Annotated in this window: 194 protein-coding genes, 1 tRNA gene, 1 pseudogene and 1 riboswitch (2 of these 197 only partly in view); of the genes and pseudogenes, 99 read left to right on the top strand and 97 right to left on the bottom strand. The window is 52.5% G+C overall.

What is annotated here, in order from left to right; translation table 11 throughout:
* Window positions 1–699, bottom strand: the 5' portion of a protein-coding gene (locus SH668x_RS10170; RefSeq protein WP_437188532.1) for a 3-dehydroquinate synthase. It extends 483 nt beyond the left edge of the window; the window shows 699 of its 1182 coding nt (coding positions 1–699); its start codon is at window positions 697–699; its stop codon lies off the left edge, out of view.
* Between the two features lie 427 nt (window positions 700–1126).
* On the opposite strand from SH668x_RS10170, the gene SH668x_RS10175 reads away from it, so the two are divergent.
* Together SH668x_RS10175 and SH668x_RS10180 are read left to right on the top strand one after the other, a co-directional pair.
* Window positions 1127–1462, top strand: a complete 336-nt coding sequence (locus SH668x_RS10175; protein ID WP_437184945.1) for a hypothetical protein — start codon at window positions 1127–1129, stop codon at window positions 1460–1462.
* Between the two features lie 6 nt (window positions 1463–1468).
* The gene (locus tag SH668x_RS10180) at window positions 1469–3835 is read left to right on the top strand and encodes an alpha/beta hydrolase-fold protein (protein WP_437184946.1); all 2367 of its coding nucleotides are present in this window, start codon (window positions 1469–1471) and stop codon (window positions 3833–3835) included.
* A gap of 33 nt (window positions 3836–3868) precedes the next feature.
* On the opposite strand, the gene SH668x_RS10185 is transcribed toward SH668x_RS10180, so the two are convergent.
* The 5 genes from SH668x_RS10185 to SH668x_RS10205 all read right to left on the bottom strand — a co-directional run bounded on the left by SH668x_RS10185 (window position 3869) and on the right by SH668x_RS10205 (window position 8012).
* Window positions 3869–4432, bottom strand: coding sequence for a histidine phosphatase family protein (locus tag SH668x_RS10185; protein WP_437184947.1), 564 nt, complete (start codon window positions 4430–4432; stop codon window positions 3869–3871).
* Window positions 4429–5220, bottom strand: a complete 792-nt coding sequence (locus SH668x_RS10190; RefSeq protein WP_437184948.1) for an adenosylcobinamide-GDP ribazoletransferase — start codon at window positions 5218–5220, stop codon at window positions 4429–4431. Before SH668x_RS10190 ends, SH668x_RS10185 begins: the two co-directional genes overlap by 4 nt.
* Window positions 5210–6232: a nicotinate-nucleotide--dimethylbenzimidazole phosphoribosyltransferase gene (gene cobT / locus SH668x_RS10195; protein ID WP_437184949.1), complete on the bottom strand. Its 1023-nt coding sequence runs from the start codon at window positions 6230–6232 to the stop codon at window positions 5210–5212. Before cobT ends, SH668x_RS10190 begins: the two co-directional genes overlap by 11 nt.
* A 120-nt stretch (window positions 6233–6352) precedes the next feature.
* Window positions 6353–6895, bottom strand: a complete 543-nt coding sequence (locus tag SH668x_RS10200) for a DUF6580 family putative transport protein (RefSeq protein WP_437184950.1) — start codon at window positions 6893–6895, stop codon at window positions 6353–6355.
* A 112-nt stretch (window positions 6896–7007) separates the two neighbouring features.
* Window positions 7008–8012 (bottom strand): ribose-phosphate diphosphokinase, encoded by a 1005-nt coding sequence (locus SH668x_RS10205; protein WP_437184951.1) that lies wholly within the window; start codon window positions 8010–8012, stop codon window positions 7008–7010.
* A gap of 364 nt (window positions 8013–8376) precedes the next feature.
* Between SH668x_RS10205 and SH668x_RS10210 the strand changes: the two genes are divergently transcribed.
* Window positions 8377–8781 (top strand): hypothetical protein, encoded by a 405-nt coding sequence (locus tag SH668x_RS10210; protein ID WP_437184952.1) that lies wholly within the window; start codon window positions 8377–8379, stop codon window positions 8779–8781.
* 234 nt (window positions 8782–9015) lie between these two features.
* Here the strand turns inward: SH668x_RS10210 and SH668x_RS10215 are convergent, their stop codons facing one another.
* The 5 genes from SH668x_RS10215 to rpsO form a co-directional block, all read right to left on the bottom strand.
* The gene (locus SH668x_RS10215; protein WP_437184953.1) at window positions 9016–11730 is read right to left on the bottom strand and encodes a DUF1559 family PulG-like putative transporter; all 2715 of its coding nucleotides are present in this window, start codon (window positions 11728–11730) and stop codon (window positions 9016–9018) included.
* A 303-nt stretch (window positions 11731–12033) separates the two neighbouring features.
* Window positions 12034–12768, bottom strand: coding sequence for a sensor histidine kinase (locus SH668x_RS10220; protein WP_437184954.1), 735 nt, complete (start codon window positions 12766–12768; stop codon window positions 12034–12036).
* 102 nt (window positions 12769–12870) lie between these two features.
* On the bottom strand, window positions 12871–13086 hold the full coding sequence (locus SH668x_RS10225; protein WP_437184955.1) for a hypothetical protein: 216 nt from the start codon (window positions 13084–13086) through the stop codon (window positions 12871–12873).
* A gap of 9 nt (window positions 13087–13095) precedes the next feature.
* Entirely contained in the window at window positions 13096–15246 is a 2151-nt protein-coding gene (pnp, locus tag SH668x_RS10230) for a polyribonucleotide nucleotidyltransferase (protein WP_437184956.1), read from the bottom strand.
* A 282-nt stretch (window positions 15247–15528) separates the two neighbouring features.
* Complete coding sequence (gene rpsO / locus SH668x_RS10235; RefSeq protein ID WP_437184957.1) at window positions 15529–15798, bottom strand: 30S ribosomal protein S15; 270 nt, start codon at window positions 15796–15798, stop codon at window positions 15529–15531.
* Window positions 15799–16353: 555 nt separating this feature from the next.
* Here rpsO and SH668x_RS10240 point away from each other — a divergent pair.
* From SH668x_RS10240 to SH668x_RS10265, 6 genes are all read left to right on the top strand, one after another.
* Window positions 16354–18222 (top strand): vWA domain-containing protein, encoded by a 1869-nt coding sequence (locus SH668x_RS10240; protein ID WP_437184958.1) that lies wholly within the window; start codon window positions 16354–16356, stop codon window positions 18220–18222.
* 212 nt (window positions 18223–18434) lie between these two features.
* Window positions 18435–20318: a vWA domain-containing protein gene (locus SH668x_RS10245; protein ID WP_437184959.1), complete on the top strand. Its 1884-nt coding sequence runs from the start codon at window positions 18435–18437 to the stop codon at window positions 20316–20318.
* Between the two features lie 450 nt (window positions 20319–20768).
* The gene (locus SH668x_RS10250; RefSeq protein WP_437184960.1) at window positions 20769–21779 is read left to right on the top strand and encodes a DUF1559 family PulG-like putative transporter; all 1011 of its coding nucleotides are present in this window, start codon (window positions 20769–20771) and stop codon (window positions 21777–21779) included.
* A 94-nt stretch (window positions 21780–21873) separates the two neighbouring features.
* The gene (locus SH668x_RS10255) at window positions 21874–22299 is read left to right on the top strand and encodes a hypothetical protein (protein ID WP_437184961.1); all 426 of its coding nucleotides are present in this window, start codon (window positions 21874–21876) and stop codon (window positions 22297–22299) included.
* A 47-nt stretch (window positions 22300–22346) separates the two neighbouring features.
* On the top strand, window positions 22347–23108 hold the full coding sequence (locus SH668x_RS10260) for an SGNH/GDSL hydrolase family protein (RefSeq protein ID WP_437184962.1): 762 nt from the start codon (window positions 22347–22349) through the stop codon (window positions 23106–23108).
* 297 nt (window positions 23109–23405) lie between these two features.
* Window positions 23406–24413, top strand: a complete 1008-nt coding sequence (locus SH668x_RS10265) for an aldose epimerase family protein (RefSeq protein ID WP_437184963.1) — start codon at window positions 23406–23408, stop codon at window positions 24411–24413.
* Window positions 24414–24504: 91 nt separating this feature from the next.
* Here the strand turns inward: SH668x_RS10265 and SH668x_RS10270 are convergent, their stop codons facing one another.
* Window positions 24505–25437, bottom strand: a complete 933-nt coding sequence (locus SH668x_RS10270; protein WP_437184964.1) for a sugar nucleotide-binding protein — start codon at window positions 25435–25437, stop codon at window positions 24505–24507.
* A 326-nt stretch (window positions 25438–25763) separates the two neighbouring features.
* Here SH668x_RS10270 and SH668x_RS10275 point away from each other — a divergent pair, with 326 nt between their 5' ends.
* Complete coding sequence (locus SH668x_RS10275) at window positions 25764–27068, top strand: SWIM zinc finger family protein (protein ID WP_437184965.1); 1305 nt, start codon at window positions 25764–25766, stop codon at window positions 27066–27068.
* Window positions 27068–28657, top strand: coding sequence for a DUF5691 domain-containing protein (locus SH668x_RS10280; protein ID WP_437184966.1), 1590 nt, complete (start codon window positions 27068–27070; stop codon window positions 28655–28657). The genes SH668x_RS10275 and SH668x_RS10280 overlap by 1 nt, the downstream gene beginning before the upstream one ends.
* 63 nt (window positions 28658–28720) lie before the next feature.
* Here SH668x_RS10280 and SH668x_RS10285 read toward each other — a convergent pair whose 3' ends face one another.
* The 4 genes from SH668x_RS10285 to SH668x_RS10300 all read right to left on the bottom strand — a co-directional run bounded on the left by SH668x_RS10285 (window position 28721) and on the right by SH668x_RS10300 (window position 31244).
* Window positions 28721–29800 carry a phosphatidate phosphatase App1 family protein gene (locus tag SH668x_RS10285; RefSeq protein ID WP_437184967.1) on the bottom strand — a complete coding sequence of 360 codons (1080 nt, stop codon included), beginning with the start codon at window positions 29798–29800 and terminating at the stop codon, window positions 28721–28723.
* A gap of 3 nt (window positions 29801–29803) precedes the next feature.
* The gene (gene arfB, locus SH668x_RS10290) at window positions 29804–30247 is read right to left on the bottom strand and encodes an alternative ribosome rescue aminoacyl-tRNA hydrolase ArfB (RefSeq protein ID WP_437184968.1); all 444 of its coding nucleotides are present in this window, start codon (window positions 30245–30247) and stop codon (window positions 29804–29806) included.
* Window positions 30248–30375: 128 nt separating this feature from the next.
* Entirely contained in the window at window positions 30376–31059 is a 684-nt protein-coding gene (locus SH668x_RS10295) for an anthranilate synthase component II (RefSeq protein ID WP_437184969.1), read from the bottom strand.
* 2 nt (window positions 31060–31061) lie between these two features.
* Entirely contained in the window at window positions 31062–31244 is a 183-nt protein-coding gene (locus SH668x_RS10300; protein ID WP_437184970.1) for a hypothetical protein, read from the bottom strand.
* A gap of 186 nt (window positions 31245–31430) precedes the next feature.
* Between SH668x_RS10300 and SH668x_RS10305 the strand changes: the two genes are divergently transcribed.
* Window positions 31431–31907 carry an MEKHLA domain-containing protein gene (locus tag SH668x_RS10305; protein WP_437184971.1) on the top strand — a complete coding sequence of 159 codons (477 nt, stop codon included), beginning with the start codon at window positions 31431–31433 and terminating at the stop codon, window positions 31905–31907.
* A gap of 125 nt (window positions 31908–32032) precedes the next feature.
* On the opposite strand, the gene serC is transcribed toward SH668x_RS10305, so the two are convergent.
* The 5 genes from serC to SH668x_RS10330 all read right to left on the bottom strand — a co-directional run bounded on the left by serC (window position 32033) and on the right by SH668x_RS10330 (window position 38454).
* Window positions 32033–33115, bottom strand: a complete 1083-nt coding sequence (gene serC, locus SH668x_RS10310) for a 3-phosphoserine/phosphohydroxythreonine transaminase (RefSeq protein ID WP_437184972.1) — start codon at window positions 33113–33115, stop codon at window positions 32033–32035.
* Window positions 33116–33248: 133 nt separating this feature from the next.
* Window positions 33249–34088: an MBL fold metallo-hydrolase gene (locus SH668x_RS10315; RefSeq protein ID WP_437184973.1), complete on the bottom strand. Its 840-nt coding sequence runs from the start codon at window positions 34086–34088 to the stop codon at window positions 33249–33251.
* 126 nt (window positions 34089–34214) lie between these two features.
* Window positions 34215–35132: a peptidylprolyl isomerase gene (locus SH668x_RS10320; protein WP_437184974.1), complete on the bottom strand. Its 918-nt coding sequence runs from the start codon at window positions 35130–35132 to the stop codon at window positions 34215–34217.
* 7 nt (window positions 35133–35139) lie between these two features.
* Entirely contained in the window at window positions 35140–37002 is a 1863-nt protein-coding gene (locus SH668x_RS10325; protein WP_437184975.1) for a cation:proton antiporter, read from the bottom strand.
* Between the two features lie 126 nt (window positions 37003–37128).
* Window positions 37129–38454, bottom strand: a complete 1326-nt coding sequence (locus SH668x_RS10330; RefSeq protein WP_437184976.1) for a UDP-glucose dehydrogenase family protein — start codon at window positions 38452–38454, stop codon at window positions 37129–37131.
* Window positions 38455–39067: 613 nt separating this feature from the next.
* Between SH668x_RS10330 and SH668x_RS10335 the strand changes: the two genes are divergently transcribed.
* Entirely contained in the window at window positions 39068–40327 is a 1260-nt protein-coding gene (locus tag SH668x_RS10335) for a sulfate adenylyltransferase (protein ID WP_437184977.1), read from the top strand.
* A gap of 167 nt (window positions 40328–40494) precedes the next feature.
* Here SH668x_RS10335 and surE read toward each other — a convergent pair whose 3' ends face one another.
* Both surE and SH668x_RS10345 read right to left on the bottom strand, forming a co-directional pair.
* The gene (surE, locus tag SH668x_RS10340; RefSeq protein WP_437184978.1) at window positions 40495–41256 is read right to left on the bottom strand and encodes a 5'/3'-nucleotidase SurE; all 762 of its coding nucleotides are present in this window, start codon (window positions 41254–41256) and stop codon (window positions 40495–40497) included.
* Between the two features lie 8 nt (window positions 41257–41264).
* Window positions 41265–42191: a hypothetical protein gene (locus tag SH668x_RS10345; protein ID WP_437184979.1), complete on the bottom strand. Its 927-nt coding sequence runs from the start codon at window positions 42189–42191 to the stop codon at window positions 41265–41267.
* 187 nt (window positions 42192–42378) lie between these two features.
* Here SH668x_RS10345 and SH668x_RS10350 point away from each other — a divergent pair, with 187 nt between their 5' ends.
* Window positions 42379–43224 carry an amidohydrolase family protein gene (locus tag SH668x_RS10350; protein ID WP_437184980.1) on the top strand — a complete coding sequence of 282 codons (846 nt, stop codon included), beginning with the start codon at window positions 42379–42381 and terminating at the stop codon, window positions 43222–43224.
* A gap of 26 nt (window positions 43225–43250) precedes the next feature.
* On the opposite strand, the gene SH668x_RS10355 is transcribed toward SH668x_RS10350, so the two are convergent.
* On the bottom strand, window positions 43251–44213 hold the full coding sequence (locus SH668x_RS10355; RefSeq protein WP_437184981.1) for an L-threonylcarbamoyladenylate synthase: 963 nt from the start codon (window positions 44211–44213) through the stop codon (window positions 43251–43253).
* Window positions 44214–44475: 262 nt separating this feature from the next.
* Between SH668x_RS10355 and SH668x_RS10360 the strand changes: the two genes are divergently transcribed.
* Window positions 44476–44919 carry a hypothetical protein gene (locus tag SH668x_RS10360; RefSeq protein WP_437184982.1) on the top strand — a complete coding sequence of 148 codons (444 nt, stop codon included), beginning with the start codon at window positions 44476–44478 and terminating at the stop codon, window positions 44917–44919.
* A 266-nt stretch (window positions 44920–45185) separates the two neighbouring features.
* Here the strand turns inward: SH668x_RS10360 and SH668x_RS10365 are convergent, their stop codons facing one another.
* The gene (locus tag SH668x_RS10365) at window positions 45186–46298 is read right to left on the bottom strand and encodes a prenyltransferase/squalene oxidase repeat-containing protein (protein ID WP_437184983.1); all 1113 of its coding nucleotides are present in this window, start codon (window positions 46296–46298) and stop codon (window positions 45186–45188) included.
* Window positions 46299–46354: 56 nt separating this feature from the next.
* On the opposite strand from SH668x_RS10365, the gene SH668x_RS10370 reads away from it, so the two are divergent.
* Window positions 46355–46528, top strand: coding sequence for a hypothetical protein (locus tag SH668x_RS10370; RefSeq protein WP_437184984.1), 174 nt, complete (start codon window positions 46355–46357; stop codon window positions 46526–46528).
* A 62-nt stretch (window positions 46529–46590) separates the two neighbouring features.
* Here the strand turns inward: SH668x_RS10370 and SH668x_RS10375 are convergent, their stop codons facing one another.
* The 3 genes from SH668x_RS10375 to SH668x_RS10385 form a co-directional block, all read right to left on the bottom strand.
* Window positions 46591–48705, bottom strand: a complete 2115-nt coding sequence (locus SH668x_RS10375) for a peptidoglycan D,D-transpeptidase FtsI family protein (protein WP_437184985.1) — start codon at window positions 48703–48705, stop codon at window positions 46591–46593.
* An 11-nt stretch (window positions 48706–48716) separates the two neighbouring features.
* Window positions 48717–49232 carry a hypothetical protein gene (locus tag SH668x_RS10380; RefSeq protein WP_437184986.1) on the bottom strand — a complete coding sequence of 172 codons (516 nt, stop codon included), beginning with the start codon at window positions 49230–49232 and terminating at the stop codon, window positions 48717–48719.
* Window positions 49233–49310: 78 nt separating this feature from the next.
* The gene (locus SH668x_RS10385; RefSeq protein WP_437184987.1) at window positions 49311–49757 is read right to left on the bottom strand and encodes a (deoxy)nucleoside triphosphate pyrophosphohydrolase; all 447 of its coding nucleotides are present in this window, start codon (window positions 49755–49757) and stop codon (window positions 49311–49313) included.
* Between the two features lie 300 nt (window positions 49758–50057).
* Here SH668x_RS10385 and mazG point away from each other — a divergent pair, with 300 nt between their 5' ends.
* Window positions 50058–50969 (top strand): nucleoside triphosphate pyrophosphohydrolase, encoded by a 912-nt coding sequence (mazG, locus tag SH668x_RS10390; RefSeq protein WP_437184988.1) that lies wholly within the window; start codon window positions 50058–50060, stop codon window positions 50967–50969.
* Window positions 50970–50997: 28 nt separating this feature from the next.
* On the opposite strand, the gene SH668x_RS10395 is transcribed toward mazG, so the two are convergent.
* The gene (locus SH668x_RS10395; protein ID WP_437184989.1) at window positions 50998–51831 is read right to left on the bottom strand and encodes an ABC transporter permease; all 834 of its coding nucleotides are present in this window, start codon (window positions 51829–51831) and stop codon (window positions 50998–51000) included.
* Window positions 51832–52140: 309 nt separating this feature from the next.
* Between SH668x_RS10395 and thrC the strand changes: the two genes are divergently transcribed.
* The 5 genes from thrC to SH668x_RS10420 all read left to right on the top strand — a co-directional run bounded on the left by thrC (window position 52141) and on the right by SH668x_RS10420 (window position 56996).
* Window positions 52141–53505, top strand: coding sequence for a threonine synthase (gene thrC, locus SH668x_RS10400; RefSeq protein WP_437184990.1), 1365 nt, complete (start codon window positions 52141–52143; stop codon window positions 53503–53505).
* 107 nt (window positions 53506–53612) lie between these two features.
* Window positions 53613–54131, top strand: a complete 519-nt coding sequence (locus SH668x_RS10405; protein WP_437184991.1) for a hypothetical protein — start codon at window positions 53613–53615, stop codon at window positions 54129–54131.
* Between the two features lie 251 nt (window positions 54132–54382).
* A complete protein-coding gene (locus SH668x_RS10410; RefSeq protein WP_437184992.1) occupies window positions 54383–55300 on the top strand; it encodes a rhomboid family intramembrane serine protease in 918 nt (305 codons plus the stop codon).
* Window positions 55301–55460: 160 nt separating this feature from the next.
* Complete coding sequence (locus tag SH668x_RS10415) at window positions 55461–55982, top strand: heavy-metal-associated domain-containing protein (protein WP_437184993.1); 522 nt, start codon at window positions 55461–55463, stop codon at window positions 55980–55982.
* 147 nt (window positions 55983–56129) lie between these two features.
* Window positions 56130–56996, top strand: a complete 867-nt coding sequence (locus SH668x_RS10420) for a segregation and condensation protein A (protein WP_437184994.1) — start codon at window positions 56130–56132, stop codon at window positions 56994–56996.
* Between the two features lie 76 nt (window positions 56997–57072).
* Here SH668x_RS10420 and SH668x_RS10425 read toward each other — a convergent pair whose 3' ends face one another.
* From SH668x_RS10425 to SH668x_RS10490, 14 genes are all read right to left on the bottom strand, one after another.
* Window positions 57073–57489, bottom strand: a complete 417-nt coding sequence (locus tag SH668x_RS10425) for a cytochrome C oxidase subunit IV family protein (protein WP_437184995.1) — start codon at window positions 57487–57489, stop codon at window positions 57073–57075.
* Between the two features lie 95 nt (window positions 57490–57584).
* Window positions 57585–58340 (bottom strand): cytochrome c oxidase subunit 3 family protein, encoded by a 756-nt coding sequence (locus SH668x_RS10430; RefSeq protein ID WP_437184996.1) that lies wholly within the window; start codon window positions 58338–58340, stop codon window positions 57585–57587.
* Between the two features lie 41 nt (window positions 58341–58381).
* Entirely contained in the window at window positions 58382–60046 is a 1665-nt protein-coding gene (ctaD, locus tag SH668x_RS10435) for a cytochrome c oxidase subunit I (protein ID WP_437184997.1), read from the bottom strand.
* A gap of 56 nt (window positions 60047–60102) precedes the next feature.
* Window positions 60103–61185 (bottom strand): cytochrome c oxidase subunit II, encoded by a 1083-nt coding sequence (gene coxB / locus SH668x_RS10440; protein WP_437184998.1) that lies wholly within the window; start codon window positions 61183–61185, stop codon window positions 60103–60105.
* Entirely contained in the window at window positions 61178–62047 is an 870-nt protein-coding gene (locus SH668x_RS10445) for an SCO family protein (RefSeq protein WP_437184999.1), read from the bottom strand. The genes coxB and SH668x_RS10445 overlap by 8 nt, the downstream gene beginning before the upstream one ends.
* Window positions 62044–62421: a hypothetical protein gene (locus SH668x_RS10450; RefSeq protein WP_437185000.1), complete on the bottom strand. Its 378-nt coding sequence runs from the start codon at window positions 62419–62421 to the stop codon at window positions 62044–62046. Before SH668x_RS10450 ends, SH668x_RS10445 begins: the two co-directional genes overlap by 4 nt.
* Window positions 62418–63623, bottom strand: a complete 1206-nt coding sequence (locus tag SH668x_RS10455) for a hypothetical protein (RefSeq protein ID WP_437185001.1) — start codon at window positions 63621–63623, stop codon at window positions 62418–62420. The genes SH668x_RS10450 and SH668x_RS10455 overlap by 4 nt, the downstream gene beginning before the upstream one ends.
* A 19-nt stretch (window positions 63624–63642) precedes the next feature.
* Window positions 63643–64278 carry a c-type cytochrome gene (locus SH668x_RS10460; protein ID WP_437185002.1) on the bottom strand — a complete coding sequence of 212 codons (636 nt, stop codon included), beginning with the start codon at window positions 64276–64278 and terminating at the stop codon, window positions 63643–63645.
* The gene (locus SH668x_RS10465; protein WP_437185003.1) at window positions 64259–64807 is read right to left on the bottom strand and encodes a DUF3341 domain-containing protein; all 549 of its coding nucleotides are present in this window, start codon (window positions 64805–64807) and stop codon (window positions 64259–64261) included. The genes SH668x_RS10460 and SH668x_RS10465 overlap by 20 nt, the downstream gene beginning before the upstream one ends.
* Window positions 64804–66174 (bottom strand): NrfD/PsrC family molybdoenzyme membrane anchor subunit, encoded by a 1371-nt coding sequence (gene nrfD / locus SH668x_RS10470; RefSeq protein ID WP_437185004.1) that lies wholly within the window; start codon window positions 66172–66174, stop codon window positions 64804–64806. Before nrfD ends, SH668x_RS10465 begins: the two co-directional genes overlap by 4 nt.
* Window positions 66171–69338 (bottom strand): TAT-variant-translocated molybdopterin oxidoreductase, encoded by a 3168-nt coding sequence (locus tag SH668x_RS10475; protein ID WP_437185005.1) that lies wholly within the window; start codon window positions 69336–69338, stop codon window positions 66171–66173. The genes nrfD and SH668x_RS10475 overlap by 4 nt, the downstream gene beginning before the upstream one ends.
* Window positions 69339–69481: 143 nt before the next feature.
* Window positions 69482–70129, bottom strand: a complete 648-nt coding sequence (locus SH668x_RS10480; RefSeq protein WP_437185006.1) for a cytochrome c3 family protein — start codon at window positions 70127–70129, stop codon at window positions 69482–69484.
* 591 nt (window positions 70130–70720) lie between these two features.
* A complete protein-coding gene (locus SH668x_RS10485; protein ID WP_437185007.1) occupies window positions 70721–72688 on the bottom strand; it encodes a redoxin domain-containing protein in 1968 nt (655 codons plus the stop codon).
* A gap of 219 nt (window positions 72689–72907) precedes the next feature.
* On the bottom strand, window positions 72908–75115 hold the full coding sequence (locus SH668x_RS10490; protein ID WP_437185008.1) for a hypothetical protein: 2208 nt from the start codon (window positions 75113–75115) through the stop codon (window positions 72908–72910).
* Window positions 75116–75549: 434 nt separating this feature from the next.
* Here SH668x_RS10490 and SH668x_RS10495 point away from each other — a divergent pair, with 434 nt between their 5' ends.
* Both SH668x_RS10495 and SH668x_RS10500 read left to right on the top strand, forming a co-directional pair.
* The gene (locus tag SH668x_RS10495; protein WP_437185009.1) at window positions 75550–77208 is read left to right on the top strand and encodes a thioredoxin domain-containing protein; all 1659 of its coding nucleotides are present in this window, start codon (window positions 75550–75552) and stop codon (window positions 77206–77208) included.
* A gap of 225 nt (window positions 77209–77433) precedes the next feature.
* Window positions 77434–77859 carry a hypothetical protein gene (locus tag SH668x_RS10500; protein ID WP_437185010.1) on the top strand — a complete coding sequence of 142 codons (426 nt, stop codon included), beginning with the start codon at window positions 77434–77436 and terminating at the stop codon, window positions 77857–77859.
* A 58-nt stretch (window positions 77860–77917) separates the two neighbouring features.
* On the opposite strand, the gene SH668x_RS10505 is transcribed toward SH668x_RS10500, so the two are convergent.
* From SH668x_RS10505 to SH668x_RS10515, 3 genes are all read right to left on the bottom strand, one after another.
* Window positions 77918–78406, bottom strand: coding sequence for a phosphatidylglycerophosphatase A family protein (locus SH668x_RS10505; protein WP_437185011.1), 489 nt, complete (start codon window positions 78404–78406; stop codon window positions 77918–77920).
* Window positions 78403–78705 carry a Rieske (2Fe-2S) protein gene (locus SH668x_RS10510; protein ID WP_437185012.1) on the bottom strand — a complete coding sequence of 101 codons (303 nt, stop codon included), beginning with the start codon at window positions 78703–78705 and terminating at the stop codon, window positions 78403–78405. Before SH668x_RS10510 ends, SH668x_RS10505 begins: the two co-directional genes overlap by 4 nt.
* Window positions 78706–78893: 188 nt before the next feature.
* On the bottom strand, window positions 78894–82367 hold the full coding sequence (locus tag SH668x_RS10515; RefSeq protein WP_437185013.1) for a hypothetical protein: 3474 nt from the start codon (window positions 82365–82367) through the stop codon (window positions 78894–78896).
* 366 nt (window positions 82368–82733) lie between these two features.
* Between SH668x_RS10515 and SH668x_RS10520 the strand changes: the two genes are divergently transcribed.
* Entirely contained in the window at window positions 82734–83990 is a 1257-nt protein-coding gene (locus SH668x_RS10520; RefSeq protein ID WP_437185014.1) for a dicarboxylate/amino acid:cation symporter, read from the top strand.
* A 73-nt stretch (window positions 83991–84063) separates the two neighbouring features.
* Here the strand turns inward: SH668x_RS10520 and SH668x_RS10525 are convergent, their stop codons facing one another.
* Together SH668x_RS10525 and SH668x_RS10530 are read right to left on the bottom strand one after the other, a co-directional pair.
* A complete protein-coding gene (locus SH668x_RS10525; RefSeq protein ID WP_437185015.1) occupies window positions 84064–85047 on the bottom strand; it encodes a hypothetical protein in 984 nt (327 codons plus the stop codon).
* Window positions 85048–85502: 455 nt separating this feature from the next.
* On the bottom strand, window positions 85503–86600 hold the full coding sequence (locus SH668x_RS10530) for a hypothetical protein (RefSeq protein WP_437185016.1): 1098 nt from the start codon (window positions 86598–86600) through the stop codon (window positions 85503–85505).
* Between the two features lie 209 nt (window positions 86601–86809).
* Here SH668x_RS10530 and SH668x_RS10535 point away from each other — a divergent pair, with 209 nt between their 5' ends.
* Window positions 86810–87850: a type II secretion system F family protein gene (locus tag SH668x_RS10535; RefSeq protein WP_437185017.1), complete on the top strand. Its 1041-nt coding sequence runs from the start codon at window positions 86810–86812 to the stop codon at window positions 87848–87850.
* Here SH668x_RS10535 and SH668x_RS10540 read toward each other — a convergent pair.
* Together SH668x_RS10540 and SH668x_RS10545 are read right to left on the bottom strand one after the other, a co-directional pair.
* A complete protein-coding gene (locus SH668x_RS10540; RefSeq protein WP_437185018.1) occupies window positions 87843–89363 on the bottom strand; it encodes a hypothetical protein in 1521 nt (506 codons plus the stop codon). The genes SH668x_RS10535 and SH668x_RS10540 overlap by 8 nt on opposite strands.
* A 93-nt stretch (window positions 89364–89456) precedes the next feature.
* Window positions 89457–90902, bottom strand: a complete 1446-nt coding sequence (locus SH668x_RS10545) for a sensor histidine kinase (protein ID WP_437185019.1) — start codon at window positions 90900–90902, stop codon at window positions 89457–89459.
* 185 nt (window positions 90903–91087) lie between these two features.
* Here SH668x_RS10545 and SH668x_RS10550 point away from each other — a divergent pair, with 185 nt between their 5' ends.
* The gene (locus SH668x_RS10550; protein ID WP_437185020.1) at window positions 91088–91993 is read left to right on the top strand and encodes a DUF58 domain-containing protein; all 906 of its coding nucleotides are present in this window, start codon (window positions 91088–91090) and stop codon (window positions 91991–91993) included.
* Window positions 91994–92146: 153 nt separating this feature from the next.
* On the opposite strand, the gene def is transcribed toward SH668x_RS10550, so the two are convergent.
* A complete protein-coding gene (gene def / locus SH668x_RS10555) occupies window positions 92147–92833 on the bottom strand; it encodes a peptide deformylase (RefSeq protein WP_437185021.1) in 687 nt (228 codons plus the stop codon).
* Window positions 92834–92964: 131 nt separating this feature from the next.
* Window positions 92965–93336: a hypothetical protein gene (locus tag SH668x_RS10560; RefSeq protein WP_437185022.1), complete on the bottom strand. Its 372-nt coding sequence runs from the start codon at window positions 93334–93336 to the stop codon at window positions 92965–92967.
* 321 nt (window positions 93337–93657) lie between these two features.
* Here SH668x_RS10560 and SH668x_RS10565 point away from each other — a divergent pair, with 321 nt between their 5' ends.
* Window positions 93658–95019: a sigma-54-dependent transcriptional regulator gene (locus SH668x_RS10565; protein ID WP_437185023.1), complete on the top strand. Its 1362-nt coding sequence runs from the start codon at window positions 93658–93660 to the stop codon at window positions 95017–95019.
* A 128-nt stretch (window positions 95020–95147) separates the two neighbouring features.
* Here SH668x_RS10565 and SH668x_RS10570 read toward each other — a convergent pair whose 3' ends face one another.
* The gene (locus SH668x_RS10570; protein ID WP_437185024.1) at window positions 95148–96086 is read right to left on the bottom strand and encodes an AraC family transcriptional regulator; all 939 of its coding nucleotides are present in this window, start codon (window positions 96084–96086) and stop codon (window positions 95148–95150) included.
* A 631-nt stretch (window positions 96087–96717) separates the two neighbouring features.
* On the opposite strand from SH668x_RS10570, the gene SH668x_RS10575 reads away from it, so the two are divergent.
* Both SH668x_RS10575 and truD read left to right on the top strand, forming a co-directional pair.
* Window positions 96718–98055 carry a Gfo/Idh/MocA family protein gene (locus SH668x_RS10575; protein WP_437185025.1) on the top strand — a complete coding sequence of 446 codons (1338 nt, stop codon included), beginning with the start codon at window positions 96718–96720 and terminating at the stop codon, window positions 98053–98055.
* 172 nt (window positions 98056–98227) lie between these two features.
* A complete protein-coding gene (gene truD, locus SH668x_RS10580) occupies window positions 98228–99298 on the top strand; it encodes a tRNA pseudouridine(13) synthase TruD (RefSeq protein WP_437185026.1) in 1071 nt (356 codons plus the stop codon).
* A gap of 89 nt (window positions 99299–99387) precedes the next feature.
* Here the strand turns inward: truD and pruA are convergent, their stop codons facing one another.
* Window positions 99388–101004 (bottom strand): L-glutamate gamma-semialdehyde dehydrogenase, encoded by a 1617-nt coding sequence (pruA, locus tag SH668x_RS10585; RefSeq protein WP_437185027.1) that lies wholly within the window; start codon window positions 101002–101004, stop codon window positions 99388–99390.
* Window positions 101005–101309: 305 nt separating this feature from the next.
* On the opposite strand from pruA, the gene SH668x_RS10590 reads away from it, so the two are divergent.
* The gene (locus tag SH668x_RS10590) at window positions 101310–102503 is read left to right on the top strand and encodes a M24 family metallopeptidase (protein ID WP_437185028.1); all 1194 of its coding nucleotides are present in this window, start codon (window positions 101310–101312) and stop codon (window positions 102501–102503) included.
* 290 nt (window positions 102504–102793) lie between these two features.
* Window positions 102794–103813 (top strand): hypothetical protein, encoded by a 1020-nt coding sequence (locus SH668x_RS10595; protein WP_437185029.1) that lies wholly within the window; start codon window positions 102794–102796, stop codon window positions 103811–103813.
* Window positions 103814–104017: 204 nt separating this feature from the next.
* Here SH668x_RS10595 and SH668x_RS10600 read toward each other — a convergent pair whose 3' ends face one another.
* The gene (locus SH668x_RS10600; RefSeq protein WP_437185030.1) at window positions 104018–106621 is read right to left on the bottom strand and encodes an MMPL family transporter; all 2604 of its coding nucleotides are present in this window, start codon (window positions 106619–106621) and stop codon (window positions 104018–104020) included.
* 504 nt (window positions 106622–107125) lie between these two features.
* Between SH668x_RS10600 and SH668x_RS10605 the strand changes: the two genes are divergently transcribed.
* Both SH668x_RS10605 and moaA read left to right on the top strand, forming a co-directional pair.
* Window positions 107126–107449 carry a DUF971 domain-containing protein gene (locus SH668x_RS10605; RefSeq protein WP_437185031.1) on the top strand — a complete coding sequence of 108 codons (324 nt, stop codon included), beginning with the start codon at window positions 107126–107128 and terminating at the stop codon, window positions 107447–107449.
* Window positions 107450–107651: 202 nt separating this feature from the next.
* Window positions 107652–108659 (top strand): GTP 3',8-cyclase MoaA, encoded by a 1008-nt coding sequence (gene moaA / locus SH668x_RS10610; RefSeq protein ID WP_437185032.1) that lies wholly within the window; start codon window positions 107652–107654, stop codon window positions 108657–108659.
* A gap of 6 nt (window positions 108660–108665) precedes the next feature.
* On the opposite strand, the gene SH668x_RS10615 is transcribed toward moaA, so the two are convergent.
* Window positions 108666–109160 (bottom strand): hypothetical protein, encoded by a 495-nt coding sequence (locus tag SH668x_RS10615; RefSeq protein ID WP_437185033.1) that lies wholly within the window; start codon window positions 109158–109160, stop codon window positions 108666–108668.
* Window positions 109161–109426: 266 nt separating this feature from the next.
* On the opposite strand from SH668x_RS10615, the gene SH668x_RS10620 reads away from it, so the two are divergent.
* The 4 genes from SH668x_RS10620 (at window position 109427) to plsY (ending at window position 114617) form a co-directional block, all read left to right on the top strand.
* Window positions 109427–109942, top strand: coding sequence for a hypothetical protein (locus SH668x_RS10620; RefSeq protein WP_437185034.1), 516 nt, complete (start codon window positions 109427–109429; stop codon window positions 109940–109942).
* Window positions 109943–110342: 400 nt separating this feature from the next.
* Window positions 110343–112949, top strand: coding sequence for a zinc-dependent metalloprotease (locus SH668x_RS10625; protein WP_437185035.1), 2607 nt, complete (start codon window positions 110343–110345; stop codon window positions 112947–112949).
* A 211-nt stretch (window positions 112950–113160) separates the two neighbouring features.
* Complete coding sequence (locus SH668x_RS10630; protein WP_437185036.1) at window positions 113161–113841, top strand: HAD family hydrolase; 681 nt, start codon at window positions 113161–113163, stop codon at window positions 113839–113841.
* A gap of 89 nt (window positions 113842–113930) precedes the next feature.
* The gene (gene plsY, locus SH668x_RS10635) at window positions 113931–114617 is read left to right on the top strand and encodes a glycerol-3-phosphate 1-O-acyltransferase PlsY (protein WP_437185037.1); all 687 of its coding nucleotides are present in this window, start codon (window positions 113931–113933) and stop codon (window positions 114615–114617) included.
* A gap of 466 nt (window positions 114618–115083) precedes the next feature.
* Here plsY and SH668x_RS10640 read toward each other — a convergent pair whose 3' ends face one another.
* Both SH668x_RS10640 and purB read right to left on the bottom strand, forming a co-directional pair.
* Window positions 115084–115881: an SDR family oxidoreductase gene (locus tag SH668x_RS10640; RefSeq protein ID WP_437185038.1), complete on the bottom strand. Its 798-nt coding sequence runs from the start codon at window positions 115879–115881 to the stop codon at window positions 115084–115086.
* Window positions 115882–116048: 167 nt separating this feature from the next.
* Complete coding sequence (purB, locus tag SH668x_RS10645; RefSeq protein ID WP_437185039.1) at window positions 116049–117479, bottom strand: adenylosuccinate lyase; 1431 nt, start codon at window positions 117477–117479, stop codon at window positions 116049–116051.
* 297 nt (window positions 117480–117776) lie between these two features.
* Here purB and SH668x_RS10650 point away from each other — a divergent pair, with 297 nt between their 5' ends.
* From SH668x_RS10650 to SH668x_RS10680, 7 genes are all read left to right on the top strand, one after another.
* Window positions 117777–118169, top strand: coding sequence for a diacylglycerol kinase (locus SH668x_RS10650; protein WP_437185040.1), 393 nt, complete (start codon window positions 117777–117779; stop codon window positions 118167–118169).
* 262 nt (window positions 118170–118431) lie between these two features.
* Window positions 118432–119085: a tRNA (guanosine(46)-N7)-methyltransferase TrmB gene (gene trmB / locus SH668x_RS10655; RefSeq protein ID WP_437185041.1), complete on the top strand. Its 654-nt coding sequence runs from the start codon at window positions 118432–118434 to the stop codon at window positions 119083–119085.
* Between the two features lie 154 nt (window positions 119086–119239).
* Complete coding sequence (locus SH668x_RS10660; RefSeq protein WP_437185042.1) at window positions 119240–120376, top strand: trans-sulfuration enzyme family protein; 1137 nt, start codon at window positions 119240–119242, stop codon at window positions 120374–120376.
* A 313-nt stretch (window positions 120377–120689) separates the two neighbouring features.
* Window positions 120690–121574, top strand: a complete 885-nt coding sequence (locus tag SH668x_RS10665; RefSeq protein WP_437185043.1) for a DUF1559 domain-containing protein — start codon at window positions 120690–120692, stop codon at window positions 121572–121574.
* A 99-nt stretch (window positions 121575–121673) separates the two neighbouring features.
* Window positions 121674–122045 (top strand): BlaI/MecI/CopY family transcriptional regulator, encoded by a 372-nt coding sequence (locus SH668x_RS10670; protein WP_437185044.1) that lies wholly within the window; start codon window positions 121674–121676, stop codon window positions 122043–122045.
* The gene (locus tag SH668x_RS10675) at window positions 122042–123142 is read left to right on the top strand and encodes a M56 family metallopeptidase (RefSeq protein WP_437185045.1); all 1101 of its coding nucleotides are present in this window, start codon (window positions 122042–122044) and stop codon (window positions 123140–123142) included. Before SH668x_RS10670 ends, SH668x_RS10675 begins: the two co-directional genes overlap by 4 nt.
* A 325-nt stretch (window positions 123143–123467) precedes the next feature.
* Window positions 123468–124169: a methyltransferase family protein gene (locus SH668x_RS10680; protein ID WP_437185046.1), complete on the top strand. Its 702-nt coding sequence runs from the start codon at window positions 123468–123470 to the stop codon at window positions 124167–124169.
* Window positions 124170–124496: 327 nt separating this feature from the next.
* On the opposite strand, the gene SH668x_RS10685 is transcribed toward SH668x_RS10680, so the two are convergent.
* Window positions 124497–125291 carry an undecaprenyl-diphosphate phosphatase gene (locus tag SH668x_RS10685; protein WP_437185047.1) on the bottom strand — a complete coding sequence of 265 codons (795 nt, stop codon included), beginning with the start codon at window positions 125289–125291 and terminating at the stop codon, window positions 124497–124499.
* A 193-nt stretch (window positions 125292–125484) separates the two neighbouring features.
* Window positions 125485–125685: riboswitch (cobalamin riboswitch) on the top strand.
* A gap of 218 nt (window positions 125686–125903) precedes the next feature.
* On the opposite strand from SH668x_RS10685, the gene SH668x_RS10690 reads away from it, so the two are divergent.
* Both SH668x_RS10690 and SH668x_RS10695 read left to right on the top strand, forming a co-directional pair.
* Window positions 125904–126797, top strand: coding sequence for a type II secretion system protein (locus SH668x_RS10690; RefSeq protein ID WP_437185048.1), 894 nt, complete (start codon window positions 125904–125906; stop codon window positions 126795–126797).
* A gap of 1 nt (window position 126798) precedes the next feature.
* On the top strand, window positions 126799–127098 hold the full coding sequence (locus SH668x_RS10695; RefSeq protein ID WP_437185049.1) for a hypothetical protein: 300 nt from the start codon (window positions 126799–126801) through the stop codon (window positions 127096–127098).
* A gap of 117 nt (window positions 127099–127215) precedes the next feature.
* Here SH668x_RS10695 and SH668x_RS10700 read toward each other — a convergent pair whose 3' ends face one another.
* The 5 genes from SH668x_RS10700 to glgP form a co-directional block, all read right to left on the bottom strand.
* Entirely contained in the window at window positions 127216–128577 is a 1362-nt protein-coding gene (locus SH668x_RS10700) for a class I SAM-dependent rRNA methyltransferase (RefSeq protein WP_437185050.1), read from the bottom strand.
* 68 nt (window positions 128578–128645) lie between these two features.
* Entirely contained in the window at window positions 128646–129254 is a 609-nt protein-coding gene (gene pgsA, locus SH668x_RS10705) for a CDP-diacylglycerol--glycerol-3-phosphate 3-phosphatidyltransferase (RefSeq protein ID WP_437185051.1), read from the bottom strand.
* Between the two features lie 61 nt (window positions 129255–129315).
* Window positions 129316–129648 carry a YnfA family protein gene (locus tag SH668x_RS10710; protein WP_437185052.1) on the bottom strand — a complete coding sequence of 111 codons (333 nt, stop codon included), beginning with the start codon at window positions 129646–129648 and terminating at the stop codon, window positions 129316–129318.
* A gap of 59 nt (window positions 129649–129707) precedes the next feature.
* Window positions 129708–131135 (bottom strand): 30S ribosomal protein S12 methylthiotransferase RimO, encoded by a 1428-nt coding sequence (gene rimO, locus SH668x_RS10715; protein WP_437185053.1) that lies wholly within the window; start codon window positions 131133–131135, stop codon window positions 129708–129710.
* A gap of 497 nt (window positions 131136–131632) precedes the next feature.
* Complete coding sequence (glgP, locus tag SH668x_RS10720; RefSeq protein WP_437185054.1) at window positions 131633–133780, bottom strand: alpha-glucan family phosphorylase; 2148 nt, start codon at window positions 133778–133780, stop codon at window positions 131633–131635.
* A 308-nt stretch (window positions 133781–134088) separates the two neighbouring features.
* On the opposite strand from glgP, the gene SH668x_RS10725 reads away from it, so the two are divergent.
* The 3 genes from SH668x_RS10725 to SH668x_RS10735 all read left to right on the top strand — a co-directional run bounded on the left by SH668x_RS10725 (window position 134089) and on the right by SH668x_RS10735 (window position 137684).
* Complete coding sequence (locus tag SH668x_RS10725) at window positions 134089–135426, top strand: ABC transporter permease (protein ID WP_437185055.1); 1338 nt, start codon at window positions 134089–134091, stop codon at window positions 135424–135426.
* Window positions 135426–136097, top strand: coding sequence for an ABC transporter ATP-binding protein (locus SH668x_RS10730; protein ID WP_437185056.1), 672 nt, complete (start codon window positions 135426–135428; stop codon window positions 136095–136097). Before SH668x_RS10725 ends, SH668x_RS10730 begins: the two co-directional genes overlap by 1 nt.
* Window positions 136098–136598: 501 nt before the next feature.
* Window positions 136599–137684 (top strand): family 16 glycoside hydrolase, encoded by a 1086-nt coding sequence (locus SH668x_RS10735; RefSeq protein WP_437185057.1) that lies wholly within the window; start codon window positions 136599–136601, stop codon window positions 137682–137684.
* A 96-nt stretch (window positions 137685–137780) separates the two neighbouring features.
* Here SH668x_RS10735 and SH668x_RS10740 read toward each other — a convergent pair whose 3' ends face one another.
* Together SH668x_RS10740 and SH668x_RS10745 are read right to left on the bottom strand one after the other, a co-directional pair.
* Window positions 137781–138899 (bottom strand): class I SAM-dependent methyltransferase, encoded by a 1119-nt coding sequence (locus tag SH668x_RS10740; RefSeq protein WP_437185058.1) that lies wholly within the window; start codon window positions 138897–138899, stop codon window positions 137781–137783.
* Between the two features lie 205 nt (window positions 138900–139104).
* The gene (locus SH668x_RS10745; protein WP_437185059.1) at window positions 139105–140340 is read right to left on the bottom strand and encodes an aminotransferase class I/II-fold pyridoxal phosphate-dependent enzyme; all 1236 of its coding nucleotides are present in this window, start codon (window positions 140338–140340) and stop codon (window positions 139105–139107) included.
* A gap of 326 nt (window positions 140341–140666) precedes the next feature.
* Here SH668x_RS10745 and SH668x_RS10750 point away from each other — a divergent pair, with 326 nt between their 5' ends.
* Window positions 140667–141446 (top strand): DUF3050 domain-containing protein, encoded by a 780-nt coding sequence (locus tag SH668x_RS10750; RefSeq protein ID WP_437185060.1) that lies wholly within the window; start codon window positions 140667–140669, stop codon window positions 141444–141446.
* 283 nt (window positions 141447–141729) lie between these two features.
* The gene (locus SH668x_RS10755) at window positions 141730–143187 is read left to right on the top strand and encodes an AAA family ATPase (protein ID WP_437185061.1); all 1458 of its coding nucleotides are present in this window, start codon (window positions 141730–141732) and stop codon (window positions 143185–143187) included.
* 175 nt (window positions 143188–143362) lie between these two features.
* Here SH668x_RS10755 and hemL read toward each other — a convergent pair whose 3' ends face one another.
* Both hemL and SH668x_RS10765 read right to left on the bottom strand, forming a co-directional pair.
* Entirely contained in the window at window positions 143363–144649 is a 1287-nt protein-coding gene (hemL, locus tag SH668x_RS10760; protein WP_437185062.1) for a glutamate-1-semialdehyde 2,1-aminomutase, read from the bottom strand.
* A 165-nt stretch (window positions 144650–144814) separates the two neighbouring features.
* Window positions 144815–145405 (bottom strand): LURP-one-related/scramblase family protein, encoded by a 591-nt coding sequence (locus tag SH668x_RS10765; RefSeq protein ID WP_437185063.1) that lies wholly within the window; start codon window positions 145403–145405, stop codon window positions 144815–144817.
* A gap of 292 nt (window positions 145406–145697) precedes the next feature.
* On the opposite strand from SH668x_RS10765, the gene SH668x_RS10770 reads away from it, so the two are divergent.
* From SH668x_RS10770 to SH668x_RS10785, 4 genes are all read left to right on the top strand, one after another.
* Complete coding sequence (locus tag SH668x_RS10770; RefSeq protein ID WP_437185064.1) at window positions 145698–146510, top strand: hypothetical protein; 813 nt, start codon at window positions 145698–145700, stop codon at window positions 146508–146510.
* 439 nt (window positions 146511–146949) lie between these two features.
* Window positions 146950–147198, top strand: a complete 249-nt coding sequence (locus tag SH668x_RS10775) for a hypothetical protein (RefSeq protein ID WP_437185065.1) — start codon at window positions 146950–146952, stop codon at window positions 147196–147198.
* Window positions 147185–148327 carry a VWA domain-containing protein gene (locus SH668x_RS10780; RefSeq protein WP_437185066.1) on the top strand — a complete coding sequence of 381 codons (1143 nt, stop codon included), beginning with the start codon at window positions 147185–147187 and terminating at the stop codon, window positions 148325–148327. Before SH668x_RS10775 ends, SH668x_RS10780 begins: the two co-directional genes overlap by 14 nt.
* 60 nt (window positions 148328–148387) lie before the next feature.
* A complete protein-coding gene (locus SH668x_RS10785; protein WP_437185067.1) occupies window positions 148388–149389 on the top strand; it encodes an ABC transporter ATP-binding protein in 1002 nt (333 codons plus the stop codon).
* Between the two features lie 152 nt (window positions 149390–149541).
* Here the strand turns inward: SH668x_RS10785 and SH668x_RS10790 are convergent, their stop codons facing one another.
* Entirely contained in the window at window positions 149542–150504 is a 963-nt protein-coding gene (locus SH668x_RS10790; protein WP_437185068.1) for a TIGR01777 family oxidoreductase, read from the bottom strand.
* Window positions 150505–150975: 471 nt separating this feature from the next.
* On the bottom strand, window positions 150976–153585 hold the full coding sequence (locus tag SH668x_RS10795; RefSeq protein ID WP_437185069.1) for a tetratricopeptide repeat protein: 2610 nt from the start codon (window positions 153583–153585) through the stop codon (window positions 150976–150978).
* 652 nt (window positions 153586–154237) lie between these two features.
* On the opposite strand from SH668x_RS10795, the gene SH668x_RS10800 reads away from it, so the two are divergent.
* The 3 genes from SH668x_RS10800 (at window position 154238) to SH668x_RS10810 (ending at window position 157647) form a co-directional block, all read left to right on the top strand.
* Window positions 154238–155518, top strand: a complete 1281-nt coding sequence (locus tag SH668x_RS10800) for a sensor histidine kinase (protein ID WP_437185070.1) — start codon at window positions 154238–154240, stop codon at window positions 155516–155518.
* Between the two features lie 368 nt (window positions 155519–155886).
* On the top strand, window positions 155887–156996 hold the full coding sequence (locus tag SH668x_RS10805) for a DUF1559 family PulG-like putative transporter (protein ID WP_437185071.1): 1110 nt from the start codon (window positions 155887–155889) through the stop codon (window positions 156994–156996).
* A gap of 210 nt (window positions 156997–157206) precedes the next feature.
* The gene (locus tag SH668x_RS10810) at window positions 157207–157647 is read left to right on the top strand and encodes a hypothetical protein (protein WP_437185072.1); all 441 of its coding nucleotides are present in this window, start codon (window positions 157207–157209) and stop codon (window positions 157645–157647) included.
* Between the two features lie 340 nt (window positions 157648–157987).
* On the opposite strand, the gene SH668x_RS10815 is transcribed toward SH668x_RS10810, so the two are convergent.
* Window positions 157988–158398 (bottom strand): carboxypeptidase-like regulatory domain-containing protein, encoded by a 411-nt coding sequence (locus tag SH668x_RS10815; protein WP_437185073.1) that lies wholly within the window; start codon window positions 158396–158398, stop codon window positions 157988–157990.
* A 154-nt stretch (window positions 158399–158552) separates the two neighbouring features.
* Entirely contained in the window at window positions 158553–159590 is a 1038-nt protein-coding gene (locus SH668x_RS10820; protein WP_437185074.1) for a DUF1559 family PulG-like putative transporter, read from the bottom strand.
* 517 nt (window positions 159591–160107) lie between these two features.
* On the opposite strand from SH668x_RS10820, the gene SH668x_RS10825 reads away from it, so the two are divergent.
* Entirely contained in the window at window positions 160108–160917 is an 810-nt protein-coding gene (locus SH668x_RS10825) for an IS5 family transposase (protein ID WP_437185075.1), read from the top strand.
* Window positions 160918–161067: 150 nt separating this feature from the next.
* Here the strand turns inward: SH668x_RS10825 and SH668x_RS10830 are convergent, their stop codons facing one another.
* Window positions 161068–162903 (bottom strand): UbiD family decarboxylase, encoded by a 1836-nt coding sequence (locus SH668x_RS10830; protein ID WP_437185076.1) that lies wholly within the window; start codon window positions 162901–162903, stop codon window positions 161068–161070.
* Between the two features lie 402 nt (window positions 162904–163305).
* Between SH668x_RS10830 and groL (SH668x_RS10835) the strand changes: the two genes are divergently transcribed.
* From groL (SH668x_RS10835) to SH668x_RS10865, 7 genes are all read left to right on the top strand, one after another.
* Window positions 163306–165003 carry a chaperonin GroEL gene (gene groL / locus SH668x_RS10835; protein WP_437185077.1) on the top strand — a complete coding sequence of 566 codons (1698 nt, stop codon included), beginning with the start codon at window positions 163306–163308 and terminating at the stop codon, window positions 165001–165003.
* Between the two features lie 183 nt (window positions 165004–165186).
* Window positions 165187–165483, top strand: coding sequence for a co-chaperone GroES (groES, locus tag SH668x_RS10840; protein ID WP_437185078.1), 297 nt, complete (start codon window positions 165187–165189; stop codon window positions 165481–165483).
* A 106-nt stretch (window positions 165484–165589) separates the two neighbouring features.
* The gene (gene groL / locus SH668x_RS10845) at window positions 165590–167200 is read left to right on the top strand and encodes a chaperonin GroEL (protein ID WP_437185079.1); all 1611 of its coding nucleotides are present in this window, start codon (window positions 165590–165592) and stop codon (window positions 167198–167200) included.
* A gap of 280 nt (window positions 167201–167480) precedes the next feature.
* On the top strand, window positions 167481–168614 hold the full coding sequence (dnaJ, locus tag SH668x_RS10850; RefSeq protein ID WP_437185080.1) for a molecular chaperone DnaJ: 1134 nt from the start codon (window positions 167481–167483) through the stop codon (window positions 168612–168614).
* Window positions 168615–168674: 60 nt separating this feature from the next.
* A complete protein-coding gene (gene grpE / locus SH668x_RS10855) occupies window positions 168675–169217 on the top strand; it encodes a nucleotide exchange factor GrpE (RefSeq protein WP_437185081.1) in 543 nt (180 codons plus the stop codon).
* Between the two features lie 59 nt (window positions 169218–169276).
* Entirely contained in the window at window positions 169277–169576 is a 300-nt protein-coding gene (locus SH668x_RS10860; RefSeq protein WP_437185082.1) for an FmdB family zinc ribbon protein, read from the top strand.
* 225 nt (window positions 169577–169801) lie between these two features.
* A complete protein-coding gene (locus tag SH668x_RS10865) occupies window positions 169802–170458 on the top strand; it encodes a glycosyltransferase family 2 protein (protein WP_437185083.1) in 657 nt (218 codons plus the stop codon).
* Between the two features lie 345 nt (window positions 170459–170803).
* On the opposite strand, the gene SH668x_RS10870 is transcribed toward SH668x_RS10865, so the two are convergent.
* A complete protein-coding gene (locus tag SH668x_RS10870; protein WP_437185084.1) occupies window positions 170804–170998 on the bottom strand; it encodes a hypothetical protein in 195 nt (64 codons plus the stop codon).
* A gap of 26 nt (window positions 170999–171024) precedes the next feature.
* Between SH668x_RS10870 and SH668x_RS10875 the strand changes: the two genes are divergently transcribed.
* On the top strand, window positions 171025–171477 hold the full coding sequence (locus SH668x_RS10875; protein WP_437185085.1) for a glycosyltransferase: 453 nt from the start codon (window positions 171025–171027) through the stop codon (window positions 171475–171477).
* Here SH668x_RS10875 and SH668x_RS10880 read toward each other — a convergent pair.
* Both SH668x_RS10880 and SH668x_RS10885 read right to left on the bottom strand, forming a co-directional pair.
* On the bottom strand, window positions 171467–172204 hold the full coding sequence (locus SH668x_RS10880; protein WP_437185086.1) for an alpha/beta hydrolase: 738 nt from the start codon (window positions 172202–172204) through the stop codon (window positions 171467–171469). The two genes, SH668x_RS10875 and SH668x_RS10880, sit on opposite strands and share 11 nt — an antisense overlap.
* 596 nt (window positions 172205–172800) lie before the next feature.
* Entirely contained in the window at window positions 172801–173412 is a 612-nt protein-coding gene (locus SH668x_RS10885) for a hypothetical protein (RefSeq protein WP_437185087.1), read from the bottom strand.
* Window positions 173413–173742: 330 nt separating this feature from the next.
* Here SH668x_RS10885 and SH668x_RS10890 point away from each other — a divergent pair, with 330 nt between their 5' ends.
* The 6 genes from SH668x_RS10890 (at window position 173743) to SH668x_RS10915 (ending at window position 183368) form a co-directional block, all read left to right on the top strand.
* Window positions 173743–174561: a hypothetical protein gene (locus tag SH668x_RS10890; protein ID WP_437185088.1), complete on the top strand. Its 819-nt coding sequence runs from the start codon at window positions 173743–173745 to the stop codon at window positions 174559–174561.
* Window positions 174562–174921: 360 nt separating this feature from the next.
* Window positions 174922–175947 carry a helix-turn-helix transcriptional regulator gene (locus SH668x_RS10895; RefSeq protein ID WP_437185089.1) on the top strand — a complete coding sequence of 342 codons (1026 nt, stop codon included), beginning with the start codon at window positions 174922–174924 and terminating at the stop codon, window positions 175945–175947.
* A gap of 200 nt (window positions 175948–176147) precedes the next feature.
* Window positions 176148–176990 carry a ThuA domain-containing protein gene (locus tag SH668x_RS10900; RefSeq protein WP_437185090.1) on the top strand — a complete coding sequence of 281 codons (843 nt, stop codon included), beginning with the start codon at window positions 176148–176150 and terminating at the stop codon, window positions 176988–176990.
* Window positions 176991–177194: 204 nt separating this feature from the next.
* The gene (locus SH668x_RS10905; protein WP_437185091.1) at window positions 177195–180044 is read left to right on the top strand and encodes a c-type cytochrome domain-containing protein; all 2850 of its coding nucleotides are present in this window, start codon (window positions 177195–177197) and stop codon (window positions 180042–180044) included.
* 314 nt (window positions 180045–180358) lie between these two features.
* On the top strand, window positions 180359–182464 hold the full coding sequence (gene ftsH / locus SH668x_RS10910) for an ATP-dependent zinc metalloprotease FtsH (protein ID WP_437185092.1): 2106 nt from the start codon (window positions 180359–180361) through the stop codon (window positions 182462–182464).
* Window positions 182465–182558: 94 nt separating this feature from the next.
* The gene (locus SH668x_RS10915) at window positions 182559–183368 is read left to right on the top strand and encodes a TrmH family RNA methyltransferase (protein WP_437185093.1); all 810 of its coding nucleotides are present in this window, start codon (window positions 182559–182561) and stop codon (window positions 183366–183368) included.
* A 34-nt stretch (window positions 183369–183402) separates the two neighbouring features.
* Here the strand turns inward: SH668x_RS10915 and SH668x_RS10920 are convergent, their stop codons facing one another.
* Window positions 183403–184194, bottom strand: a complete 792-nt coding sequence (locus tag SH668x_RS10920; protein WP_437185094.1) for an SDR family NAD(P)-dependent oxidoreductase — start codon at window positions 184192–184194, stop codon at window positions 183403–183405.
* 388 nt (window positions 184195–184582) lie between these two features.
* Between SH668x_RS10920 and SH668x_RS10925 the strand changes: the two genes are divergently transcribed.
* Window positions 184583–185542 (top strand): SGNH/GDSL hydrolase family protein, encoded by a 960-nt coding sequence (locus SH668x_RS10925; RefSeq protein ID WP_437185095.1) that lies wholly within the window; start codon window positions 184583–184585, stop codon window positions 185540–185542.
* 8 nt (window positions 185543–185550) lie between these two features.
* On the opposite strand, the gene SH668x_RS10930 is transcribed toward SH668x_RS10925, so the two are convergent.
* Window positions 185551–187032, bottom strand: a complete 1482-nt coding sequence (locus tag SH668x_RS10930) for a serine/threonine protein kinase (RefSeq protein ID WP_437185096.1) — start codon at window positions 187030–187032, stop codon at window positions 185551–185553.
* 438 nt (window positions 187033–187470) lie between these two features.
* Here SH668x_RS10930 and panD point away from each other — a divergent pair, with 438 nt between their 5' ends.
* Complete coding sequence (gene panD / locus SH668x_RS10935) at window positions 187471–187842, top strand: aspartate 1-decarboxylase (RefSeq protein ID WP_437185097.1); 372 nt, start codon at window positions 187471–187473, stop codon at window positions 187840–187842.
* 127 nt (window positions 187843–187969) lie between these two features.
* On the opposite strand, the gene SH668x_RS10940 is transcribed toward panD, so the two are convergent.
* Together SH668x_RS10940 and SH668x_RS10945 are read right to left on the bottom strand one after the other, a co-directional pair.
* Window positions 187970–188506, bottom strand: coding sequence for a hypothetical protein (locus SH668x_RS10940; protein ID WP_437185098.1), 537 nt, complete (start codon window positions 188504–188506; stop codon window positions 187970–187972).
* A gap of 164 nt (window positions 188507–188670) precedes the next feature.
* Window positions 188671–189732, bottom strand: coding sequence for a linear amide C-N hydrolase (locus SH668x_RS10945; protein WP_437185099.1), 1062 nt, complete (start codon window positions 189730–189732; stop codon window positions 188671–188673).
* A gap of 498 nt (window positions 189733–190230) precedes the next feature.
* Here SH668x_RS10945 and budA point away from each other — a divergent pair, with 498 nt between their 5' ends.
* Window positions 190231–191037 carry an acetolactate decarboxylase gene (gene budA, locus SH668x_RS10950; protein WP_437185100.1) on the top strand — a complete coding sequence of 269 codons (807 nt, stop codon included), beginning with the start codon at window positions 190231–190233 and terminating at the stop codon, window positions 191035–191037.
* A gap of 81 nt (window positions 191038–191118) precedes the next feature.
* On the opposite strand, the gene SH668x_RS10955 is transcribed toward budA, so the two are convergent.
* From SH668x_RS10955 to SH668x_RS10995, 9 genes are all read right to left on the bottom strand, one after another.
* Complete coding sequence (locus SH668x_RS10955) at window positions 191119–192333, bottom strand: radical SAM/SPASM domain-containing protein (RefSeq protein WP_437185101.1); 1215 nt, start codon at window positions 192331–192333, stop codon at window positions 191119–191121.
* 183 nt (window positions 192334–192516) lie between these two features.
* Complete coding sequence (gene mreC / locus SH668x_RS10960; protein ID WP_437185102.1) at window positions 192517–193449, bottom strand: rod shape-determining protein MreC; 933 nt, start codon at window positions 193447–193449, stop codon at window positions 192517–192519.
* A gap of 59 nt (window positions 193450–193508) precedes the next feature.
* Window positions 193509–194558: a rod shape-determining protein gene (locus SH668x_RS10965; protein WP_437185103.1), complete on the bottom strand. Its 1050-nt coding sequence runs from the start codon at window positions 194556–194558 to the stop codon at window positions 193509–193511.
* A 137-nt stretch (window positions 194559–194695) separates the two neighbouring features.
* The gene (locus SH668x_RS10970) at window positions 194696–195382 is read right to left on the bottom strand and encodes an N-formylglutamate amidohydrolase (RefSeq protein WP_437185104.1); all 687 of its coding nucleotides are present in this window, start codon (window positions 195380–195382) and stop codon (window positions 194696–194698) included.
* A gap of 94 nt (window positions 195383–195476) precedes the next feature.
* On the bottom strand, window positions 195477–196757 hold the full coding sequence (locus SH668x_RS10975) for a carboxylate-amine ligase (RefSeq protein WP_437185105.1): 1281 nt from the start codon (window positions 196755–196757) through the stop codon (window positions 195477–195479).
* Window positions 196758–196829: 72 nt separating this feature from the next.
* Window positions 196830–197210 carry a fluoride efflux transporter CrcB gene (crcB, locus tag SH668x_RS10980; protein ID WP_437185106.1) on the bottom strand — a complete coding sequence of 127 codons (381 nt, stop codon included), beginning with the start codon at window positions 197208–197210 and terminating at the stop codon, window positions 196830–196832.
* A gap of 82 nt (window positions 197211–197292) precedes the next feature.
* Entirely contained in the window at window positions 197293–198768 is a 1476-nt protein-coding gene (locus tag SH668x_RS10985; protein WP_437185107.1) for a RimK family protein, read from the bottom strand.
* Window positions 198743–199510: a cysteine peptidase family C39 domain-containing protein gene (locus SH668x_RS10990; protein WP_437185108.1), complete on the bottom strand. Its 768-nt coding sequence runs from the start codon at window positions 199508–199510 to the stop codon at window positions 198743–198745. Before SH668x_RS10990 ends, SH668x_RS10985 begins: the two co-directional genes overlap by 26 nt.
* A 275-nt stretch (window positions 199511–199785) precedes the next feature.
* Window positions 199786–200946, bottom strand: a complete 1161-nt coding sequence (locus SH668x_RS10995) for a hypothetical protein (RefSeq protein ID WP_437185109.1) — start codon at window positions 200944–200946, stop codon at window positions 199786–199788.
* Window positions 200947–201560: 614 nt separating this feature from the next.
* Between SH668x_RS10995 and SH668x_RS11000 the strand changes: the two genes are divergently transcribed.
* The 3 genes from SH668x_RS11000 (at window position 201561) to SH668x_RS11010 (ending at window position 205488) form a co-directional block, all read left to right on the top strand.
* Window positions 201561–203387, top strand: coding sequence for a 30S ribosomal protein S1 (locus SH668x_RS11000; RefSeq protein ID WP_437185110.1), 1827 nt, complete (start codon window positions 201561–201563; stop codon window positions 203385–203387).
* Window positions 203388–203699: 312 nt separating this feature from the next.
* A complete protein-coding gene (locus tag SH668x_RS11005) occupies window positions 203700–204143 on the top strand; it encodes a thiol-disulfide oxidoreductase DCC family protein (RefSeq protein WP_437185111.1) in 444 nt (147 codons plus the stop codon).
* A gap of 481 nt (window positions 204144–204624) precedes the next feature.
* Window positions 204625–205488 (top strand): pirin family protein, encoded by an 864-nt coding sequence (locus tag SH668x_RS11010; protein ID WP_437188533.1) that lies wholly within the window; start codon window positions 204625–204627, stop codon window positions 205486–205488.
* On the opposite strand, the gene SH668x_RS11015 is transcribed toward SH668x_RS11010, so the two are convergent.
* Window positions 205382–206074, bottom strand: coding sequence for a hypothetical protein (locus tag SH668x_RS11015; protein WP_437185112.1), 693 nt, complete (start codon window positions 206072–206074; stop codon window positions 205382–205384). The genes SH668x_RS11010 and SH668x_RS11015 overlap by 107 nt on opposite strands.
* A 351-nt stretch (window positions 206075–206425) precedes the next feature.
* Between SH668x_RS11015 and SH668x_RS11020 the strand changes: the two genes are divergently transcribed.
* From SH668x_RS11020 to SH668x_RS11050, 7 genes are all read left to right on the top strand, one after another.
* Window positions 206426–207052, top strand: a complete 627-nt coding sequence (locus SH668x_RS11020; RefSeq protein WP_437185113.1) for a GntR family transcriptional regulator — start codon at window positions 206426–206428, stop codon at window positions 207050–207052.
* A 213-nt stretch (window positions 207053–207265) separates the two neighbouring features.
* The gene (locus SH668x_RS11025; RefSeq protein ID WP_437185114.1) at window positions 207266–208204 is read left to right on the top strand and encodes a DUF1559 family PulG-like putative transporter; all 939 of its coding nucleotides are present in this window, start codon (window positions 207266–207268) and stop codon (window positions 208202–208204) included.
* A gap of 144 nt (window positions 208205–208348) precedes the next feature.
* Complete coding sequence (locus SH668x_RS11030) at window positions 208349–208786, top strand: hypothetical protein (protein ID WP_437185115.1); 438 nt, start codon at window positions 208349–208351, stop codon at window positions 208784–208786.
* Between the two features lie 62 nt (window positions 208787–208848).
* On the top strand, window positions 208849–209766 hold the full coding sequence (locus SH668x_RS11035; protein ID WP_437185116.1) for a TIM barrel protein: 918 nt from the start codon (window positions 208849–208851) through the stop codon (window positions 209764–209766).
* A 277-nt stretch (window positions 209767–210043) separates the two neighbouring features.
* On the top strand, window positions 210044–213100 hold the full coding sequence (locus SH668x_RS11040) for a PSD1 and planctomycete cytochrome C domain-containing protein (RefSeq protein WP_437185117.1): 3057 nt from the start codon (window positions 210044–210046) through the stop codon (window positions 213098–213100).
* A gap of 82 nt (window positions 213101–213182) precedes the next feature.
* Window positions 213183–214595 carry a DUF1501 domain-containing protein gene (locus SH668x_RS11045; RefSeq protein WP_437185118.1) on the top strand — a complete coding sequence of 471 codons (1413 nt, stop codon included), beginning with the start codon at window positions 213183–213185 and terminating at the stop codon, window positions 214593–214595.
* A gap of 672 nt (window positions 214596–215267) precedes the next feature.
* Window positions 215268–216101: a sigma-70 family RNA polymerase sigma factor gene (locus SH668x_RS11050; protein ID WP_437185119.1), complete on the top strand. Its 834-nt coding sequence runs from the start codon at window positions 215268–215270 to the stop codon at window positions 216099–216101.
* Window positions 216102–216370: 269 nt separating this feature from the next.
* Here SH668x_RS11050 and SH668x_RS11055 read toward each other — a convergent pair whose 3' ends face one another.
* Window positions 216371–216895, bottom strand: coding sequence for an isochorismatase family protein (locus SH668x_RS11055; RefSeq protein WP_437185120.1), 525 nt, complete (start codon window positions 216893–216895; stop codon window positions 216371–216373).
* 465 nt (window positions 216896–217360) lie between these two features.
* On the opposite strand from SH668x_RS11055, the gene SH668x_RS11060 reads away from it, so the two are divergent.
* The 8 genes from SH668x_RS11060 to SH668x_RS11095 all read left to right on the top strand — a co-directional run bounded on the left by SH668x_RS11060 (window position 217361) and on the right by SH668x_RS11095 (window position 225536).
* Window positions 217361–217579, top strand: a complete 219-nt coding sequence (locus SH668x_RS11060) for a hypothetical protein (RefSeq protein ID WP_437185121.1) — start codon at window positions 217361–217363, stop codon at window positions 217577–217579.
* A 219-nt stretch (window positions 217580–217798) separates the two neighbouring features.
* Entirely contained in the window at window positions 217799–218770 is a 972-nt protein-coding gene (locus SH668x_RS11065; protein ID WP_437185122.1) for a DUF1559 family PulG-like putative transporter, read from the top strand.
* 233 nt (window positions 218771–219003) lie between these two features.
* The gene (locus SH668x_RS11070; RefSeq protein WP_437185123.1) at window positions 219004–219315 is read left to right on the top strand and encodes a hypothetical protein; all 312 of its coding nucleotides are present in this window, start codon (window positions 219004–219006) and stop codon (window positions 219313–219315) included.
* A gap of 67 nt (window positions 219316–219382) precedes the next feature.
* On the top strand, window positions 219383–220153 hold the full coding sequence (locus SH668x_RS11075) for a DUF3386 family protein (protein WP_437185124.1): 771 nt from the start codon (window positions 219383–219385) through the stop codon (window positions 220151–220153).
* A gap of 53 nt (window positions 220154–220206) precedes the next feature.
* Window positions 220207–221877: a Kelch repeat-containing protein gene (locus SH668x_RS11080; RefSeq protein ID WP_437185125.1), complete on the top strand. Its 1671-nt coding sequence runs from the start codon at window positions 220207–220209 to the stop codon at window positions 221875–221877.
* Between the two features lie 161 nt (window positions 221878–222038).
* Entirely contained in the window at window positions 222039–223298 is a 1260-nt protein-coding gene (locus SH668x_RS11085) for an outer membrane protein assembly factor BamB family protein (RefSeq protein ID WP_437185126.1), read from the top strand.
* 248 nt (window positions 223299–223546) lie between these two features.
* Window positions 223547–224458, top strand: a complete 912-nt coding sequence (locus SH668x_RS11090) for a sulfurtransferase (RefSeq protein WP_437185127.1) — start codon at window positions 223547–223549, stop codon at window positions 224456–224458.
* A gap of 121 nt (window positions 224459–224579) precedes the next feature.
* The gene (locus SH668x_RS11095; RefSeq protein ID WP_437185128.1) at window positions 224580–225536 is read left to right on the top strand and encodes an anion permease; all 957 of its coding nucleotides are present in this window, start codon (window positions 224580–224582) and stop codon (window positions 225534–225536) included.
* 114 nt (window positions 225537–225650) lie between these two features.
* Here SH668x_RS11095 and SH668x_RS11100 read toward each other — a convergent pair whose 3' ends face one another.
* From SH668x_RS11100 to SH668x_RS11125, 6 genes are all read right to left on the bottom strand, one after another.
* Window positions 225651–225890 carry a hypothetical protein gene (locus tag SH668x_RS11100; protein WP_437185129.1) on the bottom strand — a complete coding sequence of 80 codons (240 nt, stop codon included), beginning with the start codon at window positions 225888–225890 and terminating at the stop codon, window positions 225651–225653.
* A gap of 84 nt (window positions 225891–225974) precedes the next feature.
* Window positions 225975–226059, bottom strand: a tRNA-Leu gene (locus SH668x_RS11105).
* Between the two features lie 319 nt (window positions 226060–226378).
* Complete coding sequence (locus SH668x_RS11110) at window positions 226379–226735, bottom strand: hypothetical protein (RefSeq protein WP_437185130.1); 357 nt, start codon at window positions 226733–226735, stop codon at window positions 226379–226381.
* 39 nt (window positions 226736–226774) lie between these two features.
* A complete protein-coding gene (locus SH668x_RS11115) occupies window positions 226775–227020 on the bottom strand; it encodes a winged helix-turn-helix domain-containing protein (protein ID WP_437185131.1) in 246 nt (81 codons plus the stop codon).
* A 519-nt stretch (window positions 227021–227539) separates the two neighbouring features.
* Window positions 227540–227848 carry a transposase gene (locus SH668x_RS11120; protein WP_437188535.1) on the bottom strand — a complete coding sequence of 103 codons (309 nt, stop codon included), beginning with the start codon at window positions 227846–227848 and terminating at the stop codon, window positions 227540–227542.
* Between the two features lie 3 nt (window positions 227849–227851).
* Window positions 227852–228145, bottom strand: a complete 294-nt coding sequence (locus tag SH668x_RS11125; RefSeq protein ID WP_437185132.1) for a transposase — start codon at window positions 228143–228145, stop codon at window positions 227852–227854.
* Between the two features lie 311 nt (window positions 228146–228456).
* Here SH668x_RS11125 and SH668x_RS11130 point away from each other — a divergent pair, with 311 nt between their 5' ends.
* The 4 genes and pseudogenes from SH668x_RS11130 to SH668x_RS11145 form a co-directional block, all read left to right on the top strand.
* Window positions 228457–228615 (top strand): IS1096 element passenger TnpR family protein, encoded by a 159-nt coding sequence (locus tag SH668x_RS11130; RefSeq protein WP_437188537.1) that lies wholly within the window; start codon window positions 228457–228459, stop codon window positions 228613–228615.
* A gap of 8 nt (window positions 228616–228623) precedes the next feature.
* Window positions 228624–228737, top strand: a pseudogene (locus SH668x_RS11135) (plasmid pRiA4b ORF-3 family protein); the annotation flags it as partial.
* Window positions 228738–228745: 8 nt separating this feature from the next.
* Window positions 228746–229678 (top strand): HNH endonuclease, encoded by a 933-nt coding sequence (locus SH668x_RS11140; RefSeq protein ID WP_437185133.1) that lies wholly within the window; start codon window positions 228746–228748, stop codon window positions 229676–229678.
* A gap of 117 nt (window positions 229679–229795) precedes the next feature.
* On the top strand, window positions 229796–230686 hold the 5' portion of the coding sequence (locus SH668x_RS11145; RefSeq protein WP_437185134.1) for an IS110 family transposase. Its footprint extends 177 nt past the window's final position; the window shows 891 of its 1068 coding nt (coding positions 1–891); the start codon lies at window positions 229796–229798; the stop codon falls past the right edge of the window.

Here is a 230686-nt window from a genome sequence, read left to right on the forward strand (position 1 = left end):
GTTCATATCGCGGGAACGAATGGCTGGGGCAAGCTTCTCGATCCGTGTGAACTCGTTGGGATCCTTGAGCAGCGAGACTTTGACAGACTCTGAAAAACCGCAAACAAAATCGCGGTCCGGCAACGATGACAGCAATTCCTCATCGTTAATCACTGCCCAGGGAACCGCGAACGTGCCGATCCAGTTCTTTTTCGCAAACAGGTTCACACTGTTTTTGACGCCGACGCCGGAGTCACCCTGTGCGAGTGTCGTGGTCGGAATCCGGATCAACCGAATTCCGCGGTGAGCGATCGCAGCGGCGAATCCAACGGCATCCAGTACGGCTCCCCCACCGATGACGAGGACATAGCTTCGGCGATCGAGATCCGCTGTGTTCATGCATTTGAGCATGCGTTCCACAATATGGATGTCGTTCTTAACCGCTTCCCCACCGGGACAGATTTGGATATTTCCGACGAGCTGCACCTGATCGCGATGCGAGTTCAGGCAGGTGCGAATCCGACTGGTCAATTGCGGCTGCGCGACTGCGATCTGTTCGTCCAGCCAGACCTGTACTCGCGGAACGTTCTCTCCATTTGTCTCAAAGAGCTTGAGAAGAACATCCTGATCCTTTCCAAAGACATCGCGAGTCAATCGCAAGCGATGTCGAAATGGAACTGAGAATTCGATGTCGGAGGTGATGTTCTCGAAATCGTTCATGCAATCGTGGTCGGGCAGGTGGGAGACGTTGGCATGGCGTGGGGCATGACTCATCGAAAATGCGAGGATGCGGTCCACTGAAGTTCACCGAGGAGAGAGTTCGGGTTGGCTCTCCCTGAGGCCTGAAGGAAGCGGCATTGTGCGCTTCAGTCAATCGACAGGAAGCCTGAAATCTCTCTCTGCAGTGTCTAGATTGATGAACTCTGATGCAAGTGAGTCGAAGGAAATCGGAGCAAGTTTTCAGCAGCGTCTGTCTCGATCGTTGAATTTAACTTTGCGCATAATCATCCCGGTTTGATCTCTTCCTGCCCGTCGTGTTGAAGATCACCGCAAATCCGAACGGATCCGGTCCCCGTTCCTGTTTCAGATCTTGATTTTGAATTCGTGTGCGAATCCAGGCTGGAAGACTGGCGGATCTGGAGGAGAATTGTCGACAGTCAGAACTCGCCCCGTTAGACTGGAGTCTGAGAAATTCCTGTTTTCAATCTTGTTTCAGGCTGCGCTCATGGCGGGTTATCGTACGTTCGATTCTCGTTTGGAATCTTTGGTCGTGGAGATGCGGACTGAATGGTCTGTACCACAACAGAATTATTCTTCGGCGAAACAAAACGAGATTGCGCACTATCTGCATTCACAACCGAGAATTGCCAGTAAGATCGAATACGTCCGGACTCACACCGGGTTTATTCGTGTGATTACTGTCGAGGAACCGGACATTCAACAGTTCGATCAACAGAAGCCTGCTGTTGCAGGCGTCCACTAAAATAATATGAATCTGTACCGGTATTTCGCTGTCTGTTTGCTCGCTTCCTGGATCTGTTTGGGGCAACTTTCTTTTGCCGTTCTCGCAGAAGAGCTGAATTGCAATTCGTTGCCGGTCGGATTTCAGCTCCGGGATTATGTCGACTCTGAAGGAAGTGCGCATCGCTATGCGGTGTTCACTCCAAAGCAATATCAACCCGATCAAAAATGGCCTGTCGTGCTGTTTTTACATGGAGCCGGGGAAAAGGGAACCGACGGGAAAATTCCGCTATATGGAATGTTGACCGCTGCTCTTGAAAAGAATCCCGAACTCCCGTTTATTGCGGTCTTCCCTCAGTGTGAAGATGTGAGTAGTCGCGCCTTGACGGGATGGCTCGCTGGGAGTCGAGATGGTGAGCGATCTATTCAGATTCTCGACGAAGTGATGAAGGACTTCTCGATTGACCCCAAGAGGCAGATTCTTGCCGGCTGGTCGATGGGAGGGTATGGAGCCTGGAGTTTAGGGGCCGCCCACGCCGATCGTTGGTCTGCAGTGTTGGTTCTCGCCGGAGGGGCTGTTGATGATGATCTCGATGTTCAGCAACTCGCCCGCCAGAAAACACCGGTCTGGGCGATCAGCGGCGAAATCGATCCGTTGGTCCCTTTTCAGCGATCTGAGCGAATTGTGGAGAAACTCAAAGCTGCTGCAGGAAACGGGACATTCACGAAGTTGCCCAAAGTGGGACATGATGTCTGCCGTAACGTGTTTGCTTCTCCCCAGACATTTCAATGGATGCTCGATCCGGCCTCGATCGACCCTGCCGGGATCGACCTCCTGTCTGTCGCCCCGCTCCCTTCACGCTCGCGATTCTATTCAGAATGCCTTGTGGAAACTCAGGTCATTCCGAATGCTCTGTCGATTCGCGTGGGGAATGGAACACTCCGCCAGCTCGCCAGCGATCTCCCTGAGCTGCTGAAGGAAACTCCATTGCGAGGCAGCCTTCCGGACATTGCCCGAGTCGTCGGAACGGGCGAAGAGCGGATGGACGTCCTTCTCTCCAACGTCGGGTATGACTGTCAGCTATCTCAGATCTCTCTGGAAGGAATTTCTGGGGGGCGACTCGGGCTTCGTGTATTTATGAAGCCGTTCGAAATCGTGATCGGGAACGCATCTCTGAAGTCAAAGAAGCACTCGATTCAGACGGACGAAATTCGCATTCGGATCGGAATTCATCAGCCCGCTGAACTGCGACTGGAAGTTCAACCTGTCATGGAAGCTGGCCGGTTAAGACTGCGACTTCTCAGGAAGTCTTTCCACTTTACAGATGGAAACTGGTACATCGTTCCACCGGAAAAGGTTGATGCCAAGAGCGATGAGTTTACCCCGGACCAACTTGTCACCGGGATTCTCGGGACTTTGTATGAGAATCGTGATGAGTTGGTTGGACAGGTGCTGAGTGCAGTTCCTGATCTTATTCGAAGTAATGAGGACAAAATTCAGTCCATCGACGCACCGGAATTGGCGAAACTGCTCTCTCCCCTGCCCGTACTCGTTCCTGAATTGGCTGTTGCTCCCTCTCAGGTCCGGGTCGATTCTCAAGGGATTTCACTGCTGTGTAATTTGAATGTGAGTGTCCGTGGGCCGGTGCAGCAAGTCCCATCTGGATACGAACTCGATTTGAAAAAGCACTCCAATCTCGATGAGCTGGCAGCCTCGGTTTCATTGGACGCAGTTACGACGGTGTCCCAGCTGAACATCAATCAGAATTTTGCTCAGGTCAATGTGCTGGATATCTCCGATGAGAACTTCGCGAATTTCGCAAATCCAGCCGTGATGAACCAGATCTTTCCGGAGATGAACGCATCCGAAAATGAGCATCTGGAATCAATCCTCAGGCTGCTGAGCCCAATGGTCATTTCAAAATCTGCAGCGGCAGAAGCAAATGGAGATTTGGGCGTTGAACTTCACTCGCCAGCGATTGCCATTGATGTCTACAGACGGCCTGAACCAACCGCAGAGGCCATCCCCTATGGACGGATTCTCTTCACTCTGAAACAACCGCTGACGTTGCAGCTTCCCGAGGATCGAAACGCTCCTGATGCGAAAGCGAAGTTGGTCTGGAATCCCGAATCGCACGTCCAGTTTTTAAAGGGGACGACGATTGAGGGAAATGCCGACATTCAGGTTGACGGTGGATTGTTTGAAACAACGTTTTCAACGGCTTGGGCGAAGTGGGGAGCCGAATTTGGCACGAGCGAATTCCCTCTCCAGCTACAAGAATTAGGGAAATCGGAATTGCGATTGGAATCGATTCAGATCTCGGATCGAGAATTAAGCATTCAAGGGAAGGCTCAGCTCATTCCGCTACCTGTCGCTGTCCCTGATGAAGAGTAGCCTCCAAAGTAAAGCGAACGACCAGCCTGCGATTCAGGCTGGTTCAGATGGAGAAACAACAACGATTTCACCATACTGGGGAATCAGTTGAAACCACTCTGCAACAGGCAGATTGCGAAGCGTTCCCAGCAGCGACGCGATCGGTCCTCCGTGGCAGACTGCTAGAACACAGCCTGTTTCAGGTAGTTCCGAATACCACTCGAGAACACGGTCCCTCAGTCCGAAAGTGGTTTCCCCTTGTGGTGGACCCCACGTCGCTGGTTGCTCGATCGCACCGAGCATCGCATCTCCAGAGGTTTTGTAGATCGTGTCCCAGGTTAACCCTTCCCAGTCGCCGTAATTCTTCTCCTGCAGGCGTCTGTCGGTGATCGCTGGAAGTCCGAGACGATTCTGAAGTACTTCCGCGAGCAGGCGGCATCGAGTTAGCCCGCTCTCATAGAGATGTGTCGGCCGGTAAATTGCGACGATTCGATCCACGACTTCAGGGATGGCACGGTAGCCTGCTTCACTGAGCGGGACGTCCGTTTGGCCATAGCAAATGCCGCGCACGGAATCACACACCGCAGTATGTCTGACAAGGACGACTTGCCGGCTCATGAGGGATACCCAGCCGTCAGGCACAGTAAGAACAGGCATTGCGCCAGATAGACTCCGGCTCCCAGGCAGTCCCCCGTAACCCCGCCGATACGCTTATTGATGTACCAATTCCAGACGAGAGTTCCCGCAATGACAACCACGAATCCCCATAAGCTCTGTAATGGAAAGATCCAGAGTGATCCCAGACAGGCAACGAACGTCAGCAACGTTCCATAGCCGAATTCTGCGATGCTGAGGTGATTCCCAATATCCTTCGAAAGTCCGTCGCGTTGGTCGAGCGGTGGGGTCAGATAGGTGATGAGATGGGTCGACCAGCGTCCGATGGCTGCTGAACCGACAAGTGCAGCGAACAGGCCGAAGCTGGTGACATGCGTCGACAGTGTGATCAGGCAACTCAATCGAGTGAGCACCGCTAAAAGAAGTCCAAGAGTCCCGTAACTCCCGATGCGACTGTCTTTCATAATGCGGAGGACATCCTCTTTCGTCCACCCTCCTCCAAATGCATCGCATGAGTCGGCGACGGCATCTTCGTGAAAAGCGCCGGTGAGAAAAGCCTCAGCAATGAGCCCGAGTGTCACCGCTGTGAACGCTGACCAGAAATACAGGGATGTCTGAATGACACATCCGGTAAAGTAGCCGATGAGAGCACCGACGACTGGAAAGTACAGCACCGCCAGACGCATCAGAGATTTGTCAGGATCGGGAGTGTTCATCCCCCCAGGAACAGGAACCCGAGTGAGGAATTGAATCGCGGTGATGAAGGCCTGCATGTGTCGATCAAGGTTCACGATTGCTCACTCCAGCTTGTTGAAGTGTCGCCATGCGACTCATCATGACTGCTGCGATATCGAGAAGCGGCATCACAGTCAATGCGCCTGTCCCTTCTCCCAGTCGCAGTTCCCAGTTGTTCAGCACTGGTTCAAGATGCAGGTGCTTCAGGGCAACTGCATGGCCCGGTTCGGCAGATTGATGTGCCGCGATCATCTGCTTGGAAGTTCCCGGCCAGAGATGTTCAGCAATCAAGGCAGCTGATGTCGCGATGAAGCCATCCAATACGATCGTCATTCCACGATCACAGGCTCGGCGATAAAAGCCGGCCATGGCAGCGATCTCCAACCCGCAGACAGAACTGATTGCCTCTTCCGGATTTGATTGAAGCAGATGATTGGCACGTGCCACTGCATCTCGAACGACCTGCTGCTTGGTTTGCACCATCGCTTCATCGGCTCCAGCCCCCCGACCGACGACAACCTCCGATGGCGCACCCGTTAGCAGAGCGGTCAGGCAACTGGCAGGCGTGGTGTTACCGATTCCCATCTCTCCAGATGCGACAACAATCATGCCGTCGTTCGCTGCCTCGTCCGCCTGTTGAGCACCGACGTCCAAAGCCTGCCGAAACTCTTCAGTGGTCAAAGCGGGAGTCAGTGCAAGATTCCTGGTTCCAGCCCGTACCTTGAAGCAGCGGTATTTCGGCTGCTCCGGTAGAGGGTCGCTGAGGCTGCCGACGTCGATCAGCCGCAAGTCAGTCGATGTTGATTCAGCAAACAGACTACTTGCAGCGACACCAGCGACGATCGATTGGATCATCATTCCTGTGACCGCGCTTGGCCAGGGAGTGACCCCTGCTTCGACGACACCGTGGTCACCTGCAAACAATACGATTCTTCGGGGAGTGGTGCGAGGAGAGAGTGTCTGCTGCTGGAATGAAAGTTGAGCTGCCAGTGATTCAATCCGGCCGAGGCTGCCAGGAGGTTTGGCGAGCGAATCGATATAGTGGCGAATCTTCTGTTCTGACAGCACGGAACAACCTCCGGATAACAAAAGAGCACAAAACCCGAATGAGCTGGCAGGTCAATGACCGCGTTCCACTCTCATTCAGGTTTCGTGCTCAGTCTAATGTCGAATGTGACAGTCGCTCAATTATGAGCGAGCATCTTCAGCGGTCAGCGATGTCTCAGTTGACCCGGCAATCGCCCGCTGAATGAGTGCATATGTTCCGAAGAGTGCTGTCGCGAAGCAGGCGTCTCCGAGAAGCGTGTTCTGGAAGAATGGAATTGCCGCTGCAAAGCATGTTGTCAGGCCGGAGAGCGTCAATGGATAGTAGCTGTACCAGTGAGCCAGGTTCGTCAGAACGAAGAACTGAACGGCGCCGAGGAAGGTGAGAGCAGCCATATTGACGACATTGCGCCGCCCATGTAACCAACGTCCCAGTGCGACATTCACCAGAAAACTGGTGTAAATGACTGGAAACAGCGGTGAGGATGGAAGGAACTGATCGCTGATGAACATTGCCAGCAGCGGAATTCCGAATGCCAGCCATCGATTCGCAAGGCACGCCCCGCCAAACAGGGCAACAGCACCGATCGGTGAGAAGTTCGGTGGATGTGGGATGACGCGGCACAGTGCTGCTGCCACAACCATGACCGAAATAACTGCAATTTGATTCAGGCTGTTTGGTTTCATGACGTTGACTTTTAACAATCCAGAGAGAGAGTTTTACGGAATCTGGCGGTTGAACGACGGTGTTGCATGATGGGAAATTTCAGTAACAACACATCCGAGGTAACAGCCGACGCTAGCACTCTGGTCCATCCGGGAAGAGTTGCGAAACACTGGTACGGTCGTGAATCGATTGAATTGCCTCGGCGAATAGCCGAGCGACTGACACAACGGAAATGTTGTGTGGCAACGGATCATTTTGCGGTTCGATCGTATCCGTCATAAACAGTTGTTTGATCTGACTCGCAGCGATTTTCGGGGCAACACCCTTAGAGAGTGCCCCGTGGGAAACAGCAGCGTAGATATCGTTTGCGCCGCGCGACTTCAGCACGTCCGCCATCGCGATCAGAGTACCGCCGGAGATGGTAAAGTCGTCGACGATGAGGACGTTCTTGTTTCGGACGTCCCCGATCAACTCGAGCACATGTGCTTGTTCAGTATGGTCGCGTCGAACCTTGTTTCCGATCACAACCGGAACGCCGAGGTAATTGGCGTAAGCAGAGGCGCTCTTCGCAAAACCGACGTCAGGGCTGCAGACGACCAGATTGGGAATATTGAGAGTGCTAATGTGATCGCAAAGGACGTACCTGGCAAACAGGTGATCGACCGGAACGTGGAAGAAGCCTTGAATTTGCGGCGTGTGCAAATCCATCATCAGGCAACGGTCCGCACCAGCGGCTTCAATGGCATCAGCACAGACACGGGCGCGAATTGAAACGCGTGGCTCGTCCTTCTTGTCCCCTTTCGCGTAGCTGAAGAATGGGACAACAGCGGTCACTTGAGCTGCACTGGCCCGCTTCAACGCATCGATCCAGAACATCAACTCCATGAAGTTATCATTCACAGGATGGTGCGTTCCTTGAATGATGAAGCAATCGCGACCGCGAACGTTCTCCAGAATTCGAACGAACACGTTTCCTTCGCTGAAATAATGCGCTTCGCACGGAGTCAGGCGGACACCAAGTTCATCGGCGATTCGCTGAGATAGCAACTTGTTCGCTGATCCCGCCAGCAGAGCCAATTCTCCCTGAGGAGGTTGAAATGCGTGCGGTCGAGGACCGTGATTTGGGCGATGCTGCATTCGAAAACGCTTTATGTGTAACCGGTTGAATCGCGAGAAATGTCGATCTGGTCGAGAGGTTCGACAGTCGCATCATACTAGGACTGGGAATCAAGACAAGCCGCGAGGCTTTGTCTGATCAGAATGAGAAAAACGAATTCTTTTCACCTAAAAATGTGAATTCATTGAGAATTTGATCAACAAACGCTGTTCGGGGCAATCAGCTCGGGAATCGCCAAAATGCAGCCGCCGAGGGGGAAATGTCAAAGTTTTCCATCTGTACTGAAGTAAAAAGCGGTTTCCTCAGAACGACTGGCAAATCGAATGCACGCGTTGGGAAGGAATTACCGAATGATCTTCTGACTCCAAAAACAGGGGATTCTACATGAAATACAATTTTGCCTTCGCCTGCCTGGTTTGTGCAATTTCTCTGGCCGCCGCCGCAAGCGAGGTTTACTCTGGAGGAAAGCCACCCCAAGGGAGCTGGTCTGCGACTGGAGTAAAGTCCAAAGTTGGGTTGGCAGTCCCTTACGACGATCAGACGAAAGCCCTGATTTGCACGAATCGCTCTGTCCCTCCGAACTGGGTAATCGTTGGGATCCGGCACTGCGTGAACTGCAACGGGCTGGGCAGAAATGCCTGGATCATCCAGCGCCTGCCGAATTACCCAGGAGCTGACTTGATTATCTGCAGTTGCCAGCCTGTTCCACCGGGGTGGGCAGTCGTTGAAGAAATGAAATCGCATTATTGCGGTCCGGGAATGTGGGGCGTTCGGATTCGCAAAATTTAGAGCCAGTTTCTGGAGGGACTGCGGTTTCAATAACGAGTCATCGAAGCTGGGTGATGAAATCCGCCCGATTGTCGCCGACACCTGCCGGAACCCAATGTCGATCAAGATGCAGAAATTCGAGCGGAGGCGATGACAACTAAAGTCGTCGCCTCCGCTCTCTTTTTTTCGTCTCGAACATCCATTCAGGGATCGAGCTGACTTCGCAGGTGCGAGATTCTCGTTACCCTCTGATTCTCATTGGAGGGCTGGTCTCATTGAGGGGGCTGGCCGACTCCCCGAATTGGCCCCCGGAACCATCAAGCCTGAGGGCATCCCGCTTCCTGGAGGGCCAGCTGGTTGCAAGTCACCAGGTCGGCCTCCGGATGGAGGTGCACCTGCGCCTCGAGGTGCTCCCGGAGCGGTGAGCTTCTTCATCGCGTCCTTATCCAGCGTGACTTGAAGTAGGTCCGTCAGTTCGCCCGCTGCGATCTCAGCAGGAATGAAAAACGGAGTTGCATCAGCGTGCACAGCGAGATAGCCAAGCTCGGGATCATCAGGAGTCCCGAGACATTTTTTTACGTCCTTCTGATCGAAGAGTAATCCCCCCGGTTTCGTCCAGAAGTCCGATTTTTCTTCCCCTGCTTCGATAAGCAAAAGCCTCTCATCGAGCGGATCTTTGATCGCTGCGAGACTCACCAACGCGTTGTTTGAGAAAATCGCGTTTCGGAGGAGGATCACATGGACTCGGGTTTTCCCTTCGGGACTGTCACCAAAAATTGCAGGCATCTCTTCAATCAAGGTCTTGTTGTGCTTGCTGTCCCAACGTTCATCCATTTTGAATTGGGCGTATAAATCTGCTTCCCCGATGAACGGAAGCAGGTGAACTCTCCAACTCAAACTGGTGTTTTTGTCGGTTCGTTCTCCAGAGTTGTTTGGTTTTGGCAAATAGCCATTGGCCGCATTGTATGCGATCAGTCCCGCCGCTACCGGCATCAATGGGTTTTCAGCGAATTCGATCTCGGAAGGCTCGTCGATGGGGGCCAATGGGGCGCCAGGGCGACTCATTTGTCGGCGATTCGCCAATTCAACCGCTGGGCCGACGAGTGGAGGAAGTTCGTCCATCGAGGGGAGTCTGTTGAGTCGAACGAGGACTCGATCCCCTTCACCACTCGCGTTGAGACTCGCAAAAAATTCTTCAGTGAATTTCTTCTGGAGTGATGCTGTCGGGTTACTCGCTGGAAGCTGACTCATCTGAGCCAATGCTGCTTGTTTCCCTTGAGCGATGAATCCATTCAGGGCTGTCGCGGTTGATCCAGACTGGCTTGCATCACGGATGGTCGCAATCAACTCCAAGGTTTGCGGCGCCATGAGGTCGACAACGAGTTGCATCGTGTTCGTCTGCATCAAGCCAGGCAGAAAATTCTTGACCATTCCGCCAGCTGGACCCATTTCAGTCATTCTTGCATTCAGATCGATTCCAGAAAGATCTGCAGTAAGTGTAATGGTACGATCAGGGGCACCTTGATGAGCCGTGATTGCAGCGACCCCTGTCGTTTCGCTCTCGCGTTTTGCAATTAAGTCCTTCAGTGTCGCTGTGCGGGCGATCACGTATTCTCGGTCGCTCAAAAATGCCATCGATGTGAGAGGGGCGATCAGTACTGTCGGAACTCCTTGAATCTCTTCGAACTGAGGCGGTGTCGCTCCCTTTTTGAACTCATCAAGAAGGTACACGAGGTCGAACGGGATCGAGGATCGCATTCTGACCGTCGTCAAGCCGTCTGGGAGTTCACCACGGTGTTGAAGAAAGTCCATTCCGCCTCCAAAGTTCAGATCGGAGGTCATGCGAATTTCTTCAATCGCATTCATTTGGACATCTGCCCCACCCGGGGCGGAGGAGGCACGCCGCAGAACATCGTTGACGTTTTCTCCGGGTCTTGCTGCTGACTTGATGGAGCTTTGAACAAACGGACTCTCGATGATTTTCCGCGTCTGAATCGAAAGAATCATCTTGGTATCAGCAGGGGTGTACTTCCAGTCCAGCTTGGAGGTATTTGCAGGGGGAAGCGGATCGACAAAGTTTCTCTTGCCAGTTTCTCTGACGATCAGTTTCTCGTCGTGGAATTCACCAGGGATTAACTGGTGGTCTTTGTTCGTAATCAAGTTCGACAGGTAAGAGGCATTAGCGGGGATTCGCTTGATCTTGTTGTCGCCGGTGAGACCAAGGAAATCATTCCCAATATCTCCTAAAGCCGCTGCTGCGTTCTCCGGATTGAAAATCAGACCAGTTGGCTGTGTCCAAGGTGTTTCCGTGCTCTCTGCTGCTTCAACGAGCATCAAGGAGTTTCCGAGACCATCTTCAAATTCGCGCAGTTTTGGACCGATTCCATTTTGGAAAGGAGCACCGGGGCCAGTGAAAACATGAATGCGTGTCATCCCGGCTGGATTGCTTCCATACACCGGCGGCATGCGTTCAATGAGCTGAGAGTTGTGTGGACTATCCCAAGGCTCGTTCAGTTTGAATTGCTGGAAGAGAAGTGTTTCTCCAAGTTGTGGCAGCAGATACACACGCCAGCTGAGCCCTTGAGGCGAGTTGGGTTGCCCCGATGCATCCAGTGCCGGCAAATGTTTGTTCGCTAGCTCGAACTGAAACAGTGCATCTCCAATGCGTTTCATCCGGTCAACAGTACCACCAGTGGGGCGAGGGGCAGCGATCGCAGCCTTAATTTGCTCCGAGAGCGAATTGGCCCCTGCTCCGCTCGGAGAAGCGCTTGGTGAGGGGATGGGGCCCGAAGGGGCGCCCGGAGGAGGCATCGTCGGGGCACCTGCAGGTGCTGTGGCGACTGCTGGCGCACTCGAATTTGGCGGAGCACTGGCAGCAGGTGGAGGCGGCGGCGCCACTGACTCCGATGAGTTGCCACACCCGTGCAAACAGAGAGAAGCGAGAAGAGCCCAAACAATTTTGTGTGACATACCAGCGCCTTGACCGAGTAGATCGATTGGAGTCGGTGCCGTAGCGAATTGCGTAATGAAATGAGGATTCAGCATGGATTCCGACAGCGATTACGCTGGTTGAGCCCCCTCATGGGAAAACCCAGTTTCCGGATAAACACGCTTTAATGTTTTCACTATAAATAAGTTCCAGCTCGAAATCCAAGGGGATGTCTGATTGGATTATCTGATTTTGAGTGAGTCCTACCTGATCCGGTCGGTCTTTTCGATGACGGTGCCGGTTCCATCATCACCACACGCTGGGCGGTTGCTTCGCCTCGGATCTTATTGCTTGCTGATTGGAAAGCTCATTGAGATGCGGGTGCCGCGACCGATTTCACTTTCAGCATGCAGCGTCCCACCGTGGGTTTCGACGATCTTACGGACGGTTGGCAATCCCAGTCCGCTCCCCCCGGATTTCGTCGAATAGAAGATGTTGAAGACTTTTTCCAACGATTCCCTGCTCATACCGCATCCGTTGTCGATGATCTCGATGACAACGAAGTCTCCACGTTTGAATGCTTGAATTTCAATGAGGCCGCCATTGGGCATCGCTTGCTGAGCGTTGCGGACCAGATTGCTAAGAACCTGTCGCATGAGACGACTGTCCAGCGAGATCTCTGGAAGATCGCCTGAAAGATGAGGGCGAATTTCGAGACGATGTTGTTCCGCTTCAGGGCGATAAAACTCCAGGAAATCGCGAATCAGTTCCGCGACGTCGCACTGTTCCTGTGTGAGTTCACCGGCTCTTGCGAACTGCAGAAACGCTTCAAGGATTTCGTCAAGGTGTTCGCACTCACGCTGAATGGTGCTTACCTTGCGCAACATACGCTGGGCCGCGGGGTCTTTGATTGTGCCGAGTTCTTCAAACAGAAGATCAAGATTCAGGCTGATCGTCGACAGCGGATTTCGAATCTCATGCGCTAACCCGCCCGCAAGAGCGGCGACCTCAGTGTACTGGCGTTCGAGACGATTGAATTCTTCTCGTATTCCATTCGGAGTTTTGGTCGTGTCGTTCAATTGTGGTAACGCTCCTCAGGTGTCCGATTGAACGCTCGATCGCCGCTCGCGAGTGTGTGGCGTTCCTGCGGCGATTAGCACAGCGTTTGAATGAGCTTTTGCCTACATTCTCCGCCAGTCTCCCCCGGAATAGGCGTGTGCGTTCATCTGTTGAGTGTAAGTCACGGTTTTGGCCGTTACCAATGTCACACGTTCGAGATTGTCGATCTCTCTGAATGTCGTCGGGAAACTCTCCCCTGCCCGCTTGGTGTGATCAGTGGCGTGGGCGATGGAAATAAAAAAACCGGGAGGTTCGCTCCCGGTTTCACTAGTCACCATTCGGTGTGATTATTCTTCATCGTCTTCGAGATCTTCATCGTCTTCGATGTCAGCATCTTCACCTTCTGGAGCCTTCTCAGCGAGAAGCGCCTTTCGTGACAGCTTGACACGATTCTGGTCGTCAACCGCGATCACCTTGACTTCAATGGTATCGCCGACCTTCACGACGTCTGCAACGGACTTCACGTAGCCGTCTGACAGTTCACTGATGTGAAGAAGGCCATCTTTACCTGGAGCAATCTCAACGAATGCACCGAAGTCTTTAATGGAGTTGACCTTGCCTGTGTAAACACGGCCAACTTTGATTTCTTCGGTCAGTGCTTCGATGCGAGACAGTGCGAGAGAGCAAGCGTCCTTGTTTGGACCTGCAATGACGACTGAACCATCATCAGAAATGTCGACCTGGGTGCCGGATTCTTCCTGGATTGCACGAATCATCTTGCCTGACGGCCCGATGACCATACCAATCTTCTCTGGATGAACCTTGGTGCTGACGATTCGTGGAGCACTCTCCGGAAGTTCCGGACGTGGACGGCGAATCGTGGTCAGCATCGTGCGGAGGAGTTCGCGTCGGGCGTTGCGGGCTTGCTCGAGAGTCTGACGGATGATCTCTTCGTTGATCCCGTCGTTCTTCAGGTCGAGCTGAATCCCCGTGATTCCCTTCTGGGAACCAGCTACTTTGAAGTCCATATCACCGAAGTGATCTTCGTCACCGATGATGTCTGTCAGTGTGACGTATTCTCGGCCTTCTTTGACCAGTCCGATGGAAATACCAGCGACAGGCTGAGTGATTGGAACACCAGCAGCCATCAGCGCGAGTGTTGCACTACAAACAGAAGCCATTGAGCTGCTTCCGTTTGACTCGAGAATGTCGGAGATAACCCGAACTGTGTACGGGAAGTCTTCCTTCGATGGAATCACAGGTTCAACAGAACGCTGAGCAAGTGCACCGTGGCCAATTTCGCGACGACCTGGTCCGCGAATAGGACGGACTTCGCCAACCGAGAAGGATGGGAAGTTGTAGTGCAGGTAGAATTGCTCTGACGACTCTTCGATCAGGCTGTCAACTCGCTGAGCATCACGGACGCTACCGAGAGCGACTGTTGCCAGTGATTGGGTTTCACCGCGTGTGAACAGCGAAGAACCGTGAATACGAGGCAGAATGTCTACCTTGCATTCGATTTTGCGGAGTTCGGTGAGACCTCGACCATCGAGACGCTTGCCAGCGAGAGTCAGTTCGCGGCAAATCTTATTCTCAACGGTATGAAATGCGTCCTTCAGCTGAGCACGAGTCTGGCCAGCTTCGTTTACCTCAACACCATTCGGGAAATACTTCTCGAGGAGTGCATCGCGAACGGCTGCGGTCTGAGTGGATCGCTCAACCTTCTTCGGATTCTGGCGAGTTTGACGGATCTTGTTGCCAGCTTCTTCGCGGATAATCGCGATGAACGGATTCACTGGAGGCGCAACCCACTCGACAGGTGCCTTGTTGATCTTCTTCTTCAGCTCTTCTTGCAAATCGCAAATCTTGACAATCGCACGATGGCCGAACATCAGTGCGTCAGCCATCTGCTCTTCAGGAATCTGCTTTCCGAAACCTTCGATCATCAGAACCGAATGTCGGCTTCCTGCGACGACGAGGTCGAGATCGCTCTCTTTGACCTGGGCGATGGTCGGCATCAGCACGAATTCGCCATCGATCAGGGCGACGCGAACAGCTCCGATAGGCCCCTGGAATGGAACGGGAGCAACGCTCAGGGCTGCACTACTGGCAGTAATCGCGAGAACGTCCGGATCATTTTCGCCGTCGAAGGACATGACGTTTGCCATGACCTGAACTTCGTCGATGTATCCCTCTGGGAACAGCGGGCGGATCGGACGGTCAGTGAGGCGGGATGTCAGGACTTCGCGTTGAGTCGGACGACCTTCTCGCTTCAGGAAGCCGCCCGGAAACTTTCCAGCTGCTGCAAACCGCTCACGGTAGTCGCAAGTGAGTGGGAAGAAGTCCGTTCCTGGACGGGATGGACCAGATTGAGCAGCCACGAAAATCGTGGTTTCGCCATACTGGAGGAGGACTGCACCGCTGGCCTGTTTGGCCAGCTCGCCGGTGCTCAGAGAGAGAGTACGCCCGGCGAACTCACAAGAGACTTCAACTTTCATAGAGAATTCCTACTACTACGACAACAACATTGGCTGATTACAATACGAGTTCAACAAGCAACTTAAAGCTTGCCAGCGGCGAATGTTACGAGACAGCGAAGCCAACAGCGCTGTACCGCTGAGACAACTCCAGCGAGACTCTCTGAAGGCTGGTGCGAGAAATGGTTATCGCGCAGAGCAAAAACGGACCCTGTTAACAGAGCCGTTTTTGAGAAGACCATTCAGACAGGCATAAAAACAGAACAGAGATGAGTGGTTGCACGTCATCTCTGTTCGTGATAACTACTTACGGATACCCAATCGGGTGATCAATTCGACGTATCGTGGAGCATCTTCGCTCTTCACGTAGTCGAGCAGACTTCGGCGACGACTTACCATCATGAGCAATCCGCGACGACCAGCGTGGTCTTTCTGGTGACCCCGCAGATGCTCGGTCAGAGTGTTGATTCGCTCGGTCAGCACTGCGATTTGGACATCTGGCGAGCCAGTGTCTTCGGTGCTACGCTGAAATTCACCAATGAGTTGCGTCTTACGTTCTTTAGTAACTGACATTCAATAAGGCTCCCTCGCCAGGCCGCATGAAGTGTTGCGACCTTCCTCAACTTTTTTGCTTTGTTGCGGTTCAAGCTGCAAAATGTAATGAGAGTTGCTCTTCAATTCAACGGTTGTCAGTTGGTTTGGCACGTTCTTTCCAAAAGTTTCGAAGAACAACCAATATTTTTCCAAGTATTCGCGAATGTTTCAGTCAGCTTGAAGGTTAGAATTTTTGGAAGTTTCGTGCATTTGGCATTCACGAGGGTGTCGGTCTGGCGAGTCGGAGCGTTGTTCATCTGTAAGTCAGGGGTAGTCCTGAACTGGAAACGTCTGTGATTGATCAGTAGTGTTGGATGAGTTTTGCAAGTCACGAAGAGTTTGATTTCCTAGGTTTCGGGGGATTCAGGTTCAGTTAAGGGGGGATTTCCTCTGGCGCTGGCCCTAAGTGGTGGTAGATTGGATTGATAAGCTCGTTGTGCTGTTCTGATTGCCGTGCAATAGTTTAGTGTTTGTTGAATTTGGTAGTTGGCTATTCGGAGACCGGACTTCATGGTTCTCAATGAAGGTGGCAGGATGGATCGGTTCTTGAAAGAACTCCCCGCTTGGGGAATTAGCCTCGTCCTCAATTTGACGATTCTGGCCTCACTCCATTTCGTTGTGATGGCGATGCCAGTTCCCAAAGAAGTGAACACCATTATTGGGGATGTCAGTGAGGTCGCTCCTGCCGAAGACCTCGTGTTCTCTGAAAAGATCTCGGACTCAAAATCGAGCTCTTCGAGTCTTTCAAGCACTGTTGGTGCTGCAATGCAGGCGTCCTCTGTCGGGAGTGACGCTCCGCTGACCGAGAAGGTCGAGCAGATTCTCAATCCGGAGCTCGCTGAGTTCAGCATTGCCAGCCTTCCCACGATGGAAGGGGATGTGACGTCGGCAGTCGCGATCAAAGGGACAAGCGATGATGTTGGTGGCGGTGGTGTCGCAGGGGCAATGGACCGAGTTGCATTCGAGATTCAGCAGTCGCTTAAGCAGCGACGGACGTTGGTGATCTGGCTGTTCGATGCTTCTGGCTCACTTGATGTTCGACGAGGGGCAATTGCTGATCGTTTCGACAATATCTACAAGCAGCTTGGCAGCGATGGTCAGACAGAAGGACTTTACTCAGTTGTCGCCAGCTATGGCGAACGTGCGGAGTTACTCACTCCAGAACCGATTCAAAGTGTCAGTGACTTGAGTTCTCTCGTTCGGAATAAAATTAAAAAGGATGAGTCGGGTAAAGAATATGTTTTCGGTGCCCTCAGGTTGGTTCTGGACAAGTTTAAGAACTTCGAACGGAGTCGTGGGCCCTGGAATCGCATGGTATTCATCGTGACTGATGAAAAAGGAGACGATGCCGATCAACACCTCGAAGAGGTGATCGCCATGGCAAAGCGAACTCCGACCAAGGTCTATACCATTGGAAATGCTGCCGTTTTCGGTTCGGAAAAAGGGTATGTTCAGCACACCTATGATGATGGGTATGTCGAGAGCATCGCAGTGGACCAAGGGCCAGAGTCAGCCTACCCGGATGCTGTGCAACTCCCGTTTATTGGTGCAGGTCCGGACTGGAGATTGAACCAGATGTCGGCCAGCTTTGGGCCGTATGCACTCACTCGACTGTGTGCTGAGACTGGCGGCCTATACCTGATTACGGAAGAGTCTAAAGGCTATGCGTTTGAGCGATCGACGATGAGACGCTATGCACCTGATTATCGACCGAGTCGTATTCAGGAGCAAGAGATCATGAAGAACCCTGCGAAAGCCGCGCTCGTAACAGTGGCTCGGATGACCTACGTCGATTCTGTCCCTGCCCCGCAGCTGGAGTTCCGGGCTTATAACGACAACATTTTGCGTAATGAACTGACCGAGGCACAGAAACCAGTCGCTGAAGTGGATGTGCCATTGCGACGGCTGTATGAAGGCTTGAAGCTTGGCGAACAAGGACGGGAGTCGATAAAGGAAGAGCGTTGGAGAGCGGCTTTTGACCTCGCGATGGGGCGAATTCTGGCCATGCGTGTTCGTTACGCTGGATACAACCTGATGCTGGCCAGCATGAAAGTATCGCCGAAGACCTTTACGACCGATACCGGTAACATGTGGCGGCTCGTTCCATCCGATAAGATCGAGAGTGGAACAGAAATGCGTAAAGCGTCTGAGCAGGCGAAAGTCTATCTCCGACGTGTCATCGATGATCACCCCGGCACCCCTTGGGCGCTTCTGGCTGAGCGAGAATTGAGCACTGAAATGGGATGGTCATGGCAGGAGTTTAGCCGTCCGATTCCCGGAAGTGATCAATTGCGAGGAAACGACCAGGAAGTGGCCAGGTTGCTACTGGCGGACGAAGAGAATCAACGTCAGGAAGCAATGCGGCGGCCGACAGCCGTTCGTCGCGATCCGCCGAAACTCTAATTTGACGCTGTCTGGAGGAAGTGTGATTGAATTGACCACTTCCGGTTCCCATGCAGTCGTTATTTTCAGCAGATTTCCCGAATCAGAATTTCCACTGAGTGTTGTTTTGAGCAGATTGAACGAAATAGCAGGTAGGTTGACGATGTCCTGATTTTTTCGATAGGTGTCAATTCGGTCTGTAATGGTACTTGGTCTCGATTGAGAGTGGCCCCATGTGGAACTTTATTACAGCTGAAGGGCGACCAGCCCTGATGATCTCAACGCTGATTCACGGAGTCGCGTTGGCCATCTTGGGGATTTATCAGGTGAAAATTCATCTCAAACCGGAACAGGTCACTGTGGAAACGGTGCTCGCTGATGAGCGGGTTCAACAACAGTTTGATCAGGACCTCAGCGTTGATACTCGCGTGTCCACAACACTGTCCGCAACGGCCGGCGGGATGGTGACGACATCGATCGGTTCGACAGGAGCAACCGCAGCAGGAACCCAGGCTAAAATCGCTTCTTCTGAAGTCATGAAGGGGCCCGCCCTCAGTGTCGCGACCATTAGCGACATCACGATCGCCGGCGCAGCTGAACTCGGCATGGATTTGGGAGAAGGTGAAGTCAAAGGGGAAACTGGCGCCAGGGTCGAAGGCTACGGAGTGGCAATGGGGCGTGTGACCCAGGAGCTAGTCCGCATGATGCGTAATCAACCGGTGACAGTTGTCTGGCTTTTCGATGCGTCCATCAGTCTGAGGGATGACCGCAAGGAAATTAGCGAGAACTTCAACAAGATCTACGAAGAGCTTCAGATTGCGCAAACGGAATCCAAAGCCAGAAACCTGAAGATTTCCCCCTTGGATACGATGGTCTGCAGCTACGGTGGAACCGTCCGTAAACTACTTCCCTCCCCGACGTCTGACATCGCTGCTATTAAGAAAGCAATTGAGTCCGTCACTGATGACGAGTCTGGAATGGAAAACTCCTTTGCGTCCATCGTCAAAACTCTTGATGAATTCGGACCAATTACCGCCCGTGCCGATCGCAAACTCGCATTGATTGTGGTGACCGATGAGAGTGGTGACGACGACACACTTGTCGAAGACGCCATCGTTCGCTCGTCCAAGTTCAAAGCTCCTGTCTATTTTATGGGGAGAGAGGCGATCTTTGGTTATCCCTACGCCCATATTCTGTGGGTCGATCCCGAAACTGGACTGCACCACTGGCCACGCGTGAACCGCGGACCTGAAACGGAATTCCCTGAATGTCTCCAATACGATGGTATTGGGGGACGCTGGGACAGTGCTTCCAGTGGCTTCGGACCTTATGGTCAGGTTCGACTCGCCAAAGAATCCGGCGGCATCTTCTTTATGCTCGCTTCGGAAGAAAAGGATCTCATCGGCCGGGATGCTCAGGGATCTCGTAAGTTCGACGATCTGGCAATGAAGGAATACGAGCCGATGCTCCTTGCTCGACGAGCCTATGAAATGGAGCGAAACAAGAGCGATTTCCGCAGGTCGATTGCACAGGTGATCGATGGGCTCAATCCAGAGAAAGATGGCGAGCTCGATTTGCAAAGATGGAATTTCCCGATGGATCGAGCAGAGTTCCAGCGTCAGAAGCAGGTTGCGTTTGGACGCGCACTAAGATCGTTAGGGAAACTCAATGAAGGCATTCGGATATTGCAGGGAATCGCGCCGCTGCGAGCGAAGGAGAGTGAACCTCGTTGGCGAGCCGCCTACGATCTCGCCTTGGCTCAACTTCTCTGCTATCGCGTCAGGCAGTTCCAGTATCTACTCGCATTAAACCTTCAAGAACGTGAAAATCCTCTCCCGAAGGACCCAAAATCCAACGAGTGGAACCTTGCAAATGTTCAGGAGATGCTTGAGCCAACGCCCGAAGAGGTACGGTATTCCAAAGTTGATATGGCTGAACTTGAAGCCCAGAAGGCTTTGGCAATTGAACTTTACAATCAGGTGATCGCAAACCATCCGGGAACCCCATGGGCGCGTCGCGCAGCACAGGAACGGGAATGGGGCTTTGGCTTCCGCTTGCAGGAAGGTTTTCGAGATCCCAGGTACAGTTCTATGAACACCGTAGTTCCTAAGCTCTAATTCCTCCTTCTAATTCCTCCTTCTAATTCCTCCTTCTGTGTTGCATCGCAATCGGTCTCCTTTCAGGCGATGGTGATGGTCCGTGGGAGCACGTCGACCTCATCGTCGGGAAGGGACATGATGCTCTCGTAGTTGTGTCATAGACGCGATTGTCTCTTCAACTCTCTGGTAGCCACTTTGCTTGGGTGGCGTCGCTTCCTTTCGCTGCCCTTCGGCGATTTGGCGAGAGCTCGTCACTCCTAAAGCTATATGTAGCCCGCATGAAATTGCTGAGGGGCGGCGTTGTAAGATGTCAACGAATTGTTATTGTTTGTTGCGATTCGCTTGTGATCATATTGTTTATTCATTGTATGGTACGATAAATCGTGTCACAAATTTCAAATAACTGCTGTCAGCTCGGTTCTCAAGTGGTTTCAGTTCTGTATCGATTTTCGATTGGGGTCGCAAAAAATGCTGGGAAAAGTCTGGGGACGTAAAGGGTTTACCCTCATTGAACTGCTGGTTGTCATCGCGATCATTGCAGTACTGATCGCACTGCTCCTTCCCGCTGTTCAGCAGGCGCGAGAGGCTGCAAGAAGATCACAGTGCAATAACAATATGAAGCAGTTGGGGCTCGCTCTTCACAACTACCATGATGTGTACGGCACGTTTCCTCCCGGGTGCAGAGGGCCAGGTTGGGGAATGTCCTTCTGGGTTTCGCTTCTCCCCTATTTGGAGCAGGCAAATCTCTATAATCAGCTCAGTATGGACGGGGCTCCCGGATTCCCAGCTGCCGGCTTCAACTATCTTCTGCTGGAGAATCTTGTTCCTCCAACCGGAGTTTGCCCATCGAGTCCGATGGATCGCACAATCGACGTCTGGGTGCCATCTGCAAATGTCGTAAAACGGTACTTTTGTTCCAGTTACGTTGGTATTTCAGGAGCGGCAGTCGGCCCAGCTGGTATGGATACCCAATCAGAAATTGGACAACATGGGATTGTCTCCAGCGGTGGAATTCTGATTCCGAATGGCAGAGTCACGATGGCGTCGATTACCGATGGGACTTCAAACACGGCTTTGGTCGGCGAGCAATCGGATTTCGGTCGAGCGGATGGAAATCAGGTAGAACTGCGATCCGGGCAGAACCACTCCAGCTGGATGGGAACCAGCTTGACGGGATCGCCGCGGACCGGTGGCACTGGGTGGACAGGCAATGACAATCGCGCCTGGGGGATTACAACGGTGCGTTTTCCACTCGGTAGCAAAGACATGACGCACGGTCGAAACGGAAACATCTGGTCTCAGGCAAACGGGGTGCTGCCCGAAGGGACGAATCGCCCCCTGCAGTCTGCACATGTTGGCGGCGGTTTCATCTTGATGGCAGATGGCCACAGCCGTTTTATTTCTGAAAACGTCGACTTTCTCAATGTCTTTGTGCCAGTTGTAATGAAGGCAGACGGTCGGGTGAATGGCGAGTTCTAACTGAAGTGCGAAGTCAAAAGCCGTACTTGCAGTTATGGAGGCGGCTTCTTTAGTAGTTGTTCACCTGTTCAATTTGATCGATGGAGTCGCTGCCTTGTTATCCCGCTTTGCGTCTCGTTTTCAAGTGATGTTTGGGCTTGTCAGCTTGGTTGTCTGTCTAGGGTGCGGTTCCACAACTTCAGAACCGGCAGCAACGACTGGCGTCATTGTTGGTAAAGTGACGTTCGAAGGAGCGCCGGTCACCGACGGAGAAATCGTCTTTCTGAACGATCAGACAAAAAACGAAGTTGTCGGATTGTTAGATGAGCAAGGGGCATATCAAGTTCAGGGTGTGCTGTTCGGCAAACAAAACGTGAGTGTTCGCCCCGAAACCCCTCCAATGCCTAAAGACACCATGGCGCCCCGTCCTAAACCGGCCGACCCCAAACATATTCCGAAGAAGTATCGCAATCCCAAATCGAGTGAACTCGTGTTTGAAGTGAAGGAAGCGAAGTCGACGTTTGACGTCTCCATGAAGTAGTGTTGTCTTCGGTGATTTCTCTTCCATATGAAGGAATGGTTCTCGAAATGAAGTTTCAGTGTAATAAGACGATTGCTCACCGTCTTCTCGTGGTCATCGGCCTGTTCGCGTTCAGCGGGCTGGTGACTACTCTTCATGCTGCCGACATTGAAAAGCCAACGTCGACAACGACGAAAGAACTCTTCCTGGGAGATCGTCCAGTCGACCGGATCCTGTTTCTCGGGAACAGCATTACCTTTCATGCACCGCTTGAGTCGGTGAGTTGGGACGGGAACTGGGGAATGGCTGCCAGTCGTGAAGACCTGGACTACGTCCATGTCCTCGTTCATAAGATTGCAGAAGAAGTGGACGGTAAGCCTCAATTCAAAGTCCGGAATATTGCCGATTTCGAGCGAGGTTTTCAGGCATTCAATTTCGCTGAGGAGCTGAAAGAATTTTGGGAATTCAAACCACAGTTGGTGGTCCTCGCGATCGGTGAAAATGTCAGCGCTCTTGATTCTGAAGACTTACAGGAAGGTTATGAAAACGCCTTTCGGAATCTGATTCAGCAGGCAAAGAAATCGGGAGCGTCGACGATCGTTGTGCGAAGCTCATTTTATCCCGATCCTGCCAAAGATGAGGCGATGCGTCGGGCGAGCGAAGCAGAAGAGGTGATTTTTCTGGATATCCAAGAGTTATCAAAGGATCCTCTGAATTTTGGCCGCTCCGAACGTGATTTCAAACATGATGGTGTCGCGAACCATCCAGGTGACCGTGGGATGCAGGCGATCGCAGATGCGATTTGGTCGACGATTCAGCCGCAGAAATAACGTTAGATTCGATATGTGCGTCGATTTCTAGTGCTGATTGAACGAGATCGGAATCGGTCGGTTCCCGCCCCTTCTCCATCCTTTGTTTGATGGTCACAGAACATTTAGAGCCGATTGAATGAACACCATTCAGTCGGCTCTTTCATTTGTGTGTTCGAGGAATTAACCATCAGCGCAGAGTGGCCTCCATGATTCATCCTGGCGGAGAAACTCGTTAATCTACGCCTCAAGATCTGCTGAGAGAATTTTCAGCACGACGAATTCAGCTTGCCATCAGTCACCGAACAGGGGGACGAAATGTCGGTCACGAGTCAGGTTTGGGGGGCGACTTCACAGGGAAACAATTCGTTTCTTTACACTCTCAGAAACGAGTTCCTGCAAGTTTCTGTCACAGATCTTGGGGCAGCGCTCGTTTCTGTGAGAGCACCGGATCGAAACGGGGTTGTCGAGAATATCGTCGTCGGTGGTGAAGAGTTCTCGACCTATGCGAATAACAGTTCCCATTTGGGAGCGAGCGTCGGGCGATTTGCAAATCGCATTGGCAAAGGCCAGTTTTCACTCGACGGAAAGAGTTATCAGCTCGCTTTGAATAACGGACCTAATCATCTGCACGGCGGAGAGAAAGGACTGACGCACCGTCAGTTTCAATCTTCGGCGGATGAGAATTCCGTTCAGTTTTCGACATTCAGCGAGGACGGTGAGGACGGCTATCCCGGGGCGGTAATCATCAGCGTGACCTACCGTCTCGAGGGGGCGACGCTGTCTATCGAATACGCTGCGACGACAGATGCCAAAACCGTGATCAACCTCACGAACCATACCTACTGGAATCTTGCAGGCGCCGGTTCGGTGTTGGGGTTCGATGTGGAGATCAACGCTGGCACAGTCTTGGAGATTGATGACAACGTGCTTCCTACCGGGAAGATTCTTGAAGTTGCCGGGACACCGTTTGATTTCAGAAAGCCGCATCCGATTGGAGAAAGTATTCCTCAGAAGCACGGCGGCTACGATAACTGCTTCGTGATTCGGGATTGGGATTCCACGCTTCGCTTCGCAGCGAGGGCGAAAGATTCAGAATCAGGACGAGTCATGGATGTGCTGACGACTGTTCCTGGAGTTCAGTTATATACCGCGAATCACTTCGATGGTTCCGCTTCAGTGGGGGGAGCGAAGCAGCATGAAGCGTTCTGCTTGGAGTGTCAGCACTTTCCCGACTCCCCGAACAATCCTCAGTTTCCAACGACGATCCTCCTCCCCGGTCAGCGGTACACTCAACTGACCCAGCACCGATTCAGTGTCGAGTAACAGAAGGGATGTCGGGTTGAATCTGCTCAATCAAAAAGCCCGCCACATTGCTGTGGCGGGCTTTGACCTGACCCAATACGAATGAATTTTGTTAGGCAACTTTTCTGGCTGGTGCAGCGACCGGCGGGCAACGCAACTTCTCGCGATAGCCATTTTCAGCTTGTGCGTGAAGCCGTTTCAGGCCTTCAGAGAGCAACGGCATCGCGACACAGAGTGCTTTGCGAATCTGCTTGGTTTGAAGGGAACACTCACCTTCTGCGAAGTCTTGTGGTGCTTCAGAGAGGAAGGATTCACGGCGAAGCGCCAACCAAGGGAGTTCGAATTCGTCTGCCAGACGTTGAGTGAATGAAAGCGGGCTGACTCGCTCTGCCCCGGCGACATGGAAGATCCCCTCGAGATTTTCCATGCAGGCACGACGAACAATTTCCGCCATGTCTGTCGCGAGAATCGGAGTGGAATGTCGGATGTGGTCTTGTTGAACCAGTCGTTTGGTTTCCACGTTTTTCAGCAGGGATTCGACCCATCCAGACCCCTCTGGACCTGCTGACCATCCGAAAGTATTTGTGCGAACGATCAAGGCACCGGCACAGTTTTCCAGAATTTGTGATTCTGCAGTGCGAATGGCTTCTGACTGATAACTCGGGCAAAGTCCCAGGCTGTTTTCATCGTGGAACATCCATGGTCCACTGAAAACGGCGTCTGAGGAAATCATGACGAATTTGACGTTTGCTGCTGAGGCTGTTGCCGCCCACATTTCTGCGTCCGCAACCATCGCATCGTTGACGAGTGCCTTCGTTCCTGGCTCCCATGCAGATCGCGCTGCTGGTCCACAGTACAGAACACAGTCTGCACTACTTTGGGAAATCAGAGCACTCGGGGTTAGCTCTGGGCTCAGGGCGTCGCAGTTCGCGATTTCGTAACCGGAGGCGGAAGCCCAGGTCGAAACCTGATGTTGTTCAGCGAAGGAGGCTGCCAGATTTGCACCAGCGACCGTGTCCACACCAACTACTAGAAACTTATTCACGCGTTGCCTCCATGCTGTGCGTGTGAGATTCAACTCTCAGACCCGTCGTCTTTTAAGTCGTTTGCGTCAGCTGTTACGACTGAAGCGAGAGGAGTATACGACTGACTTCAAATTTCCTCCAAGATCAATCGGCAAGAATTACCGATCACAAATTCGCTCGTTGTACAACTTGCAAAATCTCGGGACGGAACCACTCACTGTCAGAGTGTGGGAGGTTTGTGCGGATTGCCAAAGAGAGGCGGTTCTCTCGCTGGTCATTGGCGACTTCAACTGAAGAGAACGCTAAATTGTGCTCACAGGAGTTTTCATAGAACAAGGGGACCGCTTTGCAATTTGATCTCGAACAGATTGCTCAACTCGCACCCGATGCGCAATCAATGACTGCAGCCCGGCAGTCGATGTCTCCGAGATTGTGGAGTCAGGCTGGACTTCTGCCTGATGTGATCTGGGGGCAATGTCTGGGGAGTACGTTCTACCACGTCGCGGTGGATTTACAGAGCTTTGGATACAAGTGCAGCTGTCCGAGCCGCAAACGACCTTGTCGTCATGTGTTGGCGTTGATGCTGTTACTCGTGACGACCCCGGACGCGCTCACGGAGACAGAACCGCCAGCGACGGTTCGTGAATGGATCGAGAAACGCAGAGCGAAGGCATCGAAGCCTGAACCTGTCGAAACAGAAGCTCCGAAACCAGTTGATCCAGTTGCTCAACAGAAACGAGCAGGACAGCGAGAAGATCGTGTTGCACGGGGGATTCAACAACTGGAGAGTTGGTTGATGGATCTTGTACGTAACGGATTAGCTGGGCTGGAAATTCAAGGGATGGCGCAATGGGAGTTGCAGGCGAAGCGGTTAGTGGATGCTCAGGCAAGTGGCCTCGCGAATCGCGTCCGGGCGATGGGCGAGATTCCTGCCTCGTCGCCGGATTGGCCGGAGCGATTGTTATTCGCAATGGGCCGGCTACAACTCCTGCTGGAAGCGTACAAGTCCTTCGATATTCTCCCTCAATCCTTGCAGTCTGATGTGCGACAGCTCATTGGATGGAATGTGACCCAGCAGGAACTCGAGGCTACCGGTGAGCGAGTTGTTGACGTCTGGCAGGTCGTCGGGCAGCGCGAGGAGATTGATGACCGGCTCCGAGTTCTGCGCACTTGGTTGTACGGGCTGGAGTCTCAGCGATTTGGGCTCGTTATTCAATTTTCTCCCGGAAAGCAGCCCTACCCCGAACTCTACATGGTTGGGACCTCCTTTCGTGCGGAACTGACATTCTATCCGGGTGGAGGGCAGGAACGAGTGCGGGTGCAAGAGCGGGCCGACCCGATCTCGACTCCTCGAACATTGTCCGGATTCCAGTCGTTGGAAGAGATTCTGGAACAATTTTCTGAGCGGCTAGCGGTTGCACCGTGGACAATGAGTGCGACTTATGTCCTCGCGAATTCGACGGTCAGTTCTGTACGAGGAAGATGGTATCTGCGAGATCGTGAGGGACGCGGTGCTCCGCTCCGTTCATTTGAACCGTGGAAGGTCCTCGCTGAAACTGGCGGACTGCCAGCGAATATCGTTCTGGAATGGAATGGAGATTCTGCTCAAGTACTGGGTCTCGAGATCAATCAACGATACATAGGAATGTGATGGACCCGCTCGTCAAAACTGCATTGCTTGGTACCGGACAGACCCCCCCTCCCCCTCTGGTCGACGGAGATGCCCTCGACACTTTGTTTGTTTCGAAGAAGATTGAGACTTCTGAACGTGAGGTGTTGTTAAGGGCTGGCGCGAAGGCAATTTATCAAACAGCTGGCCGTGTTCTCACGGATGTCCCAACGCAGCCACCTGCGCCAGAGGATCACGGTCGTGTCGCTCCTCCAGAGCTGATTCCATTACTGGCGCCGACACTCACTACACAGTCGATCGGGTTGCTTCCAGAGTTTCTCAAGATCATGGTGGAAGAGCATTTTGATTTTCCGACCTCTCTCCTGCCAGCGGCATTCGCAATTCAGGATTCGAGTCGGCGCGAGAAGCTCAAGCGAGTGTTCCGAAACCGTGCTCGGTGGCTGGCCGCATTGAATCCTGAATGGACATGGGTCAATGAGAATACTGGAAGTGACCTTGATGTCTCCACTTTCGTAGAACAGATCGAAGAGGGCTCGATTCAAGTTCGTACGCGTGCACTCGCTCAGTTAAGAGAGGTCGATCCGTCGTTGGGCCGTGAAACGCTTGCCAAGATCATCGGCACGGAAAAAGGCGATCAGAAGTGTAAACTCCTCGACCAACTTCGAATCGGACTCTCGCTGGAGGATGAGACTTTTCTGGAATCGTTGCGATCGGATCGGTCGCGGAAAGTGAAGGAGATTTGTGTCGAACTACTACAACTGATTCCCGACTCAGCGCTCTCTCAGCGGATGCGGGATCGGATACGGTCATCGCTGGTGCTGGAAAAGGATTCGCGCGGAAAGACACTGATTCGATTTGACCTTCCGAGTGAATTGCCCGCCGATTGGGTGAAAGACGGAATTGCAGCAACTTCTCAGGCGGGATCGGGGCATCAAGCGTATCGGATCCAACAGTTGCTCGCTGCATTGCCGCTCACGATATTGGTCGAGCAGTTGCAGATGGAGCCGCGACCAATCATTCAGGCAATCGATCCGGAAGATGAAGACTCGATCCGCGTTGGACTGATTCAGAGCTTGATCCGCCATTTGCCGACGACTCCAGAAATGCACCAATGGATTCAGCCTCTATGGGAATGGAGTCTCAAGAGTGCATCGGGTCTGCGACCATCGCAGGGTGTCGAAGCCGATCTGTTTGCCGCATTCGTAGAGGCAGTTCCTCCGGTCGAACTCGATCAGGCATTGTTGTGGACATTGAAACGAGCTGCTGATTTTCCTTTTTTGTCGTTTGCAAGTTGTGCTGAAAAGCTCCCTGCCCCCTGGTCGAGTGAGTTGTCTGCTGAGTATTTGAAATTCACACGGCGATTCTTCCAGTCACGCGCGGATGTCACTGCCTCGCAATGGTGTCAAACGTTACTCCCGGCGGCGATCGGCCTGTCACCAAGTTGTTTCGCGTCTGCGTTGGAGCCGTGGAGTGTTGCTCCAGATCGTCAGGGAGTTTGGAGAAACGCTCAGCTGGAAACTCATCTGCAACGGTTTGGCGAGGTGATCCGCTTCCGGCATCAATTTCGCCAGATCGCAGTGAGTCCCCCGCAAGGAAATTCAGGCGAGTGAGCACACGGTGATTCGCCACGCGAATTTCAGACATCGACATGGATGCAATGAATCTCGATCACATTATTCCAACGCGAGTTGGATTTCATTCAGTTCTTGAGGATCGCGGAAGACTGTCCAGCGGTCCGCTGGAAGATGTTTGAAGAGTTCGAGGAACTGGGATTTCGATGACCCAACCCCGTTTTCAGAGCAATCCCGAATCGCAACAAACGAAATTTGTCGGCCAAAATCCCTTGCTACCTCGCTATAGATTTCAGCATCGCGTTCGCCAGAATCTCCACAGAGAAAAAAAGTCCGTTGTGGATACTGACGTAACAACGTCTGAATCGAGGTCAGCTTAGTCCGGAACGATGTCCCTTTTTTCTTATCAGATCTCAGGTCTCGCAAGCGGATGTGTCGAAGGTGCATCGCTCCGACGGGAAAACCATCCTGATCGAGCCAATTGACGAGCGGCTGGTAAAGTGGCCAAGGGCTGGAAGAGACATAATGAAACGTCCCTCCCTGCTTCGCCCAGCTCTGATAAAGCTGGGGCATGCCGTCGACGGACCGGAATTCCCGCGTGAACGTATTGGCGAGCAATTCTTTTCGATTGGCAACGTTTGTGACTTTGATCGTGTCGTCAACATCAGAAACGATCGACACACCTGTTGGGGAAACCAGTTCGATTTCGCCAGTAAAGATGCGTTGATCGTCTTCCGGGAGATGTGCGCAGAATTGTACGAACTGCCGACCGTACGTATCGCTCTGGATTGACGGAGCGAGTTCGGCAGTCTGAATCGTGATCGTGGTTTCGAAGTATCCGTTCGGGAGAGTTTCCGGAAGAACAAACGCCTTGTTGGCAATCGCGATTGGGACAGACTTCCCCTTCCGTGTGTCCTGAAGAAACAGGTGTGCCCGGTCCAGAAAACGTTGTCGCGTTTCCACTTGCTTTTCTGGCTTCACGACGCGCTGAAATAGATGTAACAACGCGCGTTTACGAAAGCGGACTTTTGAGGAGGAGAAGATGCTGCCGCGGATTTGGAGATGCCAGCAGTCCCCGACGGGGCTGTAGTGTCCGCTGCTCCGATAGAATACGACCATCTCCTGCGATTCCACTGCACGTGGAGCGCCGATTGCTTTCAGAGGAGGAAGGTCTTGAGTCATTTGTCAGTCATCTAATCGGAGTCGTCGGCGGGATTGTTTGACTCCGGCCCTGAGTTGCTTATTTTTGAGTCTCCGTTCAATAGCACCGCGGGAAACTCGCGTCTTTTTTCTTTTCTTAGGAGGATGGGCAACCTGCAGGATGATCTGTCGGAGACGTTCGAAGCAATCCTGAATGTTCTTTTCGCGGTCTCTGTATCGCTGACAGTCCATTCTCAGGACACCGGCTTTCGTCAGGCGACCTCGTTCTGATTCGCGAAGTCTCTCCATGACTTCGATTGGAAGAGACTCGTTCAACGTCAGGTCCCAGGAGAGTTGTACCTGCGAGCTGACTTTATTCACATTTTGACCCCCGGGGCCTGAGCTACGGACGTACGTGAACTGTAACTCAGCGGTTGGCACACTCAGTGTCTCTGTGACGATCAATAATGTCGGCCGCTCGGCATTCATGGTAAAACCGTAACTGATGCATCATCGTCAAAACGACGCCTGCATTCAATCTTCTGAGAACTCTGTCGCTATCGTATTGAATACGGGTGAATGACTGAAAAAGATCAACCAAAATTCAGAAGGGAATTTTACATCATTCTGGATGCAGATATTTCGATCTTTTTCTGAAAAAAGTCGTCTGATCGGTCATCTTTGACCGGCAGATCGCCTAGGGACGGCCCAAGACGGGTGGTGACACCGGCCAACTGCAGAAAGTTCGATAGAATCGTGTGCCCTTGCTGTGTGAGGACAGATTCGGGGTGGAACTGCACGCCGAAGAGTGGCCACTTGCGATGTTGCAGGCCCATAATCGTGCCATCTTCCGCTTCTGAAATGATGACGAGATCGTCGGGAAGTGACGACTTTTCAACGATCAACGAATGGTAACGGGTCACCCGGAGAGGGTTTGCGCACTCTGCGAAGAGGCCTGCTTGCTGATGCGTGATCAACGATGTGCGTCCATGAATCGGTTCATGAGCACGAATGACTTTCCCCCCGAATGCGACACCGAGTGCTTGATGCCCCAGGCAGACACCCAGCATCGGAATCTTTTTCCCAAGTTGTTGCAATAGATCCACGCAAATGCCAGCTTCATCGGGAGTGCATGGTCCCGGAGACAGCACGATCGCCGAAGGGGATCGCTCTCGAATCTCATTGACGGTGATGCGATCGTTCCGGATGACTTCTGTTTCCACTCCCAACTCTTCCAAATAGCGGGCAAGGTTAAACACGAAGCTGTCGTAGTTATCGATCAGAAGTATCCCATTGGACATGATTAGCTGCGCGACCAGATCGACTGACTGGACGTTGCTTCCGCAGCTTCCAGAACAGTAACCGCCGCCTTCGCCATGAGGTGCAGCACCTGCGGGGTGACACCAGCCAATTGATATTGTTCAATTACAGATTTCAGGGCCGCTTCACATTCTTCTTCGAGGGCGAGAACTAAGTCGGGATTCATTGCGTTGCTCCGAGGCAGCGATCTGAACTGGGCTGGAGTCATCCGAGATGCCAAAAACTGGTTCAGAGGCTTCCGCCAATTCTATTCGAATGTCAGAATTGGTTCTATAGGGGCCATTCCTTCGCTGCGAGGGATCGCATGTTGAGAGAAATTAGATTATTGAGATGTCGAAAGAGGTCGAGAGAGATGGATTCGTGGAACCAACCCGGATGGTGCGAGCAAGCTCAGTTGATCCTCAATTCGTATCGGCACTGGCTGGGGCACGAACTGATTTCCAGAAGCGGATCCCCAGAGGAACAGGCCCAGGCGTTGTTTGAGGCCCCATTTGTCGTATTGTCGCACGGGGTGCAAGCTGATCCGATTATCAATTATGCGAACAAAACGACGCTCGCACTTTGGGAAACAGATGCCGAACGTGTACTGCAAACCCCTTCCCGCCTGACTGCAGAGCCATTGCATCGAGACGAACGGGCACGGCTACTGGAACGAACCACCAGGAACGGGTATGTCGACGACTATTCCGGGATTCGCGTCAGCACCACAGGACGACGATTTCGCATTGATCAAGCGACAGTCTGGAATCTAATCGACTCCAAGGGGAACTACGCCGGCCAGGCTGCGACGTTCTCAAGCTGGACAGAACTCCCTCCTGTCGGCCAATAACGCCAACGCTTCCACCAACAAAAAAACTCCTCTGGTGTCGCCTGAAGACGTCCGCCAGGGGAGTTCTTGTATCAGCAGTTGTTGTCTCTCACGCCTCGGACGACAACAGTGACGGTCAGAACCGATTACAGGTTCTTGCTTTCGAAATCCTTCATGAATTTCACCAGTTCAACGCACCCTTCTTTGGGGAACGCGTTGTAAATGCTGGCTCTCATGCCGCCAACGCTGCGATGACCCTTAAGGCCATCGAATCCTGCAGCTTGAGATTCCTTAATAAACTTGGCGTCAATCGCATCGTTCCCGGTGACGAAGGTCACATTCATCAACGAGCGGGAGTCCTTGTCTGCCGTTGGGTTAAACAGCTTGCTCTCATCCAGGAAACTGTAAAGGACATTCGCCTTCTCTTCATTCCGCTGAGCCATTGCTTCAAGCCCACCCTGCTTGAGGATCCACTTGAAGACAAGCCCCATGAAGTAAATGCCGAATGTCGGGCAGGTGTTATAGCAAGAGTCGTTCTCTGCATGGGTTCGGTACTGGAGCATCTCGGGAATATCGAGCTTGCCCCGTTTCACCAGATCATTGTGAATAATGACGAGTGTCACGCCGGAAGGTCCCAGGTTTTTCTGGGCACCAGCGTAGATCATTCCATACTTCGATACTTCGATCGGCTTGGAGTAGATGTCGCTACTCGCATCGCAAATCAGCGTGCTTCCAGCGGGAACGTCCGGTTCTGACTTGAATTGCGTTCCGAAGATCGTGTTGTTCGAAGTGTAATGAACGTAGGCGGAATTCGGAGTGTAGTTCGCCGTCTTCGGGATGTACGCGAAGTTACGGTCTTTGCTACTGGCTGCTTCATGAACTTTTCCGAAGCGGTTCGCCTGCTCGACAGCCTTCTGAGCCCAGACACCTGTGACCAGATAGTCTGCTGTGTCGTTGGCACTCAGAAAGTTTTGAGGAATGGTAAAGAACTGGGAAGAAGCTCCCCCCTGGACGAAGAGCACACGGTAATCGTCGGTGATGTTGGCCAGACGACGGCAGTCAGCTTCTGTCTGCGCCAGAACGCTAATGAAGGCTTTCCCGCGGTGGGAATGCTCCATGACACCCATTCCGGTATTGCCCAGCGACAACATGTTTTCTTTCGCTTCCTCCAATACTTCGACTGGAAGAACAGCGGGTCCGGCGGAGAAATTGAAAATACGTTCTGTCATCAAGCCCTCAACTTGTTGAAAGCCCAGTCAATTACCGGGGGTGTTATCGTTTGATCGAATGGTCTTCGATACTGTTATTTCTTGTCAGACAGGCGGGAACTGTATTGGTTCCCCGAGATTGTCGTGCGAACACTTAAAGCCAAAGTTCCACACGTTCCCGCAGCCCTTCCGGGAGGCGCTTGAGCACTGCTTTCCGAATTTGTTCCTCATGATAGCGAGTGCTGAAATGCCCGAGAATCACCAATTCATTTTTGAATCGCTCAGCCCGGGCGATGATGTCATCCAGATGAATGTGGCCGAATTTATGGATTTTCTCTTTGCGATGTTCCGGACGGAAGAATGTCGCTTCTGTGATGAGGATGCGTGCTTCGAATGTGGCGTCGCAAGCATCTAGACCTGCCGGCGATGTATCCCCGGTGTAACAGACGAGTGGAATACGAACTTCAGCCGAGACATCAATACCGCTCAGACGCAGATCACGAATCTGATCTCCTGTCAGATTCTGGTATTCCGGACGCAATTTCCGTCGTCGTTCCCAGACAATGTAGCCCAACGACGGGACGGTATGCGTTGTTTGAAACGTCGTCACGACATGCTCCCGTGACAGTTCGTATTCTGCTCCCGCCTCAGCTGGGACGATTTCGCAGAGCATGCGACCGCGATCGAGTCGATTCCAGGACTTCAGCATCCGGTCGACCTGCACTGCGACTGCGGCAGGGACGTAAATTGTCGGTGCAGTCATCTTCATCATGCGACGACGCGCGACGTAGGCAGGCAAGGCTGCCATGTGGTCAAGGTGAGCATGGGTGATGAAGAATGTCTGTGTTCCCATGAACGACCAGGGACTTCCTCCCATGTCGAAGCCGACTTTCAACTCAGGAATTCGCCAATAGCTTTGAACAGCGGCGCGCGAGTATCCTTCGATCGTCAAATCTTTGTGGACGAGCGTTTTCAGTGGGAGATTGTCGACCATGACACCAACAAAGCTACAGAACGGAAAACCTTACAGGATAAGGTTCTGAAACACTGTTTGCACTGGTGTGGTCAAGAAACTGAGCCGAACGGGACCATTTTGCGACTTTTGGCAATCCCGCACGAATTATTTCCCATCCAGAATCTCAACTTTGGCAACGGATCGGGCCTTCTGGACCTGCTCGTCCCACAACTTGGAACTAAGATGGTTCAGGATTGGCATGCGGACATCTTCCAGAACGAGTTGTCCGGGAATCAGTTCGTTGAGTTGCACCACATGGACTCCCCGCTTCGATCGAAAAACCTTGCTGATCTGTCCCGGCTTCAGTGAGAATGCCTGGCTGGAAATTGCTTGGATGACTCGATCGTGATACTCGAATTCTCCGAGATCACCGCCGTTTCTTGCGGACGGGCTTTGAGAATGCACTTTCGCAGCTTCCGTGAATGTTGTCTTTCCAGATTCGATCTGTTTAAGCAGATCAGTCAAAGTCGCTTCAGCCTTTATCCAGTCCTCTTCGGTCGCATTATTTTTAATGAGGAGAACGATTTGCGCCGCTTTGACGCGCGTTCCGTCCCATTCCGCATGGTGAGTTTTCCAATAGGATTTCAGGTCGGAATCGGAAATTGTTGATTCGACATATTGATCCCAAGCAAGCTGTAATGAGAGCTCCTCACGTAGGCTTTCTCGAGTGATGTGATATCTCTCCAGTACATCGTGAATCACTTCGCCACGTTGGGCGATGCGTGATTCGATGCTTTGGATTTTCGCGTCGAGTTTCTGCGGATCTGCGACTACTCGCTGCTGTTTGAGAAATTGTCGGATCAATTCTCGATCAACCAAACGTTCGACGAGTTTCTGGCGGGAAATCTTACGGTCAGGGTGCCCTTCGTTCCCCTCGATGAACTGCAACTGAACCTGATTGCTTGAGATCTCCTGACCATTTACGCGAGCAACAATACGCAGGTCGTCATCGGCTCGCAGCCCCTGGGAGAACGTCGCAGCCAATAGTCCGAAAAGCAGAAATCCTCGTCGAAAGGCGTCCATGCTCGTGTTACTCCGTACCTGCAGCAGTCGATGGATCGTTCCCTTGAGTTTCTTCGCGTTGCTCCGGAAGAAGGGGACGTTGAGGAATCTCGTGAGGGACAAGTGCGATGATCGTTTGCCCCGGTTTGGGGTCGATCTTCTCCTCTGCATCACAAATCGTCAATCGTTGATTGTGACTGATAAACAGCGGAATCGCGCTGGACCCATAGGTTTGGTTGAAGTGGGCGAAATCAAACTCTTTCGTCAGCTTCGTCGTTTTGATGTGATCTCCAGCTTCGAAACGCTTTTCCAGTTCCCCAAATGTCAGTTGAGAATTGAACAGATAGCGGGCTCTGAGGTGTTGAACCGTCTGTTCATTTTTTTCGGCAGCCCTTCTGGGGGGAAGTTGGAAAACGTTGGATCGGCTGAACAATTCTGAAAAACTGATGGTCGCCAGCGCATTGACTTCGTCGTTCGATGTCAGCGCCAGCATTCGACCAATTCCACCCAAATCAAGAACTTCAGAGGCTTCCTCCTGAAGGATGTTCATGTCTGCGGTTCGCAGTCCTCGCAGTCTGGCAGCGTTGATGTTCCAGTGGTTCGTGTCGACTAGCAACACAGGATATCCAGCTTCCTGGATCGCTTCACCCAGTTCCTGAGCGATACGATGGGCGCCAACGATGAGAACGCCCTGGGGATTGTCGATCGCGAGATTCAATCGCTTTGCAAGTGGCAGCGCCGTCAACCCGTACACAATCACAGTTCCGACGATGATGGAAAAGGTCGCAGGGACGAGCATCGCTCCATCTTCTGGACCGAGTTGAATTGCAAAAACAGACGCGACCGCAGCGGCGACAATACCGCGAGGAGCCAGCCAGGACAAAAAGACCTTTTCCTGCCATTTCAGGTTCGAAGTGATTGTCGACAAGAATATGGATGCCGGTCGAACAATCAGGATCATAAACGCGACGAAAAGAACACCTCGCCAGCCAAGCTCAGCAAATGCAACCGGATTCACTCGAGCAGCAAGCAAAATGAACAGGCCTGAAATCAGCAGCAGGCTCAAGCTTTCTTTGAATTCGATGATGTGTTTCAGGTTCGCCCCGGAGTTGGCGACGAGCACACCCATCAACGTCACCGCCACGAGTCCGGATTCGGTTTGCAAAAGGTTGGAACCCGCGAAAGAGGCGACTACCAGAAGGATGGTCACCAGACTTTCGAGATGATCTGGAATGGCGTGGCTTTTCAGAAGTTTTACAAGGATCCACGCGGAGATCGCTCCGAGAGATCCCCCGACGAGTAGTGTGCGGATGAGGTATTCAGCGGTCACGAACCACGCGTGATTCACGTTCGCATCGAGTGTGGCTCGGTATGCTTCGAAAACAAGAACTGCCAGCACAGCCCCGATCGGATCGATCACGATCCCTTCCCAGCGAGCAATGGGACCAACTTGGCCGATCGGGCGAATGTGTCTGAGAATCGGACCGATGACCGTCGGTCCGGTGACAACAAGGATTGCCCCGAGAAGTGTCGCTGGGAGCCAGGGCATCCCGAGAATGAAATGGGCTCCGAGGAGCGACAGCCCCCATGTCACCGCGGCTCCAACTGTCAATATCCAGAGGAGCACACTCCCCATCTCTTTAAGCTGCGAGAAGTGAAGCGACAAACTTCCTTCAAACAGAATGATGGCAACGCAGATGGAAATAAATGGGAACAGGAGTTCCCCCAGCATTTCATCAGGCGAAACGATGTGCAGGACGGGGCCTGCAATAAACCCGAATCCGAGCAGCAACAAAATTGATGGAAGCTTAAGCCACCAGGCAATCCATTTCGCGCCGGTACCGAGGATAATCACACCGGCCAACGCCACGAGCATTGATTGATGTTCCACAAGACCTCTGCTGAAAAATCCAACTCAGGGATGGTGAAATTCCACTGCGGACTTTTATCAAATCTTGTGGAGAGTGCCAGACCGATTTTCAAGGCACTGGCCTCTGTCGATCACTTTGCATCAAAATCATTTCCTGACGATTTGAACGTCGGAATGAATTCCGATTCCGGAGTAGTAAATTCCCAGCTGAGTCATTCGATTCGGATTGAAGAGGTTTCGTCCATCGAAAATGACGGGAGCGACCATCTCGTGCCGGATGTAATCGAAGTCTGGATTTCGGTATTGATTCCATTCCGTCACGATTGCCAGTGCGTCTGCATGATTTAGCGTCCCGTACTGATGGTCGTGATAGTGAAGTTTGTCCCCGTACTGTCTTTTCACGTTTTCCATCGCGACAGGGTCATGAACGTGAATCTTGCAGTCTGATTTCAGAAGTGCATCGATCAGCTTGAGAGAAGGAGCCTCGCGGATATCGTCTGTCCGTGGTTTAAAGGATAGCCCCCAGACGGCGATTTTCTTGCCGCGCAAGTGCCCTGCGAAGTACTTGTAAATCTTGTCGTAGAGAATGTGTTTCTGGCGATCGTTGACGCGATCCACGGCCTCAAGGACTGACGCGGTGAATCCATGTCTGGAAGCAGTGGCGGTGAGTGCTTTGACATCTTTCGGAAAGCACGAACCGCCGTACCCTGCTCCGGGGAACAGAAACTGAAAGCCGATCCGCTGGTCGTGGCCGATTCCTCGTCGCACATCATTGATGTCTGCATCGACGAGTTCGCAGAGATTTGCCATTTCGTTGATAAAGCTGATCTTTGTCGCGAGCATGCAGTTTGCGACATATTTCGTCATTTCAGCGCTTTCGAGTCCCATGATCAGGAACGGATTTTCGGTGCGGAGAAATGGCGAGTAAAGCTCTTTAAGAACTTCCGCGACTTCCTGGTTGGTGACCCCGACCACCACGCGGTCGGGTTTCATGAAGTCGTCGATCGCACATCCCTCTTTGAGGAATTCCGGATTGGAAGCGACGTGAACATCCCGGCCTGTGATCGCATCAAGACGCTTTTTGATGGAGCGATTCGTTCCGACGGGAACTGTGCTCTTGATCAGGACGATCGCGGTTTCTTTCAAGGAATTGGCAATGGACTCGGCTGCTCCGAAGACGTATTTCAGGTCAGCTGATCCATCCTCCCCTTCGGGAGTCCCGACTGCGATGAAGATGCAGTCTGCCTTGGGAACGGCGTCGACGGCATTGGTTGTGAAATGCAGGCGTCTGGCAGCTACATTCCGTTTGACCATATCTTCGAGGCCTGGTTCATAAATCGGAATGATCCCAGCGTTCAGTCCCTCGACCTTGCTCGTGTTAATGTCGACACACGTGACATCGTTGCCGCTCTCCGCGAAACAAGTTCCTGTGACAAGGCCAACATAACCTGTTCCAATCACAACGATATTCATCCGTTTCCCTCGTTCTTCCTGCGATTCGCAACGATGCAATCTTAAGATTCTTGCACATCCGAGCACTGTCGAGCGGAAAAAAGGCAAGTTTTTGGATGATCGTCCGTCCTAATTTAGCTCGGCTTTTCTCATGGAATCGGTTTTGACCTGCTCGAATCCAGATTCGCAGAGGGGGAATCAGCCGGTTTCGGGTGGTTATGCGGGTTTGCTGCTCTTTCGCGGCTGGGGTAGTCGTTCGGTGACACCGACATTCCTGTTTCTATATAAAGTGGGCGGGGTTTGAATTCCTTTGGACTCTTTGAACCTCTGAGGAAGCTGCCGATCAGTATTGTCGGAGAGATTTTGAATTTTCCTGTATTTTGAACGTGTACAGTCTCAGGGGTGGGGTGGGTGGGCGCTCCATCTTGACTGGCGGATTTTGTTGTTCTATACCCCCGGAACTTCGAGAGTTTTCGCACGACTGGGGATTTGATCAGCCGTCGCGGTCTCGCTGGTCGTGTTTCTGATTCCGCAGACATCCGTTGCGTCCGCAAAGCCAGCTGCTGGCAGCCTGTTGTTTTTCGAACGCAACTGATGTTCTGCATCACTTTTGCTTTCGCTAAAGGCGTCTTTGATGGCTGATTTGATTGCTCCACATGGTGGATTGTCCCAACCTGTTTGCTGCACTGTTCCAGAAGCAGAGCGTGAGGCATTCCTCGCGGAAGCGGCTTCCCTCAAGCAGGTTCCACTTTCGTCAGCGGACGTCTCCAGCGTCTACCGCTTCGGGGACGGAACTCTCAGCCCGCTGACCGGCCCGATGGACGGAAAAACCTACGATCGCGTTCTTGAAGAGTCGGTGATCGAGAACAACGGCAAGCTGTACGCTTGGACGATTCCCATCGCGTTCCCTGTCACGTCCGCTCTCGCCAAGACACTCGCTGTCGGTGAGAAGGTCGCTCTGACGACTCCGGAAGGGGACATCATCGCGACTCTGGATCTCTCCGACGTCTTCGTCTGGAACAAGACCAAGTACCTCAGCAGCGTCTACGGCACAGGCCGTCTGGATCATGCCGGGGCAGACATGGTTCTCAAGGGGCCAGATGCCGACAAGGCCTACCTGGTCGGTGGAACCATTCGCGCTCTCCCACAGCCAAAGAACTCCGCATTCGGCAAGTACGTCCTCACTCCACGTGAAGTGCGTGCTCTGATCGCAGAAACCGGCTGGGATGCGGTTGTGGCGTTCCAGACTCGGAACCCACTCCACCGTGCTCACGAGTACGCACTCGTTTACGCACTGGAAACCCTGCTCCGCGCCGGCAAGAACGCGGGAGCGGTGCTCAATCCGCTGATCGGCGAAACCAAAGGGGACGACGTCAACGCTGTCACCCGTATGGAAACCTACGAGAAGCTCATCAGCGAACGCCAGATGGGCGACGGTGATAGCGATGTCGAACTGTGGACCGCTCGTGGCGAGCAGGTTCCAGACCGCGTGAAGCTGCTCGGGCTGGACATCAAGATGTTCTACGCCGGTCCCAAAGAAGCGATCATGCACGGGATCTACCGCCAGAACATGGGCTACACCAACATCGTCATTGGTCGTAAGCACGCGGACGTTCCTTACGCCGACGGCAGCAACATCTGGGGCGATTTCGACGCTCAGGAACTGTTCCACAAGCTGGGCGGCGAATTGCTGATTCAGCCAGTGAACGTCGGCTTCGCAGCCTACTACGACTCCATGGGTCGCGTCGACCTGATGGAGCGTCACAAGGACGAGAAGCCAGTGTTCATTTCAGGCAAAGACGTCCGCAACACGCTGCAACGCGGTGAGATGGTTGACCCACGCATCATGCGTGAATCGACCAGCCGCATCCTGGCGGCAGCGATGAAGCAGTAGTCCAGAATCTGGCCATGAGCGGCGTGTGAAGCGAATCCGCTTCCCCGCCGCGAAGGCTTGTCACAACGAGGGCGCCACACCTAAAGTGTGCCGCCCTCTTGGTTTTTGTAGAAAAAAAGGGACGAGCAACGATTTGCTGCTCGTCCCTTTTTCATGCTTTTATTCGACTACAGTGTCCACTCTGCTGATTCAAGATCTTTGAGGACACTTTTCTCGGTGAGATCGAAGTGCAGCGGCGTGACAGTAACATACCCGTCGGCCATTTCTTGAACGTCGTTCCCCGGGCAGTGTCGATGGTTTTTCAGGGGATCCAGTCCGCTCCAGAAGTAAGGGCGTCCACGTGGATCGATTCTCTTCTCGATCGTATCTGTGTGGCGGTCAACTTCCATCCCGGTCAGTTTGATCCCTTTGGGGCCTTCAGGTGTTGTGTTCGGGAAGTTCACGTTCCAAAGCGTCCCCCGTCGATGAGGATGTTTCAGGATCTGTCGAATGACGTGTACCGCGCGAATCGCTGTCGCCTGGTAGTCTGGGGGCGTCCCTTGAGCCTGTGACACAGCGATCGATGGAATTCCATAGAACGCCCCTTCAATCGCTGCGGCGACAGTGCCGGAATAAATGACGTTAATCCCGACGTTCGCCCCGGAGTTGATCCCGCTGACGATCAGGTCTGGCTCTCCCTGACAGAGTTCAAGGACTCCCATTTTGACGCAGTCTGCAGGACTTCCATCCACAGCCCAGCCGTAACGTTTCCCATCCTGTTGAATCTCTTTGATCAGAATGGGATGCAGGTATGTGATGCGATGGCTGACACCGCTTTGTTCTACGAGAGGAGCCACAACGTGGACTTCTCCCAACTCTTCGAGTGTGGCTTGCATGGCCCGCAGGCCGGGGGCGTGAATGCCATCATCGTTCACTAATAAAATCTTCATCAGGCGAGCTACTTCGTGGGAGCTGGAGTCGGTTCTGGGTCAGGGACCGGGGAAACATCGTCGGCTTCTTCGACAGGAATTGGAACGAGTTCAAATTCCACATCGTTTGAGGCGGATTGATTGAGTTGTTCACCCGGTGGAGTCGGCAACGGATAGGGTGGCAAGGACGAACGCGGTGTGTCGAGATCTTCGTCCGGAATTTTTGAGGATGGCGTGCTCGGAGTGGAAAGCCTATTTTTGTCAGCATCCTCTGCAGGCTCGACTTTTTCTCCTAGACGCTCTTTCAGGTTGAGCTGAAGCCGCAATGCGCGGAGTTCATGGCGGAGCGTATCCATCTCGCTGCGCAATTGCCGAATTTCTTGAAGAAGTACCTCATTCGAAGTCGGTTGTTGCGCCTGTTCGTACTCTCGCTGGAGTTGGTCGGCGAGCTTGCGGATTTTTTCGCTCTCCTCCTGCAACCCTGCGAGTGCGAGGTTCTGAGCCGCAGAACGTAATTGCAGAATTTTCAGTGTCTGCGGATTTTTAGCAGCGACCCGATCGCGAGGCGACATCGTCTCTGGTGCGGGTGGGAGGAAATGCACATTGCCCGGGAAACTGTTCCTTCCTTGTGGAACAGTTTGATTCTCAAACGCCGGAAAATACTGAACATCGTCCCGCAAATAGAATTGGGACGGGAATGCTTGCTTAGCCGCATCCGCCGGAGAGAGATAAGGATTGGGAATGTGCGGTCGAGCTCCAGTATCTGGAGATGTCCCGAGTGTGGCTTTTCCGGGCCCGAACGGAGTTGGAAAGTGACCTTCTTCTGAAACGACACTGTTCGGTGTTTGAATAGGAGGGCTGGACAGGGATTCGAAGCGGTTTTCCTGTGCAAAGAGTGCAGTCGTTTGTATTGAGCACGCTGCGACCAAGAACGCTGCGGGGCGAGTGAACTTCATCGTGAACTTCCTTGATGATAAGTGAATCCCTTTCCGTAAGTTTACTCTTCACCCGAAGTTGACGCGACAGCAGTTTGATTTTGAAAGATCAGGAAGATGGACGTATCAATTGCTGCTGTTTCGAGTGAAGATCCATTAGAGTTGGGGGCGAATTTCAAATTAGTCTGAACAGACGAAGCGAATATCCATGAAACGCATTGACGCTCATCAGCATTTTTGGGACTTGAATCTGCCGTTCGATACGGAGTGGTTGAAGGCACCTTCTCATCAGAAAATCCGTCGGACGTTCCTGCCAGCGGATCTCAAACCACATCTGGATCAATGTGGAATTTCACAAGCGGTCTTCGTGCAGGCGCAACACCACCTTGATGAAACTCGCTGGGCACTCAATTTGGCGGATCACTACAACTTCATTGCGGGCGTGGTGGGTTGGGTCGATCTTGCAAGTCCCGAGTGTGAAGCTCAGTTGCTGGAATTCAAAGGCCATCCGAAATTCGTCGGCGTTCGTCATATCACACAGGCTGAATCGGACGACAACTTTATTGTGCGTCCAGAGATTATCACCGGGCTAAAAGTGCTTCAAAAGCACGGCGTTCCGTTTGACTTGCTGTTCTTCGTAAAGCACCTGAAACATGCAGCGACTCTGGCAAAAGAACTCCCGGAATTACCGATGGTCATCGATCATCTTTCCAAACCGAAAATCAAAGAGCAGTCGATTGACGACTGGCTACCTGATCTGAAAGCGGCCGCGAAGTTTCCCAATCTGTACGTGAAGTTGTCCGGCATGGTGACGGAAGCGGATTGGGAAAACTGGCAGCCAACGGATCTCAGACCGTATGTGCAACACGCGATCGATTTGTTCGGTGCCGAACGTTGCATGTTCGGATCAGATTGGCCGGTGTGTGAACTCGCGGGAAGCTATGAAGCGGTCTTCGCCGCGTTCGATGAATGTATCTCCCAACTCAGTCTCAGCGAGCAGGAGCAGATTTACTCGCGGACCGCTGTAAAGTTCTACAATTTGAAGCAGAACTGAAGTGACCTCGATCATAGTGACCTCAATCATCTGGCAGCGCGCGAGAGTCGGTCGTTGAGCGCTGCCCCGAGTCCGTGTTCTGGGAAGCGGGTAGCGACAATTCTTTGAGCTTGAGAATCATCCAGACGTCGCAGTGCAGCGAAGAAATTCGCTGCGGCTTCAGTGAGAGACGATGATAGAGAGAGGATTTCCAAGCATCCAAATTCGTGCGAATTGTCGAGTGGGCCGAAACTCATTGCGGCAACATTCGGTCCAGTGGGCGCCTGACCCCAGTGGTCGATGATTTGAAGCGGTTTACGCGGTGCGTAGTGTTTGAGAAGTCTCCCGGGGGCGATCTGCGCCCCCCCTTCACTCTCCCGTGATGAGAGATGATCGATCGGACCAATCTCGTTTTCAATGTCCTCAACGCTGAGTCCACCGTGCCTCAAGAGAATTGGCGTTTGATTCGGAGCGACAAGCAGAACCGTTGATTCGACACCAATACGGCAAGGTCCCCCATCCAGAACCATGTCGATCTCTTCGGAGAGATAATCCAGAACGTGCTTCGAAGTTGTTGGGCTGATGCGCCCGAAGGGATTCGCACTGGGAGCAGCGACCGGGACGCCACTTAACCGAATCAGCTCGCGGGCAACGGGGTGGTCTGGTACTCGGACCGCGACGCTTGGAAGCCCTGCTGTGACCAGATCTGGAACGCATTCTTTTTTCGGAAGAACGAGCGTGAGCGGTCCCGGCCAGAACTTGGTCATGAGTCGATGCGCCAGTTCCGGAACTTCCTGCACAACGAGGGAAACGTCTGCTGCATCGGAGAGATGAACGATCAGCGGATCGAAGTGTGGACGTTGTTTGGCTGAAAAGATTCTGGAGACGGCTGCGACATCCAGTGCATTTCCGCCGAGTCCATAGACGGTCTCGGTTGCGAATGCGACGAGCCCCCCTTCTTTCAACTTTAGGGAAGCTCGCAGTACATCGTCAGTCAGTTCAGCAGCCAATTGGGACCTGCCAGAGAGAAAAAAGCAAAAAATGAAAAGAGGGGTGTTACCGAAATCGGCTGCAAATTTGAACGTTGAACTCCGTGGAATTCCCATTCTTTCAAAGAGGGGCTTCTTCGTCTCCACTGAATTTATCGTCAGAAGCAGCAAAACCGCTCTGTCAGTTCAGGATTATCCAGTCGGTGTTGTGAAAAAACAACATCCTCAATTGATTCATGTCCTAGGTTTGAGCGACCTCTTTTCTTCCTTGAGAAATTCCTCAATGACGACCTTTCAAAAATTCTTCCTACGACTCTGCGTCGCGCAGGGAGTTTGTCTGGCCATCGGATTTGGTGTCGTTCACCAATTAAAGATGCCAAACAGTATTGGCGTGGAGAGCGCGGAAATCTCATCCAGTGAATATCTTAGAGCAACATCTGTTGCATTCCTCGGGACCTGGGGGCTGATGGCCGCTTTTACCGGACTGATTATCGCTCGAGAGCAGCGGCAGCAGTTCGAGGAACTGTTCGCCCGATATGATGAGCCTGAATATCCGTGCCTTCAACTATACGGTGCAGATGAACACGGAACAGAGTTTATCCACCACAGGGTGGGGCCAGACCGCGAGTTGCGACCGCAGTTGAGTCTCCGAACAGGGACGACCGACTCTGATTGTGAGGTCAGAATGCAAGATGAACCAGCTGTGAAACTGACTTTGGTTCATTGATGAAGTTTCAGTGATGCGAGGCGCGTATCGGGGTGCCCGACCTGCAGTCTGCATTCTGCATTGATCTGAAGTTCGGGTGATTTCAAAAGCAAACAGGATGGACGAGTTGGCTCTCATCCATCCTGTTTTTCTTTCAGCAACGACTGTTGGTTAAGTCGCCGCAACTAAAAAGTCTCTCCCGAGAGTGTGGCATTCCGGCGGCGAAAAACGCAGCGTTTGAACGAATTTCTGCCAATATTCGCCAACACACACTCCTTAGATAATGGCTATTTTGCTGGTTGCTTGCAGTACTGCAGGCTCATGAGGGCGTAAGCAGTCACGAGATCTGCATCCCCTTCCATCCACCGGACGGTTGGATTTGCCCAACTTCCGTTTTCGTTCTGCTTCGCAATCAGTGTGTTCGCCAGATCCGCTCTCCAGTCATGGAGATTGCCGTCAGCGTCTTTGATGCTGTTGTCGCCAAATGCATCGAGTGTCTTGGCGAACGTCTGGTAGTAGTAGTACAGCCCTTGTTGACCCATCCCTGGATTTTCATCGAGGGAGTAGAATTTCTGAATCCATCCTTGAGCCGCTTTCACTCGAACATCATCGGGCGAAACGCCAGCGTAAATCATACTCTTCAGGCCAGCGTATGTGATGCTGGCGTAAGATCGTAGACCCCCTTCTGGTGTTTCACCTGCAGGGGAAGAGCCACCTGCCGCGATGGTGTAGTAAAATCCACCATCTTCGACCTTGTCAGCGTATTTCGTCTGGTTGTGTTCGCTTTTGAGATTCTGACAGCGAGAGACAAACAAAAGTGCTTTCTGCATCGCGGGGTCACTTGCTGACACACCAGCAGTGTGAAGTGCCTCGATAAAGAATGCAGTGTTGGACATGTCTGGACGTGAATGGGAACCGTACCCTGCTCCACCGAACGCATCGTTTTCTGCGGAGCCGACCTCATCTTCGTCCCATTGCAGTTCCTTCACGAAATCGACCGCCTTTTCGATTTTACTGTCATATCGCTTGTCTTTATTCGCAGCGACCAGAGTTTGCAGCACGATCGCAGTTTCGTAATTCATCACCTTCGAGTCAGGACGGTAGAAACCACCATCCGCGTTTTCAGCGGAGAGGATGTTTTTCAGGCCTGCCTCAACCGCTGGGTCGTCTAACGGAACTCCGCTCTTAATCAGAGCGTAAGTGGCCAGCCCGGTGACTCCGAGTGAATTGCTTCGACTCCAGCTTCCATCTTCCGCCTGAGTCGCCTTGAGATACGCGACCCCTTTATCGATGGCAGCATTCAGTTTTTGCTGATCAACAGATTCCTGACCAACGCACACAGACGTGGTCACGCTAAACAAAGTCAGCCATGCGCAAAGGGGACGACACAGATTCAGCATCTCGACTCCTCATTCTCTTCTGTCGATCAACGTTTGTATTCTCATGAATCGCTCATATGGGAGCGACTCAGGTGTTGTGCATGTACTCGGTCGATGCAATGTTTAGGCCAAAGCCCGGTTCAATCCATGAATTCAGTTTCATGGGAGCGGTTCTCGCCGTCAAACTGGAAATGAAGGATGTCGCGGAATTTTTGATGGCTGGCGCTGGCGAAATTGACGCCATGCCGTGATGGATATCTCGCCACGAGTGGGAAGACTCGCGGGAAAAGCAGGTCCCTGCGAAAGCTTTTCTTCAATCTGATGTACGAGGGACAAGGAAGCCGAGCCCGAGAAGTTCCGTTACAAAGTCGTGAACAATCGGACCGACAGCGTGCCCCGATCCTCCATGCTCGAGCAGGACGACAATGGCGACACGCGGATTTGTCGCGGGAGCGTAGCCGGCGTACCAGACGTGCTCTGGATTAACACCAGCCGGAGAGAGAGCCGTCATTCCGGCCATTGGCATCATCTCAATTCTCGCTGAATGGGCATTCCCATCCGGGCTCTCGACGGCCAGTTCCATCCCCGCTCGAATGATTTCCAGAGTCTGCGCGCTCAGTCGTTCAATTCTGCGAGGCGCTGCTCGCGACGTGTCTGGTTCACCGGGAGAAGCGAGCGTCAGATGTGAATTCACCAGATATCCACCGTTGGCAATCGCTGCCATCATGCGGACCACTTGAAGTGGACTCACAAGAAGCGGCCCCTGTCCGATTGCGAATTGGAGGACGGCAGAGTTCGAATTCTTGTTCCTTTGGTCAGTGAATTCCGGAATGGAGCCGGCATTCTCACGCGGAAGATCGATTCCAGTCGGTGATCCAAAACCAAATTTCAGGACCCAGTTCTGCAGGGTTGGACGACCAAGTCTGCGTCCGAGATCGTAAAAGATAACATTACAGGATTGTTCGATCGCTTGGGGAAGCGTCAACTCGTTGTGACCAATGCCGTACTGTCGAAAGAGTTGACAGCGGTTCTGATCCGGTTCATCGAGGTAGCCACGGCAGAGAAATATCTCGCCAGGCTGGCTCTCCTGTTCTTCAATGGCAGCCATCGCAGTGATCAGCTTGAACAATGAACCCGGAGCGATTGCCACTTGCGTCGGACGCTGAAAAAGTGGCTTTCGAGGGTCTTCCTGAAGTTGTTTCCACTCCTCCACGCTCGGTTGTACGAGCACCTCCAATGAGGGACGTGGAGCACTCGCCATCGCGATAATATCCCCGGACCAGATATCCATCGCGATCAATGTGGCGCCGCGCGGGGCGAGTCCCTGCTGTTCAATATACTGGGCCCCCGGAGTGACGGCTGCGTCGAGAAGTTCCTCCGCGACACGTTGAATTCTCGAGTCAATGGTGAGAATCACATCCTGGCCATCGACTGCAGGTTCAGTGGATTCCGTTTCGCCACGTTCGAAATGCCTGTTCCGCTGGAAGTGGATTTTTCCCGGGGTTCCAGAAATGCGGGAAGAGTGGGAACGTTCAATTCCGCTTTCTCCTTCGCGTTTCGGAATGTCTGTTGGCTCATCTGTCTGCGGTTTCGCTTTGCGAACTCCGATGACGTGTGCAGCCAGTGATTTCTGAGGATATGTCCGCGTTGTTGATGAGCGGATGCGAACTCCGGGGTAGCTGGCGGGGTGAGACTGGATCTGCGCGACGACATCGAGCGGAACATCAGCGAGAACGACGTGGTCCTGCAATTCTTCTTTAATGATGATGGGGTCGTCTGCAAATCGTTCGGGGGCTGTCGTCAATTCATCGATGACAATCTTCCAGATTCCTGTGAATCCCTCACTCCAGGAAATTTCATTTTCCTGATGAGAGGCTTTACGCTCTTCGCGTTTGCGTTCTACTGAACTCAACATCGTCTCGATCGTTTTCTGAATCGAAGCAATTCGCTGTTGAACGTCCACTTCGTTGCGATGTGTTAGCCGGGCGAGGTTGGAAATCATGGATGCTCGCGCAGCGACCACGACTTGCTCTGCCTCGGCTCTCAGTTCGGGGTCTTTTCGTTGCGCAGCGGTCAGAGATTTCGAGATCTGTTGCCGCAGCCAGCGGGGATTCGGAGGAGTTTCGAGCCACCGGTACTCCACAGCGACGTCGTAACGTGTGATGTCCTGAGCAAGCACAACACCATCACGGGAGACGATTCGCCCGTCGCGACTGGGGATGATTTCGGTTTCATCAAAGATCTCGTTCCATGGAGCGATGTACTCTTCGGAAAGGGACATTTGAATGTATGTCACCCGTGCCCCGATGATCGCAAAAGTCAACACGATGACACCGCCGAGAATGAGCGGCCGACGGCGCGGATTCCCGGTGGTGACACTGATGAGATCAGTTGAATCATTCAGTGAGGAAAACGGTTGGTTACGCACGTGACATTGCTTTAAAGTCGAGATTTTCCAAGTCGAAACGAACGATGCGAGATCGACGTGAAGAGCAACCAGAAACAAGTGCCAATTACAAACAGAAGGAACGTCGCTGCCAACTGGCAAGCGATTGACGATGCCAGCGATTTCCAATCGGAGATTGTCGTCGTGATTGCCAGTTGAACGATTCGCATCGTTCCGATCCCGATCAGCAGCACGGCCCCCTGTAAAAGTCTGTCGAGAATTGTCGAGGCGGCTCTTTCATAGGCCTGCTGCCACGCGACGAACAAGCCAATTGTGGCGAATATCATGATGCCCCAGGCAGGAGTTGAGGCGGTAATATAAGACTCGGCGAGCCCAATGACTCCCGACCAGGCGACCAACTCCGCTCCTCGCAATGTCAGGCAGAAGACGAGGAATAGCAAGTGGATGAAGTACGGTGTCACCTGGAGATCGACCCATGTCGGAAGTCCGACATCAATCGCTGTCGCAATGTAAGTCAGCGTTGCAAAGATAAACTGTTTACGAAGCATGTCGTCGTGGTTCCGTCCAGAATCAGTCGACGGAAGGATAGACTCAATCGGTGGTTAGAGGCAATCCGGGATTTTCTTCTAAGTCGATCGGTCAGCCTGCGACGCGTATGACAACAGCTTTTCGATAGCGGCAGCATTCGCTGCTGGAAAATTCAACTCTCTGATTCTATCAATTTCGTGCCAGAAAAATCGCTGGTGAAGTTCATCGCTTCTCAGACCGATCGGCTGACACAAATAGAAATAGAGTTCGACACTGCCGTGGTCGTATGTGTGTGATGTGTGGTCGAGCAATGCACTAGGCTCGACATGTAACCCGGTTTCTTCCAGGCATTCCCTTCGGGCACACTCAGCCGGGGATTCGTTGGCTTCGCATTTTCCCCCGGGAAACTCGTGCATCCCGGCGAGGACTGTGCCTGATTCGCGAATCCCAGCAAGAAATCGACATTCGTGGCACACAATGGCAATTCCGATACGTTTCACGTCGTTGGGCAGGTCGTTGGGATTGTTCGGCGAAGAAAGACTCATCCGTGAGGATCCAAGTGATTCAAAAAGGAAGCGATAGTCGCAGGTTCAAGACAGGTACAAGAACAGTGAAGTCGCGAAACGTTCGCCGTTACGCTCAAATATGATCCAGATTTGGTTTCGGATGCAATGCTCGGCGATTTGGAACACTCGCATCGTTGTAGATGCTCATTGCAGCTAGAACGCCTTTCACGGGAATGTGGCGTTTCGGCGGCGATAAATGCAGCAGTTGAACGAGTTTTTTTCACCATTCGCCGCCACACACCCCTGAGACAGGGGCTAGTTGTTGAAAAGAGATGTTGAATGTCGACTCAAGGAATCCCGCCCGCCGCTGATGAGGCGTCTCGATTATTTGTTGAGTTCTGCAATGTCGTTGCGAAGTTACGGTCCCCGGAAGGATGTCCTTGGGACCGCGAGCAAACGATGAAGACGATCAAGCCGTACACGCTGGAAGAGACCTACGAACTTCTCGAAGCGATTGATGCGGATGACAACGCCGGGATTCAGGAAGAACTGGGAGATGTGTTGCTCCAAGTGGTGCTCGATGCCCAGATCGCTGCGGACGAGGGGCGGTTTACAATTCTCGAGGTGTTGGAGGGGATCACCAAGAAAATGGTCGCGCGCCACCCGCATGTGTTCGGGGATGAATCTGCAGCGAATGCTGCAGAGGTACGAGCGCATTGGGAACGGGTGAAGTCAGCAGAAAAGAAGAGAGATTCTGCACTGGATGGAATTCCACCGGACCTCCCTGCTCTCGCAAAGGCTGCACGGATTACGAAGAAAGCTGCCGGCGTTGGATATGACTTCCCGCATCGTGCGATGCTGTTTGATAAGTTGCGAGAAGAAGTCGGAGAGTTGCGTGCCGAACTCGATCCAAACAACGAAATGCCGGACATCCCGGCGAGTGTAGACATGGCGCCAGTTCCTGATGAGCCGATTTTGGATGCGGCACGACTCGATCGAATCGAAGGAGAGATTGGCGACGTTCTTTTCGTCATTGCCAACATTGCCCGTCGTTGGGGCGTGAACCCCGAAGAGGCGCTCAGGCGTTCGAACGCCAAGTTCTCCAAGCGGTTTCAACACATTGAACATGGATTGAAGCTGCAAGGGAAAACAATTCGAGACGCGAATCTCCAGGAGATGGAAACTCTCTATCAGGAGCGAAAGCAGCTCGAGAAGGCGGAACTCGCTGCGAAAGAGCATCAAGACCAATAAGTCCCCCTCGCCACATACTGCCTCGCAATCAACTGCTGGCGCTTCGGTAGTGTGTCAGGGACCATGTGAAGATCCAGCGGGAAACAGCGAGAAAGAACAGAGTGAGCAGTGGGGCGATGATGAGCACTGTCCAGTTTGGTTGGAGGGCCTTCTCAAGCAAAACTCGTGCTGGAAGCGTCACCACGAGGAGAATAGGAATGACGAATGAGAAGGCAAACCAGATGATGCCTCCCCCATTCGCCTGCTGGTAAAAATTCTGTGGGTAACGGGCAAACACAGTCAGGTAGAACCAGAATTCATACAGACTTTGATTTCGCCCCATCCAGATACTGGTGCTCGCCAGTGCTATCATCAGCGAGTAGAAGAATGCCACGCCTATCGCGACCAGCAGGAAGTACATCAGGACATTTCCGGCAGTCACAGTCACTCCGAGCTTCCAGAGTGAATAACAGAGAATTCCAAGCGAGATGATCACTTGGTTGATCATCGGAAAATCGATCGTCTGAAAAGAGATCAGGAATTGGGTATCGATTGGTTTCAGCAATGCGAAGTCGAGATTGCCGGTGCGGATCAGCTCGCTGAAGTTGGCGCAGTTGGGCATGAAAAAAGCCTCGACCAGGCCGTTAATGAGCATGCCCGTCGCCATGAACGCAAAGTATTCATACTGTGACCAGTCTTGAATGGTGGTCACTTTGCCGTAGATGATTTGAAATAAAATCAACTGGGCAGCAATCCAGAACGTCTGAGTAAAAATCTCGATGATGAAATGAGTGCGAAACATCATCGCCCTGACGAGTGAATTTCGCAGGAACATCAGCCAGACGCTGGAATATTGCGGACGAAATGGGGGGGCAGCTTGCATGGCGTCAGTTTCGACTCTTCCGAAACTGGTGTCTAGGGAAACTGAACAGGATTTCGTCTCATGAGTCAACCCGGAACAAGTGCCGCGAGTCTCAAAATCGCTGGTTCAGGACGATGGCGAGGGGCGTCTGTATTTGCGTTCAGAAACTGAACGAGAAAAGCGTTGGGGGGCCTGTTTTTGACGACGGAGGCACGTTCAGATACAAACTTCATGAGGCGAAGTTGAATTGCCCGACTGCACTCGAGAGAATTCCACCTTTCGGGCCTGATTTTGTAACTATTTCCTCTCACGTGAAATCTGTTTATTCGCATGTCTGACTCCGCCGTTTACCAACAGAGCATTCGCCCCGGTTCCACTCAGAAATACGGGGTTCACGAAGTTTTGACTGCCTGTCCGCAATCAGGCGATCTGCTCGATGTTTGTTACGACTGGGACAAACTTCAGGTTCCGACCTCGTTGAAGGAGTTTGAAAAACGCTGGAACACCCGCCGGAATCCACTTGATTACAGTGGTGTCTGGCGGTTCCGCGATCTGCTCCCCTTCGCTCCCGAAGACCAGATTGTGACGATCGGCGAAGGCCAGACTTTTCTGCAAGACTCGCATGCTGTCGCAAAATATGTGGGGGTCAAATCGGGAGGGCTGTTCCTGCAGTATGAAGGGTTGAATCCTTCTGGCAGCTTCAAAGACAACGGGATGACCGCTGCGGTGACGCACGCCCGAATGGTCGGAGCGAAGATGGCAGCCTGTGCTTCGACAGGAAATACAAGTGCCTCCCTCGCCATTTATGCCGGCGTCTCCGGGTTGATGAAAGTCATTGTGTTCGTTGGCAGCGGAAAGATTTCCTATGGGAAATTGTCTCAGGCACTTGATTACGGTGCGGTGACATTGCAGATCGCTGGCGACTTTGATGATGCACTCGTTCAGGTACGCGATGTCTGCAAAAACGCGGGAATTTACCTGTGCAACAGCGTCAATCCGTTCCGCCTTGAAGGCCAGAAAACGATCATGTATCGCGTTCTGGAAGGGCTGAACTGGCAGGTTCCTGACTGGATCGTGGTGCCGGGCGGAAATCTGGGGAACTCCAGCGCCTTTGGAAAAGCGTTCATGGAACTCAAGCAACTTGGGCTGATTGATCGAGTTCCCCGCCTCGCTGTAATCAACGCAGCGGGGGCGAACACCTTATACCGGCTTTACGAGCATGACGGCCTGCGTTGGAACAACGGTCAACCCGATGAGAAATTGATCCAGTCGTTCTACGGCAAAATGGATCAGGAGAATCATCGTGCTCACACATTGGCAAGCGCGATCGAGATCAATCGCCCCGTCAATCTGGAGAAGTGTTTACGGGCACTCGACTTCTGTGATGGAGTTGTTCGCGAAGTCACTGATGAAGAGATTCTGGACGCAAAAGCACAAGTTGGCGCAGGTGGTTTTGGGTGTGAACCAGCGAGCGGTGCGAGTGTCGCAGGAGCTCGTAAGCTGCGGCAGGAAGGCATTATTGCTCCAAGTGATCGCGTTGTTTGCATTTTGACCGGACACCAATTGAAAGACCCGTCGGCGACCGTTTCGTATCACTCAGATGAAAAACAGGCGTCGACGTCGACCTTCCGGAACGCGCCCATCGCAGTAGCGAACGATTTTGACCGAATCATCGAAGTGATCAGAGGAGTTTGAAGCAATTTTGACATAGTTTGTGAGGGGTGATCGGTGTTGCTGAAATGCTTGACTCGATCACCGGTGGATTTGACGCGGCAACGAATGCCAAGTCCAGGAGAGAATTGATGTTCAGCCCGTTCGAGGAACTGGAAGATCTTGCCAATTATCTCCCTGAAGAGGGGGAATCCGTCTTGTTGACGCGGGAAGAGGGAAAGCTGGTTTGCAAACCGATCCGTCAAGAGAATCTCCGTGATGGAATCGAGAACGCGGAGTTCTATGGGCTGCTAGTGCTCTCGGATGAGCGCCTGCGATCGGTGCGGAATGTCCCGATTCAACTCACTGTCGCCTTTCTGACGTTGGCAGCCGTGTTGCTTTACGGCGTGCTGGGGATGACTCTGAAGGAGTGGTATCTCATCGTTGGTCTGGCTCCCTGTGCGTTCCTCGCAATGCAGACTTGGATTTGCCAGCGACAAAGACTCCTCTTCGACGTCGAAATTGCTCCGTCTTTGATTCGGGAACTGAAGCTGCGTGGATTTCGTCTCAATGCATTGATGGCTGGAGTCAGTCAGCACGCCGAACTGCAGCTACTGTTTCGGAAAATGGTGAGATGGATGCCGGAATTAGGCTCCGCTGTCCGACGGTAGAAGTTCTCCGATTCAACGGCATGTTGTTGGACCAACCGTCTGATCAACAGTGGATCACTAGGTGATTCAAGGGTGGTCGGAGATTTGCGTGATTTGGGGTGGTTGAAGAGCGGCTTGGCGAAGAATGACCTTTGGTCGCGTCCCGGAAATACTCTAAGATCAATTGCTGCCGAAATCGTTCAGGGAATGAGTTCGGCTTCGCGGAATACTGGCACCTATGGTCGCGCCGTCAGCGAGAGGTAAGATCAGGAATGGGGATTTCGAATCGCGATTACATGGGAGGAAGCTCTCGACCGTGGGATCGCGCATCTGGTGGCGGTCAATGGAGTATGGTGACGACGCTCATCGTCATCAACATCGTCGTGTTCGTGTTACAACTGGTGACAGCTCGAACTGGGCTTCTCGAATCCTGGTTCAGACTGTCCAGCGACGCGATTACCAGCTTCCAGCTCTGGCGGTTAGTTACCTTCGATTTCCTGCATGATGCAAGTTCGGCACTCCCCTTCCATCTGCTTTTTAATATGCTTTTGCTGTACGTGGCAGGGTCTCGTGTTGAAGCGAAATACGGATCGCGCGAGTTTCTCGCTCTCTATCTGATTTCCGGTGTCTCGGCAGCATTACTGTTCCTGTTGTGGAACGTCATTACGGGAAGCGACTCAACAGCCATTGGAGCGTCCGGTTCGGTTGTGGCCATCATGATCGTCTACGCCATGAACTGGCCCCGCGAAGTCTGGAACATCTGGGGAATACTCCCCATTCCTGTTTACATCATTGCAATCATTGCTGTCGTTACTGACGTTCTCCCGATGCTCCAGGAGTTGGGGGGGCAAGTCGTTCTATCGAGGGCGGCGCACGCAGCCCATATCGGCGGAATGATCTTCGGGTACCTTTATGTTCGATACCAATGGGAGATCACGTCGTTCCTGGGTGATTGGAATGGAAAATCGCTGCGCCGTATGTTCCAGTCGCGACCTAAATTAAAGGTTCATATTCCCGACGGCGATTCCAATTCAGATCTCGATGCAGACGGCGGCGTTCAGGAGACGAACGAAGAAAAGCTGGATCGATTGCTGATGAAAATCAGCGAGCAATCAGAAGCCAGCCTTACTTCGGAAGAACGCCAGTTTTTGGCCGATACAAGTCGACGTTTTCGAAATCGTCGCAGCTAATCAGGTTTCACGGGGTCCTCTTCATCGAATCCGGGAAATCACCTGAGAGTTTTTTCAACGTTCATTAAAAACTCGACAATTCTATTTGTTTTGTCGGCGGGTTTTGATTTAAGATCAGTCCTGATTTTCGATGAAACACCAGTCCCTCTGGGAGATCAGAATGAACGTCTTCAAATTCGCGGGCGTCACAGCCGCTTGTCTCGTTTTGACTGCAACCCAGTGTTTGGCAGCTGAGGTAAAGGTCGAAGGTGTCCACCTCTGCTGTGGAGGATGCGTGAAAGCGGCGACGGCAGCCCTGTCGAAAGTCGACGGCGTGACCAATCCCACCGTCGATCAGGATGGAGGAACGGTCGCATTTGAAGCCTCTGACGATGCAGCAGCAGCTCGAGGACTGACCGCTCTCGCTGATACAGGGCTTTACGGGAAAACAGAGACCACCGGCCCGGAATTCAAAATCAAAGCTGATGCAGTCAAGAACGAAGTAAAAATCACCAAAGTGCATGCCTGCTGCGGCGGCTGTGTCGATGCGATTGAATCCGCACTCAAAAAAGTGACCGGGGTGAAATCTGTCGAGACAACTCAGTCGAAGAAGGGCGAATTCGCTCTGAAAGGCGAAAAAATCAATCTTTCAGAGACACTGCGAGCTCTTCACGAAGCGGGATTCCACGGCAAAGTGGAATAGGTGTGTCCAGAACGCCTGTAAAATTGGTATCTTTCCAGCCAGTGGCCTGAGTGCGGCCACTGGCTTTTTTTCTGCACGGATCAAAGGATGGAATAACTGTCATTTCGATCGAGTGTCTGATCAGAAATTGAATCTCCCTGATCTGTTATGAACGAACCGACGTACCGAGTTGAGCTTGATCTCTTTACAGGTCCACTGGACCTGCTGCTCTACCTCGTGCGCCGAAATGAACTGGATATCGTTAATCTGGAAATCGCTCGGATCACTCAGCAGTTCCACGAGTTCCTCGATGTACTTCAGCAGATCGATCTCGATTTTGTCGGCGACTTTGTGGTGATGGCCAGTACGCTCGTGGAAATCAAGAGCCGAAATGTGCTTCCCACTATTGTCGAGGAGGAGCCCGATTCGTTGGGTGCTCCACAAGCCGGTGATCCCAGGTCTGACCTGATTCGACAACTTCTCGAGTACAAACAGTTCAAAGAAGCTGCGACGTCGCTCGAAGAACAGGCGCTGCAATGGCAGGAACGCTATCCTCGACTCGCTGATGAACGCCCTACGGCCGGAAAGAACCCAGCCGCTGACCGCATTAAAGAGGTGGAGCTCTGGGACCTGGTGAGCGCACTGGGGCGGGTTCTGAAAAAGAATGAGGCGGAATCGAACTCAACCATCCGCTACGATGAAACTCCAATTCAGACCTACGTTGAACAAATCGGGGCACTCGTCAGAGCTCGGGGGGGGATGCCATTCACCTCGCTGTTCGATGAAGAAACGATGCGTAGCAAGATCGTCGGAATGTTTCTGGCGATCCTCGAATTGATCCGCCATCACCAATTTCGTTGTGAGCAACCAGATCCCTTTGGCGAGATCCTTCTCTTGCCCCCTGCTTCTCTGGAATCCACTGTTGAGGACGATGGGATGCAGAGCGATGGATCAGGGCTGGACTCTGAATCCGAATCGCCTGCAGTAGACACCCACGCTCTGGGGGAGGCCGAGTCTCATGAACTTCCCGAATAAAAAAAGCCGACGTCCTCGAAGGAAGTCGGCTCAGATTGAACAGCTTTATCAGCTGCGTTTAATCACATGTTGTGATCTAGTGAGCTGCCTCAGCTTCGGAAGCTGAATGACCGGCATGCTCTTCTTCGGATTCTTTTTCCAATCTGACCGAATCCGCATAAGACGGAACCGCGGCGGAGTGCTTACGTGTCAAGTAATCGCTCATCAGGAAGGTGAAAAAGATCCCCAGCCAGATGGCACCGATAATTGCAAACACCTGAATCAAAGGCGTTTCGTCTTTGACGTGCATGAAGTACAGCACGATGAGCACTGTCTTCAGGGTCGCAATTCCCATACAGACCGGGAACGAGAAAATTCCCATTGGAATGTACGCTGCACCAACTGTCGCCAGTACGAGGACCAGCAGTGCGATATAGATTGTCACATACAACGTGGTATGAGAGTGGTGCTCATGCGCGTGTGAATGTGCATCGGAATGTGAATGAGCCATCATCTTGCCTTATCGTCGCCCGACGGAAGTAAATAACAACTGTCGGGATCTCTGAAATTTGAAACTGTTCCGGAACATCTCAACGTGTGCCGACCCAATTAGTGAGTCGTCCGGTCGATGAGATACAAAAGCGGGAACAGAAACACCCAGACGATGTCCACAAAGTGCCAGTACAAGCCAACCATTTCGATTGGTGTGTAATACTCCGCTGCAAATTTGTTCATACCCGCCTGGATCCAGAGCGTAATCAACAATCCGAATCCAATCACCATGTGCAAGGCATGAAAGCCTGTCATGACAAAGTAAAAGGAGAAGAACAGTTGTACTGGACCAGTGTTGTCGAAGTGTGGGAGTGAGTGACCATCTGTGTGGAGAGGGTCTTTTGACGGAGTCGCTGCGTGAGCGTCACCTGCAGCATGGACTGCATCTTCAGCATGCTTGTCCCAGACAAAGTAAGGTCCGGGAACGTGCCTGTGATTCCACTTGTCGGCATATTCAACGGCCTTCACGCCGAGGAATGCAGCACCGAAGACGATTGTGAGCATCACCCATTTCTGGATGGCTTTACTGTCGCCTCGCTTACCTGCGTCGACCGCGAAAGCCATTGTGAGGCTACTAGTCAGCAGAATACCTGTATTGATTGTTCCCCAGAAGAGGTCCAATGTGCGGCTTGCTGCATCCCATTCAGTGAAGTACCAGTAACGGTACACCATGTAGCATGCGAACATTCCACCGAAGAAGAGGACTTCCTGTACCAGAAAGGCCCACATCCCCAGCGCCGCGGAGGTCCGCTGTTGTTGCAGGTCATCAAACTGATGCCTGAGGTACGAAGGTGATGAAGCGTGGGAGGTCATTCGAATCGATCTCTTATTCTGTACGATCGTGCCAGTGGAAATTAGTGATGGTTTGAGGTTGTGCCGGTTTTCACAGGCTCAGGAGCATAATCCGGATTCTCTGGGAGATTCGGGATCGTGCCAGTGTCCTCTGGGTCATAATCGTAAGCGTCACGTGTGACGACAGGGGTTTCATCGAAGTTGAATGTCGGCGGAGGTGACGACGTTTCCCACTCCAGACCAGTTGCACGCCAAGGGTTTGGACCAGCCTTCTTCCCATACTTCAAGGACCAGAGCAGATATCCAAGTGGCAGGAGGTATCCCAATCCGAGGATCGATGCTCCAGCAGTCGACATCACGTTCAGCACCTGGAATTCGTCGCTGTACGCGTGGTAACGGCGAGGCATTCCCAAGTATCCCAAAATGAACTGCGGGAAGAATGTCAGGTTGAATCCGACGAAAATCAGAATCGCCGAAATACGTCCCCAACCTTCTGGATACATCCGGCCAGTCATCTTTGGCCACCAGAAGTGAATACCGCCCATGTAACCCATCACCGCTCCACCCACCATGATGTAGTGGAAGTGAGCAACAACGAAGTATGTGTCGTGAACGTGGACATCAACAGCCAGCGTTGCGAGGAACAGTCCAGTCAGACCACCGATTGTGAACAGACCGATGAATCCCAAGGCGTACAGCATTGCTGTATTCCAGATGATCGATCCCTTGTAGATCGTCGCAGTCCAGTTAAAGACCTTGATCGATGACGGAATCGCCACCAGCATACTCAGGAATGAGAAGACGAATCCGGCGTACATCGACTGTCCGGTCACGAACATGTGGTGACCCCACACGACGAATCCGAGGATTGCGATACCAAGGCTGGAAGCCGCGATAAATGTGTAACCGAAGACCTTCTTACGTGAGAAGCAGGAAACGATTTCGCTGATGACACCCATTGCTGGCAGCAACATGATGTACACGGCAGGATGTGAGTAGAACCAGAACAAGTGCTGGAACAGGATCGGATCACCACCGAGCCGTGGATCGAAAATTGGAACATGGAACGCACGTTCAATTCCGACCAGCAGCACAGTGATTGCAATCACTGGTGTACCGAGGATGATGACCAGACTAGTTGCATAGTTCGCCCACACGAAGAGTGGAAGACGGAACCAGGTCAGTCCAGGAGCTCGCATTGTGTGAACAGTGGTGATGAAGTTCACCGCTGTCAGGATCGATGAGAATCCGTTGACGAATACCCCAAGGGCAGCAGCCATCACCGCGGAGTTCCCGTAGGTACTCGAATACGGTGTATAGAAGGTCCACCCGGTGTCGACGCCACCCGCGATGATCGCCCAGACCGTGAAAATTCCCCCGATGGTATAGATGTACCAGCTGGCAAGATTCAGTTTCGGAAAGGCGAGGTCACGTGCCCCGATCATAATCGGGAGGCAGAAGTTTCCTAACACCGCCGGAACAGCGGGAATCAGGAAGAAGAACACCATGATGATTCCGTGCAACGTAAACAGCTTGTTATACGTTTCTGGAATGACCAGATCGCCACGTGGAGTCATCAGCTCCATGCGAAACAGGACCGCAGTCGCTCCCCCGAGGAAGAAAAACGCTGTGATGCTGATCAGGTACAGGAGCGCGACACGTTTGTGATCTGTGGTGAATAACCAAGACCAGACGTTGTAGTTCGCGTTGATATAGTTGCGTTTCACTTTATCGATCTTCCGATCTCACTCATCGATTCCGTGCTTGTGATGGTATCGCGTGATTATTGTGGTGTGAGGGTTGGTTCAGCTGTTTCCGAAGGTGCTTCTTCTGCAGGAGCAGCAGCATCCGGTTGCGGCGGTGCGGCGACTTCTGGTTCAGTTGCGGGAGCTTCCGGAGGTGCAACAGCAGCTTCTGGTTGAACAGTTGCTGGTTTTACCTCACCCTTCAACGTCTTGATGTACGCGATAAGACTTGTGACTTCTTCCTCAGTGATTTGACCTTGGAAGCTCGGCATCACAGCCTGATAGCCCGCGAGAACCTGCTTGTTTGGCAGCATGATGGAGTCACGCAAGTACTGTTCGTTCGCAAGTGCGAGGCCGCCTCCCTTGAGAGGACGATCCTTACCAAAAATGCCGGTGAGGGCAGGACCGTTACCGTTGCCTTCAGCCTTGTGACATGTCGCACAACGGAATCGATCGAACAGCTTCTGACCAACAACTTCCGGTGCTTCACCGGTGTCGTCTGCCAACCAGCGGGCGTAATCTGACGGTTCGAGAACGGTTACCGTTCCAATCATCCCGGAGTGCTCTGTTCCGCAGTATTCTGCACAGAACAGATGGTAAGTACCGGGTTTGGTCGGTGTGAACCACAGCTGAGTGTAGTAACCGGGGACAACGTCCTGTTTGACCCGGAATGCCGGGACGAAGAAGCTATGAATCACATCTTCGCTGATCATTCGCAAACGGACGGGTTGTCCAGCGGGGACATGCAGAGAGTTGATTTCTGCTTTGCCACCTGGATGTCGGATCTTCCACATCCATTGCTTTCCAACCACTTCGATGTTCATCGCATCTTCCGGTGGATGGTGCATGTCGAAGTAAATGACAGCTCCCCATGCGAACATGATCATGGAAACGACGAGCGGACCGCTCGCCCAGATCAGCTCAAGGAAGTTGTTGTGCATTTGCCCGCGACGATTTGCCTTCGAACCGCGGCGGTAATAAATCCCGAATCCGATCACCATGATACAGATCAGGACCGTCGACACGACGGTTACCCCAACCATGAACGCGTATAACGCGTCCACTCGGCCCGAGAAGTTCGAGGCGGATTCTGGAAACCATTGGAAGGATTTATTAAGCATGGCTGCCTCCCCCCTGGTTAAACCGTTCGTGAATCAGTTTTCGTTCACGCATCAACATGAGTCCCACACCGCCACCTAACAAAATAACAGTCAGAACTCCGCTCACTTGAAGCAGTCTTCTGATGTTCCGACCATATGTCCCATCGTCAGGGTTGTACGAGAAACAGAATAACAAGACATGGTCAGCTGCGCTGCCCACCCGTCCTTCTGATGACTCAACCACTGCCAATCTCAAATCACGTGGAGCGAATTCCACTCCATACAAGTACCTTGAAACGATTCCAGTCGGAGTACACACCACAACACCGGCTGCATGCTGATATTGCTCGGTTTTCTCGTCCCACTTTGCACGGAAGCCAATGACTTGGCAAAGTTTGTCAATCGATTCTTTTTCGCCTGTCAGGAAGTGCCATCCATCGTTTGCTTCAGGCACCCCGTAACCGGCCAAATAGCCTTTTCGCTTTTGCTCAGCAAGTGCCGGCTTTTCAGTCGGATCAATACTGAACGTAACAATCTGAAAGTCTTTCCCGGCTGTCATTCCGACTGATGCATGAAGGCCTCTTAACCCTCGCACCATGCCGTTCAGCTCAAGTCCGCAGAGCATCGGGCATTTGTAGTAAACCGGCATCAGGATGACCGGCTTATCTCCGAAATATGAACCGAGTTCGACGGTTTTCCCTGACTGGTCTTTGAACTGTAGATCGAGAGGTATTTTCTCTCCCATACGCTGGTCAAAGCCGATGTCCTTGGGAGGCCCCTGGGCGAATCCAGCGGATCCCACTACCAGGTTCAGCAGCAGTGCTACGGCTGTAACACATGCAAAACTGATCCAGTGAGTGTCAGGGACGTACCGGGAATTCATTCTGTTTTTCCGTATTTCGAAACAATCAGTTCCATTGCTCGACTGACTGGAATATGGGCCAGATTTTGTTTCTGGTCGATCCAACCGTATCCATCGAGAATATGAGCCTGCTTGTCGTCGTAGATCTTGCGGCTTGCTCGCTGGTTGTAATCCAGTGGTGCACTCCGATTAATTCGATTCTGCTGTTCAAACTTGTCGCTCGGATGAACGATTGCGACTCCGTCAGCCAATGCCAACTGGAAAGCTCTCATCAATCCCATCGAAACAATGATCAAGGTGACCAGTCCAATCAATCCGGCCCAAAGGATTCCGGTCTTGATTTTGACCCGTTCTTCGATCGGGTCCCCTGGTGCATAGTGATGTTCGTCACTCATGTGGTTACTCCTGCTGCATGATCGGCAGCGTGAGTTTCGGCTGCGTGATGACCTTCGTTGACAATTACTTCAGCAAGGCTGTTAAACTTCCGCTGGAAGACTGTGATCCAGACTCCACCGATCGCGATGATGGAAACAATCGCCGCGAGGACTGATAGAAGGGGTTGGCTGAAAGTTGCCCCCTTCATTGCCTGCAGTGGTGTTGAAGGAATCAAGGTCCACATTGTGTCAATGGCACACATAACAAGCAGCAGACCTGCAACGCAACGGAGCGCAGTCCGACTTCGTTTTACTGGACGTGCCAGCAGCAAAACGAATGGAAGCACGAAATGGAGACCGAAGAGAATGAACGAAACTGGGGTCCAGAACGGAGTCTGTCGCTGAACAAACCAATCGATTTCCGCTGCGATATCACCGGTCCAGATCAGCACGTACTGAGAGAACGAGGTGTAGGTCCAGAGGATGTTGAAGCCCTGCTGGAGGTTACCCAGTTCAAGAACGCGTTCGTTCTGGTACCAAGTCTGATTGTGGAGTCGTGTGAGACGCCAGATGATGCAGAACGCCAGAGCGGAAATTCCGCAGTTGAGCGTACGAATCACTGGATACATTGACGATGCCCAAGTGGGAGTCAACGCCATCATGAAATTGACGGAAATCAGTGCGAAGGTCACAAAGAACACCAGAATTCCCATCGCTGGTGCGAACTGTGGAAGACTGACTTGCGGATTGTTGACGACCTTCTTGTAACGCCCGAGTTGCAGGGCTGCGTATCCAAGCCAGATCAACGAGACCACTGCGTAGCCGATCCAAACTGTGGATGGCTTCAGAAGGACCTGCTGATGAGAATTGAGATGCTCGTACTTAACAGGGTCTGCCCAAGGAAAGACGTATGATGCGCCCAATCCGAGGAGAGCAAAAAAGATCAGGGACGTCAGCAGTGTGCCCACCCCGGCGTGAAGTTCACGATAAATGAACAGTCCCCAACGTCCGCCTGTTGTCCCATGAATCAGGGAAAGTCCCAAACATCCGCAGGAAATGCTGAGCCAGAAGACTGCCCCAACAAGATACCCGGCCCAAAATGCTTGAGGGGAGGAGAACGCCAGGACGACGCAGATGATGGCTGCAACGACAGACCCGACGAGCCACTTCCCGACGGGAGATTGGCCAGCTTGTGTGTCGATTTGTTTCAGCGGTGCGGTCATGGGATGTTTTGTCAGTACGTTATTTGAGGTGGTCGAGATCAGACTGGTTCAGTTCATCGGTCGTCGCATTCTGGCTGAGCTGTAAGGCTCGGACGTAGGCTGCGATTGCCCAACGATCTTCTGAAGGAATCCGGTTGCCGAATCGTGGCATTCGTCCAACCCCTTCTTTGATCGTGACGAACAAGTGACCGTCTGGGACATCTCTCAAACGATCGATGTGGTAACTCGGAGGAGCTGGAAAGCCACGTTGAACCACTAGTCCATCACCCTGCCCTGTTGCGCCGTGGCAACCCGAGCAGAAAATGTTGTACCGCTGCTGTCCACGGGCCAGAAGCTCTGGTGTGACCGGAACTGGGATCTTCGCAAGGAGTTGTTCTCCTTCGCGACCGGAGTTGACCGGCGTCACAAGATAGTCTTGCCCGCGAGCAATCGTTCCAGGTACTGGAGTACGACGGTCAGGGGTCAGAAACTCAACTTTGTGTGGTTCCATTGTGTCCACACGACCTTGATTCGCCATCTCCTGAGTACAGCCAACTAGAAAGAGTTGGGCTGACATCAGAAGAGCAGTAACGCTCCAGCTTTTCATCGAACTGTGATTCTTCCCTGATGGGAGTGACTTCGATGCTGCCTGAATTTCACGTTGCCGAAGGAACATGGATGACCTCCTTCGCGTGAAGTTCTTCCAACAGCTTCTTGGTTTCATCCAAGTCGAACAGTGGATCTGTTGATTGAATCTCAATGAACAATCCGTCGGTGCTTGCTCGAGCGAATTCCGGAACTGCAAAAATCGGGTGATGCAGACGTGGGAGTCCGTTCAACAACAACATTCCGAAGACTGTCGTGAGTACTGAAAAGAGGATCATGCATTCAAACGTCACTGGAATGAACGCAGGCCAGCTGTTGAATGGCCGTCCACCAATGTTGATTGGATAGGCAATGACCGAAATCCAATACTGCATCGAGAAACCGACTGTGAGTCCGGTTGCTCCTCCCATCGCGACCAGCCATGCAAGCTTTGTGCGTGGGAATCCGAGTGCTGCTGACAACCCTTCAATCGGGATTGAGGAGTAGGCTTCAACCTTACGGTAGCCTTTGTCTGTCAGAGCTTGAGCAGCATGAACCAACGCATCAGTGTCGTTGAATTCCGCTAGATATCCGTATGTCTGTGAAGGGTCAGCTTTCATTTGTGATCCCCTTCCCCATGGTGATGGGCGACTTCACGGATTTCGAAGATCGAGATCATTGGAAGCACGCGGATAAAGATGAACAACAAGCAGACGAACAATCCCATGGTGCCGATATAGGTAGACCAATCCCAGAACGTTGGGTAGTAGGAATCCCATGACGATGGCATGAAGTCGCTCGACAAACTTGTCACAACGATCACGAATCGTTCCAGCCACATTCCGATGTTAATGATGATCGAAACTGTGAACAGGACCCATACATTCTTTCGTGCCCATGGGAACCACAGGATCTGTGGAATTGCCACGTTGCAGAGGATTAGAGCCCAGTATGACCACCAGTACTCGCCGAACATACGATTCAACATCATGTGTTCTTCGTACAGATGAGTCGTGTAGTAGGCGACGAAATGCTCGAGGAGATATCCGTATGCAACCACGATACCGGCTGCCAACATCACCTTCGCCATTTGGTCGAAGTGCCACTCGGAGAGATACTCACGAAGGCCATAAGCCCATCGCAACGGAAGCCCGATGGTGATCACCATCGCGAATCCTGAGTAAATCGCACCGGCCACGAAGTACGGAGGGAACACTGTTGCGTGCCATCCGGGAACCTGAGCGAATGCAAAGTCAAAACTAACGATCGTATGAACCGAGACCACCAGAGGTGTCGCCAAACCAGCAAGCAGCAGGTAGGCCTCAGTGTATCGGGTCCAGTGACGTGCCGATCCACGCCATCCGAGTGCCAACAGACCGTAGATCACCTGGGACAGTTTGCTCTTGGAGCGGTCCCGCAGTGTCGCGAGGTCAGGGATCAAACCGATGTACCAGAACAGCAGTGATGTTGTAGCGTAAGTACTTACAGCGAAGCAGTCCCATACCAGTGGGCTACGCCACTGAGGCCAAACACCCATCGTGCTTGGGTAAGGGAACAGCCAGAAAAAGTACTGTGGACGACCCAGGTGGATCAGCGGGAAAATTCCCGCACAGGCCACCGCGAACAACGTCATCGCTTCTGCAAATCGGTTGATCGAAGTACGCCATTCTTGCTTGAACAGCAGGAGAACCGCGGAAATCAACGTTCCGGCGTGACCGATACCGATCCACCAAACGAAGTTAATAATCGCAAAACCCCATGCAACCGGGACGTTCAAACCCCAGATACCAACCCCTTTGATGAAGAGGTAAGTGATGCTCACAAGAAGCAACATCAACAGTGCAAATCCGATCGCAAAACCGACGAACCACCCTGCGGGGGTCGTGTCAGCTGTGACGATTCCTGCAATCTCATCAGTGACTCGTCTGAGCTTCTTCTGAGTCTTTGCGTGTACCGCAGCGGATCGTGGAGGAGTGTGGGCGCTCATGCGTTCTCCTTCCATGATTTCAGAGCTGGATTTGGATTCAAAATTGCAGCGTGATATGACGTGCGTGGACGAGTATTCAGATCGGCCAAAATTCCGTAGTTCAACGGATGTGCCTTCGTTTGGGCGACGGCACTCTGTGGATCCGCAAGGTTACCGAAGCTGATTGCCTCAGATGGGCAAACTGCCTGGCAAGCGGTCACAACTTCACCGTCGCGAATCTCACGACCTTCCATCTTTGCCTGGATTCGGCTGTCGCTGATGCGCTGGACGCAGTAAGTGCATTTCTCCATCACACCGCGGCTTCTCACCGACACGTTCGGATTCTCTTTCAACTGCAGAATTGGCAACAGTTTCTCTTCCGTGTGGTAATCAAGGAAGTTGAAACGACGTGCCTTGTACGGGCAGTTGTTCGAGCAGTAACGTGTTCCAATGCAGCGGTTGTAGGTCATCTCATTGAGACCTTCATCGCTGTGTGTTGTCGCACCGACCGGGCAAACCGGCTCACATGGAGCGTGTTCGCAGTGCATACACATCACCGGCTGGCTGTGCACCATATCCGGATTGTTGGGATCTTCACCGACAAAGTAAGTGTCGATTCGCAACCAATGCATTTCACGGCCGCGAGAAACCTGATCGGCTCCAACGACGGGGATATTATTTTCAGATTGGCAAGCGACAACGCAAGCACTACAGCCAGCACAGGCCCCGAGATTGATTGTCAATCCCCACTGATTCCCTTCCATCTTGTGGTCTGGGTAGAAAGTGGAGTTATTGACGCCGGGAATGTGCTTACGCCATGCCAGTGGATCTGCGTCGTGTGCCGCATCATGGTCATGGTCGTGGTCATGGTCATGGTCATGACTTGATTCTTCACCGTGTTTATCTTCGGTGTGATCGTCATGGTGCTCTTCGTGATGATCGAAGGCACCGTGATGATGGTCTTGCGCGAAGCTCGGGTGACTCGGATCCTTCTGGTATTCCTCGAGAGTTCCGAATCGGACGAAGTCACGTCCTTTGAGCAGGAAGTGGTGCTGCGTTGCGGGCAACAAAGCACGATCTGCCAATTTGTGGACTGCTCCGGAAGTGACCCATGCTTCATTGGTCGAACGAAGCGGGTTGGTGTTCACTCCAACGACGTCAGCACCGTCAACTTCACGGCCTTGACCAACAGTCAGAGCGATGACGTCGTTTGGCATTCCCGCCTGAACCCAGACTGGGATACTGATTTTGCGCTCGCCAACAGTAATCTCAATCACGTCACGTGATTTGATTCCGTTGAGTCGCTCTGCTGTCGCTGGGCTAATCCAAGCTGTGTTACCCCAAGTGAGCTTGGAGAACGCCTGTGGAAGCTCCTGCATCCAGCCGTTGGTCGCGTACCGTCCATCAAAGACCGCTGGGTCATTGCGGAAGACGACGGTCAGGGCATTCCCTTCAGCAGCTGGCAACCCCGGTAGGGCCGCTGATTCCGCCAATGAGGACGCTGCAAATGTGACAGAGGTCGTTGGTGCAGGACGATCTTTGACCAGACCGTCGTGAAGGGCCTGACCCCATTTGGTTTCGACGTCGTTACGGAATCGCTTTGTCCAGAACGCACGGACGGTTTCGTAACCGCTCTGTGATCCCTGATTGAGGAGAATGTTCAGGATCTGATGTGCCGAACGTCCTTCGTAGAGCGGACGAATCAGAGGCTGAATGATGGAAGTCGTTCCATCAGCTGCCTGGGTATCGCTCCACTCTTCGAGGAAGTGGGTCGCTGGCAGGTGCCAAGTGACCTTCTTCGCTGTCGCATCAACGTGAAGGCTGTGGTAGACAGTCGTCTTCACTTTTCCGGATGTCAGCAATTCGCCGAATTTCAGGTCAGCTGGTGCGGAGAAGACAGGGTCTCCACCGAGAATCAGCAATGTGGAAACTTTTCCATCCTGAATCGATGCTGCCAGTTCCTGAATTGTGCCATGTTCGACATCTTCAATGGCACTGATCGGATTGCTGTAAACGACAGCCTTTCCGTTATTCGCCAATGCATTGTTGATGGCGTGGGCGAGGACCTGAACGGCGATTGGCTGGGTTTCACCAACCATCACGACAGCTCGCGGGCCGGCTGCTTTCAGATCGTCTGCAACAGCGGTAATCCACTGCTCGTACTTGCCAACAATCAACCCGCTCATTCCGGGGATGACAGCTGGAGAGAGTCCGAATTTCTCAGCGACGCCGTAGAGGATTGCTGCAACATCAGCTGGTGGCAGACGCAACCAGTGGTCGGCCTTTGCACCAGTGATCGAAGGGACTGTTTCGACAACGTAGAGTCGGTTCAGGTTGGCTTTGCCGTTTGCTTCCACCTTACGGCGGCGTGCAAATTCGCGGCTCAATCTTACTTTCGAAGGACCTTCGCCGAGGAAGTTGCCGTCGATTGACAGGATCACGTCGACTTCGCTGAGGTCATATCGATGAGCAACATGCTTACCGAATGCCAACTTGGAAGCAGCTGCCGCATTTCCACTGACCGACGGCTCGTACTGGTACCACTTCGCTGCTGTGTTGCTCAGCAGGTATCGTTCGAGCTGTGATCGCAGTGTCGGAGAAAGGATCTCTCCGGTGAGGATTGCGAGTCCTTCACCTTTGACTTCACGAAAGCTTTCGACTCCGGAGTTGAATTCCGCGAGGAATTCAGCCCAATCACTGATGCGATTATGGTGTCGAATAACTGTCGATCGGTGCGGATCGTACAGATCGAGAATGCTTGCCTGGGAGTAACTGTCAGTCGCTCCGAGGCTGATCGGGTGATCCGGATTTCCTTCGACCTTGGTCGGGCGTCCGTCGTGGCTTTCCACGAGAACACCAATCGCACCTCCGACGTGTGGAATTGCAGTTGCGTAGAACTGCTTTTTCCCCGGAATCATGTTTTCCGGCGTTTCCACGTAGGGAACGATTTTTTCTTCGGGCTGCCGTGGATTGCAACCTGTGAGACCAGCGAGAGCAAAGGATGCTCCCATAGTCTTCAAGAAATTCCGGCGAGATGGTTCATCAAGCCACCACTCTGCTCCAACCGCATATTCGCGTTCAACACGGCTGAGAAATTCCGGGTCATTGGAATACTCTTCGAGCGAACGCCAGACGGGCTGACGAGCGGTAGTCAATTCTGGAGGCTGTGTGCCCAGCTGCTTCACTCTATTTCCCTAACTAAGCTTTAACCGTATCCCACGAGGACCGCGGCTAAACCGGGTGCTCCGATTACAATGAACTGTTGAACTGATGTGACAGGCAGACTTTCGTCCGTCTCACCACAAACGGTTCGCATCAAACTGAATTCTTAACGGTGACAGGCAGTGCAGTTTGTCTGGCTCTTGATATGATGAGCCGCGACGAGATCAGCACCTGTAGGCGTCTTGTCATCGGGCTTCCACCCCATGGCAAACACGTCAGCTGTAGGTCGAACGTTATCTTCTGGATTGCGGTGGCAGTCGAGACACCATTCCATGTGAAGCGTGTTCTGTCGCCACATGAGTGGCATTTCATCGACTCGTCCATGGCATCGCTCACATGCGATCCCTTTGCTCACGTGAATTCCGTGATGGAAATACACGTAGTCAGGGGCATCGTGAACGCGAGTCCATTCGATCGGTTTGTTTTCGCGGAGGCTTTCGCGAATCGGCTCCAGCATTTTTGCATCACCCCAAAGTTGGGAGTGGCAGTTCATGCAGACTTCGGTGGACGGAATACCAGCAAATGCTTCGGTTTCAACCGAGGTGTGGCAATAACGGCAATCGAGGCCGACTTCACCAACGTGATGCAGGTGGCTGAAAGGTACCGGTTGTGAACGTGTCACACCCGCTTCCGTGAAATACGGGGAGCGGACAAGGAACCAACCCAGCGCGCCCAACGATGCAGCAAAGAATGCAGCACCAAAGATGCTCACCCGAGCAATGGTATTCATACTGGGATGAAAGACCTGTGGCATGCGCTCGTCTGTCTCTATGGCTTCGTGATAGTGATTTGGTGGTTTGCGCCAGATGCGCCCATTCAACTGAGAGGATACGTGTTGTTCCAAAAAGCGGAAGTGGCTCTCGATTGAATTTTGATATCTGGGATTCTGAATTCCTGAATCAGGAATTTGTGGCTGCATTGATCAACAGCTATCGGGAAATTAGCTGGAAATCGTGTGCTGGAACAATGTTCGTAACCCCTTTTTTTCAAGATTCCCGTTTCAAGGAATCGGAGTTACGCTCGTTCGCTCTGTTCTCAATTCGGGGGCTGCAGAATCGGTAGAAATGAAATCAAAAATGCGAATTCTTCTGGTGGTATGATGGCTGGCCGAGTAGAGTGCGAGTGGCGTAAATGGCGATGGAAACACGCGTTGTAACGTGCCCATCTTTGTGTCGTCTCACCTTATTTATGGTGATTCCTCGCTGATTGAATGTTCTATTGAAACGAAAATCCGCAATCACGCGGAACGTCGTGATTGCGGATGGTACTGTTCAACTTTTAGTCGCGGCGATCGCCAGGCAGTGCTGGTCGAGTGAGGCTGCAATGCGACGAGTTGTCGGCAAAATTATTTCTTCTTCTTTGAGTTCTCAAGAACTCTGATTAATTCCTCCAGCGTGACCTTGCCATCTCCATTCTCATCGCCGAGATCGAACTTGGTGCGGTCGAATCCAAGAACGGCCGCTTCTTCCGGTGTGACGAGTCCATCTTTATTGGCATCGAGCACCTTGAAGGCATCTTCAGGGCTGATCTTTTTCAGCGATGCTTCCAGCTTTGCTGAAGATTTCTCGTTCCCTTGCTTGTTCGGTACGGGGTACATGATGTCCATGTAGCCCAGGAACATCTCCTCCCAGGATTGGTCTCCCCAAACGACTGTCGCGTCAGGGTTTGGGTTGGCTGCATTTTGGGGAGAATTGTCGAACGCCGCCATGCAGTGAATGATGCTCCCGGCGGGAATCAACTTCGGCTCGGCGAGGCGGTACTGGGTCTGCCAGTTGAAATCGTAGTTTGGCACTTTGAGGAGGACTTCTCGTGTGCCGTCTGGATATTCGACTTCGTATTCGAATTTCTGCCCGCGTAGGTGCATGTGTGGGGACATGGAAAGCAGGTGAACGTCGGTCGGCGATTTCCCCGAGGATGCGTGGAATCTTTGGTCAGCGAGTTGCGGCTGGATGACGAATTCTTGATTTCCGGCGACGGTTGTCTGAATCTCGTGTGTCACATCATTTGGATCGGCGAAAAGAAATCCGATCGATGTGAGGTCTTCTGTCGCCATGCCGTTTGGCGTGTAGTGGACTTCGAATCGCAACCATGTCCCTGCTGGAAGTCGCTTTGCCGCCCCTTTCGGAGGCAGATTGATCCTCAATCCCGGCACGTAAGCCGCGATAAACGATTCGTTTCGCTTTTTCCCCTTTTCAGGGGACGCGTACACGATGACGTGGTGGACAATTGCTCTGTTGCCCGGAAGGATCTCCGCAGCATTGATCCACTTTTCTTCAGTTAATTGCGGGTCAACCCAGAAATGCTGGTACTTGATCCCCTCGTCTCCGCCGTCGGCAGGAACCTGGTAAGGAGTTTCAGCCATTTTGACGACAAGGTCCGGTTCACGCGGAAGTTGCCAGCCATCGACAAATTCAACCGGTGGAGGCAGATCAGCTGGATCGCCTAGCGGGCATCCGTTTTCGACCCATTTTGCAATCATCTCTCGCTGTTCTGAGGAGAGCCGATTTTCATTCTGGAATTCGCCATGATTGGGGTCAGCGTGCCACGGGGGCATCCGTCCTTCTTTGACGACTTCCGCGATCATGGGGCCCCAGCCTGCGATATCATCATAGCTCGTCAGCGAGAATGGAGCGGCATCCCCTGCCCTGTGGCATTGCACGCAGTTCGCATTGAAAATGCGGACGATCTGATTCGAGAAGGTGATATCACTTGACTCATCTGCAGCTTTGATACGCCCGATCAGGCATCCAATTGGTGTCGTGAAGGCGATCGAGACGGGTTTGTCCTCGAGCAACTCCTGAATCGCAATTTTCAGGTCTTCTCTTTGTGGTGCCTTCCGGACAATTCCGATCAGGTATTGGTCATCAACACGGCCCTGGTAGCGGATCTGACGATGCTGATCGAGCAGGAAGACTTGCGGAGTCCGCTCCGCCTTCAATTGGTCGGCAATTTTGTTTCCAGCATCTTTCAGGATGGGAAATGTAACACGGTGGTGTTGAATGTAGTGTGAGATTTCGGACAGGGAATCTTGTGCGTTTGAGTTGATTCCAATCACCTGAAGTTGCTCACTGGGAAACTCTTGCGCAAGTGCGTTCAGGCGGGCTGTGTACATCTTGGCGAGTGGGCATTCCGTCCCGAGAAATGCGATGACAACGCACTTGGAATCCTTAAAATCGCTCAACGAAACTTCTTTACCACGATGATCGACTGCGGTGAACTCGTTTGGTGTTTCGAACGAAACAACGTCCTGCGCCGAAGCGGTGAAGCACAGCAGGCAGACTATTAGCGACGTTGTGAGTTGGATAAGTTTCATTGCGATGCCCAATCGGATAATGAAGGACTGACTTACGGGAGCCGATGGCGAAATTCCGGTTGAGATCAGTAGGGATTTCGATTGAAAGGTGGACTGCAAATTCACACCTCGCCGAGTCATTCTGGATTGTTGTCAATTGTTCGATAATCTGTCGAGCCTGTTTTGGATGCTACCCGTACAGATGTGGAATGGTGTCATTCAATTACAGATAATTGAGGTTTATTCAGGGGGCCTCGTCGCTTCCCGTCGACGAAACATCGTGCTGCTCAATTGATCGCGTAGGAACAGAAAGATGATTCCAGCGACACCCATCACCGAGCAAGCGCTGGCCAGTCCGAAATACGTGGGGAGGAAAACCCATTCGACTATTTGTCGGCCAGTGGTGTTGCCGTTTTCACCAAAGGAGACTGCGCGGAAATGACCATCATGTGTTTGGGGCACATGATGCGCAGATGCGAGTCTCCAGCCCGGGTAACTCAGATCGCGGAGCACCAGTTTGCAGGGAGAGTCACACTCCAGTTCCACTCGGACCCGATTTGGGCTGAAAGTGACATTCAAAATGCGGTTTTGCGGGTCATCGGATTCCAGCGAGATGCGTCCCGGAGAGTTCTGAATCTCGTACAGGTAATACGGTTCCCTTCTCGTGAGAGTGGGGTTTAGAAATCGGTCAAAGACCGCCTGTGCATTGGTAACGGGCCAGAGTTGTTCTCTGATCGGAGATTCCAGCAACAAGTGGGTGACTCCGAACCTGCGCAATCGGCTGACTGCATCGTCTATCGAATCGGGATCGGTACGAGTGAAATCGAAGGAAAACTCTTTTGTTTCATAAAGTTGTGGTCCGAGTCCCAGGTAGGTCGGGATCGACGAAATTCCGAGCATGGTTGGGATGTTGGCCCCCGGAGCGAACATGCGAAATGTCGGCCCGTGCTTTCTGGCGATGTCGGCCAGAATGCTTTCGTTGAGGTGTTTGCTTGTGGGATGGTCCACTAGTGTCGCATAGAAGACTTGGCGACCGACGTAGGGAGCGCCGCTGAGGTCATACTTTCTGGACGCCGCCCAAAGGTCCACGACAGTAATTGCGATGACGAACGTCGCGACGACATTGCAGGCCAGAGTTGTCCAGTTGCGGAGACTGAAAATCGCGTCCAGTCCTGCGCCGGCGAGGATTGCCAATGCGAATGCAGCGACAATCGTGTAACGCCCCGGTCCGCGGAAAAAGCTGAATCCGGGCGCCCAACTGAGCCAGTACGTGGGCCAACCTGTTGCAAAGAGCATCGAGATCGCAATGAGAAGTCCCCATTTCCATAAGTGGATGCGGGGAGAGTGCTTGCGAATCGCTGGGATAAGCAGGACCGCCAAAGTCAAAAGGAGCGGGATCGCTCCCATATAAAACTGAGCCTCGACTTGGTTTGTCCCACCCGGGGCGACCAGGAATTCACACTGTTGCAGGAGCGAATCTGTAGGCGTCTCGTTGGCATACCAGCCCAGTGGATTCCAAAGTTGGCTGAAGGCTTGGACTGGAATTGATCCATAGGTTGAGACAAATCCATCCGCGGGATCTTGTCGTTGACTGAGTGATTTCAGTTCCCAGGAGGGGCCAATTTGAATGGCTGCAGCGAGAAAAGCCAGCAGCGCCGCCCCGACCAGTGACCCCGAGCGTTTCCATAAGTCAATACGTGGATTTCGGATATCGTTGCTGGTGTCAGTCGACTCGAAGTGAATGAGCCAAGGAAGTGGGATCAGCGAGAGCAGGGAGATAAACGCAATGTTGTAGTGCCCTGCAAGTAGGTTCAGCGTGAGAAATCCCGCTGTGAGAGCTAGGTATCGAAAGTGATTCGTTTGGAGAAATGCGGTTGCTCCCCAGAGCGTCCAGACAAACCAAGCGCCGCCGATAATGCACCATTCGAGGCAGATTCGAGACGGAAACCAAGCGTAAGTGAAGACTGTCGCGGTAAATATGGCAGAGGTACGTGAAACCCCAAGTCGTCTGGCGAGAAAGAGGCTTCCCAGAAAGGTGATGATGTAGTGCGAAATCTGACTGAGATTGAACGCCGTAGTGACTGGTAGAATGGAGTAGAAGGCGAGATTGGGGGGGTAGAAGACTCCGGTCTGACTCTCCGCCACGACCGGATAACCGAACCCAACGAGATCATTCCAGAACGGAACTGTCGACTGGCTCAGGGCTTCAGAAAAATACGTTTTTTGTGGAAAATAATAAGGGTAGATGTCTCCGCCGATGAGTCCCCCCCCGCTCCACAGCGGCCACCAGAAAATCCAGGTGAGAAGGACGCTGATTACGAGCGAGGCGAGACCGTAAACGGACTTCTTGAGCGGCCCAGAACCAGATTTTGAATTCGCTGTAGGTCCTTGCGCCGCGGACGCCTGCAGAGAGCGGTGTGATTGCAACTTTTTACGGTTTTGTGCCATATCGGATGATCTTGCCATGTTTGGTATGGCACGTGCAACTCACTCAAAGACTCGAAAGCGAATCGTCATGAAGGCGAGTCAATTTACGGGTTTCGACAGGTCACGAGATACGAAACTTGGCAAAACACGCGGTTTTCACTGAGTGGTCAAGCGTCACTAGAATCGTTAGAACTTGAGCGATTGTCGTTTTGACAAAACCGTTTTGTAACAGTTTCAAAATTGGCAGGAAGCCGAAAACATGCAGCGACAGAAATCCCTCAGATTCCGGTCCATCGACCACTTCGCTGCTTTCTCTTCCTCCACGCTTCTCGCGTGATCCTCGTCCGCCCCGGTTTCGCCACGGTTGGTGAAAATCGGATCGCGTCAAACCCACTCAAGTTTGAATCAGTTTGTCCGTCGCTATTGCGATGAGACATTTAAGTATGGAGATGCTGATGCGTCGTCTGCTCGCAATGATGGCTGTGGTTTCAATGGTGAACACAGCAATCCTGTTTGCCGAAGAGCCTCGTGGCATTGTTTATGATTTTGGAGCGAAGTGGTGTGGACCGTGCCAATCGATCGCTCCGATTGTGGAAAAGCTGAAGCGTGAAGGGCTGCCCATCGAGAAAGTCGATTACGACGAGCAACGTGACCTCAGCACGAAATTCCGAATTCAAAAATTGCCGACGTTCGTTCTCGTTGTTGACGGGAAAGAGGTTGATCGAACAGTCGGAGTAATGTCTGAGGAAGATATTCGACGAATGATTGCCCGCATTCCGCCTGCCGAGAAGAAACCTGAAACCGCTGCAACTCAGGGGCGCGGCACCGGGATGATGTCTGTGCCTGTTTCTCTCGGCGAAAGCGCCCCACTCGTTCGCCCTGCTCCGATGGAGCCTCCTGTTGTTACCGTCAGCAATTCCGAGCCTGAATCTAAAAAAAGCCTGATGGACCTGATGCCATTCGGAAAGAAGGCTGGAGATGAATCGAAGAATGTCGTCCGCGCGAATGATTCCAGCGTCGCCGGGGCGATGCCAGAGGCGTCAACTGGTGAAGCTCGCGTTGGTGATCCAATGGAAGCGAGCGTTCGTATTCGTGTGATTACAAATGGTCGCATCGAACTGGGGTCTGGTACAGTCGTCTCCAGTAAGCCAGGTGTCTCTCAAATTCTGACCTGTGCTCATATCTTCAAAGAGTTCGGGGATGATTCTCGAATCGAAGTTGATGTCTTCGAGCGTGGTGCTGCGAAAACCTATAACGCTGGGATGATCAAGTTCGAGTCTGAGCCGGATTTGGGCCTGATTCAAATTCCAACCACGAATGTCTTGCCTGTCGTCAAAGTTGCCGGAGTCAACAAGGCTCCAAAACTCGGAGATTCTGTTGCAGCGATCGGTTGCAGCGGAGGTGATGAACCAACTCGCGAGCAGAGCAAAGTTCTGGCGATCGATAAGTACGAAGGCCCAAACAACTTCATCTGTTCTGGTCTGCCAGTTGTTGGTCGTTCAGGTGGCGGCTTGTTCAATAGCCAGGGGGAGATTATCGCTGTCTGTTTCGCTGGCGATAAAGCGACCAAAGAAGGAGTTTTCTCCGGACTGTTCGCCATTCATAAGCTGCTTGACGATTGCCAGTTGACTGCCCTTTATGCACCGAGTGTAAATGTTACAAATGGCGATGAGTCACTGTTCGCGAAAGCGGATGCCCCGGCGGCACAGGCCCCACGTGAACTTTCGGTTGTCGACGCTTCTCCGGTCGCTCCAATTGTTGTCCAAGGGACTCTGCCTCGCAGTGAATCAAATACTGACATTCAGGCTGGCGACGCTGAAGTCGTCGTGATCATCCGTGATCGGGCGAACCCAGCACTGACCAACCGCGTTGTGATTCTTCATCAGGCAAGCCCTAAATTCCTTTCTTATCTGAATGGAGAGTTGCCAGCTGGTGAGATTCCAATGGAAATGCTTGGAGCTGAGTACAAAGCAGCTGAAGGCAAAGCAATCCAGTCAGCGGTGAAGAATGCTGTTGCTCAACTCCCAGCGACTCGAGGATCTCAATTGCAGGCGACGGGAATGTCATCTCCTGTGATTCCTCAGAAATACGTCCGCTCCGCGGCCCGTAACTAGTGTCTGAGGTGTGTCGCCAGGCGTTCCGCTGGGCCACCCGACGATTCAAATTCGCGATAAAAAGACATCTGACACCCTGAGTGCAGATGTCTTTTTTGTTGTGAAGATGCGTCTGATGTGGGTGGGGGGACCAATTTATCGAATTCGATCGTCGGCGCAGGTCGTGTCTCGCTACACTGCGGCTAACTCGATTGATTCTTCCTTGTTTTGTTGTTGAAAGTTCCCATGCGAGCGCGACTGTTTAGTTCAGATGACGATGCTGCCCGTGCATTCCTGGATGAAATTCTGGATTCAATGGGAGTCGAACTCGGCGACGGGCAGCGTTTTCTGGGGGTTGAAGTCTACAAAACCAAGATTGACTCCCAGCCGGTCACGTTCTATTTCGGGGCACTCGACATGGAGATCGATGGACCCAAGCAGGCTGTTGAGCAAGTGTTGGGGCACTTCCGGAATTGGGCTCCCGAAGAGGGCGAAGAGCTTGACGAGGAACTGGACGACGAGGAACTGGACGACGAGGAACTGGACGACGAGGAACTGGACGACGAGGAACTGGACGACGAGGATCTGGACGACGAGGATCTGGACGACGAGGATCTGGACGACGAAGATCTGGACGACGAAGATGACTTTGACAGTGGTGAAGAGGAGTAACTGCTCCTCGTCATTAGGTGAGTCGCTTCAGGACTGATCGTCTGGTTTGCGGATTGCTTTAAAAGAAACGCGACAGACCGAATAGAATCGCTCCCGCGAACACGCCTGCAACCGCATCATCAGCCATGATTCCTAGTCCGCTGGGGAGCTTCTCGAATTGACGGATCGGCCATGGCTTCCAGATGTCGAACAAGCGAAATAGCAGAAATCCCACGATCGCTGTGATTCCTGTGACAGGAACGAACAGGTAGACCCAGAAGAACGCTGCGATTTCGTCAAAAACAACCTGAGAGGGATCTTTGGCGTGCAGTAACCGGATTCCGGCATTGCAGATGGGGATGCCGATGAGGAATGCGATCACTCCAATCGCTGCGATCCGCGTCGTTTGAAGATCGAGGAGTCCGATCGCCCACAAGAGAAGCGGCCCGAGCAGGCTTCCAAATGTTCCGGGAGCTTTGGGGGCGTAGCCCATTCCCAAACCTGTTGCGAGTAGAAGAAGCACTCGATCTGTCAATGACATTGCTGTGGAATCTGTCGGGATGCTCATGGCAGCTCCACGAAAATCACGCCGTCTTCGACGTTGACGGGGAAGCATTTCTGACGAATCTGAGATGTAAGGCAACTCTGTCCGGATTTGATTTCGAATTGCCATCCGTGCCACGGGCAGGTGACTATTCCTTGCTGCACAGCTCCCTCTCCGAGTGGTCCGCCGGCGTGCGGGCAGATTCCGTCCATCGCATAAATCTCCCCGTCTGAGTGAAACAACGCGATGATGCGATCGCCAATCACAAACTCTTTTCCGCTTTCTGATGGGAGTTCATCACGCGAAATTAATCGATGCCACATTTCGGTTACTGTCGCTGGTTGGTTGTGACTGGAGTCGTCGGAGAATCTTCAGGAGTTCGATGCCGCAGCCAGCTTAGAGTCTTGAAGAATGCGTTGATCGCTGTGCTTTTGGTCCAAGTGAGGTTACTTCGAACATCGTTGAACCCCAAACAATCAGGATCGATGCTCTCAGATCACCGTGAATTTGATTATGGAGAAGGCGGGACATCCGGTGTTTCATCATCCGTTGGTGGAAGCGGGGGAGTTGTCTCCCCTTCACTCTCTGGAGCCATTTCTTTTGGCGACTCCATTACTGGAGCGGGAGCTGCATCTGGCGTTTCATCATCCGTCGGTGGAAGAGGTGGAATTGACTCCCCTTCACTCTCCGGGGGCATTTCTTTTGGTGGCTCTGGCGTTGGAGCGGGTTCTGTCTCCGGGGCGTCATCGTCTGTTGGTGGAAGCGGCGGGGTCGACTCCTCTGCACTCGCTGGAGACATTTCCTTTGGCGATTCCGGTTCTGGAGCTGGTTCTGCACCCTTCATGTCATCGTCGGTAGGCGGAAGTGGCGGAGGAGAATCGTCAGCATTCTCCAAAGTGGATTCGCTCTCCTGTGCAGACTCGGGCTGAATAGCTGCATCTTCCAGAGTTTGTTCTGCAACTGGACTTCGAACTGGAATCTCTCGATTGGTGATCTGCCCCAAATACATCGCAGCGATGAACCGAAGCTGTGAGTTCGGCGTGTCCTTCAGTAATTTTTCAAGATGCTTCTGTGCGGATTCCAATCGACCAGACGCTAGCTGCGCCATGGCAATCTGCAGCTCAACTTGCGCCAGTTGCTCTGGAACTTCGACTGCTGCATTGCTCGCCATCATTGATGCGTAGGCAGGCCAGATGTCATCCTGAATCGGCAACGCGAGTGAACCGAACGGCATTTGCATCAGTCCTCGAATCGCGTTGCGGACTAGGGTGTCGTCTCCCTTCTCCCAAAGTTGAACTGCACGTTCATCGTTGAGCGTCGCGAGGTTGGCCATTGCTGTCATGGACTTCCATTGAGCTGCCACTTGCTGCGCTTCAGGTGGGAGTGATGGGGCGGACATCATCGGTTCCATTCCGTCAAGCGTCTGCACTGCAACGTCGAAATTTCCGCACTGCATCTGCAAGTTGCTGTAGAGAAGTTTCAGGTCTGGCGACTTCTCAATCTCGGTGAGGTCCTCTTCCATTATCTTCAATGCAATGCTGGGACATCGACCGTTGATGGCAAGTGCAGCCATCTGAGCTCGATCTGCTCCTTGTTCGCGAACCTTTTGAATGGATTCGTTGACCTGTTGAACCCCCTTGTCGAGTTCTTCTCGGAGCTTGGCAAACTGCGCTTTCTGATCGTCGGTGCGGCGATCATGTTCTGCAACAGCTTTTTCCAGGAGGTCCAGCGATTCCAGGGCGAGATCAGCATGATTTCGCTGAAGATAAAACTCCATGAGTCGTTGTAGATCGAATGAATCGTTTCCACTTGCGATCGCTGCAGATTTCAGGGCGGCATGAGTCTGCGCATCTTGAAGCCCCAGACTTTGAAGGCGATTCGCCCCCGCTGTGAGTTGACCATCGATCTGTTGCAGGAAACGGATCGCTTGTGGAATGGTGCGGTAGCCAAGTGGATCATTCGGGGTCTCAGAGATCCCCGCACGTGCATGACGCAACGTCAGGACGGCAGCTCCAGCAGCCTGATTGATCTGCAGCCCGGAACCAAAGATTGACAAGATCCGTTCATAGTGGGCGGCGAGTTCCGAATCTGATGGAGATGTCTCCAATTTCTGAACCAGCCATTTCTGATAGGTCGATGGGGCGAGTGGCCAAAACGTCATCGATTCTTCGACATCCGGTTTTGGGTCGGGTCGAAATGCCAGCTTGGCAAAATCCGTTGCGTTATGAGTCTTGAAGTGCGCGGTGATCTCGGGGTTGTTGGTGTCCGCTCGGGTGAAGTTGGCCCCTGCGCTCCCCAGCCCAGTCATAACAAACGATGGATTGGCGAGTAGCTTGAAAAAGGGTTCGTACGGCGGAAACGGGCTCCACAATCGCACGAGAACATCATCCGTCTTGTAGTCGGTCAGAGGTTGTTTCCACTGCTCTTCATCAACAGGTTTTCCGTCGACAGGAGCGGCGAAGAGCGCTGTCCGGATCTGACGATGGATCTCGTACAGGTTTTCGCCACGTGAGGTATACAGCGAGTAGCGACTGTCGATGAATGGCTTCTTGTGCAGCCAGATCAAGGCGTCCCCCTGACTCGGGATCGTGGGGAAAATTCGATCTGAGAAAGAATGGCTAACGACGTCCTTTTCGAGGCTCGACAATCGCGATTGCCAGCGCGGATCGAGACCCAGTCCGATGCGGCGTCCCTGTTTCCCCATGAATGCACCATTAATGGCCATGTAGGAAAGCAGGAAGAAGGTGAGAACCGTGGCAGCGCGTCCCCCACGCCCCCACAGGACACTGAATGAGTCGATGGAATAAGCCATCGAAAAACGATTGCTGTACCACGTTTGCCCATTCAAAGTTGCTGTTGTGGCGTTAACAATCGCGGCGTAGCAGACCATTTCGCCGTTCGCGAGCGATACGAGATTTGCAACGACCCAGAGGACGACCCAGCCTGGCTCTAAGCGTCTCGCGTTAAGGACCAGGGTGACGGCGGAGAGTCCGAAAAGGAAGATTGCAGCCAGACCGAAAATGTCGATTGATCGCCAGAACTCAGGAGAGATTAGACCATATGAGAGACGCGGGAAAAGTTCATTGACGATACCGTACTGCAGTTGAGATGCAGCCACCCTGGGGGAGAAATAGTGAGTCCACATCAATCGCCCGGGCCACGGGGTGATGAGGATGGCGACAAGCACTGTGACGATCAGGGCCTCCCAGGAACGCTGGCTTTGCTTTTGCTTTCGAATCGCTCGGGCGATGATGTCTCCCAGCATGAATGCCAGAAACAACACCAAACCGAAGATCGCGCGGGGATCTGTATTCACCCAAAACAAAAAGAGCATTGGGAGGAATGCGATCGACCACGGAAACTGCCTCGTCGATGGCGGCGCTTGAGATTCAACCGGAATTTGCCGTTCGCGACAAAGTGTAAACAGCAGAATGCTTAAGCCTAATACCGTCACAGTGGCGGGGCCGGGTTGCAGAACTGGAAACAAAGCGATGGCTGCGAAGAACCCGCAGACCGAACCCCACCAGGTTGACACGTTCCGCGCGTTGATCTTCGCGAGCAACCAAAAGGAAGCGGCAACCGCCACCACGCAAAGCAGCGTCAGCCCGGAAAATCCAGCGACGCGATGAGTAATTGCCATGACAATGTCGGAGAGCCATGCGTGATTGACCCACGGGCGGCCCTCTGCGGATGCGGAGAATGTGTCAACACTTTGAGGAAGGAACCGGTTCGCGATCATCGCATCGCCTGTTCGAATTCGAACGAACAGCGATGAATCTGAAATGGTTGTCCAACTGAGAAGAATCGCAAGAAGCAACAACGCCCAGCGGAGCATGACATCTCCCCGCAGGCATTCATCTTCCATGTATTCAGGAGTGAGTTCTTCAAACTCCGGCATCTCCTCCTCGGGAGGAGGTGGAAGATCGGGAGTCTGTGAAATCGGATTGTTGAGAGGTTCGGATGGTTCAGGTTTGGACTCGGACACGAAACGAACCTTTTCACTAGCAGACGGAATGAAAACAAGATCACGTGAAAGGGAGTGAAGAATTGATTTGCAATCTAAACGCCAGCATCCCGATCAGCAAGCAGCGACACAAGTTGTGATGTCAATTCAGTCATGAAATCAGAATTTGCTCACAAGCGCAAGGCAAGATGAGCAAAGTGAACAATTTTCGACAGTTGTGCGGAAAATAGGGAACTGTGCTAGACGAATCCTTTTCAACTCTCCAAATTGCACGGACTTACGCGACCATTCGGCACTATTGAAATGGCCGGTCGTCGATCGTCGGGCATCGCTGGACACTGTGTCGTCACAAGTGGACTCATCGAAAATGATCAGGGAGGAGGAATAGTGGAGAGTTCGACAGTTCCCGGGAAAGGGATTTGGGGACGCTGGAATGCGACTCCGCTGTATTTGCGGATCGTTTTGGCAATGGTTGTCGGAGTGGTGGTGGGGCTTCTCCTCGGCCCGCGTGCGGAATCTCTGGAAACTCCCGCGAAGATCATTCTCCGGATGTTGGGGTCGCTCGCACCTCCCTTGATTCTGGTCGCGGTGGTTCACGTGCTAATGACCACAGAAATCGCTGGTCGGACTGCCGCGAGACTGTTCTTCTTGTTGTTGCTCAATACCACCGTTGCCATTCTGATTGGATTGGGTGTGGCTAATGTTTTGCAACCCGGGAAATGGTCGCCGATGTCTCCCCCGGAAGCGAAATCAGCTGATCACCATCATTCCCCCTTGGAAATGATCATCGCGAACATTCCCAAGAGCATTCTGGGACCGTTGGGAAATGAACAGAACATCATTGGCGTGATCATCATCGCGATCGCCTTTGGAGTTGCCCTCAGAACTTCCCGCGATAAGCAAATTTCGAATGTTCAGGATCTGGTTGAAATTGCCTATCAGACGTTGCTGCAGGTTCTGCACTGGGTGATCCAGATTGTTCCGCTGGGGGTGTTCGCAATTGTGGCGAAGGTGATCGGAACCGAAGGCTTCGCACCTGTCAAAGCGATGGGAGGCTTTGTCGTCGCGGTGATTGTGGCACTGCTGTTGCAAGTCGTGTGGTACTTACTCCGAATTCGATTCTTTTCATGGCCTCGACCACTGTTTGTTTTGCGGGGGATGCGCGACGCCATGTTGATGGCATTTTCGACGAGTAGTTCGACCGTCACGATGCCGGTGACTTACCGCTGTCTGATTGATAACGTCGGAGTGCGGGAGAAATCAGCGAGTATGGGAGCGCTCGTTGGAGCGAACTTCAATAACGATGGAACAGCCTTGTACGAGGCAATGTCTGCGTTATTTGTGGCTCAACTGATCGGAATCGATCTGACCCTGTGGCAGCAGGTTCTCGTGGTGTTGACGTCGATTGTCGCTTCCGTCGGAGCTGCGGGCATTCCAGAAGCGGGCCTGGTAACAATGACTCTGGTATTCACAGCTGTGAAACTCCCCGTCGACTATATCGCCTTGCTGTTGACCGTCGACTGGTTTCTGGATCGATGCAGAACCGTCGTCAACCTGCTTGGTGACGTCAACATCAGCTGCATGCTAGACGGAAGGACCAAAGAGTCCCCGGAACTGGAAGCTGATCCCTTTCCTGCTTCCTGAATTCGTCAACGAAAGAAGCCTTCTCAAGAGGATTCTTGAGAAGGCTTTTTCGAGGATCAGATTGACCGCGAGCTTATTTCGCGGGGAAAGCTCCTTGGCTCTTCCAAACTGTGGCAGCCGATGGAACGCCACGGAATTTTGGAGTCGGAGCCAACTTCGGAGCTTCGACGGGAGCAGTCACTTCATAGGCCTGAAGTTCAACTTTGTTCTCAGCTGCCGAACGTGTTGGAACCTTGCTCCATTCCTGGGAGTTCTGCTGGCTTGCAGAAGGAAGTGGATTTTGGGCGGCTTGTTGGGGTTGAGCAGGAGTTGGGCTGATCTCTGAGATCGGAGAACCCATGCTCACGACGGACTGGCCGTGAATGTGCGGGCTGAGGCCGACGACACCGTGATCCTGAGTGCACACTGCACCGGATGAGACGACTTGAGTCGGGACCATTGTCGTGACTTGTTGCGGCACAACGCGAGTCTGAACAACTGGCACCTGCTGGACTGTTTGAACTGGAACGTCACGGTATTGAACCTGACGCTGCATGACAGTCTCGTTCACGGTTTTTGTCGTCATCTTGGGAACCCAGACCTGCTGGTAGCTTCCCTCGTCGACGGTCACCTGACGGCTGGTTGTCACTGGGACATCGACAACGCTGGACTCGCGGCGGATTTCAGTGCGCGTCACCGGTTGCATCACGGTGAACTGCTCCTGCTTGTAAATCGTCGTCGTCTGCGGCGTTAAAGTCGGTTGATTCGGAGTCGGGAGGACCGGCTGGCTCGGAGTGTACGTGGGAGATGGCGAGTAAACAGGTGCCGGTGAATAAATCGGAGCCGGTCCGCAATCGCAGGGGTTTGGAGCAATTGGTCCGTACGTATTGAGTGGGCCAAACGGCGCTGGGTTGAGGAACGGCTGAGGGGGGCAACCGCATGGATTGAATGGTCGAATCAATCCCAAACGACCGGGGCCGCCCGATTTGCGAGCGCAAAGTCCTGCATCAGCAGTCACCGGAAGTGCTCCTCCCAATAGAATCGCAGAAATCCAGACTGTGCGGGCTTTGGAAAACATCGGCATTCCTTCTTTCAAAATCAGGTTGCTGAATCGCTATCACTTCGCTGAGTGCATGCGCACCCCCGGATATTGAGCGAGCAACGTTCGTTTGATCGGAAGAGGGCCACGTCAGCGTGAAATTCTTTGGCGAACGATGCGGGTTTCGGCGTTGCCTGTTTCCAGGCAGGCAAACAACCGTTACAGGTTGGCGAGTCCCCTCGGGGAATCTACGGGTCGAATTGACCCTACAGTTTGCAGCATTCGTTCCCATTGTCACGGAAGAATCGGTGATGTCGCTTTGCGAATCATTTGCGATGGCCAAATAAAAAAGGCCAGTAACGAACTGGGGTTCGATTCTGGCCTTTGATGGATATCGACGTGATGACATGCATTACGCCGGTCGATTGAATGTCACTAGTCGGTGAGAACCCGCCTTACCGTTGGAAGCTCTCCGCATTGAAAAATTCTGCAAACTAGTACACGCCGACGGTCGTCGTTTTTGCAAAGACATGGAATGGTCGCGTGCCGCTAATTCCGTCCCACGGGTACTTTTCGTGTGGGAGTTCTCGCTCCCCTTCATCCCGTTCCATGAATCCTGGAACGAAGAGTTCATCGGTCAGCGTGTACAGTTTAACGCGGCCGGTTTCTCCGTAATTCACAACCTGTGAATAGTCGTCGAATTTCACGACTTCAATCGCTGCCCGAGGTTGCGGCGCGTGGTAAGTGATCTTGTAGTTGTCCGCGGGATCGAATGGTTTTCCGCAGGCCAACCCCATCAATGTGTTGCCGTATGTTGGAGTGATATAGACATCATTTCCCAGCAATTCTTCTTTGCAGAAGCGGTACCACTGTGGAGTGAACTCCGTTCCGCCGGCGAAAATTCCCTTAATGCCGACTTCAGAGATGCTCGTACCTTCGTCCATCAACCGCAGTGCCAGTGCCTCCAGCAACTTCGGTGTTGCGAACATACACTGAATGTCATGTCCGGCAGTAAGAATGGTGTACGCCTGATCGATGACGTGATTGGCATACGCTTTCGCTCCTTCGACATCCCCTTTCTTGATCAACTTCACCACCCAACGTGGGTCAAGGTCGACGCAGAAACAGATGCCGCCACGGAACTGGCAAAGATGTTCCACTGCAAGTCGCAGACGCCGCGGGCCGCTGGGGCCCAGCATCAACCAGTTCGACCCGCGTGGGAACGATTCATCTGGAAGTGTTTTGGAAAACTCTTCGTAGTCAATCCAGTGGTCTTTGACGACGCAGCGTGATTTAGGAATTCCAGTTGTTCCGCCCGTTTCGAAGGTGTACCGGTACTCGTTTTTCCATTTTTGTGGCAGGAACTTTGTCACCGGGCCGCCGCGAAGCCATTCATCTTCGAAGAGCGGGAATTTTTTCAGGTCGTCAAAGCAGTTGATGTCAGTGAGTGGATTGAAGTTGTAACTCTTGGCCTGCTCAAGCCAGAAAGGAGCCCCCAATTCTGGATGGAAGTGGAGTTGAACAGTCCGGACTGTCTGTTCGTCGAGTTGTTGCTTCGCATTTGCAACAAGCGTATCCAGTTGAACGCTCACAAATCTCTCCTCGTGAAATCGAACACAATCGCTTTGAGCAAAAACCTATGCGGAGATTGCTGAAGTGGGGAACGTGACGATCGATGATATGCAAGTCGAGGGCCAATTCAAAACGAGTCAGTGAGTTCCTTCGCGGCGGCATCCAGTTCCGGGTAAGATGCTGGTAAGCGAACCGTCGTTTCAGACCAAACCAGCGCGGAGAATTGCGGATGTTTCAATCACAGGCCTCCTTGGTAGAAATGGCCCGGCTTTCTCGAAATCTGGGGGTGTCGCTGCAGTCAGGAATTCACATCGTCAAGGCTTTCGATATCGTCGGTCGAAAAAGCACTGGGAAGATGAAGACTGTGCTGTCACAGGTCGTTCAGGATCTGAAGAACGGTTCGGACGTTACTTCTGCTCTGGTCTCTCACGGAAATTACTTTCCCGAGTTGTTTCTCGGCATGATTCAGGTGGGAGAAGTGACCGGCGCCCTGCCTGAAGTGTTTAAAGCACTCGGGCTGCACTACGAGAACAACATCCGCCTGAAACGGGAGTTTCTCGGTCAAATTACAATGCCTGTGGTTCAACTTGTGGCAGCGATCTTTATCGTCGCTGCACTGATTGCGTTGCTCGGCTGGATCGGACAGAGTACCGGGACCACGTTCGACATCCTCGGTTGGGGACTCGTCGGAACGACCGGGGCGCTGATCTGGTTGGGGGGATGGGCGCTCCTCGTCGCAGCAGTCGTCGTGGGTTACAAATTTGCCTCAGCGTCACTCGCCGGACTCGCTAGTATTCACCGTTTTGTGCTGAAAGTTCCGGTAGTCGGACATTGCCTGAGGTCATTTGCAATCGCTCGGTTCGCATGGGCATTTCACCTCACTCAGAACTCTGGAATGCCGATCGGCGACAGCATTGATTCGAGTTTACGTGCCACTTCTAACGGGGCATTTCTCGCTGCCACTCCGAATATGGTTGCTGCTGTTCAATCGGGAGAGTCGCTCACAGATGCCTTTCAGGCGAGTGGGTTATTCCCGGTTGAGTTCATCGAGTTCGTGATGGTGGCGGAGCAGTCTGGTACGGTTCCTGAAGCTCTTGACCGGATGAGCCCTCAGTTTGAAGAAGATGCCCGTCGCAGTCTGCATGCGTTGGCATCAGGAATGAGCTGGCTGGTCTGGGGGGGCGTCGCATTGTTTATCATCACGATTATCTTCACCGTGGCACTGTGGTACATCGGGATGATCGACGCTGCGATGAAAGGAATTATTTAATCGGCTGCTCGTCGTGATGGACATCTTCCGTGCGATCATTGCCGGGTGATGGATCACTTGTCGAAGTCTCCGGGTTACGGATCTCCTCCATCATCCCTCTAATGAGCGTGACTTCCGCGTCGTCCGGATTTCTCTCGTCGAGAATGTTCTGAAGCACACCAAGTGCCTCCTCTTCTCGATCCAGATCCTTCAGCGTCGTCGCCCATTGAATATGCACCATCGGAAGAGATGGCGTCTTCTCAATTGCGTAGCTCCACAATGACAACGGATTTTTCCATACCGGAAGATAATTCGTTGTGCTCCATGCCATGACTCCGATCGCGACAGTACTTGTGATGAGGGCCAGGATGCTTTCGGAGGATCGAAGGGACGGCATCAGCCTCAAGGTTCTTTGCCATCCCTGATCGAGTAACCAAAGCATGACGCCGAAAAACGGGACGCATGGGAGATAGAGATACCGATCATTCATCAGGGTCGTGATCGGGAAGAAATTCATTACCGGAAAGAACAGCATGAGCCAGCTGATTCCCGCGAGAATGAGGAGGGGTTGCGAGTGCCGCATCTTCCACATCCAAATTCCAACAGCGACCCAACCCGCGATCGCTGCTGCGATCATCAGTTCGATTCCGGTTGTGGGAGGATCATAGAGGACGCAGAGATCCTGTGGGACGAGCAACATGCTGACATATCGCCAGAGCAGCGTGCTGTCGATGGCAAAAATCTCAAGCTTGTTGAATTTCAGATGGCCTCGAATCCCCCCGACAATGGTGACCTGTGCATTCATCGTGGTTAGGACCAGCATCAGGCAGAAGAACATCGGGACAGCTTGACGGGCAATACTGTCCGAAAGTTTTTTCTTCGCAATAAAATAATCGTAAGCCACGATGATTGGCGGGAGCGTCACCGCAGAAGCCTTCGTCAGGAGAGCGATTACCAACCAGAGGATTCCCCACCCCTCATCGCGGTTGGTGCGATTGACCTTCATCCAGCAGAGACAACTGGCGAGCGTCCATGTCGTCGAGAGAACTGTTTTTCGTGACGAGACCCAGGCGACGGATTCCACTTGCACCGGATGAACCAGAAACAGTGCTGCCACGGTCCATGCCATCCATCCGTTGTTAGTGAGCTGTCGCATCAGCTGCAGGACCAACACTCCGTTGATCATGTGAATCAACACGTTCGTGGCGTGATATCCCCCTGGCCAGAGTCCCCAGAGAGTGTGTTCGACGAGAAAAGAACCGATCGTGACAGGAGCGAAATTCCGTGCCACCGGCTCGGTCATGATGCGATAGAGATTCGCTGGATGCCAGCTTTTGATCAGGTCATTCCAGGTGAGATACCAGTTGTCGTCCCAGTTCAGCATCTCAAAACGCAAGACGGGAGCATAGATGATGGCTGTCAGGAGAATCAGCCCGAGAACCTGCCAACGGATCGGCGTGATCCACTGAAGAAATCGCTCTCTCCGCGAACCTGCTGCTAGGAGTTGTGTTGGCTGGGTGGGATTCTGGTTCATAACCGACGTGATCAAGTCCATTGTCAACTTGCGGAGTTCCAAGTGTTTCAAACGCTAGTTCACGATGGGGTGTTGTCAAAAAGCAACGCGAAATTAGGGAGCGGTTCGATCTGTGTAATGCTCCGGTATTACGGGATCAATCAAATTTGACGCGACTGGAAGCCGCACTGTGAAGGTACTTCCCTGCCCCGGATGGCTCCTTAAGGAGATTTCCCCGTTGAACACTGTGATCAGGTGTTTCACGATCGAGAGCCCCAGTCCATTCCCTCCCCCAGAGCGGGAACGTGCTTTGTCGATCCGGTAGAAGCGTTCAAAAATTCTGTCGCGGTGCTCCTGAGCAATCCCAATTCCGTCATCCATCACATCGACGATGACGTGACCGAGATCCACTGTGCAGGTGACGTCGACGTGCCCATGTTGCGGCGTGTAATTCAGTGCATTGCTCACGAGATTGTCAAACACCGTTTGCAGCCCGCTGGCATCTGCCATTACCTGCACATTTGTCGTTTCATCGACGTGCAGCTTGAGGTTGATCTGACGAGACTGGGCAACCGCTCGACGCGCTTCAACGCACGATTTCAGAAGGTCTGCCACATGAACGGGCTTTAGTTGAAACGCATCTGCCTGCGATTCGATCCGGGCCAGCCGCAACATATCCTGAATCAGTTCCTGAAGCCGATCCGACTGTTCGAGAATTCGTTCGACGAAGGTGCGATTATTCTCCTCATCGCTCAGTCCGCCATCCAGAAGCGTATCTGCGTATGCCTGGATCGAAGTGAGCGGTGTTTTCAATTCATGTGAGACATTGGAAACGAATTCTCGACGCATCCGTTCAAGGCTGCGAATCTCAGTGATGTCATGGATGACCAGCACAATTCCGGGGGCCGGAGAGATGGGAAGCGGAGCGGCGGTCACTTCAACAATATGCTTGTTGCGCTGAATCTCTGCTTCTTTTCGGAATTCGGATTTCAATTGAAACGCAGCATCGATCACAGCGTTCAGTTCCGTTGCACGAAGCACTTCCCAGAGTGGCCGCCCTTCGACATTTCTGTCTTTGCAACCGAGTAGTTGACGGGCAGCGCGATTGAAAAACAGAATGCGGCGTTCGGAATCCAGAACTAGAACGCCCTCTGCCATCGTCCCTAGAATGGATTGAAACAGAGTCTTGTTGTGTTCCAGATCCTGATTGTGACTGAGTTGATCAGAGACCTGTCTGGCTGTGGTGATGACTATGTCATTGAGTTCTGCTGCAATCTCACCGAAGGAATCATCGGGGCGATCGCTTTTTAACAGGAGTGACTGCTTGCCGGTGTGCAGTGAGTTTCTCAGGTCCCGCAGCGCCGTGATGAAATATTCATGCTGTTCAACAACGAACGAATTGATCCATCTGAATGCACTGTACGCGACAATCGCGTCGATGCTAAAAATGATCAGGCTGAGTCCCCAATGCCAGAACAAAAGAGGCGACGTGATCAGGCAAGTTCCCGCGACGGCACCAATGGCAATCAACATTCGCTGGACGAATGTCAGAGACTTCATTGCCATCCTCTATGATTGAGTCGGGAGACGAGAGTGAGTGTGAATTTGTCTGAAACCCCGGGGGACATGCGACAAATTGCTCTCTCACAAGATAGTATAACGGGACTGGATTCGCGAGAAACCGGAGTGCTTGCCGTCCCCCTCTTTCTCGTCTTTAGCCTTTTTTAACATGGAATGCGTCCGGGATGAGTTCCCCTCCAATGCAAGACCCAACAGCCCTGGCAAAATTCGGACAACTGGAAGTGGTTGTCCGAATGATCGTCGAAGGTCTGATGATGGGGCATCACCGCAGCCCTTTTAAGGGGTCCAGCGTCGAGTTCGTCGAACATCGGCATTACTACCCCGGCGATGAAATCCGACATATTGACTGGCGAGCGGTTGGAAAAACCGGAAAGTATTACGTCAAAGAGTATGAGGAAGAGACGAATTTCCATGCATACCTTGTCGTTGATGCATCGGGGAGTATGGGGTTCTCCGCGAGCACCCTTTCCAAATTTGATTATGCCCGGTTACTTGCAGCCTCTCTCGGCTATCTGATGTTCTCACAGCGAGATGCTGTTGGGTTGGTGACATTTGATTCCGCGGTCAAAGAGCGTGTGGAACCTTCGACGAACATGAAAATGTTCCGGTCGATATCCGCGTCGCTGGCAAATACGCAACCCGGAAGTGAAACCAGTCTGGCGACGGTTCTGAACTCATTGATCCCCACGCTGAAGAGACGCTCCGTGGTCTTTTTGATCAGCGACTTCTTTTGTGACGTGACGCAATTAGAAACCGTATTGCAACGGTTCCGCCGCGCCCGGCACGAAGTGATTCTGATGCAGGTCATTGCGCCGGAGGAAGTTGATTTTCCGTTCGAGAAGCCGACGCAGTTTCGAAGCCTCGAACTGGACAGTCATCGACTCCTCGTCGACCCGCACCGCTTACGGCAGCTTTACCTGAAGCAGTTTCAGGAGTTTCAAACAAAGCTCCGGAGTGTGGCTGTGGGATGTGGTTTCGACTTTTTCTCTGCGACGACGGCCGATCCATTCGAGAAGGTGCTCGGCGAGTATTTGAGCTGGCGCACCCGTCGGGCGAAGACGCGTCAATAAAAAAGCCGCAAGCAGTTGCTCGCGGCTCGTGAACCCGTTCCCTCTCTTCTGGGGGACTGTTCGTCACATTACTTCGGATTGGTAGAAGCACCCTCGAAGAGATTCATTCGGACGCCAAAGTTCGGACGTCATAGAACTGTGACTACTGAGTGATCAGTCCTCGTAGTCGTCATCGTAATCGTCGTACTCGTCATCGTCTTCATCGATGATGGGAACCGCGACATCGAATTTTGGTCGGGAGAGAAACTCTTCTGCGACCTTACCGGAACTCGCCATGGCCTTCAGGTCGGCGATAATCTCCTCATCAGCTGCCACGACCCCTGCTTTTCGTGACTGATTGTACGATTCGACAAATCGGGGAATCACTTGATCGACCTTGGAACTGGTTCCTTCGTTCCGCATACGGTCGGTAAACATGATCCCGTCCAGATGGTCCGTTTCATGTTGCACAACGCGTGCTTCGAGACCTTTCAGTGTCATCGTGAAGGGCTGGCCATTCAGGTCGAACGCGTCGACAGTCAGTTCTGTTGCGCGTCGTACATCGCCGTAAAGGCCGGGAAGACTCAGACAACCTTCTTCGCCGAGTTCACTCCCCTTTTTCTTCCGGATCAGCGGGTTGATGAAGACAATCTCTTCATCTGGATTTCCGGGCCGAGCCTGAAGATTCACGACAAAAAATCGGAACGGAAGCCCGACCTGATTGGCAGCTAGTCCAATCCCTTTGGCTTCGTACATCAAATCGAACATCTGACGAACGGTTGTTCGTAAGGTCGCGTCGATCTGTGCGATGTCGACAGATTTGAAAGTGAGGGCCGGGTGGGGATAAGGAACAATCTGCATCGCACAACTTCTTAAGTCGAATTAGGAAACGGATCTGGAACTTTAGTCCACTTGGTCGACCTCGCAAAGTCACTCAGCCAAGTTTTGACCGGTCGTCTCGCTGCAGAGGAAGTTTCAGGTGGGACCAAGGATCAGTTTTGACCGTGCATTTGACGAGGGGGATAGCCATGCCAAACGAGCGGTTTAGCGATTTTATCTGCCTGTTTGGTCTGCAGGATTGTCAGGACTTCCTGAATGGTCTTGTTTGACGTCAGCTCTCGCTGGAGTCGCTTGATCACCTCGCCGGGAACCTGCAGCGACCCTGCCCCTTCTCCCCCTTCACGAAACGCCCCTTTTTGATCGAACACTGCGAAATAAATTGCGCGAGGATGGGCCTTTGCGCCGTCTCGTGCAGTGTTTACAGCACTCGCTTTGACTCGCTGCCCGCTGACGTGATAGAGGTCCCGACGCTCGAAAATCACAGCGAGAACGTTCATATCTTTCCCGCCGAACAGTCCAAACATGGGGAAATCCTCGTGAAAATTGGCTAGGGAGCATCGGAGTTGACGTGTCCCTATTGGAATGCAGCTTTCGGGTCAGGTCAATCGATCTGGAAATTGATAACGAATTTGGAGGGCCTGCTTCCCCGTGAAGCGAGCTTTTCATGCGGGAATGGCCAGCGATGATTGAAAAACGATTCAAATCAGAAAGTTTCCATTCCATCACAGAAACTAGGCCGAATTCAGAGCGACTTGCTTCGTTCCATTCGAACACATGTGCTACGATAATTGCCTGAAAGCTGACCGACATGTTCCCATCTAGCAGGTTCCTGATTTTCAATCGCTATGAGCACACAATCGCAGCCTGAAATCACTCCCGTTCGGCAAATTCTCATTGTCGAAGACGAACCAATCATTCGTAACTCTCTCGCGGAATTCCTGACTGGTGAAGGCTATCACGTCGTGAAAGCTGCCACGGTCGAAGAGGGAATCTCAAAAGTCAAAGAGAGAGATTTCCATTTGGCAATCTGCGACATCCAGTTGCCGGATGGTGATGGAATCAAGTTGATGCGGTTGATGCACCGGATCAATCCTTCTGTTTTCGTTTTGATTATCACTTCGTACGGGACGGTTGAATCGGCTGTCGAAGCATTCAAAGCCGGAGCATTCGACTACCTGACCAAGCCTGTGATCTTCGATGATCTGGCGAACAAACTGCGACGGGTGTTTGAGTATCGTGACCTCTATCTGGAGAACCAGAAGCTTCGCCGCGAACTCGCCCAACCCAACAGGTTCGATCAGATTGTCGGCTCCAGCGATCCACTGAAGGTGCTGCAGGAAACGATCGGCAAGATTGCTGTGACGAATTCCAATGTCCTGCTCGTCGGAGAGACTGGAACAGGCAAGGAACTGTTTGCCAGAGCGATCCACTCCGTGGGCCCAATGCGAGAAGAGAAATTCCTCGCGGTCAATTGTGGGACTCGCCCCGTTGAATCGCTGGAAGCAGACCTGTTCGGGAGTGACGCGAACGGGAAGAGCCAAATTGGAATTCTGAGAACGGCCGGAACCGGGACAGTGTTTCTCGACGAGATCACCAGTCTCCCAATGGGGACGCAAACCAAGTTGTTGCGAGCCATTGAATATCAGGAAAGCATGCCCTCGGGCGGCACGGAGACGTATGCCGTTCGTTGTCGCATCATTTCATCCACTAGTGAAGACCTGCTTCGTCTCGTCGGCGAAGGACGCTTCCAGGAGGACTTGTTCTACCGACTTGACGGCGTGAAAATCCGCATTCCACCGCTGCGGGAGCGACTGGACGATATTCCAGAACTCGTCGACCATTTTGTCGCCAAGCATTCACGGGCTCTACGTAAACGGGTGATCAGTGCTTCCAGCGAGACCATTCGCCTTCTGATGTCCGCTCAGTGGAAGGGAAATGTTCGCCAGTTAGATAACGCGATTGAGCGCGCTGTTATCATGTGTGACGGTACTCAAATTGAGCCGAGCGACCTTCCCCCGGATCTACTGGGGATGAGCCAGCCGTTGCCAGATACTGACGATCTCCGCAGCGCGTTGCGACATTATGAGCGTCTGCACATCTCTCGCGTTCTGCGACAATGGCCAGACAAGCGTGAAGCTGCTAAGCGCCTGAAACTCGGACTTTCGAGCCTTTATCGAAAGATTGAAGAACTCAATATCGAGCTGTAGCCGCAAGGGGCGTTCACCTGATGAATCCCCTCTTCCGCTCAAGTACATCACAAATAAAAAACAGGCCGGAAACATGATTTGGTTTCCGGCCTGTTTCATTTGACTGATGTTCATCAGCAGTTGATGTCTCAGCGATAAATCGAATTCACGAGGCTTGGAGTCTCTTCGAATTCCACCTCCGCGACTGTTTTGGGAGTTCGTGAGACCGCTCGGTGCTTTTTACGATATTCACGCGGTGACATTTCCTGCAACCGCTGGAATTGTCGGTTGAAGTTCGACGTGTTGCTGAACCCTGCATAGGTGAGAATTTCGGAAATTCCCATGTCTGTATCGGCGAGTAACCGGCAGGCGAGGCTCACGCGCATTTCGGAAATGTAGCTCATCGCTGTCTTTCCGGTTGTCGCCCGGAAGAAACGGCTGAACGCGGACGGATTCATCTCGACTTTGTCTGCAAGCATCTGGTGAGTCAGTTCGGCATCCCGATAATTCTCGGCGATGTAGTTGCAGATCTCTTCTGTTCTCGTCTGCAGCATGCTCCCCGGAGGGCTTGAAAAACCGATGCTGGCCAATGGGTCGCCTGCTCGCGATTCGGAAAGTTCCACGAGGACTTTCAGCATGTCGACGAGCTTGAACGCTGGACCTTGGACGACCAGCTGATTCATGAAACCGCCGATCCGTCGCGCTGTTTCCCCATCGAATTTCAGCCCTCGAGAGGCCTGATCAAGCATGGCTCGAACGGTTGAGAGTTCGGGGGCGTCGAAGAGTTGCGGGCCAAGGAAATCGCGTCGGAACTGCACGACAATCGCCGGGTGCAGGTCGAGCTGGCTTCCCTCAAAGTCGTCCGAATGCCACGTATGAGGGACATTAGGGCCGATCAAGACGAGGTCATGGCTGCTGTAGCTGGCGATGTTATCACCAACAATTCGCGTTCCCGAACCTCGTTCCACATACGTCAGTTCAATCTCAGGGTGCCGATGCCATCGGGCAGCTGTATTGATGGTCTCTCGATTAAAGCATCGGAACGATTGACCGGACGGTGGCAAAAGTTTTTCAAAAGCAGGCTTCATGATCAGTAGGGAGCTTTTTCTGGTTAGATGTGACTCTTAACAGAAATGAGTTGTGCGCTGGCTCATCAATGATCGTCGAATTTTTGAGTCGTTTATTCGCATGAAATGCGAATTTCTGGCAGGGGTCAATCAGACGAAATTGTCACTCTAAACTCAACCCACAAACCGAATTTTTTCACCAGAAATCAATAAGAAGTGGGCATAATCGAGTACTAATGCAAAAAAAAGTTCAGTTAACGTCAATGTTGATACATAAATGCACAAAGACATTGCATCTACTGATTAAGTTTTCAAATCCCCTGCTGACACTCTCAAGCGCAATAGAATGAAAGGTTATCCGGGAGTTCACCTCGCAAACAACAATTTGTTCGGTCGCGAATTTGCGGCCCGCAGTATGCCGATTGCAGAGTGTGAGACGTTTCCCAAAAATCTCAGTGATTTTGTGTTTGTCACTAGCATCGTCGAGATATCTCAGAAATCAGTTGGATCGATTGTCCGTTCTGAGTGGACTCGTCGCCTCCTTCGCATCAAACTGAATTGTACGAGACGGGCTGATATCGCGATCTACTCGCATCTTGAATCAAGGTTTTCGGATGTGAGACCGCATTCTCCAGATGAATGAGCTCCACGGATGACAAAACTGAATCGCCGTACGTTTCTGAAGTCGTCGACTGCACTCTTAGCAGCTCCATACATCGTCCCCAGCACCTGTTTTGGCGCGAACGAAAGAATTACAGCCGGCTTCATCGGTGTCCGGAATCAGGGGACCGGAAATCTCAATGCGTTCATGGGGGCCGGCGTCAATATCGGAGCGATCTGTGACGTCGACGATCAGGTTCGAGCCAAAGCGATGGACCTTGTTCAGAAGAAGAACCATGCCCCTCAGGACTACACCGACTATCGAAAACTGCTCGAGCAAAAAGACCTCGATGTCGTTGTGATCACGACTCCGGACCATTGGCATGCATTGATGACAGTCAACGCATGTCAGGCTGGCAAAGACGTGTATTGCGAGAAGCCACTGTCGCTCACCATTGCGGAAGGTCGTCGCATGGTGCGGGCTGCCCGTGAACACAAACGAATTGTTCAAACCGGAACTCAACAACGTTCTGGGACCGAGTTCTGGCGTGCTGCGTCACTCGTCCGAAACGGAGCGATTGGCAAGATCGAAAAAATTCTCGTCGGGATTCCGGGTTCAAACGATCCCGGTCAACTCGGACCTGACACCGATCCTCCTGCCGGCCTCAATTACGATCTGTGGCTCGGCCCTGCTCCGTATAAGCCCTATAACGAAAAACGACTCCATTACAATTTCCGATTCTGGTGGGATTACTCAGGGGGACAGATCACCAACTTCGGTGCCCATCATTTGGATATCGCCCAATGGGGATTAGGCATGGACAACTCTGGTCCAGTCGCAGTTTCAGGAACGGCGTCCTATCCGGAAGATCATCGTTACGAAGTGACCGATACCTGCCGGATCGATTACACCTACGCCAACGGCACCGTGCTGACTCTCGGGCAGAAACAGGACGATATTCCTCAGGGAATTACTTTCGTTGGAACAGAGGGGAAGATCTTTGTCGTCCGTGGAGCGATAAGAAGTACTCCAGAGGATTTGGTCGGACCTCCCGCCGCGAAGGGAGACGATCCGAAGGTCCGTAGGGAATTGGACAGCAATCTGGATGAGAAGATTCTCGCCTCTCCGATTCAACTTCAGCGGAGTACGAACCACGCAGGGAATTTCCTCGACTCTGTGAAGTCGCGTGAATTGCCAGTCTGCGACGTCGAGATTGGACATCGGTCAGCGACAGTATGCCATCTTGGTAACATCGTGGCCCGCTTGGGACGAGATGTGAAGTGGAACCCTGAAACAGAAATGATCGAGGGGGATGCCGAAGCTCAAGCCATGATGGACCGTGAATATCGCAGCCCCTGGTCGCATGACACTGCGTTCGTATCCAAGTAATCCGGTCGGATTAGACCTCGAACAGCTTCGCTTCAGTGAATGAGGCGAAGCTGTTTCGTTGTGTCAGGCGACTACGAATCCTGAGGAGAACCCTTTACACTTCTCTCGGATGCGCGTTGCAAGTGACGCCCGGTTTTAATTTCTTCATCAGTGTTCGCTTGAGTTGAATTCCATGGAAGATGCCCTGCCCGATGCGGGCGATCAGTTCGAAGTCTCGACAACTCCCTATCTGACACCACTGGAACTGGCGATCGGCGGCCAACTCAAATTCGAACCTGAAGATTTTGTCGTTGAAGAAATTCCCGCGTACGAACCGTGTGGACATGGAGATCACCTGTTTCTGTGGGTGCAGAAACAGGATAGCGGGGCGGAATTTCTCGTTGGTCACATCGCCCGGAAACTGCAAATCTCGCGAGACGATATTGGCGTCGCAGGTCTGAAAGATCGTCGAGCCGTCACACGACAATGGATCTCGGTACCAGCCGCAGCCGCCTCGCGGGTCGACGAAATCAACTGTGATGAGATTCAGGTACTTAATAGCTCATTGCACACGAATAAACTCAAAACCGGACACCTCAATGGCAACCGGTTTGAGATCGTGGTTCGAAATGTTGTGCCGGGATCATTCGAAATCGCTCAGAAAATTCAGAAGCTTATCGAGGAATCCGGAGTTCCGAACTACTTCGGGGACCAGCGATTCGGAACAGATCAGCAGACTCTCGAACTGGGGATGTCGTTGCTCAAAGGAGAAACGACATCCCGGCAGATCCCCTTCAAGCGAAGAAAATTTCTAACTCGTTTGTCGCTATCGGCGGCTCAGTCGTCTCTCTTCAATTCTGTTGTTCGAATGCGGTTGGAACAGCAGTCGTTGCACCGTGTACTCTCCCAGGATGTGATGCAGGTGGTGCAGTCCAATGGGTTGTTTCTGGCTGAGGATCTGATTGCAGAACAGGCTCGGTTCGATGCCAGAGAAACAATGATCACCGGACCAATCTATGGTCCGAAAATGAAACTGCCCGCAGGCGAGGTGCAGGAACTGGAACAGGCGGTGCTGGATTCAGCTGGGTTATCGAGAGATGTCTTCAGGGTGTACAAAAAACTGACGCCGGGAGCACGGAGACCTTTGCTGCTCAGACCGGGCAATCTCCTGCTGAAGCCCCACGAATTCGGCTTATCACTCAGCTTTTCGATTCCAAGCGGCGCCTATGCGACGATCGTGCTGCGGGAATTCATGAAAGCGTGAGCCGCCGCTGACCGCATCCTGACGTCGACTGGGAATAAAAATGGGGGAGCGAACCGAGTTTCGCTCCCCCATTTTTTTACGGGCTCAACTTATTCTTCATCGACAAGCGGAGCGAATCCGCGTCGTACGGTGTTCTCGCAAATGTTGACCGGGAACATGAACTGAAGAAGGTAGTCAGGACCTCCCGCTTTGGTTCCGATGCCGGACATTTTGTATCCACCGAACGGATGCCGTTGCACGATGGCTCCCGTGATTCCGCGATTCAAGTAGATGTTGCCGACTTGCAGTTCCTCGCGAACTCGCTGCAGGTTTTTGGGGCTGCGGCTGTAAATGCCTCCGGTTAATGCGTACGGGGTGGAGTTCGCAATCTGGAGCGCCTGATCGAGATTCTTGGCACGCAGGACTGCGAGTACAGGGCCAAAGATCTCACCTTGAGCGAGTCGGGAATCAGGCTCGACATCGACAAAGATGTGTGGGCCAATGAAGTAACCTTCTTTGCCGATTTTGCCGACATCCGCCCCGACCAAGAGAGTGTTTTCCTCTTTGCCGATGGAAATGTAATCCTGAATTCGGTCGTAGGCTTCTTCATCGATCACCGGGCCGACATCTGTTCCCGGATGATCGGCCGGACCGATGACAAGGCTCGCAGCAGCAGCTTTGAGGCGTTCGATGAAGGCATCATAAACTTCATTCAGAACGATGACGCGAGAACAGGCGGAGCATTTCTGGCCGGCGTAGTCGAACGCACTATGAATCACGCCCTGCACTGAGTCGTCGAGATCTGCATCGTTATCGATGATGATGCAGTTTTTTCCACCCATCTCAGCGATTACGTGTTTGACGTTGGTTTGACCATCGACAGGGACAGCAGCCTGCTGGTTGATGAGTAGCCCCACATCGCGTGAACCTGTAAAGGCAATAATGTCAACGTCTGGATGTTGAACCAGCGTGGGGCCAACTTCCTCACCGTCGCCGGGAAGGAAGTTGATCACACCGTTCGGAATTCCGGCATCCTTGGCGATCTGCATCAACTTTGAAGCGATGATCGAAGACTGCTCGGCAGGCTTCATGACGACGGTGTTTCCGGTCACTAGGGCGGCCGCTACCATCCCCGTCAGAATCGCGAGTGGAAAGTTCCACGGAGCGATGACAACCGCGACACCGCGTGGCCGGTAGAAGTAGCTGTTCTCCTCACCAGTGAAATTGCATTCCAGCGTTTTGGTCAGGTCACGCATCGCGAGTGCGTAGTAATTGCAGAAGTCGATTGCCTCGGCGATGTCGCCATCAGCCTCTTTCCAGGTCTTTCCGCATTCGTAAACCGTCCAGGCAGCGAGTTCGAATCGTCGTTTCCTGATCTCCGAAGCGATCAATTCGAGGTACTCGCCGCGGTGATGTACCGGGACCTTGCGCCATTGGGACGATGCTGATTTTGCAGATTCGACCGCCTGTCGCGACAGGTCGGCCGTCGCGGAGTTAACAGTCCCGAGAGTTTCGGTTTTCTGGGACGGATTCCGTGATGCCAGAGTTGTTCTGGCGGTCATGGCTTTTCCGTTAATCACGATGGCGTAGTCTTTGCCAAACTGGGCCCGTACATCGCTGAGTGCCCGCTCCATTGCTTCCCGGTTTTCTTTGCGGCTGAAGTCAATGAGTGGCTCGTTTTTGAACTTCTGTACGGCGAAAACCTGATGATTCTCGGTCTGCGACATTTCCAACCTTTAACACCTGAGAAATTCAAAAATCGAAGAGTGCTGTTTTCGGAGGACTTCGTGGAAGAGTTGATCTTCTGAGAAGTCCTCACGTAGATTCTAAGTCTGTATTCACTTGTTTACGTCACAAGTAATGCAGGATCACCGGGAATGGGTCTTCAGTCAAGTTGACGAAGCTGGTTTCTAGGAGATCAGTCGGATCTTCATCGCTGGTCATCACAGAGACGGGCTGGATCAACATTGCGAGTCGAGAGCAGTCACTTTTGGAGCAGAGTCTGTTTCACAAGAGCTTGAAGGATGAATTTGTGGGCACTGATGTTTTATCGATTCAAAATTCCCTGCGTGATTTCGGGATTGATGGCTGGCTTCTTTACGACTTTCGTGGGAGCAACCCGCTGGCCCGCCGAGTGATGCAGTTCCCCGAAGACTCACTCAGTTCACGACGATGTGTTTATGGCATCCCAGCAACGGGATCGCCTTCACGAATTGTGCACCGAATCGAAGACAGTCAACTTGATCACCTGCCCGGCGAAAAGATTGTCTACCTCCGCTGGCAGGAATTTGCAGCAGCGATTGAAGGGTTCTGTAAAGGGAAGAAGCGGATCGCAATGGAATACGCTCCGAACGCGAGCAATCCATATATTTCTCGAGTCGATGCTGGAACGGTTGATCTGGTTCGAAGTTTTGGGGTTGAGGTCGTTTCATCTGGAAATCTCATTCAATTATATGAATCGACCTGGGACGACGACCAATGGGGGATGCACCTGCAAGCTGCGGAGGTAACAAATGCAGCTTACGGTGTTGCCTGGAGTTTGATTGCCGAACGAACTCGCGATGGCGGAACCGTGAGTGAGACGGAGGTTTCACAGGCGATTCTGGATTTTTTTGAATCTCGCGGGTGTGTGGCCGGGCATGCGCCCATCGTGGCCCGTCAGCAGCATTCCGGACTTCCTCATTATGAAACGGGATCTGGAGAAGACATCGCGATTCGCAGGGGTGACTTCGTTCTGGTCGACCTCTGGGCCAAGTTGAACAAACCACGGAGCGTGTTTAGCGATCTGACTCGCACCGGCTTCGTTGGCACTGAGGTTCCAGAACAGTTCACCAAGATCTTCAATATCGTTGCCGCTTCCCGCGACGCTGGTATTGCGAAGGTTCGGGAAGCATTCGCGTCGGGAACACCTGTGACTGGTGCGGAAGTTGACGACGTTGTGCGGGCGGTGATTCGCTCAGCTGGATACGGTGACTATTTCACCCACCGTACGGGCCATAGCATTGGTCAGGAAGTCCACGGAAATGGCGCTCACATTGACAATCTGGAAACGCAGGATTCCCGACAGTTGTTGCGGAGAACTTGCTTCTCAATCGAGCCCGGGATCTATCTGCCGGAATTCGGTGTTCGCAGCGAAGTCGACGTTTACATCGATGAAAATGGATTGGTACACGTCACCGGAGGAGAATTGCAGCGAGAAGTGATTCCAGTATTACGGGATTTTTGACAGAAAATCACGGTTGGACATTTTGGAAAATGTTGATCTGACGGGTTTTCGGGCATTCAAACACCGGTCGACTGATCAAATTAACACCGGCCGGTTTTGCTGGAGTTTCGGAGGGAATTTCGGTTTGGTGACGGTTTCTGCCGTAGTACAACTTCCCTATACTCTACAACCGGACTCCTGAGAGTTGGTATCACCGTCGTAGACAGAAAATCCGATACCTGATCCAGGAGCCCAAGGACTGGTGTTCCTCCGTGTTTTGGCTCGGATGTCTCCAAGATGGATACCATACGATGCTGTGTTGGAATCATTGCTTCCGCATTTTGTTATTGGCGACACCAGTATTGTTGTTGCCAGCCGTCACTCATGCGCAGTTCGTGCCTGGTTCAGGGACGTTTCTGATTGGGGATGATCTCGAAGATCCCACATTCACCTACACTGCCAATCTGCCCAAAAGCAGCAAAGAGGAAGATGAGCAGGTACGTTACCCGCTCGGCTTCAGCAGCAATGGCATGTGGTTTGAAAGTCCAAAACGCGGCTCGCCCGACTCCATCAAATGGGTAGAAACTCCCGCTGGCGGAATCCCCGGAAGCAAGGGCTGCCTTTACATGCGGACTCGCGATTCTGGAATCCCTGGATCACCGGGATACAACCTGCGAAAAGAAAACCAGAATCAGGCTCAGGATGACTTCATCATGAAGGCTCATCCGGTGAATGTTTCCTCGTCTCCAAGTACAACGGTTCGCGTCTATCTGCCGGAATGGAGCCAATGGGAACAGCGTAACGGCGTCTCATTCGGATACCGTGTTGGTCTTCAGGGACCAATGGAAAAAGACTCTCCGAGCGTCAGTCGTCGCCTGTTTGGACGCGGCAGGCCGAATAAAGTAACCGAAATCGAGCCATATTATCCCGGCTTCTTTATTCACTTCGTTCCCGAAAAAGATCCGATGAACAAGAAGGGGCACGCATACGCAATGCTCCTGTTGCGAGCCAATGAGCTTGGACACGAAATGCAGGGTCCGGTCATCGACGAGCCAGGTTGGTGGACACTCGGAATGTCGGTCACTCCAGATGGACGCCTCCACTACTATGCACGCGCAGGCGTCGAAGATCTCACGCAAGCTGACTACATCCGTTCTTCGCTCCCGTACAACATCCGGGGAACAACATTCAACACGATCTTCTTCAATGTCTGTTCAGCAGATAACGGACAAAGCTGGTCGACTCCATGGATCATTGACGAGCCGAAAGTCTTCTACGGCACAGTTCGTCAAAATCTCCAGGCCCAGCGACCAGGGGCGACTGCTCCCTAGTCCTAATTTCGCTTGATCGACGAAAATGAGTTGAAGGTTCGCACTGGAAATTGTGCGGACCTTTTTCGTTTTGTTTGTCCGGCGTGAGCCCTCTCCGCTAAGAGTTTCGGATAGGGACTGCTGGCAGGACGTGAGTCCTGATTTCAGCAGATTGGGAATCGCTTCCCGATTGCGATGCAGATCAATCGCTCCCCTTCTGCTTGATCAATCTGCCGTTCGCGTCGATTGCGCACCGAGGAGTCGTCCGAGTCTGCCGAAGCGTCCACTATGAAGCAGGATGAGGTAAGACGGAACAAGGATCGGGCGGACCACAAAGGTGTCGAGCAAGACCCCGAAGGCGAGTGCAAACCCCATTTGGACCATTCCCATCAATGAGCCTGCCATCAGGGTGGCGAACGACCCAGCCATGATGATCCCGCATGTGGAAATAATGCTTCCGGTCTTCATGAGAGCTTGGAGCACCCCGCCCACAGGTCCATGAGTCTCCTGCTCTTCCGTCACGCGGGCCATTAGCAGAATGTTGTAATCTTCACCGATCGCCACAAGGATCGTGAACAGGTAAATCGGGACCTTCCAGTCGAGCCCGTGAAATACGGTCGGATTCCAGAGATAAAAGACGACGTACGTCACCCCCATTGTAACGACGTAGCTGAAGATCACTGTGACAATCAGATAGGCACACACCGCTGGCGTCCGCAACATCAGGACGATAATGATGTACACAGAGAGAGTTACAAGGATGTAAATCAGAACGCGGTCGTGATCTGTGACGGACTTGATGTCCCGGATGCCTGCAGTCGTTCCCAGAGTGTGGATAACGGCTGATTCTCGCAGGATTTTTTGTTGCTCGGGGGAAATGCCCGACGACTCCGGGAGAACGATCGCCTCACGAACTGCTTTTTCCAGGCGTTCCAGAGTCTGCAGCGAGTCGCGTGAAAATGGGTCATCTTTGAGGATGACGTCCAACCTCATCACTTCCCCTTCCAGCGGACCTTGCCAGCTGGTGTAGGTCTGGTGTGAGAAGTTTCGCTTGGCAACTCGACTGGCGACGGTATTGAGACCATCGAGGTATTCAAGCGCTTTCGGATTGGTTCCAAGTGGGAAGAACTGGCTGCGGATATCCGCGATTCCAATCGGCGCATCGGCGGGGGCAAAAGTTCGATCGAACGTACGGACCTGCTGCATTTCAGTCGCCAGCAAATTGCTGGTGATCGCTGCACTGAGCTTTTCAGACGTCGGGAGATTTCTCAGGTCGTGTCCATCGAAGGTGTTTTCCAGCACGTCTTTCGGGAAGTGGATGAACAAGGTGTCCGGTCCAGTGATTCCCGCTGGATAGTGATTCTGAACGACTTTGGCTCCAACGACTGACGCCTCATTTTGCGGAAGATCGGAGAGCAGGCCGTAACTCACATCATCATGGAAATACGCTCCAACGATGGCCGCCGGCATCATGATCAAAATCGTGAGGAAAAAGACTCGACCCGGAAAACGACGCTGCAAGTCGGCCATCGTTTCCCAAAAACGTTCGAGCAGGCGCTGCTGCTGTAGCCAGTTCCAGATTGTTGAACTGGGGAGCCAGCCCGATTTTCGCCCAAATTCGGCACTCTTCACGTCTGGCCAGAATGCCCATTTTCCGAACAGCAGAAGGACAGCGGGGGCGAACGTTAAGCAGACGGTGAGCGCGACTGCCAACGCAAATGAAATTGCGAAACCTGCCTGGCGGAACTTTCCGAAATGGGAAAACATCATCATGGCGATTCCGACGATGCTCGTTCCAGCACTGGTAGCCAGTGCGGAACCGACCCTGTGGATCGAATGTCCAATCGCCACTGAATGCGGATTCCCGTGGTCGAGTTCTTCTTTGTAGCGAGCAATCAGGAACAGGCAGTAATCGACCCCTGCTCCATAGGCGACAACGGTGACGTAGACGTCCAGCCCGCTGAATAGCCCAATCCAGCCTTGTCCCGCCATGATGCGCAGGAGGCTTTTTGCAAGTTCAACCGCTACTCCCACGGTCAGCAGTGGGACCAGAGCAAGAAGTGGAGCCCGATAAATTGCCAGCAACAGAACCACGACCAGAATCTTCGTGAAAACCTCTGTGCGGTCAGCACTTTCTTCTTCCGCACGCAACATGTCACGGCCAACAGTGGCTGATCCGCTCAGCTCCATTGAAAGCCCAGTCGGCCGTAATTTCTGGAACTCGGGGTCGTCGACGAGTTGTTCGATTCGCCCAACAACCAGCCTGTTTTGACGTTCCAGGAACTCGGTTTTCAGGTCGACAATAACAAGCGTCGCCTTCTGGTTTTTACTTGTCAGCAACGGGCCAATGCGCGCGTCTGACGGTGAGACGATCGATTTGATCACTTGCTGGTCTGTCGGGATCTCGACATTCAGTTCGCGCTCTTGTTCGATCGTCCAGTCGTACCCTTTAGGGGTCGTGAGGCGAAGGCGTTCCAATCGTGGAACGAGGGACTCGTTGATGAATGCGATATCGTCTTCGGTCAGTCCGCTGGCTCGATCCAGTCGCTGCAGCACGATGACGACATTGCTCGCCATCGGGTCCTGCTGAACCGTCGTTCCGACCGAATCGGTATCAGAAGGGTCAGCGAGGCTGTCCTGAAATGCTTTTCGGTAGATCTCGACCGCTTTGACGCTGGGAGAATCTTTCGGGAGAAAAACGAGTTCACCGTCTTGCCAGACCGCTTCCTGAGTGGGAGCCATCGAGTAGGCAAACGCAGTGATGATGAGCCAGAATGCAATCCACTGAATCGGGTACCGACTGACAAGATTCCCTAGCAAACGATACATTTCGATCGAGACTCTCGCTGATATCAAACAGGAACGTGATCAAATGGAATTGGAATGGATTCGGTCTTGGGTGCGTCTGAAAATCTGACCGTAAATTGTTGTTTCCGTATGATTTGAACTAGTCTCGCGTGAATGGACGGCCTCACTGCTCATCAGGCGACCATCGATGAGTTGCCAACGGACGGTAATCGCAGCGATTCCCTGAAAGTGACCCTAACGAGGTATTCTTCGTCGGTCAATCTTGAGTATCGGAGTTCCATTGGACTTGAGGATTCTTTGGGAGAAAGCAGCAGTTACTTAGATTTTTTGTTCTGACGTGGACTGATCGGGTTTCGCTGTGTTTTCTAAATTCGCCAGAGTCTCGCGGGGTCTTGTCTCCAGTGCCACCCGAGGCAGATGCTTCTGGCTCAGAAAACTGATAGGATGTCGTCTGGAAATGAGACCTCATGTGTCCTTTCCCGTTTTCACCTGTTTGACTGTCTGATGAATTGAGTTAAATCTCCGATGGCACACCCTCCAGCGAAAATTCGTGCTCTTCGTGACGCCGGGTACTTTGAAATTCAATGGAGCAATGGCCCGCTATTGCGATACCCATTTAAATTTGTGCGATGCGAGTGCCCCTGCGCTTCATGCGTCAACGAATTTACTGGTGAGAAAATGCTGAATCCAGATACGATTCCGGAAAGCGTGGTCCCGGATGGTGTCAGCTTCAGCGGGAACTATGCACTGAAAATTCAGTGGAATGATGGTCATAACACCGGGCTATACACCTGGGAACATCTCGAAAAACTTGCTGACGACAGTGCAGTAAAACGTGGCGAAAATTGAGCCGTCGCCCCTCGATTCGGTGATTGGTTCAGAACGGACGCGATGAATTCATTTTGTTGATCGGTTGGTCACTCTGTTACCGGGAGACCGCGGCGAATGGTGGCAGCAACTCGTTGCAAGCAGAGTCAATTTCAACTCAGCGTTGATTGCCACTGGATCCCCATGCTCTCTGTGATTCGCTTGAATTGAACGTCAGCACTCGATGATGAGCACTCCCATTCTACCGCTGCTGGATTCTTTCTCGCGTCGCCACACGCATCTCAGAATCAGCGTGACTGACCGCTGCAATATTCGTTGCTTCTACTGTATGCCTGCCGGCCCTGTCGATTTTATGGAACGACAGGAACTGTTGAACTTCCATGAAATCGAGCGATTTGTTCGGCTGATGGTGTCGCTCGGGGTCAACAAGATTCGTTTGACCGGCGGGGAGCCGCTGGTCCGGAAAGACCTCCCCTCTCTCGTCGAGTCCATTTCCCGCATCGACGGTGTTGTCGATATCGGTTTGACTACCAATGGAATTCTTCTCGCCGACCAGGCTGAATCGCTATATCAGGCGGGACTGCGTCGATTAAACGTCAGCTTGGATGCGCTCGACCCAGTGAAATTCAAGGAAATCACGCGGCGAGATGGTTACGAGAGAGTGCTGGAAGGGATCGAAGCTGCCCAAAAAGTGGGGTTTCGGAAAATCAAATTGAATGCTGTTGCGATTCGCGGGATGACCGAAACTGAAATCGTCCCATTCGGATGGTTTGCGAGAGAGACCGGGTGTCAGGTCCGATTTATCGAGTATATGCCGCTCGATGCAGAGAGCCGGTGGGAGCGAGAGAAGGTTTTGCTCGCCTCTGAAATTCAGGAGATTCTGACTCGCGAAATCCAGCCATTAGTCGCGGTAAACTCCTCCGATCCGGTCGCACCTGCAGCGGAGTTTCGCTTTCAGGATGGACTCGGGGAGATTGGCTTCATTCCGTCAGTGAGTGAACCATTCTGCGATCGCTGTAACCGTTTTCGGCTGACGGCGGATGGAAAACTTCGTAGCTGCCTGTTTAGCCTCGAAGAGTTCGACATTCGAGATCTCATGCGTTCCGGGGGAAGTGATTCCGCCATTGTGGAGGTTGTTCGCGACGCAATCTCCCGGAAGTGGTCAGGCCATCATATCAACCATCCAGATTTTGTTCAGCCAGTGCGCACGATGCACTCAATCGGCGGTTGAAATCGATTATTCGATGTCGAGTTCGGGCGGTACCGGATCCGTTGGGGCGGCTGGATCGCTTGGGAGCGGAGGGAGTTTTGCCCCTTCGTTCAACTGTGTTGGATCCTCAATCGGCTTGATTTGAGTCGGCACGACAAGTGTGTCATTCGGGTCTGCGCCGGTGTCTGGCCGCGGAGCGATTTGAGGTTCTGCAGGGACCGGTCTGGCGAAATTGGAACGATCGCGAGGAACATACATCGGGTTGTGGATGTACCCAGGTTGGCGACGCGTCGCGCGGTTATGGGGTTCCTCGATCAGACGACTGTTGATCCGAGACGCTGTCCAGTCTGGATACCCAATCCGGGTGAGATCCCAAGTGGGGCGATAGAATCGATCGAGATGGGGGCGCCGGTCAGCGACGTGATCGATCGAGTCCTGAAAACGCTCAGTTACTCCAAAACACTGACACCCGGTCATCGCTAGGAGCAGGACACCGTACGATAGTGAATGGGTGATCTGCATATTTCGGTCCGCCTACCGGAAATTCTACCTGTATCGGGAGTATCGGTTTGGATCTGGTCAAACTTTTCTGTTTGTCATGAAAACGAGCCCATTGCTGCCACGGCCGTGTTGATTCGAGACGACATGTTGCCGTTCGCAAACGTATCCCTACGAACGGAAAACTTTCTTCACTTCTTTTGCGAAGATTCGCCCCTTGGACAGGAGTTTGGCTGGATAGAACGTACCGTTAATAAAGGTGCGTGGCCGCCCAGTAAGGATGTAAGCACATGGAAGAGTGTTTGGAACAATCGTTCGAAGTCGACGAGGCAAATTCATCTGGTGATGAGGCGTTGCCGGAGGGGGGAGCACCTCCTTCGGAATTGGTCGAGCAGATTTCGAACGCAATCACACTGATTTGCGATGGCTATGGACGAGGCTGTCGGAAATTCACAGGTCAGGATCTCAGCTCCACCGTCTACGGCAGCAGACGCGAAGCGGCGCGGGAACAGGTTCTGATTCCATTCTATATCAGTTCGATGACATTGAATCAGAACGGTGAAATAGTCTCTCAGGGAGAGCCTCAAATCGTTGTGACTCGAGATATTTCGCAACGAGGGGTTGGGTTCCGGAGCGACTTTGCGGTTAATTCTCCGCATGTCATGGCTGAGTTTGACCACCAGTCCGTTGGGAAAATCCGGTTTTTACTCAATATTCGATGGACGCGTCGGGTGACTCCTCACAATTACCTCGTTGGCGCGTTTATTAAGCGGTTGATTGCCCCCCACGAAGTGGCCTCAGTCTAAATGATTCGAAACGCATTTGGCAAATTGCGGAGTGGAACTCGCATTCTCTGTGAATGACCATCTTCAGAAGGACGTTCTGCGAATCCGTCAGCGGCTTTTGTTCTGAAAACAGCGATTGAGTGGTGGTAACTGGGCTGAGATTGTGCAAACGAAGCTTGTCGAGGCAAGTTCTGAAACCTGGGTGGATGTGAAGCGGTAGAAGATACGTAGACCTTTTGGTCGCTGAGTGTTGTGCTTTTGTTAAAATTAACTCGCACGCGAAATAGTTCCTCCATGTCCAGTGTTTGCCCGAACTCCTTTCGAAATTTCATCAATGTTGCTTTTACGGAACGGTTCTTCTGATCGCGAAGATTTGGTAGTTTAGAGAAATTACAATCACTCTCCTGGTGGAGTTCTATACATGATGCGGCGTTTCGTAGTATCAGCACTCATGTTGAGTGTGCTGGTGATTTCGGGGACAGTGAGTGCACAAGAAGGCACTCCAGCGAAGTCGAAGTTTGACCAGCTAATTGAGAAGAAGAAAAAAGTCTCTGGAATGTGGACCGCCTATTACGGCGACCAGCAGATATTGATTGAGCTGTCTGCCGATGCTCTGAAAAAAGAGTATTTCATTGTCCCATCGATCTCTCGCGGGATCAGCCAAGGGCAGGTGCTGGGGGGAATGTCTTGGGGATTTGGTGACGACGCGATCTGGGCGTTCAAAAAATCTGAAGACAAAGTCTTCGTGTTGCAGCGGAATGTTCGCTTCCGCGCGAAGCCCAATAGCCCTGAAGCGAGTGCTGTTCAACTTGCTTACAGCGACAGCATTCTCTACTCCCTTCCGATTCTCACTCAGTCACCCTCAGGTGGAACACTGGTCGACATGACTCAGGTGTTCATGAATGACGACCTGCAAATCGGTCCGGAAATCGGGCCGGGCTTCCGCTTCGCCGGAGATCGTTCCACTGTCTCGTCCTTGAAGGCATTTTCCGAAAATCTTGAGTTGCAGATCAACGCTGTTTACAGCGGCAGTTCCCACATCGAGACCGTACCGAACTCACGCGGAGTTCAGGTAGGCGTTCATTACAGCGTCAGCGTACTTCCCCCTGTCGGAAGCAATGGATTCAAGCCGCGCGTCGCCGATGATCGTGTCGGTTACTTCCTGACCGCCGTCAAAGATTTCTCGGATCGAGACGATCCCGATCACTTTGTTCGCTATGTGAACCGTTGGAATTTGCAGAAACTCGATCCAGAGCTCGAGATCAGCATTCCAAAAGAGCAGATTGTCTTCTACATCGAGAACACCGTTCCGGTCTTTCTTCGACCCACAGTCGAGGCGGGGATTCTGGAGTGGAATAAAGCCTTTGAGAAACTCGGTTTCTCGGGCGCGATCAAGGTGAATCGTCAGCCGGCAGATCCATCGTTTGATCCAGAAAACATTCATTACAACACGTTCCGTTGGATTACCGCTGACGCGGGAATGGCGATGGGGCCTTCTCGTATCGACCCACGTACCGGTCAGATTCTCGATGCCGACATCATCTTCGATGCATCATTTCTGGATAGCTGGAGTTCACGCTGGGAGACTTACCGAAGCGAAGAACCAAAGCCGGCTGGAGCAGACCTGTTCCGGGAAGATCTGGGACGTGGATCGATTCCGTTTGGGCATCGTCATTCTGCGTCCTGCAACTATTGTCAGGAAATGCAGCGATATAACGGATTCGCAGCGGCCGTTTTCGCAGCGAGCGATGTCTCCAAAGGGGGCGAGCTCCCACTGGAATTTGTTCACGAAGGAATCAAAGAAGTTGTGATGCACGAAGTGGGACATACCCTCGGGCTCCGTCACAATTTCAAAGCCAGCACATGGAAATCGCTGGAAGAAATGCAGGACAAAGAAAAGTCCCGAGCTGAAGGAATCGTTGCGAGTGTGATGGACTACACACCGCCCAATATCCACCCGGATAAAGCTCAGCAAGGTCTCTATTACACTCAAACACTCGGACCCTACGATTACTGGGCGATCGAGTATGGATACCGACCATTCTCTGCGAATGAAGCACAGGAACTGAAGAAGATTGCTTCGCGATCAGGTGAGCCAGCATTGGCTTACACCACCGACGAAGACACCCGTGGGGTTGATCCAGACCCACATTCTGCTCGGTTCGACCTCGGTAAAGACCCACTCGAATACGCAAAACGCCAGATGGAAGTCACTACGAAATCCCTGCCTGGCGTTCTTGATCGAGTTGTTAAAGAAGGTGATGGATACCAGCGTGGACGTCAGGCGTTTCGGCTGCTGATGGGCGAGTATTGGAAAGCTGCCGGAACAATTTCCCAGTTCCCGGGCGGGGTCTATCTCGCACGTGATCACAAGGGGGATAAGGATGCTCGCGCTCCATTCGTCCCTGTTGAGCCTGCGAAGCAGCGGGAAGCGATGAAGATTCTTTCAGAATCAGCATTCGCTCCGCCACCCGTTCAATCGAAAGACCTGAACTACCTGGCTGTTTCCCGATGGAGTCACTGGGGAATGATGAGTCCTTTCCGTCAGGATTTTGCTGTCCATGATGAAACGCTGATGCAACAGGATGCGATCCTCGGGCGTCTGCTGAGCGGCATCGTCTTGGACCGAATTCTTGAAAACGAATTCCGCGTTGAAGCGGGCCAGGATGCCTACACACTGGCTGAGCATCTGACTGCTTTGAACAATGCTGTGTTTTCCGAATGGGCTGTGAAGCCAGAGAAGGAAAAATACGACAACCGTGACCAGCTGATTCTGGGCTTCCGTCGAAATCTCCAGCGGCAGGCGATTCGTCGACTTGCTTCGCTGGTTTCGCAGCAAGTTTCCAGCCCAGCGGATGCTCGCACATTGACCCGCATTCATCTGGAAGATCTGAAGAACAAGGCTCAGGCTCTTCTAGCTACTGAAAACCTCGTGGTCGATGACTACACTCGTGCCCATTTGCTCGACTCAGTCAGTCGAATTGACACGGTTCTCAAAGCGGAAATGAAGATCGACGCTCTGAACTAATCAGTGGAAGTTCGTGAAATTCGAACCCCTGCCTCCCTCGCGGATGCAGGGGTTTCTGCATTAATTCGGGTGATTTTCCGATCGAACGCCGCGAAATGAGGCTGCATTTCCGCAACACGGCGGAATCATTACCATCTTCTCGATAGAAGTAGGGGTGGAATTCGCTCCCGACTGGTTGATTTCAATTTCTTTCGTTCCAGTGATGTTCGCAATGAAAACTGTTTGTCTGTTTGATATCGATGGAACACTGCTCGACTCCGGAGGCGCCGGGCAACTGGCGATGGAGCAGGCGCTTCTGGATGTCTTTCAGGTCACTGGACCGTATGGAGATATTCCTGCTGCGGGTCGCACCGACAAGGCAATTACGACAGACCTCTTCAATCACCACGGACTTCCGGTGACCGATGAGAACTGGGCGGTCTTTCTCGAAGCCTATTTGAAGCATCTCCCCCCCTCTCTCTCGGCGAAGGATGGCGTTGTTCTGCCGGGGATTATCGACGTGCTGAATGCACTGAGTTCCCGGGACGATGTCGCACTCGGACTGCTGACCGGCAATCTCGAGGTCGGTGCGCGATTGAAGTTGCAGCACTATGACATCGATCACCATTTCCATTTTGGTGGATATGGCGATACCCATTTCAATCGCGATGAAGTTGCGCAACTCGCTTACGAGGCTGCTTCCCGTCATTTGCAGTTTGAGATTCAAAAAGAGAAGTTGTGGGTGATTGGAGATACTCCAGCAGATATCCGGTGCGGACGGTCTATCGGCGCAAAAGTGCTGGCTGTCGGAACAGGGATTTTTTCGATGGACGAACTTCGCAGCCATCAGCCAGATTTACTGTGTGAATCACTGGCGGAAGTGGAATATGTGGTCAGTGAATTGGTGAAGTGAGTTCATGTAAAATTCTGGGCACTCATCTCTCGAGTGTCGGTGAATCAGGTGCGCGTCCCGTTTTCCACAATTGAAGAGTTCAGGTGCTCATGCCGACAGGGCTGATTCTATTTCTCTGTGCATTGATATCGTTTCTAATCGGATCGATTTCGTTCTGCCTGTTGATTGCTCGAGTGTTTGGTGGGTTTGACCTCAGGACTCGTGGAAGCGGCAATGTTGGAGCGACCAACGTTGGACGCACAATGGGAGCAAAATGGGGCATCACTGCCCTGCTCCTCGACGCAGCAAAAGGTGCATTACCGGTCGCTTTTCTCCCTGCTCTCCTGAATGTGCCTGAGCATTTGAAAACACACGCCGCAGTCCTCTGTGGGGTGGCTGCGATTCTGGGGCATATGTTCTCATTCTTCCTGCAGTTCAAAGGGGGGAAGGGCGTGGCAACGGCGTTAGGTGTTGTCGGAGTGCTCGCCCCTACGTCTATGGGAATCGCATTTCTATCGTTTGTCCTCGCGTTCGCTGCATCGCGGATTGTCTCTCTCTCCTCGATGGTGGCAGCAGTGGCATTTGCGGTCGCTCAGTTTTCGCTGTTCGGATCGAAGTTGTGGACGCCGGATGCTTGGAGTCTCGGTGCGTTTAGCGTCGCGATTCCTTTACTGATCATCCTGAAACACCAATCAAACATTGTCCGTCTGTTGAAGGGTGAAGAGAAGAAGTTCACAATGAAATCCGCAGAGAAGTCCTCAGAGTCGCCAAAGGGACCAGACTCCCCTGCAAGTTAGAACCAGATTCAATTGAGCGCTGCGTTAGGGCTGATCACGATGACGGTTTAACTGGCTCTTTCATTTCTGGGTTAAAACCGCATCGAATTGGGGTGTACAGGCCGGTTTCTTTTTTTGCCTTGAAAAGGATTCAGCAGTGGACGATCGCGATTCAGGTAACTGTTAACCTGCATGTCGAGTAGGAAAAACGCTGGCCAACTCCAGTGATCTCTTTGGGATAGCTGGAGTTTTCTCATGCGCGACGGTCCCATTCGTGATTGGAGTCGTGGCGGTTACTCATAGACCTGATTTGGTTGCATTGACTCCCATTATGTGGGCTGGGCTTCTGTTCCTTGGTGGGGCTGCGGTGTCAACGTGCTACTCAGCGAAGTGACTGATGAAATTTGCCATAGTCGTGACTGCGAATAAAAAGAGGCTGCCGTTCGAAGGCAGCCTCTGTCATTGAATCGAATACGAATTCGAGAGTTCAGCTTTGCGATTCCTTGAGCTTCTTCAGCTTCTTTTCAATCTTCTCGTTAATGCGGGCAAACTGCTTCAGCCAGCGATCATAGTCTTGCGTCTTGAAAGCAAAGAACTCACCAATTTCTGGATGAGGCAGTAGGAGAAACTGCTCATCGTGAATCCCCTGCACGATCACGTTGGCGACATGTTCCGGTGTCACCGCGTTCATGTGCAAAAGTTGGTGAACAGGATCGCTCAAGTCGAGGAAGTCTGTCGCGACGCCCGCTGGGCAGACGCACGAAACTCGAATCCCCTTCTTCTGATAATGAACAGAGAGCCATTCCGCGAAGGCCACTGTTCCATGCTTTGTGACAGAATACGGGGCGGAGCCAATCTCTGTGAGAATTCCGGCGGCGGAAGCGACCTGTACGAAGTAGCCGCTTTCTCGCTCCAGCATTTTGGGAAGTGCGGCCCGCGAAGCGTAAACGTGAGCCATCACATTGACGTTCCAGTTTCGCAACCACTCTGCGTCTGAGACTTCTGGGCCACCCTTGGTTGTGATCCCGGCGTTGGAAACGAAAATGTCGAGTCCGCCAAGTTGCTCTTCGGCGAAAGTGACGAGCTTCTGGATGTCTGGTTCGTGCGAGACATCACAGCGAAAGGGCGTTCCGTTGATCTCGGCAGCGACAGCTTGTGCCCCTGCTTCATCCAGATCGGCGACGATGATGTGCTTGGCGCCCGCTTTGGAAAACGCCCGGCAAATCTCTTTGCCGATCCCGTTGGCGCCCCCGGTGACGATCGCAATTCTTCCCTGAATTTCCATCTGACGCTCCCGTCATTCCTGTTTCGGACAAATCATGTCACCTGTGTTATTTATTGAGCTGAATCCCCGCGATGGCAATCGGGTGAACAGTGTTGTTCGCAGCGTGTGATGGACATCGATGGACTCTCATCAACACGCTGCGAATTGCTCACGAAACCGAAATCTGCCTAAACGCGAAGTTCTTCCGCTTCTGTATGCAGTTCAGCGGCGTACTTCTTGCGAATGGGGTCGACCACTTCAGCGACGAACTCATCCACCTGCTCAGGACTACGACCGATGAATCGGGAAGCATCCAGTGCGTTTTTGAGGTCGACTTTCGCGAAGAGTGGATCTTGTGACAGGCGGTCCAGCAGGTCGTTCGCCAGTCCGTGTTCTTTAACCTGACGCGCGGCGTCCACGCTGTGAATCCGAACCGCTTCGTGAAGTTTCTGTCGGTCCCCGCCCGCCTGGACTCCAGCCATGAGAATCTCTTCCGTTGCCATGAAGGGGAGTTCCTCTGCGAGACGACGAGCGATGACTTTCGGATAAACGATCAGTCCTTCTGCGACATTTCGATACAGGATGAGCACGGCGTCAATCGCAAGAAACGCCTGAGGCAACGACAATCGGCGGTTGGCACTGTCGTCGAGTGTGCGTTCCATCCATTGAACGGCAGCAGTTTGATCTCCGTTCTCACTCAAGCTCATTGCAAATCGTGCGAGTGCACACATGCGTTCTGCCCGCATTGGGTTTCGCTTGTACGCCATCGCTGAAGAACCGATCTGTTTGTCTTCTTTCGGTTCTTCGATTTCTTTCCAGCTTTGGAGTAATCGCAAATCACTGGCAGCTTTGTGGGTGGTCTGGCCGATTCCATTCAGCACAGCGAGAACCTGTGAGTCGACTTTGCGGGTGTAGGTTTGACCAGTGACCGGGTAGGTCTGATCGAAACCCATCTTGGCGGCGACCATCTTGTCGAGTTGCAGGACTTTATCGTGATCTCCCTTGAAGAGAGTCAGAAATGTCGCCTGAGTTCCGGTGGTTCCCTTCGCGCCGCGGAATCTCAGAGTCGCGAGACGGTGTTCAACTTCTTCGAGGTCGAGTACGAGATCATGGCACCAGAGAGTCGCTCGCTTGCCGACGGTTACTGGCTGGGCTGGCTGCAAGTGAGTGAAGCCCAGACATGGAAGGTCACGGTATTGGACGGCGAACGTTGAAAGTCGATCGATGACCTGTACGAGTCGCTTGCGGATTAATTCGAGGCTCAGCCGGATCTGGATCAGTTCCGAATTATCGGTGACGTAGCAGGAAGTTGCTCCGAGGTGAATAATCCCAGCAGCCTGTGGGCACTGATCCCCATAAGCGTGCACGTGTGCCATGACGTCGTGGCGCACTTGCCGTTCGTATTTGGCTGCGACGTCGAAATCGATGTTGTCGACGTTTGCGCGGAGTTCTGCGATTTGAGCATCCGTGATCTCAAGACCGAGTTCCTGCTCGCTTTCCGCAAGTGCCACCCAGAGTTTCCGCCACCAGGAGTGCTTTGCCTGAGCAGACCAGATCCCGCTCATCTCTGAGGAAGCATAACGTGAATTCAACGGGTTTTGATAAATCGAGTGCGACACGCGTTTTGCCAGCTTTTCTGAATGAGAACTGAGTTTGATTTGATCTTCGCATGCTCTCGACATTGGCGAAAAATCGCAAGTTCGCGGGAAAATTGAGAAGTCGAATTCCCGTTGTTAGTCGTCAATTTCCAGCTTCTGACCTCTTTCAAAGTCTCTCAAGACGCTGGTGTATCGTCAGAGCCAATACCGAGAGTGGACCTTGACCAAAAATCGAAAACCGGAGTAGATTCCCCATCGGTTTGTTGGGCGCTCCCCTCGCGTCTGCCAAATTGAATTCCCCTCACTCGACGAGTTTCCATGTCATCGGATCTCCTTGAAAATTCTGGTCATCGCCCTCGATTGTCGCCGTGGAGGCAGCGATTGAAGGATGCAGAGACCGGTTTGAGAATTGGGCTCCGAGGCGGAAGTACCCTTTTTGCCCACTTCTTTTTCACAGCGACGGTGGTTCTCGCCAGTTCGGTGCTCCAACTGACCAATCTGGAATGGGTCATCCTGATTTTGGTGCTTGGGTTCTCGTTTTCATCCGAGTTGATGTTTCAGGTGCTGCGGGCGTTGTCCAATGAACTTCCGCGTCGTTTCGACAACGTGGTCTATCTTGGGACAACCGCGGTGATGGTGACTCACCTGACCACTGTGATCGTTTGCACGCTGGTATTGTGGAAGCGATTTGCCATGTTGTGGCGAGTCTGAACGATCAGGCTGTCAGTGCTTCTTGATCGCGGCATCGATCGAGTTTGATGCGATCCGCACTCCGGGGAATTTCTCGATCTCCCTGAAGTGAAGGATGCGACCGCACCTACTATACTGCTGGTTTGCCGAACGGCGCCGATCGTAGGACTGACTTGGGATGTGAGTACGTTCTAAGTCGTTTGTTGAACGGTTCTTTCATAACTTATGTGTGCAGAATTTGCTGTCAGAAGACGACAGCAGAGAACACGAGAGATTTGCTAGTATGTCGCCTCCGACGAGCTCACCTCATCCGTCGATTGATCTAAAACCTTATTTCTACACCATGAACGATATCGATGAGTCGTTCGGTGGCAAATTGAACTGGGCTGAGTTCTTCGGAAATGACAATCCCGTAGAAATTGATGTCGGATGCGGTCGCGGGCTGTTTCTTTATCACGCAGCGGCGGCCAATCCAGAGATCAACTATCTCGGGATTGAAGTGGACTACAAAGAAGCTCGACGTGGTGCGATGCGTCTGAAGAAAAAGGGCTATGCGAATGCCCGCGTTCTCGGCGGCGACGTCTTTTACGCCTTCCGGAAATTCATCGACCCACATTCGCTGGAAGCGATTCACGTTTACTTCCCGGACCCCTGGTGGAAACGCAAACACCGAAGCCGACGGGTGTTCAATGATCAGTTCACTGATCTTGCTGCCGGTTTGATTCGCAAAGGGGGACTGCTCCATTCCTGGACAGACGTGGAAGAGTATTTTGGGGTGATCTCCTCTTTGATGAATCACCACGAACTATTCGAGACCCTTCCTGCTCCTGTCGAACGGGCACCTGAGGATGACATGGATTATCAGACAAGCTTCGAGCGAAAGAAGCGGAAACTGGGAATGCCCATTTACCGTGGGAAATGGCTGCGGAAATCCTGATTCGATTCCACCGTAAAAATTTTTGTTCTTAGGTGAACCTGATTCCCGGCGGGTTCTTCTGTTCTCGGCAAAAAGTGATGAAGTCGCTGGACAGATATTCGTAAAACACTGAAACTTTTTGTTCAGACCAAATTACAGCTTCAAGAGGCACTTCATGCACTTCCAAACGCGTTGCGTTCATACTGGTGTCGATAAAGACAAGACGTTCAATAGCTGCACAACACCGATCTACACGTCGTCGACTTTCTATTGGGATGATCTGAAGACTCACCGCGGATTCGACTACACACGGAGCGGCAACCCGACCCGCGCTGCGCTGGAAGAGAATTTGGCCGCCCTTGAAGGAGGAATCTCCTGCCGTGCGACCAGCACAGGAATGTCGGCCGTTTTAGCTGCCCTGCAGCTATTTAAGCCCGGTGATCATATCATTACCGGTCACGACATTTACGGCGGAACTTATCGGTTGTTCGCGAATATTCTGACCGAACAGGGATACAAATTCAGCTTCGTCGACATGGGAGACGCGGAAAACGTTCGTCAGGCGATCACTCCAGAAACCAAAGCGATCTGGATTGAAACTCCGAGCAATCCGCTGCTCAACATCGTTGATATCGCCTCGATTGTCGCTGTCGCGAAGTCTGCAAATCTGGTCACGCTGGCTGACAACACATTCCTCTCTCCTTACTTGCAACGTCCGTTTGAGTTGGGTGTTGATGTTGTCGTTCACTCGACAACGAAGTACCTGAATGGTCATTCAGATGTGGTCGGTGGTGCGGTCATCACTCGTACTCAAGAGCACGCCGACAAGGTCGCATATTACGTTAACGCCATGGGCTTGGCTTGCAGCCCGTTCGATGCGTGGCTGGTATTGCGTGGCGTGAAGACGCTTCCGGTCCGAATGGAAGCTCATCAGCGCGGTGCGATTGCTGTCGCCCAGGCGCTTGAGAAGCACCCGAAGGTCGACCGGGTCTACTTCCCCGGACTGGAGTCTCACCCTCATCACGAACTCGCCAAAAAGCAGCAAAAAGGCTTTGGCGCAATGGTGAGCTTCGATCTCAAGGGAGGACGTCCTGCCGTCGAAGCGATGTTGAAGAAGATCAAAATGTTCCTGCTCGCTGAGTCGTTGGGCGGTGTGGAATCGTTGATCGAATTCCCAGATACGATGAGTCACGCCTCGATGACTCAGGAAGCGCGCCGTACCGCTGGAATCAGCGAAAGCACCGTGCGTCTTTCTGTCGGAATCGAGCATCCGGAAGATCTTGTGGCAGACCTGCTGCAGGCAATTGGATAATCGATTGCTGTTTCTGAAACTGTACGGGCACACTCGTCGTCACTCCGGCGAGTGTGCTTTTTTGTCATTGTGTCCGTGTTTATCGGCTATCGTTGACTCAGCATTCCTATCGAGGTTGATTCAGGAAGTCGGATCAAGTCATACTTTCTCTTCGTCGACGATAGTCACAGAGTTGGTAAACAGAGTTTATCTGTTCGCTCTGTCGTCGCATCTCGATTATCCGGGATGCCCGGGAGACAGTCGGACCGATGGTAAGGTGACAACGGAAGGTAGCCTTGATGAAACCTCGAGCGACCCTGACAGGAGTGGGAAGATGAATGCTCGCTCCGAGCTTCAGCGACAATCATCGCATCGATCTGCGGGGGGATTTACGATCCTGGAACTGCTGATTTGCGTCGCGCTTGTGGCGGTGCTGTTGGCTTTGGTGTTCCCGGTTCTCGGGACCGTCCGTGAATCCTCACGGCGCGTGCAGTGCAGCAATCATCTGAAGCAGATTGGTTTGGCAATTCAGGGATATCACGAATCCTTCGGGTACTTGCCCCCTGCTTGGCGCTGGCATGAATCGCGAAAAACTCTGTTCGGCTGGCTTCCCCCGTTGCTGCCGTACCTTGGGCAACAGGAAGTTTTTCATCAGATTAATTTTTCTAAACCGCTGGAACATGAGGAGCACTCGGGGCTTCGCGAACTGTCATTGCCGATGTTCACCTGTCCTTCGGATTTGATGATGAATTCATTCCTGCTCTACAGCGAGCCGAGGAACGATGACTATTCGGTCGACGTACCGCTGGTGCAGTTGCCCTCTGCCAGTTACATCGGCGTGTTCGGTGTCAGTGAACCAGATGATGTGTGGAACGTCCAATCCGGATGTGGTCCATTTTCGAGCGACCAAGCTGTACGCATTGAGGATTTCGCTCAAGGAGCTTCGTCAGTAATTCTGGTCGGGGAACGCAGAATGTCGACGATTCCATCGACTTGGCTGGGCGTTGATGTGCGGGGGGAAGACGCCCACTGTCGAATTCTTGGAAATCTGAACTTAGGGCCGAATGTTCCAAATGCAGATGAATGCGAGTTCACCAGTCGTCATCCAGGCTGTGCGAATTTTCTCTGGGCGGATGGGCACGTCGCAGCGATTTCGAACAAAATCGATCGATTGGTCTATCAGCAACTTGCCGGAAACCTGGCAAGAAAAGTGTATTAATTCGAACCTTATTAAACTCTTTGCCAGACTGATTGACGGCAAGCAATGGATCCTGTGCAATCGTTGAATGATGATGAAGCAGATCTGGAATTGAAAATCATGTCGTATCGACTGACAAAATGCGAATTGGAAGTCATGAACGTTGTGTGGCAACGCGGAGCTGTGACTGTGCAGGATGTCTGCGACGGTCTGGAGCGTCCGTTGGCTTATTCCACCGTGATGACGACCTTGCGCATTCTGGAGCAGAAACGGAAGGCGCTCGCTCGAAGGAAATCGGGACGTGCTTTCGTTTATGAACCGATCATTACGCGCTCAGATGTGTCGGAGACGCTATTGGGAGACTTGCGTGAGCATCTGTTTGGTGGATCTCTCGCTTCGTTAGTCGTCAGTCTTCTTGGGAGCGAAAAGATATCCAAGTCTGACATCGCTGAGATGAAAGCAGCTTTGGCCAGGCTGGAGGAAAGTGAATGAGCTTTTCCCAGTTTCTAGAGGTCTTTTCCTCTGTGAGCCTGCAGGCGGCTTTGTACGTTCTGGTCTGTGCTTTCCTCGTTCGGCTGACATCGAATGATCAGACACGATGGCGAATTTGGTCCAACTGTCAGATTGGATTGCTGGTTCTGGTCTTTGTCGCGTTATCGTTTCCGCATTTGAGATTGTTTCCGATAGGTGAGATCGGAAATGAGCAACAACTCTCTCGCGAAGTGACGCGCCAATACTGGATCGCTGGAATCATCGGAAGCGTTTGGGCGGCCGGAGCGCTTGTTCTCGTTGGCCGATTGATAGTCGCATCGGGGCGGCTCTTACTCTTCTTTCGGCGACTGGAAAAACTCACGCCTGAAGCGGAGAGGCTCTCTAATTCAATCAAGCGCCCTCACCAACTTGCACATGTGCAGATCTATCTCTGCGACGGCCTCGACGCTCCATTTTGCTGGCAGTTTCAGAATCCAGTTATTGTGTTGCCAAAACACTTTCTTGAGTACAGCGATCATGAATTGGGATTGGTCCTGAATCATGAATTTGCGCATCTCACAGAGAATCACTCTTTGGACCTGTTCCTTCAGCAGTTCGTGAAATGCCTCTTCTGGTTTCATCCTCTGGTCCTCTGGGCTGCTCGCAAGAATGATCTGTATCGAGAGTTGATGTGCGATGCAGTTGCGGCCCGAAGTCGTCAGGAGATTCAGGATTATCTACGGTTACTGATCCGCGTGATGGAGCGTTCGCAGGTGGGGACAACCGGCCCGCTCCGAGTCGGTGTGAGCTTTGCTGCCCGTAGAAGTGAAATCCAATTGAGAGCCAAGCGAATGGAAGAACGGGCTCTCAATAACGGAGTTGTCGGTGAACACAGCCTCTGGCTCCCTCGCGGGGCACTGTTTGCCACGGTAGTGGTCACTCTCGTCTGGTTGCCAATCGACGCGCTAAGTTCACCGCGTGCTGTCTGGTCTGCGTGCCCTCGCTGGACTGCCGAACTGCTCCATGAGGTTGGAGTCAGCACACGAGATTTCGAAGTTTACGATCGTCGGTTGCAAATCTTCGATGAACCTTCAGTTGGCCCTCAGTTCTACGATTGAACTGCGATTACATTTTATCCATCTCTGCCGAAGTCGAGCGATCGTACTGATCATTCTCCGCTTGGCCCTCTGAGGGCACAATCATCGGAACTTCTGGACTGCTCGAATGTTCGGATAACTGTGTAGATGTGACCTGAGTGGCGGTTTTTGCCGGTTCCTTGGGTGGCTCGAGGGATCACGGTCTGCAAATCGGGAATAATCCGGAACTTCCATCTAGACGCATTCCAACGGATCTCCTAAAACCCGCGCCGAATTACTAATGGATTCAAACTTGATCTTTAGCAACGGCGAGTAGCGTCACTCACCAAAGATCTGGAGGCGGAATATGAGCGGCTATACTCAACCACTGTCACGGCTTGGATCATCGCCTTTATCGGCTGACCTAGCGAGCCCCATTGTGCATGATGAATCGATTCGTGTGAAGCAGTTTCGTTCATATCAAATGCGGATTCCGCTGACGGCCGTCTGTTTACTCACTGGCCTGATGTTGACCTTGTTGTCTCCACCATCGATCAAATTGGGAAGTGCGCTCAACATCAATCTGATCGCTGCCGGCTACGCCAGCATTGCCTTTGGGATTCTGTTGCGAATTTGGTCGATCGCATACATCCACTCCCGCAAATCAACCTCTGTCGTCACAACGGGTCCGTACTCGATCTGCCGAAATCCATTGTATGTCGGGACACTGCTCACTGTGGTTGGTTATCTGCTGATCATTCAAAGCCTGACAATGGCTTTGTGCTTTATTCCGATCATTCTTCTTTACCAGTTCGGAGTTGTTCCGGTTGAAGAATTGGTTCTTCGAACCCGACATCCAGAAGCGTATGCAGCTTATTGCCAAGACGTCTCTCGCTGGTTCCCTCGAGTTCGGGCACGTGCGTTTGCTAAGGCGAGACTTGTCTGGTCCAAAGCTGTTGGCCGCGAACTTCAATGTGCAGGCTGGTGGATTGCAGTTGCAGTTCTGATTCATGTAGTGTGTTCGTACCGCGAAGCTGCCTGGTGGATTCACCCGATGAACGTCCTGTAACCTCGAACGGCAACTGCCACGCAGACGGAAACAGTCGAAATAACGAATCAGCCCGGGATTGCTGTTAGCAGTCCCGGGCTGATTCTGTTTCATTCAGCTATTAAATGAACTGACGTGAACTGAGCGCTCACGTCAGTTTCGGTGATCCAGTGATTGAGAGTAAGAGGGATCACACATGGCTGTAGCGATGGACTTTGGCGGCCAGATCCTGCATGCGGTGGTGATCCAGAAAGTTTCTCACAACTGTGTGGCGTTCTGGCAGCGATGAAGAAAGCAATGGAACGAGTTGTTTCCAGCCCTCCCCTCCGCACTCTCCTCAGGCAGGGGCTAGATCTTGCCGAGGTAGACGGCAATAAATGTGATGATCGCAACGATGAGAACGTACCACGCGAAATAGACGAGTTTCCGGGCAGCGACGACAGACAACAAGCTCTTCAATGCGACGATTCCCACGACAAAGGCGACCCCTGCCCCGATCGCGGTTGGCATTGCTTCGGACTTGAGCCCCCCTTGTTCGACGACATCTTTGAGCATCATGACTGTCGCCCCGATCAAAGCGGGAACTGCGATATAAAACGAGAAATTCGCAGCCTGTGCTCGCTGATATCCCATGAGTTGGGCAGCCACGATGGTACTGCCTGAGCGTGAGACTCCGGGTAACGGGGCGAGTGCCTGGAAGATGCCAATGATGAGCGCATCAATGTACCGGATGTCTTTGATGTCGCGTTGCCCCATGTCGATTTTGGGAGTGATGAACAGCAGGATCGACGTGTAAACGAGACCAAACGCTGCAAAAAGAGGCTTTTCAGAGGCCCACTTGAAGCCTTCCTTAAACAGCAGAGCGGCCACGACGACTGGAAGCGTGGCGACGATAATCGCTCCCATCATTCGCGGACTTTTCAGAACAGGAATCAGTTGATTTCGAAACACGACCAGAATTGAAAGAAGCGTTCCGAAATGTAGAGCGATATTCAACTCGAGATTGTCAGAGGTATGCCCGAGCATGGCTTCAACGAGAACGAGATGGCCATCCGAACTGATTGGAAGAAATTCCGAAATACCTTGAACGACACCAAGGAGAATGAATTCCCAAAGGGCCATTGGAGTGTTCTCTGCTGCCATAGAATCGTCGTCTTTCTTACCGGGAGAATTCGAGCACGACTACAATAATGCAACCACCCGGCTCATTCTACGGAACTTCCGATTCAGTCGACTGTTCTGCTCGTTTTGTGGAATTGGCTCAGGTGCAATGTGCATTGCATTCCTCCGATGTATGGACGACCTGGTTTGACAGGAACAGGAAGTCGCGTAGCATGATGATCTGCAACGTAGGTGCCGGTGGGCGTGTGTTCTACCGGAGAATAGGGAAGACGGTGAAAATCCGTCGCGGTCCCGCCGCTGTAATCGGAGATAAATCCCGCATTGAGCCACTGAAATTCTCGTCTGAGATTTTGGGAAGGCGCGGTGATTTGGTTGATCCGTAAGTCAGAAGACCTGCCTAAATGTTGCGAAAAAGTTTGCGTAGATACCTTTCGCGGAAAGAGGTAGTTCGCGTGTCGTCGAGGCTGCACATTGACTGTGCAGTTTCCACGTAGCGCACATTGAGGAAGTGGACGATGTCCGAATTCCATCGATGTCGCGTCGACACTGTTCTCCCAATTTTCCAGCCATCATCCTTTCGGATGAATCAGGCAAGGTCTCGCGCAGGCATGCTCAGGCAACGGGAAAATTGTCATGTCCAAGTCAAATGCTCTTGGCGCAGGGAGTCTACTCTTGCGCCGCCGCAAGAAGGCTCGCGGCTTCACTTTAATTGAGTTGTTGGTGGTCATTGCCATCATCGCGGTGCTCGTTTCACTTTTGCTTCCAGCGGTGCAGCAGGCGCGCGCAGCGGCGAGATCGATGTCTTGTAAGAACAACTTGAAACAGATGACTCTTGCACTCATCAATTACCACGATGTCCACAACCGATTTATGCCCTTCAGCACCAATGCGCAGGCGCCCTACACAAGTCACTATTGGGCAGGGGCGGTTGAAACGGATTCCGGTGGCAATCGTAAGTTGCTCAAGCACCTTGGTTTTTTGAACGATTTCCTGGGGAAGAATACCGAAGTTTTAAAATGCCCGGATTTCACGGGTTTCGTCCCAAAGTTTGATAAAGAGGCGTATGGATACGGGTACAACCTCGAGTATCTGGGCGCAGGGACTGAAACCTGGAGATCGGGGCCCTACAGTGCGCAAATGCGAGATTTTCAGTCGACGACACGGACAATCGCATTTGGTGATGCAGGACAAGTTGAGTTCTGGGATCCAGAAAATGTGACGGAATCTCTGCATCTGGAGCCACCAACCGCACGCTATCCCAGCGTGCATTTCCGACATACCGGGCAAGTTGCGAATGTCGCCTTCCTCGATGGCCATGTCCAGACGGTTCGACCTTATCGGAACCCGCTCCCAGATTGGACGTCGCAGCAGGAAATTGACAAGCGGAACAAGGAGTGCGTTCACGACATTGGAGACATCGGAGATTACGTGAACTTTGGTTATGGCGATAACTCGGCAGCGGCGACCGCTGCCAAGAATCTTGCCAATCAATGGTTCAACGGCATGGCTGTCGGTCAGGAGCCATAATATGTACCGATTAGCCCTGTGCGTGCTCCTCCTGTGTTTGGGATGTGGAAAGCCGGTAGAAGAAGCGAGCACAACGCTTCCCCCGCCACCCAGAGAGATGCAACAAGCGCTGCAGAAACTGCACGCGAATCAGCCAAAATATCAGCTGCAAGCAATGCAGCTGATTCAAGGTGATCCGCGAATAATTAAGCACCAGGAACAACGGCTGAAATGGCTGTCAGAGAATGGTGCAAATGCAAAGGTCAAAGATAAATCTCTTGAGTTGCTGAAGTCGATTGAGACTTCAGTTCCCACAGAGTAAGTCGCTTTAAACGAATCAGGAGTGCACCGGTGAATTTTCAGTGCACTCCTGATTTTCGCATCTAGCTGCAATGCAAATACTGCGTTAGTTGATCGCCATCGACAATCGAGGCGTCGATCAGTCCATTCGCAGCCAAAGGCATTTCAGATATTCCGACTCCAGGCTTCCCAGTGCAACGGGATGATCGGCAGCCGCACCACTCCGTTTCAAAAGTTGTGGCTTCCTGTCGCCGCAAGCAGCACGCACTGTTCGAGTCAGTTCATCCATTGAGAACAGGCCTGAACAACTGCAGGTCAACAGCAGGCCTCCTGAATTGACCAGCGGGGCTGCCAATTTATTCAGGTCGAAGTATTTTGACTGACCTTCAGCAGCGGCGTCCCGACTGTGGATCAATTTCGGAGGATCCAGAATGACAACGTCAAATTTCTTACCGTTCGCCTGCATGTCTCGCATGTAACCGAATGCGTCCGCGTGGACGAATTTGATGGACGCTTTGTTGAGTTGTGCATTACGACGGGCAGCCTTAATGGCGTCTTCATCGAGGTCGACCGCCGTGACTTCCTTCGCTCCAGCATAAGCTGCGTTGATCGCGAAGCCTCCTGTGTAGGAACAGAGATCAAGAACGGTCTTTCCACGGCAGTAATCACGCAGGGCGAGTCGATTGTCTCGCTGGTCGCAAAAGAATCCGGTTTTATGTCCATCAAACGGATTCACTTCGAAGATGACATCATGCTCGCGAATCTGCACTTTTGAGGGAGCGTTCGGGGACGAGAATCCATCGGCGAGAAAGCCTTCGTGATCCAATGTCGCTGGTCCGGGACGAACAACCCAATGCTGAATATCCAGCTTCTCTGCGATGGTTCTGGCGATTGCTTCCGATCGCTGATACATCCCCAATGAAAAGGCTTCCAGCGATAGGACGCCGCCATAGAGGTCGACCATGACGCCGGGAAGTGCATCCCCTTCGGCGTTGATGATTCGATAGGCGTTCGTGTGCTTTTCAAGACGCAAGGTGCTTTTTCGCAGGGCGATCGCGTCGTCAAAACGTGGTTTCCACCAGTCTTTCGTCGTCGGGACAATATCCCAGCTCAGAATTCGGATGGCAGCTTCCGCTCGAGGGTTCCAGATTCCATAGCCGAGGAATTCTCCCCCTTCGACTTCAACACGGACCAGATCACCATGTTTTGTCTTTTGTTCGACGTCGGTAATGCGCTTGCGGAAAACCGTTGAGCTGCGTGTCGGTGAGTTGATCTTCACAACGGGAATATGTCCATCGGTCCCATCGTTCAGAGATCGTTGGACAAGATGAGATGGGTCGAGCGGAAATTTGGTTTCTCGCTTGTAGTTCGGGTTCGACTTCGACGGTCCGTTGCCACGTTGGGCGCTTTTGCCGCGGTATGAGGAACCGGGTTGCTTCCCTCCCCCTTCGCGATGAGGAGCACTGGAGCGATGAGGGCGGGATGGACGTTCATTCGACATGAGCAAGCACTACAGAACTGAGAGTTCAGTTAGGAATAACATTGATTGAAAGGGAGCTGAATGTGACGTCAGCGAGTACTCATCTTGCGAAGCTGACGACTTTTTCGCCAGGCGAGGAAGATGTATTCAATTCCAGAATACAACGTGATCAGTACCATCGCCCACAACAGAATGTCCCTGACCTTCAGGTAAGTCATCAGGTTCTCACCGAGGGCCGATTGAAACGCTGGGCTTAGCGAAATAATGCAGAGTGGAATTACCACTGACTGCAGCACCATCTTCAGCTTGCCGCTGAGTTTTGCTGAGAAGTCGATCCCCTGCCCTTCAAGAACAGAGCGGAGCCCCGTGATAAACATCTCTCGGGCGATCACGACAAACGTCATGAACGCGGTAATTCCGCTTGCCGGTTGAGCAACCAAAAAGACCATTGTGCCAATGATGATCATCTTGTCTACGAACGGGTCCATGATCCGGCCGAGCTGCGTGATCTGATTCCATTTCCGGGCAAGATAGCCATCGATGAAATCCGTCGAGACGGCAAAGATGAAGATGCCTGTCGCTGCAATCCAGTTCTTTTCAGCCCAGATTAATCCGAGAACGACGAATGTCAGTAATAGCCGTGCGAACGTGATAAGGTTCGGAATGTTCAGAGAGCGAACTGGAGGGGATGGATTCATTACTGATGATCGGGCTTTGATTTCGACTGAGTTCAAGAACTCGACCAGGATGAGGAATCGCTCATTTCGCTTGTGGGGCGAACATGATGACCGACATTCCGGCAAGACAAACCGAGACTCCAATGAGATCCCATTTCGTGGGACGGATCCCATCAACGAACCAGAGCCAAACAATGGCAATGGTGACGTAAATACCTCCGTAAGCAGCGTAGACTCGACCCGCTGCCGTCGGGTGCAGCGTTAACAGCCATGCGAACAGCCCCAGACTGACCGCCGCTGGGAGCAACAACCACGCTGATTTTCCCTGTCGTAACCACAAGTATGGCAAATAACAGCCAATGATTTCGGCCAACGCTGTGATTGCGAACAAAATGATCGTTGTCAGGGAGTTCATTGAATGCCGTGGTGTGAGATTCCAGTCAATTCCCCGTTACGAAGATGTGTCACCGGGAATTAGGCGTCATCCTCATCTGGTTCAGAAACGACAGCGACCAAGTCGTATTCGTCAGCTTCCACGATGGTGACAGGGACCATCTGACCAGGTTGCAGGTTTTCACCTTGCACGAGCACCGTACCGTCGATTTCAGGAGCGTCTGCAAACGTGCGTCCGATGTAGACGCCCGGTTCATCGGAAGGTTGGTCGATGATGCAGTCAAGTTCGTAGTCGACCATGTTCTGCCCCCACTCAAAAGCGATGTTCTGCTGGATCTCCATCAGTGCATCGCGTCGGGCGAGTTTAACATCTTCGGGCAGGTGGCCATCGAGCTTAACGGCAGGAGTTCCCGGTTCGAGTGAATATGGGAAGACTCCCATTCGTTCGAATCGAGTCTCTTGTACGAAGTCTGCAAGCTCTTCGAACTGATCGTCCGTTTCCCCCGGAAAGCCCACGATAAACGTCGTCCGTAGAACGAGATTTGAAATGCGATCTCGCAATTTATCGACGAGTTCGACTGTTTTTTCACGGTTGACTCGACGTTGCATCCGCTTGAGCACTTTCGAATTAATGTGCTGAAGCGGCATGTCGAGGTATGGAAGAATTTTGCTTGAACCGGCGATCGTGTCGATCACTTCGTCGGTGAAGTTGACCGGGTACAGATACATCAGACGCAACCAGTCGATTCCATCAACCTTCTCAAGTTGGCGCAACAATTCAGCGAGTCGTACTTCCCCGTAATAATCCATGCCGTAGTACGTGGTGTCCTGAGCGACGAGGATGAGTTCACGAACGCCGTCCGCTGCCAGTTCCCGAGCTTCTTCGATCACCATTTCGATGGGCTTGGTGACGTGCTTGCCTCGCATTTTCGGGATCGAGCAGAACGTACATGTCCGATCGCAACCTTCCGAAATCTTCAGGTAAGCATAGTGAGTTGGAGTGATGCGCAGTCGGGTTTGATCATTCATCGCGCGAACTGCAGCGGGACGGAAGAGTTCTCGTTGCTCACGATGTCCGCCGACAAGACGCTCTGCAACTTTGGTGATTTCATCTCGACCGAACACCCCGACGATGTGATCGATTTCGGGCATCTCATCCAGAAGTGATCCGCCGACGCGTTCTGGAAGACAGCCAGCAACGATCACGCCGCGAGTCTTCCCTTCTTTCTTCAGGTCGAGCATTTCCTGAATGACCGCTTTGGACTCTTTGCGGGATTCATCGATGAAACCGCAGGTGTTCACGATGACGAAGTCCGCGTTCTCCGGTTCAGAGACGAGCGTGTACCCGTCAACCGCCAGACTTCCCAGCATTTTCTCGCTGTCCACAAGATTCTTAGGGCAGCCAAGACTGATGAAGGCGTATGTTCCTTTGCCGTTGCCAGAATTTTTGATGATCTGTAGCTGAGAAGCGGGAGAATCATCGAGGATTTGAAGCTGCAACTTGTTCATGAGTTCAAAGAACCTGGTATTCGGTCAACAACAATAGGGACGAGAGACCGAAGTTTGGATGAAGTCATCTCGAAAGCTTCTGGTCTGAAAGCGAAATCACCGACTGGCCTGAATTCTGTTTCCCGCAGAGGCCAAGTGGGCATGATAATTGTTGGCAGGGGGAAATTCGAGGAGTTCTCAGGCAGATTTTCAGAAACTGCGACGCCAGAAACCGAATCCCGTCACCAATTTGCCAGAAATTGGGAGAGGTTTTTCGCCTTCCGGGAGACTCGTTGCATCGAGGCGACTTTGAAAGATTCGGACTGCAAAAAAACACGCAGGAGTTGTGCCGATAATCTGAGGTAACTCTTCTTGCCGTATGCGTTAGCGGCTGTTTCTGAGTTTTGTGTCGACTTGAAAAGAATAAAGGATGGGGAGAACGTACGATCGGCAATTCTCTCCCATCCTGTTTCGAATTCGCGTCTCTGGAAAATCACCGATCGGCGATGGTCGACGTTTCAGGAAATCGGGGGCATATAGCAGCTTGTGCTGCCAGACGCTGGGACGTATTCGTTGGTGACGTAGTCCATCACCATTCGGTCTGCGTTGAATCGCCACCCGAGGGTGCGAATCGCTCGTTTCATGCGTTTGATCCATTCCAGCGGAACATCGTCCTGATCGCGATTGTAGTACAGCGGGACGACTTCATCGCGGAGCACTCGCATCAGCGATTCGGCATCTCGTTGGTCCTGCACTTCCTGTTGAGAGTGGATGAGACCATCGCCGATCGCGAATCCGTTAGTCCCATCGTAGGCCTCTGCCCACCAGCCATCCAGAATCGAAAGATTCAAACCGCCGTTAAGAACGACTTTCTGTCCGCTGGTACCAGATGCTTCAAGAGGACGCCGGGGATTGTTTAGCCAAACGTCGACGCCCTGCACCAGGAAGCGTGCGAGATGAATGTCGTAGTCTTCAAGAAAAACGATTTTTCCCTTGAACGAACTTTCCTGCGACAGGCGATAAATCCGCTGCATGATCTGTTTACCAAATTCATCCGCGGGATGGGATTTCCCACCGAAGACAAATTGGACCGGGCGTTGGGAGTTGTTGACGAGTTCTTCCAACGATTCGATGTCCCGCATCATGAGATCTGCCCGCTTGTAGGGAGCAAACCGTCTCGCAAACCCGATGAGAAGATGCTGGGGATCAAGAATATTTGAGAATGATTCGATGACCTCGTCGCTCAATCCGTATCGGGCAGCCTGCTTGGCGAGAACGTGCCGAGCATGCACGATCAGGCGGTTCTTCAGAGATTGGTGCGTTTCCCAGAGATCGGTCGGTTTGACTTTGTCGAAATCGGCCCAGACTTTAGGTTCACCGGTTTTGACGTACCAGTTTTCCCGCAGCATCCGGTCGTAAATGACTCGCATCGGTTGGGCAAGCCAGGTTCCAACGTGAACACCGTTGGTGATGTGGCCGATTGGAATTTCTTCTTCGCTCCGCCACGGCCAGAGATTTCTCCACATTCTGCGAGATACGACACCATGCAGGTTAGAGACCGCATTCGCACGTCGACTGGCTTTGAACGCCAGAACGGTCATGCAGAACGATTCGTATTGGTTGAAAGGGTCAACGCGTCCGAGTCCCTGAAAGCTCTCGTAGTCGAGTCCCAGCGCATCACGAATCGGGCCAAGGTGCTCTTCGACGAGCCCCGCATCGAAACGATCGTGACCGGCGGGAACGGGCGTGTGTGTTGTGAAACATCCCAGTGCAGCCGTTTCTCGCAAGGCTTCATCAAAACTCAGCGAGTCATCCTGCATCCTCATGCGAATGATTTCCAATGGTGCGAAGGCAGAGTGTCCTTCGTTCATGTGGACGACGCGAGGTTTGATCCCGAGGGCAGCGAGTGCTTTGACTCCGCCGACGCCAAGTAAAAGCTCCTGCCGAATTCTCATACGATGGTCACCACCGTACAGGCGAGCGGTCAGGCTGCGATCCTCGGCAGCGTTCTGCTCGATGTTCGTGTCGAGGAGGTACAGCGGGATGCGTCCGACATCCATTTCCCAGACCTTCGCATGGATCGTTCCTGTGCGAGTCTGGACGGAAATGATGAGCGGCTCACCATCTTCGGTGGTCGTTTCATTCATCGGAAGATCAGCAGGGTCCGCGATGGCGTATTCCTCTTGCTGCCAACCGTTTAGATCGACTTTCTGAGTGAAGTAACCTTCGTGGTAGAACAACCCGATTCCGACAAGCGGGATGCCGAGGTCTGAAGCACTCTTCAGATGATCCCCAGCGAGAATTCCAAGGCCGCCGGAGTAAATTCGAAACGACTCATGAAGACCGAACTCCGCTGAGAAGTAGGCAACCGGGCGAAATCCCAGCACTCCTGCGTGTGTATCTCCCCATGTATCGCTGGCAGACATGTATTCCTGCCAGTCGCTGTACGCCGCGTTGATTCTGGAATGGAGCACCTCTTCTCTCGCTCTGGCTTCCAGTTTCTCCGGTGTGAAGTGTCGAAGAAGTAGGATCGGATTATGGGAGACTTCTCGCCAGATGGAAGGTGAAATAGTTCGGAACAGTGCGGACACTTCAGGTTGCCAGCTCCACCAAAGATTCCCGGAGAGTTCGGTAAGTTTTTCGTGTATCGTCTTCGAGCGTGGCATGAGGCGAGCATCCCGTCTATGGTTCTGACTATTTAAACTGGTGGCAGTATAGATAAGCTGGTTGCCGCAGGTCGAGGTTTTATCGTTGAGATTTCTCAAGTAGATCACTCGGGTAATGGTGTGTTGAGAGCTCGAACAGATGGTTTGATGAATAGCAAATTGCGAGATGACATCGATCAGCGTTCATCTCCTGTGAACTGGATGGGTGGAATCCCTTTGGCGGGGCGTTTGATTGTTGTCATGATTATCTTTGATCATCGTATGATTCGGTTATCTCGTGAAACTTATCAGGGATTTTGCAGGCCTGTATGCTGAAGTTCGCACTCGGAAACCTTCTCAGCCGTTCGTTAAGATCGTTGCTGGCACTCTTCGGACTGGCGATTGCGATCGCTGGAATGGTGGTGCTCTTCAGCATCGCTCAGGGGATTGACGATGTCGTGCGGCGATCCTTTTCCCAGATCCCAGGATTAGCTGTACAACAGGCTGGTGCGCCGCTTCCCATCTTTTCAAACCTTCCTGCTGCGTGGGCGAAGGAGATCGAAACACTGCCGGGAGTGAACGTCGTCGACTCCGAAGTCGTTCAGCGGTTGAATCTCATCGAGGGGAAGCTGACACTCGCGCCACCTCGGTTTCTCGTTGGGGTTGATTTGCGGCAACGTCCCAAACTTCTCAAAGATGTATACCGGGATCACCTTCGGAAAGGTCGGTACTTTACGGAAGCGGACGAAGGTTCCAATCACTGCATCATCAGCCAACAGATTGCGGATGAGACCGGCCGAGGTGTGGGGGACGTCGTTTTACTCAACGAAACGCCAGCCACAGTAATCGGAATTTACGAAACGGGTTCCGTCCTGCTGGATGTGAATATTCTGCTAGACAACCATCTGGTTCGAAAAATGATGCGAATCAGTGACGACACCGTTTCGTTCTTCTATGTGGAACCGATCGATGGCACAGATCAAAAGCTCTTAAAACAACAGATCGAAACGCTGTTTCGAGGACGTTCGACGGTGACGACTCCTCGGGGAGGATCCGGTTGGTCGATTCTGGGGCAGAAGTTGGTGAATCAATTTCTGACCGGTGTGATATCATTAGAGAATTCAGGGGCGGAAAAGACTTCACCTGAAAAGTTCGACGCATCCGACACACGGTCTACTGCCGAAGCTGGCACTGCACCATCGAACGATGTTCCAAGCACCATTGAAGTGAGATTGGCAGAAGACTGGTCGTCGAAATTCTCGGAGTTCACAGGGGATCTCGAGTTGTTTCTGTCTTTGATCTCAATCATGGCGGTCGCAATCGCTGTGCTCAGCATCGTCAATACGATGTCGATGAGCGTGACGGAACGAATGACCGAGTTCGGAATTCTTCGCGCGAACGGGTGGTCCAAGTGGAATGTCGTGCAGCTGATGACGCTCGAGAGCAGTATTCTTGGACTGGCTGGAGGATTAGTGGGTGCGTCACTCGGGTGGGGAGCAACTCAGGTTTTTAACGCGATCTGGACGGATCGATTGCAACTCCTTGCAACACCGCAACTACTCGTCTTCTCGATCGTCGCGAGTACGGTGTTGGGAGTTCTAGGAGGAGTGTACCCAGCGTGGGTCGCAGCCAGTCGTTCACCAATGGATGCGATTCGTCGCGGGTAATGATGATTCAGTGCCAAAATCTCTTTAAAACATTTCGAAGCGGCCAGAGTGATCTTCAGGTTCTGAAGGGGCTCAGTTGTACCTTTGGAAAAGGATCGTTCAATTTCATCCTCGGGCCATCGGGAAGTGGGAAGAGTACGCTGCTCTATCTGCTTGGTGGACTCGACGATCCGAGTTCCGGCGAGATCATTGTCGATGGTCGGTCGCTAGGGGCAATGAACGCTGCTGAGCGGGATCAGTATCGACGGGAGGAGATTGGTTTTATTTTTCAGAACTTCAATTTGCTGAAGAATCTGAACGCACTGCAAAATACGCTTGTACCCTATTTGGTGACAGGGTACTCCGCTTCAACTCAAAATCGTGCTCGCGAACTCCTCGACCGTGTTGGCCTGAAAAACCGATGGCGGCACCGTCCAAATGAACTCTCTGGGGGCGAACAACAACGGGTGGCCATTGCCCGGGCAATTCTTAAGAAGCCGAAGTTGATTCTTGCTGACGAGCCGACAGGCGAATTGGACGGGGATACTGGCAAGCTGATTTTTGATCTCCTTCGCCAGCTACATCATGAAGAGGGAGTCACGGTGATCACCGTGACTCACGATGAGCGATATCTCACGCCCGAAGACAGCATCCTTCGATTAGAAAATGGACAGTTGAAAGGCTCTTCCTGAAGAGTTTTCCCGGTGCATCGCAAGGGGGAATTGAGCGACTCTGTTCGGTTTCAAGGGGTTCGTCCTATCTGTAACTTCAGGAGATTGACGGTGTTACGAAAACCATCGGCGAAGTCTGCCGGCGATGTGGTGAGAACGTGGAATTACCATGCTTTATCGTGCAGGATTCGGTCGGAATTGATACTGTCGCGATCTCCAGACGCTGCGATTCTGCCACCAATCGAGGCAGAATCACAACCGGGAAAAATGTCGGGCAACATGTTTATTCGTCCATTTTGAGATCCACGCAATTCGTTTGCATGGAGAATCCAGCCTGAGAACCGATGGAATCGAATTGAAATCCGGAATTGACCAGCCGACTTCGCCACAGCGTAAACCTGTTTATTGCACAGGGAAAACCTTTGTCGGAAGTCGATGATCTCATCGTCCGGGAGTTTCAATTGCCTCGGCAGGGGGACTCGGAGTGTCAAGATTCCGAGTGTAAAGGAAAAGATTATCGTGATGCTCTCTCGCTCTACGCTCTTTGTCTCGGCTTTGGGGTTTCTCTCTCTGAATCCCTGCCATGTCTTTGCGGAAGGGATCGTTCAGACGAAAGCTGTCAGCAACGTGAATCGGGTCGAAGAACTTCCGCTGATTCAGCAGGCACACGGTCTGTCCGATTCGAACGCGAAGCCATTCACTTCAATGGTGTCTGCTTCAGACTTGAGTGGTTGGACCGTGCATGAAGGGAAGGAAGGGACCTGGAAATGCGTTGATGGAGTCATTTCCTGCAGCTCACCGTCGGGGGGCTGGTTAAGAACGAATTCAATCTACAGCGATTTTGTTGTTCGCCTTGAATACAAGCTTCAGCCCGGTGGGAATAGCGGAATTGGAATTCGCGTCCCGGACAAAGGCAACCCGACGTTTACCGCCATTGAAATTCAGCTCCTGGACGACTCCAGCGGTAAGTACAAAGATCTTCGGGCAGACCAGTACACCGGCAGCGTTTATTATCAGGCAGCCCCGACTCGTCCTGCAAAGCTGAACGCGAATGGAGAGTGGAACCAATGCGAGATTCGCTGCGTTGGAGAATTGCTGACGATCTCCATCAATGGTGAGGTGATTAATCAGGTCGATCTCGCGAAAAAAGACGAGGTGAAGTCGGACGATTCCGTGGCAAACAAGTTGTCGCAACGACCACCAATGGGGTATCTGGCTCTGCAAAGTCATTCCACTCCAATTGAATTTCGCAAAATTGAAATTCAGGATCTGACCGAAAAAACCGCCAGCGGACTGGGCTATGTGGATCTGGTTGTCGGCGAGGGAGATCCAGTGGGAGATGCGACAGAAGTGAAGTTGCATTACGTTGGACAATTGGAAGATGGCAGACGTTTTGACGATTCGCGAGCTTTGGGAACTCCCATCGATGTGAAACTGAATGAGACGATCTTCGGATTCTCAGAAGGGATTCGCGGAATGCGAGTGAATGGAAAGCGGCGTTTGATCGTTCCTGCTCACCTCGCTTATGGCACTGAAGGGGTTCCCGACGCGATCCCAGCGAATGCGACTCTCGTCATGGAAGTCGAACTCGTCGGCGTCCAAAAATAATGCGAAACATTTGAATGAAAAAAGGGAGCGATCATCGACTGATCATCGCTCCCTTTTTCGTAGAATCACTGGCACCGTTCAGATCGCTTTTCTGGTCTACTCCCCTGCTTCGCCTGGAGCTTTGGTGGTGGCCCAGACGTTCTTCGCGGCTCGTTGAATTCCTGTGACGATTGAGTAACCACGAATTTCAACCATTGAAACATTGTCGAACAGTTGTTGCATCCGAGCAATGAGCCACTCTGTATGCTTGGTGACGATGTACACTTTTCCGCCCACTTTCAGGCCGCGTTTTGCAGTCTGAAGAAAGATTTCCGCGATCTGGTTGTGGGAGAAGTAAGGTGGATTACCCACAGCGACGTCAAACGTCCCCGACAAATCAGCTTCGTTGTACGTAAGTTCTCCTGTCGCTGTCAGCCCTGTTGTCAGTGTCGTAATGCCATTGAGTTGAGCTCCGACTTCGGTGCACTGAACAGCACGCGCGTTTGAGTCGATTGCGTGGACTCGAATGTTCTCGCCACGCAGTGCGACAGAAATTCCGACAGTTCCCGCTCCACAGCCGATATCGAGGACAGCGTCGCCCGGTTTAACGACGATTGTTTCGAGCAGTGCGCGGGCTCCCAAATCGAGTCGACGATGGCTGAAGACTCCGGGCCGGCTGGCCGCTTCGACGAGAGTCTCGCCATCACGAAATGCGAACTGGTTGGAAAGGTCTCGCATCCTCTTCAGCGGCTTGAGCTTCTTCATCCGGTACACAACGCCGTGTCGTTTGGGAGTCCGGTCGATGTTGCGTCCGAACTTCTCAATTTCGTGATGCAACCAGACGTCGGTTGGGTTATCGACGGTGGCAATCAGTTTTCCACCGGGTGCCAGCAGGTCATAGCCTTGTTGTAACCACTCCCGTGCCAGTTCTGCTTCGCCTCCGCGGCTGAGTGGAAGAACAAAGAGATCAATCTCGTCCTGAGGAAGGTCTGGTGAGCAGAAGACCGACAGGTTGGGATAGACGTCCAGAAGCTCCATTGCGTCTTCCGCAGGGAAGACATCAAGAAAATGGCAGGTGACGTGAGAATCTGGAAGGCGTTTGGCAAGGCTCGCTGCACACTGCCCGCGCCCGACAGTTCGACAGAGAATTCTCAATGCCTGTTCTTCTGCGCAGGCATTGACTGCCAGGCGTTCGGAAGAAGGAATACGCAAATCTTCAAGTTGTCTGTCGTCCATCGGGGAGGTCTATCAAGCATCGCGAATGTGGGAAAACTCCTAGTGTATCAGTTTTTTTCAGGAAATGCGTATGTGCTCGAAATCCATGGATATCGAGAGTTTGATTTCACCGCGAGACTTCCCAGAGACAGGGGGTCAAATGAAAATCGCCGCAATCTCATTGAGATTGCGGCGATTGAAAATTCAGAATTCGAACAAATCGAAATCAGACAATTTTCGCTGGCTCGGTGCGGGTGCAGCGGCCAATTTCGCGAACGGCCTGACGCAGACGCTGGCTGTTCTCGACGATCGCCAGGCGCAGGTACCCTTCTCCATCCTCTCCGAATCCGCGACCCGGGCTCACTGCAACTCCCCCTTCTTCGAGAAGTTTCATGGAGAAGTCGATTGAACCCATGTGTGCAAACTGTTCCGGAATTTTTGCCCAGACGAACATCCCTGCTTTCGGACGTTCGATTTCCCAGCCCAGTCGTGTCAGGCCATCGCACAACGCGTCGCGACGTTCCTGGTACTCTTCACAGAGTGCCGTGATCCCTTCGTCGCCGTGTCGCATCGCAACGATGGCGGCAATCTGGACTGCCTGGAAAATTCCGTAGTCGTAGTAGCCCTTGATTGTCGCAAGTGCCCGGACCATTTCGCGGTTTCCGCAGCAGAAACCAATTCGCCATCCAGCCATGCTGTAGCTCTTGGACATCGTGGTCAACTCAACGCCGACATCCAATGCTCCCGGAACTGACAGGAAGCTCGGAGCGACATAACCGTCGTAGCAGATGTCTGCATAGGCGAAGTCGCTGATGACAAGGAACCCGTACTTTTTGGCGAGTTTGACGAGTTCCACATAAAAGTCCCGTTCAACAATGGTTGAAGAGGGGTTATGTGGGAAGTTGACGATAACGACCTTCGGCTTCGGATAAAGATGCTCGCAGGTGTAAGCAACGTTTCGTAGGAACTCGCCGGGATCTCGAACGTCTAACGCAATCACGTTCCCAGATGCGAGCACGACCGAGTACATGTGAATCGGGAATGTTGGCGATGGAACGATCGCGGTATCCCCTGGTCCCATCAGCGCCAGACACATATGGCTGAAGCCTTCCTTGGAACCGATACAAGCGATGATTTCATCATCGTGGTTCAGCTTCGCGCCATATCGTCGGTCATAGCGCTTGGCCACTTCTCGACGCAGGTTTCCAATGCCGTTCGCGACGGAGTAGCGGTGGTTTTTCGGATCCTTCAGTGCTTCAGCGAGCTTTTCCTGAACGATTGCTTCAGGCGGATCGGTCGGGTTTCCCATCCCGAGATCGATAACGTCAATTCCCGCGACACGTTTCTGGTATTTCAGTTTATTGATTTTACCAAACAGGTACGGAGGAAGTCGCTTCATCCGTTCAGCCACCGGTACCAGAAATGGATTGTCGGCAAACGGGACTTCGGATTCGCTACGCATTCAAACACCATCGGAAATGAAAAATTGATCGCACGATAAGTGACACTGAGGATTTTTAAATGTCCTCAGCGTCGGCTGAACTCACTCTGCCCACGTTCTCCGTCAGGCGTTACAGGCACACTATATCGACCTAACCGGAGAAGAGAATTCGTTGTGTCTAACTGATTTTATCGACAGAACCGCGCAGAGGCGAGATTGAGATCGACTGGAATTTCACGAGATGATGAGTGATTTTGAGAAACAGGTGCGGCGGGATTCGCCGATCGATTAGAATCACAGCGTTCAGCCCACCCCGGTCGTTTCAAATATTCTGCATGTCTGATTCCATGACTGACTCCGATTCGATCCAGAAACAGATCCAGCCGTTCATTGATAAATTGCTGGCTCATCCGCTTTACGAGCATGTTCACACCGTTTCACGTCTGCGCATTTTTATGCGAGAGCATGCCTTCGCTGTCTGGGACTTTATGACCCTGCTAAAGCGTTTACAGCAGGATATTTGCGGCACACGCCTGCCTTGGGCTCCACCTGTTCAGCCCAACTTGGCCCGTTTCGTCAACGAGATCGTTTTGGGCGAAGAATCAGACACGCATCTTCAGGGCGGGTTCACCAGCCATTACGAATTATATGTTGGAGCGATGGATCAACTCGGGGCGGACACCCAACCAATCCGTTCGTTGGTTCAGTCGGTGCGAGCTGGTGAACACGTTGAGGCGGAACTGGAAACGCTACCCATTCGTGACGAAACAAAAGCATTCGTAAAATTCAATTTGCGCATGGCTGGGATGGGAAGCCCTTGGGAAGTGGCTGCTCTCTTCTGCTTCGGCCGAGAAGACATCATTCCCGAAATGTTCGACCGATTGCTTCAACCTATTTCCAATGAAGATCTTGGGGCGGAGTTATTCGCCTACTATCTCCAGCGGCACATCGATCTGGACGGGAACGAACACGGCCCGCTATCGCGGCGTCTGCTGGCGACGCTCATCGATGGCAATGAACTCCGCATGGCGGAAGCGGTCGCAGCCGGCCAGCAGGCGATTGAAAATAGAATCAAACTCTGGGATGGCATTTTGCACGAAATTCAGACTACAGAAGAGAAGAGCTGAACGTAGTGTCTGACCTCTTGGCTGGTGCAACTTCGTGACTTCCCGTGCTTATGAGTGGAAGTTTTTCGGCGTCTTGGATGCTGTCGCGCAGATTCCTCTCAATGATTGACCAGTTGTTGCGTTTTTAAACGCGTAGGGAGGGATGGTTGAGAGGATTGTGCGGTTTGCTATGTCCAATTTCGTACCGGGAAACACGCAAATTTCAGAAAGGTGACCGCAATTTTCCAGAAGGTAAAGCAAATTTTGGTTGAACGAGTCGGGCAAGAAAATCGAGTCAACCTCTATGTCAACAACTTCCGCCGAGATCGATAGGTTGCTGCAGAGTTTTGGATTTGCATCCGGTGCCGCGTCGGGCCGACGAGCTGGGCAGAATGAATCCCCTTCGATCCAGGCGAGCGAACGACATTTTCAAACCGAGGTTCAAACAACCTCGAAGGCCATCGATGATCAGCAGTCCAATACACAGTCGGCAAATGTTCAAAACGGGGCGCCACCGCGTTTCGTCCCGGTCGCGCCTGATCGCCTCATCGATTCCGGTTTGAACTTCACTGAAGTCAGCGACCTGATCTTGAAGTCTCTCAATTTGAGAGGGCTCGAGACGGGGTTTAATCTCGCCCGATTTTCTGGTTTGAAATTTCCTCTGATCGAGGGAGTTTTGCGGCAACTGAAAGTTGATCGTCTTGTCACCTACAAGAACTCGACCGCCGGCGGAGACTACGTCTACGAACTGACGGACCTCGGTCGCGAACGTACCCGCTCGCTGCTTCAAACCTGCAGCTACCTAGGCACTGCCCCGGTCCCGCTTGATAAGTACATTCTCAGCGTCAAAGCTCAGTCTCTCGAAGGTCGGAAGCCACCGCTCGCCTCGATTCGTGAGGCGTTCAAAGATCTTGAAATGAATGAAGCGATTCTTTCCAAGGTCGGTCAGGCGATTCACTCTGGGCGAGGGATGTTCCTGTATGGTGCTGCCGGTAACGGGAAGACCAGCATCGCTGAGAGAATTACTCGTTCATTTGGCGATTCCATCTGGATTCCCAAAGCTATCATCGCGGCCGGAGAGATTATTCGCGTCTTTGATCCGAACCGTCATAAACCCGTGCCTGTCGGAGGTTCCGATCCAGATGTCGTTGATGGACGCTGGGTGCAGATCGAACGTCCGACAGTGGTCGTCGGGGGCGAACTGGGGATGGACAATCTCGAAGTGACGTACATGCGGCGTGCCGGTGTCGGCGAGGCTCCACTTCAGCTGAAAGCAAATTGTGGAACACTCCTCATCGACGACCTGGGCCGCCAGCAGATGAGTATCGATCAGTTGTTGAATCGCTGGATTGTCCCGCTCGAACAACGGCATGATTACCTGCATCTTGAGAGCGGGCGAACGATTCAGGTCCCGTTCGATCAGTTGATAATCTTCTCGAGTAATCTCGAACCGAAAGATCTTGTCGACGAGGCATTCCTCCGCCGAATTCCCTACAAGATTGAGATTATTAATCCAGTGGAATCCGAGTTCCGTACACTCTTCACCAAGGTTGCCGAAAAGTTGGCGTTCACTCTCGAATCGGGGAGCATCGACTACCTGGTTCAGAAGCACTACATCGCTAGCGGTCGAGAATTTCGGTACTGCCATTCACGCGACTTATTGCGACAGATGGAAAACCGATGCACGTTGCACGGATATCCTCGCGTTGTGAATCAGGAATCGATAGACGAAGCCGTCTCGAACTATTTCGCGATTATGTGATCCAAACGCCGCACTCTCCGACGAAGTGACGGAAGATCTGAACAAGACGGCTTCGCCGATAAAAATCAAAAGGCTCAGCTTGAGATCTCTCATGCAGAGCCTTTTTGCTTTGGTACTCCGCCGTATGGAGGGATGTTGTCACACATCGCTGATCTAGTCGGCTGATGCCAGCTTCTTACAACGTCGCGGCCACTTCCTTGGCAGCAGCGAGAGTCGCCTGCAGATTCTCTTCTGTATGCTCGACTCCGACGAAATTGGCTTCGAACTGGCTGCAAGGAAGATAGATTCCGCGGTCAAGCATTCCGTGGAAGTACTTCGAAAACCGATGCGTGTCGTTCTTCGCGGAAATCGTGTAGTTGATGACGGGTTCTGGGTTGAAGAACACTGTGAACATGCTGCCGACTCGCGGGATTTGCGTCGGAATCCCAGCAGCGTCGAAGATCTCTTTCAGTCCCAAGCAGAGCGTCTCGGTGTACTTCTCAAGTTGAGGGTAAGGATTTGTTCTTTTCAGGACACTCAGCGTTGCTACCCCGCTTGCCATTGCTAACGGGTTGCCGGACAGTGTGCCTGCCTGATAGACCGGTCCCAGCGGGGAGATCTGATTCATGATGTCCGCTCGCCCACCATAGGCGCCAACGGGCAGTCCACCCCCGACAATCTTGCCGAGAGTCGTTAAGTCTGGAGTCACGCGGTACCGCTCTTGAGCTCCACCATAGGCGAGTCGGAAGCCAGTCATCACTTCGTCGCAGATAAAGACACTGCCATATTCCGAACACAAATCACGGCAGGCTTCAAGAAATCCCGGTTGTGGAGCGACAACGCCCATGTTGCCGACGACAGGTTCAAGTATTACGCAGGCGATACGATCTCCCAATTTGGAGAATGCTGTTTCGAGTGCTGGAATATCGTTGTATTCCAGTGCCAGAGTATCCTTCGTGCTGCCTTTCGGAACTCCTGGGCTGGAGGGCATACCCAATGTGAGCGCCCCGCTCCCCGCCTGAACGAGGAGGCTGTCAGCGTGACCATGGTAGCAGCCGACAAATTTGATGATGACATCACGTCTGGTGTAACCACGAGCAAGTCGGATGGCACTCATGGTCGCTTCTGTCCCTGAGCTGACCATGCGGACTTTTTCGATCGACGGCACAGCGTCGACAATCATCTCCGCAAGGGTCGACTCAATCTCAGTAGGAGCACCGAAGCTGGTGCCAGTCTCCAGAGCCGATTGAATCGCTGCAGTGACTTCAGGGTGTCGATGACCGAGGATGTGTGGTCCCCAAGAGCCCACGTAGTCAATGTACTCGTTTCCATCCCGGTCGTAGAGATATTGTTTGTCTCCTCTGGCAATGAAGACTGGCGTTCCGCCAACTCCCCCAAACGCTCGTGCAGGACTGTTGACTCCACCCGGAATGACAGCCTGTGCCCGTGAGAATTCTTGTTCGCTTTGTGTATGAGAAAACATGCGTCTCTTTTATTTCAATTTGCTGAGTTTCACCGCCATTGGGATATGTCCGAATGGCAGTGAAACTCAAATTCGAATACAGGAGAGTTTGACATCCCGGCGACGATAGAGACAGTCTCCACGCGATTTGCTGCTAACTATCCTCTGACAGTCCGGAAATCAGGGCTATTTCCGCTTTAATACCATGTCGATGCAGAATACCGCACCGAGTATCAGAATTCTGAGCGGATTGTCTGGCGGTACACTGTCGGAAATCTTCACGACGTAATTGTCAGCACCCGTGAAGAGTTCTTTGCCCATTCCGCTCCACTTCTTGGTGACCTCAGCGAGCACTTGTCCTTCATGTTTGAACTGAAAGTTCCAGCCAGTGAGTGACCCTTGGAGCTCGCAGAGCGGTTGACCGTCTGCGCCATTTACTGTGAAAGCGCCGCCGATTGTGAACAACTTCTGCTTGAACCCACCCATTACGTCTTCATCTTCATCCAAGACGCTGACTTTCGAAAGGAACAGGTTGACCCCACGCGTCACTCTGAGAATTGGCTCTCCATCTGGAGTTGTGACGTGAATATCAAACGGCGTGAATTGGCGCCAGTCTGAGAATCGGAGCAACTTGGTAATCGTTCCTAAATGTGGCTCGCGGCAGTGGATGATCACTTCACCAGTGCTCGGATCGTACACGTCGAAATTGCATGCCGACTTGAAAAATCCGACGTGCTCTTTAACGAGATAGAGGTTTCTGGAAAGAATGGGGTGCATTCAATGTCTCTGGCTGAACTGAGGGCTTCTGTTCTGTCGCTCCGATCAATCTAATCGGCAATGTTGAGTTCAGCAAACCCTGATTTGACCATTCGAATTAAGCGGGTTGTAGTGAGGGACTCGAATTTTCCAAAGTTGATGGATCGGTTTTGCCGAGCTTCGCTAGGGGCTCCATTGATTCACGCATTGCAATGCTGGCGTCGGTCTTTCGTTTGGTCGATGGGACCTTTATAACGTTAATTGGAAGTTCCTGTTTCTTACGAAATGCCCTGAGCGACCTGGAGTTGCCTTCATGAAGTGGTCATTGATCTGCAGCGTTCTGCTTGTCGGCATGGCGCAGGTTGCAAACGCCCAGGGGCTGATTGTTGCATTACCTGCTGACGGAACCTGGGTTCGCTACGAAGGGACTTACACTCAGGTCGTGAACCAGACCAACTCTCCAAATGAGGCGGTCACCCTCGATTTTCGACGAATTACAACAATCAAATCCGTTGGAACTGAAGAGGCTGAGTACCTTGGGGAAACTGTCCCCTGCCGTTGGCTCGAAATCAAATCAGAAACGGGAAAAGCGACTGAAGGGGTGATTGCCTCCGGTCCCGGTCAAACGCGGATTTACAAGATTCTGGTTCCGGAAGAAACTGTAACTGCGGAGACTTTCCGAAGTGTTGGTGATGAGCATCCCATCCACAACTCGTATCTGACTATCGTCAAGGGCTACCGCAAGATCGATGATCAGGAGCCAACCGAAATTACTACTGAAGTGTTCGTGTTGTATCCGGTGATCTCACTGCTGCGAGCCTACGAAGATCACGAAGCAGATCCTGCGACTGAATCGGTCACTACCCCCGCAGGGACTTTCTCCAGCCAGAAATTCATCGGAAACCTGGTTCAGGAGAGCAATTCTGAGCGGTCTATCAACCGCGGGGAAGTTGTGCGTTCCGCTGAGATTCCATTCGGCCTCGTATCTTGGGACGTCAAACTAGAAGTCTTCGAAAAAGGAACGACTGAGGCACGCGATGATTTTCAAGAGCTGATGACGGTGGAAGAGAAGATGGAAGCCATCGAAATCGGGACCAACGCCCAATCAGAAATCGTTTCCAGCTGATCTGACGCTGCTGAGTCAGAACTGTTCATTCGATGAATCCTGAATGTGCGTCAGAATTTGACGCACATTTTTGTTTTGAGGCCGTGCTTTCGGGAGTGCTCTTGGATGGCGTAGGGGACGCTGCGTGGATGTCAGGGGTCGCTGAATCCATCGGATCTGTCTATAATTGTTGCTGGTGTGCAGTTGCATCAAACTGCCGTGATTCGCAGATGACCTGACATTGAAGCGAGATTCGTCGAAATTCGGGCGAACTCAGGTGAATCACTTCGTGGGAATATCGAGAGACAGATGGCCAAGAGGACCTGAAATGCGCGGACCTGGACTTCGAATCAGCAATGATGTCCGCAGGGATTGGCAGTGCCCGCAGTGCGGTCGGCGACGGCGACAACCAGCAACGGTCGTCTCTTTGCTTTGTGATTGTGTTCCAGCGCAAGTCCAGATGAAATTGGTCGAACCAGTGCGTCGCGTGAAAGCACCACGAGTGGAACTTCCAGCGTTCATTGAATGGGAAGCGCTTCTGGAGGGTGACGAAAAAGCTGAAGACGCCAATCCTAATCGCGGCCGAAGTGAAGCTAACGCGACAGCCTCTGAACCGAATGGCACTCTCGAGTCGACCGAACTGAATGCTGCATCTCCGGACACGTCGGGAGATGCCACGCCCCCGGGAGGATTGGATGGCCACATTTGAGTTTTCTCAATGGGATGGTTCGGACAACTTCAACCCGCAATCAGCGGACGAATTGTTTGATCGATTCTCTGAATACCTGCTGGATTATGGCGAAGAGGTCCTTCCCGCGCTCGAACAATGGGATCGTGACCACCCTGATGTGATTGAGATGCTCGTCAAACAGGGGCTTGTGGAAAAAGATCGCGATGGCAAATTCAGCGTGACCCCGAAAGGGCTGAAACGCGTCGAAAATAAAGCGATGGAAGCTCTGTTTCATGTGCAGAACCGAGACAAATTGGGACGTCACGAAACAGAGTTTCGCGGAGCCGGCCAGACTGTTCTCGAGGACTCGAAACAGTATGAATTCGGCGATCCAGTCTCCAATCTGAATCTCCATGATACCTTGAAGAATGCACTGGTGCGTCAAGGTGGAGGAACTCCGGTCAACATCACAGATGATGACCTCGTGATCTACGAGACGGAATATCAGACAAGCTGTGCGACAGTCGTTCTTCTGGATATGTCCGGCAGCATGACTCGTTTCGGGAAGTTTGCGAGTGCGAAGCGTGTGGCGATGGCGATGCAGGCTTTGGTTCGATCCCGCTATCAAAGCGACACGCTGCAGGTCGTGGGCTTCTATTCCTACGCTTCTTTGCTGAGTGAGCGTGACTTGCTGTACTCAGCGCCGAAGCCCGTTAGTCTGTTCGATCCGAACGTTCGACTGCGAATTTCGCTGGATCACCCCCCTGCTTTCGTTCCTCAACATTTCACGAATATTCATGCTGGACTGCAATTCGCCCGGAAGTTGTTGAGAAAGCAATCAGCTCAGAATCGACAGATAATCCTGATCACAGATGGTGAGCCGACAGCGCATGTCGAAGGGCGAGATCTGATGCTGATCTATCCTCCTGCGGAGAAAACGGCTCGCATCACGTTGACTGAAGCCAAACGCTGTGCGGATGAGGGAATTCAGATTTCCAGCTTCGCACTCATTGAAGATTATTTTTATCTGGGGCTCGTGAATTTTGTCGAGCAGCTGGCGATTGTGACCAAAGGGATCAGCGCCACCTGCAATGCTGAAGATATGGGCAATATGGTGGTTCAGAGTTTCATAAAAGGTCGTCGCAAGAAGACCCGGATGCAGCGCTGAATTCAGACCCTGCAATAGCATTCAGTTCCTTATTTATCACATTCGATCCCGCCATTTCATATGCCCGCAATCGTCGCTGACAATCTTTGTAAGAGTTATCGAGTCTATCAAAAGCGTGAAGGAGTCCTCGCTTCGTTGAAAGGACTTTTTCATCGTACTTACAAGACCGTCGACGCGGTAAAGAACGTCAGTTTCGAAATTGAACCCGGGGAGATGGTTGCATTTCTCGGCCCAAATGGTGCAGGGAAAACCACGACTCTCAAACTCTTGTCAGGGCTGATCAACCCCACGAGTGGAACAGCTTCGGTGCTGGGGCACGTCCCGTGGCTGCGGGAGAACCCATTTCGACGTCGCTTCTCTTTGGTGATGGGGCAGAAGAACCAGCTCTGGTGGGATTTGCCTGCTCAAGAATCTTTTCAGCTTCACCGGGAGATCTATCGCATCCCTCAGGCTGAATTTGTTCGTCGACGTGATGAACTCGTCGAACTGCTGGAGGTTGGGAAACTGGTGGGGCAACCAGTTCGCGAATTATCACTGGGAGAGCGAATGCGGATGGAGTTGATCGCTGCCCTGCTCCATAGCCCGGATGTTCTGCTTCTTGATGAACCGACAATCGGCTTGGATGTCATTTCTCAACGCCGCGTTCAAGAGTTCCTGCGTTTTTATCAGGCAGAGCAGAAAATTACCGTCATTCTGACCAGCCATTACATGAAAGACGTGGAGGCACTTTGTCGACGTGCGGTCATCATTAATCATGGTGAAATCAAACACGATGGACCGCTCGCGGACATCGTTGAACGATTCAGCCAGAACAAAGTCATCCATCTCCAGTTTGCAGGGGAAGAGACTCCAACTAATCTCGAGCGATTCGGGAATGTGCTGGAGTTCGTTGCCCCGCGTGCGAAAATCGAAGTGGAGCGAACCCGCGTCCCTGAAGTGCTCGGGGAGTTGTTGCGAGACTACCGTATTGAAGATGTTGGTGTTCAGGATCGGCCGCTGGAAGAAGTGATTGCTGAAATGTTCACTTCGACTGATTCCAGAAACGCCACTGCACCGCTCTAGACATTGCTGTCGGCGAGGAGGCAAATGCGAGAAGACTCTGTTTTTCTCCCCTGCCCCGTTCGTCCGCGAGACGGCTCATTGCGGCCGTTACCACACACCACTGAAACAGGGGCTAAAGTTCGCACCCAATCTTGCGAGCGTCGAATAAACGACTACCGAGCTTCATGTCGCAGTTGATTGTTCGTTGCGAATTGGACTTCGGTCTGCGGATACGTCGCCGGAGACGGTGCCAGGAATGCATGCAGACCAAAGTTGATCTCCGAGTGGTTGAAACTGAAACGATGGCTCAACGCCACCTCAGGGACCACTCTCGCGCTGCTTAGAAGGAGTTCGTTCCCCATTTCACCTGTTACCAGTTTGACTAACGGGGTTGGCACCGGCAGGAAGGTTGGTCGATTCAGAGCCTTCCCGAGTGCTCGAGTAAATTCCTGATTGGTGACAGGATGAGGAGAGACTGCATTCACTGGCCCGGAAATGGAGTCGTCGTGAACAATGTGCGAAATTAATCGCACGTGATCGTCCAGCGAAATCCAGCTCCAGTATTGCTCGCCACTTCCGATTGTCCCACCGAGTCCAAGCCGGAACGGAGTCAGCATGGCCTTAAGTGCTCCACCATCCTTGCTCAGCACCAAGCCGGTGCGAACATTTACAATTCGAGTGTGCCCAATTGCGGGGGCGCAAGCCCGCTCCCACTCTCGACAAACAGAGGCAAGAAATCCCTCGCCGGAAGGGCTCGCTTCAGTGAGTAATCGATCCCCAGAATCGCCGTAATACCCGACAGCACTTGCGACAATCATGGTATGGGGCGGATTTGGCATCTTGCGGACAGCCTCCGCGAGAATCCCGGTCGAGTTCACCCGGCTCGCGTAGATTTCGTCTTTTTTACGACGACTCCAGCGGAGCGCTGTCAGCGGTTCACCCGCGAGGTGAATCAGGACGTCGCAGCCCTTCAATGTGGACAAACACAACGGATGACCTGCTGATTCCCAGCATCGCTCGTTCGGACCATTAGGCACATCCCTGACCAAGCGGGTCACAGCATGCCCTGCGCGTTCAAGAATCGGAACGAGGTGCCGCCCGATCAGTCCTTTGGACCCTGTCATAAAGACGTTCATTTGTCTTCCTGGGAACACTCTCACGTGCACTCAAAACGGATAGTTACATCGTAGCCTTTCGCCCCATTTTTGACCCTGCCGGAATGCAAAGCCAGAGTAAATATCGAATTGGGGGAGGGAAAATTGAAAGTTGATGAAGAAGCTCTCAAGACCAATCAGCTCTTTTGGATGCAATGTGGCCTGATCGCTACGCATTGAATTCGCTCGACACCGCGAGACGGTGTCGTCCAACAGAAGCACACCGACACTCTTCGACGACGTGGATTCGTGAGGCGGTCAGGTCCGTTGAGTATTCAAGAAGTTGAGTATTCAAGAAGCTGCTTCGCAAGATAACGCGTGCCACCCTACTCGACGACGATTGGGCATCAGCGTCGAAGTTTCCCTCATGCGACTCTACGATTTCGCATCTGATCAACAGATTTTAAAGCGGTTCTGGATCTCGGTGCTCGCCGCTCAACGCAGCGTCAGAGACTAACGGGTTCCAGGGATAATCGTCGGCCAATCGTTCTGGTTGTTATACCGGTCGTTGCCCAATCCTCGGGAGGAGAAATCCTGCGCTGGGGCGGGATTTCTCGATCTTCCCTGATTCTGCATCATCGAGTGATAGTCAGAAGGGATCACAACTCCGTTCCGTTGATTGGAATTCGGGTTCGCATTTCCTTGCTGTGGTTGCTGCTGCGGATTTGACGGTCCGTTGCTGTTCGGTTGCTGTGGATTCTGGAATTGTTGGTTATTAACTGGTTGAATCCTCGGCGGCATTGTTTGCATCTGACCTTGTGGCATCCGTGATCCGATCTGAGAGTTGTTCTCCTCATGCCAGCCGAAAGTTGGTGAATCAGGCACACCTGGTTGAGATTGATGCTGCAGGTTCCCCGGTGGAGCAACAGGTTGGTTAGGCCATTGTGGAACAAGACCACCTTGACCGTTCGGGGCGTTCGGAGTGTACATCACTCCGCCTGTCGATGGATGGGTATATATCGATCCAGCAGATGGTGATAGAGGGGAATTCAGTGGGCCCTGATTCCAGATCTCTTTGACAGCGATGTTCGCTTCGCGACCAGCCTGCCAACGTTGAGCCTCGTAACCGCGCATCGAATTGTTGTAGTCGAATGGAATACTGCTGTTTTCCATTGTCTGCGTATCGTATCGTGATCGGGTCCCGAACTGTTCTTTCGAGTAACTCGGGTAGATCGCTGGAGGCGTCTGACCTCCCTGCCCGTTTGCAGGAGATCGAACTGGATTCGGATACGGCTGGTAAGCGTCGTTCAGATTCTGCGGAGGAATGTTGTCGGGCATCCAGCGTTGAGGTGATGGAGTCTGATTTGAATCAAACATCATCGACCCTGGAGGATTGATCCCGCCTGATTGATTCAACACCGAGAAAGGCGCTCCATTCCCAACTCCCATCCCCATCTTTGCTGCGGCTTTGCTGGCCTCATGAAAAGCGTTGACGCCTTGATTCGGATTTGGGGAACCCTGATTCGGGAACTGGGCGTTCAACGAGGGTTGGCTCATCTGGTTGTCCATGCCGGCTGCGTTCTGCTGCCCTGCTCCGAATGGACGTTGTCCAAACTGAGGGTGTTGTGTAGTTCCATGGAAGCTGCCGGGACCATTTGCAAGATTGTTCTGAGCCTGAGTCTGAGGAGGGCCGTAGTACGGTCCCGACTGAGTGTTATTGAACTGAGGTTGCTGTGCGAATTGATTCTGAACCGGTTGAATGTCGTTACGCATTCCCTCCGGTTGCTGTCGATAAGCATGGGAGACATCAGCGTGGTCGTCTTCAGACATTTGATTCGATGCCGGAACGATTCCCTTCCACGGTTGTCGGACAGGGCGATCACTTGGACCATCTGCCCCGAAATTCTGCATGCCGAGTGGCTGCTGAGCTGACATCTGATTCTGAGTATAAGCTCTGTCAGTCATTGGCTCGTTGCGAATGACAGGAAGTTCGGATTCATCATACTGGGAATTCACTGGTTGGTTTCGGCCATACTGCTGGTCTGCAAACCGTTGTTCTTCGTATCGAACCGGGCGACCATCGGGAGTTACTTCTCGCTGCTCAGGCTGCTGGCGGACGTAAGAAGATTCACTTCCAGGAATACGGCTGAGCTCTCCGGTGGCGCCATCCAACAGCAATGGGCCATTTCCACGGACCGCAGCGGCATCACGATCAATCGCGAGTAACTGTTCGCGAACCTGTTCCGTTTGATTCATCCGACGCTGTGCAGTGGCCTGTGCGATGTTATTCGGATTGTTGGCTTGGTTCCCTTGCTGCTGGGCGTTGTACGCCTGGCTTCGCTGCTCGATGTCGGCAGCGAGCTTTTCAGCAGGGGATTTTCCCGGTTTCAAACGATCGAAAATGGATGAATTGTTCTTCGCCACTGAGCTTAATGCGGAGTCGCTGGGTGCGTTTTTTGCAAGCAGCTGTTCAATAACGTCGGGAGAGTAAAGTTTCGAGTAGGTCTCGGTGGCGAGCTGTGTTTTGCCCTGTCTGGCATAGGCGTCTCCCAGGTTGGAAATCGCCTTCTGGTTCTTCGCGTCAGCCTGTATTGCACGTAGCGAGTATTGCTCACTCTCCGAGAATCGATTCTGGAGCAGATACGAATAGCCCATGTCCCCGAGGATTTGAGAGTTATTCGGAGCCTGAATCAGCGCTTTCTGGTAGTGACTTTCAGCCTCTCCGTATTTTTTCTGCAGGTCAGCGATGATGGCAAGACCGTGATGGGCGTCAGGGTTTTGCGGAGCGACAGCGATAGCACTTTCAAAATTCGAGCGTGCGTTCGCAAGATGCTGCTGCGACTGTTGTTTGCCAGTGGCAGTTCCGTCGGCCGATTTCACGTTGTACTGGCGGAATTCCTCGTGACCAGCTTGAACGTACTCGCTCGCTGACTTGGTGCTTTTTGCATCCGCTGCTCTTGCAACGTCACCGAAGCCCTCTTTCTCCAGCTTCTCACGAAACTCTTTCGCTTTTGCTGAATTCGCTTCATCGTTGTATGGATTGAAGTTGGAGAGAAACTCTGGAGTACGGCACCCCGTTCCCAGGAGAAGGCAAAGAGTGGCAATACAAGTAAAACGCGACACGGATCGCCGGGAAGGCGCCTTTTGCGAAATACAAGCTGACGGGCCGGGCAACATCCTGTCGTCCTTTGCGTTTCGCGAGTGAGGAATACTAATCGCTGCGGGATAGGGATCGAGTGCAGCAAATTGTCGTGAGGTGAAGGGAGGAATGCAGCGGATCTGCAAATTCAGGCTGAAGTTCTATTTGAATCGAAAATTCCTGTCGAGGTGAAAGAGAATTCCGAACCACGAGTCAGGACGAAGCAGCAGGAATTGCCGTGTTCCATTGGTCATCCTTGGCGATCACGGCAGGTGATTGGTTGAAATAAATAAAATGCGGTGTTTGGCTTCCTTTGCGGACACGCGGGCTTCATTTCCAGTTCGACGCTTTGGCGATTCATTTTCGGGACTGTCGCCACGTGTGATCGGGGACCCGTTTGAGATCGCTTCTTTTGATCCGATTTTGGGATTCTGACGCATGTGGACGAGTCCCGGGCAGATCGCGGCTGACATCTTCCATTGCTAGAATCGTCCGACATTCCAAAGTCCATCGGGATTTATTTGATGGAAATGTCGTCACATCTGAGTGGAGATGAGTGCGGCATTTCGAGGTTGAGGTGCCCCAATGAGGTCAAAGTCTGGCGCGGAATCCAATCCGTTTTTGTCGCGATCCGAAATGGATTGGCAGCTCTCCATCGAATGGATCGTCCTGCGGATCAGGTGGTTCGGGCTGATCGTAGGTTACTTTTGGGTGAATACCTTCAGTCCCCCTTCAGAGCGACTCACCCTGAATGGGATCCTCGCGCTCGGATTGGCCTATGCGATCTGTGATCTTTTCTGGCATTTGCGTGGTAAGGTTTTTCTCAGCCAGTTTCCGCTGTTCATCTCAGCAATGGAGGCGGTCTTTATTGGGCTACTCTGCTTTTTCGATCGCGGACTGGAAAGTTCATTCAGGTACTATTACTTCCTGTCTCTGCTTGTTTGTGCGATTCGCTATCCATTGCTGGTTTCCTATTCAACGCTGGCGTTTCACTGTATCAGCTACAGTCTGCTCGCATTTACATTGCAGAGTGCGAACGTTGAGCAAGTGGGGATGCTGGTGTTGATGCTCGTGTTCATGTGCTGGGTCACCTGGGCGAGTACTGCCTTGACTGGCTTGCTGAAAGCAACTGGCGAGAAACTGTCGCGACTGAATGGCGAACTTGAAGAACGGATACTTCGTCGAACGCGAGAGCTTCAACAATCTCAGGCCATGCTCGTACAGCAGGAAAAACAGGCGGCATTTGGGTTGCTTGCAGCTGGAATCGCGCATGAGGTCGGCAATCCGCTGGCTGCGATCAGTTCACTCGTTCAGTTGATGAACCGGAAACCGCTCGATGAGCAGATGCATGAACGACTCGGACTCATTGATGAGCAGCTGCTAAGAATTCAACGAACGCTGCGGGAACTGATTGAATTTTCTCGACCGGGCGTCACGGATACCAGCCAGTTCGATGTTCATGACGTTCTGGGGACCGCTTTGAATATTGCGAAGTACTACAAACGCAAGAAGGGGAAGAAGATTGTCTCCAGCTTCGGAGAACAGCTTCCACCGGTATTTGGAGTCCGTGATCAGGTGCTTCAGGTTTTTCTGAATCTAATTCTGAACGCGATGGATGCCACCGAAGAAGGAGGCACCATCGAGATTATCACCGAGAAAGTTGATCACTTCGTCAGCGTCTGTGTGCGTGACAACGGGGTCGGCATTGCCCCCTCAGACCAGATCAAACTTTTCGAGCCTTACTTCACGACAAAGGCGACTGGAACTGGTCTGGGGCTCTTTATCTGTCGTGATATCGTTGAGGCCTCGGCTGGGACAATTCGACTGAAATCGTCAGTTCCAGGAGAAACGATCTTTCAGGTCAAGCTTCCGTCGCGAATGGTGTCCCAGGAGGACCAGTCCCAATCTCAGGGATGAGCAGCGGCGAATGGCGGCGACGTCTCGTTTCGAGGCTGCGCTGATCACCGCCGGTACGCCTGACTCTCAAGTGAGATGCTCGAGGCCCCAATTGACGGATTGTATTTAGTTCGCCACGGCAACCAATTGTCGATCAAGTCAGAGAGCTGTGTTGATTCGGATCTGTGCGCTCATTGTCGAGTGCTCCAGAGATGTTGCGAGATATTAAATACGCATTTGATCAAATGGTTGACATTTTAAGAGAATCAATGTTGTTAAACAAATCTGTTTCGATGGGAATTGACTTCCGTAAATGCTATTTCTAAATTGACCATACATTTCTATTGATTCTCATTTCATTGCATTTCTGCTCTAGGAGGACGAAAATCATGGTCCGTAATCAGCGTACGTTTATTGGTCGAAGCTCCAAAGAAAGCTCTTTAAGATCGGGTTTTACCCTGATCGAGCTCCTTGTCGTGATCGCCATCATTGCGGTTTTGATTGCACTCCTGCTGCCTGCTGTCCAACAGGCACGCGAGGCGGCGCGACGGACGCAGTGCAAAAACAATCTGAAGAACATCGGGTTGGCGGTGCACAATTTTCATGAGACTTACAACTCCCTTCCAGCACTTGCAAACTCAACCTACGGTCCAACATTTTGGTTTCACATTCTCCCCTATGTTGAGCAGACGGCTCTCTACAACCTCTACAACGGGGGAGCCACCGCTGGCTCAGACGTCACCAGCCTTCGCCGATCGATGGATATCAACTATCGAATCATCGCCGCAGCGGGACGAGCCGACCAGGTTGCTCCAATTCCCGGATTTTTCTGTCCATCTACTCGCGCCCCAAGCGTGCGTCGGTCAGGAGACGATAACGGCGGAGCACGCGGACCGAAGGCGGACTACGCTGTTGTTGCGATGAGAGGAAGTGCAACAAACACCAGTCTGGACAGTGACAGCGTTGAATATCAGTGGTGGGATATTCATCAAACTTGGGATGCAGGCTGGGCAAATGCCACTCGAGGAGCAATTCGCCCCGGACTCTCGAACGAGATCACAACGGACGATGGTGGCATCGACGGGCTGGATGGACGCCGACGCGAGAAGGCCAAATCCTTGGGTTCACTCGCCAACATTACCGATGGAACAAGTAACACGTTGATGGTCGGTGAAAAGTTCTGGAGAAACAGCGACTTTACATCTGAAGGGAACATTGACTGGAACAATCAGGATGGAACTTGCTTCCTGATGGGCTATGGATGGCGCGAGTACAATGTTGCTCGGAACATTCGCTTCCCTCTCTCGACACGCATTGAAAACGATGCAACAGGCGATAACGTTCCCTCCAGCCGACGCGGTTTCGGAGGTCGACACACCGGCACCGTGCATTTCTTGATGTGCGACGGATCTGTCCGTGGAGTGAGTCAGAACATTGATCTCTTCACCCAGTGGCGTCTTGGGGATCGCGCGGATGGACTGGTGATCGGCGAATTCTAATCGCTGTTCCGACGCGGGCCGTCTCGAGGCTGCTCATGATGTTCGGAGAGTGCTACTCGGCTTCATGGAGTTGAGTAACGCTCTCCTTCACTATATCAGCGCGGTGTTGATGATTGCCGCTTCGAGTCTTTGAAACCGCAGAACGTCATTGACGTTTCGTTTCTCTGCCATGTTCTGGCGATTACGAGCATATAGAAGGGAGCCAAGCCGATGAGCTGGCGATCAGGTGGTTCGATGAAAATTCTGTTCGTTGCGTTAGCACTTGTGTTTCTTGTTGGCTGTGGCAAAGACGACACCGTGGACCTGAAAGGGACAGTGACGTTGACCGATGGAACGCCATTGAAAGCAGGGACTGTCCATTTGAATGGGGCTCAATCTTTCCGAGGAAAAATTGAAGATGGTGGCGTGTTTGAAATCAAACAGGTCGCTAAAGGAGAGTACAAGGTGGCGATCACCGACACCAAGGTCGGTCCTACCGGACTGCCCGGCATGGACGGGATTGACTCCAGCGGGAAATATTACCGGCAGGATCCTAAGTCGTTGAAGAACCTCATTCAGGAGAAGTACGCGGATTCTTCGAAGTCCGGATTAACTGCAACTGTCCCTGGTCAGATCGAATTGAAGCTCGAGCCGGCTTCTGGCAAGAAGTGATCTGACTCGGACAAAGAGTCCTGATTCGATAATCGCTTTACACAATTCAATAGCAATCAACCCTGCAGCGTGTGGCCCGCGATGAGTATCGTCACTCGCTGCAGGATTCCTCTTTTACAGCTTTGGTAACTCCTCAGTTTCTACTTGAGCAAGCTACTGATACCGCGATGAGGCTTCTCGTAAACTCGGCGGCGGCAAGATGGCTCGCAATCCGTCGTCAGCTCGCATCTCTCACGAGAGTCCGGATATCTTCCTGTGGTGAGCACGGTGGATGCGAGTGCCTATGCCACAATCTGCCGCAACGCTCCTCTGAAGCAGCTTATCGCTTCGAAGTGGCAAGTTACTTCTTCTTTTTCTTTTCAGGTTGACCTGCGAGGTCGATGTCGTAGGTGCTCATGCCTGGCTTGATACTAAACTTGAGTCCGGATGTTGTTGCAATCCAATACTTCTTCGGGATATCGGTTGCTGGAGGATTCGGATTCATCGGAGTCGGGCGAATGCCGCTGACTGCCAGAGAGTAGTCACCGGCAGGGATCGGTTCGGAGAGCTGATAGGTACCATCTTCCTTGATTTTGGCAGTTGCTCCAGTTCCAAGTGCTGCAGAAGAGAGGGTCACGACTCCGTTGGGGACTGGCTTCCCGTTGAGGATCACTTTGCCGCCGATGGCACCGACTGGTTTGGAAGCTGATCCGCCGCAGCCAAAGAACAGAACTCCAATTAACGCAACAGTCGTCCCCAAACTGAATTTCATTTTGATTCCCTTAGACTCTATGAATGACTTTGTGGTCGGCCCCGACTTCTACAAATCCGAAAGAAGAGGAAGCGCTCCTCTCGAAAAAAAATGCCCTGGTCCGACAGATCGAGCCAGAGCATTACGTTTCCCTGCAATTGACCCTGAGAATTTTTTAGAATTCGCCGACAGGTAGACCGTCGTTGCAAGCTGCGAGGCTCCGAAGCGTGTCCATCGCGATATTCTCGGAAATGAAGCGGACGGATCCGTCGCCTAAAGTGACGTGAATACCACCGACGTGGAATGAGTTCCACTGGGTGTTGGCGCACCAGGTGTCTTGGTTGCCAACCGTTGGAGTTTTGTAGTTGATTTGATACAGCAAGCTGGAAATACCAACTGACCATCCACTCGGGTCGACACTGCCAGCGTTGACGGGAGTTGTGAAGCTAGCACCAAGGTATCCACCGTAGTATCCAGAGCGTCGGTCACCGTTGACGAGCCCAACTGTACCAGACTGTTCGGCAACCAGAAGCGTGTTTGAGGAACCATCGGTCGCGTCACGCATACGCTTGACTCTGTTCCAACTGAACAAACCATTGTTGGTGAAGTTACCGTATGGGTTAGATGCACCCACAGAGTTTCCTACTGGGAAGGAAGCATCTCCATACTCAATGGAAGCACCAGCAACGCCGACGTACATCGGAACCTGATGACGCAGGGTATTGTGGTCTGGCATTCCCGGAACATATGGATTTCCATTTGATTCGAGTGTGCTGGATGGGCAGACGTACACAGGAACAACGTGGCCATTCAGGAGTTCTGCGTTATGTGTACCAGCGGCGCTTGCAGTTCCGCCGAACGGACGCCATCCGGTCCAGATCATCTGGTTGTAAATGGCGCCTTGTTCCAGCATTGGAAAAATGTGGATACGCCAGTTTGGAATGGAGTATGGGTCTGATGCCATGTCTGTTCCACCGAAGCTGCCGGGAGGGAAGCAGTTGTGGACGTCGTGGTAGTTGTGAACCGCTAAACCAATCTGCTTGAGATGATTTTTGCACTGGGAACGGCGAGCGGCTTCACGTGCCTGTTGCACAGCTGGCAGTAACAGGGCGATCAAAACTGCAATAATCGCGATGACGACGAGCAATTCGATCAGAGTGAATCCCTTTTTGGCTCGCTGCCCATGGGGACGACTGGAAAACGTCATGACCATACTTTTTTCCCTCGGGTGAATGGGACTTCGGATGCCCCAATCAGACTGTAAACAAGACTTACAACAACTGGTTGGAACTGACGAGTTATCAACGCAGCAATTGCCGGCGCGCTAGAACGTTATTGACACGAGCCAACACAATGTTCGCTCGCGACTAAATACTTTGAGGTTTTCGTCACCAACTTGAAGTGGAAATCGAAAGAACTTTCTAATTTTGGGCTCAATTAACTTGAAATTTACGCATCGGTGTGCATGCAAGTGCTGATGTGTACGCTTGCTGGGTCTGTGGGTTTTGCGGTCCAGGAATACATGTTTAAGGCATGTTTGATGTTAAATGAAAGTCGTTTGGGGATGTTGGGATGCTTGCATTTAGTACCACGTCAAGTCGGTCCCAATACATAAAAAACGGGGTCGATCCAGCTACAACTTTATGGTCTGTGGAGTCGAATGCTGCAGCCTATGATTCGCCTAGAGTCTGTTATGGACTTAAGTGTTGGTTTTGAAGTAGTTTCCGTGGATGAGCAAGCCCCGGATGCCTTACCCCAGTGACGTCACGGACGACGAATGGGCCTTTTTAGCCCCCTATTTGGCGCTGGTGAAAGAGGACTCGCCGCAGCGGGTTCACTCCCTTCGAGCCGTGTTCAATGCCATGCGGTGGCTGGTACGCACCGGGGCGCAGTGGCGGTTCATGCCCCATGAGTTCCCGCCTTGGCCCGTGGTCTATCAGCAGGCTCGCCGTTGGCTGGAGGCTGGCGTGTTTGAGCACATCGCTCATGACCTGCGGGAAGTGGCTCGCGTGGCTCAGGGACGCGATGAGCCCCCCTCAGCAACGATCTTAGATGCGCGAGTCATCCAATCCACTCCCGAGAGTGGTGCCAGAGCCGGTTACGATGGCGGCAAACGGCGGAAGGGCTCGAAGGTTCACGTGGCCATTGACACGCTCGGGCACCTTCTCGCCTTGAAAGTGACCCCAGCCAATGAACAGGAGCGAGCCCAGGTTTCCGACTTATGTGTCGCTGTGCAGGAGGCGACTGATCAGGCCATTGAAGTCGCCTATGTGGACCAAGGTTATACTGGCGAGAACGCGGAAGAGGCTGCCGCTGAGCAGGGAGTGGAACTGCGCGTCGTGAAACTCCCTTATGCCAAGAAAGGATTCGTATTATTGCCACGTCGGTGGGTCGTGGAGCGGACCTTTGCCTGGCTAGGACGATCACGGAGGCTGGCACGTGACTACGAACGACTGGCAGAAGTCTTGGCCGGATGGCACTGGGTGGCCATGGTCGCACTGCTGCTCAAATACACGCCGATCGTCGTCCAGAGTTCATAACAGGCTCTAGTGGAGCAGTCATGATCTGCGATGAGTCGGGTAGGACTGTTTTGCAAAATTGCAATAGTGAACTCGCCATGCAACCTCGACATTTGGGAGTAATGTCAAGTTGGGTTTCATTCGGAGGACATGCAGGCACGTTTTGGGGGATCAGTCGATGATGCCGTGCAGTGGTCCACCTTTCGCTGCTAGTTGATCGACGCGACGGGTCACTTCTGGATCTTCGATTAGCGGTGGGGCGTGATGAGGCTTGATGCGTGCGTCGATGACCAGTGTTTCTTTGCAGCCCCAATGTTTGTTCTCGGTGAGAGCGTCTGCCCCATCGATATCGCTGGCTGGATTAGAGCGGGTGAACGTTGTCCACAGAAAGTTATTGAGTGATCTCGCAGTGAATTCGGAGTGATCGACGATCACGCACATTGGAAATTTGCGAATCGGGTGGTCTTGTGTGAGAGATTCGCAGAATCTTCGCAAGTGTCCATCGTTTCGCGACGTGCATGGTGGGCCTTCAATGGCTAATACACCGGGCATCACGAGTGCCGGATGTTTGAACCCCATTGCCAATTGCAGCGAAGATGGGGGTGCTGTTGGCAGTGATCTTCGGATCGGCCCTGCACATGCCATGACAACTTTAGAACCGGAGTTAAACCCGTCTCCCGAGTAGTCGAGCGTGTCGATCGTCGTGCGTGTCTGAAAATGGACGTCGTTCTGCCAGTCAACACGTTGCAGGACGTGGATCAGAAATCGCTGGATGTCGTGGAGGTCGAGTTGAGGATCATCTTCTCCCGCTGCGATGAACAGGTATTTCGCGAGTGACAGTTGTCCTTGTCCCAATATCGCGTTTGCCTGAGTTAAGATCTCCTGTGGCTTTCTCGTCTGTGCATAAGGGACGTAACGCTCGCTGCCAATCGCAAGAAGGAGGGGATGAACTCCTGCAGCGTCGACCGCGTTGACTGCTTTGACACCGGGAAGAACAGCAGGGATGGCTGGCCCGGTGATTTCATGGATGATGTCGCCAAATGACGTGTCTTCCTGTGGCGGTCTCCCGACGACAGTGAATGGCCAGATGGCATCTTTCCTGTGCCAGACTTTGTCGACGTTTAATACCGGGAAATCGTGTTTCAAGCTGTAGTATCCGAGATGGTCCCCGAACGGGCCTTCCGGGAGTAGGTGATTCGGGTCGACCGTTCCGGAGATGCAGAAGTCTGCCTGAGCCATCAGCGGGAGTCCACTCTTTTGCCGTACGAGTTCGAATCTTCGTCCGCCGAGAGCTCCTGCGAAAGTGAGTTCCGAAAGTCCCTCAGGCAATGGCATGACTGCGGACAGTATGGAGGCAGGAGGGCCGCCGACGAAAATGTTGACCTTGAGTGGTTCCCCATGTTTGATTGCAGCAGCGTGATGAACGCCGATGCTTCGATGAATCTGGTAATGCAATCCGACCTGACGGTTGGGGAGGTACTGATTCCCTGCCAATTGAACGCGATACATCCCCAGGTTTGACTTCTGCCACCCGGGGTGGTCGGGGTGTTCAGAGTACACTGCCGGGAGCGTGATAAATGGACCTCCGTCATCCGGCCAGGATTTCAGTTGCGGGAGTTTGTCGAGTGTTGTTTGAGTATGGAGGATCGGGCCGCTGTTTCGATATTTGGGCTGCATGGCCCACGCCGTCGGAAACGCGCGAGCGTACCTGAGTGGATTTTTGAATGCATTGGCTGGGTCGACTTTCAGTTCAACAAGTCTCCGGACAAGGTCAATCGTGTCGCGAAACATGAATCGCGTTCTCTCGAGCGTGCCGAAGAGATTGCTGACCATCGGAAACTGGCTGCCGATGACATTTTCGAACAGTATTGCAGGTCCACCGGCCAGGTAGACACGCCGTTGGATCTCGGCTGCCTCGAGGTGAGGGTCAATTGGTACGTTGATGCGACGCAGTTGGTTGTGCTTTTCCAGATCTGTGATGCATTCACGAAGATTGCGGTAACCCATGAATAGGCCAGTTTTAATGACGAAGCGGTCAGTTGCGACGCTGCATTGTACGGCGATTTCGCACTGCCTGTGAACTCAGTCGGTTTTCTTATCTCGGAGGAATCTGCCATGCTGGCAGTTTGAGCACTGCATGTTTTTAGCTGCAGTTTTGTAACAGTCGGTTGTAAAACGACTTGTGTTTCATTTTGTGTGAGTGGCATGGCTGTTGCATTAGCGCTGGCTTCAGTCGAAAATCTGTCAATCCAGGCAGCCGCTCAGGGTGTTTGGTGAAGCAGCGGTCAAAATTGACAGTGAGTTGCGAAGTGCCCTTCCGCGCTGCTGTCAGTTTAATGTCGCGGGTTCGCAGATTTTCGATCGGGAATCACCTGAAGGTCATCGTTTGACGCAACACGAGGAGTAATCGTGGCGAAACTGTTGAGTTTTGATGAAGAAGCACGTAAGCATCTGCTGGCTGGTGTCAGCAAGCTTTCTCGTGCTGTCGCCAGCACATTGGGGCCCCGCGGACGCAATGCCGTTCTCGACAAGGGCTGGGGTTCTCCGAAGATCACCAAAGACGGTGTCACCGTCGCTCAGGACATCGAACTCGAATGTAAATTCGAGAACTGCGGTGTCCAGCTTGTTAAAGAAGCTTCCAGCAAGACCGGTGACGTTGCAGGTGACGGCACAACCACCGCGACTGTCTTGGCTGAAGCGATTTTCCGTGAAGGTCTCAAGTACATTGCTGCCGGTGCAGCACCGATTGCTTTGGGCCGCGGAGTTCAGAAAGCAGTCGACGCGGTTGTTGAAAGTCTGCTGAAGTCTGCCAAGCCAGTCGACGCCGGAAATCGTAAAGCGATTGAAACCGTTGCAACGATTGCTGGTAACAACGACAAAGAAATCGGAAAGATTCTTGCTGACGCCCTCCTGAAAGTGGGCAAAGACGGTGTGATTACCGTTGAAGAAGGTCGCGGAATCGAAACTGAAGTCGATCTCGTCGAAGGGATGCAGTTTGAGCGCGGCTTCCTGTCGCCTCACTTCATCACCAATGAAGATGAACAGGAAGTTGCTTACGACAACTGCTACATCCTCATTCACGAAGAGAAGATCAGCAACGCTCGGAATCTCGTTCCGCTGCTCGAGCAGCTCTCGAAATCTGGCCGTCCTCTGCTGATCATTGCAGAAGATGTTGATGGCGAAGCATTGGCAACTCTGGTTGTCAACAAGATGCGAGGAATCGTTCAGGTCGTCGCTGTGAAGGCACCTGGCTACGGCGATCGACGCAAAGCGATGATGGAAGACATTGCCATCCTGACCGGCGGTAAGGCGTTCTTCAAAGATCTCGGCGAGAAGCTCGAAGAAGTGACTCTCAAGGATCTCGGAACAGCCAAGAAAGTCCGCATCAGCGCTGACAACACCACAATCGTTCAGGGTGGTGGTGATAAGAAAGCTCTGGAAGGTCGTACCGCTCAGATTCGTTCTGAAATCACGAAGACCGACAGCGATTACGATCGTGAGAAATTGCAGGAACGCCTCGCGAAACTCGCTGGCGGCGTTGCAGAAATCAAGGTCGGTGCTGTCACCGAAACTGAAATGAAAGAGCGTAAAGACCTCGTCGACGACGCTCTGGCTGCGACACGTGCGGCGATTGAAGAAGGAATCGTTCCTGGAGGTGGGGTTGCCCTGCTCCGTTCGGTTTCCGCAATCGAAAAACTGAAGCTCAAGGGAGACGAAGCTCTCGGAGTTCAGCTCGTTCGCAATGTTCTTGAAGCTCCAATCCGGAAGATCGCTGAAAACGCAGGTCTGGACGGGGCAGTTGTCGCTCACAACATTCGTAAGAGTTCCGACGTCAGCTATGGCTACGATGCTCTGAACGAAAAATACGGCGATATGTTCGAGATGGGTGTTGTTGATCCGGCGAAGGTTGTTCGCACAGCTCTGCAGAACGGTGCGAGCGTTGCGACTCTTCTCATGACAACAGACTCCATCATCGTGGATGAGCCGAAAGAAGAATCCGATAACCACCACGACGACCATCACGACATGGGTGGGATGGGCGGAATGGGCGGAATGGGTGGCATGGGTGGAATGGGAATGGGTGGAATGCCTGGAATGGGCTTCTAGTTCCCAGTTAAGTCGGTGGCACTTGGACACCAGTTTGATGGGTGTCTGCCATCGCAGCCCGCGTGGATGTCAGTTTCAGAGAATGATTAACTGCTCCGCGTGACTTTGGTCATTGATTTTTCCCTTCGATGGCGGAGGGAAATCCCAAATACATACGAAAATCAGAAATCATTTGGAGTTTCCATGTCCTTGTCTCTCAAGCCACTTGACGATCGCGTCGTTATCGAGCCATTGAGCGCTGAAGAAACCACAGCTGGCGGAATCGTTCTTCCAGACAGTGCAAAAGAAAAACCACAGCGTGGAACAGTTCTAGCCGTTGGTCCTGGCCGTCTGCTGGAAAGCGGCGAGCGATCAGCTCCAAGCGTCCAAGTTGGCGATGAAGTGCTGTTCTCGAAGTACGGCGGCACCGAGTTGGAAGTGGACGGCAAAGAGATCAAAATTCTCCGTGAGTCCGACATTCTGGCCAAAGTGGCAAAATAATTGTGTCATTCAGGTTGAGCCGCACTTCTCGTAAGTGCGGCTCGGCTGACCGTGCGGCGATCGAGCCCGAGACTTTGATTCAACATCCTCAACGAGGAGCTTATTGGTGGCTAAGCAATTACTATTTGATGATCGCGCTCGGCTGAAATTGCAGCGTGGCGTGAACACACTGGCTGACGCAGTGGCTGTGACGATGGGTCCAACCGGCCGCAACGTCATCATCGACAAGAGTTTCGGCAACCCACTCGTCACTAAAGACGGCGTGACTGTTGCTAAGGAAGTCGATCTCGATGACGCTTTCGAAAACATGGGCGCCAAACTCGTGAACGAAGTGGCGACCAAAACCAGCGATATCGCTGGTGACGGCACGACAACCGCAACCGTCCTCGCTCGCGCAATCTATGAAGAAGGTCTGCGTAGCGTTTCTCTTGGTGCAAACCCAACGATCGTCCGCAAGGGAATTGAAAAGGCAGTTGACGCTGCGATCACGTTCCTGGAAGGCTTCGCCCGTCCAGTTTCCGATAAGAAGGAAATTGAGCAGGTCGGTGCGATCTCCGCGAACAACGATCTGGAAGTCGGCAAGTTGATTGCTGACGCCATGGAACAAGTTGGCCGCGACGGTGTGATCACTGTCGAAGAAGGTAAGAGCAGCAGCACCACTCTCGAACTCGCAGAAGGGATGCAGTTCGACAAGGGGTACATCTCTCCATACTTCGTGACCGATCCAGCAGACATGAAGGCTGTTCTTGAGAACGCCGTCATCCTGTTGTTCGAAAAGAAGATTTCTAACCTGCGTGAGTTCATTCCAGTTCTGGAGAAGGTCTCCCAGACTGGCAAGCAACTGCTCGTCATTGCAGAAGATGTCGATGGCGAAGCACTCACAGCATTGGTTGTGAACCGACTCCGCGGTGTTCTGCAAGTCTGTGCTGTGAAGGCACCAGGCTTCGGTGATCGTCGTAAAGCGATGTTGCAGGATATCGCTGTTCTGACTGGCGGAACCGTCATTTCAGAAGACCTCGGTCTCAAGCTCGAAGCTGTCGAACTGAGCCACCTTGGTCGCGCGAAACGCATCGAAGTGTCCAAAGACAGCTGCACCATCATCGACGGTGCCGGTGAGTCGGAAGACATCCAGAAGCGAGTCAATCAACTCAAGAAGAGCATCGAGGATTCGGACAGCGACTACGATCGTGAGAAGTTCCAGGAGCGACTCGCGAAGTTGACTGGCGGGGTTGCCATCATTTCCGTCGGTGCTGCGACCGAAGCTGAAATGAAGCAGACAAAGGCCCGTATGGAAGACGCTCTGCACGCAACTCGCGCTGCAGTCGAAGAAGGTATTCTTCCAGGCGGTGGCGTTGCCCTGCTCCGCTCGATCAAAGCGATTCAGGAAGTGAAGGCTAAAGGGGACGAGAAGATTGGCGTGGAAATCGTCATTCGTGCACTCGAAGCTCCGATTCGCCAGATCACCAAGAACGCTGACGAAGATGGTTCTGTGATTGCTGATGAAGTCAAGAACCATGCAGAAGCGAACTACGGTTACAATGCTGCTTCCGGTAAGTACGTCGACATGTTCAAGGTCGGTGTGATTGATCCGGCCAAGGTGGTGAAGAGCGCGTTGCGTAATGCAGCGAGCATCGCTGGCTTGATGTTGACGACATCTGTTCTGGTGACTGGCGGTATGCCAGAAGCCGGCAAGTCTGTCGAAGGGGCGGTTCGCTAATCCATGAGCCGATGATTCAGCAGCCAGTTTTTCTGGCAGTGGCAATCTTTCGGTAAATGATTCGAATCTTGAAGATTGCGAGCCGCCGGACATCCGGCGGCTCGTTCGTTGTTCAGTTGTTCCATCCGGGTTAGGTCAACGATTCAGAATGTGTTGATCAGGCCTGTTCGTGATGCGTGATTTGCTCTCGTCAAGTTAGCTTTCGGCTGACTGCGCATCACCGAAACTGTGTGATTTATTTTTTAGTCAGCGGCTTGTTCGCACAAAACCGAATTCCATCATGTCTTCCAAGCGTGACTATTACGAGATTCTCGAAGTGAATCGCACTGCGACCTTCGAAGAAATCAAGCGGTCCTACAAGAAGCTGGCGATCAAACATCACCCTGACCGTAATCCAGGTGATGAAGAGTCCGTCGTCAAGTTCAAGGAAGCTGCCGAAGCATACGAGGTGCTTAGCGACACCACAAAGCGTAGTCGCTACGACACCTACGGGCACGCAGGAGTGAGCGGCGCCGCCGGAGGCCGCAGCGGCTCGCATGATATCAATGACATATTCGATGCTTTCGGCGACCTGTTTGGATTTGGATCAGGTGGAGGACGCGGACGGCGGTCGGGACCATCTCGCGGGGCGGATCTCCAAACGAGCATCGTGCTGACATTGAAAGAGGCAGCTCTCGGGTGCCAGAAGGAAGTGCAGCTTCATCGGCATCAGTCCTGCACAACTTGCGAGGGAAGCGGTGCAGCCCCGGGGTCGAGCGCGGACACATGCGAGTACTGCGGCGGGCACGGTCAGGTCGTTCAGGCACAAGGCTTTTTCCGAGTGCAAACCACTTGCCCGGGATGCCGTGGTTCAGGGAAAGTGATTCGCAACAAATGCGATGACTGCCAGGGAAGCGGACTCGTTGGTGAGTTGGTGACTCGCACCGTCAACGTTCCACCTGGCATCGATAATGGGCAATCGTTGTGCTTGCGTGGAGAAGGTGAAGCTGGACCAAATGGCGGGCCTTCTGGCGACCTCTACGTCGAAGTGACCGTCGAAGAGCATTCGATCTTCCAGCGAGAAGGTCAGCATCTGATCTGCCGGATTCCAATTTCGTATTCGCAGGCTGCACTGGGAGCGACGCTTGAAGTTCCACTCGTGGTTGGCAAAGAAGAATTAAAGATTCAACCCGGAACGCAGCCAGGACAGGTTTATCGGCTCAAAGGCAAAGGGATGCCGGACCCTCGCGGGCGAAGCGTCGGAGATCTGCACGTCGAAATTCAGGTTGTTGTCCCGAAGAAGTTGAGCGAAGAACACGAATCGCTGTTGCGGAAGCTCGCTGAGATTGAACGAGTCGAAGTCGATCCACATCAAAAAACGTGGTTTGAGAAATTGAAGAGTTTCGTCACAGGCAGTGATGACGACAATGAGTAGAATGGCAGGGGCATCCAGTCATTCCAAGAATGTTAGTGTTTGATTCAAGGAGAGATCGCTGTGACTGAAGACCAGAAGCCAGTTGACCAAGTCAACGAAGGTGAAGCTGTTGTTGAAAACACTGAGCCGGAAGTGGTTCTCTCGCCTCTTGAACAAGTGACTCAGGAACGAGATGAATTGCGGGATCTGATCCTGCGTACTCGTGCTGAGATGGATAACGTCCGAAAGCGAATGAATCGGGAACGGGACGAGGAGCGTAAATACGCCAGTCTGCCTGTCGTCCTCGATCTGCTTCCGGTGATTGATAACCTTGGACGAGCAGTCTCATCCGGGAAGTCCGCCAGTGATCCGCAGGCCCTGCTTCAGGGAGTGGAAATGGTGGCGAAACAGTTAGAAGACGTGCTTTCGAAGCAGGGCTTGAAATTGATTCCATCGGTTGGACAGCCATTCGACCCGAATCTTCACGAAGCACTCCAGCAGGTTCCAACTGCCGATCACCCACCGATGACCGTGATTCAGGAATTCGAACGTGGATTCCAGCTTCATGACCGCGTTGTTCGACCAAGCAAGGTGATTGTTTCCAGCGCTCCTGCTGCCCAGTAACGTGACTGGTGCGGTAGTTTAGTAATCCATGATCTAATTGATTGCAGACGAGATTTGGGATGCCAACATACGACTACGAGTGCAAGGCGTGCGACCACCACTGGGAAGAGTTTCAGTCGATTAAGGCAACTCCGACCAAGAAGTGTCCAGAGTGTGGAAAAAGCCAGGCCAAGCGAGTGATCGGCCCCGGTGCCGGCATTATTTTTAAGGGCTCCGGGTTTTATATTACCGATTACCGCAGCGACTCCTATAAGAGCGCCGCTGCTGCTGACAGCAAAGCGTCTGACAGTTCGAAGTCTGCTGACACTCCTGCGAAGTCGGAGTCAAAGCCCGCTGCCCCGAAGTCGAAATCAGAGTAAATCGCTGGCTGGACCTGCTCTCTGGAATTCACGAACCGCGTCGACATGTCGACGCGGTTTTTTATTGGCTGATAGGGTGGCGTCAGCGAAGACCATCGGCATGCAATTGCAGGGCTGTCTGCCCTCTTCTTTACTCAGAATCGGACTGCTTGCGCAACGTGTTCATGTTTCATTACGACCCCGGTAATTCGATGTGAAATTCCAGCCCACCGGATCCTGAACCACGTGAACACTATCTCTGTCATTGTTCCACAATACGGGAACTCACACCTCACACTCGCTGCTGTGAAATCTCTTCAGCGGCATCATTCATCAGAATTCGAGATCGTTATCGTCGATGATGGGAGTGACGATGAGCAGCGAAGCCAAGTCCACGAGGAGGCCTCAGGAAATGTGCAATTGCTCCGATTGCCTCATCGCCGCGGGGTCACAGTCGCATGGAATGCGGGGGCCTTGGGCGCGAGTGGGGAGATCCTGATCTTCCTAAATAACGACACTGTGACTCATGGCCGCTGGGTAGATCAGATCAGTGAGGCGGTCTCCTCTTCCGGTGAGTATGTGATTGCGGGGACTGACTGGCGTTTCGACCCACTTGTCCAGAATGGGCGACGACATATTCTGAGCGGGTATTGTCTCGCGATCCGAAAAAGTTGTTTCGAACGTATCGGGCGGTTCGATGAGCGCTTTCGGCTCTATTATTCGGATACTGACCTCCAATGCCGTTTACTGCTCGCGAACCCCACTGCCCTCATTGGGATTGAGTCACTTCCACTGAAGCATTCGGGGCACCAGACGTCAAAGTTCCTTCCCCAACGCAGAAGGGTCTGGGAAAGCGATCGACTTGCTTTCCAAAAAAAAATGGCAATTGCGAGGGGAGTCTGAATGAAGCTTGTACAGGTTTGCAATGTTGGGGAGATTTGCGGAGGGACCGCCGCTTGTGCGTGGACTATCGCAAAATCATTTCCGAACTGGGACCATTCAGTTCTGTTTTTGGGGAAGATCCACGAGCGAACCCAGGAAGCCTTTGACCGGATAGGTGTACATCTTGATTCCGCCTCTGTCATTGACAATCGGGCTCTTGCGGAACTTGGTGCCGACTTGCTGCTCTTGCACAATACTCCGGCCAGTAAAGTACGATCGACTCGAATTTGCGTGACAATACAGTATCTCCATTCAGTGGGTCTGGGGGCCATGAATGCAGACTTTGTCGTCTCATGTTCAAAGTGGCTATCCTGCCAACTCGGCGGAAACATCCCCGTGCTCTATCAACCGGTTCCCAAGCCGATGCCCGCTGCCGGTGAGGACTTTCGATCCCGGAAACGGCTTTCTGATCGCATCGCAGTCGGACGAATTTGCACGCCAACGTTTAAGAAATGGCCAGCATCCTGCGTTGAAGATTACCGTCAGCTTGCTGAGAAACATGCGAACATTCACTGGGAATTCGTGGGATGCCCGGACTCGATGAAGGCCGCATTGTTTCAGGCATGTCGTCAACGAGCACTCTTTCATCCAGCGAGTTGGGACGCTCGTCATCACCCGCCAGATGGGATGCCCTGCTCTACCACAACCAGCAGGTCACTGAGTCGTTTGGCAGGACCGTCGCTGAGGCAATGCGAGGTGGCTGCGTTCCGATTGTTGATGCGCAGGGCGGGTTTCTGGAACAGATTACTTCTGGTGACAATGGGTTTGTCTGTCGCCAGATGGACGATTTCCATCTGGCATTGAAACGCATTCTTGATCCCTGTGAACGCTGGAAGCTCTCGAAGAACGCGATGCGTTTCGCCGATGAACGATACTCACTTGCGAATTTCTCGAGCAGATTCGAGCGGCTTCTCACAACTCATTGCGAGACCGAAACCCGATTGACCGGGCTCACTTCAGGAGTGCGAGTTAGTCAATGATCCCGAGATGACGTTCGATGAGTGTGCCCACGGCGCTCATCGCATCTCTCGGGATGGTATGGGGCCCACGGAACCCGATGAAGTTCATGTTCGCGTCCGCTTGCTGTAATAGATCACGAAGTGCGATCGCTGCATCGTAGGGGAGAATCGGATCTTCCTTGCCGTGGCTTTGGACGACAGGCACGTTTTTGAGGTTGCCTGAAGCCTTTGTCCACTCGTCTTCGCAGAGCAGAGTCCCGGACCAGATGACCAGTCCTGCCGGCGGATTTGGAAGTCGCAATGCGACATCCGTGGTGAGCATGGCCCCTTGCGAGAATCCACCAAGAAGAATCTGATCCAGTGATTGATCGAACTCGGCGCAGACTTCGACAATTAAATCGTTGAGCAGATTGCGAGACTCTTCGAGACCGGGGGGCGTCGTTTTCCTGAGCGCAGCGAAGTCACGGCTTTGTACCGTTCTTGTGAGCTGTTCGAAATTGAGTGGCCACCATGCTCGTCCTCCAGGGATCCCCTGATTGTCCAGACTCAATGGAGCTGATGGGAAGATGAACTGCACCTGATCCAGCAATTCGCTTGAGGACTGGAGTAGTTGGGCACCGATCGGAACGAGATCGTCCCCGGGAGCGCCGTAACCGTGGCAAAGAATTGCAGTGAACTTAGGTGCTTTATCGCTGGTAATCATATGGCAATCGAGTGCACCGAATTTTCGTTGAATCAATGATGCCATAGAAGGTTTTTTCCTGTTCGAACTGATGATCGCAGCCACTTGATGCGATAGATGCTTCGTGCAGACGTTCACTGAGTCGTTCTTCGCTGACAGGTCAGAATAGAAAATTTCAGGTCGAGGCACTAACTGGATTTGGCGATGTCTTTCCAAGTCCAAGACGGATTCTCAGCAAGCCTGCTATTTCCTCCTCTCCGCTACGATTCGAAAAGTCGAACTTTACAATTCATTGCGACAGGATTCTCGCAAAGTCCCTCAAAGTTGAAGCAGTTGGCGGTTCACGAATGGCGGCGAAACATTGTCGGGTGCCTGATTTCCACCAATCCAAGGTACGTGTGAAGGCCTGCTGTTTCAAATGCAAAGTTGCGACACCACGCCATTATTTGGTTGCGGCGTCCGTAAACGTCATTGCTCAAAGCGTGCTGCGAAAAGGCGTCGAGCGGGAAGTCATTCCGCATGTTGAGAGTGCAACGGATCCAGTTCACTCGAGCGCGGGTGCCCATGCTCTAGGCACTTCAATAACAAACACCGCTGAGTTCGCGATTGTTTTCGCGAACTCAGCGGTGTTGGAATTTCAAATATGTCGCTCACCCTGCTGATCAGTAAGGTGACAAGAGTGGAGCGGTTTGCCCTGCAGGACCGTTTTCCCATGAGGCTGCCTGAGTGGGGGCGTAAGCCGGGAGCGAGGTCTGGACGCCTTGCTGCTGGTAGTTATAAGGGCTGGACTGAGCCCCAGGACGATTCATTGCTCCTGTTGGAGAAGGCGGAATCGCTGACCCCTGACGCAATGGTTTCGGGTAATGGTCGAACTCATTGGGTGGTGGGACGTACGGAGCGACCGGAGAATGGTCTCCGCGAGATAAATCAGTCATTCCCTGATATCGATGCCAGAACTGTTGTGAATAGGGCATCGTCGCAGGCATTCCCCATCCGGCAGCGGTCTGGGTCTGGCTGAAGACATGGTGATAGTTGTAGGGGCGGAACGAATGGTAGCCCTCGTAATAGGGCATGTTTCGGACCCATCCGTGTTTCCAGCGTTCCTGATCGTCGTAACGAAACATGGCTTCGTTACTTCCGACAGATCCGGGGCCGTTGTAGCTACCGCCGTAACCGACATCCAAGGTTGACGGAGGAATGTAGCCAGCATCCTGTGCCTGCGTCACAGAGGTCATCAGACCTAAACTGAGGATCGCTACAAGTCCGTTTTTCATGCTTCGCATCCTTGGTCTCGCCCGTCCAGCGAATCGTCTCGACCCGCACGGAACTTTCCGGTTCCTGGAGAGTTCCCATCTAATCGTCAGGTGTCCGCGAATCTACTCATCGGCAGACCCGGAATCGAATTTGTCGTGATTGCGAGCCGCGCATCAAGAATCGAAATGAAAATTGTCCTAAAAAGCGGACTTGGAAGATCTTTCGGTATAGTCGATGCGATTCCCGCTGCTCTGGGGAATTCGTGAAGAAAATTGTCAAGTTTGGGTCAACAAAGGCCGCCAGTGCGGTCTATGTTCAGAGTCCGGTTCATTTCGAAAGGAACTCCAAACATGTTGCGTCAGGCTTTTACCGCGGGTGTGATTGTTTTCGTTGGCTCGGGAATGGTGAGCGTTGCGGATTCCACGATCCCGCCACAAGCTGGGCCGACGCCCATGCTCAATTTGTCGGTTCCGGAGCCAAACGCCGCGACTCCCCCGTTGCAGTCACCACCAGGGCCGATTCCCCTTCCATCTGTGACTCCTGATTCGCCGCTCCCGCCAATGCCGATGCCCCCCATAAAGGAGGCGACGCCGACTTTGGCCAAACCGGAAGGTGTTGCAAGTCCGAAACAGAATCCCCCAATGATTCCGCCGTTGCCGGAGTCGAGCGCTGCACAGCCACCGCTTCCACCCGTCAATAACGAAAAGGCGGAGTCGACTTCCAAGCCGACGCCGGACCTTCAATCTCAACCAACTCAGCTTCCATTTGGGTATCCGTCACAGAATTCGGCTGTCACGCCAACGCCAGTCGATTCGCACGCGGTTCCGGCTCAATCTTTTCCTTCGTCGGAATCGCAGTACCATCCTGCATATTCAGGGGACTATTACTCAGCCCCGCAATGGAATTCCTTTGCCGCTCCACTGAACTCAGGCGTTCCATCTACGGGACCCTATCCCGGGCAGTACTACCAAGGGCAATATCAGGTAGACGGGGCTTTTTACGGCCCGCCTCAGCATGCAGCGACTCCCTATGCACAGCGGCCTGCAGTTCAGCCTATGTCTGATCCATCTCTGATTGGCGGAGAGCACGCTCGTTACCCTTATTACAGCTATCGCCGTCCTTGGTATTCTCCCGGACCTGTGAGCCGAAACGTGAACATCATCTGGTAACGCGTTATCGATCTCGAGATGCTGCCATCTTCGATATTGCCCCGCATTCTTCGTTTGAAAGGATGCGGGGCAATTCATTTTATAGATGGGCTGTTGTTGATTTGATACCTGAGTGGAGATAGAGTGACTGAGGCCTTTTTTAAACGGGCAGATTGAAAAAGGACGTGATGAGTCGGGGGTAAACTTGCTCTTGATGCGTTTTGGCAACATGAATGCACCCCGAATGGAATGCATTCGTTTCGCTGTGTGCCCAAAGTTCAATCAGATCACTCTTGTTGAACGGAAGTTTCATTCGCCCAGGAGCACTCTTGGGAGGCGATGAGGTTTTGTGTACAAGCTGCTGATCCGCGGGTGCACCCTATGGGCTCGATTGCTAAAATTCGTCGACTGCTTTCACTTCTCGAACTTCTTCAGTCCGGCCGCGAATACTCGTCAACGGAACTCTCCACGCTTTGCAGGATCAGTCGCCGCACTGTCTTTCGCGATCTCAAAACCCTGCAGGATGCAGGTGTCCCCATTCTCTACGATTCGAAAAAGCAAGGTTACTGGATTGTCTCCCAGCCTTTGCTCCCAGCGACCAATTTGTCGATCGCTGAAACGCTTTCATTGCTCGTGCTGGCCCAGGATTCCACTCGAGGGAATCGAGTGATTCCGTTTCAGGAAGCGGGGCGGGACGCTGCGATCAAACTACAATCGAGCCTCCCTGCTCATTTGAGTCAGTACGTTTCCGATATGACGCAGGTCGTCAAAATTGAGTCTGAACCACTCGCTGATCTTTCCGGAAGCCGCTCACACTTCGAGACACTACTTGCGGCGACCTCTGAGCGGAGAAAGGTTCGGATCGTTTATCGAAGCTTTGCAGAGCAGAAGACGATCCAATCGCTGATTAGTCCTTACCGGATTCTGTTCAAAAGACACGCCTGGTATGTGATTGGTCGTTCTTCTCTTCACCGAAGTGTGCGAACGTTTCATTTGGGGCGCATCGAGCGGGCGGAGTTGACCGAAGATTCATTTTCGATGCCACCTCGGTTTCGACTGGACCGTTACTTCGGGAACGCCTGGAGTTTCATTCGCGAACCGAAGGCTCGTGAGACAGTGGTGGTTCGTTTTCAACCCCAAGTCGCAGAGAATGTCGCCGAGGTTAGTTGGCATCCGACCCAGAAGATTATCCGTCACGAAGATGGTTCGATTGACTTCCAAGCAACAGTGGATGGGATCAATGAAATCTCCTGGTGGATCATGTCCTATGGGGATCAGGCGAAGGTTTTACGCCCCCACTCTCTGATTGAACTGATCCAGCGGCGGGCGCAAAACATCGTGGAGCAATACGCAAGTTCTCCCTCTGCAGAATCAACACACCTGAAAAATGACGCTGCGGCGGGCTGAAGAACAAATTCCATGTCGAAATTTTGCGGAGTTGAATCGACGAAAACTCATCAGGGGGTGCTTGCTCAATGCGCTGACCCTGCGTAACCTAGCTGATAGTGACGATGAGAATCGTTTTGGCTCAGGCGGAGTGATGTTCGGGGACTCTTGAGCTTTCGGGCATATTGCTTCCCGGATGACCCTACCACTAAGGAATTGGAATGCGATTTGATCTTTGGGTAAAATCAGCACTCGCTGCTGCTGTCCTGGGAATGTCACTGGGGTTTTTCTCATCGTCAGGATACGCTGAAGATGCAGAAGTGAAACCACTTCGAGCTTTACTCGTGCTCGGTGGATGTTGCCATGATTACGCTGCTCAGCAGAGAATCCTTGCAGACGGGATCGAAGCACGGGCTCATGTGAAGGTCGATATTTCTTACGACCCGGATCAGGGAACGTCACACTTGAACCCCGTGTATGAGAAGGCTGATTGGGCTGAAGGTTATGATGTCATCATACATGATGAATGTACCGCTGACGTGACCGACAAAGATCTGGTGAATCGTATTCTCGACCCTCACCGCAATGGGTTGCCTGCAGTTTTGCTGCATTGTGCAATGCATTCGTATCGAACAGAAGGATTTCCGGGTGTGACTCCTTGGTTCGAGTTCTCCGGACTCCAGACGACCGGGCATGGACCGCAGGTTCCAATCAAGATTCAGTTTGCCGCTGAGAATGATCCCATTATCAATGGGTCCGATAGCTGGACGACAGAAAATGAAGAGCTCTACAACAATTCAGCTGGAAAGTTGCTCGATACTGCCACCAAGCTGGCAAGCGGCGTGCAGATGATCAAAGATCAAAAAGGGGAATATCAACCTGTTGAGACTGTACTCATCTGGACAAACAAATATGCGGAAAACACAAAGGTCTTCGCGACAACACTCGGACACAACAACGTGACTGTTGAAGATCCGCGATACCTCGACCTGATTACCCGAGGACTCCTGTGGTCTTGCGGGAAGCTCGACGACACTTATCTGAAAACATCGTCAGCGAAATAGCGTCATTCAATAGATCAGCAGCGTCGAGATATCCGCTCGTCGTGATCGTCAATCAGCACGCGGTCCATTCGAAAATTTTCGGGTGGGCCGCGTTTCTTTTTGCATTTTCAACGGCTCCCTTCAGCCTGATGTCGTTTTCACATCGGCGACTTTTTTGTATGATTTTGTTTTGATGCGTTTCTCGGGTTATTCAGGAAATCAGCGGTGCGAAATCGAATGCTGACTTGGCCACTCAAAAACATCAGCTTTTATTTCCTGGCGATGTTTGCGTTTCCCGGAGGGTTCGTCTTCGGTGGAGCGGAACCTGCCCCTGATTTTGAAAACGCTGTTGCCCCGCTCTTCCAGAAGTACTGCTCCGGGTGCCATAACGACTCGTCACGTGATGGGAAGTTCTCCCTCGAGAGCTATGCATCATTGATGGAAGGAATAGAGAACAAGCCAGCATTGTTGCCTGGGGATGCCAATGGGAGCCTGCTTTGGAATGTCATCAAATCTGGTGGGCAGCCTCAGATGCCGCCGGAAGGAGAACCTGCTCCATCTTCAGATGAACTCGACATCATCCGCGCTTGGATCGACCACGGAGCGACCGGCCCGCAGGGAATGGAACATGATCGCCTGTCGCTGAAGGTTCCTCAGATCCCTGTGAAGACAGAGCTGAGTCCGATCACTGCAGTTTCTTTAACGCGAGACAGCAAAGCCGTTGCGTTAGGACGATACGGACGGGTTGAAATTCGGAAACCCGCTGCGACCGGGCAACCTGCGGCTGAATGGCCAGTTGCTCAGAAACTGGAAGGGTTGCATGGAAAAGTCGTCGCTGTTCGGTATCTGAACGATCATCGTAATCTGGTCACAGCTTCTGGAGTCACCGGATCCGGGGGAATTGCCACGTTGTGGGATTTGGAAACGGGAGAACGGATTCGCGATTTCAAAGGGCATCGGGATATCATCCTCGACATTGAAGTGAGCCCAGACCAATCAATTCTTGCAACGTGTAGCTACGATCGCGAGATCATTCTCTGGGATCTTCACAGTGGCGAACAGCTTCGAAAACTGTCTGGTCATAACGGCGCTGTATATGACATCGCGTTCAATCCCGCCGGGACAATTCTGGCGAGTGCCAGCGCAGATTCAACTTGTAAGTTGTTTCGCGTTTCTGACGGAGAGCGGCTCGACACACTAGGACAACCGCTCAAGGAGCAGTATCAGGTGCTCTTTTCCAAGGATGGTGAGTCTGTTATCGCGGCAGGAGCAGATAATCAGATTCGCATCTGGAAAGTGCAGCCAGCGACGCAACCTTCGATCAGCCCTTTACTCAACTCCCGGTTTGCACACGAATCGGCAATTGTGGGGATGTGTCTTACCGAAGATGGTTCTCAACTGGTGACCGCTGCAGAAGACAAGACGATTAAAGTCTGGGATCTGGCCACGTTGACAGAGAAACAACTGATCGGAAATCAGCCGGCTATCGTAAACGCGATAGATACAGATGGAGAATCTTCTCGGCTGATGGTTGCCCGGTTGGATGGAAGCTGGGATCTGTATGATCTCCAACGAGACCAGTCGGCAGCGTCAGAAACGATGACTGTGGACCCGGGCAAAACTCCTCGTGGTGCCGACGCCCCTGTGCAGGAACTTGTCGAAGCTGAACCGAACGACCTTCCTGAACAGGCCCAGAGAGTGCCGGTTCCTAGCGTAATTCGAGGAACCATTTATCGACCAGACCTGAAAACCGATGTCGACAGCTATCTGTTTACTGCGGCGGCAAACGAAGAATGGGTTATTGAGATCCAAGCGGCGCGCGATGGTTCGGAACTCGATTCATTCGTCGAGGTTCTTACACCCGATGGACACCCTGTTGCCCGAATTCTCTTGCAGGCGACTCGGGAGTCGTACTTCACATTCCGAGGAAAAGATGGAAATCAAGTGGGCGACTTCCGCATTTTCCAGTGGGAGCACATGGACTTGAACGATCTCCTTTATTGCAACGGAGAGGTTGTCAAACTATGGCGTGCCCCGCAAGGACCCGACTCGGGATTTGATGTCTATCCGGGGTCAGGCGCCCGCTGGGGGTTTTACGATACCACCGGAACGACCCATGCCCTGAACGAGCCGTGTTATGTCGTTCAGCCACATCCGCCGGGGACATCACTGACTCCGAACGGACTGCCGGAATTCACGCTGTACTATGAAAATGACGATGGTGCTCGTCGCGAAACTGGCCGGGATTCGAAACTGTTCTTCACTGCGCCAAAAGCGGGCGATTACATTTTGCGGATCCGCGACGTTCGCGGAAACCAATCCGAAAAGTCGACGTATCTCGCGAAGTTTCGTCGTGCCGCTCCCGATTTCGCTGTTCATTTGAACCCACAGAAGTTGGCAGTGCCGAAAGAGAATTCGCGAGAAGTCCATTTTCGGGTTGATCGATTTGACCAGTTCGATGGACCGATCACGGTTGAGATCACCGGCTTGCCACCGTCGATGAAGTTCCACAATCCACTCGTTGTTCAAGAGGGACAATTGGAAGCATTCGGAGCGATTTCCGTTTCGGCCGATGCAGCGTCACTCACTCCAGAACAAATTCAGGGAATCAAAATCATCGCAAAGGGGACGGTAAACGGAAACGAAGTCGTCCACGATGTGGCTTCATTTGAAGAGCTGAATGTGGAGGAGAATCGCGTGTTCACTGTCGCTGTCGCAGCAGCGGAAGGTGGTGCAGTTCCTCTTGAGGTGGAAGATGGCAAACCACAAGAATTTGAAATTCATCCCGGCGAGACAATCATGCTTAAAGTGGTTGCGAAGCGGGATGGCTTTGCGGATTTGATCCAGTTCGGAAACGCGGATTCCGGAAGGAACCTTCCACATGGAGTCATTGTCGATAACATCGGTCTGAACGGATTGATGATGTTGGAGCAGCAGTCGGAGCAGATTTTCTTTCTGACTTGCGCTGACTGGGTTCCCGAGCAGAGCAGATTATTCCACCTACGATCGATTCAGGGTGGAGTGACAACGCTTCCAGTCTGGCTACATGTGCGAAGGCCGGTGCCACAAAAATAGGTGCGCGTGAAATAGCTGAAGAAGACGTAAATGTTGAGTGAAATGACACTCTCATTGCCGGTTCTTTTCAGGACATTCAATTTCATGGCCAGAATTCCTTTCTGAGAAGATCAGCCAGTGTTGAACTGACGATGACACAACCCCCGCAGTGGAATGGAAATTCGACTGATTGACTCGTTGTTCCACGCGACGTAGAGTTAAAAGCGTAGGCAGGGCAAACATCGACCGGGGCATCTCAGGGAGACGGGTGGTCACTTGTTAGTGACCATAGACGGTTTCGATGAAGGAATTCTTTCTAGGGATCGGCGTAACTGATGGGATCTGGAACTCCTACTGGCGGTAAACTACCAGACCAGCATCCAGTTCAAAATCGCAACGACAAAGTGAAAAACACCCGATTTTGGGCGATTCTGGTCGGTGTGATTGTGCTCGTCGTGGGGATGACATGGCTGCGCGAAACGACGTCATCCAAAGAAGTCAAATTCGGAGACTTTCTGCGTCAGATTGAGAGCGGCGAGTTGAACTCGTCCAACGTCTTCGAGTTGCAGTTCACCTCTAAATATATCCAGTACCAAGATCGACCGCAGGACGGTGAAACGACATCCACGGCATCATCGGGTACGCCTGCTTCAGAAGAGCCCAAACCGGACGAGATTGGCAAGAAATCGCCAGATTTTGTCATCGCTTCGCTGCGGGAAGGAAAATCTCCGCAACGTTTTCGAGTCCCCATTGGATTCATTCCAGAGTCAAAAGTTGCGTCCGTCGTCGATCTTTTGAATGAGAAGAAGATCAGCTTTGCGAGTTCGAAGGCTCCTCCCGATTGGGGGGCTGCTTTCTCTCTCGCACTCATGGCAGCGATCGTCATTATTTTCATTCTGTTTTTGCGCCGGATGTCGGGGCCTGGGCAGGCAATGTCATTCGGTCGCAGTCGTGCCAAATTGATGGCTGAAGACGATGTGAAGGTCACGTTTGAGGACGTCGCAGGGATCAACGAAGCGGTTGAAGAGCTGCGTGAAGTTGTTGAGTTCCTGCGGACACCCGGAAAATATCAGGCACTTGGGGGAAGAATCCCTCGAGGAGTTTTGCTTGTGGGGCCACCGGGAACCGGGAAAACACTCCTGGCCAAAGCGGTTGCGGGGGAAGCGGGTGTTCCGTTCTTCAGCTTGTCCGGGTCCGATTTCGTCGAGATGTTTGTCGGTGTTGGTGCCGCCCGCGTTCGGGACATGTTCTCGCAGGCGGCGGCAAAATCACCGAGTATTATTTTCATCGATGAATTAGATGCTCTGGGTAAAGCCCGTGGAAGTGGAATGCCTGGGGGCCATGATGAGCGTGAGCAAACGCTGAATGCCCTGCTGGTGGAGATGGATGGGTTTTCATCTGACCAGAGCGTGATCGTAATGGGGGCAACGAATCGCCCTGAAACGCTTGATCCCGCGTTGATGCGCCCGGGGCGATTCGACAGACATGTCCTTGTTGATCGCCCCGATTACAAGGGCCGGGAAGCAACGCTCAACGTACATTCTAAAAAGATCAAGATGGCAGAGGACGTGAATCTGGGGCGTCTTGCCAAATTGACGCCCGGATTTGTCGGAGCCGATCTGGAAAATCTTGTCAATGAAGCAGCGTTGCTGGCTGCTCGCAAAGACAAAAATTCCGTTTCGATGCATGACTTCGAAGAAGCGATTGAGCGCGTCATTGCTGGTCTTGAGAAGTCATCCAAGATCATTCAGGAAGATGAGCGTCAGAGGGTCGCCTATCACGAGAGTGGCCATGCTCTCGTCGCCAGCTGTCTTCCAATGACCGATCCTGTACATAAGATCTCGATTATCCCTCGTGGCTTCGGTGCGCTCGGGTATATGTTGCAGCGTCCAGAAGATGATCGACATCTCATTACCCAGACGGAAATCGTGAACCGGATTTGCGTGATGCTGGGTGGGATTGCTGCTGAAGATATTGTCTTCGAAGAGACCTCAACTGGGGCTCAAAACGACCTCGAACGGGCGACAGATCTCGCCTCGAGAATGGTCATGGAATTCGGAATGAGTCCGAAATTGGGGAGAGTCAACTACCGGGAATCGAAACGCTCTCCCTTTTTGAACGGGGCGACCTCGGGAGGTGGAGAATCGAATCACAGCGAGCATACGCTGCGCGAGATCGATCTGGAAATTCGGAGGATTATCGATGAGTGTATGGAAACATCTCGCGAAATCCTGAGGAGCCGGCGCGCTGTGCTCGAACAGGTGACGAAAGAACTGATGGAACTGGAAGTGATGAATGGCGATCAGCTGAAAGTCATTCTTGACGCCCATCGAACAGGACCTCAACTGAAACCCGGCACGGCGGCAGCAAAACTCCCATTGGCCAGCGAAGACGTGAATTTCGCAGCGAATCCTTCGACGAATCTACAGGCCGGGAGTTAACAAGCAGAGTTTAAGTTCTACAATCATCACGCAGCGGCAACCGGAATTGCTGCTGCGTTTTTTGTTGAACTGTTTGAATCGAAGCGAGTTGGAAATGCCAGAACAATTCATCGAAGGAATCGATGATCCTCGAATTGTTCCTTATCGTCACTTGAGGCGAATGAATCTGACGCGATGGTCGGGGTTGTTCATCGCGGAAGGGACCCGGCTTGTCGAACGGTTGCTTGAGAGTGATTTTGAAATCCATTCCATTCTGGTGAGCGAAGCTCATCGGCGACGACTCTCCGAGCAGACTCTCGCGGAAAAGCAGGTCTACGTGGCTCCACTTCCAATTCTGGAGCAGGTGATCGGGTTTCAGTTCCATGCTGGGATGCTGGCTTGCGGTTATCGCAAGCAATCCCCTGCCCTGCAGGATTGGTTGCCCCCTCGCGGCAAGTCGTCGCTGATTGTCGGATGCCCTCAGACTTCGGACCCCGATAACCTCGGGACGGTCATCCGTATCTCGGCGGGACTGGGAGCAGATGGTGTGCTCGTCGGGAAGACGTCGGCAGATCCATTTTCAAGGCGGACGCTGAGAATTTCGATGGGAAACGCGTTTTTCCTACCCATCCTGCAATCCGGCGACTTTGCAGAATCGATGCGGCAGATGCAGGTGGACGGGGGTTACACCGCTGTCGCGTCCATGCTTGATCCCAGTGCGATTCCTCTTTCCCAAGTCACTCGCCCGCACCGATTGCTGCTGTTGCTTGGGAATGAAGATGAGGGCTTACCTCCCGATTTGGCTGCGATGGCCGATGAGAAAGTCGTCATCCCCATGGCGGATCAAATCGATTCACTGAACGTCGGGATCGCCGCGGGGATCATGCTGCACCACTATGAACAAGTGGCGCAGCGACGCCCATGAACTGCTATCCGGTCCAGAGACGAAAGTGACTGTCTCACTTCGCCCGTTTGATCGGCTGAAGGAAAGTCATCGCATCCAGAATAGCTGCACGGGGAGTAAAGCGGACGCTGAACGAAAGAAGATTGTTGATCAAACCAGGCATGACCAGCCGCTTTTTCTTCCGAAGCCCGCGATAGCCCGCCTTGGTGACGGCGTCGACGCTCATCGCATTGTGCTTGAAGACGGGAGTGTCGTGCATCGCGGATTCATCCCCGAACTCGGTGCGGGTTGGTCCGGGGCATAGACAGGTGACTGAAACGCCTGTTCCCTGCAGTTCTTTCCATAAAGCTTCTGAAAAGTTGAGCACGAATGCTTTGGTCGCGTAGTAGACGTTGACATTCGGACCCGGCTGGAATGCTGCAGTCGAAGCAATATTGAGGATCGCTCCTCGTTTTCGAGCGAGCATTCCCGGCAGGAGTAGATGAGAAAGCTCAACAAGAGCGGTGATGTTCAGCTGGATCATGCTCACTTGGCGTGCCAGCGGGATCTCAACAAAACGACCCATCTGACCGAAGCCAGCATTGTTGATCAGCGTATCCACCTGAAGGCCAGCTTCTTCGATCTTCTGAACGAGCACAACAGCGGCGTTGGGAGCCGCGAGGTCCAGTGGAATGATTGTGGTTTTTGTTCCGTGAACACGGAGCAATTCGTCCGCAAGTTCCTTCAGACGGTCTTCGCGTCGAGCGGTGAGAATGATGTCGGAACCGTCAGCTGCGAACAGCCGAGCGAACTCACGTCCAATTCCGGAAGAGGCACCGGTAATCAACACCACTTCATTTTTAGACATCTGGACTCTTTCTCCACATTTCACTGCGAATAAAACGTTTGGGCAACAGAAGTCTAGCGAAGTTCGAGACAAATCACCTGCTGTGAACTCGCAGAATTCGGCTGTTGCGTGGAGGATTCTTGAGGGAGATGTCACGGAACGAATTCCGTGCAGATCGCGCGAGTCCTATTGTACGGGATTTCATTTCCTTTGTTTTCTGAAAGATCTCCCTCAATTTGGTGAATTTGGCGGCCAATCACACCTGATGGTGTGCGTATTGCCACGGCCATGAGTCGCGATTCCGAATATCGCGTATTTACGTGCCTTGAGACGACTCGCGTTCGCATCGAAAGAGAGTTATCTTTTGTTGCGAAGGTTTCTACAGGTTCGATCCGTGAGGAGGATTCAAATGCGTCTTGCTGCCATGCTGGTCGGTTTTGCGCTCAGTTGCATGAACTGTTTGTCCTATTCCGTGGTCGCTGCCGATGAAACTGCGTTTCCCCTGCAAGCCAAAAAGCTGCTCTTCATTGGAGATTCGATCACCTACGCAGGTGGCTACGTTGACGTTATCGAGGCACAGCTGAGGTTGAACGCGGTTGCTCCTTTACCGGAAGTGATCAATCTGGGGCTGCCTAGTGAGGGTGTGACAGGTCTTTCCGAGGAAGGGCATCCTTTTCCTCGTCCCAATGTCCATGAGCGTTTGGAACGGGCTCTGGAGAAGATCCAACCCGATGTCGTTGTTGCGTGTTTTGGGGTGAACGACGGTATTTACGCCCCCTTCGATAAAGATCGCTTCAAGGCATATCAGCAAGGGATTCTCGAGTTGATCAAGAAGGTTCATGCAGCCAACGCGAAGCTAGTGCTGCTGACTCCACCCCCATTTGATCCACTGCCAATGAAAAAATCTGGAGCGCTGAAGCCGCGAGATGCCGAAAAATTTGGCTGGACTGGGATCTACGAACACTACGATTCCGAAGTGATTCAGCCGTACGGTCAGTGGATTCGGACGTTGGGCGATCAGGTGGAAGTGGTGATCGATGTACATCAGCCGATGACTGAATACGTCGAAAAGAAGCGTCAGGAGAATGCTGATTTCACTCTTTCTGGAGATGGCATTCACTTTGACCATGAGGGGCACGAGGTGATGGCGGCGGCCATTCTGAAGAGATGGGGACTTCCCGTGAAGACAATCTCTCAGCCTGAACTCATCACGCTCGTTTCCCAGCGTCAGCAGTTGCTCAAGAATTCCTGGCTGAGTGAAGTCGGGCATCTGCGCCCTGGAATTGAAATTGGACTGCCAATCGATGAGGCTCGGACAGCGGCGCGCGAACTGGATCTGAAAATCCAGAACATCGTCGCCGGGAACTGATCCGAGCACTATTTCCCGATTGTTTCGTCGAGGCCCACCTTGCTCGCCAGCATGTCAAAGAGCATGGGAATGCCGAAATAAAGTCCGATCCCAGCAGTTGCGATAATCGCCAGCCAGATGATCAGGCCAAAAACACCAAGAGTTCCATCGACCAGCTTTCGAAGGGACCGCCAGATCCAACGTCGTTCATACTGCTTTGCCAGTTTCTCGTACTGGGCTGCCAAATTGGTGTTTCGAGCGTTCGCAGATTGTCTCGCCAGCATTCGACGGACTTCACCTTCAAAAACCGGGATCTGTGCCATCGGAATGAACGGTCCCTTGGATTGCTGGCTCGCCTGAATTTTTTCTGTGAAGCGATCGGAGATGAGGGACTGAATGATCGCCTGCTGCGTCATTTTGGCGATCTTCGGAGTTCCTGCCTCGTCGTAGCGAACATACCAAACCGCGTCGTTTGCTTGCTGTGGCCGTCTGGTTTCAGCGTTGAACCCAGGTTCGGTGGAAGCGGCATGCTGTGTCCCGCTCGCTGGTTGATTCGATGAGGGTGCGTGCTGGGGGCGATTCGAAGGTGTACTCTTGGCAGTCTTTGGTCGATGGCGGATCACTGTTCGGTGTGCTTCATCGATGAACGACAGAGATTCGCCAGCCATTCCGAGCTTTTCGAGGTCTTTGATCATTTCCGCACAGGTCTGATAACGTCCCTTGATGTCCGGGGACATTGCTTTGTCGATGATCAGCGAGAGTCGTTCAGGGATTCCTGCCGCAGTTCGATGAACGGAGATGAACTTCCCTTTTTCTTTGTTGGTGATCAGCTCGACGAGGGACTCTCCACTAAAAGGGGTTTTTCCCGCAAGGAAATAGTACAGCGTGCATCCGAGCGCGTAGACATCCGAGCGGCGATCGACATGCTTGGCGTTGCGGGCCTGCTCGGGGGCCATGTAATGGGGAGTGCCGAGACCTGTGCCACTTTGTGTCAGCGAGAATTCGGGTTCATCGACTTCTTTTGCCAACCCGAGGTCAGAGAGTTTTACGACTCCTTTACTGGTCACCAGAATATTGTCAGGCTTCACGTCGCGATGAATCATGTTAAGTTCATGCGCGTATTCGAGCGCCTCGCCGATCACGAGTGTGACGAGGAGTGCATCAGCAACGGAGAGCTTTCCCAGTTTATTCAACCAGTCCTGCATACTTTTACCGTCGATCAATTCCATTGCCACAAAATGCAACCCTTGATCGGAATCGACCGCGTAACACCGAACAACATTTTGGTGGTCGAGCTTGGCCATGGCGCGGGCTTCGCGGACAAACCGGTCGACGAACCCTGGCTTGGCGGAGATCTCTTTAGACATCACTTTCAGAGCGCAGTCCCGGTCCAGACTGATCTGATGGGCCAGAAAAACTGTTCCCATCCCTCCTTGACCGAGTTTTCTCTTGAGTTCAAAGTCCCCTAATTTGGTGATCTTCCTCTGAACCTCAGAGTTTTCAGCAGCCATTGTTGCCCTCGATTCATGCGAAACTCGGTTGAAATCAGATTGCTGTTATGCACCTGAAGACATTTGGAAGTGGGAGCGCTGGGAAAGATTAAGTTGGTCGGTAATACCGAATCAGATGGATTTCTTTCTGATTATGTCGAAATTGCGGGGGTGATGGCAACGAAACATGCTAAAATTGGTCCATCCCCGCTGATCCTGATTGAATGCAGTTCCTGACCCTCCTGCGCGTCGATCGACCCACAGTGGAGCTCAGTAGCACTTGACCGGCCGGGCAGAATCTGGACTAATGCGCCTCTGTAGAGGGGCCGATGCGGAGTCATTGCATTTCAGGTGCATTGATCTGTTACAATCAATCTTTTGGTTCGTCCAAGTCCGCCTCAGGCGGCCACAATCAGTCACTGATTCATCGTTCTGTCATTTGTTGAAACGCTCGCTGGAATGCTCCTTAGACTTCTCAAATCGAAACTCCATCAGGCAGCCGTCACCCAAACGGAGTTGCATTACCACGGCAGCATCACCATCGACCGGGACATTATGGACGCGGTCGGCCTGCTTCCTTATGAGCAGGTACTCATTGCAAACAGCGCCAACGGTCACAGGGGCGAAACCTACGTACTGGAAGGCGAACGCGGTTCCGGCGTGATGCAGATGAACGGAGCCTTGGCTCGACACGCTCACAAAGGCGATCGCATTATCATTATGTCGTTTGCGTTCGCGACACAGGAAGAAGCGCTGCAGCACAAACCGAAAGTGGCGATTCTGAATGAGAAGAATGTGATCATCGAACAGTTCGAAGGGGAGATCTCGTAGGGGATCCCGCTACGCAAGTTGAATCATGAAAAAAGGCACAAATCAACCCGATTTGTGCCTTTTACGTTTGATCACCGACGGTATTTAGCAGACTTCATTGTTCGCAGTTGGCTGTAATTTTCGTCACTTATTCTCCCGGGGGCAGGAATAGATTTCCTGGCTCGGGGCCGCGATTCTCTTCGTCGAGATTCAGGTCAACATCCGGAAGATCACTCAGGTCGTCTTCAACGGAATCGTCGTCTCCCAGTTCAAGGCTGGCAGACATCTCTTCAAATAGCGGTTCATATTCTTCTCGCTCATGGTCAGTCACCTGTGCCATGACGAAGAGTGTGCGACTCCCGATTTCCACTGCTCTCAGATAGACACAATTGATCAGTTCAAGCGAGACGAACTCGAGGTTGACCGCTGATGCTTTCATTCCACTGAGAATTGATTCCGCTGGATACTCATCGACGTCGTCGTATTCGCTGTCGAACGCTTCAACAGCCTCGGAGAGAACTTTCGAGGCGAGCGGACGCCCTTGCAGCACGGTTGCGGACCAGAATGTCCCCATGTCAGTCACGCTGACGGTAAACGTATCCTCACCCGGCTCTTCAGTCAGTTCCCACCCGTTCGGGTACTTGAATGTGAGTCCGTGTCCTCTGTATTCCCTCGTCAAACTCATCAAAAAACCTGCGATTCAGTGATCAAATTCGGTCGTTGCTTTTCTTCACATGATGTGCAAAGTGCATCAGCCTGTCGAGTAAGTCGCGCCCAATAAAAAATCTGCCGGAAATCGAGTGTGGATTTCCGGCAGATCGAAGTTTGATTCAACTAAGAGTCAGCTGATTATTCCGGTGCAAGGAATTTAAAAGCGGCTGCTGGTTTGAAGTTTTTGGACTGATTTCCAGCTGTATCGGGATATCCGTCGAGTGTCAATTTACGGACGCCAGCTTCTGGAGAAAAATCGATCTGCTTGAGGTCAACCCACAGCACCGATGGGCTGAATGTCCCCTCGTAGAAGTAAACGAGGTTCTTTTGATCGCTGACTGTTCGCCAAAGAGTGGATGAGATGTTTGGTTGTCCTTCCACAGAAATTCCGCGTGGGACGCTGACACTTCGCATGACGCTGAACACGGAGGCGACTGCTTCCCGTGGGTCAGCACTTTGTCGGCATGCGTTAATGAAAAAGGAAGCGCGAGCGAACCGGTCGGCAGCCCGCGAGGTTCCCGGAAGCATCACTGTTCCACCGATGCTTTCCCAGTACTTGTTCAGAGCAAGTTGCTGATCGTACGTTGGAGAGTTGGTCATGACCTGATACTGGCGGCCATGATGGATGATCAGCTCGCCATTCACGTATTCGAAGATTGCGGAATCTCCCGTCGGGTCTGAAATAGCAAGATGCACTGCTCCTTTGCTGCCATTGGGGGCGACCACTGGGACGATCCGGATTTTATCCTGCTCAACTTCCTTGACCGCTTCCTCCACCGTCGCGAAGTTGTCGAGGAGATATTGTGCCCAGGCTGTGATGACGACCGCTGGACGAGTGTCGGTTTCGGCAGGGTATTCAGATTCGACGAGGTACAGCATGTTGGCGACGAGTCCTTTCTCGTTCATGCCGTCTGCTGTGCCCCCTTCATAGATCGAGGCGACAACGCTCCCGTACTTGCTTGTCCACTCCAACGAACCCTTCTCGAGTCCTCCATTTCGATTCATGCCGCGAGGAAATGTCCAGAGGTTTGTCTGCATCTCCTCCGCCCAGTCCATCGTTCGGCCGGTGACGGTCTGTCTTTCTTTGCCAAAGTACACAGCGCGAGTACATGCCTCTGCCACTGGGCTGGAAAGGGTTGCCAGTGCGACAGCTGATGCCGAGCTGAGTGCAAAAATAGAACGGAGCGAAAGATTCAGCATAAATTGCCCTTAATCTGAATGTGGTGAGGAGGAAACTACGCGAGTCTGAAGGAAATGGTCGGAGGTGCGGTTTCAGTGTCGTGATGTAGGACCGCTCTCTCATATATGGATTGCCGAGGTTGAAATTCAAATTCCATTTTCTGAAACCGACTGTCCAAATCGAGAATTCGAATCGCGCTTCCGGATGTTCCGGTCAGTCAATTCGTGATGTTGCTATCCAGCAGCAGGTATTCTGTTCATTGAAGAAGCTGTCGAGACGTAGCCGAAGTTCCCGAGGAAAATGTTGCGAGTAACTGGCTCAATAATTTTAGCGAATGCGATACAATCGACTCTGAATTGAGAGCTTCTATCGGTTGTCGTCTCCCGTAGTGTGGATGCGATATCAATGCTCAAGTGCTTAGCTGCGGGCTCAATATGTTATCCATGACTCGATCCTCACACTCCCTTTCACTGGTGCGTGGGAAACACTCATTTAGACCAAAATTATCATCATCGCTTATGAAGCGAGTGACGCTGAGCATCCTGCTCGTATTGGTCTCAGGAAACGCGACTCTCTGCTTCGCCGCCGACGCTGCTCAGTCCAGGCAACTGACTCAGGTCTCTGTGATTAACGCATTAATGCTGGGGCAATTCAACGGAACAGTGCCTGTCCAGGATGTGTTGAAGGATGGTGACTTCGGCTTAGGAACAGTGGATCAGTTGGATGGAGAGCTGATCATTCTGGATGGCAAAGCGTTTCAGGCGCGTTCCGATGGCAGCGTTGTTGAATGTGCAGAAGGACTGACAACCCCATTTGCTGTCGTGACACCGTTTCAGGGTGAGGACGGGTTTGTCTGCCCACCGATTGGATCGTTGGAACAACTCGAGACGCTTCTCGACGGCCGACTCCCTTCCAAAGATGCGTTCGTCGCGATTCGTATCGACGGGCATTTCGATCACATTTACCTCCGCGCGGTCCCGAAACAGGTCCCTCCGTTTCGAACGCTCTCGGAAGTTGTGAAAACCCAATCGGAGTGGGAACGAAAATCGATTCAAGGGACGATGATCGGGATTCGCAGTCCTAAGTGGGTGACGGGAATTGGCATCCCCGGATATCACTGGCATTTCCTGAGCAAAGATCAGGAATCCGGCGGTCATGTGTTCAACTGCCAGTTCGATTCCGCTTCTGTGGCGTACGACCGTTGTGAGACCTGGGTGATCAAGCTGGGGTCTGGTGATGAGACCGCTGGGCTCGATCTGAATCAGGACCTCAGTGAAGAACTCGAAAAAGTCGAACGGCAGCGCGCTCCGACAGCGAAGGAATAGCTCTTCGCTGTTGGAAATGCTGTTAGAAATTCTGCGGCGACTCTGAATCGGATCGAGGCCCCAGCCTGGGGCACGATCTGATTAAGAGCGATTGGCAGGCAGATTGGCGTAGGCACCGAAATCGTTGAAGAAGAGACGCTTGGCAATTCGGTAGGCCCAGCTGCGCTCTGGGATTTCTTCGGTTGCAGTTCCTTGTGACGGACGCGGCGTCATCGCCTGGAGTTCTGCGTGAGCAGACTTACGGGCAGTCTGGTCACCAGCATCGTGCAGAACAACGAGATCGTGAAGCAGGTCGGGGCGTTCGAGCACAATACAACCGCGCGTTGTCGTGGCAGCGAGACGTCGGAATTCTGCGAGGAACTTCGATTGCGAGATCACCTGATCGATCGGGCGTTCATCGTGGATGGACTCCTTGGCGAATTGCACGATCGGACACGGTTCAATGCCGCCCCAAGGATTGATGTGGTGCGTCAACCCCGCAGCGGCCGGACAGAGCGCCTGCCCTTCACCATCGTAATAGGCATCAATGATTCCGATCGGCTTTTTGACTCTCATTTCGACAACGAATTTGCGGATCGCGGTCTGTTGCTCGCGGGTCAATGAGAGGCCCGGTTCCGGTTTCGGCCCCATCGGACGGTACACATGGAACCAAGTGTAAAGCACACCTTTTTTGATGAGTGTGTCAATCCACTTCTCATCAATGAAGTCGTTGAAGTTTGTCTGGCAAACACTGGTGCAGACCCCAGTGAGCAGCTTGTGCTTCAGGCAATTGTTGAGCCCGGCCATCGTCTTGGAAAGGACATCCGCACGACCGCGACGTTCGTCGCTAATCAGTTCCGTCCCTTCGACGCTGATCAGCGGAGTGACGTTGCCGATCTTACGGAGCTCGCGAGCGACTTCATCGGTGATGAAATGACCGTTGGTAAAGACTTGAAAGTAGCAGTTCGGATGAGCTCTGAAGATGTCGAGTAGTTGAGGGTGCATGAATGGCTCCCCCCCGACGATTCCGAAGAAGGAGTTGCCTGCCCGGTAGGCGTCTGTGATGAGACGGTTCATCGCTTTCAAGTCAATCGTCTGCTGCTTCGCGGAGACATCGACCCAGCATCCCTGACAGCGAAGATTACAGCTATTGATCACCGAGACGTACAAGAAGGGAGGAAAGTACTCTCCTTTTTTCATTCGGCGCTTGAATCGCTGGACGGAGAGTGCCCCCTTGAAGCCAAAATTGTAAGCCAACTTCCAGAGCAATCGTTTGTCTGTTTCGAACAATACCCGGCGGGCCATCTTCAAGTACATGTTCTCTCCTGCCCGTGGCATTCCGACTCTGTTCCTAAACCACATTGACGGTTCAGGTTAGATTCATCTGACAACGGTCGTTGTCTTGTGTTCTGTTTATAGCGTGACACAACCAAGGCGAGGAGTCAAATTGGACGGCGATTCACTGTTAACTGGCCGCTGAAATGGGGAACCTGCAGAAGTTCACTCGGCAGGAAGCAGTTCGATCCGAACCGGATTCAATTGTGTTCGCAGGACCGAGACGGTTGCAGGCACCTTGTCCGGCGTGTGAAGAGGCTGTACGTCAATCGTCCAAGTGTTTGCCGTCGGGGCCACGACAGCGTTGACGATCCGACCGCAGTAAATCGGAAACGATCCCGGAGAGACCGAGCGATCCGTATATACTTCGTCTCCTTCCTTGACCGCTTCCGTTGCAAGAACTTCGTTGATCTTGCAGCTATTTCCCGTTCCAGACAGGATTCCTTTGGGACCTTGAACGGGCCCAAGTGCTGAGTGACGCACGATTCGAACGGCAACCTTGAAATCTGCACTGGTGATCGGCTGAATGAGTGCCGTCTGTTTCCCCACCTGAGTTGTTCTTCCGAATAATGCTCGACCGACAGTGACGAGTTGATCCGGCGTGAGCCGCTGTTGTTCTCCCTGATCGATCAGGACTCCATCCCCTGCAAGAATCAATTCCCCGGTTTGAATCTTCTGATCTTTTCCAAGGGAGATGAGCAGTTCGAGGTTGTCGCTGAGTCGCTCTCCTCGCTGCCCGATGACGCGTGCTTCGGCAGCGTCGATCGAAAGGAGCGGTTCTTCGGATTGCGATTGAATTATCGGTGCAGATCGTTTGAGCTGCTCAACCTCTTCGTGAAGTTCTGCGACCATGAGCGAGAGGGCTCGGTTCTGAGCGAGCAGCTTGTTAGTGATTTCTGGATCGGATGATGTGGAATCGGGAGAGTTCGCAACCGTTGTCGACCTGAAACGCACAAGATTCAGGGAGAATCCGACAACCGACTGGACCGCAGACTCCAGTCGAGGAGAAATGTTTGCAGGTCCGGTTCCGAGCACAAGCGAGATGAATGCCCAAAGAGTCCAGACGAGTAACGGTGATCGAAATCGTGACTCATTCATGGAGCAGCATCCCGGTGCGAATTCTGGCTGACACAAGCGACCTCACTGAGTGAACAGTATCAGAAGCCTGCCCCTTCGGTCTGAAATCGCTTCTTCCATTGGTCGATGTGTTCGAGGCAAATCGAGTTTCCACGGGCGACAGTTGTTAGAGGTTCCGAATCGACTCGAACAGGAATTCCGAGGTGTTCTCGCAAAAAATGGTCGATGTTGCGGACAAGTGCTCCCCCTCCAGTGAGCATTAATCCAGTGTCGGCGAGGTCCCCGATCAGTTCCGGATCGCATTGTTCGATCGCTGCTTTGACGCAGGAGACGATCTTCCAAAGGCATTCCCCCAGAGCCTCGCGGACCTCTTCGCTGGTGATGATCGCTTTCCGTGGAATCCCACTCATGCTGTCGAGACCGCGAACTTCGGTCGATAGTTCAGTATCAAGTGGAGCGGCACTTCCGATTTCGATTTTCAGTTGTTCCGCGCTCGGACGTCCAATTCGCAGCGAGTAGTGCTGGCGCAGATAATCGATAATGGCTTCATCCATATCGTTTCCTGCGATGCGAATTGACTTACTGGCAATGACATCGCCGAGACTCAGAATGGCACATTCCGTGGTCCCGCCGCCGATATCGCAGATCATGCTGGCGAGCGGTTCGCTGATCGGTAGTCCCGCTCCAATGCTGGCAGCCTTGGCCTTCTCAATGAGATAGATACGCCCTGCTCCTGCTCGTTCAACGCTGTTGTAAACGGCACGTTTTTCGACCGCGGAAATCTCTGATGGCACAGCCACAATGCATCGAGGACGCATGCCGCCAGACTGACGGGCCGCCTTCTGAATGAAGTAGCGAAGCATCGCTTCACACAGCTCAAAATCTGTAATCACACCATGCCGAACCGGATGGACAGAGATAATGTTGTCGGGGGTGCGTCCGACCATTTGGCGAGCGAGTTTCCCAATCGCTGCTCCACGTCCAAGGATGCGGCGTGTTTTCTTTTCGAGAGCGAGAACGGTCGGTTCATCGAGGACAACGCCGCAACCGCGAACAGCGATGAGCGTATTCACTGTTCCCAGATCGATCCCTAGGTCAGGGCAAAGCCAGTCTCGAAGCCGGTTCAGCATGCCTTGTAAATCTCTTCAGTCCGTTGAAGCAAATTTGAGCGAAGTTTGGTGTTAGGTTCAAACTGTAACGAGATTTGCGACTTGCGGGCAAGATTGATTTCACTTCGGATCGATGATCGCATTCAAGCGAAAATCTTTCAAAGAAGTTCCGCCAACGTCTGAAGAAGTGCTGTCTGGATTTCCCGCCAGGCAACGCTATCTGTCAAAGGAAATTTCTGGTTGATTTCTAATTCGATTCCGGCGTATTTCCCTTCTGGGAACTGCTTTCTGAGGGCGGTAGTCAGGCCGTCAGACGTGCCACGATAGGGAAGATTGAAATGAATGGCCCTGTTCGGAAGGGCTTTTTTCAGCAGCTTCTTCCACCGAGCGGAAATGGTTGATTCGAGTGTCCTTGCGGGATCGAACAATAAGCCAATCTCAGTGCGACGAGTTTTGCCGTTCATTACTGGTGTGAACGAATGGACTGAAAGATGAAGGGTCGGTCCTGTTTGGGTGAGGACGGAGAAATGGTCCATGACCCGTTGGCGATACGGCAAATAGATTTCGTCGATGAGCGTCGTTTGAACATTCGCTGGCAGGGTGCGGCTGAATTCTGAAAAGATGCAAGGATGGCCCAATGTGCGGTTCAACTCAATGAGCAATCGGGAACGAGTTTCAAACTCCAGCGGCGCTTGAAATTGTTTGGCGAATCGGCGGGCGAGTTCCAGTGCTCCCGGGTCGTAACCGCGATGCGATTGAAGCGCCGTCACTGCATCGCGAAATGCGAAGCGGTACTCCCGGGGAATCGAATTTCCACCGTGTTCGCATGTGAAGAGAAGGTTCATCGCGCTGCCTGCCACAATTTGCGGCCAAAGATCCTGTTATTGGAGTTTGGAGTGCTCCCAAAATCCATCGAGAGGCGCTTGCCAAACGTCCGAATTAGTTCATGGATTCTGCGTGGAAGATTGAGCCGGAGTGAAGACAGTCCGCAAGTTTTTTATAGACTGCTCTCTGCTCTTCAGGATCGGAGGGCAAGTGCATCGATCGAATGATCCGGCTGGCAAGACAACCTTCATTGAGAATGACTTCGATTTCTTCTCCATGCGTTGATCGGAACAGAGGCTTCTGGCGACAGACCTCTTCGAAGAGAAGTCGCCAGAAATCTCTGAGTGTGATCGAGGTGAGGTCTATTCCGAACTGTTTAAGGACCGCGGCGTTAGAGATCGCACCATTTCCTGCGTCTGCGATAGCGCTCAGGAAAGTCGGTTCGAGGTCATCAATGGTGATGTCCTGCTGCTCTGCCAGCGAGGTCCAGTTTTCCTTGACCAACAATTGAATGACTTGAGTTGTCAGGGCGGCAATTGCGATATCCATGCGAGGAGATTCCTGCACGTCAATCACACGAATTTCGATGGCCCCGCGGCTAAAGCGGGCGATCGCCCCGCGTGCGTTTAGAAACTCGTTGCGAAGCACTTCGTCCGGATCGAACGGAGCGATGTCGCGGAACATCGGTTGAAAAATCTCGCGATCATAGCTGGCTTCGTCGAAAACCTGCTCCGGAATGATTCGCCCTGCAATGGTCGCGAACCCCTTGGAGTTCTTTCGATAAACATCCATTCGGGTGTCCATCAACCCAGTGGGGATTCCATCCATAAACGGGGAGCTGGCTGCGATAGCGGGGAGAAAAGGCAGAATCAATCGGATCGCTGCATGGAGCTTCGCAAACTCGACATCCCCAGAAAATGGCAGGTTGATGTGCATACTTTGCAGGTTCGCCCAACCATGTCCGCGACAGTCGAATATTTTGTCGAACGCTTCGTAGACAGTGTGGTATTCGTGCGGCCATAGCTGCAATTCGCGATCCGGATTCATCCACGGATGCATCGCGGTCGGAAGCAGCCTCGCGTTTGCCGGGGCCAGCAGTTGGTTGATTCTCTGAATGTCGTTCTGGAACTGCGAGGCAAGGGGGGGGATCTCAGCAGCGGGACCGTTCGTTTTGATTTCGATGACATGATGAGTCAATTCGTTCGACCAGGAAGTCTCCCCCTGCTCCAGTTCTGAAGTCGGTTCCCCGTGTTCATCTTTCAGCACAAAATCTGATATCGGAAGGACGTCGAGTGTCTCGTTGTCCACGATCATGTATTCGAGTTCGATACCAAATGCCTGGAAAAGGTGGAGCATGTCGCTGGCGATGAACGTAGGAAAAGGACAGGGAAACATTGGAGAAAACGAAACGGGCTCATTCCGAATTGATTAATGGCGTCACAGTAAATGACGTTGTCTGGTTCTCGCTCAATGTGTTGCTGAATGTGTCGTAAAGTACTCACCGACGACGACTCCCAGCCAGACTGTCAGGAGCCCGACAGCGAGGTTGCTGATGACATTCAGGCACGCCCATCCAAATTGACCTGAATGAGTCAGCTCCCAACTTTGATAGGCGTATGTCGAAAAAGTTGTCAGGCCGCCGAGAAATCCGGTGACCAGAAATGACCTGCCAACAGGTCCCGGCCAGCCAGTTTTTGTAACGGCTGCCATCACAATTCCGATGATGAAACAGCCAGCGACATTCGCCACAAATGTTCCAAGTGGAAATCGGTGAAGTACCAGGCTGCTTAGTGAATATCGCGCCATCGCTCCAAGTGCGCCGCCAATTGCAATCGCGATCCAGTTCATGTGTAAGTTGTCAATTCAAGGGACGAAGTATTGATCCGGAGTTCACCCGAAAACTCTCGGTGACCAATTGCGAATGCGTCGCTTAATATTTAGGAATCGAGCCTGCTTTCGACAGTTCAATTCGCCGGAGAAACGACTCCATTACTCGACGATAGAGGTCGTCACGGAGCACTTCGTCTTCACAACCCGCATCCACATTCGGGTTGTCGTTCACTTCGATGACGTAGTAGTTCCCTTCAGATTCTTTCACATCGACACCGTAGAAGCCGTCGCCGATGAGATTGGCCGCCTTGAGTGCAATCTGCACCGCTTTTCTGGGGGCGAGTTCGACAGGGAGCGTCTTGAAGTTTCCGTATCGATCATCTCCCTGCTGCGACCAGTGGATGATCTGCCAATGGTTGGGAGCCATGAAATATTGGCACGCGAACAGCGGTCTCTGATCAAGAATACCGATCCGCCAGTCGAAGGTTGTCGGAAGGAATTTCTGAGCAACAAGCAGTTCAGACTGGGCAAAGAACTCTTTCAGCCGAAGCTGAAGCTCTTCTTCATTTTTGACCTTAACGACCCCTTGGGAGAAGGAGCTGTCTGGCTTCTTGAGGACGCATGGGAAACCAAGTTTCTGCGCAATTTCATCGGCGTTGTCACGATGAACGACCAGTCCTTCCGGCATCGCGATCTTATGACGCCCGAGCAATTCGGCGAGATAGACCTTGTTTGTACAGCGTGCGATCGATACCGGGTCGTCGATGACAACCAAGCCTTCGTTGGCGGCCCTTCGTGCAAACCGATACGTGTAGTGATTGATTCCCGTCGTCTGACGAATGAAGAGAGCATCGTACTCCATCAAACGGCCATAATCGTCGCGGGTAATCAGCTCGCAATTGATTCCAAGTTGCTCGCCAGCCTTGATGAATTTCTTGAGCGCCCCTTCGTTGGATGGGCTGGCATCCTTTTCGTCTGGATCGTAAAGAATGGCAAGATCGAAGCGGAAACGCTTTTGCTTAGGACGGGCATTGGAGCCCCCGGAGAAGTGTTTTTCAGCGGACTCAATCATGAATCCTCGGTGCATCTCGGGGACATCATTGGTTCCCAGTGCTTTCACACTGCGGATTTCCCAACTGCCGTCTTTTGCAAAACGAAATCGCATCAGTGGGATCTGGAACATGTTAAAAAGCTGTCGGCTCAATCGTTCATAGCGTTTCGCCATGTTGCGACCGAAATAGACGCTTAGCTCGAATTCATCCGATTGGAGTGGTTCAAGTGATTTTTGGATCAGATCTTCCAGTTCCTCGCCGACGAATCGGATCATTGCTGGTGATTTCAGATCCTGCAGGGCGATGACCCCAGGCATCGGTTTGTGTCCCCGTGCTTCTGCGAGCAGGGAGACGTAGTACCCTGTGCTTTGATATTTCAGCGATCGGCAGAGGTTGAAGAGTTTGACATTGCGACGGCCAGCAAACTCTTCGTCGGTGACATACCTCCAAGAGTCTACAATTTCTACGTTTGGGATCTCCTCCGGCCAGTCCTCGACTTTATCTGTCACGATCAGTGCGGGCATTCCCCACAACTCCCTTATGGTTCTTTGGACGAATGATCAACAAGTTTGCGTCATAAGTCACGATGCCCAGCATGATGGCTGAGAAGACGCGATCAATGTCCACTGCGTAGAGCCGGTCCTTGGCAAAAGGATTCGCTTCGAGCGGGTCAGCAACAAGTACAGTGCGGCGCTCTGGGTCGTATCCACATAAAACAACGAAATGTCCCGCTGGAAGTCCTCTCACATCGTCTGCGAGAGTGGTTTTTCCGGGCGGAGGGTTTTCGGGGCAATACTCGCGCATTTCCCCGTAGAGAAATGTGGCACTGAGCCCGGTGAGTATCGGAATCTGCTTCTTCAGATAACGACGAATCAACTCGATGGTGAGAACCTCCATGCGGAGTTTTCCACCGAGACGGATGAAATCAATATACGCCAAAGTCGCTGCACGTAGGCGTGTCGAACTCTTCGCCTCCATTTGAGCGCGTAGGCGTTCCTCAAGATTGATGTCGCGATCTTCGCGGAACCATGTCGGATCAAAGACTTGCAGGTCATAGCTGTAGAGTTTGACGTCATAGCCGTGACGCAGTGCATGGCTTCCGAGAATGACAGCGAGCGTTCCCCCCTGCTCCAGCTGACCAACTTCAGAAACGATGCTATCGAGTGCTGCCTTATCCCCGTAATAGTTGTAGACCGCATGCAGGCAGGTTGGCCCGCATGTGGTGTCGTTCGGTTGAGGAAGCATCTCGAGACGCAGGCGATTCATTCCAACTATCCGCGAAGCCGATTTGGATTTCGTGGATTCTACGGCGTCGAACAACGGACGAGATAGACAGAAAATCAGAGAATTTTGTCGGATTTCCTGAGGGAGAGAAATTCGCAGCGAGGATTTTGCTGCGATGGCCCCCTTTGTTGAGAGGGCACGACCGCTGCGAAATGTGCTGAAATATTCCACCCTCGCACCGTTGTCGCGCAGCTGGCAACGATGTTCGGTGGAATATTAAATTGAAGAATGCAATAGAATGGCATCTCTTGCAGCCTCTACTTTTTCGACCTCACGAGGGCAGCGACGAAGCCGACGAGATTCCCCTCCTCCTTACGCACTCTCTGTAAAATGTCCAGACGTCCAGCGTTGACGCAGAGTTCATCGAACGAGACGTTCACTTCTTCGCCCACGTTCTTTAGATAGCGTTCAGCGATCTCCACTGCTTCGTCCAACTTGCCGCATCGAATGAGCAGGTCAACCAAAACATAGGCGTAAATCGGCTTGTCCTGTTCATCCGGTTCAGCGTCGAGTTGATCGCGGAAGTACTTCAGGCCAGCGTCTCGATTCTTGTCGAGCAGGACATTGAAGAAGTGGATATGGGCCGGGTACATGTCATTGAAAGGTGGTTCCCCGCCATACTGTAGGGAAGGTTCCAGCCTGGAACCGTACTGGGCGAGGTGAAGTGCCATTTCCAGCTCAGGAGCGGGCGCTTCGATGGAATGGGCAAATCGAACGGTGGAACTGAGGTGGGAGACGTCGATGTGATAGCTTCCTCCTTCAGTTAACCAGTCCCGACCTGCAATCAACTTGTCGAGCGGGAGGTTTGGCGGGAGCATTGGGATGCGCTCTTCGACATGTCTTCTGACTGATGCTGTCAGTTCTTCGTAAATTGTGCGCACCATCAGCTTGGCACATTCAAGCCGCTGAGCTGGCTCCAACTGCGGAAGCACCTGATCCAGCGCGGTGATCGTATTGCAGACCCCGTGCCCCTTCAGCAGCATTTTGATTCCCTTGAGTGGGTTGACCCCCTCGTAGAGTGCGATCTGGATCATCCGATCCATTTCCCCATATTCCTGACCAGAGTTGGGGAGTTTTTCGAGGGCTGCTGCGACCGGAGCGTGGTCGCGGATGACTTTGAAGTACATCCATGCGTTGGGAATGTCGCCGTCTTCCAGAAAGCCTGTTCCTGCCTCGCGGGCGGCAGCCAGGTAAACCTCTTCCATCGCTTTGCGGTGCGTCTCGGGGACATCCTGCAGGCTGGTCGGACGAGCGAGTGAAAGTCCAAGGTTGCTCTTGGCGTGTAACATTCGTGCATCAAAAAGGTTATGCCATTCTCGCTTCTCTTGTAGAATATCGCAGAGTTTAGTGAGAGTGGCCTGTCCGCCTTCTGCCGACATGACCTGTTCGACGATTTCAAAGGGAGTGTTGTCGCTCATTTTGCCGATATTCGTTGAGGATGGGGCGGAAATGGTGGGGTGGATTTTCGTGCGAATCGATCGAAGCGAACCCGGGATTGACCCGGATCAGCTACTGATTCGAGAGTTTGATCCATCAAATTACAAGTTGGTGAGTGATGCTAGTGTGGAATCCTCCCCGCGAAAGTGCGGCAAGATTCTCCAATTGCCTACTATTATTACAGAAGCGGCTGGCATCGTTAGTCAATGATGTGATAAAGTGCCTGATTCTCCCGGGGAAGCCCGTTTTACGGGTTGTACCGGAATCGGTGGATTGGTCTGAATTTCGAAGGCACTTTTCGGTGGTTCGCTGAAGGCAGTGAGTCGCTGGGAGCGGTTCAGATCGTCGCTGATTGCCTCTGACGAGTCCAAGTTGATTTGCACGAATCAGATGGTGAGGCAGCGATGGCAAATGCACTGTGAGTCTCGTGGTGCTGTCATCGTTGCAAGGGATGTCGTTGACGTTTTTCAGAAGAACCCTTGGGGGTTCATCGCGTTAAAGACTCCTGTGACACTGACATTTTGGATGGCAGCTGATTCTGCGTAGGAACAGCTTGCGGCGAGATGTCGCCAATAACGGCAAAACAAGGTTTCTAATGGTTAATCGTAATCTGATTCGGGAATTTCTGGTTGATGACGCTGATCTCGACGCCATCATGGGCGGCGAAATCGCAGACTGGATTTCCAGCGGAGATGATTCGATGGATCGCGTTTACGAACGCACCTCGAGTCCTTTCGATTCCAATCAACTCGTCCACGGTAAAGTCCTCAGCATTGAAGGGGACGAAGTTCTGGTGGACATCGGCTACAAGAGCGAAGGAATGGTTTCGCTCAACGAGTGGGCCGAAGACGAAGAAAAACCCAAAGTCGGAGATACGATCGAAGTCCTGCTCGAGGAAATCGAAGATGATTTCGGGCTGGTACTTCTTTCCAAGCGCAAAGCCGATCGCCAGAAGGACTGGGATTGGGTTGTTGGCCGTTACGGCGAAGGGGACACCATCAAGGGGATGGTCGTTCGCAAGATCAAAGGTGGTTTGCTCGTCAACATCGGCGAGTCAGTTTCCACCTCCGGCCAGCGCGGTGTCAACGTGTTCCTGCCAGCCAGCCAGGTTGACGTGCGTCGCCCAGCTGACATCGGCGAATTCGTCGGCAACACAATTGAGTGTATGATCCTCAAGATCGACGACACTCGTAAGAACATCGTCGTTTCACGTCGTCGCCTGATCGAAGAACAACGCGCTGAAATGAAGCGCAAGTTGATGTCCGAGATCACCGAGAATCAGGTCCGCAAGGGTATCGTCAAGAACATCGCCGATTTCGGTGCGTTCGTCGACCTGGGCGGAATCGACGGTCTGCTCCACATTACCGATATGAGCTGGGGCCGTATCAACCATCCATCCGAGATGGTCAAGATCGACGACGAAATCGAAGTCATGATCCTCAATGTCGATCGCGACAAAGAGAAGATCGCCCTGGGACTCAAGCAGAAGTTTGCAAGTCCATGGGACAATGTTGCTGAGAAGTACCCAGTCAGCTCCCGCGTCAAGGGCGAAGTGGTCAACGTGATGACCTACGGTGCCTTCGTCAAGCTCGAAGACGGGATCGAAGGTCTTGTTCACATCAGCGAAATGTCCTGGACACGCCGCCTGAATCATCCATCAGAAATGGTGGCGATTGGCGACGAAGTCGAAGTGGTGGTGCTCGGCATCAACACCGACAAGCAGGAAATTTCACTGGGTATGAAGCAGACCCAGCCAAATCCTTGGGACAACGTCACCGACAAGTACCCAGTTGGCCAGCATGTCAAGGGAACTGTCCGCAACCTCACCAACTACGGTGCTTTCATCGAGCTCGAAGAAGGTGTCGATGGTCTGTTGCACGTGAGCGACATGTCCTGGACCCGTAAGATCTCCCACGCGAGCGAAATGCTTAAGAAGGGTGATGAAATCGAATGCGTCGTCGTCTCTGTCGACGAAGAACGCAAGCGAATCGCTCTCGGTCTCAAGCAGCTCGACGAAGATCCATGGGAAAGCCGTATCCCAACTCAGTTCCAGCCTGGCGCAATCGTCAAGGGCAAGGTCACAAAGATCACCAATTTCGGTGTCTTTGTTGAACTGGACAAAGAGCTGGAAGGTCTGCTCCACGTTTCCGAGCTGACTGGTGGAGACAACTCCAAGACAGCTGAAGGCATCGTCAATGTCGGCGACGAGATCGACGTCAAGATCCTTCGCGTTGACACCAGCGATCGCAAGATCGGCTTGAGCATGAAGCTGGACGCTGAGATTCCTCAGGATGACGCAGCAGTTCCAGGTGCTCCAGCAGCAACATCTGGCGGCGAAGGAGCTTCACGTGAACTCAAGGGTGGAACCGCTGGCGGTTCAGGCCCACTGTTCACTCTCGGCGGCGAAAGCACCGAAGGCTAAGCTTGAATTCAACGAGCGGAGTGAAGTGTTGAACTTCCATTCTCTCTGAAATTCGAAAAGGACCGTGACAATCAGTCACGGTCCTTTTTATTGTGATGATGTATTCGATGGATCTGGCACTTCAGTGCGAGTCAGCGTCGCGGAGGTACACTGTAGAAGGTGCGGCCGCGTGGTGATTCGACTGAGAACGCGCGACCGACGGATGACTCATTACTTTGAAGCAACGATCAATTCGACATCCCCGTTGATGCACGTTTCGAAGATGCTTGCATCACCGACACTCGTAGTCCCTTGTCGTGTAGAGCATGACTCATGAAGAAGACTGAAGTTGATTCAGCAGCGTCCTCTTCGCACAATCCAGATGATTGGTTCATCGTTTATTACGATGGGAAATGCGGCTTCTGTAATCGTTCAGTCAACTTTCTTCTGAACGCCGATCGACCTGGATCAATTCGCTATGCTGCTCTGCAGGGGGAGACCGCACGACAGCAACTCGGCGCGGATGATATCCAGCGACTGAACACTCTCGTCGCGACGCACAAAGGCAAATCGTATCGGCGCTCCACTGCTGTCGTCCGCATCCTCTGGCAACTTGGACGGCACTACCGCCTCCTAGGCTGGATGCTTTGGCTGATTCCATTGCCTCTTCGTGATCTCGGATACCGAGTATTAGCGAGGTGGCGGTATTCGCTTTTTGGCACGGTCGACGCTTGTCGACTTCCGAAACCAGGCGAGCAGCAACGTTTTCTGGAATAGCCTTTGGAGAGGCATGACGAAGAGCGGACAAGTCCAAACGAAAAAAGCGTCATTGCCGATAGCGGCAATCGACAAGTCGCGAGTTTCGACGGAAGAATCTCGTTAGATGTACGCTTTCTAAGCTTTGTCTCCATCAACGGACATTTAGAACTCCATCTCCATCAAGTGTTGGATTCATGTTCTGGACTCATCAACCCAGCCATTAAGTAAGAAGTGTCTCCATTCGATTCGACGCCAATCTTCAACTGCGGAAGAGCCTGAACTGAATGGAGAATCACGCTTTGGAATCGTCAGGAAAGCATGCCCGTTTCCCTGTTTTCTTGTTGAATCAATGCACGGTGTGCCTCCATGTTCCGAGGGGACAGCATACGGGGGCGACTCTCCCAACCGATGGGGTCTTGAAAACGGGCGGAGTTCGGTGATGATTTACTCAGAGTTACCAAGGTGATGTTCGCTCGCACTCATCCAGTCTGGAACCATGATGCAAAAGTCTGTCAAAAAAGTCGTTGAGAACAATCATCCCCATTGGGTCGGTGATGGCTTCCCTGTTAGAAGTCTATTCAACTATCTGGATGGAAACGAATACGACCCATTTCTGATACTGGATTACGCTGGACCCTATGAATTCCGCCCTGGAACTGCGAAGCGAGGAGTCGGTGGACATCCTCATAAGGGCTTCGAAACCGTGACGATCGTCTACGATGGTGAGCTTGAACATCGGGATTCCAGCGGAAGTCAGGGAGTGATCGGCAAAGGGGATGTACAGTGGATGACGGCCGGATCCGGCCTGCTGCATGAGGAATTTCACAGCCAGCGATTCACTCGAGAGGGGGGCATTCTTGAAATGGTGCAGCTATGGGTCAACCTTCCCGCTGTAGATAAGAACGCTCCCCCAGGGTATCAGGAAATTGTTGCTTCGCAGATTCCGACAGTGGAACTCGAAGGAGGAGCAGGAACAGCGAGGGTGATCGCAGGGGCTTTGGCTTCTGCGGCGGGGCCAGCTAAGACGTTCACTCCAATGAACGTACTGGATCTTCGGTTGGTACCGGGCAAGCGTTTCACTCTTCCGGTCGCCGATGGGCACACCGCTCTCGCCATCATTCAAAAGGGAAAGGTGAAGGTCAACGAATCAACTGATACTGAAGCTGTTCAACTCGTTCAATTTGACCGTGCGGGAACGGAAATTACACTTCAGGCGGAGTCTGACGCGATGGTTCTCGTGTTGACAGGTGAGCCGATCAACGAGCCGATTTATGGGCGAGGTCCATTCGTGATGAACACTCAAGATGAGATTCGGCAAGCGATTGTCGACTTTCAGAGCGGAAAGATGGGATCGTTGGACTGACGCGGATCCCGCGTTGCTTCAATGCGGACGCAATCAGGAAGTACAGTGAAATCTGAACAATCAGTAATCCCCAGGTGGTGATGCAGAACCACTTGGGGATTACTGTTGAATTCGGACCGATTCCAAGTTCGCGATGAACTCCGTCCCACATCCAGATGCCTGAAGGGACAGTGAGAATTGAGAAGAGAATTAGTTGCCAACGAGAGGCGCCATGTTGAAGGAGTTCTGCTGAATCGCCAATGGGGGTGTTCATCGCGGAACCAAGGTAGGCTCCATTCGCGATCAGGCAGAATCCGCAAAAGAAGCGGATCGCCGATGCGACTTGTCGACTTGCAAACTTTTTCGAGACGAGCCAGCCAAGCAGCGGGAACAAAACTCCACAAACGGGACCGCTCCAGATCTCGATCAGCGGTGCGGGATTTGGTGAGACATCGGTTCGAGAGATCGACAGTGGATGCAGCTCGACCATCTGAATTATTCCCCCTGTGAAGAGGGCTGCCAGAATGTGGCCAGCTTCATGGACGATCTGCATGCTGTACCAGCTCAACAGAATGAATCCCACCCAAAAAAAGACGGGCTTTACCATCGAAACGACTCTCTATCAGCAGAAGTGAGGTGCAAGATGACAATTGGGCGCCCGAGGATGGCATCCTAACATCCGCAACGCCCGTCGAAAGATTGTTTTGCCTGAATGTTGTCGTGATTGACCTCATTGTGGTTGATTTGATGTTAATGGGTGATTGAGAACTGCGTTGGACTTGTCGACTAAATTGAGTGTTTTGAATTCGAATTTGTGTGAATAATCAACAAGCAGGCATTTGATTGTTGACAATGTGTTGAAGGGTGACATATCGTTGAATACTGGTGATTGGCCGACTCCCTACAAAGTGGAGTGGGACTGTTAACACGATGAATCAAGCTGAGCGAGGGGGTTGAATTGACTCTCGATCCGGAACAACCGAATCAAACGTATTCGCAGGAAATCGCGGATCAGCTTCGTAATGACATTCTCTCCGGACGCATTTCAGAAGGGGGACGTCTGACCGAACAGGCCCTCGCTGAACGCTTTGGCGTGGGACGAAGTCCGGTTCGCGAAGCGGTTCTGAGATTGTCGATTCAGGGACTGCTTGTGTCGCGTCCCAATCGTGGAGCGGTGATCTCCCCTGCCGCTCCTTTAGAAATCCGAAAACTGGTCGTCCCAATTCGCCGTAGCGTTGAGTCGTTTGCGTTAGAGATGATTTTCGACAGCCTCGTCGAAGAAGACTTTCGGAAGTGGGAAAGCATCCTCGAGCAAATGAAGCAGGCCTCCGAGACAGGAGACCTGTACTCGCTGGCGGAATTAGATATCGCATTCCATCGAACGCTTGTCGAACGGGCCCGGCAGCCTGATTTGCTGGTCATCTGGGATTCCCTTGCAGGTCGTATCCGTTCTCATTTTCGGAGAATGCAACGTGGTTCGGACGGTTCCCACGAAATCTATCAGGAACATGAAGCCCTACTGGCATGTTTCCGGAATGGGTCTCTCAAGGAGGCGGTCCGGATGCTCAGAGCGAAAATTGATTAGTTGACTTCACTTCAACTTCGTAGGCGTTGACGGCGATTCTTTCTTCGGCTGACCAAGTCTGGAATGAACCTTCGTGTTCAATTGCGCTCCCGGTGCGCGCAGAAAGAACCGCACGGTCGCCTGAGGACCGAGCGGGTTGAAGCGATGTTGGTTTGTTCGAAGTTTTAATAGTCCTGTTTTGGAATATTCGCACTGCTTTACGGGGAGAATCCGATGGGCTTGACACGTACTTCAAGATATCGAGGATTTACGTTAATTGAATTGCTTGTTGTTATTGCAATCATCGCAGTTCTGATCGCGCTCCTGCTGCCTGCAGTGCAACAGGCGCGTGAGGCTGCCCGCAGATCGCAATGCCGAAACAACATGAAGCAAATCGGGCTCGCGCTACATAACTATATGGATAACCATCGGTTTCTTCCTCCGGGGTACGTACAGACGGAGTCGGTGTTCACCGAATGGGGATGGGTTGCTTACATCCTCCCGTTCATCGATCAGGCTCCTCTCTATAATCGCATTAACTTCCATAAAGGTTCGGGAAGCACGAGTGCTACTCCCGGAACCGATATGTATGAAAACTTTCCGATTGTGAGTGCTCCGCTTGCAGCGATGTACTGCCCTTCGACCCCCGGTTCTGGCGGACTTGCATACGATACATTTGCAAAAGGAACCTATGGCGCAGCGAATGGTCTGGGGCCGATGCAGAATATGGTCATGATCGTTCCATCTTGGAAAAGTCGACCAAATGCAGGGCCGTTCGACGTTAATTCCAAAGTGGGGTCACAAGACTTCACGGACGGAATGAGCAATTCGATGATGGTCGGCGAGTTACTCCCGGCGAAGTCAACTGCTGATCTTCGTGGTGTGATGCACTATCCCGAAGGTTCGTTCATTCATTCGAATCACAATCCGAATACTTCCGTTCCTGATGAACACCGTCATGGATGTTCAAGTGAACCTGGTGTGCCGTGCGTTGGTGTCTACGGGGACTATCTCAGCAGATCGATGACCGTTTCTGCACGCAGCATGCATGTTGGCGGCGTTCACTGTCTGATGGGAGACGGGGCTGTTCGGTTTGTGAGCGATAACATTGCGAATCAAACATGGCGGAATATCGGCCTTCACAACGACGGCAACGTTGTCGGTGAGTTCTAACACCGTTCGTCATGATTAAGGACAAGGCGATCGAACATCCGAATCGCCTTGTCCTTTTCCGCGAACATGAGTGACCGGAGTTGGACGCTTCACAGCACGTCTGATTTGCACGCAGCCAAGTGGACTTTGGGAGAAGAGGAATCCATGCAAATTCGTTCGACTTTAGCTTTGTTGATTTGCAGTCTGCTTATTGGCTGCGGTGCTGCCAAGAAGCCTGAGTTTTTAACTGTGGTGGGGAAAGTTGACCTCAATGGCGAGCCAGTCCAGTTCGGGTCGATCTCATTTATTCCGGAAGGTGGACTTGCGGGCCCGAGTGGAGGGGCTGAGGTCGTCAATGGGGCCTACACCGTCGCGAAGAGTCAGGGATTGGTGCCGGGAAACTATCGGGTAGAGGTTGTCGTGATTCCCGTCAAACCGGGAGATGAAGGGGGAAATCGCCCAGTTCCCACAAGCATGGGGGCACCAGTTGATCCTTGGTACAAAAAGAACCCCACTCGGTTTTTTCGAGACAAATCGCAAGTCGTCGACCTGAAACTCGGGGATAATTCGTTCGATCTACCGTTGGCTTCTTCGAAGAAGTGACGTGAACAACGATATCGTCTGTGGGCCGAGCACGACGCAGCGACTTAAAGTAGAGTGACCCTATGGATTCTTTGAACCGCCGGGATTTTATGAAGTGGGGAGTCGCAGGGGCAGCAGCGACGATGCTGCCTGCTCGATCGCTTCAAGCCTCTGCGCCTGCTGAATGGAAATGGATTCCATCGATGAACACTGGTTTCAACACAAAGGTGTTGTTTCCAGAGGTCATCTCAATGATCCGCGATATTGGCTTTCAAGTAATTTCGATCGACCACTTTTTCCATGCAGGAATCGACACGCCCGATGGAGTGAAAGCGGCGAAGAAATTGGTCGACCAGAAGCAGTTGACTGTGGACTGGATCCACTCTCCGTTTCCAAATGCAGATCGCCTCTTTTCGCTTCAGGAGGGGGATCGATCGGAAGCACTGCACTTATGCGAATTGGCCATTGATGCTGCCCAGGTGCTGGGTGGGAAAAGTATCATCTTGCACATGTTGCTTCCTTACGGACTTCCGCACGATGAAAAGCGTGATCGGATGATTCAACACGGTATTGAGTCCGTGAAAAAGCTGGAAGAGTACGCTGAGAAGCGCAACGTGAAACTCGCGTTGGAGAATGGGCAGCGTCGGGATTATGACGATGTGCTCAGGAAATTGTTGAAAGTGTTCACCAGCGACACTGTCGGATTTTGCTACGACTCCGGCCATGAAAACGTTCAGCGTACCTGCTTCTCTGTTCTGCAGGAATTAGGGGATCGATTGCTGGCGCTACATCTGCATGACAACGACAGTAGTGCCGACAGACATCAGATTCCCTATGAAGGAACGATCGATTGGGCTCCGCTCGCTCCAGCCCTCGATCAGCTGGCGTTTAAAGGGAATTTTGGGTTGGAAGTTTCTGCCGAAAGTTCCAAGTTTAAAGATCCTGTACGCTTCCTTGAGGAGTGTGAATACGTTGTCAGAAAGTTGCAGACCGATCCATGATCAGGAAGGTGCGAACTGTGTGAGAGCGTTTTATATTTTCGAGGTTTGAAAGTCGGAGATAGTGTCTTGGTGATTCTCAGTCTGTTACGATATGGACCGGAATTCAGTCTTATTTCTCGCAAGGTCGAGATGTAGATCGACTAAATTCTCCCACCTTGAACCTCCGTTCAATTTCGCTAACAGGGTATTCTATCTTTCAGGTCCCCCCTTCTGAAGAAACGCCCCGCTCAGCGATCTTAATTGCCGTCTTTATTGCCCTCCTGCCGTTGAGAGATTTATGACAACCTCTCGTCAAAAAAAACGTTCGGTTCTGCCTCTCCTTCAGGTGATCTCAATCTCGCTGATCAGCTCGGTTGCGACTGCATCCGAGCCAACGGCAGATCAGCTCGCGTTTTTCGAGAACGAAATCCGACCGCTGCTCATCAAGCATTGCTATGAGTGTCATGGTGATGGCGGACACGCTGAAGGTGAGCTGTTTTTGAACAGTCACCAAGGGGTGATTGTAGGGGGGGCAAGCGGGCCAGCGGCGATTGCAGGTAAGGCAAAGGAGAGTCTGCTCATTCGCGCGGTCGAGTACCGCGGGATCGAAATGCCTCCGAACGGGAAGCTGCCACAAAGTGAAATCGACAAGCTCAATCGCTGGGTCGAGATGGGCATCCCCTGGCCTCAAGGTGAAAACGATCCCGCTGCTCCTCCTGCGGTTTCCAAGAAATTTGAGCCGACTCAGGAACACCTAGAGCATTGGGCTTTTCAGCCGATTACTTCCCCGACCCCGCCAGAGGTCGCACGTACAGACTGGTCGGGGAATCCGATCGACCGTTTTCTTTTGGCGTCGATGCAGAAACAGGGCATCGAACCGAATGGTCCTGCTACACGCGGGGTGTTGCTGCGTCGAGTCACTTATGATCTGACGGGACTTCCCCCAACTCCTGAAGAGTTGAATGCGTTTCTGGCAGATGAAAGTTCAGATGCCTGGGAGAAGGTAATCGACAGGCTGCTGGCATCGCCCCATTATGGCGAACGCTGGGGGCGCCATTGGCTGGACGTGGCGCGGTACGCAGACACCGCGGGAGACGCGAGCGACTATCCGGTTCCGGATGCATACAAGTATCGAAATTATGTCATCAACTCATTCAACAACGATAAACCGTACGACCGTTTCCTGATTGAACAGTACGCTGGAGATTTGCTGGCTGCCGATGCACCTCCCGAGCAGTATGAAGAGCTGATCACTGCGACGACACATCTGGCGCTCTCACGCAGGTTCGGATACAACGATACGAATTTCTTGTACTTCCATCTCACGATTCAAGACTTGCTCGATACGATGGGACAGTCCGTACTTGGATTGTCGGTTGGATGTGCGCGTTGCCACGATCACAAATTCGAACCGATTTCCGCCAGCGACTATTACGCACTTTACGGGATCTTCTCGAGTTCGAAGTTTACTTTCCCTGGAGCGGAAGAGGTTCGCGCTCCAAAAGATCTTGTTCCAGCCATTCCTCCCGAAAAAGCTGTTGAGCTGCAGAAGTTGCGTGAGGAGCAAGTGGCGGCTCAGAATCAGAAAATTCGCGACCTCTTGTCATTCGTCGCGAATTTTCAAGGAGGATTTGAAAGTACTGACAAGTTGCCACCAGACTGGGGAAGCGATCCTCAAGCGGTTGTGGTGACAGGAAGTTCGAGCCCGTTCCTGAATGTCGCAGCGGTTGGGAATCGAGCGTTGCAGTTGCCGAACGATCCACGAAACCTCGGTGTCCGTCGCCCAATCGGAGTCTTCACGCCGGAATCAGAAGAGCCACTCTTCATCAACGTCGATTTCCGCAACGTCAACGCTGAGGCAGGAGGAGACGGCTACTACCGTGTTGCATTGGATCATCCCGAGAATGGGTTTTCCCCCGCAGTTGAAGTCTTCGTTAATGCACACCACGTTGCGATTCGTCGAGATGGCGCATTTGCTGAAGTTGCTCCATTAACAATGGGCGAATGGTACAACCTGCAATTGGTCGTCAATTGGAAATCGAAGAATTTCTCGGGAGTCGTGACAGGTCCAAAAGAATCCTGGAGTTTTGAGGACGCTCCATTCAATCCAAGTTGGGATGGAATCGCCAATTCCTGGGTGATCGATGGACATGGAACTGACTCGACCCTGCACCGTCCGCAGCGAGAACTGGATAATTTCTGGGTACAGAACGAACCACTGCTGTCGGCGCGTGAAGTCAATCCGGTAACGGCGGAAACTTTCGCAGGTCAGATCGCTGAGACGCAAGGGAAAGTTGCGGAACTGCGAAAGAGCCTCGACGAACTGAATTCAGTACCGTCATTTCCGACCGTCTATGGAGTGCGGGAAGGAACTGTCGAAAATGCTCGAATGCAGATGCGGGGCGAACCGGACCGACTGGGCGACGAAGTACCTCGCGGCTACATCGAAATTCTTGGGGGGGAGAAGTTCCCTGAAAACTATCCGGGTAGCGGGCGACTGTTGCTCGCGAAGTGGTTGACAGCACCTGAGAATCCGTTGACCGATCGCGTCATCGTCAACCGCATCTGGCAGTACCACTTCGGGCAGGCAATCGTTTCTACCCCGAACGATTTCGGCGTGCGGGGAGCCCGACCGACTCACCCTGAGTTGCTCGATTTTCTCGCTACCAAATTCAGAGAATCGGGGCATTCGTTCAAAGCGATGCATCGCCTGATTTTGACTTCGCGCGCCTATCAGGTATCGAGTGATAATGTTTCTTCAGCGAATGAGATCGATCCGACAAACATTTGGTTCTGGCGTCGAAACAACCAGCGAATGGACGCTGAATCACTGCGGGATACCTGGCTGACCCTGAGCGGTGAACTTGATGACTCGATGGGAGGATCACATCCGTTTCCTCCAATTCCGCAATGGGGATTCTCGCAGCACAACCCATTTGATGCAGTCTACGATTCGAACAAGCGCACTGTGTATCTGATGACGCAGCGAATCAAACGACATCCATTCCTGGCGCTCTTCGATGGGGCCGACCCAAACGCATCCACCGGGAAACGGGAATCGACAACAACGCCATCGCAGGCGCTGTTCATGATGAACGACCCCTCCATGCATCAACGTTCTTATCAGTTTGCACTGCGACTCACTCAGGAGTCTTCCGAGAAGCCTGAGCAGATCACTCGCCTTTACCAGATGGCGTTGTCGAGAGTTCCTACGGACGAAGAAATTCGACGAGCAGAGCGCTTCTGCGAGTCCTACGCTCAGAATTTACCTGCGGACGCTGACCGACCGAATCTGAGTCTGGCAGCGTATGTTCGGGTGATTCTGAGCAGCAATGAGTTTTTGTATTTGAAATAATCTGGCAGCGAAGCTTGGACGCCAATCAATCATTTGGTGATTGGTTCGACAACTCGAGTTTGAATTGAACAGGGGCGGGATCATGAATCCATTCACTTCAATTTCACGCCGTGAAATGCTCTCGCGGGCAGCGGGGGGCTTCGGAGCCATCGCACTGTCGGCGATGCTCGCGGACACACAATCTGCCAGCGCATCTTCAGGTTCAGCCGATCCACTCGCGCCGAAACAACCCCACTACCCTGCCAAAGCGAAGAATGTCATCTTCCTCTTCATGAGCGGTGGAGTCTCCCATGTCGATTCGTTCGACCCGAAGCCTCAACTGACGGCAGATCACAACAAGACGCTCAACGTCCATAACTACCGTGGGCATATTGGCGACTTTAAGCAGCACTTTAAGAAGGCCCAATGGGATTTCCGTCCTCGAGGGGAATCCGGGATCGAAGTGAGTGACCTGTTCCCGCATATCGGCGGGATGATCGATGACATTGCGCTGATTCGGTCGATGACCACAGATCACATTGCCCACTACGAAGCAACGCTGGGAATGCACACAGGTTCGTTCAGCTTTGCACGTCCGAGTATGGGCTCCTGGGTCAGCTACGGACTGGGCACCGAGAATCAGAACCTCCCCTCCTTTGTCGTCATTACCGGAGCGACCCCCTACGCCCGCGGTCAGAACTGGAACAATGCGTTTCTTCCAGGGTGCCATCAAGGATTACAGGTTTTTCCCGGTGCGACTCCAATCGCCAATATGCACCGACGGGCAGCGACCAATGATCTGCAATCCTTAGAACTCGATCTACTGCGTGAGATCAATCAGGGGAACCTTCAGCAATCTCCGCAGGACGATCAACTTGAAGCACGAATCAAGTCGTTCGAAACTGCCTTCGGAATGCAGTCAGAAGCACCTGAGGTCTTTGACCTGTCTCAAGAGACTGAGTCGACACTTGCGATGTACGATCTCAAACCGGGAGACACAACAAGCTTTGGCTGGAATTGTTTAGTCGCTCGCCGCATCGTGGAACGCGGCGTTCGCTTCGTGGAATGTATCGATGTCGGATCGTCAAATAACTGGGACGACCACGGCGATATGCTCAACCATGGCCGACTCGCTAAAAACGTCGATAAGCCGATTGCAGGATTACTTCAGGATCTGAAGCAGCGTGGATTGCTGGATGACACTTTGGTCGTCTGGACAACGGAATTCGGACGCACTCCCTACATGGAAGAAAAAGATGCTGCGGGCCGCGACCATCATCCAATGGTGTTCTCAAGCTGGATGGCTGGGGCAGGTATGAAAAAAGGAGTGGTTCACGGGGCGTCCGATGAGTACGGCATCTCGGTTGCTGATAAGCGGGTGCATGTTCACGATTTCCATGCAACGATTCTGCATCTTCTGGGGATCGATCACACCCGTCTGACATTCCGGCACACCGGTCGTGACTACCGACTGACCGATGTCTTTGGAAATGTTGTCCACGATATCCTGACTTGAAGCTTCCGGGGGGAACGCTCAAAGGGGCAGACACACATCTCTCGAGATGTGAGTTGCAGAGAGCGATGATTGGACTGATTCGTCCTCTTATCTAAGATTACTTATCAATTCGACGACAATTCGCCACGGCCCGCATGTTGATTTCAACACGCAGGCCGTGGCTTTTTCATTTCGAACCATCGAGTGACTCACGTTGCGAATGTGCATCACTCAGTCTTTCAAGGTGATGAAGTCCTCCGCGGCGAGGCAAGCGCAGCGAACGGGAAGACCTACGGATTCAGCTCCAGTTGTAGTGGTTGTACTGCCTGGATGGTTTCTGGCGATTGTAAATTGGAATTGAGTGGTGACCGCGTCTTTTTCAGAGAACTAACTTGCCTCGAGCGATGTGAAATGGATTGATTAACGGCAATGCCACAGCGAATAAATCTGCTTTGAAATTGAGTGGAAATGATGCGAAAAATAAACATTGGCGGCGCATTCGGAATAATCAGAACTTTCTTCCACGCTTATCGACATCACGCAAATTTCCCTAATGAAAACTGAAGCGGCAATCTCTGCCGGTTCGATGAAGTCTTTGAGAATTTATTGAAGGCCATGAACTGTGAGGATGCGGTTCGCTTTGCTGTCCTTCTCCGCAATTATTCCTGTCACAAGTACAGGCTAAGAATTTCCATGGAAAAAACGACTCGCAGTCGCCCAGCGTCAGTCCAGAACCCTCTTGAAACTTATTTGCGAGAGATCAATGAAACGGCATTATTAACTGCTGAAGATGAAAAAAACCTTTCGAACCGCATTTCGGAAGGAGATATGCACGCCCGGGATCGGATGGTTCGTGCGAACCTTCGGCTGGTCGTCAACATCGCCCGAGGCTACACGGGGAAAGGTCTCCCGTTACAAGACCTCATTGAAGAAGGGAACCTGGGATTGCTCCGTGCCGTCGAAGGATTCGACCCGGACATGAACACCCGGTTCAGCACGTACGCCAGTTACTGGATCAAGCAGTCGATCAAACGGGCATTGATCAACTCTGCGAAAACGATCCGCGTTCCGGCGTACATGGTCGAACTGCTTTCAAAATGGCGAGGTGCAAACGCAAAGCTGCACGATGAACTTGGGCGAGTTCCGACTGCGGATGAAATCGCTCGTGAGCTCGAGTTGCCATCCAAGAAGCTGAAGATCGTCAAGAAGGCGATTCAGCTTTACAACACGACTCCTCAGGCAGAAGACAACGAGAATGTTTCTCTCGGGGAGTTGATTCCGGATGAGAGATTGCTCGGCCCGGAAGATGACCTCATCAACAGCGACAACCTCGTGCATGTTGAGCGAATGCTCAAAGATATGGACGAACGGGAAGCGACAATCCTCAAGCTGCGGTTTGGCCTTGATTCAGGCGAACCACTCACGCTGAAGGAAATTGGTGAGGAGTTGGGACTGACTCGAGAGCGAGTCCGACAGATTGAGTGTGAAGCACTTCGCAGACTCAACAAAGGATTGCTTGGAGAGTAGTCGCCGTTTGGACTCGCTGCACACCGTCGATGCGTGCAGCGAGGAGAACCGTCGCAATGCCATCGGTGATTCGCTAGGACGGTTTACGACGCCATCGAACGACAACTCTGCCGGAATGTAAAGCCTCCTGAAGACTCAGGCAGCCGACTGCAGGCAGCGATTTCTGACTCGTCCGTTTCTGAGTTGGGCGAGCGTTGGTAATGAGGCGATCATCCGGTCTGAACTGGTGTTGATCGCCTCCATCTGGGCCATTTATCAGTGTGCCCGATTCAGGCGTCGCGTCCGACCGCAGCAGCTTCGATTGTGGGGAGGCGGACCCCCAAGCTCCAACTGGCCAGTCCGTGCGTGACTGGATCAATCGAAGCGCAAGCGTCTCCGATCAATGTGACATCGTAGTTGGCTGCCCAAGGCGAGAGCGATGTATGGGTGACGCAGATGTGTGTCATCATGCCGCATACCAACAATTTTTTAATCTGTAGTTTCTTGAGTGTCTCTTCGAGTGTCGTTTCGCGAAAGCTGTCAGCGAAATGCTTTTGGATCACGACCGCATCAGGAGCAGCATCACGAATGGCTGGATGAATCTCGGCTCCTGAGGTTCCAACTGCAAAAAAGAGAGCCTTACCGTCTTCGTTCTTCTCAATATGTTGAACCAGAATGACAGGGTACCCTGCTTTCCTGGCCCGTTTGATGGCTTTGACAGCCTGCTCTGTAGCAGCATCGGGTTCGTGCAGCGGATACTGGCCACCTTTGAAATAGTCGTTCTGGATGTCAATGACGAGGAGTGCTGTCGACATGGAATCCTCCTGATTTCTGAAGAGACGCGGATGATGTTTTCATCCTACAGGCCAGCCTCGGAATTCCCCAGCCTTCGGCGTCAGTGCTGAAGTCGCAGCAACTCTCGGCGAATGAGTTTGAGCCCGATACACGTTGATCGTGCGACTTTTTTCGCCGCTCCAGAGTGATTCAATTTCAAAGAGCTGAAGCGTGTTTTCTCAGGGAATTCTCGATCTTTCGATTCGCTGTTCACCCGCCCGTCAGGGACTAGGCCACAGATTTTATATCAGTTTTGTAATCAAATTCAGGATAGAGAGGGTTGAGTTTCTTGCAACACAGGGTTAGAGTGTGTCGACACTGAGACTCAGTCTCAATTTTAGTTAGCCAGCAACCTATTCCGGTAGCCAGCCACGTTTCGATTGCGGTCGCTCAATACCGTTTTGAGTGACGACATCACGTTGGTCTCAACTCTCCGGAGTTTTCTGATGTTGCACGTACACCCAGAATTCAACGCTGCTCGATTCGCGCAGCCACGGGTTCCTGCCTTCTACGACACTGAGGCGTTTGATCGACTTCAGCAATTCGACAGCGCCACAAACGGATTCGATTTCGACGGCGGTTCGGGGGCCTCTCCCGAGTTGACCTACGCTCAACGATCGCTCGGTTTGCCCGCATCTCAGTTTTCGTTCAGCACTCGTCGCTGAGTTTGTGTTGCATTGTCGGGGTTGAGTGACTCACTCAGTGCTCATCGATCCCGTCGCCAGCCGCGTTTAAGTGGTGGTTCTTTATTCCACAGAGCGTCCCCTGTTCTCCAGTGGCCGGGGATGCGTGCTTTGATGCCACTCATGATTCGTGCCGAGTGGTCATTCTCAAAATTCAACTGATCAATTGGAAACGATTCCAATCATCTTCGGTATTACATTATGAAGAATAACAGACAGAAGAACGTTGCAGTCGCGAGCCAGTACCGAGCTGGGTTCACTCTCATTGAGCTGCTGGTTGTCATTGCGATTATTGCAGTCCTGATTGCGTTGTTGCTGCCTGCGGTACAGCAGGCTCGTGAAGCAGCTCGTCGTTCACAATGCAAGAACAATCTCAAGCAGATTGGTCTGGCGACACACATGTTTCACGACACGTTGAACTACCTGCCTCCCGCTGCCCGGGACGTGAGCCGCGAAGAGATCAATCGGGTCAAAGCACTCGGTCTTGCGACTCCAACTTACACTGCGAGCTACAATAGCTCGTTCATCTTCCTGCTTCCCTATCTTGAAAGTGATGCACTCGCAAAACGATGGGATCCGAAGCTCTCTACCGGAAGCACTGTTGACACTGACGGGGATGGCTATACCAATGCAGAGCTGCAGAAAATGCTCATCCCAACCTATACGTGTCCGACAATGACTCCGCCATCTGGTGCTTTGTCCGGAAGTCGAGGGTACTGCAGCTATATGGCCTCGATCGGGACCGCATCCGTCAATGATCTCGTCTACGCTACGGTTACTCCACAATGTAATGGCGCCCTTACTCTGATTCAGTTCAATAAGACCACCAGCCCGAATCAGAAAGAAACTCAGCTGCGGGATATTACCGATGGCCTGTCCAATACACTGGTGTTTGGAGAAAGCGATTTCACGCCACGAGGAATTCCATCAACGGATTATGGAAGTGTCTGGGGGTATGGCTATTTCTATTCTTGGGGAAGCACAGAGAACAGATTCAACAATCACGCGGTTCCCACGACCGAGTCGACTCATGGGCGATTTCGCAGCCAGCACATTGGCGGGGGGCATTTTCTGTACTGTGATGGATCTGTCCATTTCCTGAGCGAGAACGTCGACAACGCACTCTATCAGGGACTGTCCACACGCGGCGGCAGTGAAATTCTTTCTTTCTAGATAAACGCTGGCTTCGGGAGGAGACGTCTCCTCCCGAGTTGGATCGCGAGAGTCGTCCGGAACTCGGTTCGGCTCAAGCGAGGCAACGAATCTCGATGCCTCTGAAACCACTGTGATCTCATTGGCAAAAAAGTCGCGTGGTCTCCGCGAAGGAAGACTTACAGTCATCATGTTGATGACGACAGTGACGTGTATAGCGTGAAGCATGAGTTGAAGGGGCGAAGGACAAGGTCATGCGAATTTCGCAATTTAGAATTCTTGACTTTCGAGTGGTCCTGGTCGCCATGCAGATGGCTGCGATCGGAATTCTCGGTGGATGCAGTAACTCCGCGCCACCTCTTGAGCCGCAGCCTCTTCAGCCGCTAACGATTGCCGATTGGAAAAATCTCACCGGAAACGAGAAGTTCGCTGAAGAGACCATGGAGCGATTGAAACTAGGGGACCCGAAGCTCAATACGACCAAAGGGTGGAACAAGTTTCTCGCAACCGAAATGAAAGCAGAACTTGCAAAGAGCAAGGCTCAGCAAGCCCCGTCGAATCAGTGAACTCACACTTTAATAGACGTAAATGGCAACGAAAATGGTTCAGAGAATGACTTCAGGCATGAGAAGAGTGTCTCGATTATTCGCAATGGCGGAAATGCTTCCTCGCTCACGATATGTTTTTGCGTTGACGGCATCGATCGGGATGATGATCGGAAGTGGCAGCCTACGGGCAGAGCATCTCAAAGCGGTTCATGAAGCAGCATCAGCGGTCGAGTTGATGAAAATTGCCCATGAAGGACGAAGTGAATGGCTGAATTTTTCGGGATTCACAGCGGATTTCGAAGCTGCGACCGCGGATGGAGTCGTTGCTGGGAAGGTCGTCGTATCAAAAGAGGGAGCGGTCGAAGTGTCTCTCCCGGAAGATCAGCGATTTCAGTGGGTCGAACGCTCGCTCGACTCTCTGATTGGACACCGCCTGCAGACTTCCGAACCAGTCACGGATGTGGAGTTCGCGGATGATCAGGTCAATCATCCTCACGGTCGGCTTCTCCGTTCTACAAATGGTGATGACAAGAGCCAATGGCGTGTGAAGGGGGACGTGACTACAGAAGTTCATCGAGTCACTCCCAAAACCCGCTTTATTATCAGCGTGGGGGATGTCTACTGGACAGAGGAAAAGAAGCACCTTCCTCGGGATTTTAGCGTCACGACATGGGACCGTGAGACAAACCAGATTCTCACTGCACGTCAGGTTCATAACGAATGGAAGCGAATTGGAACCGTTGATCTTCCGACTCTTCACCGTGCGATTACGAATCGTGCCGATGGAACGACAGAAGTTCACCAGATTCGATTTTTTCATCATCAACTCAATCAGTCGACAACATCTGCTCAATAGACGCTGTCTGTAGATGCAGTTTGTTTTGGAAACATAGAAACGCAGGATAATTCATGAATCTTATGAAACTGGCATTTTCCGGCTTCTTGCTGGGATCGATGCTGACGTCCGCTGCTCAGGCACATTTCATCTGGGTGGTCTCCTCACCAGAAGAGAAATCAAAAGTTGCCAAGGTCTACCTCAGCGAGATGGCAGCACCAGATGATCCCGATTTGCTCTCGAATATTGCGGGTGCAAAGACGTATCTGCTGGGCGGTCGCGGCGGCGAGCCAAAGCCTGTTGAGATTAAAGTCGATGGTGATGCTCTTGTCGGGGAAATTCCAGAGAGAAATTCAGAGTCACCGGTCATCGTGGCATTCGATTACGGGGTGATGGCTCGCGGTCCGAAACCGTTTTTGCTGCAGTACTATGCCAAGACATATCCATCCGTCCTGCCGGGTTCCTGGAAGACTGTCAGTAATCCTGAAATCCTTCCACTTGAGATCTGCCCGGTTCTCAGTGGAAACTCGCTGACGCTGACGGTTCGTTGGCACAATGAGCCACTCGCTGGATCCCAGGTGACCGTGGAAGGTCCGGGGATTGAGGAGAAAACCCAGGGAGATACCAACGAGCACGGTCAGTTCGTTGTGCAAATCACCAAGCCCGGCCTCTTCTCGATTCGAGCTCGCCGAGAAGGCGAAGCAGAAGGAGAATTCAACGGCAAGAAGTACACACTTGCCAAGCAGTATTCGACACTCTCATTACGAGTGGTCCCAGAAGAAGTCACAAGTGTGGACAAAAGATTGCCTTCACTTGAAAAAGGGATTACCAGCTTCGGTGGTGCCGTCGTTGGTGACTACTTTTACACGTACGGTGGCCACTACGGAGCGGCTCACCATTATTCACAGGAAGGTCAGTCCGGTGAATTCGCTCGAGTGAATCTGGTCGATCCAAAAGGATGGGAATCGCTTCCCGGCGGACCGAAGCTGACAGGCCTCGCGATGGTCACCGATGGGAATCAGCTCTATCGAGTCGGTGGATTTACTGCCGAAAACAACGAAGAAGAAGATGAGAAGCTGGTTTCCAAAGCTGACTTCGCTCGATTTGATCCAGCTACTGGAACCTGGACTGAACTTCCATCGCTCCCACAAGGGCGGTCTTCACATGACTGTGTCGTCGTCGGCAATCAGCTTTACGTGGTCGGCGGATGGTCGATGGACCCTGCACAGGAGTCAAAACAGCAGTGGCACAAAACGGCACTGGTTTTTGATCTCGCTCAACCTGATGGAGAATGGAAAGAAGTCGCTGCGCCTCCGTTTGAGAGACGCGCTCTTTCACTCGCCGCCCGAGACGGCAAGATCTATGCGATCGGCGGCATGCAGTCGAGCAACGGCCCGACGACTCGCGTCGACATCTTTGATCCATCTGCAGGAACATGGTCAGATGGACCATCGATCCTCGGTGGAGGCATGGACGGATTCGGAACAGCTTCCTTCAATCTGGATGGACAGGTCTACACAACCACCATGTCCGGATCGATTCAGAAGCTCAGTGCTGATGGGGCCAAATGGGAATACGTCGGACAGCTAAAACATCCCCGATTCTTTCATGAACTCGCACCGTGGAACCATAAACTGATCGTTGTCGGTGGAGCGAGTATGGACGTCGGTAAGATTGAGGAAGTTGAAGAGATTCAAACTACTCCGGATGAGGCTGTGGAGCATTCTTCAGCTGCTGTGGAATAGTGAGAGAAGAATAGTATGAGTTGAAGAGGTTGGAAGGACTTCTTCTTACAGGTATGGCCGTGCTCAAAGAGTGCGGCTATACTTTTTCATTAGACTCGATTCGCGATTTTGGAAGTGCATCAGAAATGAATTTGCGAGCAATTTCCTGTGCTGTCTTGTTCATGTCGTCTCCTCTGGTATGCCATGCCGATTGGCTTGGTTTTCGTGGTCCGCCAGCAGCAGATTTGACTGTCGATTCATTGCCGGTTACTTGGTCTCCGACAGAGAACCTCAAGTGGTCCGCTGACCTGTCTGGGACGGGGCAATCGAGTCCTGTTGTCTGGGAGAAGACAGTCTACCTGACTTCCGTCGTCGGGCCGAACAAAGAGCAATGCGAAGTGATCGCGTTGAAACTCGCCACAGGCGAGCAGCTGTGGAGTCGATCAGTTGAGAACGCGACACCGTCCGAAGCGTCACCAATGGTGAGTAAAGCAGCACCGACTCCTGTGACGGGAGAGTTCGGGGTTGTCGCGCTCTTCGAAGGAGGAAACCTCCTTGCGTTTCAACATGACGGAACCGAGCTTTGGAAGCGGGATCTCGTCGCAGAATTCGGGGAGATCAGCTCGCGACACGGATTAAGTTCGTCGCTGCTGCAGTGTGACGATCGGGTGATCGTGTGGATTGAACGGGAGGAAGCCCCTTACATTTTGGCGATTGATCCTCGCACCGGAAAAGATCTCTGGAAGGTAGACGGATTGGGAGTCACTAGCTGGAGCAGCCCAACGGTCATCTCAGTGGACGGAATGCAGCAGCTGGTCTTTTCCGGATCGGGAATGCTTCGCGGTGTCGATCCGCAGAATGGGGAAACGCTGTGGAAGCTCGAAGGGTTTACTGGGAACACGACACCATCGCCAAGTGCTGTCAGCTCCAGCTTGATACTGATCGGCGCGACAGATGGACGCGGCGAATCAGGAGGAGGAAAGTTGAAAGCCTCCGAGTGCAATGGAATCGTAAAAGTCGCCAAGAACGAGAGTGGAGAATTCGTCGCCGATCGTCTTTGGGGAGCGAAGAGGGCAACTTGCTCTTTTGGCTCGCCAGTCGAGCATGACGGTCTCGTCTACATGGTGAATCGGACAGGAATCCTCTTCTGTCTCGATGCAGAGACGGGCGAAGAGATCTACGCTGAGCGAACAGCGGAAAGTTGCTGGGCGACGCCGTTGGCGCTCGGAAACCGAATTTACTTATTCGGCCAAAAAGGAACGACGACAGTTGTTGCAGCAGGACGAGAGTTCAATAAGCTCTCTGAGAATCGGCTTTGGGAAGAGACCAAAGATGCTGATCCGATGGCACCCGGTAGTGGGGAAATTCAGTACGGCATCGCTGCTGTTCCCGGATTGATTCTGGTTCGAACCGGATCGAAATTGTACTGCGTCGGGGAGTGAAGAACTCCCTGTAATGATCGATTTTTCTTGAAAACCGCTGTGCGACTTCTCGAAGTTGCACAGCGGTTTTTTACTGTACAAACAGCAGTTCTGCATCAACCCGCCGCTGCCGATGAGTTTGTCGACAAACGAAGCGCAGTCGTCTACTCTAAAGTTCGTTGGAACATCAAAGTATTGTTTCCGAATTTGGAATCGAGAGATCACTCGAAGAATTTTTCGCTCCTTTTGATCAGGGTGTCATTATCCAGATGAAATCAGCATTCTCTCTACTTCTGTTTCTGATTCCTGGCATGGTCTACGCGGATATTGGGATCATTTCTCCTGAGGAAGCATCAAAGCTGCTCTCGACGTCATCTGAAGAGAACATGCCAGTCGTCCTCGACACCCGTGGTGGATACAAAGACTACTTTCGTGGACATCTGCCACGTGCTCACCACATCAACTTCGACACTCTTCGCGGAACCGATCACGGGGTCCCGGTTCAATACCTGCCAGAAGAATTGACGCGAGCGTTGCTGGTTCGTGCTGGGGTGAACGCCGACCGTATTCACATCATCTACGCAACCGGGGACGTGCTTCCAAACGACGAGATTCTGAGCGCCAGCATGGTCGCCTATGTCCTTGAGAAACAGGGCATCAAAGACATTCGCATCGTAGATGGCGGACTTCCCGGTTGGCAGAAAGCAAACCTTGAGGTCACTCAGGAATACTTCGGTAATTCTACCGGGACACTTCCACAGCAAGGAAATCCGGAGATCGCACTCACTGTTAAGCAAGTTGTGACGCTGAAAGATCAGCCTGGAGTTGTTCTCGTCGACGCGCGTCCCCACAACGAATATGTCGGTCAGGACGACATCTGGCTTCGCAAAGGGCACATCCCCGGAGCGATCAGCTTTCACTGGGCCCGCTTGATGGATTCTAAAAATACTCACAAGTTTAAGACGTATGAAGAGGTCAAAGAACAGCTTCAGGCAGCTGGAATCACTCCGGAGAAAGAAGTCATCGTTTATTGCGGAACTTCTCGTGAAGGAAGTCTGCTGCGGTTTTACCTGAAGCATGTCGCAGGCTATCCAAACGTCCGGCTCTATGAAGGTTCCTGGAAGGAATACGCCTCACTGAAGGATCTACCTGCTGAAACTGAAGAACGACACGCTCGCTAGTCCGGGCTCGAGTGTGAGAGATGCGAGCGATTTCCGGCCGGAGCATCGCTCGGTCCATCTCCGAGACTCTTCACTCACGGTCCTGCTGATTCTTGATTTCGATGTTCTGTGAGCGCCAGAAATGTTGTTGATTCTCCTCTTTTTGTCGGTTTGCTTCGTTGCTTTCACCAACGGGGCAAACGCCAATTTTAAAGGTGTCGCGTCGCTGTATGGAAGCGGCACGACCACGCGGCGACAGGCATTATGCTGGGGGACGGCAACAACATTTGCAGGGTCCATCGCAGCGATGCTCTTCGCAGGTGGCCTGCTCTCTGCCTTCAGCGGAAAGGGACTTGTTGACGACACATTGGTCCAGTCACCGCAGTATCTTACTGCGGTGGCGCTCGGAGGAGCGTTGACCAGTTTTTTGGCGACCCGCTTCGGGTTTCCGGTGTCGACAACTCATGCCCTCGTCGGTGCACTGGTTGGAGCAGGGTTAGTGGGGAGCTCATCAGGGGTCCATTTGAACGCCCTGATTATGCTCTTCATTTACCCGCTATTCGCGAGTCCCATTATCGCGATTGTTCTGGGAGCGGTTCTCTACATCGTCTTAAAGTCCCTGCGTCTTGCTCCCGACCATCGAACGAGGACCCTCGACGTCTTGCATTTCCTAAGCGCAGGGGCAGCCAGCTTTGCTCGCGGATGGAACGACACGCCCAAGATGGCTGCTCTTTTTGTGATTGTCCCCGGATTCAATTCGCACTGGGGATTTCTCACGGTCGCGATCATGATCGCAGTTGGTGCCTTGCTCGATTCCAAGCAGGTCGCAGAGACCCTCGGCAAGAAAGTGACCGGAATGAATCCCGGACAAGGCTTCGCAGCGAACTTGTCAACAGCCTGTCTCGTAACGACAGCGAGCCTGCACGGGCTCCCCGTCAGCACCACGCACGTCAGCGTTGGTTCTTTGCTTGGAATGGGAACGGTCACAGGACAGGCGTACTGGAAGAAGGTCGGTGAGATCATGCTGGCATGGTTCAGCACCGTCCCCTGCGGCGCCCTGCTGGCCGCGATCTGCTATTGGATTTTGTCCCAGTTCTAAACGGGACACTCCAGCCACGAATTGGTTGTTCGCGAGCAGCGTCTTCATCCATAACGAGCTACAAACTCTAGCCCTTGAGACGCCGGCCTAACTTTGACGCACTGTGGAGGGGATTTATTCCAGTCCCCCACCCTGCTCTTCTAATTCGAAAACGCTTCCAAGCTGAGCGCGTAGACCTCGCTGCTGGTAAAACTCAACATGCACGATCCGGTCATCGCGCATCTGATGCTCGATGAAGTTCCGGCTGAGAATTGGCGAAGCGCCGGTACTGCCGCAGATGAATAGGCGATGACAGGGACGGCCCGAACCGCTTGTCGTCCAGACGCAAAGTTGACCCCGGTTCTGAAGAGGCACTGAATCTCTTGTTGCTAGCGACTGAATTACAGTCACCAAAAGAAAAAGGAGCTTGGATTTGATGTCAATCCAAGCCCCTGAAGGTGCCGAAGGAGGGACTCGAACCCTCACATCCATTACAGATACTGGATTTTGAATCCAGCGCGTCTGCCGATTCCGCCACTTCGGCCTCTCACTGTTTCCTCGAGTCGGCAGACCCGAGGAGTCGGGAATTTAATCAACCGCAGCCAAAACTACAACGCTCTTCGCCCTTTTTGGCGGTCCGGGAGCCAAATTGAGCAGTCATCGCGAATGGGAATTGGGCTGTGTCGGTGTAAGTCTATACTGGGAAATCGATTCGGTTGCCGTTTTTGGCAGTCTTGGAGTTTTGAAAGCGGCCCGGTTGTCTTTATTGGAATCGCAATGGAAGCCAAAAGAACGTCCGCAGCGTGCCCACTGATCGAGTGCGTCTGGCCTGAGTTGCTTCCAGAACTGTGGTTGCGGACGCTTCACTCTGATTTTGGACTTTGTGATTCCCCGTCGATGAGCGAGTACACCCGAAGCGCGTCCTGCCAGATCGTGTCTCTGTTGTGGTTGAAATACCGAAGGAGAATCTCACTGACCTGTTCACAGCTTGCCTGGTACGTGTCGTCGAACTGGATCAGGATCTGCGATTCAACTGCTGACAAGCGAGTGACGTTGCCCGCTGTGTTGCAACAACCGTAACCATCAAACGAGATTCGCACGAGGTGTACCAGCCCATTCGGTTCAACATCAAAATCGACGAAGACGCTTCCTCCCTGGAGATTGAGGCTGAATGCACATGGCCGCGTTCCGCTTGACCAGAAATTTTTCGAGATCTCCAACGATGCTCCTTGTGCTGGAAAGCGTCGACGTTGATGCAATCACTTCTGCCTGAACAGTGGCGCTTCTTTCCACTCACGCAGTCCAAATTGATTGTCTCCGAGAGACACGAATCGGGAGTCAGCACCGCGGTGATGAATGTCATTGTCCAAGGCGACCTGAACATCGGCTCCACTCGCTCGCCAGAGTTCCATTTCAGTGACGAAATATGCAAGCGAATCACACGTAAGCGGCTCGCATTTTTCAAGCAAAACGATTTCGCAGGCGTCCAGGATACTGTAGGGCATAAATACAATTCAAATTGATGATCGCGAATCGCTTCGCAGGGGCTGCAAAAAGTTGAAGCGGAATTTGAGCCGCGTCTGTGTCGCTCCCATCAGATTCCGAGAAAATCGACCGCGAGGCGGGAGAAACGATACTGAATGATCTGTGGCAGAATGCAACAGCCAATGAGCGGAATTCACCAAACTCAGTGAATTGGCTGAGCTGGGGGGGACCTTTTCTTCGTGATTTCAATCGCCCAATAAACCTGTTTTACTGCAATAGCCTCGCCGGTCGTGAATGCTTACGGTGCGTCACTTGCCGCATCTGGCTAGAGCGCCATTCGTAACCGTCTGAGAGCGATGAGGGCACAGGCCAAGTGGATCCATCCAGAGTAACGCAGCATCGTGGTTTTATAGCGGATGGATGGTTCTGCGATAGTTGAGGAGCCAGTTGTGGGTTCGCTCAACGATGTCGCATCGCTTGTACTTGCGAACGGATCGTCCGTCCTGAGTCGGATTTCTCTTCCGGCCTTTGCGATGCGGTCAAACCAACTCAATTCCACGCTCCTCCAATCGCTTCCGGAGAGAATCGCTATCTGCAGCCTTGTCGTACAACGGGTGGTCCGGCGTTCTCCCGGGAATCTGCAGGTTGTCCAGCAGCGGCTCGATCAGCTTCACTTCGCTTCTGTTGGCGGCAGCGAAATAGACTCCCAGAGGTGTTCCTTCGGGATCGACGATGTCGATCACTTTGCAGCCTTTGCCACACTTGGTTTTACCGACCTGATCCCCCCCCTTTTTCGCCCGAACGAACCAGGCATCCGCGGCAGCTTCTTTCCAGTCGATCCCCTGCAGGTCTTACAGCTCCATCAGCAGGGAATACCACAGGCCCTCGAAGATGCCCCAGCGAGTCCATTCATCGAAGTGGCGCCAGCAAGTGCTCGGTGAAGGGAAGCATTTTGGTAATATTGTCCATTGGCAGCCTGTCACAAGTACAAACAAAATTCCTTCCAGACAGGCCCGTTGAGAATGCGGAGGACGTCCTCCCTCGGGCTGAGAGAGAGGTTCTGGAATCAATTGTTTGATGCGATCCCATTGTGCGTCCGAGAGATACGTGTTGCCAACGAGGTCAATCTTCCGTGTGCATGGCATGAGCAAAGCTCCTTTCGCTCATGCTGGTACGCAACTCGCTTGCCAAACAGAGTTATGCAAGGCCCTCTAGTTCTTCAGGCCATCAGATTTGACAATCAGTTCAACCTCAGAGCAAGAATGCCACTACTAGTTCAAAATCACATTGCTGGAAATCAAACCTACCATCTGGCGGAGAATTCAGGTTCCTGATTGCTGGACAACGGATTGGTCCGCACCATCCCTATGCCTCCGGAGCCTGGGGTGAAGTCCTGAACGAATCGGCGATTCGTCTGAGCAAACTGATCCCGAAGTCAGGTCAATCCTCTCGCTGAATTTACGAGGTTGATTTCGGAGTTCGTTGGAGATATGAAATCGTGTATGAAGGATTTCCACAAACCGACACTAAATCGAAATTTCCTTTTTGTCTGGAAGGAGTACGGGCATGTCCTCCTGAGGAAATCGGGGGACATTGGGGATATGCTGAGGTTTAGCTGCTTTCCGTGATCCCGGGCACGAACGTCACGACGAAATGGTCGAATGGCTGAGTGAGTTCGATCCGGAAGCGTTCGACGCCAAGAAAGCAACGATGGAGATGAGGAAAGTGAGGTCATAGGGCCGCTGATGAATAAAACACAGCACGTTGCAAAATATTGGTGTGTCAACTTTGATGATATTGCCTGTCTACATCACGGAATTCATCACAATTGTTGGCTGATGGGGTATCAGTACAAGAAAAGAGGTGTCGACACTTCCTCCAGAAAGGCAGCGATCACCAGGAATTGGAAAAGGCTCGCTGAAATCTCTGTCGGCGATCAATTTGTTGCTTACCTGAAAGGCAGAAAGTATTTTGCAACAGGAATGGTTCGTTCACCCCGGCGAGCAAAATCCACAAATGATCATTCAGACTCAATCGTAAACTATCTCCAACATGGCAAGCCATATACAGATGGATACGTTTACTTCTCTCCTGGAGTGGTCTACGAGAATTTTACGGATAAAATCAGTCACTATCCCGTTCGTATTGATGTCGATGCTTGGGAAGATTTTTCTCCGGATGGGGTCCATGTCAAAGGACCAGTAATCCCACGGCACAAGACGGTTTATGCAGCTTTTGAAATCGATCAGGAACACTTTGAACTCATCAAAAGGAGTCTCTCAGGAACCGAATTCAGGGCAACAATACCGGAAGAAGTCGATCCGAATCAGACATTCAGAGAAGGTGCGACAAAGACGGTAACCATCAATGCATATGAACGAAGCCGAGCTGCCAGGGCGAGATGCATCGAGCACTTCGGTTGGTCTTGTGCCGTTTGCAGCTTCGATATGACAGAGTTGTATGGACACCACGGAAAAGGCGTCATTCATGTCCACCATTTGAAGGACCTGGCATCGCTTGGAAAAGAGTACGAAATTGATCCCATCAAGGACCTTAGGCCAGTCTGTCCAAATTGTCATTCTGTTTTACATGCATCTACGCCGGCATTGTCGATCAAACAGTTACGTCAATCCCTTAAGGATCAGAAATCTGTTCGATGGCCCAAAAGCAGCGGATAAAGTTGTCTGCTTTCGATAGCGATTTCACCCCTTTGATATCGATGAAAGAGTTGCTATTGGGGGTGGGATTTTCCAGTGTGGGGGTGTTCCAATCCTTTTCTCACAGGAGATCCTCGCATGCTCTTTCTTGGAATCGATCAACATGCCCGTCAGCTGACTGTCTCACTCCGTGACCAGGCGGGTGATGTTCTTCTCGCACGGCAGGTGTCCACGCAGCCAGAGAAGGTCCTCGAGTTCTTTGATCAGCTCACCCGGCGGTGTGCGCAGCTTGAAGAACAGTTCATCGCAGTCGTGGAAGTCTGTGGCTTCAACGACTGGCTGATCCGGATGCTGCGGGATTACCGCTGTCACAAGGTGATCCTCATTCAGCCGGAGGAACGCAAACGCTGTAAGACCGATCGACGCGATGCTGCATCGCTAAGTGAACTGCTGTGGGTCAACCGTGATCGGTTTCTGGAGGGCAAGCCCGTTCGCGGGTTGCGGCAGGTCAACATCTGCAGCACTTCTGAGCAGGAGAACCGCAAGCTCAGCACGTTGCGGAAGGAGGCCGGTCAGGCTCAGACGCAGCTGGTCAACAAGATCAAGCACATCCTGCGGCGACACAATCTGCAATGGGAACTTCCTACAAAAACCTTTCCGACCATGAAGGCCATCGCCTGGCTGCGAGAGATTTGTTTACCAGAGATTGATCGACTGGAGATGAACTTTCTGCTGGCGGACCTGAGGCAGATCCAGGAGAGGTTGCTGGAACTGGAGCAGCTCATCGCCCAGCGAGGCCGCGACAACCCCAATGCCCAACTCCTGAAGACCATGCCGGGGATCGGAGCGTTCACAGCCATTTCGCTCGCCGCTGGGATCGGCGATGTGCAGCGATTTCCGCGAGCCAGAAGTCTGGCGAACTACTGGGGGCTGACTCCGGGCTGCCGCAACAGCGGAGAGAACAACCAGCGGCTGGGGAGAATCACCAAAGCGGGCAACAACACAGCCCGCTGGCTGCTGGCCCAGGTG

The sequence above is a fragment of the Planctomicrobium mucosum genome (assembly GCF_051466335.1).
Lineage (GTDB): Bacteria > Planctomycetota > Planctomycetia > Planctomycetales > Planctomycetaceae > Planctomicrobium.

Bases quoted from the DNA above. Each gene is read 5' to 3' on its own strand.
- SH668x_RS10185 (WP_437184947.1), bottom strand. From the start codon at position 4,432: ATGAGCCGGCAAGTCGTCCTTGTCAGACATACTGCGGTGTGTGATTCC.
- SH668x_RS11055 (WP_437185120.1), bottom strand. From the start codon at position 216,895: ATGTCGACAGCACTCCTCGTCATTGACATCCAGAACGACTATTTCAAA.
- SH668x_RS10925 (WP_437185095.1), top strand. From the start codon at position 184,583: ATGCGTCTTGCTGCCATGCTGGTCGGTTTTGCGCTCAGTTGCATGAAC.
- SH668x_RS10605 (WP_437185031.1), top strand. From the start codon at position 107,126: ATGGCACACCCTCCAGCGAAAATTCGTGCTCTTCGTGACGCCGGGTAC.
- SH668x_RS11045 (WP_437185118.1), top strand. From the start codon at position 213,183: ATGAATCCATTCACTTCAATTTCACGCCGTGAAATGCTCTCGCGGGCA.
- SH668x_RS10750 (WP_437185060.1), top strand. From the start codon at position 140,667: ATGACTGACTCCGATTCGATCCAGAAACAGATCCAGCCGTTCATTGAT.
- SH668x_RS10650 (WP_437185040.1), top strand. From the start codon at position 117,777: ATGTCATCGGATCTCCTTGAAAATTCTGGTCATCGCCCTCGATTGTCG.
- SH668x_RS10800 (WP_437185070.1), top strand. From the start codon at position 154,238: ATGGATTGGCAGCTCTCCATCGAATGGATCGTCCTGCGGATCAGGTGG.
- SH668x_RS10785 (WP_437185067.1), top strand. From the start codon at position 148,388: ATGCCCGCAATCGTCGCTGACAATCTTTGTAAGAGTTATCGAGTCTAT.
- dnaJ (WP_437185080.1), top strand. From the start codon at position 167,481: ATGTCTTCCAAGCGTGACTATTACGAGATTCTCGAAGTGAATCGCACT.
- nrfD (WP_437185004.1), bottom strand. From the start codon at position 66,174: ATGAGCGCCCACACTCCTCCACGATCCGCTGCGGTACACGCAAAGACT.
- SH668x_RS10745 (WP_437185059.1), bottom strand. From the start codon at position 140,340: ATGCGTAGCGAATCCGAAGTCCCGTTTGCCGACAATCCATTTCTGGTA.
- SH668x_RS10965 (WP_437185103.1), bottom strand. From the start codon at position 194,558: ATGCTGAACCGGCTTCGAGACTGGCTTTGCCCTGACCTAGGGATCGAT.
- SH668x_RS10210 (WP_437184952.1), top strand. From the start codon at position 8,377: ATGAAATACAATTTTGCCTTCGCCTGCCTGGTTTGTGCAATTTCTCTG.
- groES (WP_437185078.1), top strand. From the start codon at position 165,187: ATGTCCTTGTCTCTCAAGCCACTTGACGATCGCGTCGTTATCGAGCCA.
- SH668x_RS10780 (WP_437185066.1), top strand. From the start codon at position 147,185: ATGGCCACATTTGAGTTTTCTCAATGGGATGGTTCGGACAACTTCAAC.
- SH668x_RS10810 (WP_437185072.1), top strand. From the start codon at position 157,207: ATGAGCTGGCGATCAGGTGGTTCGATGAAAATTCTGTTCGTTGCGTTA.
- trmB (WP_437185041.1), top strand. From the start codon at position 118,432: ATGTCGCCTCCGACGAGCTCACCTCATCCGTCGATTGATCTAAAACCT.
- SH668x_RS10740 (WP_437185058.1), bottom strand. From the start codon at position 138,899: ATGGACGACAGACAACTTGAAGATTTGCGTATTCCTTCTTCCGAACGC.
- SH668x_RS11000 (WP_437185110.1), top strand. From the start codon at position 201,561: ATGGTTAATCGTAATCTGATTCGGGAATTTCTGGTTGATGACGCTGAT.
- SH668x_RS11095 (WP_437185128.1), top strand. From the start codon at position 224,580: ATGTTGTTGATTCTCCTCTTTTTGTCGGTTTGCTTCGTTGCTTTCACC.
- SH668x_RS11025 (WP_437185114.1), top strand. From the start codon at position 207,266: ATGGGCTTGACACGTACTTCAAGATATCGAGGATTTACGTTAATTGAA.
- SH668x_RS10805 (WP_437185071.1), top strand. From the start codon at position 155,887: ATGGTCCGTAATCAGCGTACGTTTATTGGTCGAAGCTCCAAAGAAAGC.
- SH668x_RS10575 (WP_437185025.1), top strand. From the start codon at position 96,718: ATGACAAAACTGAATCGCCGTACGTTTCTGAAGTCGTCGACTGCACTC.
- SH668x_RS10205 (WP_437184951.1), bottom strand. From the start codon at position 8,012: ATGCAGCATCGCCCAAATCACGGTCCTCGACCGCACGCATTTCAACCT.
- SH668x_RS10875 (WP_437185085.1), top strand. From the start codon at position 171,025: ATGCCCGGACTCGATGAAGGCCGCATTGTTTCAGGCATGTCGTCAACG.
- SH668x_RS10495 (WP_437185009.1), top strand. From the start codon at position 75,550: ATGCGTCGTCTGCTCGCAATGATGGCTGTGGTTTCAATGGTGAACACA.
- SH668x_RS10820 (WP_437185074.1), bottom strand. From the start codon at position 159,590: ATGGTCATGACGTTTTCCAGTCGTCCCCATGGGCAGCGAGCCAAAAAG.
- SH668x_RS10990 (WP_437185108.1), bottom strand. From the start codon at position 199,510: ATGAATCGCCTGCGTCTCGAGATGCTTCCTCAACCGAACGACACCACA.
- SH668x_RS10345 (WP_437184979.1), bottom strand. From the start codon at position 42,191: ATGAAGTTCACTCGCCCCGCAGCGTTCTTGGTCGCAGCGTGCTCAATA.
- SH668x_RS10975 (WP_437185105.1), bottom strand. From the start codon at position 196,757: ATGTTTCCCTGTCCTTTTCCTACGTTCATCGCCAGCGACATGCTCCAC.
- rpsO (WP_437184957.1), bottom strand. From the start codon at position 15,798: ATGTCAGTTACTAAAGAACGTAAGACGCAACTCATTGGTGAATTTCAG.
- SH668x_RS10350 (WP_437184980.1), top strand. From the start codon at position 42,379: ATGAAACGCATTGACGCTCATCAGCATTTTTGGGACTTGAATCTGCCG.
- SH668x_RS10630 (WP_437185036.1), top strand. From the start codon at position 113,161: ATGAAAACTGTTTGTCTGTTTGATATCGATGGAACACTGCTCGACTCC.
- SH668x_RS10830 (WP_437185076.1), bottom strand. From the start codon at position 162,903: ATGGGTTACCGCAATCTTCGTGAATGCATCACAGATCTGGAAAAGCAC.
- SH668x_RS10640 (WP_437185038.1), bottom strand. From the start codon at position 115,881: ATGGAAATTCAGGGAAGAATTGCGATCGTCACCGGGGGCGCCAACGGG.
- SH668x_RS10540 (WP_437185018.1), bottom strand. From the start codon at position 89,363: ATGAACCAGAATCCCACCCAGCCAACACAACTCCTAGCAGCAGGTTCG.
- SH668x_RS11070 (WP_437185123.1), top strand. From the start codon at position 219,004: ATGCGAATTTCGCAATTTAGAATTCTTGACTTTCGAGTGGTCCTGGTC.
- SH668x_RS10180 (WP_437184946.1), top strand. From the start codon at position 1,469: ATGAATCTGTACCGGTATTTCGCTGTCTGTTTGCTCGCTTCCTGGATC.
- pnp (WP_437184956.1), bottom strand. From the start codon at position 15,246: ATGAAAGTTGAAGTCTCTTGTGAGTTCGCCGGGCGTACTCTCTCTCTG.
- moaA (WP_437185032.1), top strand. From the start codon at position 107,652: ATGATGAGCACTCCCATTCTACCGCTGCTGGATTCTTTCTCGCGTCGC.
- SH668x_RS11090 (WP_437185127.1), top strand. From the start codon at position 223,547: ATGAAATCAGCATTCTCTCTACTTCTGTTTCTGATTCCTGGCATGGTC.
- SH668x_RS11065 (WP_437185122.1), top strand. From the start codon at position 217,799: ATGAAGAATAACAGACAGAAGAACGTTGCAGTCGCGAGCCAGTACCGA.
- truD (WP_437185026.1), top strand. From the start codon at position 98,228: ATGGAAGATGCCCTGCCCGATGCGGGCGATCAGTTCGAAGTCTCGACA.
- SH668x_RS10395 (WP_437184989.1), bottom strand. From the start codon at position 51,831: ATGCAAGCTGCCCCCCCATTTCGTCCGCAATATTCCAGCGTCTGGCTG.
- SH668x_RS11015 (WP_437185112.1), bottom strand. From the start codon at position 206,074: ATGGTAAAGCCCGTCTTTTTTTGGGTGGGATTCATTCTGTTGAGCTGG.
- SH668x_RS11140 (WP_437185133.1), top strand. From the start codon at position 228,746: ATGAATAAAACACAGCACGTTGCAAAATATTGGTGTGTCAACTTTGAT.
- SH668x_RS11080 (WP_437185125.1), top strand. From the start codon at position 220,207: ATGAATCTTATGAAACTGGCATTTTCCGGCTTCTTGCTGGGATCGATG.
- SH668x_RS10710 (WP_437185052.1), bottom strand. From the start codon at position 129,648: ATGAACTCCCTGACAACGATCATTTTGTTCGCAATCACAGCGTTGGCC.
- coxB (WP_437184998.1), bottom strand. From the start codon at position 61,185: ATGCTTAATAAATCCTTCCAATGGTTTCCAGAATCCGCCTCGAACTTC.
- SH668x_RS10860 (WP_437185082.1), top strand. From the start codon at position 169,277: ATGCCAACATACGACTACGAGTGCAAGGCGTGCGACCACCACTGGGAA.
- SH668x_RS10250 (WP_437184960.1), top strand. From the start codon at position 20,769: ATGCTGGGAAAAGTCTGGGGACGTAAAGGGTTTACCCTCATTGAACTG.
- SH668x_RS10305 (WP_437184971.1), top strand. From the start codon at position 31,431: ATGGATTCGTGGAACCAACCCGGATGGTGCGAGCAAGCTCAGTTGATC.
- SH668x_RS10480 (WP_437185006.1), bottom strand. From the start codon at position 70,129: ATGCCACAGGTCTTTCATCCCAGTATGAATACCATTGCTCGGGTGAGC.
- SH668x_RS10920 (WP_437185094.1), bottom strand. From the start codon at position 184,194: ATGTCTAAAAATGAAGTGGTGTTGATTACCGGTGCCTCTTCCGGAATT.
- serC (WP_437184972.1), bottom strand. From the start codon at position 33,115: ATGACAGAACGTATTTTCAATTTCTCCGCCGGACCCGCTGTTCTTCCA.
- SH668x_RS10930 (WP_437185096.1), bottom strand. From the start codon at position 187,032: ATGGCTGCTGAAAACTCTGAGGTTCAGAGGAAGATCACCAAATTAGGG.
- SH668x_RS10545 (WP_437185019.1), bottom strand. From the start codon at position 90,902: ATGAAGTCTCTGACATTCGTCCAGCGAATGTTGATTGCCATTGGTGCC.
- SH668x_RS10595 (WP_437185029.1), top strand. From the start codon at position 102,794: ATGCTGTGTTGGAATCATTGCTTCCGCATTTTGTTATTGGCGACACCA.
- SH668x_RS10285 (WP_437184967.1), bottom strand. From the start codon at position 29,800: ATGACTCAAGACCTTCCTCCTCTGAAAGCAATCGGCGCTCCACGTGCA.
- SH668x_RS11085 (WP_437185126.1), top strand. From the start codon at position 222,039: ATGTCGTCTCCTCTGGTATGCCATGCCGATTGGCTTGGTTTTCGTGGT.
- SH668x_RS10200 (WP_437184950.1), bottom strand. From the start codon at position 6,895: ATGAAACCAAACAGCCTGAATCAAATTGCAGTTATTTCGGTCATGGTT.
- SH668x_RS10665 (WP_437185043.1), top strand. From the start codon at position 120,690: ATGAATGCTCGCTCCGAGCTTCAGCGACAATCATCGCATCGATCTGCG.
- SH668x_RS10405 (WP_437184991.1), top strand. From the start codon at position 53,613: ATGTTCAGCCCGTTCGAGGAACTGGAAGATCTTGCCAATTATCTCCCT.
- SH668x_RS10410 (WP_437184992.1), top strand. From the start codon at position 54,383: ATGGGGATTTCGAATCGCGATTACATGGGAGGAAGCTCTCGACCGTGG.
- SH668x_RS10765 (WP_437185063.1), bottom strand. From the start codon at position 145,405: ATGCACCCCATTCTTTCCAGAAACCTCTATCTCGTTAAAGAGCACGTC.
- SH668x_RS10700 (WP_437185050.1), bottom strand. From the start codon at position 128,577: ATGTCGAATGAACGTCCATCCCGCCCTCATCGCTCCAGTGCTCCTCAT.
- SH668x_RS10485 (WP_437185007.1), bottom strand. From the start codon at position 72,688: ATGAAACTTATCCAACTCACAACGTCGCTAATAGTCTGCCTGCTGTGC.
- pruA (WP_437185027.1), bottom strand. From the start codon at position 101,004: ATGTCGCAGACCGAGAATCATCAGGTTTTCGCCGTACAGAAGTTCAAA.
- SH668x_RS10570 (WP_437185024.1), bottom strand. From the start codon at position 96,086: ATGAAGCCTGCTTTTGAAAAACTTTTGCCACCGTCCGGTCAATCGTTC.
- SH668x_RS10430 (WP_437184996.1), bottom strand. From the start codon at position 58,340: ATGACCTCCCACGCTTCATCACCTTCGTACCTCAGGCATCAGTTTGAT.
- SH668x_RS10280 (WP_437184966.1), top strand. From the start codon at position 27,068: ATGGACCCGCTCGTCAAAACTGCATTGCTTGGTACCGGACAGACCCCC.
- SH668x_RS10455 (WP_437185001.1), bottom strand. From the start codon at position 63,623: ATGACCGCACCGCTGAAACAAATCGACACACAAGCTGGCCAATCTCCC.
- SH668x_RS10995 (WP_437185109.1), bottom strand. From the start codon at position 200,946: ATGAGCGACAACACTCCCTTTGAAATCGTCGAACAGGTCATGTCGGCA.
- SH668x_RS10510 (WP_437185012.1), bottom strand. From the start codon at position 78,705: ATGTGGCATCGATTAATTTCGCGTGATGAACTCCCATCAGAAAGCGGA.
- SH668x_RS10915 (WP_437185093.1), top strand. From the start codon at position 182,559: ATGCCAGAACAATTCATCGAAGGAATCGATGATCCTCGAATTGTTCCT.
- SH668x_RS10240 (WP_437184958.1), top strand. From the start codon at position 16,354: ATGGATCGGTTCTTGAAAGAACTCCCCGCTTGGGGAATTAGCCTCGTC.
- SH668x_RS10500 (WP_437185010.1), top strand. From the start codon at position 77,434: ATGCGAGCGCGACTGTTTAGTTCAGATGACGATGCTGCCCGTGCATTC.
- SH668x_RS10695 (WP_437185049.1), top strand. From the start codon at position 126,799: ATGTACCGATTAGCCCTGTGCGTGCTCCTCCTGTGTTTGGGATGTGGA.
- SH668x_RS10900 (WP_437185090.1), top strand. From the start codon at position 176,148: ATGCGATTTGATCTTTGGGTAAAATCAGCACTCGCTGCTGCTGTCCTG.
- rimO (WP_437185053.1), bottom strand. From the start codon at position 131,135: ATGAACAAGTTGCAGCTTCAAATCCTCGATGATTCTCCCGCTTCTCAG.
- SH668x_RS10415 (WP_437184993.1), top strand. From the start codon at position 55,461: ATGAACGTCTTCAAATTCGCGGGCGTCACAGCCGCTTGTCTCGTTTTG.
- SH668x_RS10660 (WP_437185042.1), top strand. From the start codon at position 119,240: ATGCACTTCCAAACGCGTTGCGTTCATACTGGTGTCGATAAAGACAAG.
- SH668x_RS10685 (WP_437185047.1), bottom strand. From the start codon at position 125,291: ATGGCAGCAGAGAACACTCCAATGGCCCTTTGGGAATTCATTCTCCTT.
- budA (WP_437185100.1), top strand. From the start codon at position 190,231: ATGAAGCGAGTGACGCTGAGCATCCTGCTCGTATTGGTCTCAGGAAAC.
- SH668x_RS10890 (WP_437185088.1), top strand. From the start codon at position 173,743: ATGTTGCGTCAGGCTTTTACCGCGGGTGTGATTGTTTTCGTTGGCTCG.
- SH668x_RS10300 (WP_437184970.1), bottom strand. From the start codon at position 31,244: ATGAATCCCGACTTAGTTCTCGCCCTCGAAGAAGAATGTGAAGCGGCC.
- SH668x_RS10225 (WP_437184955.1), bottom strand. From the start codon at position 13,086: ATGGTGACTAGTGAAACCGGGAGCGAACCTCCCGGTTTTTTTATTTCC.
- SH668x_RS10670 (WP_437185044.1), top strand. From the start codon at position 121,674: ATGTCGTATCGACTGACAAAATGCGAATTGGAAGTCATGAACGTTGTG.
- SH668x_RS10815 (WP_437185073.1), bottom strand. From the start codon at position 158,398: ATGAAATTCAGTTTGGGGACGACTGTTGCGTTAATTGGAGTTCTGTTC.
- SH668x_RS10315 (WP_437184973.1), bottom strand. From the start codon at position 34,088: ATGGTCGACAATCTCCCACTGAAAACGCTCGTCCACAAAGATTTGACG.
- SH668x_RS11050 (WP_437185119.1), top strand. From the start codon at position 215,268: ATGGAAAAAACGACTCGCAGTCGCCCAGCGTCAGTCCAGAACCCTCTT.
- SH668x_RS10380 (WP_437184986.1), bottom strand. From the start codon at position 49,232: ATGCTTCGTAAACAGTTTATCTTTGCAACGCTGACTTACATTGCGACA.
- SH668x_RS11005 (WP_437185111.1), top strand. From the start codon at position 203,700: ATGAAGAAGACTGAAGTTGATTCAGCAGCGTCCTCTTCGCACAATCCA.
- SH668x_RS10365 (WP_437184983.1), bottom strand. From the start codon at position 46,298: ATGCTGAATCTGTGTCGTCCCCTTTGCGCATGGCTGACTTTGTTTAGC.
- SH668x_RS10730 (WP_437185056.1), top strand. From the start codon at position 135,426: ATGATGATTCAGTGCCAAAATCTCTTTAAAACATTTCGAAGCGGCCAG.
- SH668x_RS11115 (WP_437185131.1), bottom strand. From the start codon at position 227,020: ATGCCCTACAGTATCCTGGACGCCTGCGAAATCGTTTTGCTTGAAAAA.
- SH668x_RS10465 (WP_437185003.1), bottom strand. From the start codon at position 64,807: ATGAAAGCTGACCCTTCACAGACATACGGATATCTAGCGGAATTCAAC.
- plsY (WP_437185037.1), top strand. From the start codon at position 113,931: ATGCCGACAGGGCTGATTCTATTTCTCTGTGCATTGATATCGTTTCTA.
- SH668x_RS10260 (WP_437184962.1), top strand. From the start codon at position 22,347: ATGAAGTTTCAGTGTAATAAGACGATTGCTCACCGTCTTCTCGTGGTC.
- SH668x_RS10790 (WP_437185068.1), bottom strand. From the start codon at position 150,504: ATGAACGTCTTTATGACAGGGTCCAAAGGACTGATCGGGCGGCACCTC.
- SH668x_RS10560 (WP_437185022.1), bottom strand. From the start codon at position 93,336: ATGTTTGGACTGTTCGGCGGGAAAGATATGAACGTTCTCGCTGTGATT.
- SH668x_RS10735 (WP_437185057.1), top strand. From the start codon at position 136,599: ATGCTCTCTCGCTCTACGCTCTTTGTCTCGGCTTTGGGGTTTCTCTCT.
- SH668x_RS10615 (WP_437185033.1), bottom strand. From the start codon at position 109,160: ATGCAGATCACCCATTCACTATCGTACGGTGTCCTGCTCCTAGCGATG.
- SH668x_RS10565 (WP_437185023.1), top strand. From the start codon at position 93,658: ATGAGCACACAATCGCAGCCTGAAATCACTCCCGTTCGGCAAATTCTC.
- SH668x_RS10880 (WP_437185086.1), bottom strand. From the start codon at position 172,204: ATGGCATCATTGATTCAACGAAAATTCGGTGCACTCGATTGCCATATG.
- SH668x_RS10945 (WP_437185099.1), bottom strand. From the start codon at position 189,732: ATGCTGAATCTTTCGCTCCGTTCTATTTTTGCACTCAGCTCGGCATCA.
- SH668x_RS10385 (WP_437184987.1), bottom strand. From the start codon at position 49,757: ATGAGTCTTTCTTCGCCGAACAATCCCAACGACCTGCCCAACGACGTG.
- SH668x_RS10550 (WP_437185020.1), top strand. From the start codon at position 91,088: ATGAGTTCCCCTCCAATGCAAGACCCAACAGCCCTGGCAAAATTCGGA.
- SH668x_RS10425 (WP_437184995.1), bottom strand. From the start codon at position 57,489: ATGATGGCTCATTCACATTCCGATGCACATTCACACGCGCATGAGCAC.
- SH668x_RS10775 (WP_437185065.1), top strand. From the start codon at position 146,950: ATGAAATTGGTCGAACCAGTGCGTCGCGTGAAAGCACCACGAGTGGAA.
- ftsH (WP_437185092.1), top strand. From the start codon at position 180,359: ATGGGATCTGGAACTCCTACTGGCGGTAAACTACCAGACCAGCATCCA.
- SH668x_RS11040 (WP_437185117.1), top strand. From the start codon at position 210,044: ATGACAACCTCTCGTCAAAAAAAACGTTCGGTTCTGCCTCTCCTTCAG.
- SH668x_RS10525 (WP_437185015.1), bottom strand. From the start codon at position 85,047: ATGTTTTCCAAAGCCCGCACAGTCTGGATTTCTGCGATTCTATTGGGA.
- SH668x_RS10265 (WP_437184963.1), top strand. From the start codon at position 23,406: ATGTCGGTCACGAGTCAGGTTTGGGGGGCGACTTCACAGGGAAACAAT.
- SH668x_RS10895 (WP_437185089.1), top strand. From the start codon at position 174,922: ATGGGCTCGATTGCTAAAATTCGTCGACTGCTTTCACTTCTCGAACTT.
- glgP (WP_437185054.1), bottom strand. From the start codon at position 133,780: ATGCCACGCTCGAAGACGATACACGAAAAACTTACCGAACTCTCCGGG.
- SH668x_RS10245 (WP_437184959.1), top strand. From the start codon at position 18,435: ATGTGGAACTTTATTACAGCTGAAGGGCGACCAGCCCTGATGATCTCA.
- SH668x_RS10940 (WP_437185098.1), bottom strand. From the start codon at position 188,506: ATGAGTTTGACGAGGGAATACAGAGGACACGGACTCACATTCAAGTAC.
- SH668x_RS10870 (WP_437185084.1), bottom strand. From the start codon at position 170,998: ATGTTTCTCAGCAAGCTGACGGTAATCTTCAACGCAGGATGCTGGCCA.
- mreC (WP_437185102.1), bottom strand. From the start codon at position 193,449: ATGAATGAGTCACGATTTCGATCACCGTTACTCGTCTGGACTCTTTGG.
- SH668x_RS10420 (WP_437184994.1), top strand. From the start codon at position 56,130: ATGAACGAACCGACGTACCGAGTTGAGCTTGATCTCTTTACAGGTCCA.
- crcB (WP_437185106.1), bottom strand. From the start codon at position 197,210: ATGAACTGGATCGCGATTGCAATTGGCGGCGCACTTGGAGCGATGGCG.
- SH668x_RS10620 (WP_437185034.1), top strand. From the start codon at position 109,427: ATGGAAGAGTGTTTGGAACAATCGTTCGAAGTCGACGAGGCAAATTCA.
- SH668x_RS10675 (WP_437185045.1), top strand. From the start codon at position 122,042: ATGAGCTTTTCCCAGTTTCTAGAGGTCTTTTCCTCTGTGAGCCTGCAG.
- SH668x_RS10600 (WP_437185030.1), bottom strand. From the start codon at position 106,621: ATGTATCGTTTGCTAGGGAATCTTGTCAGTCGGTACCCGATTCAGTGG.
- SH668x_RS10755 (WP_437185061.1), top strand. From the start codon at position 141,730: ATGTCAACAACTTCCGCCGAGATCGATAGGTTGCTGCAGAGTTTTGGA.
- SH668x_RS10825 (WP_437185075.1), top strand. From the start codon at position 160,108: ATGAGCAAGCCCCGGATGCCTTACCCCAGTGACGTCACGGACGACGAA.
- SH668x_RS10725 (WP_437185055.1), top strand. From the start codon at position 134,089: ATGCTGAAGTTCGCACTCGGAAACCTTCTCAGCCGTTCGTTAAGATCG.
- SH668x_RS10445 (WP_437184999.1), bottom strand. From the start codon at position 62,047: ATGAATTCCCGGTACGTCCCTGACACTCACTGGATCAGTTTTGCATGT.
- SH668x_RS10450 (WP_437185000.1), bottom strand. From the start codon at position 62,421: ATGAGTGACGAACATCACTATGCACCAGGGGACCCGATCGAAGAACGG.
- SH668x_RS10460 (WP_437185002.1), bottom strand. From the start codon at position 64,278: ATGTTCCTTCGGCAACGTGAAATTCAGGCAGCATCGAAGTCACTCCCA.
- SH668x_RS10770 (WP_437185064.1), top strand. From the start codon at position 145,698: ATGAAGTGGTCATTGATCTGCAGCGTTCTGCTTGTCGGCATGGCGCAG.
- hemL (WP_437185062.1), bottom strand. From the start codon at position 144,649: ATGTTTTCTCATACACAAAGCGAACAAGAATTCTCACGGGCACAGGCT.
- SH668x_RS10330 (WP_437184976.1), bottom strand. From the start codon at position 38,454: ATGAATATCGTTGTGATTGGAACAGGTTATGTTGGCCTTGTCACAGGA.
- thrC (WP_437184990.1), top strand. From the start codon at position 52,141: ATGTCTGACTCCGCCGTTTACCAACAGAGCATTCGCCCCGGTTCCACT.
- SH668x_RS10955 (WP_437185101.1), bottom strand. From the start codon at position 192,333: ATGTACTTGAAGATGGCCCGCCGGGTATTGTTCGAAACAGACAAACGA.
- SH668x_RS10335 (WP_437184977.1), top strand. From the start codon at position 39,068: ATGGCTGATTTGATTGCTCCACATGGTGGATTGTCCCAACCTGTTTGC.
- SH668x_RS10295 (WP_437184969.1), bottom strand. From the start codon at position 31,059: ATGTCCAATGGGATACTTCTGATCGATAACTACGACAGCTTCGTGTTT.
- SH668x_RS10215 (WP_437184953.1), bottom strand. From the start codon at position 11,730: ATGTCACACAAAATTGTTTGGGCTCTTCTCGCTTCTCTCTGTTTGCAC.
- pgsA (WP_437185051.1), bottom strand. From the start codon at position 129,254: ATGAATCCATCCCCTCCAGTTCGCTCTCTGAACATTCCGAACCTTATC.
- SH668x_RS11010 (WP_437188533.1), top strand. From the start codon at position 204,625: ATGCAAAAGTCTGTCAAAAAAGTCGTTGAGAACAATCATCCCCATTGG.
- SH668x_RS10625 (WP_437185035.1), top strand. From the start codon at position 110,343: ATGATGCGGCGTTTCGTAGTATCAGCACTCATGTTGAGTGTGCTGGTG.
- arfB (WP_437184968.1), bottom strand. From the start codon at position 30,247: ATGAATGCCGAGCGGCCGACATTATTGATCGTCACAGAGACACTGAGT.
- SH668x_RS11125 (WP_437185132.1), bottom strand. From the start codon at position 228,145: ATGCCATGCACACGGAAGATTGACCTCGTTGGCAACACGTATCTCTCG.
- SH668x_RS10360 (WP_437184982.1), top strand. From the start codon at position 44,476: ATGACGACCTTTCAAAAATTCTTCCTACGACTCTGCGTCGCGCAGGGA.
- SH668x_RS10985 (WP_437185107.1), bottom strand. From the start codon at position 198,768: ATGCCCGCACTGATCGTGACAGATAAAGTCGAGGACTGGCCGGAGGAG.
- panD (WP_437185097.1), top strand. From the start codon at position 187,471: ATGCTCCTTAGACTTCTCAAATCGAAACTCCATCAGGCAGCCGTCACC.
- SH668x_RS11035 (WP_437185116.1), top strand. From the start codon at position 208,849: ATGGATTCTTTGAACCGCCGGGATTTTATGAAGTGGGGAGTCGCAGGG.
- SH668x_RS11060 (WP_437185121.1), top strand. From the start codon at position 217,361: ATGTTGCACGTACACCCAGAATTCAACGCTGCTCGATTCGCGCAGCCA.
- SH668x_RS10505 (WP_437185011.1), bottom strand. From the start codon at position 78,406: ATGAGCATCCCGACAGATTCCACAGCAATGTCATTGACAGATCGAGTG.
- SH668x_RS11030 (WP_437185115.1), top strand. From the start codon at position 208,349: ATGCAAATTCGTTCGACTTTAGCTTTGTTGATTTGCAGTCTGCTTATT.
- SH668x_RS10680 (WP_437185046.1), top strand. From the start codon at position 123,468: ATGAGCGGCTATACTCAACCACTGTCACGGCTTGGATCATCGCCTTTA.
- def (WP_437185021.1), bottom strand. From the start codon at position 92,833: ATGCAGATTGTTCCTTATCCCCACCCGGCCCTCACTTTCAAATCTGTC.
- SH668x_RS10970 (WP_437185104.1), bottom strand. From the start codon at position 195,382: ATGAACCTTCTCTTCACATGCGAACACGGTGGAAATTCGATTCCCCGG.
- SH668x_RS10370 (WP_437184984.1), top strand. From the start codon at position 46,355: ATGGGAGCGACTCAGGTGTTGTGCATGTACTCGGTCGATGCAATGTTT.
- SH668x_RS10690 (WP_437185048.1), top strand. From the start codon at position 125,904: ATGTCCAAGTCAAATGCTCTTGGCGCAGGGAGTCTACTCTTGCGCCGC.
- SH668x_RS10320 (WP_437184974.1), bottom strand. From the start codon at position 35,132: ATGGACGCCTTTCGACGAGGATTTCTGCTTTTCGGACTATTGGCTGCG.
- SH668x_RS10490 (WP_437185008.1), bottom strand. From the start codon at position 75,115: ATGGCACAAAACCGTAAAAAGTTGCAATCACACCGCTCTCTGCAGGCG.
- SH668x_RS10885 (WP_437185087.1), bottom strand. From the start codon at position 173,412: ATGAAAAACGGACTTGTAGCGATCCTCAGTTTAGGTCTGATGACCTCT.
- surE (WP_437184978.1), bottom strand. From the start codon at position 41,256: ATGAAGATTTTATTAGTGAACGATGATGGCATTCACGCCCCCGGCCTG.
- mazG (WP_437184988.1), top strand. From the start codon at position 50,058: ATGTCGACTCAAGGAATCCCGCCCGCCGCTGATGAGGCGTCTCGATTA.
- SH668x_RS10535 (WP_437185017.1), top strand. From the start codon at position 86,810: ATGTTTCAATCACAGGCCTCCTTGGTAGAAATGGCCCGGCTTTCTCGA.